The organism is Kitasatospora terrestris (assembly GCF_039542905.1).
Classification (GTDB): Bacteria; Actinomycetota; Actinomycetes; order Streptomycetales; family Streptomycetaceae; genus Kitasatospora; species Kitasatospora terrestris.
Genome location: NZ_BAABIS010000001.1, coordinates 6,215,010 through 6,438,997, shown reverse-complemented (window position 1 = coordinate 6,438,997; position 223,988 = coordinate 6,215,010). Strand labels below are relative to the sequence as shown.

The window sequence follows — 223,988 nt, the reverse complement described above, 5'->3', positions numbered from 1 at the left end:
CGGGCGCGGGCACCTGGTCGTGCGTCGGCGCCGGCTCGCCGTCGGCGACCGGGGGCACCTCGGTCTCGCCGGGCACCACCCGGGCCGGGGGCGCGGCCGGCGACAGCGACGCCTCCGCCCCGCCGGCGGCCGGCCCCGCGAACGGGGCGGTGGGCTGCGCGGCCTCCGGCGCGGGGAACGCCGGCGACTGCTGGGCTGCGGCCGCGTGGGGGGCCGCCTGCGGCAGCGGCACGGCGGCCGGCTGGTCCGCGGCATCCGGAGTGGTGTACGGGGCCCGGGACGCGACCGGCAGCTCGGCCGCGGCCGCGTAGGGGGCCTGCGGCAGGGGCGCGGTGGACGACGGCTCCGCCTCCGCGGCGATCGATGGCCCGAACGCACCCGGCTGCGCCACCGGCGACCCCGGCAGCGACGGCTCTGGCCCCGCGGCCCCCTGGCCCGGCGCGGCCTCCGGCCCCCAGGACACCGACGCACCCGGCTGCGCCACCGGCGACCCGGGCAGCGACGGCTCTGGCCCCGCGGCCCCCGGCTCCACCGGTGCGAACGGACCGGCCGTGGCCGCCGCGGGCGGGAGCCGGTCCGGCCCGGCGAGGTCCGCCGCCCGCCCGGCGGCGGCGGCGTCCTCCGGTCGGCGGCCGGTCGCGGCGGGCTGGGCCGGAGCGGCGGGCGCCGTACCGGACGGCAGGGCGGCCGGGCCCCGGCCGTAGGGGTTGGTGGCCGGCGGGTGGACGGGGCTGACGGCGTGCAGCCCGAGGCCGTTGATGCTGTGGCGCGGCGCGGTGGTCGCCGCCGGGGCGTCCGGGGACGGGGTCACGGTCGGCGCGGTGCCCGCGAACGGGCTGGCGCCGGTGGCGATGACCCGCGCGAGCAGGCGCGTCGCGGCCTCGTCGCCGCCCGCCCCACCGGCCGGGCCCGATGCCGCGACGGCGGCCAGTACCGGCACGGGAAGCGGGAGTTCCGTCGGCACGAGGTCGTCGTCCTCGTCCGCGCCGGGGCCGTCGAGGGTCCACTCGGGTGCCGGGTGCTGGGTGAAGTCCCCGGAGCTGCGCACGAGTTCGCCGAGGTGGTCGTACTGTTCCCGGTCCAGGCGCTGGAGTTCGACGGTCAGGTGGAGGCCGGGCAGCTGGGCGGGGCCGGTCGCGGGGAGGGTCCAGCGGGCGACCGGGCCGGAGCCGCGTTCGGGGGCGCGGGTGACGACGGCGAGGCAGGTGCGCGGGCGGCCGTCGAGCAGCCGGCCGAGCTCGGCGGGCACGGTGCCGGACGGCGGCTGGGCGCAGAGCACGATCTCGGGGATCCACGACTCGTCGGCGTGGCCGCGGCTGCGGGCGTCGCGCGGGCTGGTGGCGTCGGCGCCGATCAGGGTGGCGCGGGCCTTGGCGGTGCGCGGGCCGAGGGCGGCGAGCGCGGACTCGATGGTGGGGTGGTGGTGGACCCGGTCGGCGGCGGGCCCGGAGCCGGGCAGGTCGGCGGCGACGCCGACCAGGTGGAGGTGGAGCCGGTCGGCGAGCGGGCTGTGGGCGAGTTCGACGGCGAGGGTGCGCAGCACGTCCTCGGCGTCGTCGGGGTGACCGGAGAGGTGGACGAGCCGGACGGTCTCCAGGTCGGCGAGGACGACCGAGCCGTCCGGCGAGCAGCCGAGGGTGACGAGCGCCGGGTAGGGGGCGGGGTACTTGGCGGCCTGACCCGCGGAGAGCAGGTCGGAGGCGTCGTCGGGGCACCACCACACGTTCGCCGCGTGGGCGGCGCGGAACGGGGCGATCGGGACGGCGGGGGCGGCGAGGTGGAGTTCGACGGTCCGGCCGGTGGTGATCCGGGCGGCGACCAGGGCGGGGAGCTTCTTGCCGCCGCGCACGGTGTTGCGGGAGAGGGTGCGCAGGGCGCGGTTGAGCAGCTCCAGGCCGTCGATGTCCTGGCGTGCCTTCAGTTCCGCCTCGAAGCGGGCGGCGGCCGGGGCGGGCATGGTGATCCGGTGCCGGGGGCGGCGGGCGCGCAGCTGGTCGGTGCGGCGGCGGGCGACGGAGCCGATCAGCACGGCGGCGAGCAGGACGCCGACGGTGGAGGCGGCGAAGGCGACCGTGTAGTCGTCGCTCGGCGCCTCGGCGTGCTGGTCGGCGGCGGGTGCGGTGTGCTCGACGGGCGCCACCGGCCCGGCCGAGGCGGGTGCCGAGGCGGGGGCGGATGCCGCAGGTGCCGGGGCCGTCCCCGCCGGTGCGGGGCCCGGCGGCGGGGTCGGCTGCTGCTCCGCACCGGGCGGCGGGGTGGGCGCCGGCTCGGTCGCGGGGGCCGGGTCCGTGGTCGGCGCGGGGGCCTGGGCGGGGGCTCCGGGCAGGCTGAGCACCATGCCCGGCACCACCACGTCCGGGTCGGTGAGCCGCTCGCCGTCGGGGGCCCGGACGCCCTTGTTGGCGTCGAAGATCTGCGGCCACCGCTCGGCGTCGCCCAGCTCGCGCTGGGCGATGGCGGAGAGCGTGTCGCCCTGGTGCACGGTGACGGTGGCGTGCGCGGGCGCGGACCCGGCGGACGCCCCGCCCGTCGTGGATTCGGCCGGCGCGGCGCCGCCCCCCGGTCCGCCGCCCGCGCCGGTGTCCGGCTTGGCGTCGGCGGGCATCAGCAGCCGCCACCCGGGCTGGATCGGCCGGTCCGCGTCGAAGCGGGTGCCGGAACCGTCCATCGCCCGACCGTCGTTGAGCTTGGCGATCTCCACCCAGCGCTCGCCGGAGCCGAGTTGGCGCTCGGCGATCGACCAGAGGCTGTCGGCGGGCCGGGTGTCGCGGACGGTGTAGCCGGGCTGCTGCTCGGCGGTCGGAGCGGTGGCGGGCGCGGCGGCGGGCAGCGCGGCGTACGCGGTGGTGCCGGCCGGCAGCGCGGGGGCGGTGGCGGGCGCGATCTGCACGCGTTCGGTGGCGGCGAAGGCCGATCCGGCGACCGGGACCAGGGCGAGGACGGATCCGACCAGGCCGGCGGCGATCCGCTGGCTCCAGCCGAAGGCGGGCAGCCGGCGGGCGACCCGGCCGCGCAGCTGGGCGGGGATCTCGACGAGCACGGAGAACGCGAAGCACAGCCAGGCCAGCCAGCCGACCGCGACCAGCGCCCACAGGAAGAGCCGGCCGTCGTCGGGGCTGGTCAGCGCGGCGATCACGCCGCCCTCCACCGGGCCGCCCATGTCGGCGACCGCGAGGGTGCCGTAGAGCAGCAGGGCGGGCACGCCGACCAGCAGGACGAGCAGGGCGACGAGCGCGCCGAGCGCGGTGACCACCGCGCCGCCGGTGCGCCGTCGCCGGGCGGGCCGCGCCGGCACCGCCCGGTGGCCGCGGCCACCGGACCGGCCGGTCGCGTCGGTGGAACGTCCGCCGGTGGTACGGTCCTTGGCTCCTCGCGCGGCCATCAGCCGTTCTCCGCTTCCGTGACGCCGTGCAGCAGGGTGGCCTTTCCGTGCCCGTGCACGGAAAGGGTGGTGATGCGGACGGCGCCGAGCAGCGCGGTCCGGTACTCGGTGTCGACCGTGACCGTGACGGTCTGCGGGTCGGGGAAGTTCACGCTGCCGTGCAGACCGAGGCGCTGGAGGTAGCTGAGCGCGGCGTCCCGCGCGGTGGCCTGCACCAGCCGGTAGCCGAGGCCGTCGCGCAGGGCCTTCTCGTCGAGTTGCTGACCGGCGAACCGGGCGGCCTCCTGCGCCCGCGCGTCGGCGTTCTCGATGGCGCGCAGCCGGCCGCCGAAGTCGAGCACCACCCCGACCAGGACGACCAGGCTGGCCGCGCTGATCGCGACCAGGACCGAGATCGCCCCCTTGTCGCGTGCCTCCGGCGACCGTCGCCGGGGCCACCGCGCGCGCTGCCGCAGCCGCTTCATCCGCCCCTCCCCCACCACGTCCGTCACTGCCCCCGGTAGCGGTCGATCACCGAGGTGAACTCCCCCGTCACTGTCTTCTCCCCCGGCACGCCGTCGAACCGCAGCAGATCCCGCAGCGCGACCCGGCAGCTGACCCGGACGGTCACCGTCCGCAGGTTCCCGCCGGCGAACGGCTGGTCTCGGAAGACCGGTTGGCCGACCGGGTCCTGGCCGCACCGCAGCCGGCGGTCGCCCAGCACCTGGGCGGCGGCCTCGGCCGCCGCCGACCGGGCGCCGTCCTCGCTGCGGGCCAGCGAGGCGGCCCGGGCGGCCGCGCGGGCCGCGGCGTCGACCACCGACCCGGTGGTCTGCAGCCGTCCGGCGGCGGCGGCCATCAGCGCGAAGGAGAGCACCACCGGGAGCAGCATCGCCGCTTCGAGCGCCAGGCTCCCCCGGTCGGATGCCCGACGCCCGCGGATCGACGGACGCGTTCTCACGGTGCCCCCTGCTGAGTGAAGCGCTCGCGCGGAGCGCTGACCGTCTGGGTCACGGACAGCCGGTCGAATCCGGGCAGGACCGCCAGCGGTTGGACGCTGACGGTGAGTTGGTAGGTGTCGGGTCCGCCGCTCGCCACCACCGACCGCTCCTTCGCCAGCTCCCCGACCCGGTCCAGGAAGTCCCTGGCCCGGTTGGGGCCGTCGTCCGCGTGCGCGTCCCGCAGCCGGCCCGCCTCCACGCCCTCACGCGCCGCGGTGATCGCGGCCTGGTTGGCGTACCACCAGAGCGCGGCCTGCACCACGAGCATGACGACGGTGAGGACGATGGGCAGCACGATGGCCAGGCTGAGGGTCATCACCCCGGCGTCCCGGACCGCGAGACGCGCGCGCAGACGTCGGATCACTGTCCGCCAGCCGGCGCGTCCTTGGGGATCCGGTTCTCCACGTTGGTGGCCAGGGTCTTCACCAGGGCCAGCACCGCGCCCGCGATCGCCACCACCACGATGACGGCGAGGGCGAGTTCGATGGAGATGGCGCCGCGGTCACCGGCCAGCCGGGCGGCCCTGAGCCGGCCGAACCGGTAGCGCAGGGCTGGCACGCCGAGCCGGACGGGTTCGAGGACGGTGGCGAGCAGTGGCAGCAGCAGTGCCGCCAGCAGCAGTCTGAATCGGGTCATGGTGTGGCCTCCAGGACGTCGACGGGGCGGGTGATTCCGACATGGGTGCGTTTCATGCGACTTGCATCATCTGGTACAGCGCGGGGAAGACGATGAGGACCGTCATGAGCAGGGTCAGCGCCGAGCCGGGCGCGACCATCCGCTCGCTGTCGGTGTTGGCCTTGGCCAGCTCCTCGGCGAGGAGTTCGCTGCGCAGGCTCTTGGCCCGGGCCCGCAGCGTGTCGTACACGGCGGCGCCGTCGGTGCCGGAGATCCGCATGATGTCCGCCACGTCCTGGAGCGGGGTGAGCCCCAGCTCCTCGGAGAGCGCGTCCAGTCCGTCCCACGGCGGGAGGCGGTCGGTGGCGGCCCGGTCCAGCGCGTCGCGGAGCCGGCGGAAGACGGTGCCGCGGCCGACCGCGGCGGCCCGGCGCAGCGCCTCGGCGGGGCCGCAGTCGGCGGCCCGCTCCAGCGCGACCAGTTCGAGGAAGGCGGCGATGCCGTGCAGGTACTCGGTGCGGGCCTCCCTGGCCTCACCGGTGACGATGCCGTCGGGGACGAACCAGAGCAGCGCGCCGAGCAGCGGCCCGACCAGCAGGGGCACGGCCACCGGCAGGGTGATGTCGGCGAGTGCCGCCATCGCCGCCAGGTAGCCGGGCAGGACCAGGCCGAGCAGCGCGAACAGCAGCTTCTGCGCCATGAACCTGGCCGGGGTGCGGCCGATCAACGACAGCTGCTGGTACGGGATCCGCACGCCGGGCAGGCGCAGTGCGCCGACGCCGGCCCGGTCGTACCAGGACAGCCTCTCGGGCCTGGCGGCGGAGGAGTGCTCGGGGGCCCGGTGCAACCGGTCCAGCGCTCGGCCCAGGTCGGGCGGGGCGGGCCGCAGCTCGGCGACGAGCAGCGCGAGGCCGCCGGCGGCGACGCCGCCGGCCAGCACGGCCCAGGGCGAGATCACAGCGCCTCCTTCACCAGCGGCTCGTTCTCTTCCGTTTCGCCGGACGGGGGTTCCGCGCCGAGCCGGCCCGCCTTGGAGCGGCGGTCCTGTTCCAGGATCCGGGGCAGCGGGGCGTGCGCGGCGAGCGAGCGCATCCAGGCGATCACCAGCACGAACGCCACCGCCACGACGCCGAGCACCAGTTGGCCCACCACCGAGGTGTAGGGCTCGGTGTAGCGGGAGTTGAGGGCGCCCATCAGCAGGACGAACATGATGATGCCGACCAGCCAGCGGATGGTGGCCCGGTGCTTGGCCCGGTCGGCCTCGATCGCCCGGCGCTGGCGCACCTCCTCGCGGACCGAGTCGGCCATGTCGGCGAGCGCCCGGGCCAGGCCCGGGCCGCTGTCGCCGGCCCGCAGCAGCAGCGCGGCGAGCACCTTGTCGCCGGTGGCGTCGGCGAGCTGGTCGCCGAAGGCGCGCAGCGCGTCCTCCGGCCGCCAGCGGGACTGCAGCCGGGCGGCGAGGTCGGCGATCTCGCCCTCCAGGGCGGCGGGCGCGGTCCGGCGGCTGGTCAGGATGGCCTGGTTGAGGCCGACGCCGAGCAGCAGCACGTCGGCGAGCCGCTGGGTCCACTCGGCGAGCGCCTCCAGCCGTTCGATCCGCCGGGTGTCGGAGCGGGTCGCGTCGAACAGCCAGGGCAGGCCGAAGACCGCCAGCGGCACCAGGACGGCGGCCAGCGGGATGCCGGTGACCAGCCAGCCGACCGGTGCGCCGATCAGCGCCACCGCGGTCTGGATCCGCCGGAGCTGGACGATCCGCGGGCTGGCGGTACCGGGCGCGCCGTACCAGAACAGGTGGGCGCGGCCCTCCAGCGGGTTGCGCTCGCGCTCCTCCTCGCTCTCGCGCCGGCCGACCAGTCCGGCGACCAGCGCGACCAGGCCGCCGGCCAGCGCCAGGCCGCACAGCACGAACAGCAGCATCACCGGAGGCCTCCGATCCGCAGCGCCAGCGGCGCGGTCCACGCGCCGTACGGGGACTGGAGCAGCCCCGCGTCGAAGCCGGTCCGGCGCAGGTCGTCCAGGCAGGCCGGCGGGGTGTGCGGGACGGCCCGGGGCTCGCCCAGGTCGGCGCGCGGACCGAAGACGGTGTTCATCGCCGGCCGGCCGGACTCGCCGAGGCCGGTGACCTCCAGGACGTGCGAGACGAAGCGGTGCCGGCGGCCGCCGACCGCCGTCTCGTCGACCATGCTGACGTGCACGATGAAGTCGACGGCGTTGGCGGTCAGCCGGTACGCCAGCGAGTCGGTCATGTGCGCGCCGTACTCCAGGCAGAGCTCGGCGATGCGGTCGACCACCATGTGCGGGCCGCGCGCGTGCAGGGTGCACATCGAGCCGCCCTCGCCGTTGGTCATCACCCGCAGCATCGGCACCACCTCGGCGGAGCGGACCTCGCCGACGATGATCCGGGACAGCGTCATCCGCAGCGCGGCCGGGATCAGCTCACCGATCGTCAACTCGCCGGCGGCCCGGCCGTCGACCCGCTCGCCGTTGCCCTCGCGGGCCTCCATCGGGACGACCTGCCGCAGGTGGCCGAGCGTGTGCAGCCACAGCTCGAACTCCGACTCCAGGGTGCCGACCCGCTCGTCCGGCGGGATCTCGGCGGCCATCGCGCGCAGCAGGCTGGTCTTGCCGACGCCCTGGGTGCCGGTGATCATCACGTTCTTCCGGGCCCGGATCGCCGCCGCCAGGAAGGCCGCCAGGGTGGAGTCCACGGTGCCCAGCTTCACCATCTCCGGCAGCGTCGCGCTGGCCACCCGGTGGCGGCGGATCGCCACGTACGGACGGGGCGTCACCTCGGTCATCGCCTGCAGGCGCATCCCGCCCTCCAGGCGCAGCGCCAGCATCGGGCTGGCGGTGGACAGGCTGCGCTCGCCGCCGCCGTGCTGCCGGGCCAGGTCCTGCAGCAGCTCGACCAGCTCCGCGTCGCTGTCCGCCACCGGCGGCACCTGCCGCAGCGGCTGGTGCGCGCGGGAGATCCAGACGTCGTCGCAGCCGTTGATCAGGATGTTCTCGATCTCCGGGTCGTCCAGGTACGGCTGCAGCCGCCCGGCCCGGAACAGCAGGTCGTAGACGGCCTCGGAGAGGGCGCGGTCCTGCTCGCGGGTGGGCGGGATGCCGTGGGTCTGCGCGTACGCGTCGGACCAGCGGGCCACCGCCTCCTCGATCAGGGCACGGCCGCGCTGGCGGCGGGTGGCGCGGTCGACCTCGCCGGTCGGGCCCTCGGCGAGCCGGGACAGCTGCTGGTGCAGCTCGGCGGCCACCTGGCGCTTCAGCTCGCGGGCCACCTGCGGGTCCACGGACGGCCGGACCGCGGCCGGCTGCAGCTCCGCCACCGCGTGCACCGGCCCCGGCTGGACGGCGGCGACCGGCGGGACGGGGCCGGGCGGGACGGCGGCGGGCGCCACCGGTCCGGGCGCCACCGGGCGGCCCGGCTGCGGCGGCTTGCCCCACGGCAGGCCGGCCGCGTCGCCGGCCGCGTGGCCGCCGGGCACCCCGGTGACGGTGAAACCGGTCGGCGCGGCCGCACCGTTGACCGGAGCACCGTTGAACGGACTAGCGCGCACGGAGCACCTCCCCCCAGCCGTCCTGCGGCTCCTGCGACTCCTGCGACGACGGCACCAGTGCCTGCGAGGGCCGGTCGGCCTGCGGCACCGGGAACGGCGCGGGCGCCGGCGGCTGCGGCACGGCCGGCGGCGCTATGTGCGGCGCGTACGACAGCGGCTGTCCGTCACCCCCCGGCGGCTGCGGCAGCACCGCCTGCGGCGCCGGCCCGTACCCGGCCTGGACGTACCCGCCACCCGAGTACCCGCCCTGGACGGCTCCCCCGCCCACCGGCTGCTCGTACCCGCTGCCGGCCACCGGCCCGAGCCCACCGACCGGCGTACCCGCACCCGTCGGCCCGGAGGCGACCGGACGCTCGTACCCGCCCGCGGACGCCGCGGCACCGGTCCAGCCGGCCACCGGCCCGAGCCCGCCGACCGGTCCGCCCGCCGGGGCGGCGTCGTACGGCGGCGGCGCGACCTGCGTGACCTGGGCGGCCTGCGTGGCGTAGCCGCCCTGCGGCACTCCCCCGCCCGCCGGGCGCTCGTACCCGCTGCCGGGCACCGGCCCGCGGCCGCCGACCGGCCCGGGGGCGGGACGCTCGTACCCGCTGCCGGGCGCCGCGACGACCGGCCCCGTGGCACCGGCCCAGCCGGCCACCGGCCCGCCGGCCGGCCCGCCCGCCGGGGCGGCGTCGTACTGCGGCGGCGCGGCCTGCGTGACCTGCGCGGGGGCGAGCCGGCGGCGGCGGATCGCGACCAGTTCCTGCATCCGGTCCGCCGCCGTGCGCGCGGTGCGCATCAGCTCGGAGCGGATGAACCGCCGGTCGCCGGTGTCCCCTCCGTCGGAGAGCAGCCGGGCGGTGCGCGGCGCGTGCGGCAGCACCCCGAGCGCCGGGACCGCGAACTCGCGGGCGACGTCGCCGACGGGGTACGGGCCTTCGCCGATCACCAGCAGCCCGAGCGCGTCGGCGCCCGTCCCGTTGGTCTCCAGGTCGTCCCGCAGCGCGGCGATCCGCGGACGCGCGGAGCTGAGCCCGCGCAGCGTGGAGCGGACCACCACCGCGACCGCGTCGGCCCGCCGGGCGAGGACCGCGCCCGGCCCGGCGGCGCCGTTCCGGCCGAGGTCGAGGATCACGTCGTAGCCGAGCGGTTCGAGCGCGTGCAGCGCCTCGACCAGGGGTTCCCAGGTGTAGGCGAGGCCGGGTGCCTGGGCCGGGTCGGTGAGGCCGGGCAGCAGCAGGCGTTCGCCATTGCCCTGCGGGGAGATGTCGAGGAGCTGTTCCCAGATGGTCTGGGAGAGCAGTCCGCGGCGGTCGGCGACGGCGAGGTTGCGCAGGCCGTAGACGGCCTCGACGCGGCCTTCGAGCGCGCCGGCCAGCACCGCTCCGCCGTCGGGGTCGCACTCGACCAGCAGGATCCGCCGGCCGGCCTGGAGCGGCCAGGCGAGCAGCAGGGCGAGCGCGGTGGTGGTGGCGCCGGGGGCGCCGGGTCCGCCGGCGACGGCGAGGACGGCCATCAGGACCCCCCGCCGGCGCCGCCGCGCGGTGCGAGCACCACCTGGAACCGGCCGCTGGCCACCCAGACGGCGAGCCGGGCGGCGTCGGCCTGGCCGACGGCGACGTCGATCACCTGGACGCCGTCGGTATCGGCCTTGCCGACCGCGGAGACGGTGCCGGTCATGGTCTCGGGGGTGCGCGGCAGGGTGGCCTGGTCGGTGCGGTTCTCGGGGGTGTAGACGATCTGGACCCGCAGTCCGGGCTGCAGTCGGGTAGCGGGCAGTTGGGAGCGCTTGGCGGCGACGCCGGCCACCTGCAGGCCGGGCTGCATGATCGGGTCGGCGCTGACGTCGGCGCGGGTGAGCATGGCGCCGTGCCACAGGTCGGTGGTGGCGCGCAGTCCGACGGTGCGGGAGAGGTCGCGGGCGTCGAGCGGGCGCAGCGCGGGGTCACCGGCGATCCGGGCGACCACCAGGTCGTCGGCGGTGATCACCTGGCCCATCGGGACGTCCCGGGCGAGGGCGAGGACGGCGATCCGCTGGCCGCTGCTGTTGTAGAGGACGGCGCCGCCGAGCCCGCCGGCGGCGATCAGGGCGACCGCCATGGCCAGCACCGCCGGCCGGCGCCGCCGGGCGCCGAGCTTGCGCGAGGGCGTGTGCGGCGCGGGCCGGCCGGGCTCGGGCTGGTAGGCCGCGCTGCCGGGGCTCGGCGTCGGAATGCTACGGGTTTCCACCGGGCTTCGGCCTCTCGTGCGGTGCGGGCGGTTCGGGGGCTTGGGGGAACGGGTTCCGGGCGGCGGTCAGTTGAGCACCTGGACCTCGGCGACCCGCAGGGTCACGATCTGGGCGCCCTCCATCCGGATGAGGAAGTCGGCGAACTTCGCGCCGGTGTCGGACCTGGTCGCCTCGATGTGCCAGTCGTAGCGCGCGGTCAGGTTGAACTTCTGGTCCCTGGCCCGTGCGGAGCTGACCTTGAAGGTGTGCGAGCAGGGCGCCGTCGCGCTCGCGGGCAGGTCCTTGCTGTAGGGGGTGGTCGCGTCCGTGCAGGTGAAGCTTCCGGATCCGTCGTCGACGGTCCAGGTCACCGGGGTGCGGGTGGCCTTGACGGTGACGGTCAGCCCGCCCCCGGACAGCGAGTTGGTGCGGTCCCCGTACGTCCGGTCGGTCCTGTCGTACCAGAGCCACACCGGGGAGCCGACCACGGCGGTGTCGCCCGGGGCGGCGTGCAGGGCCGGCGGGAGGAAGCCCCACTGGTCGATGACCTGGTTCATCAGGTCGCGCGGCCGCACCAGGGGACGGGGGGCGACCGGCGGGTCGGCGAAGAACTGGACCGGCTTGGGGGTCAGCTGTCCGCCGGTGCCGCGGCAGTTGACCTCGTACACGGCGCCGTCGGAGGGCTGGTGGCCCGCCCAGGCGGGGTCGCCGGCCGGGGGCTGCGGGGCGGAGGCGATGTAGTAGCACCCGTCGTCGGTGGAGAACCAGCCGAGGTCGTCGTCCCAGCACGGCCACTGCTGGCCGTTCCAGCTGCACATCGGCACCACGCCGTCCCCACCGCCGCCACCGCCGCCGGGGACGGTGTGGCCGGGCGCGGGCGTGCCGGGCCCCGGGCTGATGCCCACGCAGACGTCGTGCTGCGCGCACGGGCGGACGGTCGGCTGCGGCCCCTCGGCGAAGGCCGTCGCGGATGGAGCGGCCAGCGCGCAGAGCGCGAGCAGCAGACAGATCACCGTTCTGCGGGCGGAGTTCAGCATGTGCGGCTCACCTCGCGTTGGTATTCGACGACCAGCCAGTGGGTGGCGGTCCGGCGCAGCTTGCTCGTCACCACGTACCGGGACAGCCGCTGCGGGGGATCGCTGACGGTCCTGCTCGCGGCGTCGGCCTGGTGCCAGTCGGTGACGTCCAGGCAGTCCTCGACCACCGCGGTGTTGGGATCGGACTTCAGGTCGAGGGTGCGCACCACCGCGGAGCTGCGCGGGGCGCCGATCATCACCAGTTTCGCGTCCTGGAGTTCTTTCATACTGGCCAGGGCCTCGCTGAGGGCCTGGCCGGAAGAGAGCACCCGGAGTTGGGACGCGTCCGAATCCGATCGGGCATACGCCTGGATCCGCGCGTCCCACCAGCCCTGATAGGCGTTCAGAACGATTCGCCCGACGGCCCCTTCGACGCCGTCGGTCGGGGCCAGAACGGTCGGACCCGAACCACTCGAAGGAGTGCCTGCCGTCGCACTGGGAACACGCGCCCCGGGGGTACCCAGACGGTCCGCGGAACCTGTGCCCCCGCTGCTCCCGCATGCCGCGAGCAGCAACGACAGCGTCACCCCACCGACCCCAACCGCCCCAGTGCGCAACACAATTCCGCGCTGCCGCATAGCCCCACCTCGCCGCGACCGGCTCTTCGGAAGCCATGGTCGCAGAACTCGTCCGCCATCCCGTCGGGTTGCTTCCGGGGCGTCGATTCTTCGCCACCCCGTACCGTCACGGCAACACTCCGGGCCCCCTGACCTTACGCGGAAGGCGGATCCGTTGGGGCACTTTCTCGCCACAGAACTGCCAACAGTTCATCGGAAAGCGACAATCCGGCCAACGCACCTCTCACAGCCGCTCTATTGCGCATCAGAAGTCGTCCCCCGTCACGCGGAACGGGCAGCAGGGCGTCCGCCGCGCCGGCCGCGTGCTCGCCCCACGCGAGCTGTCCGGCGACCGCCGCCTGGAGCTCCAGCGGGCCGACCGCGGCCGGGGCGCCGGGCACCCCGTGCTCCAGCACCCGGCCCAGCGCCCAGCTGAACGAACCCTCCCCGCCGGGCAGGACGGCGTCCCGGCCGCGCCGCCCGCCGGACCAGCGGCCCACCCGCCCCCACAGCGGCACCCGGGAGTGCGCGATCGACTCGCCCGCGCCGTCCTCCCGCTGGAGCGCGGCCCAGGTGTCCTTGTCGGCGACCGCGTCCACCACCAGCAGGGTCTCCTCCTGGTCGCCGTGGACCATCGCGCTGATCACCCAGTCCCAGGCCAGGCCGCGCCGGTAGCCGTTGTCCGGCGTCGAACCGGCCGTCACCAGGGCGAGCCGCCGCCCGCGCGGGTCGGCGACCAGCTGCCCGACCAGGCAGACCACCAGCCAGCGGGCCGGCCGCTGCCCGGCCTGGCGCAGCGCGGTGAGCATGGTGTTGGCGTCCGCGTCCGGCGGCAGGTGGCTGACCCGGCAGCCGTGGGCGCCGGCGTCGAAGGTCCGCCCGGGCAGCGCGGCGGCCAGCGTCCGGGCCCCGTCCCCGGCCCGGGCCGAGCCCGCGAACCCCCGCTCGGGCCCGCCGTCCGCCCCGATCACCACCAGTTCGATGCCGCCGACCACGACCACCGCCCCCTCCCCTGCGTCGCCCGGACCGCGCCGGGGCCGCCGGCGCGCCTGGCGACAAACTATCGCCGCCGCCGCCCCGCGCGGGCCGGAATCGGCCACTGCCGCCCAGCTCAGGGACCATGGGCCCTACTGCACCGCAGCCCCGGGCGGGCAGCATCGACGGTATGGATCCTGACAAGCGCGTGGAGACCCTGAGCGACGCCGAGTGCCGCCGCCTGCTCGGCACCGTGCCCGTCGGACGGGTGGTGTACACCGAGCACGCCCTGCCGGCGGTGCTGCCGGTGTCCTTCCGGGCGGTCCCGGACGGGCGGCTGGTGCTGGCCCTGCGTCCGGGGTCCAGCACCGCCCGCGCGCTGGACGGCACGGTCGCCGCCCTGCAGGCCGACGAGCTCGACCCGGCCGGGCGGAGCGGCTGGAGCGTCCTGGTGCACGGCCGCGCCGAGCTGGTCCGCGACCCGGCCGAGCACGCCGCGCTGCTGCGCGAGGGCCCGCGCCCGTGGATCGGCGAGGACCGGCCGACCTTCGTGGTGCTCACCCCGGAGCTGATCAGCGGACGGCGGCTGCGGCCTGCGCGGGAGCGGGCGGGCGCTGACAAGTGACCGACTGGTAGGCATACTCTCCGGCAGTCCGTCCACCTGCTTCTGGAGAGCACCTTGACGACCTTCGCGTCCCTCGCCGACCTGACCGCCGCCGTCGGCACCGAGCTCGGCACCAGCGAGTGGCACACCATCGACCAGGCGAGGGTCGACCTGTTCGCCGAGGCGACCGGTGACCACCAGTGGATCCACGTCGACCCGGCCCGCGCCAAGGAGAGCCCGTTCGGCGGCACCATCGCGCACGGCTACCTGACGCTCTCGCTGATCCCGGTGCTCGCCAAGGAGTGCTACGCAGTCGAGGGGATCCGGATGGCCCTCAACTACGGCTCGGAGAAGGTCCGCTTCCCCGCCCCGCTCCCGGTCGGCACCGCCGTCCGCGCCACCGCCGTGCTGGTCTCCGCCGACGAGGTGCCCGGCGGCGTGCAGGCCACCGTCCGCTTCACCATCACCAGCGAGCAGAGCCCGAAGCCGCACTGCGTCGCGGAGACGATCACCCGCTTCTACGCCGCCTGACCCCGCACCGCTCTCCGCACCGCACCGCACGCAGCACCGCACGCCCCGGCACGCCGACCGCTAACCCGATCGGCGTGCCGCGGCACGTTCTGCGGGGTAGGCGCCCGTTTTGGCCGGTAATGTCCCGTTGAGATGGTTGTCGTACGGGTGATCCCTACCGTGGAGGTGCCGTGCCCAGTCCCGTCGAGATGATCTATCGCGCCGGAGGACTGGCCGCCGAACTCGGCCTCGGCCTCCGCGACGCCAAGCGGTTCCGGACGCTGCCCCGGGAGACCTGGCACCGGATCCGCACCGACGCCTTCGGCGCCGACCCCAAGGGCGCCCGGCTGGACCGGATCCGCCGGTCCCCGCACTTCGTCGACGGCGCCTTCCGCAATCCCGTGCCCACCCGCCGCCTGGTGTACGACCGCTCCCCGCTGGAGATCACCCGGGCCCAGTTCACCGAGGCCCGTGGGCGCCGCGGGCCGTCCGCCGCCGTCCCGCTGCACCGCCTGCTGCCGGTCGAACTCGCCACGCCGCCCGCCTCGGGCCTGCGCCTGACCTGGCTCGGCCACGCCACCGTCCTCGCCGAGCTCGACGGCCGCCGGGTGCTCTTCGACCCGGTCTGGAGCGAGCGCTGCTCGCCGTTCGGGTTCACCGGGCCGAAGCGGCTGCACCCGGTCCCGATCCCGCTCACCGAACTCGGCCCGGTCGACGTGGTGGTGATCTCCCACGACCACTACGACCACCTCGACATGCCGACCGTCCAGGCGCTCGCCGCCGCCGGCGCGGACTTCGCGGTACCGCTGGGCGTCGGCGCCCACCTCGAGCACTGGGGCATCCCGGCGAAGCGGATCGTCGAGCTCGACTGGTGGCAGTCGGCCGAGGTCGCCGGGCTGAAACTCACCGCCACCCCCGCCCGCCACTACTGCAGCCGCGGCCCCCGCACCAGCAGCCACTACCTCTGGGCGTCCTGGGTGGTGGCCGGCCCGGCGCACCGGCTCTTCCACAGCGGCGACACCGGCTACTTCCCCGGCTTCGCCGAGATCGGACAGCGGTTCGGGCCGTTCGACGCCACCATGATGCAGATCGGCGCGTACAGCCCGTACTGGCCCGAGGTGCACATGACTCCCGAGGAGGGCGTCCGCGCCCACCTGGACCTCCGGGGCGCGGTGATGCTGCCGATCCACTGGTGCACCTTCAACCTGGCCCCGCACCCCTGGGAGGAGCCCGCCGAGCGGACCGTGGCCGCCGCCCAGGCGCTGGACGCGGTGCTGGTGATGCCCCGGCCCGGCAAGCCCTTCGAGCCGGCCGCCCCGCCCGCCCCCAAGCTCTGGTGGCGCGCGGTGGCGCCGGTCCCCAGCGGCTCCGAACTCCTCGTCCCCGACCACCTCGCCGCCCCGGTCCCCACCGGCCCGGCGGCCTCCGCCGCGCCGCCGGCCCCGGACCCGGCGCTCAGCGACGCAGCACCCACCGCCACGCACCCTGCTGCACCAGCAGGGTGAGCACCCCGGCGAGCACGATGCCGGCCAGGTTCAGCGCCAACTGGAGCGCGGATCCCCACGCCTGGCCGTAGTCGCCGTACGCCAGCGCCACCGCGGCGTTGGCGGCGGCGGGCACCGTGGTGACCGAGATCGCCACGCCGACCAGCGCTCCGGCCTTCGAGGAGGTCAGCGAGAGCAGTCCGGCCACACCGGCGAGGAAGGCGACCACGAAGGACATCGCGTCCGGCTGCCAGATGAACGAGGTGCTCGGCCGGGCCGCCTCGAACTTCGCCTGCGTGAACAGCCCCAGCCCGTCCATCAGCAGGCTGAATCCGACCGTCAGCACCATCGCCACGGCGAATCCCGTGACCAGCGCGTTCAAGGACCGGAGGGCGGGCCGGCCCCGGCGCTGCACGGCCGCGACGCACAGCCCGGCCAGCGGCCCGAACTCCGGACCGACCGCCATCGCGCCGACGATCAGGATCGAGCTGTCCAGCACCGCGCCGCAGGCCGCCAGCATCGTGGCGACCGTCAGGAAAGCCAGGTAGACGGCGGTGAGCGTGGACTCCTCGTGGGTGATCTCGGCGACCGCCTCCCACACCAGCGCGTCCGCGCCCTCACCGGGGGCCAGCCGCTCGGCCTCGTCCGCGGCGGCCGAGACGGTCAGCGCGGTGTCCTCCGCGGAGATCGAGCCCCGCTCCGCCAGGCCCAGCCCGCGCAGGTCGCCGAGCAGTTCGTCGGCCGACTCGCGGGCCACGTCACAGAGGACCACGTCCCCGGGCGGCCGCACCGCCGCGTCCGCCAGCAGGACCACGTGGGTGGCCCCGACGCAGTTGTCGAGCCGGTCGAGCACGGCGTCCCGCAGGTCGACGGGGACGATCAGACGCAGGTGCAGCACGGGCCCTCCGCGGGCGGGGTCGGGGATCGGACCGGGCCCACCCTAGGACGCGCGCCGCGTCAGGGCGCGTCCCGCATCGCCCGCTCGACCAGGTCGACGGCGGCGCGGGGGTCGGCGACCTCCACCACCAGCCGGGCGTAGCGCTCGTCGGCGAGCTCGATCACCACGGCCTTGGCCGGGTTGCGGACGTCCCAGAAGATCCACTCGCCGCCGCTGCGGAACGTCCCGGCGGTGATCACCCCGGGGAAGTGCGTCCCGCCCATCCGCAGGCCCTTGGACTCCCGGACGATGCCCGGGTCCACGGTGGCGCCGCGGACGTTGCCGAGCGGTATCTCGATCCGGCTCTTGATCGCCCAGAGCTTGTCCAGCCCCTCGATCTCGACGACGAGGGTGCCGTCGGTGACGCTCAGACGTGCCATGTGAACGGCTCCTTGGTGGTGGTGACGGTGCGGCGGTGACGGTGCGGCGTTGACGGTGCGGCGGTGTCTGACCCTCAGGCCCGCAGGTGATCGGTGAGCGCCAGGACGGCCCCGGCGGCGGGCCGGCCGCCGGACGCGCGGCTGCGCAGCCGCAGCCCGAGCACCGCGGCCGCCAGCGCCTCGGCCAGCGCGGGCCGCCCGGCGGCGCCCGGCACCCGGCCGATCGCCGCCTCCAGCGCGCCCAGCCCCTCGGCGACCAGTTCGGCCGCCTCCGGGTCCACCGGTGCCCGCTCGACCGCGGCGAGCAGCAGGAGCCCGGCGGCCGGCCCGCTGTCGTACGCGGCGGCCGCCTGCGCCAGCGCCGGCCCGAGGCCGTCGGCCGTGCCGATCGCCGCGGTGAGCGGCAGCACGTCCTGGTCGAGGTGGCGGCGGAGCGCGGTGAGGTAGAGCCCCCGCTTGCTGCCGAACACCTTGTACAGACTGCCCCGGTGCACGCCCAGCCCCTGCACCAGGTCGTCCACCGAGGTGCCCTCGTAGCCGCGCTCGGCGAACAGCGCGGCAGCCGCGAGCACCGCCTCGTCCTCGTCGAAGGCCCGTGGTCGTCCCATGCCCAGACGGTACCGAGTAAGAGAACGAACGGTCAAGAACGACCGTTCCTGAACTCCGTCAGCCCAGCAACCCGTGCAGCGCCCGCGCCTCCTTCAGCAGCTTCGTCGACCCGGACCGCCCCGCCGACGCCACCACCGACACCGCCGCCCACCGGATTGCAACGTGTTCTACCATGGCCCGCGTGACAGACGCGAAGGCATCGCAGGCTCCGTACGAGCAGGGCCCGGTCGAGTTCGTCGAGCTGCTCCGGATCGAGGAGCTGGACGAGAACCTGTTCCGGGGCCACTGCCACGCGGGCGCGCCGATGCGCGCCTTCGGCGGGCAGGTGGCGGCCCAGGCGCTGACCGCTGCGGGCCGGACCGTCCCGCGCGAGCGCCTGGTCCACTCGCTGCACGGCTACTTCCTGCGGCCCGGCGACCCGACCCGGCCGATCCTCTACCAGGTGGACCGGATCCGGGACGGCGCCTCGTACGCGACCCGCCGGGTGACGGCGGTGCAGCGCGGCGAGGCGATCTTCACCATGTCCGCCTCCTTCAAGAAGCCCGAGCGGGCCTCCGAGCGGCAGCGCACCATGCCGCCGGTGCCCGGCCCGGAGGAGCTGTCCGACCCGTTCGAGGCCTGGGAGCGCAGCGCGCCCGAGGAGTACGCCAAGGCGACCATCTTCCGTTCGATGGAGATGCGCTTCATCCCCGCCGACGCCCCCGGCATGCCGCCGGAACTCCCGGGCGTCCCGCAGCAGTTCGTCTGGCTGCGGACCGGCACCCCGCTGCCCGCCGACGACCCGCTGCTGCAGGTGTGCGCGCTGACCTACCTGTCCGACCTGACCCTGGCCTCGACCACCGCGCTGCACCTGCAGCCGCACCGGGTGCAGCGCAGCGGGCCGAACCGGGTGATCCTCGCCTCGCTGGACCACGCGATGTGGTTCCACCGCCCCTTCCGCGCCGACGAGTGGCTGCTGTTCGCCCAGCGCAGCCCGTCGGCCTCCGACGGGCGGGGGCTCGCGATGGGCGAGTTCTACGACCGCGACGGGCTGCTGGTGGCCTCCGCGGTGCAGGAGACCCTGGTACGGGAACGCCCGTATCATGGGGCGGGTGACCAAGGTTGACCTGTCACCTCGTCCGGTGGAGGCGATGTCGCCCCGTCAGCTCGAACGCCGCGGGAGTCTCCTTGCGGCCGCCCTCGCCCTGGTGAACGAGACCGGCGTCGAGCGGCTCCAGATGAAACAGGTGTCGGAGCGCTCCGGCGTCGCCCTGGGCACCGCCTACCGGTACTTCTCCTCCAAGGACCACCTGCTGGCCGCCGCCATCGCCGACTGGCACCGGCGACTGCTGGCCGACCTGGTGGCCGACCCGCGCGGTGCCCGCGGCCCGGGCTCCGCCACCGAGCGGACGGTCCGCTTCGTCCGCCACGGCATGCGCGCCTACCAGCGCAGGCCCGAGCTCGCCCGGCTGCGGGTGGCGGTGGCCACCTCCACCGACCCGTTCGCCAGCGAGGCCCTGCAGGCGCTGGCCCGCGCCGACAGCGCGGCGCTGGGCGCGGTGATGCCCGAGCTGCCGGCCGCCTCCGGGGAACTGGTCCGGCACATCGTCGGCCACGCCTGGCAGGGCGAGCTCACCGCCTGGGTGACCGGCCGGACCACCCTGGACGACGCCCGCCGCCGACTGGAGGACGTGGTCCGCCTGGTGCTCGCGCCGCACGGGACCGGGGCCGCCGCACTGGTACGACCTGGTGAGGGCCACGCCGGAGCCGGTCGCCCGTCCGGGTGAATCCGCACCAACCGCCGATGACCGTTCGGGCACGACGCCACCCGTGCGGCGCCCGGGAAGACCGACGCCCACAGCCCGTCCAGTCTTCACCTGCGCGTCGTGACCGTTTAACACCTGGCTGGAATGCTCGACCCCATGCTCCACACCAGTCCCAGCGCCCGGACCGACGCGGGCCGCCCGCGCTTCCCGCTGCCGAAGCGGCACCGCCGCGTGCTCGCCTGCGCCGCCGTCGCCGCCTCCATCGCGCTCGGCACCCTCGGTGTCGGCGCCACCGTGGAGACCGTCCGACAGGGCACCGAGGTCTCCGCCGCGCGCTGAGCCTCCCGCGGGCCGATACTTTCTGTGATCGGCAGCTGGAAGGAGCGGGCCATGAACACCGGCACCGTCAAGTGGTTCAACATCCACCACGCGTACGGCTACATCACCCCGGACGAGGGCGGCCCCGAGGTCGCCGTCTACTACGACTCCGTCGTCGGCACCGAGGACCGCATCCTCCACGAGGGCCAGCGGGTGGAGTACAACCAGACCCTCCAGGAGTTCCGACCCGTCGCCGAGCAGGTCCGCCCCATCTGACCGCGGGCGGCCCCGCCGCCCGGGCCGAGGTCAGGCCGGGCGGCGCCGGCGGGGCGGTGCGGCCGGGGGCCGGGAGTGGCGGCCGGAGCCGGGGGCCGGGTGGAGCTCGGCCTGCGGCGCGTACCGGGCGGCGGGGGCCCGCAGGACCCAGTTGCGGCCGGCCGGCGCGATCAGACCCATCCGGTGCAGCAGGTCGAGCGCGTCGCGCCGGAACGCGGTCAGGTCCGCCAGGTAGCCCGGCTCCCAGCCCTCCCGCAGGCCGTGCTCGTCGGTGATGTCGCCGAGCGCGCCGTCTATCAGCGCGTCGGGCACCAGCACGGCGGGCGGCGCGGCCTCCTCGGGCAGCGGTCGCAGCTCCTCCACCAGCCGCTCGACCAGCAGCAGTGCCGCCTGCGGCAGCGTCCCGGTGCCGGGCAGCGCGAGGTCGGTCAGCTCGTCCGCCGGGTCGAGCAGGGCGACGCCCTCGGCGCGGATCTCCGCTTCCAACCCGAGGAAGTCCGCGAACAGCTCCGTCTCCGCCCGCTGCCGTCCGACCAGCCAGCTCCGCTCGTCGGGCGCCAGCTCGTCGAGCAGCACCACCGGCGTCTCGACCAGCAGCCGTCGGACCGCCAGTTGCGGCCCGGCCGAGGTCGGTTCGGCCTGCGGCGCGAGCGCGACGGCGAGCTCGCGGTCCGCCTCGCCGTCCGCGTCGAGGACCTGCCACTCCGTCAGCACCCGGCGCACCTCGGGGCGGAACGCGGCGACCTCCCGCCCCTCGGCCAGTCCGGCGAGCGCGAGGGCGAGTTCGGCGTACCCGGCGGGCTCGAAGCCGGGCAGTCCGCGCCCCGGCAGCGGGGCCTTGCGCAGCCGCGCGTACGTCGGGCCGACCGCGAGCGAGTAGCCGAGCAGCTCGCGGAAGCGGGCGGTGAGCCAGCCCGCGTGCCGGCGTATCAGCGGGAACCCGGCGCCGTGCGGTCCGCCGGCGGTGACCAGAGGCTGGGCGAGCAGCAGGCGGGCGGCGGCCCGGCGTTCGGCGGCGGTCTCGGGCTGGTCGGCCGCGGGCGCGCGCTCGGGTTTGCGGTGGCGTCCGCCCGCCGCGGTGCCGCGCGGTTCGACCGGGCCGGCACCGTCACGGCGGCTCCGCCGGTAACCGGCCGGGCGGGTCCGCAGCGAGGCGGGGTGCGCGGTCGGTCCGTGCCACCAGCTGGTGTCGGGCGAGTCCGCGCAGGAGGGCCCCGGCGCCCCGCCGAGGTGGCGGGCGCCGTACAGGCCGAAGACGGCGGCGTAGAGCGCGTCGGCGTCCTCGGGCGGCGCCTGGGCGAAGCGGTCGGCGAGCCGCTCGGCGCACGGGTACAGGCCGGTGCGCGCAGGGGCGAGGAGCCGCCCCGCCCCGCCCGCGCGCCCGATCCCCGTGCCACCGGGCGCCTCCCCGGCGCCGGTCGCGTACTCGTGCCGCTCCATGTCGTCCCCCAGCCTAAGGGGTGGTCGGACCGCCCCGTCCCGGGATCCGGCGGGGCGGTGGGGATTTCGGCCGGACCCTTGCCCACGGGCCTCACCGTCGCGGAACCGGTCTCGTACCGCTTCCACCCCGACGGGGACGGGCAGGGCTGCGCCCCGCGGGACACCGCGACCGGTCTCGGCATGCGCCCCGTCCACGTCCCGACCGAGAACACCGGCACCTACAATCCCCTCCGGGTCGCTACTCACGAGTACGCCCCGATCGCCCGGGACCTCGCCGAGGCCCGGACCTGGGGTGACCGGCTCCGCCGCCTCGCCGTGGGCCCGGCCGGCAGCCCGTCCGCACCGACCGCCCGGAGGGCACCACCGCATGAACCCCACCCGCCGCCTCAAGGCCGCCCGCGGGCTGCTCGGCGCCTTCGCCGCCACCTCGGTCGCCCACCTCGGCGCCATCGCCACCGGCGCCACCGCGCTGCAGCACGCCACCAAGCCCGCGCTGATGCCGCTGCTCGCCGCGCAGACGCTGGCCGCGAAGCCCGGCGCGCCCAAGCTGCTGGCGCCCGCGCTGCTCGCCGGCGCCGCCGGTGACGTGCTGCTGCAGGTCGGCGGGGACACCGCGTTCCTGGCCGGCATGGGATCGTTCGCGGCGGCGCACGTCTGCTACGTGACGATGTTCGTCCAGCGGGGCGCGCTGGACGAGCGGCGCCGGACGCTGCTCACGGCGGCCGCGTACGCCACCGCCTGGGCCACCCTGATCAGCCGGTTGTGGCCGGGGCTCGGCGGCCTCCAGATCCCCGTGGCCGCGTACAGCCTGCTGCTCGCCTCGACCGCCGTCACCTCCGCCGGCCTCGGCCTGCGCACCGGCGCCGGCGGCGCGCTGTTCCTGCTCTCGGACACCCTGATCGCGACCCGCCTGGCGGGCTGGACCCCGCTCCCGGCCCAGAACTTCCTGATCATGGCGACCTACATCGCGGCCCAGTACCTCCTCGCCACCGGGCTGACGGCGAACGCGCAGAAGGGGCGCGAGGAGCTGAGCACCCAGCCGGCGACTGCGTAGTGCGCGGCTGGGCGCGCAGTTCCTCGCGCCCCTTCTGCGATTGCCCGCCGCTCTCAGGCCTCGCGCCGTCGCAGCAGCCAGAAGCCGCCGATGCCCGCGACCACCAGTGCTCCGCCGGCGGCGAGCTGGCGGCCGTCGGTGGCGATCGACCCGCCGACGCCGGTGTCGACGCCGCCGTGCGGGGTGTCGTGGCCGGCGGCCCACTCGCCGGCCCCGCCCGCGCCGCCGGTGCCGGAGACGGCGACCGCGCCGACGAAGGCGTCACCGTTGGGGCACTTGCCGTCGACGCCCCACGAGGTGTCCTTGGTGGACCTCTTGCTGAGGGCGACGGACAGGTCCTCCTTGGAGACCAGCCTGGCGGTGCCGGAGTACTTGCCGTCCGGGCCGACGGTGAGGGTCGCGGAGCCGCCGACGAACGCCTGCGAGGCGGCGGTGACGGTCTTCACCGAGCTGGTGTCACAGGTGACGCTGACCGCCACCGACTGGCCCGGGGCGGCCTCGGCGGGGCTGACCCAGGCGGGCTCGCTGTCCTTCGCGGACGCGGCGGTGGTCGCGGCGGCGGTGAGCCCGAGCAGGGCGGTCGCGCCCAGCAGGGCGGCTGCGGCCGTACGCGTGCGGCGCATGCCGGTACCTCCGGTTCTCCGGTGCAGCGGGGGACGCTGTCGTCCGCGTGATCGATCCGCTACAACCGGTTACCGAAGACGCTAGGCGGCGCCCACCCGTACGGCCAATGGGCAAGGCCGTTCGAGACGTTCCATTCACGCAGCGTGACTACAGCTCCAGGTCGGTGACGACCGGAGCGTGGTCGGAGGTGCCCTTGCCCTTGCGGGCCTCGCGGTCGACGTAGCTGTCGGTCACGGCGTCGGCGAAGGCCTTGTTGCCGTAGGTGAGGTCGATCCGCATGCCTCGGTTCTTCGGGAAGGCCAGCTGGCGGTAGTCCCAGTAGGTGTAGGGGCGGTCGTACTTGAGCGGGCGCGGCAGGACGTCCTGGAGGCCGGCCTCCTGCAGGGCGGTGAGGGCGGCGCGCTCGGGGGCGGTCACGTGGGTCAGGCCCTCGAAGGCGGCGACGTCGAAGACGTCCTCGTCGGTCGGGGCGACGTTGAAGTCGCCGAGGACGGCGAACGGGCGGGCGCCCGCGGCGTCCTCGCGGATCACGTCCCGCAGGGTCTCCAGCCACTGGAGCTTGTAGGCGTAGTGCGCGTGGTCGACCTCGCGGCCGTTGGGCACGTACACCGACCAGACCCGGACCGGGCCGCAGGTGGCGCCGATGGCGCGCGGCTCGACGACGGGGAGCATCGCGTCGTCGGCGAGGAAGCCGGGCTGGTCGGGCAGGTCGCGGACGACGTCCTCGAAGCCGAGCTTGGAGAGGATGGCGACGCCGTTCCACCGGCCGGTGCCGTGGGCCTCGGTGCGGTACCCGAGCTCGGCGACGGCGTCGTACGGGAACGCGTCGGTGGAGCACTTGAGCTCCTGGAGGCAGAGCACGTCGGGCGCGGCGCTCTCCAGCCACTCCAGGAGTTTGGGCAGCCGGGCGGTGACGGAGTTGATGTTCCAGGTGGCGATGCGGACGGTCACGGCGGGCGGCCTTCCCAGGCGGTGGACGGGGCAGGCGCGACCCGAAGGCACGCCCACCCCGAACATACCGCCCGGCACCGACACGGCCGGGGAGCGGTGGTCTCAGCCCGCCGGATGCACCACCGCGGCCGCCCCGCCGCCGCGCCGGGCCGGTTCGGCGGCGGCCAGCCAGCGGCCGTCGGGCAGCCGTTCCACACCCGTCGCGGCGCCGATCTCGGCGACCGGGGTGAACACGTGGCCGAGCGCCTCCAGCCGGGCCCGCTCGGGCAGCGCGAGGAAGCCGGGTTCGGCCTGGGTGGCGGCGGTGTTGCGCTGGCTGGCGCGCGGCGCCGCGATCGCCTGCTCCAGCGTCATGCCGCGGTCGAGCCGGTTGGTCAGCACCTGGAGCACGGTGGTGATGATGGTCGCCCCGCCGGGCGAGCCGGCCGCGAGCACCGGCTTCCCGTCGCGCAGCACGACGGTCGGCGACAGCGAGGAGCGCGGGCGCTTGCCGGGGCCGGGCAGGTTCGGGTCGGGGGTGCCCGGGACGACCGGGGTGAAGGAGAAGTCCGTCAGCTCGTTGTTGAGCAGGAAGCCCCGCCCGGGGACGGTGATGCCGCTGCCGCCGGTCTGCTCGATGGTCAGCGTGTACGAGACGACGTTGCCCCAGCGGTCGGCGACCGTCAGGTGGCTGGTGGACAGGCCCTCGTACGGCTCCGGCGCGGCCGGCCCGGAGGCGGCGCAGGCGGCCGGGTGGGCCGGGTCGCCGGGGGCGACCGGACTGGTCAGCGCGCGGCCGGGGTCGAGCAGGCAGGAGCGGGCCGCGGCGAAGGCGGGCGAGAGCAGCCCGGCCGTCGGGACGTCGCTGAACGCCGGGTCGCCGACCCAGCGGTTGCGGTCGGCGAAGGCGATCCGGCTCGCGTCCAGGTAGCGGTGGAGCGAGGCGGTCGGGTCGGCGGGCTCGGGCCGCTGGGAGAGGATGCCGAGCGCCTCGCCGACGGTGGTGCCGCCGGAGGAGGCCGGCGCCATCGAGTAGACGTCGTACCCCCGGTACCCGACCCTGGTCGGCTCCCGGCGGATCACCCGGTACGCGGCGAGGTCGGCGGCGTCCACCCGGCCGGGCCGGGCGTTGCGCCCGGAGGCGGGGTCGACCGGCGGGTGCTGCAGGGTGCGCACCACGTCCGCGCCGATCGGGCCCCGGTACAGCGCGTCCGTGCCGCGCCGGCCGAGCTCCCGGTAGGTGGCGGCCAGGTCCGGGTTGCGCAGGGTCGAGCCGACGGCGGGCGGCCGGCCGCCGGGCAGGAAGAGCTCCCGGGTGGCGGGGAAGTCCTGGAAACGGGCCTGGTTGGCCGCCGTCTGGTCGTAGAACGTCTGGTCCACGGTGAAGCCGCGCTCGGCGATCCGCTCGGCGGGGCGCAGCACCTCGGCGAGGGACCGGGTGCCCCACAGCCGCAGCGCCTGCTCCCAGGTGGCCGCGGTGCCGGGGACGCCCACGGACAGGCCGCTGGTCACGGCGTCGGCGAAGGGCAGCGGGGCGCCGTTCTCCAGGAACAGGCCCTGGTCGGCGGTGCGGGAGGCGGTCTCCCGGCCGTCCAGGGTGGAGACCCGGTGGGTGCGGGCGTCGTAGTGGACGAGGAAGCCGCCGCCGCCGATGCCGGTCGAGTACGGCTCGGTGACCCCGAGCGCCGCGGCGGTCGCCACCGCAGCGTCGACCGCGTTGCCGCCGCGGCGCAGCACCTCGATCCCGGCGGCGGTGGCGTCTGCGTCGACGCTGGCCACCGCGCCGCCGTAGCCCACCGCCTCGGGCGCTTTGGGCGGGGCGCCCGGCGCCGCCTGGGCGGGGACGGCGGTGAGACAGAAGAGACCGGTGGCGAGAAGGAGCGTCGGAAAGAGTCCGGCCGGTGACCGCATGCGAGCCTCCTGATTCGGCGTCAGTTCACCGTTGTCCCACAGCCGACGCGGACCGGACAACAGGGCGTCGACCTGACGAAGTGTCCGGCCGGACCCGATAAGCCGTGGCGGAGACCACCGGCAGTGATCACAATTCGCGCATGGATGACACCGTCACGCACCGTCCCGCCGTCCTCACCGCGCTGCGGCGGGCCGCCGAACCGTCGGGCTTCACCCTCTCCTGCGAGGAGCGGACCGGTTCGCTGCTGGCCACCCTGGCGGCCGCCCGGCCCGGCGGACGGATCCTCGAGCTCGGCACCGGCATCGGGGAGGGCGCCGCCTGGCTGCTCAGCGGGATGGACGCCGGCGCGACGCTGGTCACCGTGGAGCTGGACGACACCCTGCAGGCCGTCGCCCGGCAGGCGTTCACCGGGGACCCGCGGGTCGAGTTCGTCGCGGGTGACGGCGGGGCCTGGCTGGAGACGTACGCGGGCGAGCCCTTCGACCTCGTCTTCGCCGACACCCGGCCGGGCAAGTTCACCCACCTGGACCACGCCCTGGCGCTGGTCGCCCCGGGCGGCCTCTACGTGGTCGACGACCTGCTCCCGCAGCCCGGCTGGCCCGACGGCCACCAGGCGGCGGTCGACAAGCTGGTCGTCGACCTGCTCTCCCGCCCGGACTTCCGCACCGTCCGGATGAACTGGTCCTCCGGGCTGCTGCTGGCCGCCCGGCAGTAGCGCCCCGGGCCCGGCCGGCCCTACTGCCGGGTGCGGTGGCGCTTGATGGTGCGGAAGCGGCGGGCGACCTGCCGGGCCAGGTCGGCGGCGCCGACCAGGCCGGCCTCGTTGCCGAGGGCGGCGTGCACGATGCCCGCCTCGGGACGGAAGCCGCGGCCGGTGAGGGTGCGGGCGAAGGCGTCCCGGGCGGGGCCCAGCAGCAGGTCGCCGGCCTCGGAGACGCCGCCGCCGATCACGAACCGCCCCGGGTCGAGGGCGGCGGCGAGGTTGGCGATCCCGACGCCGAGCCACCGGCCGACCTCGTAGAGCAGCTCGACCGCGACCGCGTCGCCGTCCCGCGCGGCCTGGGTGACCAGCGGACCGGTGATCGCCTCCGGGCTGCCGCCGGCCCGGGCGAGCAGCGGCTGGACGACGGGCGACTCCTCGACGGCGAGCTCGCGGGCCTCGCGGACCAGCGCGTTGCCGGAGGAGTACTGCTCCCAGCAGCCCCGGTTGCCGCACGGGCAGCGGTGCCCGCCGGGCACCACCTGCATGTGGCCGAACTCGCCGGCCAGCCCGTACTTGCCCCGGTCGACGTACCCGTCGCGGACGACGGCGCCGCCGATCCCGGTGCCGAGCGTGATCATCACCATGTGGTCCTCGCCGCGGCCGGCACCGAAGCGCCACTCGGCCCAGGCGGCGGCGTTGGCGTCGTTCTCGACCACCACGGGGAAGCGCAGCCGGGCGCTGAGCGCGTCCCGGAGGGGTTCGCCCCGCCAGTTGAGGTGGGGGGCGAAGAGCACCGTGGAGCGGTCGGCGTCGACCCAGCCGGCGGCGCCGACGCCGACCGCGTGGACGTCGTGCTTGTCGGCGAGCTGGAGGACCAGGTCGACGATGACGTCCTCGACGACCTTGGGGCTCTTGCTCTTGTGGGGGGTCTCGGTGCGGACGCTGTCGAGCACCCGGCCCTCGCCGTCGACCACGCCGGCGACGACCTTGGTGCCCCCGATGTCGACGCCGATGGTGGGCAGTCGCAGGACGCTGGCGGGCAGGGCGCGGCGGCGGCGTTCGGCGCGCGGGCCGAGGCCCAGCAGGTTGGGCAGGACCGCGGGGCGGCCGCCGCCGGTGGGGCTGGTCACGGGTGGGAACGCTCCTTCGGTCAGGTCCGGGTCAGGGTCTGGCAAAAGTCGGTCGTCTCCGACCATCCTGCCCGGGCGCAAGCCTCCCGCCCTGGCAGACTAGGCTCGATTCATACAGCGGATTCTCACGAAAACGTGACGTTCCTCTCAGGTTTCCGCCGACTTCGGGAGCAACTGATCGTCCGTTCCCTGCTGTCTGATCACTTTGAAGCAATCTCCGGGCGGGTGGCCCGGGCAGCCAGCGATCCGGATACGAGACTCATCCATGCAACTGACAGGCACACCGTTCCTCATCGTCACGATCGTCCTCGTGCCGATCTCCATCGCGGCGGCGCTGCTGCTGTGGGGCCGGGTCCGCGGGCCGCAGCCGGTACAGGTGCTGTCCAGACTGGGAATGCTGCTGCTCTGTCAGTTCACGGCGGTCCTGATGGTCTTCGTCATGGTGAACAACGCCAACCTCATCTACGGCAACTGGGACGACCTGCTGGGCACCGGCAACCACGTGCGGGCGGTGCCGCAGGTGCCGCCGGCGGACGGGGGCGGCCCGGCGGGGACGTCGAACGAGAACAAGCGGGCGAAGGTCGTCCAGTCCTTCAGGGCGGTCAACGACCCGAAGGTCCCCGGTGACGTGCAGACCACCGACCTGAAGGGCCAGCTGTCCGGGATCGACGGCGAGGTGCTGGTCTGGCTGCCGCCGCAGTACAACGACCCGGCGTACAAGGACAAGACCTTCCCGGTGGTCGAGCTGCTGCCGGGCTGGCCGGGCTCGTCGAAGACCTGGTACGGCACGCTGAAGGTGTCCGAGCAGCTGAAGCCGCTGATGGCGAAGGGCGAGATCACCCCGTTCATCCTGATCTCGCCGCGGACGAACCTGCTGGGCGACACCACCGACACCGGCTGCGCCGACGTGCCGGGCAAGGTGAACGCGGAGACCTGGCTGAGCCGGGACGTGCCGCAGATGGTGCTGGACAACTTCCGGGCCGACGCCTCGCCGGACCGCTGGGCGGTCGCCGGCTACTCGGCGGGCGGCCACTGCGCGACGAAGCTCGCGGTCTCCCACCCGGAGCGCTACCGCGCCGGGGTCAGCCTCTCCGGCTACAACGACCCGGGCCAGGAGCCGGCCTCGCTGACCGCGAAGGACGCCCGGCTGCGGGACGCCGCCAACCCGCTGAACATCCTCAAGGGCGCCGCCCACCCGCCGAAGGTGGCGCTGTACATGAGCGGCAACAAGGGCGACGGCTACGAGGCCGCCGAGGCGCTGCGGGCGGTCGCGAAGGCGCCGACCACGGTGGTGCCGGTGGAGACCACCGGCCCGCACGCCAGCGACGTGTGGAAGCCGATGATCCCCGGCATCTTCACCTGGCTGAGCGGGATCATCCCGGCCGGCCACTGACCGGACGCGGACGGCGGAGGGCGGGTCCGTACGGACCCGCCCTCCGCCGTGCGTACCGCGGTCAGCCCTTCGGCAGGGTGTCCACGAAGTCGGTGCCGGCGCTGTAGAAGCCGTCCACGGTCTTCTGGACGTCGGCGTAGGGGACCGCCGCGTTGTCCTTGTAGTAGAACCAGTTGACCTTCAGGTTCCAGGTGCGCTGACCGCCGAGGGCCGGCATCAGGTCGATGAACCAGTTGCTGAAGTGGACGTCCATCTTCTCGCGCGGGACGTACTTGCCGGTGCTGGTGAACAGCTCCTTGCCGTCCATGGAGTAGGTGGCCTTCCCGTCCACGGAGGTGACCATCATGATGTGCCAGCCCTCGAAGCGCTGCTTGTGGGGCTTGGTCACGCGGTCCGGCGGATCGGCCTTGAACCAGCTGGTGGTGTCGAGCTGCGGCCCCGGCGCGCCCCAGCCGCCGTTCGGCATGTACTCGTAGTCGAGCTCGCTGTAGTTCGCCGAGTCGTCCGCGGGCGAGATCGGGAAGTACGACTGGACGACGTGGTCGCCGTTCTTGCCGCCGGCGGGCTTGTCGCTGAGGTAGACCCGGGCCGCGTAGGTCCCGTTGAAGAGCTTGGTGCCGGTGCTCTGGATCTCGACCTGCTTGGTGCCCTTCTGGGTGCCGTCGGTGGTCGCCTGCAGCTGCAGGGTCCGACCGCCCTGGGCGGTGGTGTCGGCGGGGAAGCTCGCGCCCGCGTTCGACCAGGTGTCCTTGATGCCCGGGCCGCCCCCGCCGTTGCGGACCTCCCAGCCGTGGGCGGTCAGCGCCGGGTCGTCGGCGCCGGTGTAGTGGAAGGTGTCGAACAGCGTCCCGGGCGGCCCGGTCGGGGTCGGCGAGGCGCTGGCGCCGGACCCGCCCTTCCCGGACCCGTCGGTGCCGTCGCCGCCGCCGGACGCCGCGCCGCTCGAACAGGCGGTGAGGACGCACAGCAGGGTCGGCAGGGTGAGCACGCTCCACGCGCGGCGACGACGTATGCGGCGGGGCTGGCTCACTCGGGCTCCTTGGGGCGTACTGGCTCGCACGTGCGCACTGGTCACATGAGGGGGTCATCCTAACGGGGGCCGCAAGACCCGCCGCAGCGCCCCCTCGACGCTTCCGGAAGCACGGAGTCCGAGGTCAACGGTGCGTGCACGCCTACACGCAAATACGCGCCGCTCGTCATTTCGATCCGATTACAACACTTCGACAGATCAGGCCAAATCCACCCATCGGGCTCAATTCGATTCAGGCCCGTGCACTAGCGTTCGCCCTACGCTCCCGCGGTCTACGTACCCTGCACTGAAAGGCGTCGCAAGGTGCGCCCAGTCATCACTCCCATCGAACGCGGATCGGCACCCGAACCACCGTCTGACGTGTACGAGTCGAGTCTCGAAGAGGCCGCTCCCGCTCCGGTGTTCGTCTCCCAGTCCGGTCGACGCGGCCGTCTGCTGCGCGGCCTCGGCTGGCCGGTCTCGGTGGTCGGCGCGATCCTGGCGATCGCCATGGGCAGCAGCCTGGTCGGCGGGCAGGCGGACGCTCCGGCGATGGAGATCCCCGTGCAGCCCTCGCAGGCGCCGGCCCCGTCGCCCACACCCTCGGCCTCGCCCTCCCCCACCCCGTCGCACTCGCCGTCCGGGTCGGCCTCGCCCAAGACGCCGTCCCGCTCCACGAGCCCCTCGACGAAGACGTCGGGCACGTCGAAGCCGACGACCACCGCACCGCGCGGGGCGACGCCCTCGGGCCAGTCGACCAAGCACCCCTGAACCTCCGCACCACCCATCTCCAGGAGCGCCATTTGTCCCGCCACCAGCGCCGCCGGCAGACCCTGCTCAGGCCGCGCCGACTGGCCGCGCCGCCGCTGCGCTTCGTCATGCCGCTGTCCCTGCTGGCCTGCCTGCTCGCGCTCATCGTGCTGCGCGGCCTGGCCACCAACGAGGTGTTCCACGACTCCCGGGTCGCGGAGTCGGTCGACCAGACGACCGTGCCGGACCAGGTCCTCAAGGGCGGCCCGGTCGTCGACGCCCGCGGCGAGAAGAACGACGACCCGGTGAGCTACCGCATCCCGGACCGCACCGTGGTGCTGAGCTTCGACGACGGCCCCTCCGAGGAGTGGACGCCGGAGATCCTGAAGATCCTGGCAGCCCACAACGTGCGCGCGGACTTCTTCGTGACCGGCTCGATGACCGCCCGCAACCCGGACATGATCCGGAAGATCGTGGCGGAGGGCCACGAGATCGGGCTGCACAGCTTCACCCACCCCGACCTGGCGTTCCAGTCGCACGCCCGGCTCAGCTGGGAGATGGCCCAGACGCAGCTGGCGCTGGCCGGTGCCGCGGGCGTCCACAGCACGCTCTTCCGCCCTCCGTACTCCTCCTACGCGGGCGCACTGGACGACTGGAGCTACCCGGTCGTCAAGTACCTCGGCGCCCGCGGCTACATCACCGCCTTCATCGACCACGACACCGACGACTGGAAGCTCCCCGGAGTGGACGCGATCGTCAAGGAGGCGATGCCGGCCACCCCCGGCGCGGGCGAGCTGATCCTGCTGCACGACGCCGGTGGCGACCGCTCCCAGACCGTCGCGGCGCTCGGGATCCTCATCGAGAAGCTGCAGGCCGACGGCTACCGCTTCGCCACCATCTCCGAGGCGCTCGGCGCCACCAGCGCCACCACGCCGGTGCACGGCTTCCAGCTGTGGGCGGGCAAGGGCTACATCTGGACCACCCAGCTGGCCGTGCACACCCTGCCGGTGCTGATCGCGCTGCTGGCCGTGGTCGGCTTCCTGAACTTCGGCCGGTTCGCGCTGATGCTCGTCCTCGCGCCGGTCCACGCCCGCCGCGCCAAGCGGACGGACCTCTGGGGCGAGCCCGTCACCGAGCCGGTCACCGTGCTCGTCCCGGCCTACAACGAGCGCGAGTGCATCGCCAACACCCTCAACTCGCTGGCCGCCAGTGACTACCCGATCGAGGTCATCGTCATCGACGACGGCTCCTCGGACGGCACCGCGGACATCGTCGAGGAGATGGCCCTGCCCTTCGTCCGGCTGATCCGCAAGGTCAACGGCGGCAAGTCCAGCGCGCTCAACGTCGGCATCGCGGCCGCCTCGCACGACATCGTCGTGATGATGGACGGGGACACCGTCTTCGAGCCGTCCACCGTGCGCGAGCTGGTCCAGCCCTTCGCGGACCCCGGGATCGGCGCGGTCTCCGGCAACGCCAAGGTCGGCAACCGCGACAGCCTGATCGGTGCCTGGCAGCACATCGAGTACGTCCTCGGCCACAACCTGGACCGCCGGATGTACGACATGCTCGGCATCATCCCGACCATCCCCGGCGCGGTCGGCGCCTTCCGCAAGGAGGCCCTGGACGCCGTCGGCGGGATGAGCGACGACACCCTCGCCGAGGACACCGACATCACCATGGCGGTGCTCTGCGAGGGCTGGCGGATCGTCTACGCCGAGCGCGCCCGCGCCTGGACCGAGGCACCCGCCAGCATCCAGCAGCTCTGGTCCCAGCGGTACCGGTGGAGCTACGGCTCGATGCAGGCGATGTGGAAGCACCGCCGCGCCGTCACCGCCCGCGGACCGGCCGGGCGCTTCGGCCGCTTCGGGCTGCCGATCGTCGTGCTGTTCGGCGTGGTCGCCCCGCTGCTGGCGCCGCTGGTCGACATCTTCCTGATGTACGGCGTGCTGTTCGCGGACGCCGGACTCACCCTCGTCAGCTTCGGCGGCTTCCTGTCGATCCAGGCGGTGCTCTCCTGGTACGCCTTCCGGCTGGACCGCGAGAAGCCCTGGCACCTGATCAGCCTGCCGCTCCAGCAAGTGGTGTACCGGCAGCTGATGTACATCGTCCTGCTGCAGTCCACGATCACCGCGTTCACCGGTGGCCGACTGCGCTGGCAGAAGCTCCGGCGCACCGGCGAGGTCGCCGCCCCGGTGGAGGCCTGACCATGAGCAATTCCTTCGGATGGTTCGGCGGCAGCCAGGAGACCGTTCCGCCGCACGCGCCCGCGAGCCTCGGACGCCACGAGGACACCGTGGCGCTGCGGATCCCCGAGCAGTGGCGGCAGGAGGCCGAACCGGAGCCGCAGGAGCCGCAGGCAGCGCCCAAGGCCAAGGGCGGCCGCGACCGCTACCTCGACCTGCTGCGCGCGCTGGCCCTGGTCCGCGTGATCCTCTACCACAACTTCAGCTGGGCCTGGCTGCCCATCGTCTTCCCCTCAATGGGCGTGATGTTCGCGCTGGCCGGCTCGCTGATGGCGCGCTCGCTCAAGCGCCCCGCCCTCGGCGTGATCCGCGGCCGACTGCGCCGGCTGCTTCCGCCGATGTGGCTGTTCGGCATCATCATGGTCGGCCTGCAGGTCTACGACGGCGGCGGCCCGCACGGCCCGGCCTCCGACGGCCACCCCACCTGGTGGTGGGCCAAGCTGGCCTTCTGGATCCTGCCGCTGAGCACCCCGCCGTACCCGGGGGCCCTCCCCGGCTTCCACCACACCGTCGAGACGACCTGGGCCGAGCAGGTGATCGTCCCGCTCTGGTACCTCCGGGCGTACCTGTGGTACGTCCTGCTGTCCCCGCTGATGCTCAAGGCGCTGCGGCGCTTCCCGGTGGCGACCCTGTGCGCCCCGCTGGTGATGGTCATCGGCATGAACGCGTTCGGCGGCAACGAGCCGGAGTTCATCTACAGCCGGGTCTGGGAGACCGCGAACGACTTCGCCACCTTCGGTGCCTGCTGGATCCTCGGCATGGCCCACCAGGAGGGGATGCTGAAGCGGATCCCGCAGTACGTGCTGCCCTCCATCGCACCGCTGATCATGGTGGCCGGACTCTGGTACCTGGGCACCCGCCCGGTCGATCCCGGCGAGGTGACCGACCTTGAGTCCTGGCCGATCGCCCAGGCCCTGTGGTCGTTCGGCTTCGTCGCGATCCTGCTCCACGTCAGCCCGTCCTGGGACCAGTGGCCGGCGCCGCTGGAACGCTGGAACGGCCTGGTCAGCCTGCTCAACTCGCGGGCCGTCAGCGTCTACCTCTGGCACGAGGTCGCGCTGACCCTGGCCGTCCCGGTGCTCGACCCGCTGTGGTCCTACGACTACCTGTCCTCGAACTTCAAGTGGCTGCTGAACAGTCCTTGGCTCGACCTGCTGACGGCGATCCCGCTGCTCGCCCTGCTGGTGCTGGTCTTCGGCTGGGTCGAGGACGTCGCCGCCAAACGCCCGCCGCGGCTCTTCCCGTACCCGCGCCGCCAACGGGGCAAGCGCCGCGCCGCCGAGTGAGTGACCGCGGGTGCCCCCGCCCGGTTTCGGGCGGGGGCACCCGCGGTCGGCTACGCGAGCTCCAGGGCCAGGTAGAAGTCCACCCGGTCCTCCAGACGCGACAGGTCACGGCCGGTCAGCTCCTCGATGCGGCCGATCCGGTAGCGCAGCGTATTGACATGGACATGAAGCTGGGCGGCGCACCGGGTCCACGACCCGTCCGAGCGCAGGAAGGCCTCCAGCGTGCGCACCAGGTCCGCCTGGTGCTCGATGTCGTACGCGATCACCCGGTCCAGCAGCCGGCTGCGGAAGGCCCGGCGGACCTCGTCCGGCACCGCCGCCAGCAGCAGCACGTGCGAGGCCAGCTCCTCGGGGCCGGCGACGCAGACCCGCCCGACCCGGGCCGCGGCGATCCGCCGGGCGTGCCGGGACTCCTCCAGCGCACCGCGCAGCCCGCCGCTCTCCGCGGCCGGCGCACAGACGCCCACCGTGATCCGCCCCTCCGAGCCCAGCCCGGCCTCCAGCGGCGCGAGCAGCTCGCGCAGGGCGTCCGCGGGCACCGGCACGTCCAGCGCGGGCAGCACCACGACGGCGCCGTTGGCACCCAGCGCGGCGACCAGCGCCCGCTCTGAGGCGAAGGCCAGCGCCTCCTCCAGGACCGGTCTCAGCGCCCCGTCCGGCAGCCCGGTGGCCTCGGCGCTGAGCACCAGCCAGTTGCCCTCCCCGGCCACCGGCAGCGGCGTGCCGCCCTCGTAGCGGGCCATCGAGGTGGAGGCGTGCAGGGCGCGGCTGATCTCGGCCGGGTCGGCGTCGCGCTGGAGCAGCGCGAGGGTCTCGTCGGCGATCCGGCGGCGCAGCCGGCGGCCCTCGTCGCGGCGGGTCCGTTCGGCCGCGACCAAACGGGCGAGGTTCTCGGCGAGCTGCTGCCGCTTGGGCGTCCACTCGGTGACGTCGCCGGCGATCGCGAGCAGCCAGTCGGCCAGCGGGGACTCGTCCGCGGGGTCGACGGCGGCCGGGATCAGCGAGTAGCTGCCGGTGACCAGGCGGGCCCGGTGCGGGGGGCGGCGGCGCTGGCGCTGGGCGCCGAGGTGGGCGCGGGCCAGCTGGTCGCGGTCCTCGGCGGTGAGCCGGTCGACCGGCCCGGCGATCACCTGACCGGTCGGGGTGAGCACCCAGCAGTCCAGGTCGAGGTCGCCGCCGAGCAGGTCCAGGACGGCGTCCAGGCCGCCGCCGCCGGCGGCCGAGACCAGCATCCGGTGCCGGTCGACGAGGGCGGCGAGGTCGGCGGCCCGGTCGGCGGAGACCTGGCGGCCGACGAACTCGGTGACGGTGCCGAAGGCGATGTCGTCCGGGACGGCGAGCAGCGGCAGGCGGTGGCGGCGGCAGGCGGCGGTGAGGTCCTCGGGCACCGGCCCGACCTCGGCCTCGCCGGCCGCCAGGGCGACCGCGCCGCCGGTCACCAGGGTGCGCACGAAGCGCTCGGAGTCCTCCGGGGCGGTGCGCCAGAGCATGCCGGTGAGCACCAGCTCGCCGCCGTGCAGGTAGCGCCCCGGGTCCTGGAGATCGGTGGTCATGACGCCGCTGACCTGCCGGTCGAGCTCGTCCTCGCCGGCGAGCAGCCGCAGGTGCGGCGCGCCGGGCGCGAGCAGGTCACGGACACGCATCCGCAGACTCCTTCGTCCGTTCGGGAAATTCGAGGGTGGGGGTCAGTGTGCCCGACGACCGGCGTTCGGTGTCACCTCACAAATGCCGCCCGGATCACGGGCCCGTAGCTCCGGAATCACGGCCGGATTACGGTCGTAAGTAGCGCCCGGGTGACTCCTGGGCTGCGAAATTCCCTTCCTTAGAGGAACGTACAGGATGCCGGGCGGGACCACAGCCGGGGCTTCATGCCATCGGTGACTGCCAGTGGGCCCGGTCACAGCGGTTCACTGGCCACAAGCCGCCGGACACATCCCGGTGACCAGGACTCAACGCCGAGGCAACGAGGTGGTTGCACAGTCCGAACACCGACACCGGGCAACGTGCCCCCTGTCCGGCAGGCCACGACTTGAGGAGACACCGCATGGAGTTCCTTCGGCCCGCAACGTGGGACGAGGCACTCGCGGCGAAGGCTGAGTACCCGACCGCGCTGCCGATCTCGGGCGGCACGGACGTCATGGTCGAGATGAATTTCGACGTGCACCGGCCATCCGCGATTCTCGACCTGAACCGCATCCCCGAGCTTCGCGCGTGGGAGATCGACGGGGATGTGGTGAAGCTCGGCGCCTCGGTGCCGTACACCCGCATCATCGACGAGCTGTCCGAGCAGCTGCCCGGCCTGGCCAAGGCCGCGCACACGGTCGGCTCCCCGCAGATCCGCAACCGCGGCAGCGTGGGCGGCAACCTGGGCGGCGCGTCGCCGGCCGGTGACGCGCACCCGGCGCTGCTGGCCGCGGGCCGGGACGTGTTCGTCGAGGCGGCTTCGGTGCGCGGCACCCGGCTGATCCCGATCGACGAGTTCTACGTCGGCGTGAAGCGCAACAGCCTGGAGGCCGACGAGCTGATCAAGACCGTGCACATCCCGGTCGCCGACGGCCCGCAGCAGTTCTCCAAGATCGGCACCCGCAACGCGATGGTGATCGCGGTGTCCGCCTTCGGCTTCGCCCTGCACCCCAAGAACCGCACGGTCGGCACCGGTATCGGCTCGGCCGCCCCCACGCCGCGCCGCGCGGTGCAGGCCGAGGAGTACCTGCAGGGCGTGCTCGCCGAGCGCGGCCTGTGGGAGTCCGGCGCCCTGATCCCCGCCGAGGCCGTCCGGGAGTTCGGCGAGCTGGTGAAGGCCGCGGCCTCCCCGATCGACGACGTCCGCGGCACCGCCGACTACCGCCGGCACACCCTGGCCGTGATGGCCCGCCGCACCCTCACCTGGTGTTGGAACGACTACAGCAAGCAGATCAGGAGCGCGGCATGAGGATCACCTTCACCGCCAACGGCAAGCCCGTCGAGGCGGACGACGTCTGGGAGGGCGAGAGCCTGCTCTACGTGCTCCGCGAGCGGGTGGGCCTGCCGGGCTCCAAGAACGCCTGCGAGCAGGGCGAGTGCGGCTCCTGCACGGTCTACCTCGACGGCACCCCGGTCTGCTCCTGCCTGGTCGCGGCCGGCCAGGTGCAGGACCGCGAGGTGCGCACCGTCGAGGGCCTGGCCGAGGAGAACGGCGAGCTGGGCCTGGTCCAGCAGGCCTTCGTCGACGCCGGCGCCGTGCAGTGCGGCTTCTGCACCCCCGGCCTGCTGGTGCAGACCGACGCCCTGCTGGAGAAGGACGACCAGCCGAGCGACAACGACATCCGCGAGGCGCTGTCGGGCAACCTGTGCCGCTGCACCGGCTACGAGAAGATCATGGACGCGGTGCGGCTCGCCTCCGCCCGCAAGTGCGCGGGTAAGGGGCATGGGGAATGAGCGAGCGAAGCGAGCGAATCATCAAGGGGCGCGCATTGTGCGAAGCGCCCGCCGAGCGCAGCGAGGTGGCCGCATGAGCACCCGGACGATCGCGGGTCAGAAGAACCTGCAGAACATCAACCAGGCGTCCGCGGACGGCATCGGCGGCTCCCCGCTGCGCCCCGACGGCACCCTGAAGGTGAAGGGCGAGTTCGCGTACTCGTCCGACATGTGGCACGAGGACATGCTCTGGGGCATGGCGCTGCGCTCGCCGCACCCCCGCGCCAACATCCTCTCGGTGGACATCTCCGAGGCGCTCAAGCTGCCCGGCGTGTACGCCGTGCTCACCCACCAGGACATCCCGGGATCCAAGTTCTACGGCCTGGAGATCAAGGACCAGCCGGCGCTGGCGATCGACAAGGTCCGCTACCACGGTGAGCCGATCGCGCTGGTCGCGGCCGACCACCCGGAGACGGCCCGCCGCGCGGTGAAGAAGATCAAGGTCGAGTACGAGGTGCTCACCCCGATCGTCACCGAGGAGCAGTGCCTCGACCCCGAGACCCACGGCTACGTGCACGAGCCGCACGAGTTCAAGTCGCACGGCTACGGCAACATCTGCCACGAGCAGAAGCTGGTCTCCGGCCTCGGCGTCACCGACGAGGTCCGCGCGCTGGCCGACGTGATCGTCACCGGCGAGTACGAGGTCGGCATGCAGGACCAGGCCTTCCTCGGTCCGGAGTCCGGCCTGGCGGTGCCCGCCGAGGACGGCGGCATCGACCTCTACATCGCCACCCAGTGGCTGCACGTGGACCGCGAGCAGATGGCCCCGGTGCTCGGCCTGCCCGAGGAGAAGGTCCGGCTGACCCTCGCGGGCGTCGGCGGCGCCTTCGGCGGCCGCGAGGACATCTCGATGCAGATCCACGCCTGCCTGCTGGCCCAGCACACCGGCAAGCCGGTCAAGATCGTCTACGCCCGGGACGAGTCCTTCTTCGGCCACGTGCACCGCCACCCGGCGAAGATGCGCTACGAGCACGGCGCCACCCGCGACGGCAAGCTGGTCTTCGCGGACTGCCGGATCGTGCTGGACGGCGGCGCGTACGCCTCGGCCTCCCCCGCGGTGGTCGGCAACGCGGCCTCGCTCGGCCACGGCCCGTACGTCATCCCGAACGTGAAGATGCACGCCATCGCGCTGTACTCCAACAACCCGTCGTGCGGCGCGATGCGCGGCTTCGGCGCGGTGCAGGCCGCCTTCGGCTACGAGTCGCAGATGGACAAGCTCGCCGCCGAGCTGGGCATGGACCCGGTCGAGCTGCGCCAGCTGAACGCGATGGCGGAGGGCGACCACATGCCCACCGGCCAGCGGATCGACTCGCCGGCCCCGGTCGCCGAGCTGCTGCAGCGGGTCAAGGACATGCCGCTGCCCCCGCCGCTGGACCTGGAGAACCTGGACATCCGCGCCGTGCCCGGCGCGCTGTCCAACACCTCGCACGGCGAGGGCATCGTCCGCGGCGTCGGCTACTCGGTCGGCATCAAGAACGTCGGCTTCTCCGAGGGCTTCGACGACTACTCCACCGCCCGGGTCCGCCTCGAGGTGATCGGCGGCGAGCCGGTCGCCATGGTGCACACCGCGATGGCCGAGGTCGGCCAGGGCGGCGTCACCGTGCACGCCCAGATCGCCCGCACCGAGCTCGGCGTCGAGCAGGTCACCATCCACCCGGCCAACACCGAGGTCGGCTCGGCCGGCTCCACCTCCGCCTCGCGCCAGACGTACATGACCGGTGGCGCGGTGAAGCTCGCCGCCGAGGCGGTGAAGCTGGCGCTGATCACCAAGGGCCGCCGGCGCTACGGCTGGACCCAGAACGACATCGACCTGGTCGGCGGCAAGGTCGTCTCCGAGGCCGACGGCGTGCTGGTCGCCATGGTCGACCTGCTCGGCGACGAGGCGATCGACCTGACCCGCGAGCACCACCACCGCCCGACCCAGCCGTTCGACAAGGAGACCGGACAGGGCTTCGGCCACGTCCAGTACACCTTCTGCGCCAACCGCGCGGTGGTCGACGTGGACGTCGAGCTGGGCCTGGTCAAGGTGGTCGAGCTGACCGCCGTCCAGGACGTCGGCAAGGCGCTCAACCCGCTCTCCGTGGTGGGCCAGATCCAGGGCGGCTGCACCCAGGCCCTGGGCCTCGCGGTGATGGAGGAGATCATCGTCAAGGACGGGAAGGTGCGCAACGCGTCCTTCACCGACTACCTGATCCCCACCATCCTGGACACCCCGCCGATCCCGGTGGAGATCCTCGAACTCCCGGACCCGAACGCGCCGTACGGCCTGCGCGGCGTCGGCGAGGCCCCCACCGTCTCCGCCACGCCGTCCATCGTGGCCGCCATCCGGCAGGCGACCGGCATCGCGCTCAACCGGATCCCGGTCCGGCCCGAGCACCTCACCGGCACGCTCTGACAGACCTCCCCGGGGCGGCGGACCGTCTTCCCCCGCCGCCCCGGGGTTGCCCCACCCGAAACGAAATGAACCCCACCCACGCACCGAACCGCTGCCTCTCCCTCGCCGGGGCTCTGCAGCGGTGCACCCCAGTGAGTCGAACAGTCCCCCTGCGCCTCTTCCATGACTGGCACCCAGGTCGGCTCGCCCACCCCAATCCCCTTTGAACCTTGGGAGTGGACATGACCCGGATCTCCACGGAGCCCGGCCCCACCGACGAAGCACCCGCCGACGACGAGACCCTCACCCAGTCGCCGGCCACCCCGCCGAAGAACAAGCTGGACGCGTACTTCAAGATCTCCGCACGCGGCTCCACCTTCGGCAACGAGATCCGCGGTGGCCTCACCACCTTCATGGCGATGGCGTACATCGTCCTGCTCAACCCGATCATCCTCAGCGGTGCCGACGTCACCGGCGTCAAGCTCGACCACGCCCAGCTGACCACCGCGACCGCCCTGGCCGCCGCCGTCACCACCGTCCTGATGGGCGTGATCGGCAACGTGCCGCTGGCCGTCGCCGCCGGCCTCTCGGTCTCCGGGGCGATATCGGCCCTGGTCGTGCCGCACACCACCTGGGCCCAGGCCTTCGGTCTCTGCGTCATCTACGGTCTGCTGATCGTGCTGCTGGTGGTCTCCGGACTGCGCGAGAAGATCATGAACGGCATCCCGCTGCCGCTCAAGCACGCCATCACCATCGGCATCGGCCTGTTCGTCGCGATCATCGGCCTCTACAAGGCCGGCTTCGTGCACACCGGCGGCCCGACGCCGCTGTCGCTCGGCCCGTTCGGCGAGCTGGAGGGCTGGCCGGTCCTGATCTTCTGCGTCACCCTGCTGACCATCTTCGTGCTGCTGGCCCGCAACGTCCGCGGCGCGATCCTGATCGGCATCGCGGCCGGCACCGTGATCGCCGTGATCGTCCACCAGGTGGCCGGCCTGGACGCCAAGGCCTGGGGCGGCTCCGCCCCGGTGTGGCCCGGCTCCCCGGTCTCCGCCCCCGACTTCGGCCTCTTCGGCGACATCGACCTGTTCGGAGCCTTCGGCTCCAAGGGCCTCGGCGCGATCTCCGCCTCGGTGGCCGTCTTCACCCTGGTCCTGGCCGGCTTCTTCGACGCGATGGCCACCATCATCGGCGTCGGCACCGAGGCGGGCCTGGCCGACAAGCAGGGCCGGATGCCCGGCCTGTCCAAGGCGCTGTTCATCGACGGTGCCGGCGGCGCGATCGGCGGTGTGGCGGGTGCGTCCGGCCAGACCGTGTTCGTCGAGTCCGCGACCGGCGTCGGCGACGGCGCCCGCACCGGCCTGGCCTCCACCGTCACCGGCGGCGTCTTCGCCCTGATGCTGTTCTTCTCGCCGGTCGCCGCCGTCGTCCCGGTCCAGGTCGCCTCGGCCGCCCTGGTCGTCATCGGCTCCATGATGATGAGCCAGGCCCGGCACATCGACTGGTCCGACCGCGAGATCGCCATCCCCGCCTTCCTCACCTGCGTCCTGATGCCGTTCACCTACAGCATCACCGCGGGCGTGGCCGCCGGTGTCATCTCGTACACCGCCATCAAGGCCGGCACCGGCAAGTGGCGCGAGCCCGGTCCGCTGATGTGGATCCTCACCGGGGTCTTCGTGGTCTACTTCGCCCTCGTCCCGATCAAGTCCTGGCTCGGCGTGCACTAGCCGCCCGCCGGCCGCGGTACCGGAGTCCTGTCTCCGGTACCGCGGCGCCACCCGTTTCCCGTGCACTATTGGTTGGTAGGGAGCACACCGTGCAAGACATCGCCGAGCAGTTGCAGGCCTGGCACGCCGCCGGGCGCGCCTTCGCCGTGGCCACAGTCGTCGGCGTCTTGGGCAGTGCCCCCCGCGACCCCGGCGCCGCCCTCGCCGTCGACTCCGAGGGCGAGGCGATCGGCTCCGTCTCCGGCGGCTGCGTCGAAGGCGCGGTGTACGAGCTCTGCCGGGCCGCGATCCTCAGCGGCGAGCCCGCCCTGGAGCGCTTCGGCTACAGCGACGAGGACGCCTTCGCGGTCGGCCTCACCTGCGGCGGCGTCCTCGACGTCTTCGTCCAGCCGATCGTGCCCGGCGCCGACCCCGGCCTGGACGCCGGCATCGCCTACATCGCCTCCGGCACCCCCGTCGCCCTCGCCCGGATCGTCGACGGACCCGCCGCCCTGCTCGGCGCCACCGTCGCCGTCACCGCCGACACCCACCACGGCGCGCTCTCCCCCGCCCGCCCGTCTCCCGCCGCCACCCTTCACTCGATGCGCTCCGCGCAGCCCCTCCACCTGCTCGAATGCGCGGTGGTCGCCGAGGCCCGCGCCATGCTCGACGCCGGCCGCACCGGACAGCTCGTCCTCGGCCTCGACGGCCGCCCCTGCGACGATGCCGCCCAGGGCACCGTCACCGTCTTCGTCGAGTCGTACGTGCCCGCGCCCCGGATGATCGTCTTCGGCGCCATCGACTTCGCCGCCGCGGTCGTCCGGATCGGCAAGTTCCTCGGCTACCGCGTCACCGTCTGCGACGCCCGCCCCGTCTTCGCCACCGCCCGGCGCTTCCCCGACGCCGACGAGGTCGTCGTCGACTGGCCGCACCGCTACCTCGACTCCCAGCTCGACCGGATCGACGGCCGCACCGTCCTGTGCGTCCTCACCCACGACGCCAAGTTCGACATCCCGCTGCTGGAGCGGGCCCTGCGGCTGCCCGTCGGGTACGTCGGCGCGATGGGCTCGCGCAAGACCCACCTCGACCGCAACACCCACCTGCGCGAGGTCGGACTCACCGACGCCGAGATCGCCCGCCTGCGCTCCCCCATCGGCCTCGACCTCGGTGCCCGCACTCCCGAGGAGACCGCCGTCTCGGTCGCCGCCGAGATCGTCGCCCACCGCCGCGGCGGCTCCTGCCTCCCGCTCTCCGCCGGCGACGGCCCCATCCACCACGACCTCGCCCGCCCCGCCGAGACCCCCGCCCCGGCCACCGACGAGGCCCGCGTCTCCGCGCACGCCGCCTAAACCCGGACGCCGCCCGAACTCGCGCACCCCACGGGGCTGCGGGACGCTGGTCCTCCAAGGCCGGCCGCCCCGCGGCCCCGTCCGCGTCGCCGGCCCGTCACCGCCCCCCGTGCGGTCAGGAGGCCCCACGATGCGCATGATGATCCACGGCGAAATGGACACCGCGACGTCCAACCACCTGCTCGCCACCGGCAAGGTCCCCGAGCTGATGGGCCGGATCATGGGCGCCCTCAAGCCCGAGGCCGCCTACTTCTACCCCTTCGGCGGACGGCGCGCCTTCACCCTCGTCTGCGACCTCGACCAGGAATCCAACCTGGTCGCCCTGGTCGAACCCTTCTGGACGGAGCTCGGTGCCGACGTCACCGTCACCCCCTGCATGACCGCCGAAGAACTCCAGGCCGGCCTGTCCCAGCTCCCCGGCTGACCCGTGTGACGCCGAGCAGTTGATCCAACGGCGCCCCGACCGGGTCCGGGAGGGCGGCGCGGCCCAGCGCGGCCGGGCCCTGCTCCTCCGAGGCAGCCGTCACGTGGGCAGGTCACGCCCTGGTCGACGTGTTCCGCAGGACGTCCGGCGTCCCGTACGCCGTCCGCCGATCGGGCGATCGGGCGATCGGGCGATCGGGCGATCGAGCAAGGGGGCCGCGGCCCGATGTCGAACGGCTCCGGCCGATGGAGCCGCTCCGGCGGTCCGACCTGCCGAACCGCTCGCTCTTCGACGCCGTCATCCCCGCACGACGGGCAACGGACGACCGGCCCGTCGGCGGCCGACGCGACGGATGCCGGCCGCCGGATTGCCCACAACGCCGCAGCCCCGCCGGATCGTCGACAAGCGGACCATCGCGGTGGACACCCCCTCTCCGGGAAGCCCGGAGACGAGGACCGCCGCTACCGGGCGGCCGACCCGTACCTCCGCTCGGGCTGCACCGGCGACGCACTCACCGCCCGGTTCGGACCCGGGGACCTGATCGGAGCGTGGCAGCCGGGCCGAGTCGCACGGGCTGTCAGAGGGACTGGGTCTCGGGGTCGTCGACGGTGTGCATCGCGGCCTCCTCGGCCGTCGCGGCGCCGCCGGAGATGCCCACGTCCTGCGCGACGGTGTCGCTGCGGGCGCCGTCGACGACGGTGAGCCGCCCGGTGCGGGCCTCGCCGGCTTCGGGATCGACCGGCTCCGCATCGGTGCCGGACGTGTCGCCGATGCCGTCCCCGTCGGGCGTCGAGACATCGGGAAGCTCCTGGGCGAGCCGCTGGTCGAGACTCTCACCGGCGCGCTGCTCGGCGGCGGTGGTGCCGTAGCGGTTCACGGCGAGCGGGCGCTCCGGGGGCGCGTAGCCCTCGTCGAGCGCGGACTCCAGCCCCCGATCGTCCAGGGTGTCCTCCGGCTCCAGCGGTCCGATGTCGTCCTGCACCTCGGAGCCGTCCGGCTGGTACACCTCGTCGCCCATCAGTTGATCGTCGGCCATGTGTCCAGGTTCCCAGGGGACGGCCCCGTCCGCATGCGTAACGGCTCCGCCCCGGCCGGTACGCCCGCCCCGAGCCGGCCCCGCGACAGCTCAGCGGCTCCCGCCGGCGGGGGCGACGCGGGCCGCAGGCCCTCGCGGAGGATGCGCCGGAGCCGGGCGAGGCAGGCGCCGGTCAGCAGGGGCAGCGTGCAGGCCGGCAGGTCGAGGAGGAGCAGCGGCGCCGGGAGCCGGACGGCGTCCGGGCCGGCCGCGGCGGCGCCGGTCTCGATCCAGCGGACCGCGACGAGCACCGGGGTAGTGATCCCGGTGTCCGCGACGGCGAGGGCCCGCCGGGCGCGGGCCAGGCCCAGCCGGGTGCGGGCCGCTCGGTGCGTGTCAGTGGCACCGGGCGGTGCGGAGGGTCCGTCCCCCCGCCGTCCATCGGCCACCACCCCGGGGGGACCGGCGCCTGCGCGGGATCGTCACGGCGTCCGGCCCTCCCGTTCGACGCCCCGGAAGGAGCGGCCCAGCCAGCCCGCGAAAGCGCCGACCGCCATCGGGAGGTGCAGGTACAGCACCGTCAGGACGCCCAGCAGCAGGAAGAACACGAACGCGCCCGCCCCGCCGTCGCCCGGCCCCACCTCCCGCGCGAACCGGACCCACCACAGCACCAGCGCCGCCACCGCCGAGGCACCGAGCGCCCACCACGCCCGGGCCCACCCCAGCAGCAGCCCCAGCACCCCGGCCGGCCCCACCGCGAATGCCGCCTCGCCACCGGTGATCGGAAACCACGGCGCCGCCGCAGCCAGCGCGCCCCAGGCAGCCGCACACGGCCACGGCCAGACCCGGCCGGCCCATCGCGCCCGCATCAGCGGACCCCGGCGGAGCGGGCGGAGCGGACGCGCCGGACGGTCGAGCCGCCGACCGCACCCACCGAGAGCGGGGCGACCCCGAAGAACAGGCCCAGGAAGGCCGCGACGACGACCGCCCCCACGGCCCCGACCCCGCCACCCTCGACATCGGCGATCAGGATGCCGACCAGCGGGCAGGAACCCAGCGCGCCGGCCACGGCGGCCACGAAGGCCGTCCAGGCCCGCCGGTGCCCCAGGGCGGCACCGAGCGCCACGGCCGGGGCGGAGGCGAGCAGCAGCATGCCTCCCAGCTGCCACTCACCCGTGGGGTCCGGTCGGCCGAGCAGGTGCGGCAGGGCCGGGCTCATCACCCAGAGCGCGATCCAGGCCGCCACGCAGGCCCATGCCCAGCGCGGATGGTTCGTAGTCGTAGCGTTCATCTGCAGACACCCCCGAGGTGATCACGTGCGATCCCCGGCCATCATGGCAGAGGTTTTGAACGCGTTCAACAAGCTTCGGTGCGGCCGAAGCGAGCGAGGTAGTGCCAGACCTTCTTGACCGCCTGCGGGTCGTGGTCGGCGGTGGCGAGCAGGCTCGGGTCGAGGAGGCCGTCGGCGGCCAGGGTGCGGGCGAGGGCGACGTACTCGGGGCCGCGGTACTCGGGGTGGCGGGCGAGCTCGGCGACCGGGAGGCGGTAGCCCGGGTGCCACTCGATCGGGCAGGGGAGCCTGCGGGCGGCGGCCTCGACCGGGGTGCCCCGGTGGCAGGGGTCGAGGACCAGGGCCTCGACGTGCTCGGCGAGCAGGACCGGGCCGTGCACCTGCGCCTCGATGTAGTCGTCGAGGGCGTCCTGGTCGTCCGCCTCGGCGAGGGCGATCAGGCTGGTCCCGGTGGCTGCGGTGGCCAGGTCGGCGGGTTCGAGCCAGCTGTCCGGATAGCAGAAGGTGGCGCGGTCCAGGGTGTCGGCGGTGAGCCGGAAGTACGCGGAGCCGAACCGCGGCGCGGCCCCGTACGGGCTGCGCCGGAAGTCGAGGGCGCCGTACACCGGCCGCTCGGCGTCCGGCGCGTGGTCGTAGGCGCCGCCGAAGATCCGGCTCTCCCAGCGCCAGCGGTCGCCGCCCGGGTGGGCGGTGAGGCCGCCGTTGCTGGTGCCGGTGACAAACTGGGAGCGGTAGGTGCCGTCCTCGGCCATCGCCTCCAGGATCGGGCGGCCCGCGAAGACCCGGTCGGGGTGGAAGTTGAGGGTGATCCGCAGGGCCGGGTCGAGCGGACCGCCGGTGGAGCGCTCGGCGACGTGGCGCAGTGCGGCCCGCGCGGCGGGCGTGGCGGGCGCGGCGGGCGCGGCGGGCGCGGCGGGCGCGGCGGGCGTGGCGGGCGCGGAGGGGGTGGCGGGCGTGGGCGGCGTCATGACCGGGATTCTGCCGGAACGAACGACCCCGGTGCGCCCGGGTTTTCGGCGGTCGGCGATGATCGGACGCACCGGGAGCAGGGACACGAGGGACATCAGGGGTGCCGATGGGCGGCGGGCTGATCATCTTCCTGAACGGGACGTCGAGTTCGGGGAAGTCCAGCGTGGCCCGGGAGTTGCTGGCGACGCTGGACGGCGCGTCGTTCCACTTCCCGGTGGACGCGTTCCACGCGATGCGGTCGAAGCAGGGGTACACCGAGGCGGAGCTGCCCGAGGTGCTGCGGCGCACCTGGATGGGCTTCCACCGGGCGGTCGCCGGGATGGCCGCGGCCGGCAACATGGTGGTGGTGGACCACCTGTTCAGCGAGGAGTGGCGGCTCGCGGACTGTCTGGAGCTGTTCCCCGCCGAGGACGTGGTGCTGGTCGGGGTGCACTGCCCGCTGCCCGAGCTGGAACGGCGGGAGCGCGAACGCGGTGACCGCCCGCCGGGCCTGGCGTCCCGCCAGTTCGGCCCGGTGCACGCCCACGGCGAGTACGACATCGAGGTGGACACTTCGGTGCTCTCCCCCGCCGCGTGCGCCGGCCGGATCAAGGAGTTCCTGCCCGGCCGGCCCCGCCCGACCGCTTTCGAGCGCCTGCGCGCCCGCCGTGCCTGAGCCGGCGACGCGCTGCGGGGGAAGGAGTGGTGGGCGGCCGAGGGGCATCGTCGGCTCGGCCGCCGCTGTCCTGCCGCGCCACGCCGGACGGGCCCGCGTGGCGGGCGGGTTCCACCGGCGGGTGCAGCAGGGGTCGAGGACCGTCGGGTACCCGGTCAGCCCGCGTTGATCTGGGCGGCGCGGCGCAGCAGGCCGGGGCTGATCCGGCCGAGCAGCCGGGCCGCCTTAGCCTCGACGGTGACCGGGACGACGGGCTTGCCGGTGCGGACCGCGCGGACGATCTCGGCGGCGACCTTCTCCGGCGGGAAGCCCCGGCGGGCGTACATCTTGGAGACCTTGGCCTGCTTGGCGGCCTGCTCCGCGTCGGAGAGGCCGGAGAAGGTGGAGGTCCGGGTGATGTTGGTGTTGACGATGCCGGGGCAGATGGTGGAGACGCCGATCCGGTGCGGGGCGAGTTCGGCCCGCAGGCAGTCGGAGAGCATGTAGACGGCGGCCTTGGAGGTGGCGTACGCGGCGAGCACCTTGGACGGCAGGTAGGCGGCGGCCGAGGCGAGGTTGACGATGTGTCCGCCCTCGCCGCGCTCCACCATCAGGTTGCCGAAGGCCCGGCAGCCGTGGATGACGCCCCACAGGTTGACGTCCAGGACGCGCTGCCACTCCTTCTCGGTGGTCTGCAGGAAGGTCCCGGAGTGGCCGATGCCCGCGTTGTTGACCACCACGTCGGGGACGCCGTGGGCGGCCGCGACGGCGGCGGCGAAGGCGTCCACGGCCGAGCCGTCGCTGACGTCGACCCGGTAGGCGTGCGCGGAGGCGCCGGTGAGCATGCACAGTTCGGCGGTGCGTTCGGCGGACGGCAGGTCGAGGTCGCAGACCACGACCCGGGCGCCCTGCTCGGCGAAGGCGAGCGCGGTGGACCGGCCGATGCCGCTGCCGGCGCCGGTGACCACGACCAGCTGGCCGCTGTCCGGCGGGGCGACGCTCTCGCCGGCGGCGGTGCGGGTGGTGAAGTCGCGGACCATGCCCGCCACCGTGGCGCCCTTCTCCAGCAGCGCCGACCAGTGGGTGGCGTCCACGCTGCGCCGGGTGAGCCGGGGCACCCAGCGCTCCAGCCCCTCGGAGAGGAAGTCGGAGACGTAGTGGTCGCGGCGCAGCGTGATCAGCTGGACCGGGACCTCGGTGTGCCGTTCGCGCGGCCGGCGCAGGGTGGGCCGCATGTTGGCGCGGTACAGCTCGATGCCGTTGACCGCGTCCTGCTTCAGGCTGGGCTGCGGGTGGCCGTGGCGCGGGGTGACCGCCTCCAGGTCGCGCAGCACCCGCGGCCAGGCGCGGGCCAGCCAGAGCCGCCAGGTGGCGGGGGCGAGGACGGGCAGCTGGAAGGCGGCGATGTACCAGGAGTGCAGGCCCTGGACGGCCAGTTGGCGCAGGTGCCGGGGGGTGGGGCGGCGCAGCCGGTGGCGGATCCAGTGGCCCATGTGGTCCAGGCACGGGCCGGACATGGTGGTGTAGGAGGCGATCCGGTGGTGGGCGCCGGGCGTGGTGACCGCCTCCCAGGACTGCACCGAGCCCCAGTCGTGGGCGACCACGTGGACGGGCGCGTCCGGGCTGACCGCGTCGGCCACCGCGAACAGGTCGGCGCCGAGCAGCTCCAGCCGGTACTCGTCGCGGCCGAGCGGGATGCCGGAGGCGCCCGCGCCGCGCACGTCGTAGCGGACCACGTGGTGGTCGGCGGCGAGGTCGGCGGCGACGTCGTCCCACACCGCGTGGGTGTCGGGGTAGCCGTGCACCAGGACGACGGTCGGGTTGGCCGGGTCGCCCTGCTCGTAGACGGCCAGCGGCAGCCCGTTGGAGTGGACGGTGCGGCGGGCAAGCGTCATGCGGTGGCCTCCTGGGCAGTGGTCCAGCGCCGCACGTGCGGCAGGTCGTCGTCGAGCCAGAAGGCGTCGTCCTCGGTGACCACCAGCAGCTCCTCGAACTTGATGCCCACCTCGCGGAAGCCGATGTGCGGCTCCACCGCCCACAGGCCCGGGGTGGGGGCGTGGCGGGACGCCCGGCCGTCCGCCCACAGCGGCGAACGCCCGTGCAGCCGCTCGCTGATCAGCTCGCGGCCGAGCGTCTGGAGTGTACGCACCCCGAAGCCGAACAGGTTGACGCCGGCCGGACCGCGCGCGGTCGTCCGGGTCACCTGGTGGCCGATCACCCGGCCCGGGTACACCTGGTGCCGGTTGTCGTAGCCGTGCGCGGCGATCTGGGCGTCGACCGCGGCGTACACCTCGTTCAGCGGCTTGCGGGCGCGCACCTCGCGCAGGATCAGCTCCCGGTACACCCGCAGGTCCTGGGCGAGCCGGTCCCAGACCGGGTTCTCCCCGACCTTGCCGCCGTAGCCGATGTCGGCGGTGTAGCCGTCGACCACGGGCGCGCAGTCCAGCACGTACGGCATGCCCTCGGCCAGCTTGCGGCTGCCGGCGAAGAACTGCAGCGGGGTGTGGAAGTGGCGGAACGCGGTGCGGTCGCCGAACCACGCGAACGGGACGTGGAAGAAGTCCTGCACCCCCGCCCGGACCAGGCAGCGGCGCAGCTCGGCGGTCGCCTGGCGCTCGGTGACACCCGGTTCGATCCAGGCGGCGACCTGTTCGGCGCAGTGGTACGCCAGTTGCTGGGTCTCGCGGAAGCGGGCCAGGTCGCGGTCGTCGAACGGGAAGGCGGGGAGGGCGGTGGAGCCCTTGGTCGGGCGCATGGGTCAGACCTCCAGGACGAGGGTCTCGCCCTCGGCGGCGCGGGAGACGCAGGGCAGGATCTCGCCGGCGGCCTTCTCCTCGTCGGTGAGCCGGCGGTCGCGGTGCTCGGGGGTGCCGGACAGGACCTTCAGCCGGCAGGTGCCGCAGAAGCCCTGGTGGCAGGAGTACGCCAGGTCGGGGCGGGTCTCCAGGGCGACGTCGAGCGCCGACCGGTCCGCCGGGACCGGCAGTTCGGGGCCGTCCGCGCCGAGGCGGAGGGTGAACGGGCGGCCGTCGACGACCGGCGCGGCGCCGAAGCGCTCGAAGTGGAGGGAGGCGGCGGGGGACGCGTCGAACGCCCGCTGGACGGCGGCGAGCATCGGCGCCGGGCCGCAGACGTAGACGGCCGCGCCGCGCGGGGCGCGGGCGAGCAGTTCGGCGGCGTCCGGGGTGCCGTGCACGTCGTCGGTGCGCAGCTCCACCCGGTTCGGGTCGAGGGCGCGCAGTTCGGCGGTGAACGGGAGGGACGCGGCGGATCGGCCGGTGTGGACCAGCTGCCAGTCCAGGCCCGCGTGCTGGGCGGCGCGGGCCATCGGCAGCAGCGGGGTGATGCCGATGCCGCCCGCCAGGAAGAGCACCTCGGAGTCGCCGCAGAACGCGAAGCCGTTGCGCGGACGGCGCACGCTCAGCCGGACACCGACGTGCAGCTCGTCGTGGACCTCGACGGAACCGCCGCCGCCGTCCGCCACCCGGCGCACCGCGACACGGTACGAGAAGCGGTCGGCGGGGTCGCCGCAGAGCGAGTAGTGCCGCTTGCGGCCCGAGGGGAGGGTGAGGAGGAGGCGGGCGCCGGGCTGCCACGGCGGCAGTGGCGTGCCGGCCGGGTCGGCGAGGCGCAGCTCGACCACGTCCTCGGCGACCGGCCGGTGGGCGATCACCACCAGGCTCAGGGGGGCGGTGGGGCGGGTCTGCGGGCGGCGGGGGCTGCGCCGCAGGCCGGGCCGGCCGAGCGCGGGGCTGTACCAGTCGCCGAACGCGGTCAGCCGCTCGAAGAACCGGTCGGCCCGGGGACGCCCGTACAGATCGGGGGGTGGAGTGGACAGATCCATGAGGGAACCAATCAGGCGCTCGGGGGAACCAATCAGGGGCTCGGGGAACTGCGAGGCCGACCCCGGGGGCGGCGGAGGTACGGGGAAAGGCGAGGCACGGGGTGGGGAAGAGGAGTGCACGCCCCGAGGGCCGGCGTCGCCGTTCCCCGAGCCCCTAACTGCCTGCTGCGCGCGCTGCGGGCGAAGTTGCCAGGTAGGCGAGGGCCTGGCTGGAGGAGCCCTCCTTGGTGGGGTGGTAGCCGGGGAGGAAGTACCGCAGGGCGCTGCGGAACATCCGGGCGGGCTCGGGGAGGAGGCCGCGGCGGGCGATCTGCCGGGCCTCGCGCCAGGTGGGCCGGACGGAGCCCTTGAGGGTGGGGTCGGCGGCGAGCATGAAGCGGGTGCCGCGGACCCACAGGTGGACCAGGAGCGGCCCGGAGACGAGCATGCCGCGCAGCCGCCGCAGGTACCCGGGGTCGAAATGGACCATCAGGTCGAACGCGACGCTGCGGTGCTCGACCTCCTCCGCGCCGTGCCAGCGCAGCAGGTCGAGCATGGTGGGGTCGGCCCCGGCCCGGTCCAGGCCGGGCGAGTTGAGCGCCCAGTTGCCGAGGAAGGCGGTGAAGTGCTCGATCGCGGCGACGAAGGCGACCCGCTCGATGGTGTTCTCGTGGCGCTGGGCGGCGGTCAGTCCGGGCTTGTCGCCGAGGACGCGGCGGAACAGCCAGCTGATCTGCCGGACGTACGGCCGCGGGTCGAGGCCCTGGGCGAGCAGGTGGTCGAGGACCTCCTGGTGGGCCTCGGCGTGGATGGCCTCCTGGCCGATGAAGCCGAGCACCTCCTCGCGCAGCTGCTCGTCGGTGATCAGGGGCAGCGCGTCCTTGAAGACCTTGACGAACCAGCGCTCGCCCTCGGGGAGGAGCAGGTGCAGCACGTTGATGGTGTGGGTGGCCATCGGCTCGTCGGGGATCCAGTGGAGCGGCAGCGCGGACCAGTCGAACTGCACGTCGCGCGGCTCCAGGACCAGGCTGTCGTGGACGGCGGCGGGCTCGGCGTGCCGGGGCATGGGGGTGCCTCCTGACCTACGGGTTGACGAGGGCGTATCCGCAAACTACTCGCGGGTACCGGGGTGGACAAGGGTTTCGACCAACCTTATCGACAACAAGTCTAATAAGCTTCCGACTAGCATGCCCGCATGAGCGAGGAACTGGTCCGGGAGCTGATCGCCCGCCCGCCGATGGTCCGCGAACTGCCCGGCTTCGACGCCGGGCGGGCCCCCGAGGAGCCGGCCCCGCTGTTCGTGGAGTGGCTGCGCGGGGCGCTGGCGGCGGAGGTGCCGGACGCCCAGGTGGTGACCCTCTCCACGGTCGACCCGGAGGGGATGCCGGACGCCCGGGTCCTGGTGCTGCGGGACGTCGACCCGGCCCGGTCCGGCTGGGTGTTCTGGGCGGACGCGGACAGCCCCAAGGGCCGCCAGCTGGCCGCCGGTCCGCGGGCCGCGATGACCGTGTACTGGCCGCAGCTGGGCCGGCAGGTCCGGGTCCGGGGCGCCGTGCGCAGCGCTCCGGCGCCCGCCGCGCTGACCCGCTCCCCCGGCGCCCGGGCCGCCTCGCTGGTGGGCCGGCAGAGCGAGCCGCTCGGCTCCGCCGCGGAGTACGACGCGGCCTTCACCGCCGCGCTCGCCGCCGACCCCGCCCTCCCCGTGCCCGGGCACACGGTCTACACCCTGGAGGCCGCGACCGTGGAGTTCTGGCAGGGCGACCCGTCGCGCCGGCACGTCCGGCTGCGGTACGAGCGCTCCGCCTCCGGGTGGAGCCGCACGCTGCTCTGGCCGTGACCGGCGATTCCCCGGAATTGGACTGGACCATCATCGCCGAGCGCTAGCATGCGGGCGTGACGCCCACCGAGATGCCGCCGTCCCCCGGCTGGTTGAGCCCCTCGCGCCGGACGGGCCTGGTCCTGCTCTCCCTGTGGCTCGCCGCCACCGGCTGGGCCTTCGGCACCGCCCTGACCACGCTCACCGGCGCCGACCGCGGCGTCCTGGCACCGATGTGCGCCCTGCCCTGGCTGCTCGGCTGCATCGGGTGGGCGGCGACCGGCCGGGGCTCCGACGACCCGAGCCCGCTCCCGGTGGTCGGCGCGGGTGCCTCGGTCCTCGCCGCCCTCGGGGTCGCGCTGCTCGGGGTCGCGCTCGGCGCCGGGACACCACTGCCGTCGGCCGCCACCGCGCTCCTGGCCGGGGTGGTCGCGCTCGCGGTCCGCCGGACGGTGCGCGAGCGCGCCGCCGACCTGGTCCGGATCGCCGCGGGGCGCGAGCACGAGCGGCGGATCCAGGAGGAGGGCATCACCGCCCGGGCGACCGTGACCGGGCTGTCCGGCCCCGGCCTGGTGGACGACGAGGGACGCTCCTGGGCCGAGGTCGACCTGCGCTGGACCGATGTGTCGGGCGTCGGGCGGGCGGCCCGGATCCGGCTCTCCTTCCCCGCGTACGACCCGCCCCGGCGCGGCGGCACGGCGACCGTCCGCTACCTGCCGGACGACCCGCTGGACGTCCGCGCCGAACTGCACCGCGACGGGGTGCCGCAGGACGCGCGGCCGGAGTAGGTCACACCGCCATCGCGAGCATCAGCGGCGCCGCCCGCAGGGCCAGCAGCTCGGCGGCGGAGCGCAGCCGGTGCAACTCGGTGACGGGCAGGGAGGTGGCCAGGCAGCCGACCGTGCTGCCGGCGCTGACCGGGACGGCGGCGCAGACCGTGCCGAGCGCGTACTCCTGCAGGTCGAGCACTGGGACGGTGGCGGGCTGGCGCTCCAGACGGTGCATCAGCTGGTCGGTGTCGGTGATGGTGCGGGAGGTGAGCCGGGCGATCGGGTGCCGGGAGAGGTGGTCGCGGCGGCCGTCGTGGTCGAGCTGCCCGAGCAGGCACTTGCCGATCGCGCTGGCGTGGGCGGTGGCCCGGAAGTCCACCCACTCCTCGACGGCGGGCGCGTAGTCGGCCTCGGAAACCGCTTCCACGGTCAGCTCGCCGTCGTGGTAGCGGGTGAAGTACACGGCGGCACCGAGCTCGTCGCGCAGTTCGGCGAGCCGGAGCTGCATCCGGGCGCGGACCATCGGCTCCCGGCTCTGCTGCCCGAGCATGGCGAACGCGCCGCCGGGCACCCAGGCGCCGTCCGCGAACGCCAGGTAGCCCTCCATCTCCAGCTCCTCGGCGATCCGCTGCACCACGGTCTGCGGCAGCGACAGCTCCCGCGCGAGCTCGGCGAGGGCCGCGCCGCCCGGTCGCCGGTCGACCGCCTCCAACAGTCGAAGTGCCCGCCGCAACACCCCGAACGGGCCCGTGCCGCCCCCGCCCAGGGTGGCGTGCTGGTCCCGGCTCAGCGCCGACATGGCATCGCCCTCCCGTCTCGCCCAGCGATCCTTCCAGCCTAGCCACGCCACCCGCCGGCCGTACCGGATATCCCCGCAGGTGGCCACTCCCCCTTGACTGGCATATGCCAGGCCGGGAACGCCGACGGGCCCCTCCCCACTGCCCAGGGGGAGGGGCCCGCCGGCCGCCGGGTTTCGTGCCCCGGCGGCCGGTGAGGGTCGGTTCACGCGGCGTCGGGTGACGGTCAGTTGTCGTCGCCCGCACGGAGCTTGGCGACGGCGGCGGTCAGCCGGGCGCCGTACTCCTCGTCGGCGGCACGGAAGTGCGCCAGGTTCTTCTCGATGACGTCCTCGCGGGTGACCTGGGCGAGGAAGCCGGCGATGTTGCCGATCAGACGGCCCTTCTCGGCCTCGGACATCAGGCGGTAGAGCTCGCCGGCCTGGATGAAGTCGTCGTCCTTGGAGTGCAGCGGCGTGGTGTAGGTACCGGTGAAGCCCGCGACGGCGGACGGAGCGGCGAGAGCGTCGTCGGTCTGCGCCGGGCCGTCGTACGAGTTGGGCTCGTAGTTCTTGTTGCGGCCGTTCCGGTTGAGCGCGTTGAAGCCGTCCTGGCCGTAGTTGGCGGCCTCGGTGGCGCGCGGCGCGTTCACCGGCAGCTGGGTGTGGTTGACGCCGAGGCGGTAGCGCTGGGCGTCCGCGTAGGCGAACAGCCGGCCCTGGAGCATCTTGTCCGGGGACGGGCCGATGCCGGGCACGAAGTTGTTCGGCGAGAAGGCCGACTGCTCGACCTCGGCGAACACGTTCTCCGGGTTCTTGTTCAGCACCAGGCGGCCGACCTTGATCAGCGGGTAGTCCGCGTGCGGCCAGACCTTGGTCAGGTCGAACGGGTTGAAGCGGTAGTCCGCCGCCTCGGCGACCGGCATCAGCTGCACGTACAGGGTCCAGGACGGGAACACGCCGCGCTCGATCGCCTGGTGCAGGTCGCGCTGGTGCGAGTCGGCGTCGGCGCCGAGCACCTCGGCGGACTGGGTGCCGTCCAGCGAGCGGATGCCCTGGTTGGTCTTGAAGTGGTACTTCACCCAGAACGCGTCGCCCTGCTCGTTGACCCACTGGTAGGTGTGCGAGCCGTAGCCGTTCATGTGGCGGTAGGACGCGGGGATGCCGCGGTCGCCGAACAGCCAGGTGATCTGGTGGGTGGAGGCCGGCGAGTGGGCCCAGAAGTCCCAGACGTTGTCGGCCTCCTGGACGCCCGTGTACGGGTCGCGCTTCTGCGAGTGGATGAAGTCCGGGAACTTGATCGGGTCCTTGATGAAGAACACCGGGGTGTTGTTGCCGACGAGGTCGTAGTTGCCCTCCTCGGTGTAGAACTTCACCGCGAAGCCGCGCGGGTCGCGCACCGCGTCCGAGGAGCCCAGGGCGCCGGCCACGGTGGAGAAGCGCAGGAACAGCTCGGTGCGCTTGCCGACCTCGCCCAGGAAGGCCGCCTTGGTGTACTGCGAGACCTCGTCGGTGACCTCGAAGTAGCCGTACGCGCCGGAGCCGCGGGCGTGCACGACGCGCTCCGGGATCCGCTCGCGGTTGAAGCGGGCGAGCTTCTCCAGCAGCTGCTGGTCCTGGATCAGCAGCGGGCCGTACTCGCCGGCCGAGGCGGAGTTCTGGTTGTCGGCGACGGGCGCGCCGGACTCGGTGGTCAGGGTCTTGGGCATGAGCGATCCTTCAGTGCGGGACAGACGGGCGGCAGCAGCCGAGCGAGCGGGTTCGGCTGCGGGCCGTGGTGGGCTGGGCGCGCTCCGCGGCGGAGCCGCTGACGGGCGGGGGCATGGCGCCCCCGGGCGCGCTTCCGGTCCGGGCTCAGATGCCGAGCAGGCGCCAGATCGCGGCGCGGCGGCGGGAGGTGTGCTCGCCGTCGGGGCCGTCGGTGGGCTGGAGGGCGGCGACGGCGGCGGTGGTCGCGGCGGCGTCCGCGAGCGGGCGGGCGGCGGTGAGGGCGGTGGCCTCGGCCGCGGTCAGACCGGCCTCGGCGAGGGCGGCGTCGGCCTCGGCGGCCGGGAGCGCGTTGAACCAGCGCAGCGCGAGCGCGGCGCGGCCGGCCTCGGTGAGCCTGCCGGTGAGGCGCAGGCGGGCCAGGCCGCCGTCCGGGTAGACGTTGATCCGGACGTGGGTGGCCGGGCGGTCGGCGTTCAGCCGGAAGCGGTGGCGGGTGTCGGGCTGCAGGCGGGTGCGGGGCAGGAGCTCGAACCAGCCGTCCGGGTCGGCGGAGGGGTCGCCGCCGGCACCAGCGTCGTAGCCGACCAGGTCGGCCCAGCCGGGGGCGTTGGCGACGAAGTGGGTGGTGTCCACCTCGGCGGCCAGGACCTCGCCGCCCCCGGCCAGGGCGATCTGTACCCAGTCGTTGGCCTTGTCGCGCCGGCGCCGGGTCTCCCAGCCCTCGCCCATGACGGTGGCGCGGCCGGGAGCGTTCAGGTTGTGCGGGGAGGAGAAGTAGCGGTCCGAGGCGGCCTCGGCGACGCCGCCGTACTCCTGCGCGGCGAGGTCGAAGCTGAGGCCGTCGAGCTCGCGCGGGTCGGGGCGGACCTCGCCGTGCACCCGCAGGCGGGCGACGCCGCCGTCCGGCCAGATGTTGAGGCGGACGTGGGTGAACCGGGTCTCGTTGTCGACCGCGAACTCGTGGGCGGTGTTGCCCCGGAGGGCGGTGCGCGGCACCAGGTCGGTCCACTCGGCGGCCTCGACCTCGGCGGGCGAGGGGTGGCCGGGGATCGAGGCGCCCTGGACGGATCCGGTCTCCGGGTAGTTGCCGGTGAAGTGCGCGGTGTCGACCACCACGCCGCGGATCACGCCGGCCGCGCCGAGCCGGACGATCGCCCAGTCGTGGTCCTCGTCGGTGGGGTGCGGCTGCTCGGCACAGGCGCCGCGGCGGCGGCGGGACTCCCAGCCGTCCATGATCTGGCCCTTGTGGCCGAAGGTGTGGGCGCGGAACTCCGCCGGCTTGGCGACCAGCAGGTTCTCGGCGTCCGCGAAGGTGTCCTCGTTGGTGCCGACGACGCCCGCGCCCAGCAGGCGGGAGGCCAGGTTGACCAGCTCGGTGAACGGAGCGCTCGGGGTGCTCAACGAAGTCTCCTTAAGAACGGGTGATCTGACGGCCGAACGGCTCGGCGTCGGTGTCGACGACGCGGCCGCGCAGCCAGGTGGTGCGGACCACGCCGGTCAGGGTGCGGCCGGCGTACGGGGTGACCGGGTTCTTGTGGTGCAGCTCCTCGGCGTGCACCGCGAACTCCGCGTCCGGGTCGAAGGCCACCAGGTCGGCGTCGTTGCCGACGGCGATGGCGCCCTTGGTGCCGGTGAGGCCGACCAGCGAGGCCGGGCCGGAGGACATCCAGCGGACCACGTCGGTCAGGTCGTGGCCGCGGCGGCGGGCCTCGGTCCAGATCGCCGGCAGGCCGAGCTGCAGGGAGGCGATGCCGCCCCAGGCGGCGGCGAAGTCGCCGCTGCCGCCGTAGCGCCGGAGCAGCTTCAGGTCCGGGGTGGACGGCGAGTGGTCGGAGACCACGGCGACGAACTCGCCGTCCGCGAGGGCCTGCCAGAGCAGGTCGCGGTTGGACTCGTCGCGGATCGGCGGGCAGCACTTGAAGGCGGTGTCGCCGTCCGGCACCTCCTCGGCCGCGAGGGTGAGGTAGTGCGGGCAGGTCTCGGCGGTCACCCGGACGCCGTCCGCGCGGGCCTGGCGCAGCAGCGGCAGGACGGCGGCGGAGGAGACGTGCAGGATGTGCACCCGGGCGCCGGTCCGGCGGGCGGTGTCGAGCAGGTGCGCGACGGCGGCGGCCTCGGCGTCGTCCGGGCGGGAGTTGAGGAAGTCGCGGTAGTGCGTGCCGGGGACCTGCGGGGCGGCCTCCAGGACGGCCGGGTCCTCGGCGTGGATGATGGCGAGCGCGCCGATCCGGGCCTGCTCGGCGAGCGCGGACTCCAGGTCCCGCGCGGTCGCCAGGTGCGGGAACTCGTCCACGCCGGACGGCGCCAGGAAGGACTTGAAGCCGAACACGCCCGCGCGGTGCAGCGGTTCGAGGTCTCCGGTGTTGCCGGGGACGGCGCCGCCCCAGAAGCCGAGGTCGACCCAGGCCTGGCCCTCGGCGGTTTTCCGCTTGGCCTCCAGTCCGTCGACCGTGGTGGTCGGCGGGACGGAGTTGAGCGGCATGTCGATGATCGTGGTGACGCCGCCGGCGGCGGCGGCCCGGGTGGCGGTGGCGAAGCCCTCCCACTCGGTCCGGCCGGGTTCGTTGACGTGCACGTGGGTGTCGACCAGACCGGGCAGCAGGACGGTGTCGCCGAGGTCGGTCAGGTGGCGGTCGCCGGCCAGCAGCGAGCCGTGGGCGGCGATCTGCTCGATCCGCCCGCCCCGGACCAGCACATCGGCGGGACGCTCGCCGTCCGGCAGGACCACCCGGCGGGAGCGGATGACCGCGGTGTCGCCGATGGGCATGAGGGGACCTCCGAACTCAAGGATGCGGGGTGTGCCGAAGGATTGCTCGGAGCCTAGGCCCGCCTTCAACAAAACGTCAATGTAGGAATCCACAAGCGGCCGGGCGGCCTCAACGCACCAGCAGCTCGGCCGCCAGCCGCTCCCCCGCGACCTCTGCCAACTCGGCTGCCCTGGTCATCGAATCGCCCGGCTGCTCGGCCAGATCGGTGAGCGCGAGCGCCGCGGTGAAGCCCGCCGTGCGCCACTCGTCCTCCGACAGCTCCAGCCTCCCCGCCACTGCGGCCACCCGAACCCCCGCCCGGGTGGCCGCCGCGGCGACGCCGGCGGGGGCCTTGCCGTGGAGCGTCTGCGCGTCCAGGCACCCCTCGCCGGTCACGACGAGACGCGCCCCACGCACAGCCTCGTCGAAACCCAGCAGTTCGAGCAGCAGCTCGATGCCGGGTCGCATGGTGGCGCCCAGCAGGGCCAGCGCGGCGAAGCCGACGCCTCCTGCCGCCCCGGCGCCGGGGGCGTTGCGGTAGTCCTGGCCGGTCGCCGCGTGCACCGCGTCGGCCCAGCGGGTCAGGCCCCCCTCCAGGACCAGCAGGTCCTCGGGGCCGGCGCCCTTCTGCGGTCCGTAGACGGCGGTGGCGCCGCGGGTGCCGAGCAGCGGGTTGTCCACGTCGCAGGCCACCACGATCCGCACCCCGCCGAGACCGTCGGCGAGCGGGCCGAGGTCGATCCGGTCCAGGCGGCGCAGGGCCGCCCCACCGGGGGCGAGTTCGGTGCCGTCGGAGTCGTACAGGCCGGCGCCGAGCGCCTGGACCATGCCCGCGCCGCCGTCGGTGCACGCGCTGCCGCCGAGGCCGAGCACGATCCGGGTGGCGCCGAGCCTGACCGCCTTGGCGATCAGCTGGCCGACGCCGTACGAGCCGGCCGCGAGCGGGGCGGTGCGTCCGCCGGGGAGCCGGGCCAGGCCGGAGGCCTGGGCGAGCTCGACCACGGCGGTGTCCTCGCGCAGCGCGATGGCGGCGTCCACCGGGAGGCCGGTGGGGCCGGCGACCTTGACCGGGACGCGGGTGAAGCCCGCGGCGAGCGCCGCCGCGAGGGTGCCCTCGCCGCCGTCGGCGACGGGCAGTTCCCGGACCTCCGCGCCGGGCGCGGCGCGCCGGATGCCGGCGGCGATCCGCGCGGCGACCTCGGCGCCCTCCAGCGTCCCCTTGAACTTGTCGGGAGCAACGACCACATGGCCCTGCGTGGGGGTGTCGGTCATGAGACGTGCGCCTTTCTTGCTGCTTCGCGGGGCCGGTGGGGCGGGTGGTGCCCCTCCCTGCCGTTCCCCTCGTCCCGCTTCCGACGTACGAGGGGCTCCCCTCGGCAGGGAGGGGGACTCGAGCCCCCTGGTGGCGCGGGCACGACCGGACAGGTACACGCCACCAGGGGGAGCTTGTTACTTGACCTCGCGGCCGGACAGGCGCTCGACGCCGCGCAGCAGCGCGGAGTGGTCGAGCGAGCCGTCGCCGTTGGCGCGGGCGGAGGCGACCAGCTGGGCCACCACGGCGCCGAGCGGCAGGGCGGCACCCACGGCGCGGGCGGCGTCGGTGACGATGCCCATGTCCTTGTGGTGCAGGTCGATGCGGAAGCCGGGAGCGAACTCGCGGTTCAGCATGTTGCCCTTCTTGCGGTTCAGCACGGTCGAGCCGGCCAGGCCGCCGCCGAGCACGTCCAGGGCGGCGGCGAGGTCCACGCCGGCGTTCTCGAGGAACACCACGGCCTCGGCGAGCACCTGGATGTTGACCGCGACGATCAGCTGGTTGGCGGCCTTCACGGTCTGGCCGGCGCCGGACGGGCCGACGTGGATCACCGTGGTGCCGAGCGCGTCGAGCAGCGGCTTGGCCTCGGCGAAGTCGGCGGCCTCGCCGCCCACCATGATCGACAGGACGGCCTCGATCGCGCCGGCCTCGCCGCCGGAGACCGGGGCGTCCAGGGTGCGCACGCCCTTGGGGGCGGCCGCGGCGGCGACCTTCTGCGAGGTCTGCGGGGTGATGCTGGACATGTCGACCACGAGGGTGCCCGGCTTCACGTTCTCCAGCACACCGCCCTCGCCGAGGATGACCTGCTCCACGTGCGGGTCGGCGGGCACCATGGTGATCACGACCTCGGCGTCCTTCACCGCGTCGGCGATCGACGTGGCGCCGTGGCCGCCGGCCGCGACCAGGGCGTCGATGGCGGACTGCTCCAGGTTGAAGCCGGTGACGTGGTGGCCGGCCTTGACCAGGTTGACGGCCATGGGCTTGCCCATGATGCCGAGGCCGATGAAAGCGATCTTGCGGCTCATCGCGGTGATCCTTAACTAAGCGGGGAGGGAGTTACTTGGCGGCGCGCAGCTCGCGCGGGAGCCACCCGAAGCTGTCGGCGCTGACGCCGTTCGACGGCTTGTACTCGAGGCCGATCCGGCCGGTGTAACCGGCGGCCGAGAGGCGGGCGAAGAGGTCCTCGAAGTCCAGCCCGCCGGTGCCGGGCTCGTTGCGGGCCGGGACGTCGGCGATCTGCACGTGGCCGAAGCGGTCGGCGTAGGCGTCGATCACCGCGGCGAGGTCCTCGCCGTTGCGCGCCAGGTGGTAGAGGTCGCAGAGGAACTTGGCGTTGCCGAGGCCGGTGGCGGCGTTGACCTTGTCCACCACCGCGACCGCGGCCTCCGCGCTGACCAGCGGGTAGTCCGGGGACTCGGCCCCGTTGAGGGCCTCGACCAGCAGGACGGCGCCGACCGCGTGGGCGGCCCGGGCGGCGAGCGCGAGGTTCTCCAGCGCCAGCTCGTCCTGCACGGCCGGGTCGACGCCGGCCACCCGGTTGCCGTACAGGGCGTTGACCGCCTTGGTGCCGAGCGACTCGGCGAGGCCCACGGTGACCGGGATGTTCTCGCGGAAGCGCTCGCGCTCGGCGGGCAGTGAGACGGTGCCGCGGGCGCCCTTGGTGAGGTCGTCGACGAAGTTGATGCCGGTGAGCTGCACGCCCGCGTCGGTGAAGGCCTTGCGGAGCTCGTCCAGCTCGGCCTGCGACGGGGTGTGGTCCTCACCGAAGGGCCACCACAGCTCGGCGGCGGTGAAGCCGGCGGCGGCCGCGGCGGCCGGGCGCTCCAGGAGCGGAAGCTCGGTGAACAGGATGGACAGGTTGATCGTGAAGCTGTGCTTGGCCGCAGCGGTCACGTCGGTCACCTCTCGCTCTCTTCCTATCCGCAACTTCCACGATTCGGAAGAGCGATTTTGCCTGGTGGAAGCTTGTCCTGCCCCCGGACGGAGTGTCAAGCGCCTCGCAACAATTTGTTGAAGCCGCCGAAGCCTTCCGGCCAGACCCCCGGTCGACTGTTTGATCGACCAGCGCCCTCGCTACAGTGAGCAGGTGCGATTGATGGTTGAGTTCACGACAGAGCCGTTCGAGCTGGACAGCTTCCCGGACCACGCCAAGGCCGCGCGCCGCGCCGTGGACGAGGCGGGCCTCGCGGTCTCCGTGGGCCCGTTCGGCACCAGCGCGGAGGGCGAGGCCGAGCAGGCACTGGCCGCGGTCACCCGCCTGCTGCGGGAGACCCTGGACGCCGGCGCCACCCGGATCTCGGTCCAGGTCAGCGTTCTCGCCGAGGGCGAGGACGACCAGCACCAGACCCCGGAAGGAGTGGGTACGCAGTGAGCAACGCCCTGGAACACCCGCTCACAGCGGCGATAAAGCCGCTGCTGGACGCGGTCGGCGCGACCGCGGTCGAGCCCGCCGAGGCCCGGGCCGAGGACGTCGTCCTGGAGTGGGACGGCGCGCCGGCGGTGGCCGTGCGGCTGCCCCACCTGAGCAGCGCCCTCGACCGCCTGCTCGCCGAGATGGCCCGCCAGTTCGACGGCCGTCCGCTCGCCGAGCTGGACCGCGCCGAGAAGCAGCGGGTGGTCGCCCTCCTGGAGGAACGCGGCGCCTTCACCGTCCGCCACGGGGTGGAGACGGTCGCGTCGGCGCTGGGCGTCAGCCGGTTCACCGTGTACAACTACCTCAACCGGCAGGAGAAGGGCTGACGCCCGCGCCCGTCCGGCTTCGCCCAGTCTGTACCGGCCACGAGCCGGGGCACACTTGGTGAATCGCACACGACACGGGGCCGCAACGGGCCCCGGCGCAAAACGTAACCACCAACAGTTCAACAAAGTGTTGACGACCTGGGGTGGTCGATCTAGCTTTTCCGGGTGGCACCACTCTTAGGAGGTCCACCCGTGACCAAGCATCCCGACGCTCTTGACGCTCTGGCGGCGGCTCCCGCCGCAGAGCTGCAGGAGACCCTGCTGGAGATCTGCTCCAGCCCTGCCTGGGCTGCCGCCGTCGCGGCGAGCCGGCCCTGGTCCGACCGTGACGCCCTGCTCGACGCCAACGCGAAGGCGATGGCCGGGCTGACCGTCCAGGACCTGGCCGACGCCATGGCCGGCCACGCCCGGATCGGCAAGCCGAAGACCGGCGACGCCACCTCCGAGCGCGAGCAGTCCGGCATCCAGGGGGCGGACACCGCCCTGCTCGACGAGCTGCACGAGGCCAACGCCGCCTACGAGGCGAAGTTCGGCCACGTGTTCCTGATCTGCGCGACCGGCCGCACCGCGGCCACCATGCTCGCCTCGCTCCGCGAGCGATTCCCCAACGACGCCGCCACCGAGGCGGAGATCGTCCGCGGAGAGCTGCGCAAGATCAACGACATTCGGATCGACCGACTGCTCGGCGAGTCCTGACCCGACTCGACGGACCGTCATTCCCTGCCACAGTTAAGGTCATCACCACCCATGACTGGCATCTCCACGCACGTGCTCGACACCAGCGTCGGCCGCCCCGCCGAGGGCGTCCCGGTCGAGCTCGCACTGCACACCGAGGGTGGCTGGAAGGTGCTCGGCACCTCCGCCACGGACTCCGACGGCCGGGCCAAGGACCTGCCGGCCGTGGAGGCGGGCTCGGTCGTCCGGCTGCTCTTCGACACCGCCGCCTACTACGCGGCGAAGTCCGAGGAGACGCCGTTCTTCCCCGAGGTCTCGATCGTCTTCACGGTCGCGCCCGCGCAGCACCACTACCACGTGCCGCTGCTGCTCAACCCGTTCGGCTACTCGGTCTACCGCGGAAGCTAGTAGACCGACCTCAACGCTTAGGAGCCACGTCATGGCCCACGTGCTCGGTCAGAACCAGTACGGCAAGGCGGAGAACCGCATCGTCCGGATCTACCGCGACTCCACCCGCCACGAGATCAAGGACCTCAACGTCTCGGTCTCCCTCCAGGGCGAGTTCGAGGACGTCCACCTCACCGGCTCCAACGCCAACTGCCTGCCCACCGACACCACCAAGAACACCGTGTACGCCTTCGCCAAGGAGTACGGGATCGAGTCGGCCGAGGCCTTCGGCATCACCCTGGCGCGCCACTTCGTCGACGACACCGAGCGCGGCGTCGTGCACAGCGCCCGGATCCGGATCGAGGAGTACGCCTGGGACCGGATCAAGACCCCGGACTCCTCGGCCCGCTTCATCGGTGCGGACGAGGTGGGCCACTCCTTCGTCCGCACCGGCCAGGAGACCCGCACCTGCGAGATCGTCTACGACGGCGAGAACGTCCAGGTCATCTCGGGCCTCAAGGACCTGATCGTGATGAACTCCACGAACTCCGAGTTCTGGGGCTACATCAAGGACAAGTACACCACCCTCCAGGAGGCGTACGACCGCATCCTGGCCACGCAGGTGACGGCCCGTTGGAAGTACGGCTTCAACGGCCGCGACGACGAGGCCCAGCCCAACTGGAACCGCTCGTACAACCACGTGAAGCGCCACATGCTGGAGGCCTTCGCGGAGACCTACTCCTACTCGCTGCAGCAGACCCTGCACGCGATGGGCACCCGGGTGCTGAACAACCGCGCCGAGGTGGACGAGGTCCGCCTGGAGCTCCCCAACAAGCACCACTTCCTGGTCGACCTGGAGCCCTTCGGTCTCAAGAACGAGAACGAGGTCTACTACGCGGCCGACCGGATGTACGGCCTGATCGAGGGCACCGTGCACCGCGAGGGCGTCGTACCGGTCATCCCGGTCGCCTGACGACCTCCCCGCCCTACCTTCTCCACCCCCCACCCACCGGAGACCGCGCTCGCCTTCGGCGACCCGGCCCGGGGACCTGGAGAAGCGGCCCGAGGGACCCTTGCACCGCCGTCCCGCCCTCGGGACTCTCCAGCGCCACGGGCGCGCCGGAGCCCACGAGCACAACTGAGGGGCTCGACATGGATTTCCGCACCACCCGTACCGACGGCGGTACCAACCCCGACCAGCCCTCGCGGCCCGACGCACCGTCCGGCCGCGAGGTCCACCCCGTGGACGAGGTGCTGCCCCCGCTGAAGCTCTTCGGCACCGGGCTGCAGCACGTCGCCGCGATGTACGCGGGCGTGGTCGCACCCCCGCTCATCGTCGGCGCCGGCGTCGGGCTCTCGCCCGGCGAACTCGCCATGCTGATCTCGGCCAGCCTGTTCACCGCGGGACTGGCCACCCTCCTCCAGACCCTGGGGATCTGGAGGATCGGCGCCCGGCTGCCGTTCGTCAACGGCGTGTCGTTCGCCGGCGTCGCCCCGATGCTGGCGATCGCCAAGGAGCACGGCCCGAAGGACGCCCTTCCGGTGATCTTCGGCGCGGTGATCGTCGCGGGAACCCTGTGCCTCCTCGCGGCGCCGTACTTCTGCAAGCTGATCAGGTTCTTCCCCCCGGTCGTCCAGGGCACCGTGATCACCCTCATCGGGGTGTCCCTGCTCCCGGTCGCGGTCAACTGGGCACGCGGCGGCAACCCGTCCGCACCCGGCTACGGCTCCGTCCGGGCCATCGGCCTCGCCGCGCTCACCCTGGTCGCGGTGGTGCTCTGCAACCGGCTGCTGCGCGGCTTCTGGCAGCAGCTCTCCCTGCTCATCGGGCTGGCGATCGGCACCGCCGCCGCCTTCCCGCTGGGGCTCGCGGACTTCGGCGCCGTCCAGGACGCCGCGGTCTTCGCGCTCCCCTCCCCCTTCCACTTCGGGGCGCCGGTCTTCGACGCCGCGGCGATCGTCTCGCTCTGCATCGTCATGGTGGTCTCGATGACCGAGTCCACCGCCGACATGCTGGCGCTCGGACGGATCGTGGACCGCGAGGCCGACGAACCCACCCTGGCCGCCGGTCTGCGGGCCGACGGGCTGGCCACCGCGCTCAGCCCGGTCTTCAACGGCTTCGCCTGCAGCGCCTTCGCCCAGAACATCGGGCTGGTGGCGCTCACGAAGATCCGCAGCCGCTACGTGGTGGCGGCGGGCGGAGGCATCCTGATCCTGCTGGGCCTCTTCCCGGTCCTCGGGTCGCTGGTGTCCCTGGTGCCGCAGCCGGTCCTCGGCGGCGCGGGCATCGTGCTCTTCGGCACGGTCGCCGCCAGCGGCATCCGCACCCTCGCCGAGGCGGGGATGGAGTCCGGCGGGAACACCGTCCTGGTGTCGGTGTCGCTCGGGATAGGCATCGTCCCGATCGCCGCCCCCACCTTCTACGACGCCTTCCCGGAGGCCGTACGGACCCTGATGCACTCCGGCATCTCGGCCGGCTGCCTGGCAGCCGTCCTGCTCAACCTGCTGTTCCACCACGTCGGCGCCCGCCGCACACCCTCCCCCATTGGAGTCCAACCATGGCAGTCCAGCCCCCACCCGCCGACCAGCGGATCGTGATCGAGAACGTCGCCGTCGCCACCGTCGACGCCAACGACACCGAGTACGCCCGCGGCCACGTCGTCATCCTCGGCAACACGATCGAGTCGGTCGGCGACGGCCCCGCCCCCGCGTGGCTGGACAACGTGGTGCGCCGGATCAACGGCGAGGGCCACCTGGTCACCCCCGGCCTGGTCAACACCCACCACCACTTCTACCAGTGGATCACCCGCGGCCTGGCCCAGGACGACATCCTCTTCGACTGGCTGGTCGCCCTCTACCCGACCTGGGCGCAGATCGACGACAAGCTGGTGCACGCCGCCTCGCTCGGCTCCGCCGCCGCGCTGCTCAAGTCCGGCTGCACCACCGCCTCCGACCACCACTACGTCTTCCCGCAGGGCGGCGGCGACGTGCTCGGCGCCTCCATCGAGGCCGTCCAGCAGCTCGGCATGCGCTTCACCGCGCTGCGCGGCTCGATGGACCGCTCCAAGAAGGACGGCGGCCTGCCGCCGGACCACGCGGTCGAGAAGACCGAGGACATCCTGATCGCCTCCGAGGCGGCCGTCGACAAGTGGCACGACCCCTCCTTCGGCTCGATGCTGCACGTCGCCATCGCGCCCTGCTCCCCGTTCTCCGTCTCCACCGAACTGCTGCGGGAGTCCGCCGTGCTCGCCCGCCGCAAGGGCGTGCGCCTGCACACCCACGGCTCGGAGACCGCCGAGGAGGAGGAGTTCTGCAAGCAGCTCTTCGGCATGGGCCCCACCGACTACTTCGAGTCCACCGGCTGGCTCGGCGAGGACGTGTGGATGGCCCACTGCGTCCACATGAACGACTCCGACATCGCCAAGTTCGCCGAGACGGGCACGGGTGTCGCGCACTGCCCGTCCTCCAACGCCCGCCTCGCGGCCGGCATCGCCCGCGTCCCCGACATGCTCCGCGCGGGCGTGCCGGTCGGCCTCGGCGTGGACGGCACCGCCTCCAACGAGTCCGGTGAGCTCGGCACCGAGCTGCGCAACGCCCTCCTGATCAACCGCCTGCACGGCTACCCCACCGCGCTGACCGGCCGTCAGGCCCTGCGCCTGGGCACCATGGGCGGCGCCCGCGTCCTCGGCCGCCACAACGAGATCGGCTCCATCGAGACCGGCAAGCTCGCCGACCTCGCCCTGTGGAAGATCGACGGCATCATGCACTCCTCGATCGCCGACCCGGTCGCCGCCCTCACCCTCGGCGCCCTGCCGCCGCTCGCCGCGCTCTTCGTCAACGGCAACGCCGTCGTCGAGAACGGCACCCTCACCACCGTCAACGAGGACCAGATCGCGCTCGCCTGCAAGCGCGCCGCGCAGGAACTCGCCTCCCGCCCGCTCTGACCCCCTCCGCACCAGCCCGCAACCCCCGTACTCCGGGTGGGCCGCCAGGGACGGCGACCCACCCGGACTCCGCGGCCCATCCTGCTCACCGGCGGGCCTGCGGAGGCACAGCCCCGGACCCACGGCGAGGGTCCGGGGCTGCTGCACGTCCGCTTCCCGCCGTTCGCCGGGAACCGGATCGGTGCGGTGATCGTCCTCCCCGTCGCCGATCACACGGCAGGAACGGGGAATCCATGTACGACATCCACATCCGTCCGGCAGGCCTGCACACCGCCGCCGACGCCGTCCGCGGGACCTCCACCCGGCTGGACGCCCACGCCGGCCACTGGCTGGACGACAGCCTGACCGCCGCCTCCGCGCACTCCGGTTTCGCCTCCGCTCCCGCGCTGCGCGAGTGTGCCGACAACTGGCAGACCCACATGAGCGCGGTCGTCCAGCAGTTGCACACCTACGCCGACCAGCTGCGCCAGTCCGCGCACTCGTACGACACCGCCGAGCAGGAATCCGTACGCCGGCTGAACCTCGCCGTCGGCGACCTCGGCGGAGGTGTCTGACGTGGTCGACTTCGCGACTCTCCGCCGGGCCGACCCCGCCTCGCTGCGCCGCGCCGCCGAAGGCTGGGTGGCGCTCTCCAAGGAGTCCTGGCAGGCCGTCAACGACCTGCACGACAACGGGATCGGCCCGCTCAAGGAGGACTGGCAGGACAAGGTCGGCCAGGCCGCCGGCAAGAAGCTGGGAGAGCAGGCCGACATCCTGGAAGCAGGCGCCGACATCACCCGCGGCGTGGCGATGGTCGTCGACGGCCTGGCATCCTCCCTCGAGTACGCCCAGCAGGCGCTCACCCGCGCGCTCGAACTCGCCTCGGCGTACCGGCTGGAGGTGGACGGGAACGGGACCGTCTCGACGACGGGTGAGGTCACTGGCGAGAGCCTCGGCCACCTGAACGAGGTGTCGGACCTGATCAAGGAAGCCCTCCGGGAAGCCCGCCAGGCCGACGAGCAGGCCAGTGCCGAACTGCACAAGCTGGGCGCCGCCACCTGCGAGACCGACCCCGAGAAGGCGCTCGACCAACTCCAGGGGGAGGCCTCGCAGATCCAACTCGCCATGCTCGCTGGCGACATACCGGACGGCAAGGACCCCGCACTGGTCTCCCGGTGGTGGGCCTCGCTCACCCCCGAGCAGCAGCGGCAGTTGGAGCTGGCGGAACCGGTGAAGCTCGCCAACCTCCCCGGTGTCCCGGACGCGGTCAAGGAGGACCTGCGCGGCGGCCCGGACCGTAAATGGGACCGCGTGAAGATGGTCGAGTGGGTGCTGGCCCACTGGAACGACGACTCCGGCGACTTCGACGACGAGAACAACTGCACCAACTTCGCCTCCGAGGCGCTGTTCCAGTCCGGCGTCCACATGAAGGGCGACTGGACCCTGGAGGGCGACGCCTGGAACCGCGGCCGCGACCCGGGCTGGCTCGGCCTCGGCATCATCGGCCAGCAGCACAGCCACGCCTGGGGCGGCGCGCAGAACCTGCACGACTTCATGGTCGGCAACGGCGGCCGCGAGGTCCCGCCCGGCGAAGTCAAGCCGGGCGACCTGGTCTTCCTGGAGGACGACAACGACCTCAACCCCGACCTCAAACCCGGCAACATCCACCACACCGCCGTCGTCACCGCGGTCACCCCCGACGGCGACATCCGGTACAGCCAGCACAACAGCTCGCGGATGAACGTCAGCATGGACGGGCGCTCCGGCCACGAGGCGCAGACCGAGGGTCGACAGAAGCTCCACTACGTCCGGGTCGAACCGAACTGGTACTGAGATGAACGAGACGACATCAGCGGGCCGACGGCTCGCCCCCGCCATCGTCCTGGCCCTCCTGGCCGCCGCCCTCGGCTGGGCCTGCGCCGCGTACGGGCACGACGCCTACCTGGACGCGGTACCCCGGCGGCTCAACCACTGCCTGGAGGCCGCCCCCGTGACGGTCGGCGCCTGGGCGGCACTGGGAGCGGCGCCCCTGCTGGAGATCGCGGCCGCGGCCTGCGCCGTCCTGCTGCTCCGCCCCACCACCCGCCCGGGCACCGCCCCGACGGTGGCGGCCGCGCTGCTCCTCGGCACGGCCGCGCTCCTCCTCGTGGTCACCGGCTGGAGCCTGGCCGACGCCATCGGGGGCCTCGACCACCCGCGGCACACCTGCACCGGCATGTGAGCCGCCCGCGCAGACACAGCCCCGGACCCACGCGGTGGGTCCGGGGCTGCTGCACGTGCCCACCCCCGTGGGGCGCGCGGACCAGCGGCGGCGTCCGATCGCACCTGCGTCGGCGCCCGCGCACGTCAGGGCCCACCGAGGTGAGCAGCTCCGCGAGGCTGTGCAGCAGCACCCCCGCCAGCAGCACCCCGCCCCAGGCGCACGCCCGCGCCGCGCTCCGCACATCCGTCACCCCGCGGCCAGCCCGCACCTGGAACAGCACCACGGCCAGGCAGTTGACCCCGCCGACCGCCGCGATCAGCGCCCGCGGCGCCCCGGTGTGCAGCGCGATCCACAGCGGGATCCCGATCTCCAGCATCGCGAACTGCAGCTCCAGCACGGCGTGCAGGCCCGTCACCGCCAGGAAACGCCGGTCCGCGAGCGCCGTCCGGCGGCCCGAGCGCTCCTTCGCCCCCGCCCGGCCGACCTCCGCCACCAGTAGGCCCGCCAGCAGCACCGCCGCACCGAGGAAGCTCACCGCGTCCAGCACCATCACCCGGCCCCCCTCCTTGACCGCGTCGTCGACGTCCTGCACGCCTACTGGACCCGCTGCCTCGCCCCCGCCTGGTGGCCCAGGGCCCGCTCCGTCCTGGAAGCCGACATCGCCCACCGCGGCCGGATCCTCTCCGAGCACGGCGCCGAAGCCCTCTTCGCCGGCCTCGACCACCGGCTCTCCTGGCACAGCGGCGTCCTGCGCCTGCACGACCCCACCGTCCAGGCCATCGGCACCACCATCGAGGTCGCCGGCCACGGCATGGCCTGATGCCCACCCTCTTCGCCCTCGGCGCCCAGACCGACATCATCCAGGGCGGGCCGCCCCTGCTCACCTACCCCGCCCGCGGCAAGGCCACCATGGCCGAGAACCTCTCCGCCGTCCCCGTCCCCGCCTCCCCCCTCGCCAACCTCATCGGCGCACCCCGCGCCCGCCTCCTCACCCTCCTCGCCTCCACCATCGAACTCGCCCACCGCCTCGGCGTCACTCCCGGCGCCGTCAACCGCCACCTGACCGCCCTCACCGCCGCCAGCCTCCTCACCCGCACCCGCCACGGCCGCAGCGTCCTCTACGCCCGCACCCCCTCACCACCGCCGGCTGAGATTCCCCAACGGCACGGGTTTCAGTGCGAGATGGTGGAATGATCGGCCACGAGCGGCTTCGCAGAGGGGCGTGGGGATGAGCAGAGCAGATCTGATCGAGCGCGTGGGCAAGCTGAAGCCGGCGGAGCGTGCCGGCAGCACAGCGCAGCACCGTGCGCTTCTGCTGTTGTGGACTCTCGGTCAGGCCACACAGGGGCAGTCCCGACTTCAGCCTTGGCAGGTGATCGAGCCGCAACTGACCGAGCTCATCAAGCACTTCAGCGACCCAGCTGACCCTCAGCAGGTGGCCGCAGCAACCTTCTTGGCGCTTAGCCAAGACAGGCTCTGGGAGGTCTCAGGCCCAGCGGCTCGTCCCCTGGTGGAATCATTGAACGCCACTAACCCACTCGCGGGGATGGCGGAGGACGACCACCTTCTCTTGCTCAACGAGCGAGGCCTGGCCGCCGAGCTCGCGGCGCTGCTGATCCTGCGGTTCTTCAACCCGCTGCCGGAGACGCTGCTGAGCGCGACTGGGCTCGACCAGCTGATGGCCGGCCGGGTGACCGCCTGGCTCCGGCCGAGCGTGGGCGATCAGTTCGAGAACCGCAAAGCGATTGCCAGTTGGTTCGGGGGGCAGGACGTCGCTGGCATCGTGCAACTGCGCGATGGAGTCCTGAGCTGCTTCTCGAAGGACGACGGTCCGTATCGCGATGGACGGATCGAGGGCACCAACTGGATCAGCTACATCGGCAATGGTCGGGATGGTGACCAGAAGCTGACCCTGGGAAACAAGCTGCTGTCGACCTATCAGAAATCTCAACGAGCCTTCCGCTTCTGGCACAAGCCCGTCAATGGCCCGTTCAACTTCGAGAGCTGGGCAGTCGTGGTGCAACAGCGCCTGCAATGGGGACACGACCAGAACGGAAACCGGCGCAAGGAGTACGTCTGGGTGCTGGCACCCGTACCGTCTCCACTGCGTGACCACTGGCCGCCAGAGCTGATCGAGATCCTGGAGTCCGAGCGAGGCGTGGTTCACGACGATGCAGACTTCGTTCCGTTGGACCTCATGGATCAGCAACTGACCGAAGCGCAGAAGTATCGCTCGCTGTGCTCGGCAGCGCGACGGACGGCGGAACGCAGAGAGGGCCAGGGCAGCAGCACTCTGACCACGGTTGAGCGTCAACTGCGTTCAGCAGCGGCCCGACAAGCGGTGATTCTCCGCTCGCAGGGTGCGTGCGAGAACCCGGACTGCCGAGGCCACTGGTCAGAGCGGACAGCCACTGGCGCGCCGATTCTGGAGGTGGATCACGTGAATGGGCTCGCCCGCACCGGTCAGGACGAGCCCGAGTTCATGATTGCCTTGTGCCCGAACTGCCACGCGTTGAAGACGCGCGGGGCCAACCAGCACGCCCTGACGCAGACGCTTCGAACACGGGCCAAGGAGCTGCACGCGGCATTCGTGGCGCAGGACGCCACCTTCAGCTAGGCCTCGCGGCCGAGGGTGGCGAGGTAGGGGCGCCAGCCGCCGTGCTCCGTGATCTCGTGGTGGACGCCGCGCTCGAGTTCGCCGCGGGCGAGGAGCATGGAGAGGCAGGGGGTGCCGTCGGCGAGGGTGATGACGCCGAGTTCGAGTTCGCGGGGTTCGCCGGGGAGGATGACGTCGCGCAGGTGCTCGAGGGGTACGTCGTAGAGCTCGCCGTCGATGGCGGTGTCGACGGCGGGGTCGGGGTGGAGGCCGGGGCAGACGTCGCGGATGGAGAAGAAGCGGTAGCCGGGGGCGGTGCGGACCGGGCCGATCAGGTAGTCGGCGACCGAGTCGTGGAGCGGTCCGCCGACCATCGCCTGGCCGTTGAAGAAGATGCGTGCCATGAGGAGCTCCGAACAGCGCCGTTCCGTACGGCCACCGCGGGGGGCCGTACGGAACGGAGTGGTTGAGGGTTGTTGACCTGCCGGAGTGGCAGGGGTGGTGGGGTGGCCCGGTCGGTAGGTTCTAGTCGAGGAGGGCGAGCGCCGGCAGGGTGAGGAAGTCGACGAAGTCGTCGGCGAGGGCGACCTTTTCGAAGAGGCGGGCGGCCTCGGGCCAGCGGCCGGCGGCGTAGGCGTCGTCGCCGAGTTCGGTGCGCAGGGCGGCGAGCTCTTCGGCGACGAGGCGGCGGACGAGCTCGGCGGTGGCCTTCTCGCCGGTGTCGGCGAGGACGACGCCGTTGTGGATCCACTGCCAGATCTGCGAGCGGGAGATCTCGGCGGTGGCGGCGTCCTCCATCATGTTGAAGATGCCGACGGCGCCGAGGCCGCGGATCCAGGCCTCGATGTAGCGGACGCCGACCTGGACGGCGTTGTGCAGGCCGGCCTCGGTGCAGGTGCCGCCGGCGCCGGCGATGTCGAGGAGCTGCTCGGCGGTGACGGGCTCGGCGGGGCCGGGGTTGTCCTTCTGGTTGGGGCGCTCGCCGAGGACGGCGTCGAAGGAGGCGCGGGCGACCGGGACGAGGTCGGGGTGGGCGACCCAGGAGCCGTCGAAGCCGTTGCCGGCCTCGCGGTCCTTGTCGGCCTTGACCTTCTCCAGGGCGGCGGCGTTGACCTCGGGGTCCCTGCGGGAGGGGATGAAGGCGGCCATGCCGCCGATGGCGTGGGCGCCGCGGCGGTGGCAGGTCTGCACCAGCAGGCGGGTGTAGGCGGCCATGAACGGCGAGGCCATGGTGACGGTGTTGCGGTCGGGCAGGATGTAGTGCTCGCCGGCGTCGCGGAAGTTCTTGACGATGGAGAACAGGTAGTCCCAGCGGCCGGCGTTGAGGCCCGCGGCGTGCTCGCGCAGTTCGTAGAGGATCTCCTCCATCTCGAACGCGGCGGTGATGGTCTCGATCAGCACGGTGGCGCGGATGGTGCCGTGCGGGATGCCGAGTTCGGCCTGGGCGTGGGTGAAGACGTCGTTCCACAGCCGGGCCTCGAGGTGGCTCTCGGTCTTCGGCAGGTAGAAGTACGGGCCGGAGTTGGGGTCCTCGGGGCCGCGGGCGAGCAGCCGGGCGGCGTTGTGGAAGAAGTACAGGCCGAAGTCGAAGAAGGCGCCGGCGACCGGGGTGCCGTCGACCAGCAGGTGGTTCTCGTCGAGGTGCCAGCCGCGGGGGCGGACCACGACGGTGGCGAGCTGGTCGGCGGGCTTGAGGGTGTAGGCCTTGCCCTGGGGGGAGGTGAAGTCGATCCGGCCCTCGTAGGCGTCGATCAGGTTGATCTGGCCGGAGACCACGTTCTCCCAGGTGGGGGCGGTGGCGTCCTCGAAGTCGGCGAGCCAGACCTTGGCGCCGGAGTTGAGGGCGTTGATGACCATCTTGCGGTCGGTGGGGCCGGTGATCTCGACCCGGCGGTCCTGGAGGGCGCGGGGCGCCTCGGCGACCTGCCAGTCGCCCTCGCGGACGGCGGCGGTGTCGGGGAGGAAGTCGAGGGTGCCGGCGGCGGCGATCTCGGCCCGGCGGGTCTTGCGTCGGGCCAGGAGTTCCTGACGGCGGCCCTCGAAGGCGCGGTGGAGGCCCACGACGAAGGCGACGGCCTCCGGGGTGAGCACCTCCTCGGCGCGGGGGACGCGCGGACCGGCGACAGTGACGACCGGGGCGGCGGGGGCAGCGCCGAGTGGTCCCTGATCTGCAGCCATGGGCAGGACACTCCTTGGACGGTTGTGATCGCTCGGGATGTTCCGGTGGGAACTTCCCGGATCCGAACCCTGCCTACCGGCGGGTTCTGTTCTGTAAGGTGGAGACTAGTTTCCGCGATACAGAATTTCAACGGTTTGTTGAGCTAGATCGCAGGGACTCTACTCCTCCTCCGACAGTGAAGGGAACGCCGGTGGTCAGCACCCCCGCCACAGCTCCGACAGGCAACGACCGCGCGGGCGGCGGCGTGCAGTCGGTCGAGCGCGCCTTCCTGTTGCTGGAGGCGCTGGCCGACTCGGGCGGCATCGCCACCCTGAGCGAGCTCTCCACCACCTCCGGCCTGCCGATGCCGACCATCCATCGCCTGATCCGTACCCTCGTTCAGCAGGGCTATGTCCGGCAGGACACGGCGCGCCGGTACACGCTCGGCCCGCGGCTGATCCGGCTCGGCGAGACGGCCGGCCGACTGCTCGGCAGCTGGGCCCGCCCGTACCTGACCGAGCTGATGGAGGCCACCGGCGAGACCGCGAACCTGGCCGTCCTGGAGGGTGGCGAGGTGGTGTACGTCGGGCAGGTGCAGTCCCGCCGCTCGATGCGGATGTTCACCGAGGTCGGCCGCCGGGTGCAGCCGCACTGCACCGGCGTGGGCAAGGCGCTGCTCGCCCAGCTGCCCGAGGAGGAGGCCAGGGCGCTGCTCGGCACCGGCCCGCTGCAGGCGCACACCGCGTACACCGTGACCGACCCGCAGGACCTGATCGCCCAGCTGGGCGCGGCCCGCGAGTCCGGGTACGTGGTGGACGACCAGGAGCAGGAGATCGGGGTGCGCTGCATCGCGGTCGCGGTGCCGGGCGCGCCGACGCCGACCGCGCTGTCGGTCTCCGGCCCGGAGGCGCGGATCCGCGCGCTGGAGGCGCAGGCGGACAGCGCGGCGCTCGTCCCGGTGATGCGTCAGATCGCCTCCCGGCTCGGCGAGGTGCTCGCGCCGTAGCGCGGACGGCGTGCCGTAGCACGGACGGCGTGCCGTAGCGCGGACGGCACGACGCAGCACGGACGGCGCGACGTAGCACGGACGGCGCGACAGGACGGACGGGACGGGGCGCCGACCGTGTCAGTTGGACAGGTCGAGGTCGCCGACCTGGGCGACCGTCACCTCGAAGACGGCGAGCACCGGATCGGCCCCGGCCTCGCGGAACAGGCGCGGCGCGGCGGCGGTCTTGGGGTCGGCCCGGACGGCCTCCAGGGTGGCCAGGTCGCGCCACAGGCTCTGGATCCGCCAGTGCCGGTCGCCGCCCTTGAGCAGCTCGGTGCGCAGCAGCCCCTCCGGCAGCGGGCCGGCCACCAGCTGCCGGTACGCCTCGACGAACGCGGTCTCCCGTTCGGCCGCGACCGCGCCGCTCACCTCGCTCAACACGCGACCAGTCATCGTGTCCACCTCCGCTCGACAGGGCGTGCGCCACTACTGTGAGTATGCAGGCGGGTGCCGACAGTGGGAGTGGAGCATGGCCGTGCGGGTGATGCGGGCGCTGGTGGTCGCGGCGGTGGCGGCCGCGGCTGCCCTGGGGACGACCGGGACGGCGGCGGCGCCCTCGCACGCGGACCTGCAGGTGGTCCGGCTCGATCCGGACCCGGCCGCGCCCGGCGGGCTGACCACGGTGCACGCCTTCGTCGCCAACGGCGGACCGGACCGGACGGCCTCGCCGTTCACCGTGCTGGTCGACCTGCCGGCGGGCTTCACCGCCGAGGGCCCGTTCTTCCCGGACGGCTGCGCCGTCTCGCTCGCCGGCCACCTGGTCCGCTGCACCTTCCCGGCGGGACTGCCGGCGCTGCGGACGGCGACCGCGCTGATCCCGGTCCGGGTGGACGCGCACGTGCCCCCCGGCACGAGGGCCGAGGGGCGCGTACGGGTGACGGGCGCGGACGACGCCGATCAGCGGAACGACCGGACGGCGTTCACGCTCACCGTGAGCTGACTAGCGGTAGACGCGCACCCAGTCGGCGGCGAAGCTGATCGGCGCGGAGCCGGACGCGGCCGGGTGGTACTGGCCGGCGCTCAGCGACAGGTTGAGGATCAGGTACGCGGACCAGCCGGTGCCGACCCCGGTGCCGTCGGAGAACACCTTCTTGCCGTTGACGTACCAGTCGACCGAGTCGGCGCCGTAGTAGGTGCCGATGGTGACCCACTGGTCCTTCGCGATGGCGCTCGCGTCGGTGTAGTACTTCGAGCCGGACTTGACGTGGTTGGTCAGCTCCAGCAGGTTCGGGTTGTCCGGGTGGTACTCGAAGGAGTCGATCTCGCCGTTGCCGTTCTTCCAGGTCCACAGGGCGGGCCAGGCGCCGGTGCCGGCGGGCAGCTTGACCCGGGTCTCGGCGTAGTCGCCGGTCTTCACCTGGAAGCCCTGGGAGGAGTACTCGGTGGTGAGCAGGCCGGTGTCCCAGGCCTGCTTGCCGTTCTCCAGGGTGTGGCTGGACGGCTTGGCGGTGAAGGTGGCGACGCCGCCGGAGACCTGGACGCCGCTGGTGGTCAGCCAGTCGAGCTTGTTGTCGTCCGGGTTGTGGTTGCCGTAGCGGTAGGCGCTGGACTTGTCGCCGGTCCACTTGGAGCCGTACGCGATGGCGCTGTCGAACTCCTCGGACCAGGTCAGTGCCTTGCCCGGGATCGGCGAGCCGGTGGCCGCGGCCGGGGTGGTCGGCGCGGTCGTCGGCGTGGGGGCGGCCGTGGGCGTCGGGGTCGGCGTCGGCGCGGGGGTCGGCTTGACGGTGGGGGCGGGCGCCGGGGCCGGGGTGGCGGCGCCGGCGGCGGCCACGGTGAGGGTGCGCGAGGGCAGGTTGTGCCAGGCGTTCGCCGAGTCCTGCCAGAAGCCGAACTGGGTGTAGGTGCCGGCCGGCAGGGTGCGGGCGGCGCTGGTGAAGGTGGTGCCGCCCGGGCAGATCTGCACGTTGCTCGCGTTGCCGGGGAAGTCCAGGTTCCGCCCGGCGGCGTCGCGCACGCCGACGCCGAGCGTCTTGGCGGTGAAGCAGGACGAGGAGTGGACGGTCAGCGAGGCGGTGGTCGGGACGGCGGCGGTCATCGACTCCGGGGCGAGGCGGTCCTGGGTGACGGTCGCGGCGGTGGACGTGGTTCCGGCAACGGTGGCGGTCGTGGGGGCCGCGGTCGTCGGGGCGTTCCAGACGGACGGGGTGGTCCAGGCGGACGGGTTGAACCAGGCGGCCTGGGCGCTGCCGGCGAGCGGCGCGCCGATCAGGGCGGCGGCACCGGCGACGGCGCCGATGCGGGCAGGACGGGAGAGGCGCATGACGGGGTTCCTCCGCGACGCCTGCGAGGTGAGCTGTCGGGTTCGGGCCCTGAGGCGGCCCGGCCGCGCGTGCGTGCGGCTTCACCCCTAGCCGTGTCCGGCCGTCCCGGAGGGAGCGGAGGGCATGGCGACGTACCTGTGGGTCCCCCGCTCCTGTCCAGTGGTGGTCAGCGAAAGCCCCCGGCGGGTGGACAGGATTCGGCGTCCCGGCGGCGGCGTGCCCGGTGCGAGCACCCGAGCAGGCTAGACAGATTGTCGACAGAGCGACAACCGGCCCGGGAGAGACAAGCGTCACACCGCGGGCCGGCGGGATCGCCCTGGTCAGGTGAGCCAGGAGGTGATCTGCTGGACGGCGGCCGGGGCCCAGGCGAGCTCCATGTGGTTGAGGCCGCCGAGCAGCGCGGTGCCGCCGACGGTGGGGATGCCGGTGGTGTCCAGGGCGCTGGCCGTGAACACCAGGCCGTCGCTCGGGCCGCGGCCCTCGTTGAGGATCCCGGGGATGTCGGCCGAGCCGCCGGCCAGCAGGTAGCTGCGCACCGAGGCGGGGACGCCGGCCCGCTGCAGCGCGGCGATCAGCGACCCGGCGTCGATCGCGGCCTGGATGCCCTGGCCGGAGGTGTAGAAGCCCTGGCCGCCGTAGTAGGTGGTCCACCAGTCCTGGGCGGTGGAGTCGAGGCCGTACCGGCCGTCCCAGCGGGCGAGCAGCTGGCGCTGGCCGGGGAAGCAGTCGTACCCGCCGCTGGGCAGCACGCCGAGGCAGGGCTGCGCGGTGTAGCTGCCGTAGCAGGTCATGTACAGGTGCGGGGAGGGCGCGTTGGCGGTGCCGCCGCAGGCCGGCCAGGTGGCCGGCGAGAAGGCCCAGCCGTGGGCGTACGTGTAGTCCAGGCCGCCGTGCGGGCCGCCGAGGGTGATCAGGCGCCGGACGTCCCCGGCGTAGGCCCAGCCCCAGGACGGCCGGACCGAGGAGACGTACGCGCGGGCCGCGACCTCGCCCTTGCTCCAGGCGACCACGTCGACCTGGGTGACCCCCAGCCTGGCCCGGACCAGCGCGATCGCGTCGCCGACCGCCTGGGCCTGGAGCAGGTTGTCGCCCTGCTTGTGGGCGAAGCCGATCGCGAAGACCCGGTGGCCGGAAGCGGCCAGGCTCTGCGCCAGGCCGGTGGAGGGGCAACTGGCCGCGCCGCAGCTGCCGGTGGCGCCGGGGTCGGCCCAGGCCCGGTCGGCGTTGTCGTTGGCGCCGTGCACCAGCAGGACGGGGGTGGCGATCGGGCCGGTGTTCCAGCCGGTGGCGCTGTGGAGCAGGAAGCGGCCGGAATAGGGCTGCCGGACGCCGCCGAACCAGGTCAGCCGGGCGCCGTCCTGGTCGCCGCGGCCGTCCGGCGGGTACTGCTCGGCGCGGAAGCCGGTGGTGGTGTCCAGGTAGCGCTCGACCCGGTCCCAGCCGTTGCCGGGCGCGGTGAAGACGGCCTCCTGCGTGAGGTACGGGGGCGCGGCGGCGTGGGCGGAGACCGTGCCGACGCCGACGTCGAGCAGCAGCAGGGCGGCGGTGAGCAGGGCGGTGCACAGGGACCTGACGGGGTGGGGCATCAGGGGTCGCCTCCTCGGGGGCGGCAGGGTGGCGTGGAGTCAGGTCACGGTAGGCGCGGCGCGGCCCCGGACCCATGTGACAGGACCACACCGAGCGCTCGCTGCTGATGGCGGACCGCCACAAGTCCCCTGGGTTCCCGGCGAGTTACCCGAAGATGAAAAATTGCGGCAACGCCTTTCGCGCGGACCTGACAAGCCTCCACACTGACTCACATGCGAATCACTCTACGCGCGTTGAAGACCCGCGCCGCTTCCGTCGTCGCCGTCGGCGTGCTGACCCTGGCCCCGACCGCCGTGTTCGCCACCGACGCCCACGCCACCGTCTCCGGGAACGTGTGCCGCACCGCCCTGCCGAGCCAGGCCCGGGACACCCTGGCCCTGATCGACAAGGGCGGCCCGTTCCCCTACTCGCAGGACGGCGCCGTCTTCCAGAACAGAGAGGGCGTCCTGCCGGCCAAGTCCAGCGGCTACTACCACGAGTACACCGTGATCACCCCGGGCAGCTCCACCCGCGGCGCCCGACGGATCGTCACCGGCGCCGTCTACCACGAGGACTACTACACCTCGGACCACTACGCGACCTTCTACAAGGTCAACTGGAGCTGCTGACCCGAGCGCTTCTCCCCCGCCCGCCCGCCCCGCTTCCCCCGGGGCGGGCGGGCCCTTTTCGTCGCGGTCGGTCCGCGACTCTTTACGTGGCGTTGACGGCTCGGTACGCTCCCCGCAACATCTTGCAGGAACTTGCGCAAGAGGACCCTCATCCCCCACCCGACAGGCCGCGCCCCCAATCGCGGCCCGCCACGAGGAGTCCCCTGTGGACCATCGACCCCGCCGCGTGCGGCGGCGCCATCCGATCCTGGCCGTCCTCGCGGTCATCGCCGGCCTGGTCGCCGCGCTGCTGCCGGCCATCACGGCGCACGCCGCCACCACCGCCACCGTCTACTACAAGCCGGCCGCCGGCTGGACCGCCGTCAACCTCCACTGGGCCCCCACCGGCGGCGCCTGGACCACCTCGCCCGGCGTCGCCATGACGCCCGCCTGCACCGGCTGGTACAGCAGGACCGTCGACCTCGGCACCGCCACCGGCCTGCAGGCCACCTTCAACAACGGCTCCGGCACCTGGGACAACCGCGGCGGCGCCAACTACCAGCTCGGCAGCGGCATCTCGGCCGTCTCCGGCGGCACCGTCACCACCACCGACCCGTGCGCCGCCGCCACGCCCACCTCCGCCACCGTCTACTACTGGACGGCCACCAAGAACTGGTCCGCCTACTACCTGCACTGGGCGGCCACCGGCGGCACCTGGACCACCTCACCCGGCACGAGGATGGCGGCCGCCTGCACCAACTGGGTCAAGCTCACCGTCGACCTGGGGACCTCCCCGACCTGGCAGGCGACCTTCAACAACGGCGCCGGCACCTGGGACAACAACGGCGGCACCAACTACCAGCTCGGCACCGGCCTGATCACCGTCAAGGACGGTGCGGTCGCCCACTCCGACCCCTGCGCCGACGCCCCGCCGCCGGCCACCGGCACCCCGGCGACCGTCTGGTACTCCACCGCCACCGTCGGCTGGTCCACCGTCAACCTGCACTGGGCGCCCACCGGCGGCACCTGGACCACCGCCCCCGGCATCGGCATGGACGCCGCCTGCACCGGCTGGGTGAAGAAGACCGTCGACCTCGGCACCGCCACCACCTGGCAGGCCGCCTTCAACAACGGCAACGGCACCTGGGACAACAACAACGGCGTCAACTACCAGCTCGGCGCGGGCAACTCCACCGTCAAGGACCGCACGGTGACCGCCTCCGCGACCGACCCGTGCGCCGCCGTCGTCCCCGACACCACCGCGCCGAGCGTGCCCACCGGGGTCACCGCCACCGCCAACGCCACCGCCGTGGTGCTCACCTGGACCGCCTCCACCGACAACACCGGCGTCACCGGCTACCAGGTCACCCGCACCGGCGGCACCAAGGGCACCTCGGTGGTCAACACCACCTCCACCGTCTACTCGGAGACCGGCCTGGAGGCCGCCACCGCGTACTGCTGGACCGTCAAGGCCCTGGACGCCGCGGGCAACCTCTCCGCCGCCTCGGCCCAGTCCTGCGCCACCACCGGGAGCGCTCCCCCGCCCGCCGCGGGCGGCACCCCGCTCGGCGGCGACCCGCGCAAGAACCCGATCTACTTCGTCCTCACCGCCCGCTTCAACGACGGCGACAGCGCCAACAACCGCGGCGGCAGCCAGGACGTCAAGTCCGGCAACGCGGCGGGCGGCGACCCGATGTTCCGCGGCGACTTCAAGGGCCTGGTCGACAAGCTCGACTACGTCAAGGGCCTGGGCTTCTCCGCGATCTGGATCACCCCGGTGGTGCTCAACCGCTCCGACTACGACTACCACGGTTACCACGGCTACGACTTCTACAAGGTCGACGCCCGCTTGGAGTCGGCCGGCGCCTCCTACCAGGACCTGATCAACGCCGCCCACGCCAAGGGCATCAAGATCTACCAGGACGTGGTCTACAACCACAGCTCCCGCTGGGGTGCCAAGGGCCTGTTCACGCCGACCGTGTACGGCGTGCGCGACAGCCAGTGGTCCTGGTACTACGACCAGCCGAACGCGAACTTCACCTACGACGGCCTGACCGTGGACCCGGTCTCCGGGAAGTCGTACTACAACGGCGACATGTGGTCGACCGCCGAGCCGGCCGGCAACACCTGCGTCAACTGGGGCAAGGCCACCGCGTACAAGAGCGCCGAGGGCTACACCATCTACAACTGCCAGTGGCCCAACCCCACCTCCGGCATGTTCCCGAAGGCCCTCTACCACCAGTGCTGGATCGGCAACTGGGAGGGCGAGGACTCCCGTTCCTGCTGGATCCACGAGGACCTGGCCGACTTCAACACCGAGAACGCCGTCGTCCAGCAGTACCTGATCGGCGCCTACAACAAGTACATCGACATGGGCGTCGACGGCTTCCGGATCGACACCGCCGTGCACATCCCCCGGGTCACCTGGAACCGGCGCTTCCTGCCCGCCATCCACGACGAGGTCAACCGCAAGTTCGGCGCCGACAAGGCGGGCAGCTTCTACGTCTTCGGCGAGGTCGGCGCCTTCGTCAACGACAAGTGGAACCGCGGCTCGGTCAACCACTCCGCGCAGTTCTACACCTGGAAGGAGCGCAAGGAGTACACCACCGACGACGTGCAGGCCGCCCTCGACCAGTACGACTACGAGGAGCAGCTCGGCACCGGCGCCCAGCCGACCAGCAACAACGCCTTCCTCAGCGGCAACAGCTACCACGCGCCGGACCACAGCCGGTTCAGCGGCATGAACGTCATCGACATGCGGATGCACATGAACTTCGGTGACGCCTCCAACGCCTTCAACAACGGCAAGGACTCCGACGACAGCTACAACGACGCCACCTACAACGTCGTCTACGTCGACAGCCACGACTTCGGCCCCAACAAGTCCAGCACCCGCTACGCGGGCGGCACCGACGCCTGGGCCGAGAACATGGCGCTGATGTGGACCTTCCGCGGCATCCCCACCCTGTACTACGGCTCGGAGATCGAGTTCCAGGCCGGGAAGCAGATCGACTGCGGCCCGACCTGCCCGCTCGCCACCACCGGCCGCGCCTACTACGGCGACAGGATCGCCGGCACGGTCACGGCCTCCGACTACTCGGTGGTCTCCTCGGCCACCGGGGCGGTCGCCGACACCCTGTCCAAGCCGCTGGTCAAGCAGGTGCAGCGGCTCAACCAGATCCGCCGGGCGATCCCCGCCCTGCAGATGGGCCAGTACTCCACCGAGGGCGTCACCGGCGACATGTCCTTCAAGCGCCGGTACACCGACGCCGCGAGCGGCGTCGACAGCTTCGCGCTGGTCGCCGTCACCAACGGCGCCACCTTCACCGGCATCCCCAACGGCACCTACAAGGACGCCGTCACCGGTGACGTGAGGACCGTCACCAACGGCACCCTGTCCGTCGCCGCCTCCGGCAAGGGCAACCTGCGGGTCTACGTGCTCGACCTGGGCGGGAAGAACGCCGCCCCGGGCAAGATCGGCACGGACGGGCCGTACCTGAAGTAACCGGATGGCGGACCCGAAGTCCGCTAGGTTGGTGGGTGCGGCCGGGACTCGGCCGTACCCACCGACCGCTTTTCTCCAGAGGACGAGCCCAGACCATGACCGCCGCCCTGCCGGGCTTCGCCGGCCGCACCTACCTCTTCGAGGTCGACAACGGCGCCGCCTTCCGCAACGCCTACTCCGCCGACGGACGGCGGCTGCGCTGGGAGGGCCTCGGCGAGTCCGCCGGCCAGTGGGAGGACGTCAGCCTCCATGTCGCCGAGGTCGCGCCGCTGGTCTACTTCGTCAGCTGGACCGAGAAGAGCGGCATCACCGTCAGCCACGTCATGGACCTCAACGCCCTCACCGTCAAGGTCTTCTGGACCTGGGAGGGCGAGGGCGGCCGGGTCGGCGAGCTCCACACCGGGACCCTCACCCCGGCGTAGCCGCCCACCGCGGCGCCTCGTCGTCCGGGTCGTCCGGGCTGGTGAACCGGAACGGCACGCCCAGGTGCTCGGCCAGCGCCCGGCCGGCCCGCTGCGCGGCCACCGAGTACGGCAGGCGGTGGGCCTCGGCCTCGGCGGTGCCCAGGTACTTCTCCGCCGTGTGCCAGTAGATGGTGGCGAGCCGCTTCTCGTTCTCGCACCGAGGGTTCTCGGCGACGGCCAGCAGGTGAACGTACCAGCCGGCGGTGGGGTCACCGTCCCAGACCGCCTCGACGTAGGCGATCGATTCGGCGAAGCCGGCGGCCTTGAGCGCCAGGGAGTCCAGGTCGAGCGGGCTGGGCGGGCGGGCGGCGACCCGGTCGCCGTAGTGCTGGTAGCGGTCGCTGACGATCTGCTGCGCGGTAGCGACACCGATGTCGTGGAGCATGAACCCGACGTCGAGGACGACGCCCACCGCGCCCAGCAGCGCGTCCTGCAGGACGTAGCCGTCGATCTCCTCGCGGATGCCGAGGGGGAGGCTCTCCCAATAGGCGGCGCGGTCGGCGGGCTTCACGAGGCGGCCAGGTGCTGGGAGAGGTACTCGAGGGCGGACGGCAGCAGCCGGATCCAGGTCATGTAGTTGTGGCCTCCTTCGGGGACGGTGGCGACGGCCGTGGACATCGGGGGCGTGGCCGCGGCGGTGAAGGCGTCGGTGTCGCGGCGGAAGTCGCCGTCGCCCTTCTCGGCGCCGGCCAGCATCACGGCGACCGGGGGGTGCGGGAGGTTGCCGAGGCGCCACATCAGGTCGGCCTCGTCGCGGCGTTGCCCGCTGCCCTTGAAGAGGTCGCCGGTGGTGACGTCCTCGGCGGCGCGCAGGTAGCCGGAGACCGAGGCGGCGGTGCCGAAGACGTCGGGGTGGCGCATGGCGAGCTTGAGGGCGCAGTAGCCGCCGGTGGAGTTGCCGATCATGCCCCAGGCGCGCGGCCCGGTGGAGACCCGGTAGGTGGCGGCGACGCCGGCGGGCACGTCGCGGGTGAAGTAGGTGTCGGCCTGCGGGCCGTCCGGGACGTCCTCGCACTCGGGGTCGGCGGGCATCGCCGGCGAGGGCCGCATCAGCACCAGGACGGTGGGCTGCATCCGGCCGCTGCGGATCAGGTCGAGCGCGACGCCCGGGTAGTTGAGCCGGGTGATCAGGTTCTTGGCGTCGCCGGGGAAGCCGGTGAGCACGATCAGCGCAGGGAACTTCCGGTCCTGCTGGTCGGCCTGGAAGTACTGCGGCGGCAGGTACACGTAGCCGTCGGTGGACAGCCCGGTACGGGCGCCGGGCAGGCGGACGGCGCGGATCTCGCCGACCACCTTCGGGTCGCGGCCGCGGACCGGGGTCTCCACCGGCTCCTTCCCGCCGAGCTCCCGGGCGGGAAGCGGCGGGACGTGGGCGGGCTCACTGGAGGGGGCGGGTGCGGCCGCGGTGGTCGCGGCAGCCGGCCCGGCCTCCTTGCCGCGGACGCTGACCGGGCCGTCGTCGGCGGTGCCCAGCAGGTCGTCCCAACTGCTGTAGAAGGAGAAGTAGGTGTTGGCGAGCAGCCCGATCAGCGCGAGCACCGTCAGCTGGGTGCCGAGCAGGGCGCCGATCCGGCCGAGCACGCTGCGCCAGTGGCGCCCTGCCAGGGCGGGCCACCAGTAGACGGTGGCGGCCATCGCCGCGACGGCGACCTCGATCACGAACACCAGCAGCGTGCGGCTGGTCAGCCCCATGGCGTCAGAACTCCCCGTACCCGGCGTCCCGGGCTCGCCCCGCTGCGGCCCCGCCGGTCGGTCAAGTATGCCTGCCCGCAGGGGTTCCCCCGTGCCGGACCGCCCGGTTGCCGGCCCGGAGCGGGGTGGCGGGTGCGCGTCCCACCGGTCAGGTGGCGGGGGTGCCGAGGAGGAGGTTCCAGCGGTGGTTGTGGTGGGTGAGGTGGGTGAGGGTGAGGGGCCGGACGTCAAGGCGCCAGAAGGTGGCGGGAGGGAGGCCGAGGGCGGTGACGGTGGCGGCGCGGACGACGGCGGGGTCGACGACGGCGAGGACGCGGCCGCCGGTGGCGGCCTGGCCGGCGAGCCAGTGGGAGACGCGTTCGCAGAGGGCGGCGACGCTCTCGCCGCCGTGCGGGGCGGCGTCGGGATCGGCGAGCCAGGCGGCGAGGCCGGCGGGGGTGTCGGCGGCGAGCCGGTCGAGGGTGCGGCCGCGCCAGTCGCCGAGGTCGAGGTCGGCGAGTTCGGGGGCGGGGGCGGCGTCGAGGCCGAGTGCCTCGGCGGTGGTGCGGCACCGCCGGGAGGGGGCGGTGGCGTACCGCCGGGCGCCGGGGAGGACGGCGTGCACGGGACCGGTCACGGGTTCGTCCGCGCCGAGTCGCGGTTCGCGCGCGTCGTCGAGCGGCGGTGAGAGAAGCATCACCCGTGCCGTCATCCGCCGTCCTCCGTCCCCGTCCCGCCGGCCCGGCCGTGCCGGTGCTGGCCGTGCACGGACGGCCGCGCGTGCTCCCGCGCGCCCCTCCGCACCCCTTGGCCGACCTGTCCGGACACGCTACCGTCACCACGACAAATGACGACGGCGCGACGGAAGTCCGGTGGGAACCCGGCACGGTCGCGCCACTGTGAAACCGCGTCCTGACACCGCGTCAGGGGGGCGGGGAGTCAGACCCGGCGCCGTCGTCCAGTGCTCCATCGAACGGGACGCGTGTTCCCACCAGGAGGTCAGGTCATGGCTCAGTCCATCGCCCCCGCTGCCGCCGATGTTCCGGCGATCGCCCCGATCTCGCTGAAGGCGGTCGCCCCGTGGGCGCTGTTCGTCGGCATGCTGATGCTGGTCCTGCTGTACTTCGTCGGTGCCGAGCAGGGCGCGACCGCGCTGCTCTCCGGCGAGCAGGTGCACGAGTGGGTGCACGACGGCCGGCACCTGCTCGGCTTCCCCTGCCACTGAGTGCCGGGGAGGGTTCCGCAGCGATGAACAATTCCATCTCGGTGCGCTCGCTCCTGGTCCGCGGCATGCTCGCGGGCCTGGTGGCGGGCCTGCTCGCGCTCGCCGTCGCGTACGTGCTCGGCGAGCCCCACATCGACGCGGCGATCGCCTTCGAGGAGTCGCACGCCCACGACCACGGCGGCGGCGAGGAGGAGCTGGTGAGCCGCGCCCTGCAGTCCACTGCGGGCCTGGCCACCGGCGTGCTGGTGTACGCGGTGGCACTGGGCGGCATCGCGGCGCTGGCGTACGCGGTGATGCTCGGCCGGATCGGCCGTTTCTCGCCGCGGGCGACGGCGGCGGTGCTGGCCGGGGCGGCGTTCGTCTCGGTGTACCTGGTGCCGTTCCTGAAGTACCCGGCGAACCCGCCGGCGGCGACCGACCCGGCGACGATCGACGAGCGCACGGGCACGTACTTCCTGATGATCGCGCTCAGCGTGCTGCTCGCGCTGGCGGCGACCGTGGTCGGGCGGCGGCTGGTCCCGCGCCTGGGCACCTGGTGGGCGACGGTCGCGGCGGGTGCCGTGTTCGTGGCGCTGGTGGCCGCGGCGTTCGCGGTGCTGCCGTCCTTCGACGAGGTGCCGGAGCACTTCTCGGCGGAGCTGCTGTACCGGTTCCGGCTGTCGGCGCTGGCCGTGCAGCTGACCCTGTGGACGGCGTTCGGCCTGGTCTTCGGCCACCTCGCGGAGCGCCTGCTCGCCCCGGCGCCGGCGGCCGCGGCGGAGCCCGTCCCGGCCGCGTAGGCCGGATCCGGGGCTGGACCGGGACGGCCTACACCGGGACGACCGCGACCGGGCAGTGGGCGTGGTGGAGGACGGCGTGGACGGCCGTGCCCAGGCGCAGGCCGAAGTGCGGGGCGGGCTGGTGGCGGGAGACGACGAGCAGGGAGGCCTGCTTGGACTCCTCCACCAGCGTGGCCGCGGTGGATCCGGTGAGCTGCCGGACGTCGACCGTGACCTCCGGGTAGTCCTCGCGGACCGGGTCGCACGTCCGGTGGACCAGCTGCTCGTGCAGCCGGGCCTCCTCCCCCAGCTCGTCGATCATCGGGGCCATGTGGCTGACGTCGGCGACCGCCGGTGACCAGGTGTGCAGGGCCTCGACGGGCAGCCCGCGCCGGGCGGCGGCCGCGCAGGCGAACCGCAGGGTGGCCTCGTCGCGCTCGTCGCGCACCGCCACCAGGACCGGCCCGCCGGGCTCGGTGACGCCGCGCACCACGACGACGGGACAGCGCGCGTGGGCGCTCACCCGCAGGCTGACCGAGCCGAGCAGCAGGGACGCGAAGCCGCCGTGGCCGCGGGTGCCGACCACGGCCAGTTCGGCGTGTTCGGCGGCGGTGAGGACGGCTTCGGCGGCGTCGCGCGGGACGACGTCCCCGGTCACCCGGAGTTCGGGGTGGGCGGCGCGGAGCTTGCCGAGCGCCGTGTCGAGCAGGCCCTCGGCGTCGAGCAGGATCAGGTCGGTGACCTTGGCGCTGGTGCGCGGGGAGAGGGTCACCGTGCCGGTGTTGACGGCGTGCACCAGGTGGAGGGCGCAGTCGCGCCGGCCGGCCTCGCGGGCGGCCCACTCGGCGGCGGCCTCGGCGTGCGCCGAGCCGTCGATGCCGGCGACGATCCCGGCGGGGGTCCTGTTGTTCATGATCGGCTCCTGGGGTTTTGCGAAGCCTTTGTCTCCAGGATGCGCCCGTCAGGCCGTGGAGGCCTGCCATTCGTCCCGGTAGTCCTGGAAGATCTGTTCCAGGTGGTGGCCGATCTTGAGGTAGTCGAGGTCGTCCAGGTTGGCGAGCGAGACCCGGACCGACCAGGCGGGGCCGTCGAAGCCGCCGCCGCCCAGCAGGACGACTCCGGTCTGTTCGGCGAGCCGGAAGAGCGGCTCGGTCGGCTCGTAGGTCTGCTCCAGGTAGCGGGCGAAGTCGGCGCCCGCGGTGCGCTCGGCCTCGGTGAGCAGGTCGAGCTCGACGTAGTAGCCGGCCCGCTTCGGGTCCTCGGCGATCCGCATGCCGGAGCCTTCGAGCAGCAGGTCCAGGCGACGGCGGAGGATGCCCCGGATCCGCTCCTTGTAGGCCTTGCCCTCGGGCAGCAGGCCGAAGAGCGAGAACAGGGTCATCTGGGCCTGTTGCGGCAGCGAGAGGCCGGCCGTGTGGTTGAGCGCGACCTGGCGGGAGTCGGCGACCAGGCGGTCGATGAAGCGGAGCCCGCCCGGCTCCAGGGTGAGGGTGCGGTAGCGCTCGGCGAGCCGGGCCTGCTCGACGGCGGGCAGTCGGGCGAGGGCGTCGTCGACGACGTTGTCGCGGTGCAGGCCGATGACGCCGAGGCGGTGGCCGGTGCAGCCGAAGTGCTTGGAGTAGGAGTAGACGAGCAGGGTGTTGCGGGGCAGTTCGGCGGCGAGGGTGCGGAAGCCGTCGACGAAGGTGCCGTAGACGTCGTCGGTGACGATGATCAGACCGGGGTTGTCGCGGGCGACGATGTCCTTGATCTGGCCGGCGACCCGGGCGGAGAGCTCCAGCGACGGCGGGTTGGACGGGTTGACCAGGCAGACCAGCTTGACCGCCGGGTCGGCCAGCTTGGCGACCTCCTCGGTGGGGTAGCGCCATTCGCGGACGCCGGCCGCGGTGAAGCTGGAGGCCTCGACGGTGACCACGTCGAAGTCGTAGTCCTCCAGCCCGGGGATCTCGATGTACGGGGTGAAGACGGGGACCATCAGGGCGATCCGGTCGCCCTTGCGCAGGATGCCGTTGCGCACCAGCGAGTCGAAGACGTAGCACATCGCGGCAGTGCCGCCCTCGGTGGCGAAGAGGTCCAGCCGGTCGGCCGGGGGCCGGCCGGCCATCAGTTCCTCGTGCAGGTAGCCGGTGACGATCCGCTCGGCGTGCACCAGCATCCGGTCGGGGAGCGGGTAGTTGTCGCCGATCGCGGAGTCGGCGAGTTCGTGGACGAGCGCCTCGCGGTCGAGGCCGAAGCGGTCCACGGCGAGCCGGATCGAGTCGGTGAGCAGCTCGATGCCGGGGAGCCCCGGGTTGGTCCGGGCGAAGCGGTCGTAGCGCTCGGCGATGCCCTGCCGTTCGGGCATGCCGCCGAGGTCGTCGGCGGTCCAGACCCGGCGGGACTCGGTGAGGGCGAAGTGGCCGAGGGCGAGCATGGCCTCGCGCGGGCCGGTGGCGATCCAGTTCGGGTTGCCGCGGCCGGCGTTGAGCAGGTGGGCGGCGGACTTCTCCTTCTGGCCGGGCCGGGCCCGCCGGTACGCCTCGGCGAGCTCGATGAACCGGCCCTTCAGCTCGAACGGGCTCAGCTGGGCCAGGCGGCGGATCTCGTCGCGGCTGATCGAAGGCTTGCTCATGCCTCCGGTCTAACACGCGTCCCCGGGTGCCAGGTGCGAGGCGAGGACGGAGGCGTGGCTGCGTGTCGGGTCCTTGACCGCGGTGACCAGGGTGAGCGGGCCGCGGGCGGAGAGGGCGCGCAGCCGGGCGAGTTCGGCGGCGGCCTCCGGTTCGGCCAGCTCCGCCTCGTACCGGCGGACGAACTCCTCCCACTGCCCGTCGGGGCCGTGGAACCAGCGGCGCAGCTCGTCGGAAGGTGTCACGGCCTTCGGCCAGTCGTCGATCGCCGCGTCCTCCTTGCGGATGCCGCGCGGCCACAGGCGGTCGACCAGGACCCGCGGCCCGCCGCCCTCCTCGGGCGGGTCGTACGCGCGGCGCAGGTGCACGGTCACGGTTGCCGCCCCGTGAGCGGCGGGCGGGCGGCGGCGGTGCGCGGGGGCATGGTCCGCACCCTAGGCGGGTGGTGACCGGGGGCGGGGGACCCGGGGGCGGGGCGGCGCGGGTTCCACCCGGGAGGGGGAACCGCCGCCCCGGACCCGTGCCGGGTGGCCGGGCTCAGGTGCGCAGCAGGACGGCGGCGAGCGGGACGAAGCCCTGCCCCGGGCCGTCGGTGTCCGGGCCGGCGGTGCGGCGGAGCATCGCGACGGCGATCCGCTCGCCCTGGGCCTTGGCCCGGTCGGCGAGCGGGCCGGTGTGGGCGCCGTCGACGGCGGCGCGCCAGAGCTGCACCCAGCGCCCGAAGTGCTCGGCGGTGAGCGGCTGCCGCCGGTGCAGGGCCTGGTGGGGGGCGAAGGCGTTGCGCCGGTACTCGGCGGTGCGCAGCAGGGCGCTCTCCCAGAAGTCGGTGATGTGCGGGAGGTGGCGTTCCAGGTCGAGCCGCGCGATCTCGGTGAACCAGGGGCCGATCAGCGGGTCGGCGAAGGCGGCGGCGTAGAAGCGGCGGAGCAGCCGTTCGAGGTCGGCCCGGTCGGTGATGTCGGGGCGGTCGGGCATCCGGGGCTCCTCTCGGGGGCGTCGGGGCCTTCAGGGTACGGCGGGCGGGCGGCGGCCGGACAGGGCCGTTGGTCCCGACCGGCGGGGGTGGCCTGGCAGGATGGGCGCCATGACCTACCTTGCCGCGGATGACCGCTATGCCTCGATGACCTACCGCCGGGCCGGGCGCAGCGGCGTGCAGCTGCCCGCCGTCTCGCTCGGGCTGTGGCACAACTTCGGCGACACCCAGCCGCTGGACGTCCAGCGGGCGGTGCTGCGCCGGGCGTTCGACCGGGGTGTCACCCACTTCGACCTGGCGAACAACTACGGCCCGCCGTACGGCAGTGCGGAGAAGAACTTCGGCACGCTGTTCGCGCAGGACTTCCGCCCGTACCGGGACGAGATGTTCATCGCCTCGAAGGCGGGCTACGACATGTGGCCGGGCCCCTACGGTGACGGCGGCAGCCGCAAGTACCTGCTGGCGAGCCTGGACCAGTCGCTGACCCGGATGGGTCTGGACTACGTGGACGTCTTCTACTCGCACCGCCACGACCCCGACACTCCGCTGGAGGAGACGATGGGGGCGCTGGACTCGGCGGTGCGGTCGGGCCGGGCGCTGTACGCGGGCATCTCCAACTACCCGGCGGAGCAGCACCGGGAGGCGGTGGCGATCCTGCGCGAGCTGGGGACGCCGGTGCTGATGAACCAGGCGCGGTACTCGATCCTGGACCGCGGTCCGGAGGAGGGCCTGCTGGAGGCGGTGGGCGACACCCAGACCTCGCTGATCGCCTACTCCCCGCTGGCGCAGGGCCTGCTGACGGACCGCTACCTGAGCGGTGAGGTGCCGGCCGGGTCGCGGATGTCGGTCGGGCACTTCCTGCGCGAGGAGGCGCTGACCGGCGCGAAGCTGGAGAGGCTGCGGGCCCTGGCGAAGGTCGCCGAGCGGCGCGGTCAGTCGCTGGCGCAGCTGGCGCTGTCCTGGGTGCTGCGGGACGAGCGGGTGGTGTCGGTGATCATCGGCGCGAGCAGCGTGGCCCAGCTGGACCAGAACCTCGACGCGCTGGCGGCCGGTCCGCTGGGCGAGGAGGACCTGGCGGAGATCGACCGGCTCAGCCGCTGACGCGCGCGGAGGGGGTGCGGGGCGTCGGCCCCGCACCCCCTCCGGCGTTCCGTCAGGCCGCGGCGGGCGCGTACTTGTAGCCGACCCGGCGGACGGTGACGATCGAGTCGCGGTAGGCGGCGCCGAGCTTGCGGCGCAGCCGGGCGACGTGGACGTCGACGGTGCGGCCGTCGCCGATGTGGCCGTAGCCCCAGACGGCGTTGACCAGGTGGTCGCGGGTGTGCACCCGGTGCGGGTGCGCGGTGAGGTGGGCGAGCAGCTCGAACTCGAGGTAGGTGAGGTCGAGCGGGCGGCCGTCGGCGTGCGCGGTGCGCCGCTCGGTGTCGACGCTGATGCCGTGGCCGGCCTGGCCGGCCGGGCGCAGCGGCACCACCGGCGCGGGCTCGGGCTGCTCGGCGCGCTCGTCGGGGACGACCACGAGGTAGCCGACCAGCGGCTGCCGGCCGACGGCTCCGAGCTGGGCGAGCAGCGACTGCGGGAGGGCGGACTGCGGGAGGGAGGCCACCACGGTGGCGCCCTCGGGGAGTCCGGCGGGGCGGGGGCGGTGGTCGGTGTCGGCCGGCAGGGACCGGACGGCACGCAGGTGCGGGGTGACGGTGGAGGTGGACTCGAGCAGGTACGACGTCATGGCAGCGACTCTCCGTGAGCGCAGGGATGGATGGGGGCTTGGCGGAGAGTCAGCGACAGCAGGCGCTGCAGAAGAGCGCGTGGTCGATGTACCGGCGGACGGTCAGCACCGGCAGGACGGGGGCGGGCGGCACGGCGGCGCGGGTGCGCGTCGCGGTCATGGCCCCTCCCCCGGGTACGTCGGAATGTGTCCCCCAGAGAGTTCCACGGGATCGCCACCGGGCGCAACCTCCCGGCAGCAAACGGTCACCATGCGGACAGATCCGTCCCGCATCCCGGACAGGCCGTCAGGCGGCGACCGCTCCCCAGGCGTGCTGGACCAGCCTGATCAGCAGTTCCTTGCCGTCCTCGCGGCGGCGGGCGTCGCACAGCAGCACCGGCACCGCCGGGTCCAGGTCGAGCGCGGCGCGCACGTCGTCGGGGGCGTACGCCTCGGTGCCCTCGAAGCAGTTGACCGCGACCACGAACGGGATGCCGCGCTGCTCGAAGAAGTCGACCGAGGGGAAGCAGTCGGCGAGCCGGCGGGTGTCGGCCAGCACCAGGGCCCCGAGCGAACCGCGCGCCAACTCGTCCCAGACGAACCAGAACCGGTCCTGCCCGGGGGTGCCGAACAGGTACAGCGCGAGGCCGGGCTTCAGGTCGATCCGGCCGAAGTCCATGGCGACCGTGGTGGTGCGCTTGGCCTCCACCCCGGCGGTGTCGTCGACCGGGCGGCCGCGCTCGCTGAGCACCTCCTCGGTGCGCAGCGGACGGATCTCGCTGACCGCCCCGACCAGGGTGGTCTTGCCCGCGCCGAAGCCGCCCGCGACCAGCACCTTGAGCGCGGTCGCGCCCCAGAGCCGCTGCCCGGCGGCGGAGGCCGGGTCGGAGGTCGGGTCAGAGTGCACGGAGGCCATTGATCACGTCCCGCAGCAGGCGCTCGTCCGGTTGCGCGGCGAGCTGGACGGGCCGGGTGACGCTGATCAGGTCGGCGTCGTGCAGGTCGCCGAGCAGCACTCGGACGACGCTCACCGGCAGGTCGGTGTAGGAGCCCAGCTCGGCGACGCTGAGCGGCTCCTCGCGGCACAGCGCCAGGATGGCGTGGTGCTCGGGGTCGAGGTGCGGCTCGGCGGAGGCGCCGGGCGGCCCGGACCGGTCGACGGCGGTGACCAGGGAGATCAGGTCGAAGAGTCCGTCGTCGACCGCCCGGGCGCGGCCGCGGGTCATCGAGAACAGCCTGACCACCGGCCCCGCCTCGTCGTCGAACCAGCGGTCGTCGACGGGGGTCCGGGGGGTGAACAGGTCGAGCGCCGGCTCGGTGTCCTCGTCGCCCATCGGCTCGGTCATCTCCTCGCTCATCTCCCCGGCGGGGCGGTCTCGGTGCGCGGTTCGGCGGCCAGGTGCTCGCCGACCCGCTTGACCAGCAGGGCCATCTCGTAGGCGATCTGGCCGACGTCGGACTCGGCGTCGCTCAGCACCGCGAGGCAGCTGCCGTCACCGGCGGCGGTGATGAAGAGGAACGCCTCGTCCAGCTCGACCATGGTCTGCCGGACACCGCCCACGTCGAAGTGCCGGCCGGCGCCCTTGGCGAGGCTGTGGAAGCCCGCCGCGACGGCGGCCAGGTGCTCGGCGTCCTCCCGGCCCAGGCCGCTGGAGACGCCGGTGGCCAGGCCGTCGCTGGAGAGGATCACCGCATGCCTCAGCGTCGCCACGCGGCCGACCAGGTCGTTGAGGAGCCAGTCGAGGTCCCCGGACGGCTGTGATGTTGCGGTCATGATTCGGTTCCTTCTGCGGGTGCGGGTGGTGCGGGTGGTGCTTCGGACGCCGGAACGGCGGGACGGGTCGGGGCGGCCGGCAAGGCCTGCGGGACGGGCGGCGAGGGCAGGGCGACCCGCAGCCGGACCGGGCCGCCGAACGGCGGCACCGGCTGCGGTGCCGGCTGCCGCTCGGGCCGCGGCGAACTGCCGCCCGGCTCCGGGGCGTTGCGGACCACGGTGAGCGAGGCGGGCTGCAGCCGGTCGCCCCGGCCGCGGGCGAAGCCGCGCTGGAAGGAGGCGAAGGTGGCCCTGGCCTCCTCGGGGCTGCGCTCGCGGCCCTGCTCGGCGCCCTCGTCGGCGGCGGTCTTCAACTGCGGTGCCAGGTTGGCCTGACGGACCCGGCGGGGCAGCAACCCGCCCGCCACCGGAACGGGTTCGGGCGCGGGGAGCGGTGCCTCCGGGGCGTCCGGCACGGTCGCGGGCGGAGTGACCGGCGCGTCCGTCTCCTCGGCGCGGCGGTGCCGTCCGGTGCCGGCCTCCGGGGTGCCGGCCGCGCGCCGCCGGGGCAGGCCGCCGGGGGTGGTGGCGGGTTCGGCCGCCGAGGGGCGCGGGCCGCCGAGCGGGGCCGGCCCGACCGCGTGGGCCCGGCCGGCACGGACCGGTTCGGCGCCGCCGACCGGGGCCGCCGGGGCGCGCCCGTGGCCGCTGTCGTCGGGGCCGCCGGCGACCGCGCGGGCGGCCGCCTCCGGGCCCATCTCCGAGGGGTCGGCGAGCAGTTCGCGCGGGACCAGGACGATCGCCGAGGTGCCGCCGTACGGCGAGGGCCGCAGGTGCACCCGGATGCCGTGCCGCCGCGCCAGCCGGCTGACCACGAACAGGCCCAGCCGGTCGGTGTCGGCGAGGTCGAACTCCTGCTCCACCGCGAGCCGCTGGTTGATCTCCTCGAGCGCCTGCTCGCTCAGGCCGAGGCCCCGGTCGTCGATCTCCAGGCTGAAGCCGTGCGCGACCACCTCGCCCTGCACCGTGACCTGGGTGTGCGGCGGGGAGAACACCGCGGCGTTCTCGACCAGTTCGGCGATCAGGTGGGTGACGTCGGCGACCGCGCTGCCGAGCAGACCGGTGCCGGGGAAGGGCCGGACGATCACCCGGGCGTAGTCCTCGACCTCGCCGACGGCGGCGCGCACCACGTCGACCATCCGCACCGGCTTGCGCCAGGCGCGGCCCGGCGAGCCGCCGGACAGGATGATCAGGCCCTCGGCGTGCCGGCGCATGCGGGTGGTCAGGTGGTCGAGCCGGAAGAGGTCCTCCAGCTCGCGCGGGTCCTCGGTGCGCCGCTCCATGGTGTCCAGCAGGGTGAGCTGGCGGTGCAGCAGCACCTGGCTGCGGCGGGCCAGGTTGACGAACACCGCCGCGATGCCGCGGCGCAGTTCGGCCTGCTCGACGGCGGCCTCCACGGCGACCCGCTGGACGTCGCTGAAGGCCCGGCCGACCTGGCCGATCTCGCCGCTCCCGAAGTCGAGTTCGGGCGCCTCGGCGGCGACGTCCACCTGCTCGCCGCGGCGCAGCCGCAGCATCAGGCCGGGCAGCCGGGCACCGGCCAGGTCGAGCGCGGCGTTGCGCAGGCCGATCAGCTCGCGGGCCAGGCCGCGGCCGATCCGGTAGGAGATCATCACCGACAGGACGACCGCGAGCAGGCCGACGGTGCCGGCCACGCCGCCGCGGACCAGCGAGTTGACCGCGTAGGAGCGGGCCTGGTCGCCGATGCCGGCGGCCAGCCGGGTGTTCAGGTCGGACAGGTCGGCGAGCACCTTGTCGGCGGTCTCCCGCCACGGGTCCTCGCGGTTGCCGCGGACCTCGGTGATCCGGTTCTGCGCCTCGTCGAAGGAGCGCTCGGCGGTGGCGAGCTGCTGCCAGGTGGCGCCGTTCTGGAGGCTGCGGTACGCCAGCTGGTCCTGCGGGTCGAGCTCGGCGACGTAGATGCGGAACAGCGCCTGCTGGCTGTGCATCGCGTCCAGCGCGGCCTGCACCTTGCGGTCGTCCGGGTTGGCGGTCAGCCGCAGCGCCTGCATGGCGGCGGCCTCCCGGGAGAGGTACTCGCGGGCGCGGACCAGCTCGACCAGGATGGTGCCCTGCCGGGGCAGCCGGCCGCTCTGCCGGGCGACGAACGCCGAGCGGAAGGTGAACACCGGCTGGATCAGGTCGCTGTAGTCCTTCAGCGTGCCGTCCCAGCTGCCGCGGCCCTGGTCGATCGGGCTGCGGATGGCCGACAGCTGGTCGGCCAGGGTCAGGATGTCCTGGTAGCGGGTGCGCTGGTCGGCGTCGAGCTTGCCGGCGTCCGAGCCCTCCGCCCGGTAGCGCAGCAGCTGCAGGTCGCGGTCGGTGACCGCCTGCGCCTGCTTGTACGCGTCGGCCGAGGCCCGGTTGCCGGGCTCGGCGAGGCGCAGCACGGCGGCCTCGCGCTCGGCCTGCAGGTCGCGGGCGTACTGGTCGGCGGGGCTGCCGAAGGCCTTGTAGGTGGTGCTGACGTCGAGCTGTTTCCACACGTCACCGGTGGTCACGAGCGTCGCGTACACCCACAGTCCGCCCAGCGCCACGATGGGCACCAGGAGCAGCGCGATGATCCTCGCGCGGATCGAACTGCGGCGCAGACGCATGGGGTCCTCGGTCGGGGAGTTGCCGGGTGCGGACGGGATTGCGGTACGAGCTGCGCGAGCCTACTACGCCCTGACCACGCGTTCGAGGGGTGAACGGCCGTTGTCCTGCGGGGTGGTCCGGATCGTCCCGAAATGCCGCCGTCCTCACCGGTGGCCGGTCCTCCGCTTGCGGCACTGCGGGGGACGCCGGGTGCCCCGGCGGCGACGGCTCTGGGCAGGGCCGCGACGATCCGGTAGCTTCGCTGCAATCCGCTCCGTCCGGCCGTCCGGTCCGTCCGGCCGGGGCCTCGGAACGGGGGTACCGTGCACGAGATCAGCAGCCCTGCCCTGACGGAGGCTCCGGTGACCGGCGGTCTGGCCGACTCGGTCTTCGACACCGCCGAGCGGACGCCGCGGCTGGTGCTGTTCTCCCGCCGGGACGGCGACCGGTGGCACCCCGTCACCGCCGCGGCCTTCCGCGACGAGGTGATGGGCCTCGCCAAGGGGCTGCTGACCCGGGGCGTGCGGTACGGCGACCGGGTCGCGGTGATGTCGGCGACCCGCTACGAGTGGACCCTCTTCGACTACGCGCTCTGGGCGATCGGCGCGATCCCCGTCCCGGTGTACCCGACCGCCGCCGCCGAGCAGGTGCGCTGGATCCTCGCCGAGACCGCCGCGGTCGCCTGCGTGGTGGAGGACGAGGACCAGGCGATGACGGTCGGGGCGGTCTGCGACGCGCTGCCCGAGCTGACCGGCATCTGGCAGCTGGACCGCGGCTGCGTCGCCGAACTGGTCGACGACGGCCTCGCGGTGCCCGACGCCCTGGTCCACCGCCAGCGCCTCGGTGTCACCCCCGACAGCCTGGCCACCGTCATCTATACCTCCGGCACCACCGGCCGCCCCAAGGGCTGCCTGCTGACCCACGGCAACTTCGCCGCCGCCGCCGACGCGCTGCTCGACGGCTGGGGCGAGGTCTTCCGCGACAGCGGCGGCGGCCAGCCCGCCACCCTGCTGTTCCTGCCGCTCGCGCACGTGTACGGCCGGATGGTGGAGGTCGCGGCGGTCCGCGGCGGCATCCGGGTCGGCCACCACGGACGGCTGTCCACCGACTCCCTGCTGCCCGCGCTCGCCACCTTCCGGCCGACCTTCCTGCACGCCGTGCCGTACGTCTTCGAGAAGATCCACCAGCGCGCCCGGGAGGCCGCCGAGGCCGACGGCCGGCTCGAACTCTTCGAGCAGGCCGCCGAGGTGGCCACCACCTGGGCCGCCGCCTGGGAGCGCCGCGGCCTCGGCAAGGGCTCCGGGCCCGGACCCGCGCTGCGGCTGCGGCACGCGGCGTACGACCGGGTCGTCTACTCCCGGCTGCGGGCGGTGCTCGGCGGCCGGGTGCGCGCCGTGATGTGCGGCGGCTCCACGCTCGGCCGCGACCTCGGCCTGTTCTTCACCGGCGCCGGGATGACCGTGTACGAGGGCTACGGCCTGACCGAGACCACCGCCGCGATCACCGCCAACCCCGCGCACAAGCCGCGCTTCGGCACCGTCGGCCGCCCGGTGCCCGGTGCCTCGGTGGCGATCGGCGAGGACGGCGAGGTGTGGGTGCGCGGCGCGGGCGTCTTCGCCGGCTACCTCAACCACCCGCAGTGCACCGAGATGGCGCTGTACGACGGCTGGCTGGCGACCGGCGACATCGGCTCGCTGGACGAGGACGGCTACCTGACCATCACCGGGCGGAAGAAGGAGCTGATCGTCACCAGCAGCGGCAAGAACCTCGCCCCGGGCGTGCTGGAGGAGCGGGTCCGGGCCCACCCGCTGATCGCCCAGTGCCTGGTGGTCGGGGACAACCGCCCGTACGTCGCCGCGCTGGTCACCCTGGACGCGCAGGCGCTCGCGCACTGGCTGAAGACCCGCGGTCGGGAGCAGCTCGACCTGTGGTCGGCGCTGGCCGACGAGGAGCTGCACGCCGAGGTGCAGCGGGCCGTCGCGGCCGCCAACACCACCGTCTCGCGGGCCGAGTCGATCCGTGCCTTCCGCATGCTGCCCAAGGAGTTCAGCCTGGAGGACGGGCTGCTGACGCCGTCCCTGAAACTCCGCCGGCACGCCATCGTGGAGCGCTACGCGCAGGACATCGAGGAGCTCTACGCCGGATAGCGCAGATCGGTGACGGACCCTTGACCCTGCGCATTGGTCCAGTCCATTGTGTGGCGCGGCCAGGGTGCGGCCTGCCGCCGGTCTCCCGCCCCTCCGGGAGCGCACCCCGTCCCTTCTCCTCCCCCACACAGGAGTCGTCTTCGTGTCCAGATCCCTGCGTCGCCTCGCGTCGGGCGCCGCGGCCACCGCGCTGGCCGTCCTGTCCACCGCCACCGCGTCCCCGGCCCACGCCGGGACGGCCGCCGCGGTGAACCTCGCGACCAACCCGGGCTTCGAGATCCCGACCCTGCCGCTCGCCGACTGGGGATCCGTCCCCGGCTGGCACTGCGCGCCCGGCGAGGCCGCCACCACCACCGCCGCCCGCACCGGCTCCACCGCCCTCGCCGTCACCCCGGCCACCGGCGACTCCACCGGCGAGTGCACCCAGTACCTCGCCGTCCGGCCGAACACCACCTACACCTACGCGGCCTGGGTGCGCGGCTCCTACGTCTTCCTCGGCGCCACCGGCACCGGCCACGACGTCGCCCCCGCCTGGACCCCCGGCACCGGCGACGGCTGGCAGCGGCTCAGCACCACCTTCACCACCGGGGCCGACGCCTCCTCGGTCGAGCTCTACCTGCACGGCTGGTACGGGCAGGGCGCCTTCGCAGCCGACGACGTCACGGTGGACGGCCCCGCACCGGACCCGGCCCGCGCCACCTGGAACGCGCCGACCACCGACAAGGCCGTCTTCATCACCATCGACGACGGCTGGGCCCGCACCCCCGAGGCCGCGCGGCTGATCGCCGACCGCCAGGTGCCGGTCACCGCCTTCCCGCTGCCCATGCCGCAGGGCTTCGAGCCGGACTACTTCAAGAAGGTCACCGCCGTGGCCGGCTCCTCCGTGCAGGACCACAGCGTCTCGCACCGCGACCTGACCACCCTCACCCCTGCCGAGCAGCAGGCGGAGATCTGCGACGCCCGCGACGCCGCCGCCGCGCGGTACGGCACCGCGCCCACGATCTTCCGGCCGCCGTACTTCGCCTGGAACGACGACACCCTGCGGGCCGCCGCCAACTGCGGCATGAAGTACCTGCTGACCGCCACCGCCGACTACAGCTGGGGCGCCTCCGACGTCTACCACGGCGGCGCGCTGCAGCCCGGCGACGTGATCCTGCTGCACTTCACCGACACCCTGGCGGGCGACCTCCAGCGCGCCCTGGCCGACGCCGCGGCCGCCGGCCTGCACCCGGCCGGGCTGACCGACTACCTGCGCTGACCGGCACCGCGCGGTCGCACCCGCCCGGGAGGCTTCCGGACGGGTGCGGTCGCGCGGCGCGCCGGGGGGTTACACGCCGGCGGAGAAGGCGGGCAGGTAGCCGCCGGACTGGCCGGCCGCGTTCGGGTGGTAGCTCTCGTCCACCGGCAGGGTGGTGGAGTTCAGCCACCGGGTGCCGCTGGCGCAGATCTCGTGGCCGGCGAAGATCGAGCGGACGTCCTGGTAGGTGAAGCCCGCGTTGGCGACCCGCTTGGAGATCACGTCGTCCAGGACGTCCGCCGCGCTGTTGATCGCCGTGCGCTTGGTGTCCGAGATGCCGAAGATGCAGGAGCCCGGCACCTTGTAGAGGTGCGGGTAGCCGAGCACCACCACGTGCGCGTTGGGCGCCTTCGACTTGATCGCCGAGTACACCTGGTCGAGCTTGCCCGGCAGGGTGCTGGTGGCGTAGCTCTTCGCCGCCGCCACCGCCGACAGGCAGGAGCTCTCGCTCTCCAGCACGCAGGTCTGCATCGTCGACGCGAAGCCCGCGTCGTTGCCGCCGATGGTGATCGACACCAGCGTGGTCGCACTGTCCAGCACGCCCAGCTGACCGCTGAGCACATCACCGGTCCTGGCACCCGAACAGGCCGTGTCGGCGAACGCCGACGGGGCGTGGGCCGCCTTCCACAGGTACGGGTACGAGTTGGTGCTTCTCTTGCAGCTGCCGCTCTCGCTGGTGTAGCTGCCGGCCCCGACACCGGCCGAGTAGGAGTCGCCCAGAGCGGCGTATCGCACGCCTGCCGCCTGGGCTTCTGTGGCCGCGGCCAGGGTGGCGACGGAGAGGGCTGCCGCGGTGGCGGCAACGAGGACAGCACGGACAGGGCGCATGGGCACCTCCACGGGAGTGACGCGGGTCACACATGGTGTACCAGGCAGTAGCCTGGTCGGGAAGCGGGCATGCCAAAGTTTTCAGGGTCGCCTATGAACCGTCTGGACCGCTGCTGGACACCGCCGTTGAGGGCGCGTCAGCCCTTCGCGGACAGCACGCAGCCGCCCGCCGGGAGTTCCTCGATCGTCTCGTCCGCCACCGCCGGCACCCCCAGGTGCCGCGTCGCCACCGCCACCGCCGCCCGCGCCTGCCGCAGCCCCGGCACGCCCCAGCCGAGCAGCTCCACCGCCAGCCCCGGCGCCACCAGCAGCCGCCGGTAGTGCCGGCCCGACGCCGGATCCGGCGCGCTCGGACCGGCACCCAGCAGCGCCGCGGCCATCCGCACCCGGGCGCACTCGTGGCCGCCGTTCGCCGAACCCACCCGGTCGTACAGGTAGCCCAGGTACAGCGGAAGGCCGATCCGCGCCTGCGCCTCCTCGCCCGCCTCCCGCGCCAGCGCCGCCCCCGGGTCGCCGTCGTCCTCCGGCTCCAGCGAACCGCCCGGCAGGCTGACGATCCCGTCCTTCGGGTTCACCAGGGTCAACACCCGGCCGTCCGGCGCGAACAGCCAGCCCCACGACTGCTTCACCGGCAGCCCCGCCGGAACCGGCTCGCCCGGACGCCACGGCCACCCCGCGATCGGCCTCCGCCGCACCCGCCCCAGCAGATCGGAGATCTCCGGGCTGTACTCGATGCGACCCATGCCCACTCCCTCCGATCCCGGGCAGCCGGGGACGCCGGCACGCAGTATGCGTGTTGATCTTCCCCGAACATCCGGTCGATGAACAGCCCTGACGGCCGCACGGGGCACACCTCCCCACGTCACCGCGAGCCCGCCGCCGACCGACCGGGCCGCCCCGTGGAACGGCGGCGCCACCCGCCCCGGAGGCCCCGACTCCCGCACGCGGAGCACGGACGGCCACTCCGGCCGTCGGCGGGGTGGCCGGACGGCGCCGGGCGGGGCGGTCAGGCGAGGTCGGGTGGCGGCGGGAGGGGGAAGGCCTCGCGCGGGCGGCGGGGGCCGGGTGGGGGGAGGGCACGGAGTTCCAGGGTGGTGAGCGGGGTCGCCCGGCCGGCGGCCAGGGACCAGCCGCGGACGTCCGCCCCGCCGGACCCGGTGAGCAGGAGCTCGCCCGCGCCCGGCCCGGCCAGCACCGCCGCCAGGGTCACCGCGAACGCCTCCGCCTCCCGCGCCGCCGGCTCCGACCGGCCGCCGGCCGTGCCCCGGAGCCCGATCAGCGCCACCAGCTCCGCCAGCCCCGCCTCCGCCTCCAACGGCTCCCCGCCCGCCCCCTCCGCCCGCAGCTCCAGGCGGAACCGCCCCTCCCCCGCCCCGGCCGCCACCGCCAGGCACAGCTCGGCGGCGTACCCGAGGAACGCGGCGAGCCGCGCCTGCGGCCGCCCACCGCGCTCGACCGCGTCGAGCAGCGCCGAGCAGCCCGCCGCCACCCCGGCCCGCGCCCGGTGGTCTCGGAGCAGCGCGGGCAGCAGCTCGGCCAGCCCCTCCCCCGCGTACACGTACGGCTCGCCCGGCAGCTCCGGATCCGCCGCGTACGCCGCCCGGGCGACCGGATCGGCGGGCGCGAGCAGGCGGCGCGCGCAGAACTCCTCGTACCCGTCCGCCTCCAGCACCCGCAGGTGCACCGCCACCCCCGCGCCGCGCATCACCCGCAGCTGCCGCTCGGTGCGCCGCAGGTACGCGCCGTGGTCGGCCGCGCCGAACAGGCGGTGGCGCCGCAGCCGTTCGAAGTCCGCCGCGTCGGCCGCGACCGCCAGCGCCACCGGCGGCGCGCACGCCCGCCGGGGCCCGCCGCGCACCGGCCGCCGCCTCGTCTGCCGCGCCATGCCCGCCCCTCTCCGCACCCGGGCCGCCCGCGGTCGGACGCCCCACACCGCTGGACCATACACAGCGTCACCGACAGTTGACGCAGGGCGACGGTCCGGAGCTGTCGGCGGGTGCCGCTAGGGTCGATGACCATGCGGCTGCTGCACACCTCCGACTGGCACCTCGGACGCTCCTTCCACCGGGAGAACCTGCACGACGCCCAACGCGCCTTCCTCGACCACCTGGTGGCGGTGGCCGAGGCGGAGCGGGTCGACGCGGTGCTGGTCGCCGGCGACGTGTACGACCGGGCCCTGCCGGGCCTGGACGCGGTCGCCCTCTTCGACGACGTGCTGGTCCGGCTGGCCGCCCTCGGCGTGCCGACGGTGTTCATCAGCGGCAACCACGACTCGGCGCGCCGCCTCGGCGTCGGCTCGCGGCTGATCGACCGCGCCGGCATCCACCTGCGCACCGATCCGGACGGCTGCGCCGTCCCCGTGCTGCTCGCCGACGAGCACGGCCCGGTCGCCGTCTACGGCCTGCCGTACCTGGAGCCCGCCCTGGTCCGGGAGCGGTTCGGCCTGGAGAGGGGCGGCCACGACCGGGTGCTGGGCGCGGCGATGGACGCGGTCCGCGCCGACCTGGCCGGCCGCGAGCCGGGCACCCGGGCCGTGGTCCTGGCCCACGCCTTCGTCACCGGCGGGCAGCCGAGCGACAGCGAGCGGGACATCACCGTCGGCGGCGTGGCGAGCGTCCCGCTCCCGGTCTTCGACGGGGTGCACTACGCCGCGCTCGGCCACCTGCACGGCTGCCAGACGCTCTCCCCGCGGGTGCGCTACAGCGGCTCGCCACTCGCGTACTCCTTCTCCGAGGCCGACCACCGCAAGTCCCTGTGGCTGGTCGACCTCGCCGCCGACGGCAGCGTCGAGGCCGAGCGGATCGACTGCCCGGTCCCGCGGCCGCTCGCCCGGCTCCGCGGCACCCTCGACCGGCTGCTGACCGACCCCGCCCTCGACCGGCACGCGGACGCGTGGGTGCAGGCCACCCTGACCGACACCGTCCGGCCCGCAGATCCGATGGAGCGGCTGCGGGCCCGCTTCCCGCACACCCTGCAACTGCTCTTCGAGCCCGAGGGCGCCGTCGAGGACGGCGCCGGCTCGTACGCGGCCCGGGTCAGCGGCCGCTCCGACCGCGAGGTGGTCGAAGGGTTCGTCGCCCACGTCCGGCCGGGCCGCACCCTCGACGAGCGGGAGCAGCGCTGGCTGCTGGAAGGGCTGGAGGCGGTCCGCCGGGACGCCGCGGAGCGCGAGCAGGAGACCGTCCGATGAGGCTGCACCGGCTGACCCTGACCGCGTTCGGCCCGTTCGCCGGCACCGAGGAGGTCGACTTCGACCGGCTCGCCGACAGCGGGCTGTTCCTGCTCCGCGGCGCCACCGGCGCCGGCAAGAGCAGCGTCCTCGACGCCGTCTGCTACGCCCTGTACGGCGAGGTCCCCGGCGCCCGCCGCGGCAACCCGCTGCGCAGCGACCACGCCGACCCCGACCGGCTCACCCGCGTCACCCTCGACGTCACCCTCGGCAGCCGCCGACTGGAGATCACCCGCAGCCCCGAGCAGCTCCGGCCGAAGAAGCGCGGCACCGGGTACACCGTCGAGAAGGCGCAGACCCTGCTGCGCGAGTGGCTGCCCGACCCGGCCGGCGGGCCGGCCGGCTGGCAGGCCCTCAGCCGCTCGCACCAGGAGGCCGGTGAGGAGCTCCACCAGCTGATCGGCATGAGCCGCGAGCAGTTCTGCCAGGTCGTCCTGCTTCCCCAGGGCGACTTCGCGCGTTTCCTGCGCGCCGACACCAAGCAGCGCGCCGAACTCCTCGGGCGGCTCTTCGACACCCGGCGCTTCGACCTGCTGGAGAAGTGGCTCGCCGAGCAGCGCCTGCGACAGGACGGTGCCGTCCGCGAGGGGCGGCTGCGCCTGCGGGACCTCGCCGGGCGGGCCGAGGAGGCCGCCGGCCCCGCGGCCGAGGAGGCCGCCGAGCTGTGGCCCGACGCGGAGGACGCCCCGGCGGACGCCGTCCTCGGGTGGGCCGCGGTCCTGCGCGGCGGCGCCGCCGAGCGGCTCGCCGTCGCCCGCGAGGCGGTCGCCCTGGCGGAACACGAGCACGACGCCGCGCAGCGGCACCGCGAGGCGCAGACCGCCCTCGCCGAGCGGCAGCAGCGGTACCGCGCCGCGGCGGTCGAGGCCCGCCTGCAGGCGGACGCCGCGCACGCCCTCGACGGCGAGCGGTCCCGCCTCGCCGCCGCCCAGGCCGCGGTCGGCGTCGAGGCGGTCCTGCGCATCCGCGACGCCGCGGCGACCGCGCACCGCACCGCCCGCACCACCGAGCACCGCCACCGCACCGCCCTCGCCGCCCTGACCGGCACCCCGCCGGTCGGGGCGGGCGGCCACGCCCCGTGGCACGGCCCCGGGACGGACGACGCACCCCGGGCCCGCCCCGGCGGGACACGTCCGTCGGCGGACCGGCAGCGGGCCGACCGCGGGGGCGGCACGTGGCCCGGGGGGCACGGGCACCCCGCCGGTCCCGACGACGCGTGCCCGGGCGACGGACCCGCGGGGAGCGGGCCGCAGACCGACAGCGGCGGGTACCCCGGCGACCGCCGCCCTGCCGACGGCTCGGCTGCGCCGCAGGGCGGCCGGCCGGCCCTCCCGGCGGACCCGGCCGCGCCGGCCGGGGACGCGGCTCCGGGCGGTGCCGGGGGGGCCGGCCCGGGGCGGGGTGGCGGAGTTGGCGGCCGAGGAGCGGCGGCTGCGGGAGGCGTGCGGGCGGCTGGAGGCGGCGCTCGCGGACGAGGCGCGGTACGGGCGGCTGGGCCGCGAGCAGGAGGAGCTGGCGGCCGAGCGGGCGCGGGCGGAGGAGCTGGCGGAGGAGGCGCAGGACTGGCTGGTCGACTTCGACGGCCGGTCGAAGGCCTTGCACGAGGAGCAGGAGGTGGCCCGCGCCGCCGAGGCCCAGGTGGAGCGGCTGGACGCGCACCGCGCCGAGCTGTCGGGCCGGCTGGCGGCGGCCCAGCGCCGGGACGGGCTGCGCGCCGAGGTCGAGCGGGCGGACCGGGCGGTGCTGGACCTGCGGCACGCCGCGCAGGACGCCCGGGCCCGGACGCTCGACCTGCAGGAGCGCCGCCTGGCGGGCATGGCCGCGGAGCTGGCGGCGCAGCTGGTCGGGGGTGAGCCGTGCCGGGTGTGCGGTTCGGCGGAGCATCCGGCTCCGGCGGAGCCGACCGGCGGTCAGGTGACGGCGCGGGACGAGGAGCGGGCCCGCGCCGAGCAGCGCGCGGCGGAGGAGCGGCTGGCGGCGGCGGAGTCGGCGCTGACCGCGCTGCGGATCGACGAGGCGGCGGCGGCCTCCGCGGCGGGCGACCGCGGGGTCGCGGAGCTGTCGGCGGCGCTGGCGGAGGTGGACGCGGAGCGCCGGGTCGCGTTGCGGGCGGCGGACGCGCTGGGCGCGGTCGCCCAGCGGATCGGGCTGCTGGAGCGGGAGCGGCAGCACCGCGGGGAGCGGCTCCAGCAGGCCGGTGAGCGGAGTGCGGCGCTGACCGCCCGCCTGCAGCAGCTGGTGGCGGAGCGGGAGGAGTTGGCCGACCGGCTCGCGGCGGCCCGGGGTGACGCGCCGTCGGTGGCGGCGCGGCTGGCGGCGCTGACCTCGCTGACGGAGGCGGTGGCGGTGACGCTGGCGGCGGCCCGGGCGTCCGAGGAGGCGGCGGCGCAGCTGGCGGCGGCGGAGCGCGGGGTGGAGCGGGAGGCGCTGGCGGCGGGGTTCGCCGGTCCGGCGGAGGCGGCGGCGGCCGTGCTGCCCGCCGAGGAGCGGGAGCGGCTGCGGCTCCGGCTGGATCGGGTGCACGCGGCGCTGTCCCGTGCGCAGGCGTTGCTCACGGAGCCGGAGCTGGTGGCCGCGGCGGCGGCGCCGACGGCGGATCCGGTGGCGGCGCTGGCCGCGCAGGAGCGGGCGACCGACCGCTTGCGGCGGGCGTCGGCGGCGGAGCGGGCGGCGGCGGAGCGGTGTGCGGCGCTGGCCCGGATCGGCCACGGCCTGGCGGTGCTGGCGGCGGAGCTGGCGCCCGCGTTGGAGCGGTTCGGCCGGATCAGCCGGCTGGCGGGGCTGCTGGCGGGCGCCCCGGCGGAGAACGCGCTGCGGATGCGGCTGGAGTCGTACGTGCTGGCGGCGCGGCTGGAGCAGGTGGCGGCGGCGGCGAGCGACCGGCTGGTCCGGATGTCCGGCGGACGGTACACGCTGGTGCACAGTGACGGCGTGGTGGCGGGCAACAAGCGTTCGGGGCTGTCGCTGCGGGTGGTGGACGCGTGGACGGGCAGCGAGCGGGACACGGCGACGCTGTCCGGCGGTGAGAGCTTCTTCGCCTCGCTGGCGCTGGCCCTGGGCCTGGCCGACGTGGTGACCGACGAGGCGGGCGGCATGCCGCTGGACACGCTGTTCATCGACGAGGGTTTCGGCAGCCTGGACGAGCACACCCTGGAGGAGGTCATGGACGTGCTGGACGGGCTGCGCGAGCGGGACCGCGCGGTGGGGATCGTCAGCCACGTCGCCGATCTGCGCTCCCGGATCCCCTCGCAGCTGCTGGTCCGCAAGCAGCGGCACGGATCGACCCTGCAGCTGGCGGGGCGCGAGCACGCGTAGGGCGTCAGCCGGAGCAGGCGATCCGCTGGGCCTGCTGCCAGGTGCAGACGGGGCAGAGGGTGCTGCCGGCCCGGTCGGCGGGGTACTCGGTGGGTTCGCCGCACAGGACGCAGTCGGCGCGTGGTCCGGTCGCGGCCGGGTCGTGGGTGAGCCCGCGGACGGCGGTCTCGCCGTCGGGTGCGAGGTCGCATGCCGGGGTCTGTTCGGTGTGCCGGTCCGCTGCCATACCGCAGTGATACCCCGGTCCGCCCGCCCCGGGCAATCACCGGGGCGGGCGGACCGGGACGCACGGGGCGGGCCCGCGGGGCGCGGCCGGGTCAGCCGGGGCCGGGTCAGCCGAGGAAGGACAGCCGGACGGTGCGGCGCGGGTTGTCGCCGTTGGTGTCGATCAGGACCACGGACTGCCAGATGCCGAGGGCGAGCCGGCCGTTGATCACCGGGAGGGTGGCGTGCGGCGCGACGAGGCCGGGCAGGACGTGGTCGCGGCCGTGGCCGGGGGTGCCGTGGCGGTGCTGCCAGCGGCCGTCGGCGGGCAGCAGGTCGCGCAGGGTGGCGAGCAGGTCGTCGTCACTGCCGGCGCCGGTCTCGATCACGGCGATCCCGGCGGTGGCGTGCGGGACGAAGACGTTGAGCAGGCCGTCGCGTCCGCCGGCCGCCGTGGTGAGGAAGGAGTCGCAGCGTTCGGTGATGTCGAGGGCGACCTCGGTGGTGCCGGTGGTGATCTCGAGGGTCCGGGAGTGGAAGGTGGTGTCGACCATGGTGTCCATCCTGACCCATCGTCAGCGGCCCTCTTGACAAGCGCCGCCGTCCGGGGGGCGGGCTCCGGGACGCGGGACGAGGACGGCCGGCTCCGGACACGCGTAGGACCCGATGGACCTGGTCGGTCCATCGGGTCGCCGTTCCCCGCGCCGCCGGGCTAGCCGCGGCTGCCGAAGAGGCTGCGCTTGAGCCGGCGGAGCGGCGCGATCAGCGAGACCCGGGCCGTGCGGCGGCGGGCCGCCGCGGGGCTGCCGGATCCGGCGGCCACCGGGCCGCGCGGGGTCAGCTCCCGTATCAGGCCGAGGGCCTCGGCCGTGTCCACCGCGGAGACCGCGGGCGCGCCGAGCACGGCGAGGTGCCGCTCGATCCGGCGGCCGGTCGTACCGACGCCGCACTGGACCGCCGGCACGCGGGGCCGGGCCCGCACTTGCATGTGTTCCATCCGTATTCCCACCCCTACGAGGCGCCAGGGCCGTGAGGCGAAGACTATCCGTGTGGGACGGCCTTCGCGCAACCGTCCTGATGTTCTGCCACCGTATCGTGGCCGGAGAACTGACACTCCACCAGATGACGATGGAATCGGTCACGAGTGCGCATCGGTTGCTGCGCACAGCCTTCCCTTCAGGAAGTGAACACAAGCGAGGGATTGACGTGGCCGTAACCTCCAAGCAATATCTATAACGACACGGGATTCCGGGCCACCCCCCGGAGAACCGTCGTCCGGATGGTTTGAATGATGAACAGATCATCCATGTGTGTACTTCCGCCATCACAGTGAGTCACTGTCCGGCCGTCTCGACGCTGCGGCGGCCCGACTCCGAGGTGATGGACGGACCGGCGGGAGGTCGTTGAGGGTCGGCCGAACCGCCAAACCGGACTGCCGGTGCCGCCGCTCGCACGGCGCGGCACCGGCGGTCGCGTTTTCCGGCCCCGGCAGCGCGTTCTCCGCTCCCGGCCCCCCTTGTGCCCGCTCGGTAGAGTGTGCGTGCCCGGCCGCCCCACCGGGTGATCCGGCATCCCTTCGCGGAGTGAACGCACGTGAGTCCCCTGCTCAGCATTGTCCTGCCGGTCCACGGCGTCGAGCGCTTCCTCCCGCAGTGCCTGGACTCCTTGCGGGCCGACACCGCCGCACCGGGCGAGCTGGAACTGATCGCGGTCGACGACCTCTCCCCCGACGGCTGCGGGGCGATCCTGGACGCGTACGCCGAGCGGGACGAGCGGATGCGGGTCCTGCACCTCACCGTCAACCAGGGCCTGGGCGGCGCCCGCGAGGTCGGGCTGGCCGAGGCCACCGGTCGCTACGTGTGGTTCGTCGACAGCGACGACTGGCTGCCCGAGGGCACCCTGGACGCCCTGCTCGCCGAGCTGCGCGCCGAGGAGGCCCGCCCCGAGGGCCCGGCGGACGTCCTGCTGACCGGCTTCACCCACGTCTACAACGACGGCACCACCGAGCCCAACCCGTGGCGCCGGGTGCTGGCCGGCTCCCCGCTGGAGCACGGCTGCACCGCCGCCGAGCACCCGGCGCTGTTCAACAGCGTGCTGTCGGTGTGGAACAAGGTGATGCGCCGCGAGCACCTGCAGGGCCTGGGCGTCGCCTTCGGGCGCGGCTACTACGAGGACATCTCGGTCACCTACCCGCTGCTGCTGTCCGCCGCCCGGCTCCGCTACCTGGACCGCGTCTGCTATTACTACCGGCGCGGCCGCCCCGGCGCGATCACCGCGACCGCCTCCCCCAAGCACGCCGACGCCTTCGCCCAGTACGACGCGATCTTCGCCTTCCTGGACCGCGACGAGCAGGCGGCCGCGCTGCGGACCCTGGTCTTCGACCGCACGGTGAAGCAGGCGCTGACCGTCTACGACACCCCCGGGCTGGTCCCGGTCGAGATGCGGCCGGAGTTCTTCCGCCGGATCACCGACCACTTCGCCCGGCACCGGCCGGCCGGCTACCGCTTCCCGTCCGGGGTGCGCGGCGTCCAGTACCGGCTGGCCGCCCGGGGGTCGCAGGTGGCCTACGGCGAGCTCCGGCGCGGGGGGCGGCTGCCCGGCGCGGTGAAGCGTTCGGCGCTCGCGGTCGGCCCAGGGGTGCGGAAGGTGGTGCGCAGCGGCGCGCGCTACACCGCGTACAACACCTTCCGGCGGCTGCCGCTCGACCCGGACCTGGCGGTGTACGCCGCGTACTGGCAGCGCGACTACGCCTGCAACCCGGCGGCGATCTACGAGAAGGCCAGGGAGCTGGCCCCGCAGATCCGCGGGGTGTGGGTGGTGGAGAACCGCGAGCGGGCCCGGGCGCTGCCGCCCGGGGTGCCGTACGTGATCGTCAACACCCCGGCGTACCTGCGGGTGATGGCCACCGCGACGTACTTCGTCAACAACGTCAACTTCCCGCACACCATGGTGAAGCGGCCCGGCAGCGTGCACGTGCAGACCCAGCACGGCACGCCGCTGAAGCTGACCGGGACGGACCTGCGGGACCGGCCGGAGGCCGCCGCCGGGACGGACTTCGAGCGGCTGCTGGAGGGCGTGGCGCGCTGGGACTTCCTGGTGTCGCCGAACCCGCACGCCAGCGCGGTGTTCAGCAAGGCGTTCCCGGGCGACTACCAGCTGCTGGAGACCGGCTACCCGCGCAACGACCGCCTGGTGCAGGCCACCGCCGAGGACTGCGCCGAGGCGCGGCGCCGCCTGGGCGTCGCGCCGGGCCAGCGCACCGTGCTGTACGCGCCGGTCCGCCGCGAGCCCTGGAGCACTTGTCCCGAGCCGCTGGACCTGGCGGAGCTCGCCCGGCGCCTCGGCCCCGGGTGCACGCTCCTGGTCCGCGACCCCGGCGGCGGCACCGGCACGGGCGCGGGCCGGCCGGCCGCCGACCGGGAGGCGGCGGTGCTGCGGGACGTCTCGGAGCACCCCGTGGTGGAGGACCTCTACCTGGCGGCGGACGCGCTGGTCACCGACTACTCCCCGGCGATGTTCGACTTCGCGGTGCTGGACCGGCCGATCGCGGTCCACGCGCCGGACTGGGAGGAGTACCGGCAGCAGCACGGCGTCTACCTCGACCTGCCGGCCGAGCCGCCCGGCCCGGTCGCCACCGGGCTCGACGAGCTGGCCGAGGCGCTGCGGGCGGGCGACCCGGAGCCGGGACTGCGGGCGCGGTTCCGCGAGCGGTTCTGCCCGTGGGACGACGGCCGGGCCGCGGAGCGGGTGGTCAGCCGGGTGTTCCCGATCCGCAAGTAGCGGCCCGGGCGGTCCCGGTCCGCGAGGGGCGGCGTACGGAAAGTGACGAGAATCGCAGCCCGGGCGCGGCCTGTGGGAGTGGACGGGTTCCGGGGTCGATGTCGTAATGTGCAGGACGCGTCGCAGGAACCACGCCAGGACACCGGCCAGGGAGGGCCCATGCTCAACCTCATCACGAAGCTCGTGCTCAAGCCGCTGGCGAAGGCGGTCTACCGCCCGGTCATCGAGGGCCTGGAGCACGTGCCGCGCAAGGGTGGGGTGATCCTGGCCAGCAACCACCTGTCGTTCATCGACAGCGTGGTGATCCCGCTGACCGCGCCGCGGCAGGTGCACTTCCTGGCGAAGGCCGAGTACTTCACCGGCACCGGCGTGAAGGGCGCGGTCTCCCGGGCGTTCTTCACCAGCGTGATCAACGCGGTGCCGGTCGAGCGCACCGACATCCGCGCCGCGGCGGCCTCGCTGGAGCAGGCGCTGGAGATCCTCCAGGACGGCAAGGCGTTCGGCATCTACCCGGAGGGCACCCGGTCGCTGGACGGCCGGCTGTACCGGGGCAAGACCGGTGTCGCGTGGCTCGCGCTGACCGCGGGCGTGCCGGTCGTCCCGGTGGCGCTGGAGGGCCCGTCCGAGATCCTGCCGGTCGGCCGGAAGCTGCCGCGGATCCGCCGGATCACGGTCCGCTTCGGCGAGCCGCTGCACTTCGACGCGCTGCACGGGCAGGCGCGGTCCGCCAAGGCCCGCCGCCAGGTCACCGACGAGGTGATGGCCGCGATCCACGCCCTGTCGGGCCAGGAGCTCGCGGACTCGTACAACGAGCTGCCGAAGGCAGCCTGACCCTTCCCCGGGGGCTCAGGCCCCGGCGAAGAAGGCGAGCAGGCGGTCGTCGAGCTCGCCGGGCGCGGCCGTCGGCAGGGCGTGGTGGGTCGCTCCGGGCAGGACGGCGACCTCCGCGTGCGGGACGGCCCGTCGGGCCCGGGCGGCCGTCCGCTCGGCGTCGTGGGTCCGGCTGTGGCCGGCGAACAGCACCAGCAGCGGCATGGTCAGCGCGGCCGGGTCGGCGGTCCGGCCGGTGACCGGGCGGGCCGGCGGGCGCCGGGTGGCGCCCAGGACGTAGAGCTCGGCCCACTCGGGGTCGGGCGCCGAGCCGCGGGTCTCCCAGGCCAGGTAGCGGCCGACGCCGCGCTCGGTGGGGCGCAGCAGCACCGGCAGGACGCGCAGCAGGTACCCGGGTCGGAAGCCGGCGAACACCTGCGTCGGATCGAGCAGCGCCAGCCGGGTCACCCGGTGCGGGGCGTGCGCGGCGTGGACCGCGGCCAGCCAGGCGCCGTAGGAGTGGCCGCAGATCGCGGTGGCGGGCAGGTCGAGGCCGTCGAGGACGGCGTCCAGCCAGGCGGTGAGGTCCGCCGGGGTGCGCAGCGGCCGGCCGGCGCGCGTGCTGCGGCCGGTGTCGCCCATGATGTCGACCGCGTACAGGCGGTGGCGGGCGCCGAGCGCGGGGGCGTTGGCGAACCAGACGGTGCCGGTGGCGCCGCCGCCGTGCAGCAGCACCAGCGGACTGCCGTCCGGCGGGCCGTACGCGTGCACCCGGGTCGGCCCGTACGGGGTGGGGACGGTCAGCTCGGTGGTGCCGGCGGGCCAGCGGGCGAGCAGCGCGTCGTAGGCGGCGGCGAAGCGGTCGGACACGGGAACTCCTCGGGGCGGCTCGTTGACCAATTCTCTCGCTGAGCGAGATACTAGGCGAGCGAGAGGAGTGGACGTCAATGGCTGAACCCGAGATGGGACTGGTGCACCTGCTGCGGGCGGTGACGGTCGAGTTCGACCTGCTCGGCGCGGAGTTCGCGGCCCGCAACGGCCTGCACCCGACGGACCTGCGGGCGCTCATCGCGCTGCTGGACGCGGCGCGGGCCGGCGAGACGGTGACGCCCGGGCGGCTCGGCGAGCGGCTGCGGCTCAACTCGGCGGGGACCACCGCGCTGCTCGACCGGCTGGAGCGGCTCGGCCTGGTGCGGCGGGAGCGGGATCCGGGCGACCGCCGGCGGGTGCTGCTCGCCGTCGAGGAGCGGGCGGTCGAGCTGGGGTGGTCGTTCTTCGGGCCGGTGATCGACGGGCTGGTCGGCGCGATGGGGGGCTTCGACCGGCAGGAGCTGGAGACCGTCCGCCGCTTCCTCACCGCGATGGCCGCATCGCTCGCGGCCCCCGGCCGGAGCACTGACCGCCCCGGCCCCGCCCAGGGTCTGTCCGACAGACCCTAGGCGGGGACGCTCTCCCGGTGGAGCAGGGCCGCGTAGCGGCCGCCCTCGGCGAGCAGGGCGTCGTGGGAGCCGAGCTCGGTGACGGTGCCGCGGTCCAGGACGGCGATCTGGTCGGCGTCGCGGACGGTGGAGAGCCGGTGGGCGATGGTGATGGTGGTGCGCCCCTCGGCGAGGGTGTCGAGGGCCTGCTGGACGGCGGCCTCGGTCTGGTTGTCCAGCGCGCTGGTGGCCTCGTCCAGGATCAGCACGGGCGGGTTGCGCAGCACCGTGCGGGCGATCGCCAGGCGCTGCTTCTCGCCGCCGGAGAACCGGTAGCCGCGCTCGCCGACCAGGGTGTCGTACCCGTCGGGCAGCGAGACGATCAGGTCGTGGACGTGGGCGGCGCGGGCGGCGGCGACGAGCTCCTCGTCGCTCGCGTCGGGCTTGGCGAAGCGCAGGTTGTCCGCCACCGAGGCGTGGAACAGGTAGGTCTCCTGGGAGACCACGCCGACCGCGCGGGCCAGGGTGTCGAAGGACAGCTCGCGGACGTCGACGCCGTCGAGCAGCACCCGGCCGTCGGTGACGTCGTACAGCCGGGGCACCAGGTACCCGAGGGTGGACTTGCCCGACCCGGTCTCGCCGACCAGGGCGAGCGAGCCGCCCGCCGGGAGCTCCAGGTCGATGCCGCTGAGGGTGGGCCGCTCCTGGTCGTCCTGGTAGGAGAAGGTGACCCGGTCGAAGGTGACCTCGCCGCGGACCGTCTCCAGGTGCACGGGCCGCTCGGGCTCGGCGATCTCGACCGGGAGGTCCAGGTACTCGAAGATCCGCTGGAACAGCGCCAGCGAGGTCTGCACCTGGACGCCGGTGGACAGCAGGCTGACCGTCGGCCGGAACAGGCCCTGCTGGAGCGAGACGAAGGCGACCAGGGTGCCGAGCGAGACGATCGGGGCGCCGCCCGCGCTCGCCAGGCCGGCCGCCCAGTAGATCACCGCGGGCATCGCGGCCATCACCACGCCGATGGTGGACATCCGCCAGCGGCCGGCCATCGAGGCCCGGACCTCCAGGTCGGCGAGCTCGTCGGACTGCTCGGTGAACTCCCGGGAGAGCGAGCCGGAGCGGCCCATGGTGCGGCCGAGCAGGATGCCGCTGACGGACAGCGACTCCTGGACGGCGGAGCTCATCGCGGCGAGCTGCTTCTGCCGCTTGGTGGTGATCGCCTTGCGCTCGTTGCCGACCCGGCGGCTGATCCACACGAAGAGCGGGAGCAGCAGCAGGGAGACCACGGTCAGCCGCCAGTCGAGCGCGACCATGGCGACCACGCTGGCGATCACCGCGGTCAGGTTGGAGACCAGCGAGGTGGCGGTCGAGGTCACCGTGGACTGCATGCCGCCGATGTCGTTGGCGATCCGGGACTGGACCTCGCCGGTGCGGGTGCGGGTGAAGAAGGCGAGCGACATCCGCTGCAGGTGGTCGTAGACGGCGGTGCGCAGGTCGTGCATGACGCGCTGGCCGACGGTGGTGGAGATCAGCGTCTGCAGCACGCCGAACACGCTGTTGACCACGGCGGCGGCGATCATGCCGAGCGCGAGCAGGCTGAGCAGCCCGGTCCGCCCCTGCGGGATCGCGACGTCCAGGACGGCGCGCAGCAGGAACGGGGTGACCACGGAGACCACCGCGGACGCGGCGACCAGCAGGCCGACCACCGCGAGGCGGCCGGAGTACGGGCGGAACAGCGCCAGGATGCGGCGGATCTGCGCGGGCGGGCGGGGTTCGCCCCGGCCGCGTTCGGGCGGGGTCCAGTCGATCCGGTTCAGCTGCAACGGGAACCTCCGGGGTGGGCGGGCTGCCAGCATACAGAGCGAAGCTCATAGTTAGCAAAGCTAAAAGAATCGCCCGGTATTCCCCGCCCTCCCCGAGGGCCTCGGTCAGTCCGTCCGGTAGGTGCGGGCCGCCTTGGAGGAGACGCCGCCGAGCCGGCCGGCCGGGAGCAGCCGGGCCAGGGCGACGACCGCCTTGTAGCGCTTGCCCGGGACGCAGAGCGAGCGCCCGCGGGCCAGGTCGCGCAGCGACTCCTCCACCACGCGGTCCACGTCCAGCCAGGCCCAGGACGGGATGTCGGAGGTGCCCATCCCGGCGCGCTCGTGGAACTCGGTCCGGGTGAAGCCCGGGCACAGCGCCTGCAGCCGCACCCCGCTGCCGGACAGGTCGCGGGCGATGCCCTGGGTGAAGTTGACCACCCACGCCTTGGTGGCGCCGTACGTGCCGCGCGGCAGGAAGGCGGCCACCGAGGCGACGTTGACGACCGCGCCGCGCCCGCGCTCGCGCATGCCGGGCAGCGCGGCGACGGTGGTCCGCAGGATCGCCTCCACGTGCACCTTGAGCATGTCCAGCTCGGCCTGGAGCGGCACGTCCAGGAAGGCGCCGCGGTTCCCGAAGCCCGCGTTGTTGACCAGGACGTCCACCGGCCGTTCGGCGTCGCGCAACCGGTCCTCGACGGCGGCGATGCCGGCGTCGGTGGCGAGGTCGGCGGTCAGCGTCTCGACCTCGACGCCGTAGGTCTTGGCGAGATCGGCCGCGGCCGCCTCCAGCCGCGCGGTGTCCCGGGCGACCAGCACCAGGTCGCGTCCGCCGCGGGCCAGCCGGCGGGCGAAGGCGGCGCCGATTCCGGCGGTGGCGCCGGTGATGAGAGCAGTGGTCATGCCCAGACCGTACTGGCTGGTAGCGGCCGGCGCACCGGCGCCCGGCGCGGCCGCGCCGCACGCCCGGTCCGCGGCCCTACCCGCCGCCGACGGGGGGATGTCGCACGGATGTCCGGCGCGCCGCGCACGGGAGGGCGGCGGCGGAATCGTACGGTGCTCGCACATCGCAGCCCACGCGATGGGATTGTCCGACCGACTCCGACCGAGGGAATCTGATGCCCACTCAGACTCTTCCGCGCTCCATACCACGGCGGTGAGCCGACGACGGCCCGGCCTCCGCGAACGGGGGCCGGGCCGGCCGAGCTGGTGCCGCAGGTCAGGCGTCGGGCGTCAGGCGCGGTAGGAGGCCCAGGAGTTGGTCATCCGGGTCACCTGGCCGGCGGTGAACTGGTACATGCAGGAGTCGTAGGTGTAGTCCATGAAGTTGTGGATCGGGTCGACACCCGCCTTGGAGGTGCAGGTGTCGCGGCCGGTCGGGCACTGGTAGGCGGCCGACTTCTCGGCGGGGGTGTCGGAGACGTAGTCGCCGTTGCCGTTGCAGCCGCCCTGGAAGGTGTGGTACAGACCCATCCAGTGGCCCACCTCGTGGGTGGCGGTGTCGCCCTCGTTGTAGTTGGTGGAGGAGCCGCCCGGCAGCGAGGTGTCCAGCATGACCACGCCGTCGTCGGTCGGGTTGGAGTTGTACGAGCTCGGGAAGGTCGCCCAACCCAGCAGCGACTGGCCGAGGTTGGCGGTGTAGATGTTCAGCGCGTTGGCACCGCCGCGGCGGAGCGCGGACTTCATCTGCTTCTCGGCGGTGGAGCCCGGCGTGATGGCGTTGTACCAGGAGGAGTTGTCGGTGTAGTCGGTGGCCGCCAGCTGGAACTGGAACGGGGTCGCGACGTTGCCGGTGCCCTGACCGCCGTACGCCGCGTTCAGCACCGACAGCTGGTTGGAGATGGCGGTCGCGGAGAGCTTGCCGGTGGTGCCCGAGTGCACCACGTGGAAGTAGACCGGAATGGTCGTCGCGGCCAGCGTGCCGCCGCCGGCCAGCGACTTCGCACCGTTCGGCGACTTCTTCAACTCGGCTATCCGGGACTGGAGATCGGCGTCCATCGCCTTCGCTGCCGCGTCGGTCACGGCGTTCGGCTCGTGCGCCTCGCTGCCGGCCGCACGGCGGGCGCCGGCGTCGGCGGAGCTCTGCGCGCAGTCGGCCGACGCGCCGGCCGCCGACAGCGCGGTGGGAACGGAGAACTGGGCGAACGCGAGCGTGCCGGTGAGGGCCGCGACGCCCAGCAGACGGGTGGAGATCCGGGCAGAACGACGCATCTGCTCTCCTCGGGTGTGGGGGTGAGGGAGGGTGAGGGGGAACGACGGGATCACCGCCGCCGAGCAGAGGCTACGAGGCGGAATCGTGTACGCGTCAGACCCGTTCCGGCCGTGAAATTTTCACGACAAAACGCCCAAAGACCGGAGGTTTACCGGTCTTTGGGCGCTACTCGATGGAACCTTTACATCACGGCAACATCGCCGCGATGGCCGGAATTCACCCCTCGGCGGGGGTCCGGCTCGCCGAGACGTCCGCCGCGCCGCCCGCTCCCACCGGCTTCAGGCGCGTCGCGGCCGTCGCCTTCAACTCCGGCGCCAGCTTCGCCACGTCACGCGCGCCCACCGCCGCGATCAGGCTCGGCAGCAGCCAGCGCACCGGCTGCATGCCGCGCAGCCACGCCTGCGCGTACACGTGCGCCGAACGGCGGCCGATCCCCGCGACCAGCCGGTCCACCGCCGGCCCCAGCGGGTACGTCTTGTTCGCCGGCCACGGCAGCTTCGACCGCATCTGGCGCAGCACGGTGTCCTCGTCGGCCCCGCGCACCATGTCGGTGTCGGTCCAACTCAGGTACCCCACGCCGACCTTCACCCCCTGGTACGCCACCTCGGCGCGCAGCGCGTGGGCGAACGACTCCACGCCCGCCTTCGACGCGCAGTACGCCGACATCAGGGGTGCGGGGGTGATCGCGGCGAGCGACGCGATCTGCAACAGGTAGCCGCGGCTCTCCGCGAGCGCCGGCAGGAACGCCCGGGCGGTGGCCACCGAACCCAGCAGGTTCACCTCGATCACCCGGGAGAACATCCGCGGGTCGCTGTCCTGGAGCGGGCCGCCGATCGCGATGCCCGCGTTGGCGACCACCGTGTCGATCCGGCCGTACCGGTCCTTGATCGCGGCGGCGACCGCCACCAGCGCGTCCAGGTCAGTGACGTCCGCCTCCCACGCGGAGGCGTGCTCGCCGCACTCCGCGGCCACCGCCTTCAACTCGGCCGGCTCCAGCCCCACCAGGGCCACCTTGGCCCCCTGCGCGGACAGCTTGCGGGCCATCAGCGCCCCGATGCCCCGGGCGGCACCGGTGACGACCACGACCTGCGACGACAGCGGCGGATTCATGACGCGGACTCCTCGACGACGGTGGGGGCGGTACGGACGGACGGAGCAGCGGACGTGCCCGCGGCAGCACCGGAGGGCTTCGCCGAACCCGCCGCGGGCGGGAGCGCGGACGCAGTGGCTCCGGCCGACGGCGGAGCTGCGGAGACGCCTGCGGCAGCTTCGGTGCCTGCCGGAGGCTGCGCCGAGCCCGCGGCGGGCGGCGCCGAAGACGCGCCGACGGTTCCCGCCGACAGCTTCGCAGAGCTCGCCGCGGGCGGGGCCGGAGCCGCCGGCTGCACCGGGCCGACCGACGGCGGAGCTGCGGAGACGCCCGCGACAGCCGTGCCACCGGCCGAGGGCCTTGCCGAGCCCGCGGCGGGCGGGTGGGGTGCGGCCAGGGTGGCGAGGCGGCGGATCTCGGTGGCGATGTCGGTGGGGCGTTCGACCGGGGACATGTGGCCGGTGCCGGGGAGTTCGAGGAGGCCCTGCGGGTTGGGGAGGGCGGCGGCGATGCGGCGGGCGAGGACCGGCGGGGTGAGGCGGTCGTGGGTGCCGACGACGACGGCGGTGGGTGCGGTGAGGTGGGCGAGCCCGGGGCGGACGTCGAGGGTTTCGAGGACGCCGGCCCAGCGGTGGCGTACGGCGGTCGGGCAGGCGTGCACGATCTGCGCGCAGGCGGCGACCCGGTCCGCCGGGGCGGCGGGGCCCATGGTCGCGTACTTGAGCGCCGCCCGGGAGACGGCGGTGACCGGTCCGAGCGGCAGCCGGGACCGCAGGATCTGCCGGTGCAGGAACCGTCGTGCGCCCGCGTGCCGCACCGCGGCCGGAACGACGGCGAGTTCGGCGACCAGGTCGCCGGCGCCGGTGGAGGCGAGCAGCGCCGCGGCGGTCCGGGCGGCCACCTCGGGCCGGTCGGCGGCGGCCATGATGGTCATGCCGCCCATCGAGTGCCCGGCGAGCACGGCGCGCTGCCCGGCCGGGACGGTGGCGAGCAGGACGGCTTCGAGGTCGTCGGCGAGCTTGTCGGTGCCGTACCCGGCGGTGGTGGCCGGGGTCTCGCTGCGGCCGTGGCCGCGCTGGTCGTAGGCCACCAGCCGGAATTCGGCGGCGAGCCGGTTGACGACGGGGGCCCAGAAGGTGGTGGCGCAGGTCCAGCCGTGGGCGAGGACGACGATCGGCGCGCCGTCGGGCCCGTACTCCTCGACGTTGAGCGCGGTGCCGTCGGCGGAGCGGACGCGGTGGACGGCCGCGGGGTCGGGCAGGACGCAGTCGCGCGGGACGGTCGGGTTCATGCGCCCACCTCGCTGCGCTCGGCGGGGGCATTCACCCATGCGCGCCTCTCGACGATTCGCTCGCTTCGCTCGCTCATGCGGGGACGACCTCCTGGGCGGGGACGGGGGCGGTGCGCTTGATCAGCTCGTACTCGGCGAGGTCGACCTTGCGGGTGGCGCGGCGGAAGGAGCTGGTGGAGCCGGGCCAGAGCACGGTGTTCTTGCCGGTCTCGTCGAGGTACCAGCTGCGGCAGCCGCCGGTGGACCAGACGGTGCGCTCCATCCGGTGCTGGAGTTCGAGGTTCCAGCGGCGCTGGGCGCGCGGGGTGGGCTGCATGGCGGTCGCGCCGACGGCGTCGAGGGTGGCCAACGCATCGATCAGGTAGTTCAGTTGGGACTCGATCATGAGGATCATCGAGCTGTTGCCGAGGCCGGTGTTGGGGCCGATGACGAAGAAGAGGTTGGGGAAGCCGTGCACGGTGGAGCCGCGCAGCGCCTCCATGCCGCCCTTCCAGCTGTCCCGCAGGCTCGTCCCGCCGACGCCGTGGACCCGTTCGGCGATCGGCATGTCGGTGACGTGGAAGCCGGTGCCGAAGACGATCGCGTCGACCTCGTGCTCGCTGCCGTCGGCGGCGACCAGGGTGGATCCGCGCACCTCGCGCAGTCCGGAGGCGACCACCTCGGTGTTGGCGGCGGCGAGCGCCGGGTAGTAGGTGTTGCTGAGCAGGATGCGCTTGCAGCCGATCCGGTAGTCCGGGGTGAGCCTGGCGCGCAGCTCCGGGTCGTGGACGGCGCGGGCGAGGTGCGTCTCGGCGAGCTTCTGCACCAGTTTGAGGGCTCCGGGGCGGCGGACGAAGGCGTCGACCTGGAGCTCGCGGAGGGCGAACAGGGTGCCGCGGCGCAGCGCGCCGGTGGGCGGCAGTGCGGCGTGCAACCACTTCTCGGCGGCGGTGATCTCGCGGTCGCGGCGCGGCAGGACCCAGGCGGGGGTGCGCTGGAAGACGGTGAGCTTCCCGACCTCCGGCTGGATGGCGGGGATGATCTGCGCGGCGGAGGCGCCGGTGCCGACCACGGCGACCCGCTTGCCGGTGAGGTCGTAGTCGTGGTCCCAGCGGGAGGAGTGGAAGACCTTGCCGGGGAAGGCGTCGAGGCCGGGCAGGTCGGGGATCTGCGGGTCGGCGAGCGGGCCGGCGGCGCAGACCACGGCGTCGGCGGTCCAGGTGCCGGCGGCGGTGGTGACCCGCCAGCGGGTGTGTTCGGCCTCCCAGCGCAGCTCGGTGACCTCGGCGTCGAAGCGCAGGTGCGGGCGGAGGCCGAAGACGTCGGCGACCTTCTCCAGGTAGGCGCGGATGTCGGGTTGGCCGGAGAAGCTGCGCGGCCACTCGGGGTTGGGCGCGAAGGAGAAGGAGTACAGGTGGGAGGGGACGTCGCAGGCGCAGCCGGGGTAGCTGTTGTCGCGCCAGGTGCCGCCGACGGCGCCGGCGCGCTCCAGGATCACGAAGTCGGTGATGCCCGCCCGGCGCAGCCGGACGCCGGCGCCGAGGCCGCCGAAGCCGGAGCCGACCACGGCGACGCGCACGTGCGGGGCGGGCTGTGGTGCCGGCTCGGGGGGCTGCTGCTTGGTGCGCGCTGCCATGCGGAGGGCCTCCTGGACGGGGGTGGTGGTGCACGGACCATGAGAACAGGCAGAACGTTGCCAGTAATCACTGGCGTGGTTGGCAGGGTAACCCTTGTTGACACCGAGTGGAATAGCGCGCGCAGGATCCGGCCCGGGACCTATGCTGACCGGCGTGGCGGAGATCCAGGACGGGGCCGGACCGACCGGTCGGCCCCGTGAGTACCGTGTCGAGGAGCTGGCCGAGGCGGCCGGCGTCAGCGTGCGCACGGTGCGCTTCTACCGGGAGCGCAAGCTGCTCCAGCCGCCGCGCAAGGAGGGCCGGATCGCCTGGTACGGCGAGGAGCACCTCGGCCGGCTGCGGCTGATCGCCGAGCTGCTGGAGCGCGGCCACGCGCTCGGCGGCATCGCCGAGCTGATCGGCGCCGGGGAGAGCGGCCGGGGCCTCGCGGAGCTGATCGGCCTCACCGACGCGCTGATCGCCCCGTGGTCCGACGAGACCCCCGTCCACCTCGGCTGGGAGCAGTTGCAGGCCGCGTTCGGCGACCAGCTGACCGAGCGGAACACCGCCGAGTCCGTCGCCCAGGGCTACATCACCGTCGAGGACGACGGCATCACCCACGTCAGCCGCCGGCTGATGGACGCCACCACCGCGCTGGTCGCCGAGGGCGTGCCGCTGGCCGCCGTCCTGGAGGTCAGCCGCCGGGCCCAGGAGTACGCGGACGCCACGGCCGGACTCTTCGTGGCGCTGATCCGCGAGCAGCTGCTCGGCGCGCTCGACCACGTGGACGAGCTGACGCCCGCGGAGGTCGCCCGCCTCACCGAGCAGGTCCGGCGGATCCGGCCGCTCGCCCGGGCCGTCAACGAGGCCCAGTTCGCGCTGGCGATGGACCGCCGGGTCCGCGACGAGGTCCGCCGCCTCCAGCAGCCCTGACGGTGCGACGGATCCTGGCGGCGCAGCCGGCCACGCCGTTCCCCTGCCCGGTGCACGTCGTCGGGCCGAGCGGCGGTTGGACGGTCGTACGGGTGGCGGCGGACGGGGCGGTGGCGACGCTGGGTGATCGCACCGTGACCCGGGCGGGGGAAGGTCGGTAGCGTCGGAGCACCACCCGCTCCTGCGCGCGAGCTTCTACGGGGCCGGGAGCGGGGAGGCGGGCGCCCCGGACCGGCCCGCCCGGGGGTGGGCGGCCGATGGCCGTGGTCACGACGTTCCGTACGGCGGTCGCGTTGAGCGGCGGGCCGGTCCTGGTGTGGTCGCTGCTCGGGCGGCTGCCCGCGGCGATGTGCCCGATCGGTTCGCTGCTGCTGGTCACCCACGACTCCGGCAGCGTCTGGAAGGGCTCCGCGGTCGCCGGTGTGCTCGCGGTCGGGCAGGGCGTCGGCGGACCGCTGGTCGGGCGGCTCGCCGACCGGCGCGGGCAGCGGACCGTGGGGCTGGTAGCGGCAGTGGTCAACGCGGTGGCGATCGTCGCGCTGGTGGCCGGATCCCGAGGACAACTCCCGCTGGCGATCCAGCTGTTCGCGGCCGCTCTGGTCGGCGTCTCGGTGCCCCTGGTCGGTCCGCTGGCGCGCAGCCGGTGGGTGCGGCTGGCGGCCGGCGACCGGGCGTCCACGGCCGCCGCGCTGTCGCTGGACGGCACGGTCGACGAGATCAGCTTCACGGCCGGCCCGGCGGTGGTCGGTGTCCTCGCGGCGCTGGTCGACCCGGCGGCGGGCATGCTGCTGGCGGCGCTGCTGGTCGCCGTCTGCGGCACGCTCTTCGCAGTGCACCCGACCGCCTCGCCCGGTGTGCCGACCCCGGTCGGCCGGACCGGCGGGCGGCTGGTGAACGGGCCGTTCGCCCTGCTGCTGGCCGGAATGGCGCTGCTGGGCGTGTGCTTCGGCTCGGTGCAGGTCGGCGTCACCGCGACCACGGACCGGCTCGGGCACCCGGGCGCGGCCGGGCTGCTCTACGGCCTGATCGGCGGCGTCTCCTCGGCGGCCGGGGTGCTCACCGCCGCCCTGCCGGCCCGCCTCGGCCTGCCGCTGCGGCTGCGGGCCGGGACCGTGCTGCTGGTCGCCGCCGCCCTGCTGCTGCCCGCCGCCGGGACCATGACGGCCCTGGCAGTGGGCGTCGGCTGCCTCGGCGCGGCCGTCGCGCCGCAGATGATCACGATGTTCGGGCTGGCCGAACGGACGGTGCCGGCCGTCCGGTTGGGCGAGGCGATGGCGGCGCTGGTCAGCAGCATCACGCTGGCCCAGTCGGCCGGAACGGTCGTCGCCGGGTGGGTCGCCGAGCGGTACGGACCCGGCGCGGCGTTCGCGGTGACCTGCGCCGCGGCGGCCGCGGCGATGCTGCTGGCCCTCGGAACGGCGACCGAACGCCGGTACCGGCGGCGGGAGTTCCCCGTCACCGCCGCTCCCGCCCCGGAGGCGGCCCTGCGCTGACGGTCCCGGTGGTCCGGTCCCGGCGGCTGTCCGGTCCCGTCGGCGGTCCGGTGCCGCGGTCAGCCGATCACGGCGACCGGGCCGTCCCAGGCGTCGCGGTCCACGGTGAGCGCGGAACCCCCGTACGTCTCCTTCTGGTTGACCACGTACTGGTGGCCGCGCCGGTGGCCGCTCCACAGGCCGGCGCCGAACGGGAAGCTCGACGTGGTGTCCGCGACGCCGTCGTACTTGGCGTACCAGACGGCGTCCGGCAGGTCGGGGGTCCGCTGCTCGACGGCCTTGGCGATCCCGGCCGCGCTGGAGGAGGCGTACCCGTAGAACCCGGCGGTGTAGCCGGCCTGGCGCAGTGCCCGGGTGAAGCCCTGGACGTAGCCGACGACGGCCTGCCCGCAGGCGGCGTCGGAGGCGTTGTACGCCTCGACGTCCAGGTAGATCGCGCCGCCGGCCCGCATGCCGAGGGCGCCGGCCTTCGCCACGGCGTCCTGCCCGTCCGCGGTGCCCTGCGGGCCGGGGTTCGCGGCGTCGATCCGGTACGGGCCGGCGCCGCTCTGGCAGGGCGCCTGGGCGCCGACGTACAGCGGGATCAGCCGCCAGCCGCCGGCGGTGACGGCCTTCACCCAGCCCGCGGTCAGCTGCGGCTGGGCGCACCCCCGGTTCCGGCCGCCGATGTAGACCGCCGCGGCTCCGTACGGCGAGGTGCCGTGCCAGGCGGTCATCACGCTCAGCGCGGGTGCGGTGCAGGTGTCGAAGGCGAGGCCGGTGAAGACGGGGGACGTGTCGGTGCGGGCCGCCGGGGCGGCCGGGACCTGGGACGCGCCGGACGGCGCCGCGGACGGGGGACGCGCACCGGTGGGGCTGCCCGACGGCGTGGCCGACGCGGACGCCGACGCCGAGGCGGACCCGCTCGCGCTCGCGGACGGCGAGGGAGCGGCCTCCCCGGTGGGGGACGCGGCGACGGCGGTGCCGTCGGCGGCCGGGGCGGCGGCCTGCGCGGTCCCGGCGGCGGCGCCGCCGTCGTGGTCCGACGGCCCGGCGACGGCCACCGCGGCGCAGGTTCCGATCAGCAGACCTGCGGCCGTGAGCATCGCGACGCGCCGCTTCGGCATCCGGGCTTTCGGCACGACGACCTCTTCGTTCAGGACACGGCGGGGTCCGGGGCGGCCGTGCGCGGTACGGGGAGATTCCTATCACCCGCCGGATCGGCCCCGGCACCGGGGGGAGCCCTCGGCCGGCCGCCCCGGACCGGGGAAAAGCCGGTTGCGGTGCGGGGCGCGGCTCGTAGCCTGACGGGATGGATCTCTCACCTGCGGCCGCGACCCGGCCGGACGGGAAGGCGCTCGCGGCGACGGCCACCACCGTGGTGCTGTGGGCCTCGGCGTTCGTCTCGATTCGCAGCGCGGCCGACCACTTCGGGCCCGGCGCCCTGTCGTTGGGGCGGCTGGCGACCGGCTCGGTGGTGCTGCTGGCGCTGCTGCTGTACCGGCGCGAGGGGCTGCCGCCGAAGGCGGCGTGGCCGGGGATCGTCGCCTCCGGGGTGCTGTGGTTCGGGCTGTACACGGTGGCGATCCACTGGGGCGAGCGGCTGGTCGACGCCGGGACGGCGGCGATGGTGGTGGCGCTCGGGCCGGTGCTGATCGCGCTGCTGAGCAGCCGGCTGCTGCACGAAGGGCTGCCGCGCAGGCTGGTCGGCGGGCTCGCGGTGTCCTTCGCGGGCGCGCTGGTGGTCGGCGTGTCGATGTCCGGCGGCGGGGGCGGCTCGGTCGGCGGGATCCTGCTGTGCGTGCTGGCCGCGGTGACGTACGCGGCGGGGGTGGTGCTGCAGAAGCCGGCGCTGCGGCACGCGAGTCCGCTGCAGGTCACGGCGTTCAGCTGTGCGACGGGCGCGGTGGTGTGCCTGCCGTTCGCGCCGCAGCTGGTGTCGCAGCTGGCGGCGGCCCCGCTGGACGCCGGGCTGAACGTGCTCTACCTGGGGCTGTTCCCGACGGCGCTCGCGTTCACGGCGTGGGCGTACGCGCTGGCGCGGACCAGCGCGGCGAAGCTGGGGGCGACCACGTACGCGGTGCCGGCGCTGGTGGTGCTGATGTCCTGGGCGGTGCTGGGCGAGCTGCCGCGGCCGCTGGCGTTCGCGGGCGGTGCGCTGTGCCTGGCGGGCGTCGCCCTGTCGCGCCGCGGCTGAGGCGTCAGGCGGCCGTCCGCCGGGGGCAGGTGCCGCAGGGGTTGGCCGGGTCGACCGCGTAGTAGAGGCAGCAGCCCTGGCGGGTACGGGTCCAGGCGCCGTCCTCGCGGCGGAAGCCCGCGGGGCCGGTCCAGGGCGGGGTGCCGGCGGGGACGAGGGCGGTGGCCACGGCGACGGCGCGGTCCTCCTGGTCGAGCATCCGGCCGAGGTACCAGATGCCGGAGACCAGGTCGTCGGTGGCCATGCCCCACAGGGCGCGCGGGCCGCGGCGGACGTACGGCTGGAAGGCGGCGAGGACGGGCCCGACGTGCGCGGCGACCGCGTCGCGCACGTCGGCCTCGTCGCCGAGCTCCCAGGCGCCGGGGCGCAGCGCGAAGTCGCCGCTCTCCGCGGCGATCCACAGGTCACGGGCGGGCAGCACCGGGACCCGGCGCTCCAGGTACCAGACGCCGCTGATCAGCAGCGAGCTGGTCCACAGGTAGTGGTGGAGCAGCCGGGAGGCGGCGACGTGGGGCCGCGGGGCGGCGCCGTGGCGGGCGCGGATGCGGGCGCTCTCGCCGTCGACGAGGCGGTCGACGGCGGAGGCGAGCCGGTCGGCGGGGATCCAGTCCTGACCGTCCGCCGGGGCCTCGTCGACCGTCGCTACCGTCAGCACCGGGCAGATCAGGCCAAGCTGACGGTACGTTCCGGCCAGCTTGTCGGTCGTCCGCGCATGCCTGGCGGGCAGGTGGAGCATGGTGACCCCCTGGGAAGGCTGAGGTGAGGCTCACCTTACACACAGCCGCCCCGGGCTTGACTAATTAAGGCAAGCCTCACCAAACTTTGATCTCGTGCTCAGAACCGAACCACCGGCGCCCGCGGCCCCGGCACCTCGGCTCCCGGCGACTCGGCGGCCCCTGCTGCTGGTCGCCGGCGTCGGCGTGCTCGTGCTGTGCGCGGCGCTCAGCCTCGCCCTCGGATCGCGATCCATCCCGCTCGCCGCGGTGGTTGACGCCCTGTCCGGTACGGCGCACGGCGGCGACGCCGACGTGGTGGTCGGACTGCGCGTGCCGCGGACCGTCATCGGGGTGACCGTCGGGGCCGCGCTCGGCGCGGCCGGGGCGGTCGCCCAGGGTGTGACCCGCAATCCGCTGGCCTCGCCGACCACGCTGGGGATCAACGCCGGGGCGAGCTTCGCGGTGGTCGCCGCGATCTTCGCGCTGGGCCTCACCCACCCGCTGGAGTTCGTCTGGTTCGCGGTCGCCGGTGCGGCCGGCGCCGCCCTGCTCGCGTACGGCATGGCCCGGCGCTCGGGCGACCTGGACCCGGTGCGCCTGGCGCTCGGCGGCACCGTGCTGTCCGCGGTGCTGGCGTCCTGGACCTCGGCGCTGATGCTGGCCAGCCGCCGCACCCTGGACGAGGCGCGCTTCTGGCTGGCCGGTTCGATCAGCGGGCGCAGCCTGGACGCGCTCTACCAGGTGCTGCCGCTGATCGCGGTCGGGATCGTGCTGGCCCTCCTGGTCTCCCCCGCGCTCAACGCGCTGGCGCTGGGCGACGAGACCGCGCAGGCGCTCGGCGTCCCGGTGGCCCGGATCCGGGTGCTGGGCGGTCTGGCGGTGGTGCTGCTGGCGGCCGGTTCGGTCGCGGTGGCCGGCCCGGTGGCGTTCATCGGCCTGGCGGCGCCGCACCTGGTCCGTCCGCTGCTGGGCAACGACCACCGGGTGCTGGTGCCGGGCTGTCTGATCGCCGGTCCGGTGCTGCTGCTGACGGCCGACGTGCTGGGCCGGCTGGTGGTGCGCCCGTCCGAGATCGAGGTCGGGATCGTCACCGCGTTCCTCGGCGCCCCGCTGCTCGCGGTGCTGGCACGGAAGGTGACGTCCCGGTGAGCCCGTCCACGCCGGTCGAGGAGCAGGTCGCGAAGCAGGTCGCGGCGCGGCCCGGCTCCGGTGCGCTCGCCCGTGCGCGCCGCCGCAGCCTGCTGCTGGCCGCCGGCGCCGCCGTCCTGCTGGTGCTGATGACCGGCCTGGCGCTCTCCACCGGCCAGGTGCGGATCCCGCTGCCGGACGCGCTGCGCGCGCTGTTCGGCTTCGGCGCGGACGGCGACGTGCTGGTGGTGCGGGAGTTCCGCGCGCCGCGGGTGCTGTCGGCGCTGATCGCGGGCGCCGGGCTGGCGGTGGCGGGTTCGCTGCTGCAGCGGTTGTTCCGCAACCCGCTGGCCTCGCCGGACGTCATCGGCGTCACCGGCGGCGCCTCGTTCGGGGCGGTGCTGCTGCTGGCCACCGGCGCCCCGCAGGCGCTCACCCCGCTGGCGGCGCTCGGCGGCGGGCTGCTCGCCGCCGCGCTGCTCGGCGCGTTCGCCTGGCGCTCGCGGATGGCGGTGACCCGGCTGGTGCTGGTGGGCCTGGCGGTGCAGGCGGGGCTGGCGGCGGCCGTCAACCTGATGATCGTCCGCTTCCCGGCGGAGCTGGCCGGCCAGGCGCTGCAGTGGACCACCGGCTCGCTGTACGGCCGGACCTGGCCCGAGGTGTGGGCGGCGGGCGGCGCGATCGCCGTCGCGGTGGCCGCGGTGTTCCTGCTGAACCGCCGGGTCGCGGTGCTGGACCTGGGCGACGACTCGGCCGGCGGCCTGGGCCTGGACCCGCACCGCAACCGCCTCGGCCTGCTGCTGCTCGCCGTGGTGCTGGCCTCGCTGGCCGCCGCGCTGACCGGGCCGGTCGCGTTCGTGGCGCTGGCGGTGCCGCACCTGACGCGGCTGCTGGCGGGCCCGCCGACCCCGGCGACGCTGGCGCTCACCGCGCTGACCGGCTCGCTGCTGCTGCTGGCCGCCGACCACCTCGTCCTGCACGTGCTGCCGGTGCACGGCCTGCCGGTCGGCGCCGTCACCGCGACGCTCGGTGCCCCCTGGCTGCTGGTGCTGATGATCCGCCAGGGCCGACTGCCGCAGAGGAGTTCCTGATGACCACCGCCAGCACCGCCGCCACCGCCGCCGGCCCCTCGGCCGGCACCGGACGGCTGGCCGCGCACGGCCTGCACCTGCGGTACGGCGACCGCCCGGTCGTCCGCGGCCTGGACCTGGAGCTGCCGGGCGGCGCGGTCACCGCGATCGTCGGCCCCAACGCGTGCGGCAAGTCGACCCTGCTGCGCGGTCTGGTCCGGCTGCTGGACCCGGCGGCCGGTACGGTCACCCTGGACGGCGCCGACATCCACCGGATGCCCGCCCGGGCACTGGCCCGCCGGATGGGTCTGCTGCCGCAGCAGCCGGTCACCCCGGAGGCGGTCACCGTGGAGGCGCTGGTCAGGCTCGGCCGCTACCCGCACCAGCGGATGCTCACCCCCTGGTCGGCCACCGACCAGGCGGCCGTGGAGGAGGCGCTGCGCCGGACCGGCACCGACGCGCTGCGCGACCGCCCGGTGGACCAGCTCTCCGGCGGCCAGCGCCAGCGCGCCTGGATCGCCCTGGCCCTGGCCCAGGACACCGACCTGCTGCTGCTCGACGAGCCGACCACCTTCCTGGACCTGCGGCACCAGCTGGACGTCCTCGACCTGGTCACCGACCTGCACCGGGACGCCGGGCGGACGGTGGTCATGGTGCTGCACGACCTCGGCCAGGCCGCCCGCTACGCCGACCACCTGGTGGTGCTCCGCGACGGCGAGCCGGCCGCGGCCGGACCGCCCGGCGAGGTGCTCACCGCCGAGCTGGTCGAGCAGGTCTTCCAGGTCCCCTGCCGCGTGATCCCCGACCCCGAGACCGGCACCCCGCTGGTCGTGCCGCTGGCCCGCCGCTGACCCCGCCTCCCGAGCTTCCGGCGGTGCCCCCGCGCGCCGCCGGCCCCGACCCTGCCCGAAAACACTCCCGCAAGGACAGAACCATGACCAACCGCAGACTCCCCGCCGCCGTGCTCGCCGCCCTGCTCTCCACCACCCTGCTGGCCGCCTGCGGCAGCGAGGGCACCACCGACGCGAAGCCGGCCGCGAGCCGGGCGGCGGGCGACTCCGCCGCGGTCTTCCCGCGCAGCGTCAAGCACGCGATGGGCACCGCCGAGATCAAGGCGCAGCCGAAGAAGGTCGTGGTGCTGGACTCGGGCGAGCTGGACGACGTCACCCTGCTCGGCATCACCCCGGTCGGCGCGGTCGCCCCGCACCTGAAGACCGAGGGCGGCTTCCCGGCGTACCTCAAGGGCAAGATCGACGGCACCAAGGACGTCGGCCCGATGGCCGAGCCGAACCTGGAGCTGATCGCCTCCCTCAAGCCGGACCTGATCCTGACCTCCAAGGTCCGCCACCAGAAGGTGTACGACAAGCTCAACGCCATCGCCCCGACCGTGATGGCCGAGACCACCGGCCAGCCGTGGAAGGAGAACCTGGCGCTGTACGCGCAGGCGCTGGGCAAGGAGGCCGAGGCGAAGAAGGCGCTGGCCGACTACGAGGCCCGCGCCGCCCAGCTCGGCGAGGCGGTCAAGGCCAAGTACGCCGGCAAGGCGCCGACCGTCTCCGTGGTCCGGTTCGTGGCCGGCCCGACCCGGCTGTACCAGAACGCCTCGTTCAGCGGCGTGGTGCTGAAGGACGTCGGCATGGGCCGCGCGATCCAGGCCCCGGACGTGGACAAGGCGATGCTGGAGGTCAGCCCGGAGCAGATCAACCAGGCCGATGCCGACCTGGTGTTCGTCACCACCTCCGACGACCCGTCCAAGACCAAGCAGGCCGAGGTCCAGCAGACCGCCGTCTGGCAGGGCCTGAACGCGGTGAAGAACAGCAAGGTCTTCACCGTGCCGGACGAGATCTGGATGTCCGGCATCGGGGTGCAGGCCGCCGACGAGATGCTCAAGGACATCGCCAAGGCCGCCGGCGTCGACGCGCCCAAGTAACCCTCCACCTCCACCACTCGTACCGGGGACTGATCACCATGCGGCTCTACCTGCTCGCCCTGAACCCGACCGACTCGGTCACCGACGGCTTCCTGCCGGCGGCGGCGAAGCTCGGCCTCGACGTCACGGTGCTGACCGACAGCGTCGAGGACCACCGCCGGGCCTACGCCGGCCGGGAGTTCAGACCGGAGCTGGTCGAGTGCGAGGTCCGCGACTTCCGCGCGGTGATCAGTACCGTCTCGCAACTGGCGGCCCCCGACGCCGTGTTCAGCAACAGCGACCACCTGCAGACGCAGACCGCGCTGGCCGCCGAGTACTTCGGGCTGCCCGCCAAGGACTGGAAGGCCGCGCTGCGCGCCAAGGACAAGGGCCTGCTGCGCCGCCACCTGGCGCTGACCGGCCTGGACGTGGTCCGCTCCGCCGAGCTGCCGCCCGGCGCGGACCCGGCCGGGCTGGATGTGCCCTTCCCCTGCGTGGTCAAGCCGCGCGAGGGGGTGGCCAGCGAGGACGTCTCGCTGGTCGCCGACGCCGCCGAACTCGCCGGCCGCTGCGCGGAGATCCGCGCCCGGCGGGCGGGGGCCACGCTGGTGGTGGAGGAGTTCCTGGCCGGCGAGCTGCACACCCTGGAGACCCTCGGGGACGGGCACACCCGGCACGTCCTCGGCGGCTTCCGGACCAGGATCTCCCCGCCGCCGGACTTCATCGAGGAGGTCCTCACCTACGTCCCGGCCCACCCGCAGGACGTCACCGCGCAGGTGCTCGCCCAGCTCGACGCGCTCGGCGTCGGACTCGGCGCCTGCCACACCGAGTTCGTCGTCCAGCCGGACGGCCGGGCCCGGCTCATCGAGGTCAACTACCGCGCCATCGGCGACCAGTGCGACCTGATGCTGGCGAAGATCCTCGACATCCCGCTCTTCGAACTGGTGCTGCGCGCCCACCTCGGCGAGCGGCTGCCCGCCGACCTCGGCCTGCGCACCGACCGCCGGGCCCGCAACCAGGCGGTCCTCGCCGACCGGGCCGGCACCCTCACCGCCGCCCCCGGCCCGTACGACAGCGAGGCCGACGGCGTCACCCTCTCCTACCGGCCCGCCCGCGCGGTCGGCGAGACCCACGAGCACTACCGGACCAACCGCGACTACCTGGGCGTGGTCTGGGCGATCGGCCCGAACCAGCAGGCGGCGGACGCGGCCGTCGCCGGGTTCGTCGCCGCCAACCGCTGGGAGATCACCCCGTGACCCCGGCCGAGCGGCTGACCCTGCGGGTGCTCTCCGCCCTGCTGCGCGAGGACGTGCTGGGCCTGCGCACCGGCGCCGTCGAGGAGCTGCGGGCCGACGGGCGGTGGCTGCGCAGCGGCCGGTTCGCCCTGCCGGTGGCGGCCGAGGGCTTCCAGTGCGAGGACGCCGTCCGGCTGCCGCTGCTGGAGGCCGACGGCGAGGAGCTGGGCGAGCTCCCGGAGATCCTGATGCGGCTGGCCGCGGACGCCGACCCGCTGGATCGCGCCGGCCACCTGGCCTTCGCCGAGGAGTGCCGGCAGACCCTGGCCACCATGGAGCTGCACGAGAGCGTCCGGGACGCGGTGCACGGCCGGCTCGCCGAGGCCCACGGCAAGGACCCGGCCCGGTGGACCGGCCTCGGCTCCTCGCTCGCCTTCGACACCCTCGCCGCCTACCTCGACCACCCGGTGTACCCGACCGCGCGCGGCCGATCCGGCCTCAGCGACGAGCAACTGCGGTCGTACGCACCGGAGTTCCACCCGTCGTTCGAGCTGCGCTGGCTGGCCGTGCCGGTCGGCGAGCTGGACGTGCACGGCGTGTCGCCACTCCCCGCCTGGTGGCCCAGCGCCCGGCAGCTCGGCGTGGACGGGCCGTTCCTGACCATCCCGGTGCACCCGCTGACCGTCGACCACCTGCCGGACCTGCCCGGCGCGGTCCTGATCGACGAGCCGTACCTGGAGGTGCTGCCGACCCTGTCGATGCGCACCGTCGCGGTCGCCCACGAGCCCTCGATCCACCTCAAGCTGCCGCTGGCCACCGCCACCCTCGGGATGCGCAACCGGCGCACCATCAAGCCCGGCACGCTCACCGACGGCGCCGCCGGCCAGCTCCTGCTGCAGGCCGTGCTGGAGCGCGAACCCCGCTTCGCCGGGCGCGTCCTGCACGCCGACGAGCAGTGCCACGCGCAGGCCGCCGGCGACGAACTGCTGGCCGTCCTGCTCCGCCGCTACCCGGCCGGCCTGGGCGACGCGGTCACCGTCCCACTGGCCGCGCTGCTCGCCCCGGCACCCGGCGGCCGGCTGGTCGTCGACCACCTCGCCGACCGCTTCTGGGCCGGCTCCGTCCGCGAGCTGTACCGCGAGCTGCTGGAGCTGCTGCTGGACTGGCAGACCACGCTGTTCGGGTACGGCATCGCGCTGGAGTCGCACCAGCAGAACACCTCGCTGGTGCTCGACACCCACCGCGGCCGGACCCGGCTGCGCCTGCTGTACAAGGACAACGACGGCCCCCGGATCAACCTGACCCGGCTCGGCGGCCTCGCCCCCTACCGCGACCTGTTCGACGACGAGCGGATCTTCGGCGACGGGGACCGGGCGCTCACCGACCTGTTCACCACCATCACCGGCCACCTGTGCACCGCCGCCCTCGCCTTCGGCCTCGCCGAGCACGGACGCCTCCCGCTGGAGGACGGCCTCGGGCTGCTGCGCGACACCCTCACCGCGGCGGTCGACCGGCTCGGCGAGGACGGCGCCGCGCTCCGCCGCGACCTGCTGGAGGCCGAACGGCTGCCGGTCAAGGCGATGGTGACCGCCGGCACCCTGCTGGCCAAGGACCGCTCCGGCGCCACCGACATCAACAAGCACTACACCGACGGGCCCAACTACCTGCTCCGCGCGGGGCGGTCGTGAGCACCGGGGCGCTGGAGCGCGGCACCCTCGCCGCGGGCCGGCCCACCGGGCTGGACCGCCGCCAGGTGCACGCGGTGGCCGCCTGCTACTTCGTCGCCTCGTTCGCCGCGCTCGGCCTGCCGCCGTACCTGACCGAGATCCTGCCCACCCTGGGCGACCGCGAGGGGCACTGGGCCGGGCTGCTGTACATCGTGCCGACCGTGTTCAGCGCGCTCGGCGCCCCGTTCTGGGGGCGGCTGGCGGACCGCTTCGGCCGCAAGCGGCTGCTGCTGCGCGCCCAACTCGGGCTCACCGTCTCCTTCCTGCTGGCGGGCGCGGCCGACTCGCTGGCCGGATTCACCGTCGCACTGGTCCTCCAGGGCTTCCTCGGCGGCACCTTCGCCGCCACCAACGGCTACCTCGGCGCCGCGCTGCGCGGCTCCGACCTCTCCCGCGCGCTCACCCTGATGCAGGGCAGCGCCCGCGCCTCGCTGGTCGCCGCGCCGATCCTGGTCGGCGCGCTCTCCCCGTGGATGCCGCCGCACCGGCAGTACCTGCTGATGGCCGTGCTGCCGCTGGCCGCCGCCGCCCTGCTCGCCTTCCTCCCGGAGCCCGAGCAGCCGCCCGGCCAGGCCGCGGCCACCGGCCCGGCGGCCGCCCCGGCGAAGCAGCTGCGCCTGCTCTACCTCTTCGAGTTCGCCTTCGTCTTCGCCACCATCGTCTCCTTCCCCTACCTGATCGCCCTGGTCGAGCAGCAGTTGCCCGGCGTCTCCGGCACGGTCTCCGGCGTGCTCTTCGCCCTGCCGCACCTGGTGTACCTGCTCACCGCCGGCCGCATCCACCACCTGTTCCACCACCGCCCGCGCACCGGCCTGTTCGCCGCCTTCGCGCTGGTCGGCCTCGGCCTCGCCGGGCACGGCGCCGCCCACTCGCTGCCCGCCTTCGTGCTCGCCCGCACGGCCCTCGGCGCCGGCCTCACCCTCGGCCTGGTCTGCCTGTCGGTCCTCGCTGCGGCCGCCGCCGAAGGACGGGCCCCGGGGCGGATGTTCGGCACCCTGGAGCTGGTCTCCAAGGGCGGCGCGGTCGCCGCCGGTGCCGCCGCCGCCCTGGTCAACGGCGCCTTCGGCCCGACCGCCCCCGTGCTCGCCGGCACCGCCGCGGCCGCGCTCGCCGCCGCACTCGTCCTCCTGACCCGCTGGAGCCCCCGATGACGACCACGCAGACCGACCGCCATCCCACGGCGGCGGGCCCGGACGCCCTGCCCACCGCCGACCACGCCGTCGCCCACACCCTGCTGAACTGCCTGCTCCGCGAGGTCTCCGCACCCGAGCACCAGACCGCCGTCGCCGACGGCACCCTGCTGCTGCGCCTCCCCCGCCGCGGCGCGCTGCTGCGGGTCGCGCTGCGCCGCACCTCGCTGCTCGGCGCGCACCGCTTCACCGGCCCGGTCTGCGAGCGGACCCCGGACGGCTGGCGGGAGCTGGCCTGGCGCGAGCTCGCCGAGCACGTCCGCGCGGAGCTCACCCTGCGCACCGGCGTGGCCAACGAGGAGTTCCTCGACCAGGTCGCCTCCAGCCACCACGGCGTCGAATCCGCGCTGGCCGCCCGCCCGGCCGACGGCGGCGACCCGTACCTGGAGTCCGAGCAGGCCCTGCTCTTCGGCCACCGCTTCCACCCGGCGCCCAAGTCCCGCTCCGCCGCCCGCGGCTCCTGGTCCGACTACGCGCCCGAGGCGCGCGCCGCGTTCCGGCTGCGGCACCTCGCCGTCCGCACCGAGTACATCGCCCAGGACACCGCCGACCCGGCCGCGCTCGCCCACCTGGACGCCCTGCGCACCGTCCCCGACGGCTACACCCTGCTGCCGGCCCACCCCTGGCAGTACCGGCTGCTGGCCGACCACCCGCTGCTGCGCGCCGCCCTGGACCGCGGCGACGTCCTCGACCTCGGCGAGGGCGGCACCCCGTACGCGGCCACCGCCTCGGTGCGCACCCTGTACGGCGAGGGCGCGTTCCTCAAGTTCAGCCTCAACGTGCGGATCACCAACTGCCTGCGGAAGAACTCCGCGTACGAGCTCACCGGCGCCGTCACCCTGACCCGGCTGCTCGCCGGGCCGCTCGCCGACCTGGCCGGGCGCTTCCCCGACGCGGCGATGCTGCGCGAGCCCGCCTTCCGCACCCTGGCGCTGCCCGGCGCCGACGGCACGCCCGACACCTCGCTGTTCGAGGGCTTCGGGCTGATCGTCCGGGAGGGCCTGGACGAGGTCGTCCGACCCGGCCTCACCCCGCTGCTCGCCGCCGCCGTCGCCGACGAGTACCCGACCAGCCCCGCACAGGTCTCCGCGCTGCTCGGCGACCGCGACGCCGCGGCCGCCCGCGCCTGGTGGGCCGCCTACCTGCGGCTGGTCGTCCCGCCCGTGCTCGCCGCCTACTTCGACCACGGCATCGTCCTGGAACCTCACCTGCAGAACGTCCTGGTCTGCGTGGACGCCGACGGCCGCCCCGCCCAGGTGCTCTTCCGCGACCTGGAGGGCACCAAGCTGCTCCCCGAGCACAACGCCGCCCTGCTCGCCGCCCTGCCCGCCGACGTCGCCGGGCCGATGACCTACGACGCGCAGCGCGGCTGGGACCGCGTGGTCTACTGCCTGCTCGTCAACCACCTCGCCGAACTGCTCGCCGCCCTCGCCGACCGGCACCCCGAGCTGGAGGCCGGGCTCTGGGAGGAGGTCGGCGCGGCGCTCGGCGCGTACGCCGACGCCCACGGCTGCCCGCCCCGGCTGGCCGCCCTGCTGGCAGGCGTCCCGCTCCCCGCGAAGGCCAACCTGCTCACCCGCTGGACCCGCCGCCCGGACCGCGAGGCGGGCTACGTCCCGCTGGCCTCCCCGCTGTCCCTGCCCGCCGGAGCCTGCGCCCCGCTCCCGGCGACCGCAGCCGTCCCCGCACCGGCCGCCCCCACCGCCGCACCCGCCGCCGCACCCGCCAAGGAGTACGCGTGACCGTCCCGACCGCAGCGGCCGAGCTGGCCGAACTGCCGGCGTACCTGTACGACCTCGCGGCGCTGCGCTCCCACGCGGCCGCGGTCCGCGCCGCCCTGCCCGACCGGGTCGAGCTGTACTACGCCGCCAAGGCCAACCCCGAGGCGCCGGTGCTGACCGCGCTCAGCGGCCTGGTGGACGGCTACGAGGTTTCCTCCGGCGGCGAGTTGGCGCACGTCCACGCCACCGTCCCGGACGCGCCGCTGGCCTTCGGCGGCCCCGGCAAGACGCCCGAGGAGATCGCCGCCGCACTGCGGCTGCCCGCCGTCCGGCGCTGGCACGTGGAGAGCGAGCGGGAGCTGCACGCGCTCGCCGCGGCCGCCGCCACCGCCGACCGGCCCGTGGACGTCCTGCTCCGCGCCAACCTCCCGGTCGGCGACGGCGCGCTCGCCGGCGTCGCGCTGGCCATGGGCGGCCGCCCGACCCCGTTCGGCATGGACCCCGACCGGATCGAGGCCTGCCTCGCCCTGCTGGCCTCCCCCGGCTTCGAGCACCTGCGGCTGCGCGGCATCCACGCCCACCTGGCCAGCGGCCTGCCCGCCGACGAGCAGCTGCGCCTCGCCGAGCGGATCGTCACCTGGTCTACCGAGCTGGCCGCCCGCCACCGCCTCCCGCTGCACGAGGTCAACGTCGGCGGCGGGATGGCCGTCGACTACGACGACCCGGACGCCCGCTTCGACTGGGCCCGGTTCGGCGAGGGCCTCGGCAAGCTGCTGGCCCCGCACCCCGGCCTGACCCTGCGGATCGAACCCGGCCGCGCCCTCACCGCGTACTGCGGCTGGTACGCCACCGAGGTGCTCGACGTGAAGCGCAGCCACGGCGAGGACTTCGCGGTGGTCCGCGGCGGCACCCACCACCTGCGCACCCCGGCCACCCGCGGCCACTCCCAGCCCTTCACGGTGCTGCCCGTCGACCACTGGCCGCACCCGTGGCCCCGTCCCGGCGCCACCGACGCCCCGGTCACCGTCTCCGGCCAGCTGTGCACCCCCAAGGACGTGCTCGCCGCCCGCACCCCGGTCGCCGCACTGCGGGCCGGCGACCGGCTGCTCTTCGCGATGGCCGGCGCCTACGCCTGGAACATCTCGCACCACGAGTTCCTGATGCACCCGCGCCCGGCGTTCCACTATCTGGACCCCGCCGACCCCCGGTAACCGCTGCTCAGCGCGCCGTCCACTGCGCGACCGCCCGCACGGACGTGCGAGAGTGGTACCAGCGGAAGGGAGCGGGCGCGTGCTGATGGAGAAGGTGGCGGAGATCCTCGCCGAGGCGTCGGCGGAGGCGGTGGAACCCAGGTTCCGGGCGCTGGCCGCCGGCGAGGTGATGGAGAAGGCGCCCGGCGAGGTGGTCACGGTCGCCGACCGTGAGGCCGAGCAGATCATCTCCCGTCGGCTGCGCGAACTGCTCCCGGTGCCGGTGGTCGGCGAAGAGGCGGTCTCCGCCGACCCCGAGCTGGCCCGCTCCCTGCACACCGAGCCCGCCGTCTGGCTGGTCGACCCGGTGGACGGCACCTCGAACTTCGTGGCCGGCCGCCCGGACTTCGCGGTGATGGCCGCGCTGGTCCGCGCCGGGCAGACCGTGGCGTCCTGGATCTGGCAGCCGGTCACCGGGACGGCGTACAGCGCCGAGCTCGGCGCCGGCGCCTGGCGCGACGGCCACCGGCTGACCTGCCCGCCGCCCGCCGCGGAGCCGGAGAAGTGGCGCGGCGTCCTGAAGTCCCGCTTCCTCGACCCGGCGGCCCACCACCGGCTGCGGGCCAACGCCCGGGCCTTCGACCACCTCGATCCCGGCCGCAGCTCGGCCGGGATCGAGTACCCGCTGATCACCGTCGGCGAGCAGGACTTCATCCTGTACTGGCGCACCCTGCCGTGGGACCACGCGCCCGGCTCGCTGCTGGTCAGCGAGGCCGGCGGCCGCTCCGCCCGGCTGGACGGCCTCCCCTACCGGCCCGAGGCCCCCGGTTGCCAGGAGGGCCTGCTGGTCGCCGCCGACCCGGAGCAGTGGGAGCGGATCCACCGCATCCTGCTGGACGGCGACTCCCCCGCGTAGGCCGCCGTCCCCGGGCTCACGCCCGCAGGCGGGGATCCCCGCGGGCCCCGGAGCGCCTCCCTGCCGGAGGCGGGAGCCGTCGGGCTTCCGGCTTCCGGCTTCCGGCTTCCGGCTTCCGGCTTCCGGCTTCCGGCTTCCGGCGCGAAGCGTACCGTCGGTGGCGGCCGCCGGGCCGGAGGCCGAGGACCCGCCGGTGGTCGCTGCCCGCGGGCCCTACCAGACCACCGGCAGGCGCTCCGGCAGGCGCTTGATGAAGCCCGGGCGCCAGGCCAGCTGCTCCACCGGGAGGGCGAGCCGCAGCTCGGGCAGCCGCTCGACCAGCGCGGTGATGGCGATCTCCGCATGGGTGCGGCCCAGCGCCGAGGCCGGGCAGAAGTGCCGGCCGCCGCCGAACGCCAGGTGCGGGTTGGACTCCCGGTCGAAGTCGATCCGCTCCGGGTGCGGGAAGACCTCCGGGTCGTTGTTGGCGCCCTCGATCAGCACCAGCACCAGCTCGCCCCGCTCCACCTCCACCTCGCCCAGCCGCACGTCGGCGAGCGCGATCCGGGGCAGCGCGTCGCCGATCGACAGGTTGTAGCGCAGCAGCTCGTCCACCGCCCGGCCGATCACCTGCGGCTCGCGGCGGATCCGCTCGGCGAGCTCGGGCCGCTCCACCAGGTGGATGATGGCGTGCAGCAGGAACGAGGAGGTGGAGACCGCGCCCGCGCCGAACAGCGACAGGGCGACGGTGGCCAGCAGTTCGTCGCTCACCCGGTCCGCGGCGTCCGGCGAGCGGCGCAGTTCGGCGAACCGGCCGAGCAGGCCCTGGGTGGGCTCCGCGTTCAGCTGCTCGACCATGTAGCCGAGATCCTTGTACCAGTTCGGGGTCGAGCCCTCGAAGGGCTTCGGGCTGGTGATGAACGCGACGTCGATGCCGGCCATCAGCCGGCGCCAGTCGTCGGTGGGGATGCCGAGCAGCCGGCAGTGCAGCGCGGCCGAGTACGGCTCGGTGAAGCCGTCGCGCAGCTCGCCGGGGGCGCCCTGGGCGACCAGGTCGTCGATCAGCCGGTGCGCCTGCGCCTCCAACCAGCCCGCCAACTCGCGGTCGGCGCGCGGCGAGAGGGTCTTCATCACGGCGTCGCGCAGGCCGGCGCTGTTGATGTTGCCCATGTTGTCGACCACCTCCGGCGGGATGGTCAGCGCGTACTGGCGCGGCACCCCCGGGTTGGCGGTGTCCTTGAGGCTGAAGCGCTCGTCCTCCAGCACCTGCTTGGCCAGCGCGTAGTTGCTCACCAGCCACGCCTCGTCGCCGGTCATGGTGCGGACCCTGGCCACCGGGTGCTTCTCCCGCAGCAGGTCCACCTCCTCCGGGAGCACGTCGCCGCGCCGGTCGAGCGGGAACGTGAACTCGGGCTGTACCGCGGTCATTCGGGGGTCTCTCCTTGGTTCGGAACGCTGGGGCGGGTCGGTCAGGCAGCGGCGGCGGTCTGCGGGACGGCGGCCGGACGGACCACCGCGTACCCCTGGGCGGGCACCGCGCGCAGGCCCTCGGAACGGCCGAACAGCACCGGGGTGAGCGGCAGTTCGACGTGGTAGCAGGAGACGGACGAGGCCACGCCGAGCAGCGCCGGGGTGTCCAGGAAGAACGGCAGCTCGGCGGCGATGTACTCGACCCCGGCGGCCAGCTGCCCGGCGTCGGGTCCGTCGGCCCCGGCCGGCCGGGACCGCAGGAAGGCCCCGGCCATACCCTCCGTCGCCGCCCGCAGCACCGGGTCGACGGCCAGTGCGTGCAGCACCTCGCGGTGCAACTCCCGGTAGGCGGGCCGGTCCTGGAACTCGGAGAGCCCGTGCACCCCGACCCGGCTGCACGCCGCCTCGGCCACCGCGGTGCGGATCCGTCTCCGGGTGGCCTTCACCTCCTTGGCGGCCCGCCGCTCGGCCTGTTCGGGCGGGTAGCCGGACGCCGCGTACTGGGCGTCCACGTGCAGATCGGCGTAGACGATGTCGACGGCATCGAAGAACTCGCGTCCCCAGACGACGAGTTCGGCGATCCGCCGAGAAGTGAAATAGCTGTTTCCCGGACTCACGCCGATCAACAGGTGGTCTGCCCGGTCGAACACCGCCCGGCAGCGCTCGGAGAACGGTTCCGCCTCGAACATGCTGAATGTGGTGCTCAGGAGCGTTTCGCTCATGCCGCGGCCTCCGCGTAGCAGAACTGAGTACAGAGGAAAGGGGATTCACCGCAGCCGTCGCACGGCGCCGGGCCGTCGGGATGGGACGGGCCGGGGGCAGACGGCGGGAACCGCCCGGGGTGCGGGCGGGGAGAAGGAGGACGAGGTCCTGGGGGTGCTAGGGCTGCCCAGCAGTCATGCGATCACGCATGGACGGAGCTCCCTCGCGCCGCTAGTCCCTGGGAGCCGAGTGCTCCCGGTGTGGCGGCGACTACGAGAAGTTACCGCCGAACGCGGCTGAATCCGCAAGTCCGGAAGAGGAGATGGCGGAATTCCGCCCGCACACGGCCGAAAACACGTGGACAGGCGGAAGAATGTATGTTCACGGACCCTGGACGGAGCATTCCGGTGAATGGCCGTCAGCATTCACGGCCAGTGTACATTCCTCCGATCCTCTTGCCCGGAAGGGCGATTCGGCTAGGACGATCCGGCCACCCGGCGGCCCGTCCCCACCACCGCGGCCAGCAGGGCGGCCAGGTCGGCGGGCGTGGTGTGCGGGTTGAGCAGGGTCAGCTTCAGCCGCACCCGGCCGGGCCCCTCGCCCGGGAGCTCGGTGCGGCCCACCACCGCCCGGCCGGAGCGCAGCAGCTCACGGCGGAGCTCGGCGTTGACCCGGTCGGCGTCCGCGCGCCGCTCCGGCAGGAAGCGGAAGACCACGCTGGTCAGCACCGGGTCGCAGTGCAACTCCAGCGACGGCTCGGCGGCTACCAGCGCCGCGGCGGCGTGCGCCAGGTCGTGGCAGCGGTCGACCAGCTCGCCGAGCCCGGCACGGCCCAGCGTGCGCAGGGTGACCGCCAGCTTGAACGCGTCCGGTCGGCGGGTGGTGCGCAGCGACAGGCCCAGCAGGCTCGGATAGCCGGCCTCCTCGTCGTCGGCCGGGTTCAGGTACACGGCGCGGCGGGCCAGCGAGGCGTAGGCGGCCCGGTCACGGACCAGGAACACCCCGGCGGCGGCGGGCTGCCAGCCCAGCTTGTGCCAGTCGAGCGAGACCGAGTCCGCGGCGGCGACGCCGTCGAGCAGCGGCGCCAGCCGGTCCGAGAGCAGCGCGCCACCGCCGTACGCCGCGTCCACGTGCAGCCAGGCGCCGTACCGGGCCGCCAGCTCGGCCGCCTCCGGCAGCGGGTCGACCGCCCCGGTGTCGGTGGTGCCGGCGGTGGCCACCACCGCGACCGGCGTCTCGCCGCGCCGCCGGACCCCCTCCAGTGCCTCGGCGAGCGCCGCAGGGTCCATCCGCAGCGTCCGGTCGACGGCGACCGGGAGCACGGCGCGTTCACCGAGGCCGAGCAGCGCGGCCGCGCGCTGCACGGAGAAGTGCGCCGCCGCGGAGGCGAGGACCCGCGGCCGGGCGGCGGCCGGGACGCCTACCGACTCCACGTCCGGGCCGAGCCGCTGGTCCCGCGCCAGCATCAGGCCCATCAGGTTGGACTCCGTACCGCCCGAGGTCAGCACCCCCGCCGAGCGGGCCGGGTCGAAGCCGACCAGCGCCGCCAACTCGGCCAGCAGCCCGGTCTCCAGCGCGGTCGCGGCGGGCGCCTGGTCCCAGGAGTCCTGCGACGGGTTGAGCGCGCTGACCGCCAGGTCGGCGGCGGCGGCGACGGCCAGCGGTGGGCAGTGCAGGTGCGCGGCGCACGCCGGGTCGGCGGGGTCGGCGCCGCCGTACGCGAGCAGCTCGGTGAACCGCGCCAGCGCTTCGGGGCCCGGGGCGGCCGCCATCGCCTCCCGGACCAGCGCGGTGACCGCGGCGGGCTCGCCCGCGACGATCGGCCCGCCGCGCCGCGCCGCACCGGCGGCGAGCGCGGCCAGCACGGTGTCGAGCAGCGGGCCCAGCGCCGCGGGCGTCGCGAGCGCGGGGCGCCGCGGGCCCGCGGGCCCGCCGGGCGCGACCGGCCCCGGAGCGCGGCGGACGTGCTGCGAGGGCCGCCCGCCCGGCCGCCCTCGCGGCCCCTCGGTCCCGTGCGCGCCGTCGCCGCTCATGCCGCGGCGATCGCGTCGCAGAGGCGGTCCAGGACGGCCTCCGTCTGCTCGTCGGTGATGGTGAGCGGTGGGAGCAGGCGCAGCACCGCGTCGTGGCGCCCGCCGAGCTCGACGATCAGGCCGCGGGCGAGGCAGGCCTCCCGCACCCGGACGGCGAGCCGCGGGTCCGGCGGCAGGGCGCCGCAGCTGTCGGGCTCGGCCGCGGGGTCGACCAGCTCGACGCCCAGCATCAGGCCGCGGCCGCGGACGTCGCCGATCACCGGCAGCCGGCCGCGCGCGCCGTCCAGGCGGGCGGCCATCCGGGCGCCGACCGTCTCCGCGCGCGCCACCAGCCCGTTGGCGGCGACGAAGCGCAGCGTCGCCGCGCCGGCCGCCATGGCGAGGGTGTTGCCGCGGAAGGTGCCGGTGTGCGCGCCGGGCCGCCAGCCGTCGTACTCCTCGCGGTAGACCACCACGGCGAGCGGCAGGCTGCCGCCGATCGCCTTGGACAGGACCATCGCGTCGGGCACCACACCGCTGTGCTCGACGGCCCACATCGCGCCCGTCCGGCCGACGCCGGTCTGCACCTCGTCGAGGATCAGCGGGATGCCGCGCTCGGTGGTGATCCGCCGCATCTCGCGCAGCCAGCCGTCGGGGGCGGGGACGACGCCGCCCTCGCCCTGCACCGCCTCGACGATCATCGCGGCGGGCGGCAGCACCCCGCCGGAGGGGTCGTCGAGCAGCCGCTCGGTGTACGCGGCGGAGAGCTCGGCGCCGCGCTCGCCGCCGACCCCGAACGGGCAGCGGTAGGAGTACGGGAACGGCAGCCGGGTGACCTCGCCGCCGCTGGGCAGCGGCTCCTTGACCGCGACGCTGCCGGTGACGGCGAGGGCGCCGGCGGTCATGCCGTGGTACGCGCCGGTGAAGGCGAGCGCGCCGCGCCGGCCGGTGGCGGTCTGCATCAGCTTGAGCGCGGCCTCCACCGCGTCGGTGCCGGCGGGGCCGCAGAAGTGGATCCGGGCCCGCTCGGCGAAGCCGGCGGGGAGGCTCTCCAGCAGGGCGGTGGTGAAGTCGTCCTTCTCGGCGGTCGCCAGGTCGAGCAGGTGGAGGGGTGCGCCGCTGTCCAGGGTGCGGCGGATCGCCTCCAGCACCACCGGGTGGTTGTGACCGAGGGCGAGGGTGCCCGCGCCGGAGAGGCAGTCCAGGTAGCGGCGGCCGTCGGCGCCCTCCACCGTCATGCCGTTGGCCCGGACCGGCACGATCGGGAACGACCGGGCGTAGGTGCGGGCGGCCGACTCGCGGATGCGCTGGCGGCGCAGGATCGCGTCGCCGGCGGGGGCCGGCGTGGCGGTGCCGACGGTGAGGGTCACAGCAGGGCTCTCCCTTGACTTAGGTAAGCCTAACTTTACCGCCCATGATCGGCCCGGCCGGCTCCACCGCCGAAGACCACCCGTACGAGTGACAACCCGCCCACCGGGACAAACGAGCCACCGCCCCGGGGGTCACGGCCCCCTATCGTGAGGACGGACTGCCGGACCGGGACGACCCACCCAGCGGGAGCACAGCATGGGCCTCATCCACATCGAGATGTTCGCGACCCTCGACCTCGTCGGGCAGGCACCCGGCGGCCCCGACGAGGACCCGGAGGGGTTCCCGTTCGGCGGCTGGCAGGCGCCCCTGCTGGACGAGGTCACCGGCGCGCAGATCGGCGCCGCGTACGAGGGCACCGACGCCCTGCTGCTCGGCCGGCGGACGTACGACATCTTCGCCGCCTACTGGCCGCACCAGAAGGGCGGCGAGGACGGCGACATCGCCACCCTCTTCAACGGCATCCCCAAGTACGTCGCCTCCCGCGGCACGCCCGACCTGCCGTGGGCCGGCTCCACCCGGCTCGGGCCCGACCTCGCCGCCGCGGTGCGGGAGATCCGCGACCGGCACCGGAACATCAAGGTGGTCGGCAGCCTCGACCTGGTGCAGACCCTGCTGCGCGAGAAGCTCTTCGACCGCCTCGACCTCTGGATCCACCCGATCGTCCTCGGCGTCGGCAAGAAGCTCTTCGACGGCGGCGCCGTCCCCACCAACCTCACCCTCCTCGAACCGCCGGCCGCCGCCCCCAGCGGCACCGTCCTCCTCCGCTACGGCCTCGCCGACGGCATCCCCGCCACCGGCGACATGAGCGCCCCCGACCGCGGCCTCTGACCGGAGGACCGGCCTGCGGCCGTCGCGGCCGCCCGACGGGATCCGGCAGCGAGGGCCTAGGCTGAGGATCATGTCCTACGAAGCCGAACTGGCCGCCACTCGCGCCTTCTTCGCGGCCCGGGCCGCCGGCTGGGACGCCAAGTTCCCGGACGACGGGCCGCGGTACGCCGCCGCGATCGCCGAACTCGGGCCGCTGGACGGCGCGGTGGTGCTGGACGCCGGCTGCGGCACCGGCCGGGCGCTGCCGCTGCTGCGGGCCGCCGTCGGCGGGGCGGGCACCGTGCTCGGGCTCGACCTCACGCCCGAGATGCTCGCCCGGGCCGCCCGGCACGCCGGTGACGCGGCGCTGGTCGCGGGCGACTGCGGGCGGCTGCCGCTGCGCGACGGCGCGCTGGACCTGGTGTTCGGCGCCGGTCTGATCTCCCACCTGCCGGGCCCCGCACGGGGGTTGCGCGAACTGGCCCGGGCCACCCGGACCGGCGGCCGGCTCGCGCTCTACCACCCGGTCGGCCGCGCGGCCCTCGCCGCCCGGCACGGTCGCCGGCTCACCCCGGACGACCTGCGGGCGGAGCCCAACCTCCGTCCGCTGCTGGCCTCCGCCGGCTGGCGCCTGGACTCCTACACGGACCGGGACACCCGTTTCCTGGCCGTCGCCACCCGCGTCTGATCAGGGGCGCCGTTCGCGCCAGCGGTAGGAGAGCTCGGGCCGGCCGACCTGGCCGTACTGGGGTTCGCGGGCGGCGAGGCCGCTGTCCACCAGGTGCTCCAGGTAGCGGCGGGCGGTGATCCGGGAGACGCCCGCCGCCGCGCCGACGGCCGCGGCGGACAGGCCGGACTCCGCGGCCCGGAGCACCCCCGCGACGGTGTCCAGGGTGGGCGCGGACAGGCCCTTGGGGAGGGCGCTGCGCTCGGGGGTGCGGAGCAGCGCGAGGGCCTGGTCGACCTCGTCCTGACCGGTGGCGTCGCCGGTGCGGGCGAGTTGGGCGCGGTACTGGGCGTAGCGCTCCAGGCGGTCGCCGAGCGCGGCACCGCTGAACGGCTTGAGCAGGTACTGCACCACCCCGGCGGAGACGGCCTGCCGGACCATCGCCAGGTCGCGGGCGGAGGTGACGGCGATGATGTCGGCGCCGTGGCCGGCGGCGCGCAGGGTGCGGCAGAGCTGGAGGCCGTGGCCGTCGGGGAGGTACAGGTCGAGCAGGATCAGGTCGACGGGGGTGCCGGCGGCGCGGGCGCGCTCCAGGGTGCGCAGGGCCTCGCCGCAGCTGTGCACGGTCGCGAAGGCGTGGAAGCCCGGGGCGCGCTGCACGTAGAGCGCGTGCGCGGCCGCCGCGACCGGATCGTCCTCGACCACCAGCACGGAGATGGCGCCCTCCCCCGCCCCGCCGCGCTGCCCGGGGATCATCGGGGGACCTCCGCGGTGTGCGCCGCGCGCCGCAGCGGCAGGTGGACGGTGAGGACGGCGCCGCGGTCGCGGGCGACGTCGATCCGGCCGCCGTTGCGGCGGGCGGTCTGGGCGACCAGGGCGAGGCCGAGGCCGCGGCCGTGCTGCTTGGTGGTCCAGCCGCGGCGGAAGACCTCGCCGACCGCGCCGGGGTCGATGCCGGCGCCGGTGTCGGCGACCCGGAGCAGCAGGTCGCCGTCGTCGACGCGGGCGGTGACGGTGACCTCGGGGGTGCCGGGGTGCCGGGCGGCGTTCTCGATCGCGGCGTCGACGGCGTTGTCGATCAGGTTGCCGAGCAGGGTGACCAGGTCGCGGGCGGCGAGGTGGTCGGGGAGGACGCCGTCGTCGATCCGGCTGTCCTCGGTGAGGACGAGGTCGACGCCGCGTTCGGCGGCCTGGGCGGCCTTGCCGAGCAGCAGGGCGGCGAGGACGGGTTCGCCGACGGCGGCGACCACCTTGTCGGTGAGCCGCTGGGCGAGGGCGAGTTCGGCGGTGGCGAACTCCACCGCGTCCTGGTGGCGGCCGAGTTCGATCAGGGACACGACGGCGTGCAGCCGGTTGGCGGCCTCGTGGGCCTGGGCGGCGAGGGCGTCGGCGAAGCCGCGGACGGTGTCCAGTTCACCGGTGAGGCCCTGGAGTTCGGTGTGGTCGCGGAGGGTGACCACGGTGCCGAGGCCGGGTCCGACGGCGGAGGTGTTGAGCAGGACGACGCGTTCCGCGGTCAGGTGGACCTCGTCGCGGACCGGCGCCGGGGCGGTGAGTGCCCGGGTGAGCGAGCCGGGCAGGCCGAGCGCGTCGACCGGCACGCCGGTCAGGTCGCCGTCCAGGCCGAGCAGTTCGCGGGCGGCGTCGTTGCACAGCACGACCCGGCGGGCGCCGTCCAGCAGGACCAGGCCCTCGCGGACGGAGTGCAGGGTGGCCTGGTGGTAGTCGTACAGGTGGCTGAGCTCGTCGGCGCCCATGCCGTGGGTGTGCCGCCGCAGCCGGGAGTTGGCGAGGTAGGTGCCGGCGCCGCCGAGCAGCAGGGCGGCCGCGGCGACGCCGGTGAGGGCGAGCAGCGGGGTGCGCAGCTGGTCGCTGATGGCGTGCAGGGTGATGCCGGCGCTGACCAGGCCGACCACCCGGCGGTCGCCGTCGAGGACCGGGGCGATCACCCGGACCGAGGGGCCGAGGGTGCCGGTGGCGGTCTCGGCGTAGACCTGCCCGTCGAGCGCCTGCTGGATGTGGCCGACGTACGGCTTGCCGATCTGGGCGGGGTCGCGGTGGGTCCAGCGGATGCCGTGCGGGTCCATCACGGTGATGAAGTCGACGCCGGTGTCGATCCGGACCTGCTCGGCGTACGGCTGGAGGACGGCGCTCGGGTCGGGGCCGGCGGCGGCGGTGCGGACCGTCGGGGAGTCGGCGAGGGCGACGGCGACGGCGGTGGCCTGGCGGCGGACCGACTCCTCGTAGCGGTGCGCGGTGAACAGGTACGCGAGGACCGCGCCGCCGGCGACCACGGCGGCGACGATGACCACCTGCACCGCGAACAGCTGCCCGGCGAGGCTGCGCAGCACGCGGCGGCGCCGGGGAGGGTTCGGGTGGACGGGCATACCGGACAGTGTGCCTGGCCCGGGCGCCGGCGGGACGGCCCGGGCGGCGTGAACTCTATGAACGCAAACGTGACCCGCGTCACGGTCGGCCCGGATAGTCGTGTCCGGCCCACCACCCGGGCCGCCGGCCCTCCCCCCGGGGCCGCAGGGACAGCAGGGCGAAGGAGCCGCTGGCATGGCGACGACGGAAGAGACGAGACCGCGGGCGCGGACCGACCGGACCCACCGGCTGTACCTGGCGGTGATCGTCGCGGTGGTCGCGGGCATCGTGGTGGGCCTGGCGGCGCCGGGGTTCGCGGTGGAGCTGAAGCCGGTCGGCACCGGCTTCGTCAACCTGATCAAGATGATGATCAGCCCGGTGATCTTCTGCACCATCGTGCTGGGCGTCGGCTCGGTCACCAAGGCGGCGAAGGTCGGCCGGGTCGGCGGCCTGGCGCTCGGCTACTTCCTGGCCATGTCGACGGTGGCACTGGGCATCGGCCTGGTGGTCGGCAACCTGCTGGAGCCCGGGTCCGGGCTGCACCTGACCGCCGCGCTGGCCAAGTCCGGGCACGCCCAGGCGGCGGCCGGCGGCGCCACCTCGACCGCCGACTTCCTGCTCGGCACCATCCCGACCACCGCGTTCTCCGCGCTGACCGAGGGCAAGGTGCTCCAGACCCTGCTGGTGGCGCTGCTGGCCGGCTTCGCGCTGCAGGCGATGGGAGCGGCGGGCGCGCCGGTGCTGCGCGGCGTCGAGCACCTGCAGCGGCTGGTCTTCCGGGTGATGTCGATGATCATGTGGGTGGCCCCGCTCGGCGCCTTCGGCGCGATGGCGGCGGTGGTCGGGGCGACCGGCACGGCCGCGCTGAAGAGCCTCGCGGTGATCATGATCGGTTTCTACCTGACCTGCGTGCTGTTCGTGGTCGTGGTGCTGGGCCTGCTGCTGCGGCTGGTCGCCGGCGTCAACGTGTTCACGCTGCTGCGCTACCTCGGCCGGGAGTTCCTGCTGATCCTCTCCACCTCCTCCTCGGAGAGCGCGCTGCCCCGGCTGATCGCCAAGATGGAGCACCTGGGCGTCAGCCGTCCGGTGGTCGGCATCACCGTTCCGACCGGCTACAGCTTCAACCTGGACGGCACCGCGATCTACCTGACCATGGCGTCGATCTTCGTCTCCGAGGCGCTGGACAAGCCGATGTCGCTCGGCCAGCAGCTCTCCCTGCTGCTCTTCATGGTGATCGCCTCGAAGGGCGCCGCCGGGGTCACCGGCGCGGGCCTCGCCACGCTGGCCGGCGGCCTCCAGTCGCACCGGCCGGAGCTGGTGGACGGCGTCGGCCTGATCGTCGGCATCGACCGCTTCATGTCGGAGGCGCGGGCGCTCACCAACTTCGCCGGCAACGCGGTGGCCACCGTGCTGATCGGGCACTGGACCCGCGAGCTGGACCGCGAGCGGATGGCCGAGGTGCTGGCCGGGCGGGCGCCGTTCGACGAGACCACGCTGGTGGACGCCGGCCACGGCCCGGCGGCCTGGGTGCCGCCGCAGCCGGGGGCGCCGTCGCTGGAGAAGTCCGCCGGCTGACCCCGCCCCCACGGACCGCCCCGGTCCGGCGCCGCGTCTGTCTCCAACCCCCCGGAGCGCGGCCGCCGGGCCGGGGCCCTTCCGGTTACGGCGCCGGCGCGCGGTCAGACCGCCGCCTGGCCGCTGACCGCCCAGGCCAGGCCGGTCGCCGGGTCCTCGACCGCCAGGTGCAGGTAGCAGAGCTCGTCGTCCGACTCGCACCAGGTGAAGCAGCGCAGCCGCGCCACCAGCGCCTCCACCTCGGCGCGCTCCAGCACGGTCTCGCCGGTCATCGCGGTGAGCAGCCGCCACACCGCGAGCCGGCCCTGCGCGGCGCCGTGCCCGGGGCCGCCGGAGGCCAGCTGCAGCAGCGCGGGGTAGGCCGCCGGGAAGGTGAGCGGGCCGCCGGTCACCCGGTCGGTGTCCGCCAGGTGGGCCGCGGCCTGCTGGGCCGCGCCGCGGACGCAGACGGCGGACGCCCAGGGCGCCATCGCGCCCAGCAGACGGGTCGCCGCCAGCTCGGGCGCGAGCGGGCCGGGCCGGGGCAGGTCCACCGGGCCGAGGCCCTCGCGGTCGGCGGGCAGCGCCCGCAGCGCCAGCCGGGCCCCGCCGCCGGGCAGGTACTCGCGGACCGGCCCGACGCCCTCGCGGCAGGCCGCCTCCCAGGGTTCCAGGGCGTACGGGACGCCCCCGGGATCGGGCTCGACCCCGTGCGCGAGGTCCTCGCCGAGCAGCACCCGGGTGTGCGCGACCAGCCGGCGCACCGGCGCCGGATCCAGCAGCGGGGCGAGCCGCAGCCACGTGTGGCGGGTCGCCAGCACCTCCCAGAACGGCCCGGCGTCGTGGTCCCCGACGGTCGCGGCGGTGCCCGGGGCGCCGTCGCGGTCGAAGAGGCGGGCCGCGAGCTCCGGCGGCGCGAAGTACGCGAGCAGGTGGCCGAGCGGCCCGGCGGACGGCGCACCGGCCGCCCTGGCCTGCCGGAACCGGCCGAGCAGCTCCGGCCAGCGGCCCTCGGCGGCCAGGGCGAGCGCGCCCGGCGCGCGGTCCTCGTGGACGATCATTTCGTCAGCCTACGAGCGGAAGGTCCGACCGCGGCGCAACGCGGCGGACATGTCGTCCGGCGTTCCTACTGCGGCGGCTTCCCGCCGGTCAGGACCCAGCGGACGTCGACGAAGCCGCTCTGCTGCTCGGTCAGCCGGCCGTCGCGGACCTGCTGGAAGGTGACCCAGGTGTTCACCAGCCGGGGCGACTCGGCGCTGGGCAGCATGTCGGTCATGCCCCAGGTGAGCGGCGGGGTGGCGCCGCCGGTGTCCAGGGTGTCGCCGCTGTCCAGCTGGGTGCGCAGCGTCTTGGCGCTGAGCGGGGTGCCGGCCTCGCGGAGCCGGTCGGCGGCCTGGAGGAAGACCTGGTAGGCGACCCAGGTGGTCTGCACGCCGAGGTCGGAGGTGTCGATCCGGCGGTCGTCGGCGGCGGTGGTGCGCAGCTCGTCCCAGACCCGGGAGGACTGCGGCGGGTACCAGCCGGTGGCGAAGCTGCCGTTCAGGGTGGCGGCGGCGCCGCCCGCGGAGAGGGCCGACTGCTGGACGCTGCCGATCACCGAGCCGAACCGGGTGTTGCGCGGCGCCGCCTTGCCGTACGCCTCCAGCAGTTTGCCGCTGCGGTCGGGCGCGAGGGCGTTGGAGACGCAGGTGCCGGGCCGGTCCTCGCCGAGCGCCTTGCGGACCACGGCCGGGTAGTCGGGGTCCTTGTCGGGCACCTTGACGTCGACCGGCTTCACGCCGCTCTGCGCGACGGCGGTGGCCAGGTAGCGGGCCAGGGTGTCGCCGGCCCGGGTGTCGGAGCGGACCAGGGCGATCTGCCTGCACCCGGCGGCGACGAGCTGCCGGCCGCTGCCGGCGATCAGCGTGGGGGTGCCGCCGGCCACGGGGTAGGAGTACGGGCTGCTGAACTCCGGGCCGGTCATGCCGTAGCCGCCGATGTACGGGATGCCGGCCTGTTCGAGGACGGGCATGAAGGACTCGCCGAACTCGCTGTACGAGCCGATCACGGCGACGGCGTGGGCGACGGCGGCCTGCCGGGCGCAGGCGGTGGCCCCGTCGGCGGTGCCGTGCTCGTTGCAGGTGAGGACGCGCAGGCGGTGGCCGCCGACCCCGCCCCTGGCGGCGGTGGCGCGGCCGATCGCCCCGGCCAGCGCGGTGACGCCCTCCCGGTCGGCGCTGCCCGTCCCGGAGGGCGCCCAGGTCATCACGGTGTACTCGCCGCCCGCACCGGTGGCTCCGGTGCTGCCGCCGCAGCCGGTGAGCAGCGCGAGTGCCGCGCCCAGTGCCGGGACGGCGCCCGCCCGCCGCCCATTGGTCATCGACATGTTGTCCATACTCCTTCGGCTGCTGTCGGCGGCCAGCCAACCGAGCGCAGCACACGGCGAGGAGACCGCTGCGCGAACGGACGGCGGACGGATGCGAAACAGCCGAAGCGCCCTGAGGTTCCGTCAGTCGCGCTGCCTAACCTCCGACGTCGGCCAGCAGGCGGGCCGCGTGCACCCGGCCGGCGTGCTCCACCAGGTTGACCAGCACGTCCTTGCCCGAGGAGCGCTCCCGGGCGTCGCACAGCAGGACCGGGGTGTCGGCGTCCAGGTCGAGGGCGCGGGAGACCTCGACCGGGCGGTAGTCGCGGGTGCCGGCGAAGCGGTTGACCGCGACCACGAACGGGATGCCGCGGCACTCGAAGAAGTCGACGGCCGGGAAGCAGTCGGTGAGCCGCCGGGTGTCGGCGAGCACCACCGCACCGAGCGCGCCCTGCGCCAACTCGTCCCACAGGAACCAGAACCGGTCCTGCCCGGGGGTGCCGAACAGGTAGACGGAGAGACCGTCGCGGATGGTGATCCGGCCGAAGTCCATCGCCACCGTGGTGGTGGTCTTCTGCTCCACGCCGCCGAGGTCGTCGACGGCGGAGCCGGCCGCGGTGAGCTGCTCCTCGGTGCGCAGCGGCCGGATCTCGCTGACCGAACCGACCAGGGTGGTCTTGCCGACCCCGAAGCCGCCGGCCACCAGGATCTTCAGGGCGAGCCCCGGGGCGTCAGAGCGCACGGAGTCCATTGATCACCTCTTGCAGGATGTGTTCGTCGGGGAGCAGGGCGGGCGGAACGGGACGGCTGACCCGGATGTGCCCGGCGTCCAGCAGGTCGCCGAGCAGCACCCGGACGACGCCGAGCGGCAGGTCCACCTCGGCGGCGACCTCGGCGACCGAGAGCGCGTTGTCGCGGCAGAGTTCGAGGATCGCGGCCTGCTCGGGCCCGACCGGCAGCTCCGGGGTGACCTCGGGGACGTCGCTGACCACCAGCGCGATCAGGTCGAACCGCTGGCCGGGCCGGGTGCGTCCGCCGGTCATCGCGTACGGGCGGACCATCGGCCCGGCCGCGTCGTCGTACCAGCGCTCCCCCTCCGGCGGCGGGAGCTGCGGGTCGGGCGGGCCCGGCGGCCGCGGCGGGGGCGTCGGGGCGGGCACCGGGCTCACCCGCCGATCGGACCGCGCGGTGCGGTGCCCAGGTGCTCGCCGACCCGGCGGACCAGCCGGGCCATCTCGTACGCGACCAGGCCGAGGTCGGCGTCGGCGCGCGAGAAGACGGCCAGGCAGGTGCCCCGGCCGGCGGCCGCGACGAACAGGTACCCGTGCTCCAACTCGACCATGGTCTGCCGGACTTCGCCGGCCTCGAAGTGCCGTCCGGCGCCCTTGGCCAGGCTGTGGAAGCCGGAGGCGACCGCGGCCAGGTGCTCGCCGTCCTCACGGCCGAGGCCCGCCGAGGTGCCGATCGCCAGGCCGTCCGCGGAGAGCATCACGGCGAACCGGACCTGGGCGACCCGCGAGACCAACTCGTCGAGCAGCCAGTTGAGTTCACCGGCCTGATGGGTGGTGCCGATCACGCTGTGTCTCCTCGCTCGTCGGTACGGGACTTCTCGCCGCCTCGCGCCCAGCCGCGCTGGAAGGCGGACATCGCGGCCCGGGCCGCCTCCGGGTCGCGGCCGGCCGGGCCGCCGGCGGCGGATGCGGGCGGCCCGGCCGGGGCCTCGCGCAGCTGCGGCACCAGGCTCGCCTGCCGCACCCGGCGCGGCAGCTCCTCCTCGTCGGACGGCGGCACGGCCGGCGCCGGTGCGGGGGTGGCCGGTGCGGGTGCGGCCGGCACCGGGTCGGGGTCCGCCGCGGGCGGCGGCAGCGGAGCGGGGGCCGCGGCCGGTCGCGGGGCGGCGGCGACGGTCCGCGGCCCCGGGACGGGGACGGGAACGGCCGGCGGGGCGGACACCGGCTCGGCGGCCCCGGGGTCCTCCAGCTCGAGCAGTTCGGTGGGCAGCAGCACCACGGCGGTGGTGCCGCCGTACGCGGACGGCCGCAGCGCGACCCGCACCCGGTGCCGCTTGGCGAGCCGGCTGACCACGAACAGGCCGAGCCGGTCGCTGTCGAAGAGGTCGACCTGCTCGGAGGCCTCGATCCGCCGGTTGGCGTCGACCAGCGCCTCCGGGCCCATGCCGAGCCCGCGGTCCTCGATCTCCAGCGCGTAGCCGTTGCCGACCTGTTCGCCGCGCACGTGCACCTTGGTGTGCGGCGGGGAGAAGGCGGTGGCGTTCTCGACCAGTTCGGCCACCAGGTGGGTCAGGTCGGCGACCGACTGGCCGCCGACGGCGGCGTACGGGAAGCGGTGCACCTCGACCCGGGCGTACTCCTCGACCTCGGCGACGGCGGCGCGGACCACGTCCATCAGCGGGACGGGCCGGCGCCAGGCCCGGCCGGGGGCGGCGCCGGAGAGGATGATCAGGCCCTCGGCGTGCCGCCGCATCCGGGTGGTCAGGTGGTCCAGCCGGAACAGGTCGTCCAGCTCGGCCGGATCCTCGGTGCGGCGCTCCATCGCGTCCAGCAGGGTGAGCTGGCGGTGCACCAGCACCTGGCTGCGCCGGGCCAGGTTGACGAAGACGCCGGACACCCCGGACAGCACCTCGGCCCGCTCGACCGCGGCCGTGACCGCGGCCCGCTGCACGGTGCCGAGCGCGCCGTGCACCTGGCCGATCTCGTCGTCGCCGTGCGGCACCAGCGGCGCCTCGGTGTCCAGGTCGATCTCCTCGCCGGCCCGCAACCGCCGCATGGTGGCCGGGAGTTTGCGTCCGGCCAGTTCGAGGGCGGAGTTGCGCAGGCCGGTCAGCTCGGTGACCAGGCCGCGGCCGATCTGCACCGAGATGGCCAGCGAGGCGACCACCGTGACCAGGCCGAGCAGCACCGCCGCCCCCGAGGGGGTGAACAGGCCGAGCGCGTACGGGTTCTCGCGGTCGGCGGCGGCCGCCCCCGCGCCGGCGGCCACCGTGCGCAGGGCGCGGGCGCTGTTGTCGGCCGCCACCGCCCAGCGGTCGGCGGCCACCGCGAGGACCGCCTGCCGGCCGTCCTCGGCGGCGCGCACGGCGTCCTCCAGCCGGAGCAGCTCCTGGTAGTCGGCGCCACCGGTGGCCGCCTGCAGGGCGGCGCGGTCGGCGACGCGCAGGTCGCGGGCGGCAGCCTGCTCGAACAGCCGGCGGGCGTAGACGGCCGCGGCGAACTCGCGGTGCTGGTCCTCGGTGAGCCGCCCGGCGCCCTGCGCGGCGCGCACCAGGGCGTCCTCGCGGGCCAGCAGTTCGCGGGAGCGGGCGAACTCCAGCAGCACCCGGGCGTCGGAGGAGGCGCCGCGGTCCTCCAGGGCGGTGACCGAGCCGGTGACGGCGAACGCCCGCTCCACCGCGGTGGTGTAGGCCGCGTACGCCTCGGGCCAGCCGGCCGAGCGGGCCAGGATCCGGGTGCGCAGCTCGGGCAGGGCGGCGACCGCGGCGCCGAGGGCGTCCAGCCGGGTGGCGGCCTCGGCGCCGAGCCCCTCGGCATCGGCCCGGTTGTACCGGTCGGCGAGGGTGAGCGGGGCGGCGGCCCGGTCGGTGGCGGCGCCGGCCTCGCGCAGGGCGCTCTCCCGGGCGGGTCCGGCGGCGGCCAGCAGCTGGCCTGCGGCGGCGCGTTCGGCCTGCAGCCCGGCGACGGTGGCGTCCAGCGGGTCGAGCAGGGTGGTGGTGACCTCGCGGATCCGCAGCTGGTCCCAGACGCCGTTGGCGGTGGTGACGGTGGCGAACGCCCAGAGCGCCAGCACGGAGACCACCGGGACCATCAGCAGGGCGAGGATCCGGGCCCGGACGGTGCGCGGGCGCAGTCCGCCGCGCGGGCCGGCGAGGGCGTCGAGTCCGGTGAGGTCCTCGGGTGCGGGCGGGCCGGCGTGGGCGCCGCGCCGCTGACCGGTGGGGCCGGGCCGGGCCGGGCCGCGGGTGGCGGCCGGGGCCGTCGGGCCGCTGCGGGTGCGGGTGCGCATGGGGCTGCCTCTCGTCGGACGCGTGCTGGTGGCGGCGGTGGGTCTCGGGCCGGTCGGGCCCGGTCCGGTCGTTCTCAGGCGGCACGGTCCAGCGAGGTGGCGGTGAGGTCCTCGACCGCGATCTCGCCGGCCTCGCGGTAGGCGGCGCGCTCCTGGGCCGTCGGGGAGAGCGCGACGAAGGCGGAGGTGAGGAAGAGGAACGAGCCCAGGCCGACGGCCAGCGGGAAGATGAACTGCATCGGGGTGGCGCCGCCGAGGTCGGCGCGGTCGGGCACCATGTGGACGTGCACGGCGGCCATCCCGGTGTAGTGCATGCAGCTCACCGCGATGCCCATCACCAGGGCCGCGCCGCCGGCGGCGAGCATGGTGCGGATGGTGGTCGCGGCCCAGAGCGCGGCGGTGGCCGCGCCGACCGCGATCAGCACGGACAGGCCGACCGTGCCGGGGTCGTAGTCGATGCCGCCGTGGATCCGGACCGCGGCCATCCCGATGTAGTGCATGGCCGCGACGCCGACGCCGGTGGTGAGGCCGCCGAGGAGCAGGCTGCGGCCGCGGTGCCGGCCGTAGCCGACGGCGAAGACGCCGAGGCCGACCACCAGGACCGCCACCACCAGGCTGAGGATGGTGAGCGGGACGTCGTAGCGCAGCTCGGTGCCGTCCACGGTGAAGCCGAACATGGCGACGAAGTGCATGGTCCAGATGCCCGAGCCGATCGCGGCGGCGGCCGTGAACAGCCAGTTGCGGCGGGAGGTGCCGGTCGCGGCCAGGGCCCGCAGGGTGCAGCGCAGGCCGAGCGCGGCGCCGACGCAGGCCATCAGGTACGACAGCGTCGGGGTGAGCCAGCCGAAGCTGAAGTGGTTCAGGTTTCCCATGCGGCAGCCTCCGAGCGGGAGGTCATATGCCTCTCGCATGTGCGATCGCGGTCTCGGATGCGCAGGACGCTATCGAGGGCCGAAAGAAGGTCACCCGAAGATGTGAAAAGCCACCCTCCGCACGGGTCGCTTGTGCTCGAATGGGCCAAGGTGTGGACGCTGCGACAGCTGACGGCACGTCATGTCCACATGCGGACAGAGCTGTCCGCGCGCTCTTCTGCCCCCGGCGGCCCGGGGCTAGCGTCCCACCCATGCCTCCCACCACCCCCACCCGTCCGCGGACGGCGGTCACGGCACTCGCGCTCAGTTGCGGCCTCGCGGTCACCTGGCTGACCGGCCTGCACTCCACCGCCACCGCGGCCACCGACGCCACCGCGGCCACCTACTCCTGGAGCAACGTCCGGATCGACGGCGGTGGCTTCGTGCCCGGCATCGTCTTCAACCAGACGGAGCCCGGCCTGGTCTACGCCCGCACCGACATCGGCGGCGCCTACCGGCAGGACCCCACCAGCAAGAAGTGGATCCCGCTGCTGGACTCGCTCGGCTGGAACGACTGGAACCTCACCGGCGTCGCCTCGCTGGCCACCGACCCCGTCCAGACCGACCGGGTCTACGTCGCCGCCGGCACGTACACCAACTCCTGGGACCCGAACAACGGCGCCATCCTGCGCTCCACCGACAAGGGCGCCACCTGGCAGCGCACCACGCTGCCGTTCAAGGTCGGCGGCAACATGCCCGGCCGCGGCATGGGCGAGCGCCTGGCGATCGACCCCAACAACGACAAGGTGCTGTACTTCGGCGCGCCGTCCGGCAACGGGCTCTGGCGCTCCACCGACTACGGCGTCACCTGGTCCCAGGTCACCGCCTTCCCCAACGTCGGCAACTACGCCCCCGACCCGACCGACACCAACGGCTACCTGAGCGCCACCCAGGGCGTGCTCTGGGTGACCTTCGACAAGTCCAGCGCCACCGCCGGGAACACCACCCGGACGGTCTACGTCGGCGTCGCCGACAAGGACAACAGCGTCTACCGCTCCACCGACGGCGGCACCACCTGGACCCGGCTGGCCGGCCAGCCCACCGGCTTCCTGCCGCACAAGGGCGTGCTCGACCCGGTCAACGGCTACCTCTACCTGGCCACCAGCGACACCGGCGGCCCGTACGACGGCGGCAAGGGCGACGTCTGGCGCTACGCCACGAAGACCGGCGCCTGGACGCAGATCAGCCCGCTCAAGTCCTCCGACTCCGGCGCCTACTTCGGCTACAGCGGCCTCACCGTCGACCGGCAGCACCCCAACGTGCTGATGGTCACCGGCTACTCCTCCTGGTGGCCGGACACCCAGATCTACCGGTCCACCGACTTCGGGGCGACCTGGAAGCCGATCTGGGAGTACAACGGCTACCCCAACCGGGTCGACCACTACACCATGGACATCTCCTCGTCCCCGTGGCTGAGTTGGGGCAAGAACCCGTCCCCGCCGGAGGAGTCCCCCAAGCTCGGCTGGATGACCGAGGCGCTGGAGATCGACCCCTTTGATTCCGACCGGATGATGTACGGCACCGGCGCCACCCTCTACGGCACCGAGAACCTCACCTCCTGGGACGCCGGCACGAAGATCACCATCAAGCCGATGGTGCAGGGTCTGGAGGAGACCGCCGTCAACGACCTGATCAGCCCGCCGAGCGGCGCCCCGCTGCTCAGCGCGCTCGGCGACATCGGCGGCTTCCGGCACACCTCGCTGACCACCGTGCCCGCGATGATGTACCAGTCCCCCACCCACGGCTCCACCACCGCCCTGGACTTCGCCCAGGCCAACCCGAACCAGGTGGTCCGGGTCGGCAACACCGACAGCGGCTCCACCGCCACCACCCATATCGGCTTCTCCAACGACAACGGCGCCAACTGGTACCAGGCGAGCGGCGAGCCGACCGGCATCACCGGCGGCGGCACCGTCGCGCTGGCCGCCGACGGCAGCCGGGTGGTCTGGTCGCCGGCCGGCGCCGCCCCGGTCACCTCGGCCTTCGGCGGCAGCTCCTGGGCGGCCGCGAGCGGGCTCCCCGCGGGTGCCTCGGTGCAGGCCGACCGGGTCAACCCGAAGAAGTTCTACGGCGTCGCGGCCGGCGCCTTCTACCTCTCCACGGACGGCGGCCTGACCTTCGCGAAGACCGCCGCGAGCGGCCTGCCGGTGGACGGCAACGTCCGCTTCAAGGCGCTCAGCAACGCCGAGGGCGACGTCTGGCTGGCCGGCGGCAAGGACAACGGCACCTACGGCCTGTGGCACTCCACCGACTCCGGCGCCTCGTTCGGCCGGGTGGCGGGCGTGGACGAGGCCGACTCCATCGGCTTCGGCCGCTCCGCGACCGGCACCGGCTACCCGGCGGTCTACACCAGCGCCCGGATCGGCGGGGTGCGCGGCATCTTCCGCTCCGACAACGCCGGCGCGAGCTGGACCCGGATCAACGACGACGCCCACCAGTGGGCCTGGACCGGCGCGGCGATCACCGGTGACCCGCGGGTCTACGGCCGGGTGTACGTCTCCACCAACGGGCGCGGCATCATCGTCGGTGACACCAGCGCGGTGCCCACCGGCTCGCCGTCCACCTCGGCGTCCGGCTCACCGTCGCCCAGCCCCAGCCCGAGCCCCAGCCCGTCCGGCAGCCCGTCCACCAGCCCCTCGCCGAGCGGCGGCTCGGGCTGCACGGCGAGCTACGCGGTGACCAACCAGTGGGGCGGCGGCTTCGGCGCCTCGGTGACGGTGAAGAACACCGGCACCACCGCCTCCACCGGCTGGACGGTCGCCTGGACCTACGCCAACGGCCAGCAGGTCACCTCGCTCTGGAACGGGAGCCACACCCAGAGCGGTGCCAACGTGTCGGTGTCCAACCTGGGTTACAACGGCACGCTGGCGCCCGGCGGCAGCACCTCGTTCGGGTTCAACGGCAGCTGGAGCGGCACCAACACCGCCCCGACCGCCGTCAGTTGCACCCTGCGCTGACCCGGGCGCGGTGCCCGGTCCGGATCAGCGCCGCCCGGCGACCCTGATCCGGACCGGGGTACGGGCCTCCAGGGTGATGCCCTGGCCCAGCTCCACCTCGGTGTCCACCGCCTCCACCTCGAACTCCCGCAGCAGCACCGCGAGTCCGAGCACCGACTCGAGCATCGAGAAGTGCTGCCCGATGCAGGCCCGCGGCCCGCCGCCGAACGGGAACCAGGCGTACCGGTGCCGGGCCGCCTCCCGCTCGGGGGTGAACCGCTCCGGGTCGAAGCGCTCCGGGTCCTCCCAGTGCGCCGGGTGGCGGTGGGTGATGTACGGCGCGACCAGCACGTCCGAGCCGGCCGGGATCGTCACCCCGCCGATCACCGTCTCCTCGACCGAGCGCCGCCCCATCGCCGGAGCGGCCGGGAAGAGGCGCATCGCCTCCTTGAGCACCTTGGTCACGTACGGCAGCGCGTTGTAGTCCTCGGCGGTCGGCCGGCGGCCGTCGCCGAGCACCGCGTCCACCTCCGCCTGGGCGAGCCTGCGCTGCTCGGGGTGCAGGCCCAGCAGGTGCAGGGCGAAGGTCAGCGAGGTGGCCGTGGTCTCGTGCCCGGCCAGCAGGAAGATCAGCACCTGCTCGCGCAGCTCGGTGGCGTCCAGCTGGTTGCCGTCCTCGTCCCGGGCGTGCGCGAGCAGGCCCAGCAGGTCCTCGGACTCCGCGCCGGCCCGGCGGGCGATGATCTGGTCGCAGACCGCGTACAGCGCCTGCTCGGCGGCCAGTGCCCGCTTGTGCAGCGGCAGCGGCCAGTCGCGGGGCAGCCGCACCGGCGAGAAGCCGCGGGTGCGGACGAACTCGCCGAGCACCGGGAAGCTCTCCCGGACGGTGCGGATCGCCTCGTCCACGTCGGTGCCGAACAGGATCCGGGAGACCGCCCGCAGCGCGAACGCGGACATCTCCTCGCCCGCCTCCACCACCCCGCCCGGCACCCCCGCCCAGCGCTCGGCCAGCGCCTCGGCCTCGATGCCGATCGCGTCCGCGTAGGTGTCCACCCGGCGGCGGGTGAACAGCGGCTGGATCAGCCGGCGCTGGCGCTGGTAGTCCTGGTCCTGCGAGGTGAGCAGGCCGTTGCCGAAGCTCTGCCGGATCTCCTCGTAGAAGGCGTTCTCCTTGCGGAAGTTGGCCGACTCGGTGGCCAGCACCTGCTGGGCGCCCTCCGGCGAGTACACCATCCAGAAGGTGGCGCGCAGCCCGGGCGGCCCGGCGCTGAAGCGCACCACGTCGCCGTGGGCGCCGAAGGCGTCCCGGTACGCCTTCAGCGCGTCGCGCCGCAGGTCGAGCATCGACCCGATCAACGGCAGTCCGGGCGGCCCGGGTATGCGGGTGTCCGGCATGGGGCGTCCTCCACAGGTGGTCGGAGCGAGCGGGTGCAGTGCCCCTCCAACCTAGCTGACCACCTGTCAGCACGCGGCCGGGTCACTCGTACTCCGTGCCGCCCTTGCGGGTCAGGTAGCCGCCGCCGACCGCCTTGGCGATCGCCCGGCCGCCCAGCACCGGGCTGTACCGCTCGACCGCCGGTCGGACCACCACGCCCTCGCGGACGTGCAGTTCACGTCCGGATACGGTCTCCCGGCCCTCGGCCAGCCGCAGCACGGCCTCCGCGTCGTACGGTCCGCTCCACAGGGTCGGGACGACGGGGAGCTCACCGGTCAGCAGCTCGGCCGCGTCGAGCCACACCACCTGGCCGTCGATCTCCGCGGAGACGTCGAACGCCGCGTAGCCGATCCGGTCGGCGCGCGCCGACGAGCCGTACGCCAGGTCCTGGACGCCCTCGCCGTACACCTCGCCGAAGACGCCCACCCGGGACGCGCCGAGCCGCTCGGCGAGCCGCGCCGCCACCTCGCCGACGCGGTGGGCGCGCACCGCCCGCCAGTAGACGTTGCGCTCGTCCTCCTTGAGCGCGAGCCCCTGGGCGCCGATGCCCTTGGAGGACACCTGTACCGTGCCGGTCGCGGCGTGGAACGTGAGCAGGCAGCAGCTGCCGTGCAGCTTCTCGGTGATCACCACCGGCTCGCCGGGCTCGAAGACGCCGGGGAAGCGCTTGAGGTTCTCGATGTCCACCCAGGGCAGCAGGTCCGGGGCCGCCTCCACGTCGCCGCTCATCGAGGTCGGGACCGGCGGCGCCCACTTGGTGATGCCCAGGCGCTCGGCGAAGTCCTCGCCGGACTCGGCCGCCGCCGCCAGGTCGTCGCCGGCCAGCGCGCCGGGCAGGCAGACGATGCCCTGGGAGAGCTCGCCGCGCAGCCGGACCGCCTTGACCCGGTCGGCGCCGGACCCGGCCAGCTTCCCGGTCAGCCCCAGCTCCTCGATCAGCCCGGCGGGCAGCACGGACTGCTCCGGGATGTAGAGCGCGTACTCGCCGGTGCGGTAGGCGCCCTTGGCGACCACCGCGCGGAAGAGGCCCACCTGGGCCAGCTCCAGCGCGTCGGCGTTGGGGTGCTCGTGGATGGTCAGGCGCTCGGCCGTGACTCGCAGTGTCGACATGTCTCCCCCGCAGTGCTGTCGGTGTGCACGCCACTGTGGCGGGCGGGCGCCGGGGGCGGCCACCCGTTTTCCGCCGGTGCCTTCGCACATGCGACCCGATGCAGGTTGGCAGGCTGGCCTGTGCGATGAAACAGCGGATTTTCCGACCGCAGATGCGGCACTATGATCGCCATCGACCTCGCAGAACGGAAGCAGTCATGACCAGCGCCAGACGCCGCGTCCTCGCCGCCACCGCGGCCGCCACCGCCGCGATCGCCCTCGCGGCCTGCGGCAGCAGCGGCACCACCGCCGCCCCGGCCGGCTCCTCCGGCGCCCCTGCCGTCTCCGGGACCGTGACGGTGTTCGCCGCCGCCTCGCTGAAGGGGTCCTTCACCGAGCTCGGCAAGAAGTTCGAGGCCGCCTACCCCGGTACCAAGGTCACCTTCAACTTCGGCGGCAGCTCGACGCTCGCCCAGTCGATCGTCGGCGGCGCCCCAGCCGACGTCTTCGCCGCCGCCAGCCCGGCCACCATGAAGACCGTCACCGACGCCAAGGCGGCCACCGGCGACCCCGCGGTGTTCGTCCGCAACACCCTGGAGATCGCCGTCCCCAAGGGCAACCCCAAGCACATCGCCGGCCTCAAGGACCTCACCGGGGTCAAGACCGCCCTGTGCGCCAAGGAGGTCCCCTGCGGCGCCGCCGCCGACAAGGCCCTCGACGCCGCGGGCGTGAAGCTCACCCCGGTCACCCTGGAGCAGGACGTCAAGGGCGCCCTCACCAAGGTCGAGCTCGGCGAGGTGGACGCCTCCCTCGTGTACAGGACCGATGTGAAGGCCGATGCTGCGAAGATCGACGGCGTGGAGTTCCCCGAAGCCGCCTCGGCCGTCAACGACTACCCGATCGCCGCACTCGCCAGGGCCGGCAACGCCGACGGCGCCGCCGCCTTCGTCGGCTACATCCGGTCCGCCGACGCCAGGAAGCTGCTCGCCGAGGCGGGCTTCCAGACCCCGTGACACCCTCCGCACGCACGCGCCGGGCCGGCAGCCGGGTACCGCCCCTCGCCCTGCTGCTGCCCGCGCTGCTCGGACTCGCCTTCCTCGTCCTGCCCCTGGTCGGCCTGCTGGTCCGCGCCCCCTGGAGCGCCCTGCCCGAGCAACTCGCCAGCCCCGAGGTGTGGGAGGCGCTCCGGCTCTCGCTGATCAGCGCCACCGCCGCGACGGCCGTCTCGATGGTGCTCGGGGTGCCGCTCGCCTGGCTGCTCGCCCGCACCGAGATGCCCGGACGGCGGCTGATCCGGGCCCTCGTCACCCTGCCGCTGGTGCTGCCGCCGGTGGTCGGCGGCGTCGCGCTGCTGCTCGTCCTCGGCCGCAACGGCATCGTCGGCCGGTGGCTGGACTCCGCGTTCGGCCTCACCCTGCCGTTCACCACGGCGGGCGTGGTCGTCGCCGAGGCGTTCGTCGCGATGCCGTTCCTGGTGATCAGCGTCGAGGGCGCGCTGCGCGCCGCCGACCCCCGCTACGAGGAGGCCGCCGCCACCCTCGGAGCCTCCCGCCTCACCGCGTTCCGGCGGGTCACCCTCCCGCTGGTCGCCCCCGGCATCGGCGCCGGCGCGGTCCTGGCCTGGGCCCGCGCGCTCGGCGAGTTCGGTGCGACGATCACCTTCGCCGGCAACTTCCCCGGGCGCACCCAGACCATGCCGCTCGCCGTCTACCTCGCCATGGAGTCCGAACCCGAGGCCGCGATCGCCCTCAGCCTCGTCCTGCTCGCCGTCTCCATCACCGTCCTCGCCGCCCTCCGCGGCCGCTGGACGGGTTCATGAGAGAGCGACCCGACAGGGGCGCGGGGAACTGCGCGAGCGACCATGCAACCGGTGTCACTCGCAGGGTCGGCCTCGCAGTTCTCCCCCGGCCTTCGGCCGGGTGGTACCCCCACGAGCCCCTGTTTTCCCTCCCTCCGTCGGAAAGCTCCTGGTCATGCTTGACGCACACTTGCAGGTGTCCCGTGCCGGGTTCGACCTCGACCTGCCGTTGACCGCGCGGGCCGGGGAGGTGGTCGCGCTGCTCGGGCCGAACGGGGCCGGGAAGTCGACCGCGTTGCGGGCGCTCGCCGGGCTGCTGCCGCTCACCGGCGGGCACCTGCGGCTGGACGACGCCACGCTGGAGGACCCGGCGGCGGGCGTGCACACGCCCGCCGAGCACCGCCCCGTCGGCGTCGTCTTCCAGGACTACCTGCTCTTCCCGCACCTGTCCGCGCTCGACAACATCGCCTTCGGCCTGCGCTGCCGGGGCCACCGCCGCCGCGAGGCCCGCGCGCTCGCCCTGCCGTGGCTGGAGCGGATGGGTCTCGCCGGCCGCGCGGCCGCGCGGCCGGCCGCGCTGTCCGGCGGCCAGGCGCAGCGCGTGGCGCTGGCCCGCGCGCTCGCGGTGCGCCCGCGGCTGCTGCTGCTGGACGAGCCGCTCGCCGCGCTCGACGCCCGCACCCGGCTGGAGGTCCGGGCCGGGCTGCGCCGTCACCTCGCCGAGTTCGAGGCGATGGCGGTGCTGGTCACCCACGACCCGCTGGACGCGATGGTGCTGGCCGACCGCCTGGTGGTGGTCGAGGAGGGCCGGGTGGTCCAGGCGGGCGCTCCCGCGGAGATCTCCCGGCGGCCGCGCACCGACTACATCGCCCGTCTCGTCGGTCTCAACCTGTACCGCGGTACCGCCGCCGGCCACCGCGTCGAACTGCCGGACGGGCAGCAGCTGTTCACCACGGAGGAGCTGACCGGCGAGGCGTTCGTGGCGTTCCCGCCCGCCGCGGTGACGCTGCACCGCGGCCACCCCGAGTCGAGCGCCCGCAACGTCTGGCGGCTCACCGTCGCCGGCCTCGACCTGCACGGCGACCAGGTCCGCGTGGACCTCACCGGGGACGTCCCGCTGCTGGCCGACCTCACCCCCGCCGCGGCCGCCGAGCTCGACCTCGCCCCGGGCACCGAGGTGTGGGCCTCCGTGAAGGCCGCCCAGACCCACGCCTACCCGGCCTGACCTCAGCCCCCGGTGTCGACGAAGCCGGACTCGTACGCCGCGATGACCGCCTGGGTGCGGTCCCGGGCGCCGAGTTTGCCGAGCACGCTGCTGACGTGCGTCTTGACCGTCTGCACGCCGAGGTACAGCTGTTCGCCGATCTCGGCGTTGGACAGGCCGCGGGCCATCAGCCGGAGCACTTCCGCCTCCCGGGCGGTGAGTGCGGCCCGGACCATCGCCTCGGCGGCCGCCCGGTCGGCCCGGCCGCCCGCCAATTGCCGGATCGCGGCCGGGAACAGCAGCGACTCCCCCGCCACCACGGTGCGGACCGCCTGGACGATCTCCGCCGGCCGGGTCCGCTTGAGCAGGAACCCGTCCGCGCCGGCCCGGAGCGCCTCGTACACGTAGTCGTCGTTCTCGAAGGTGGTGACCACCAGGACCTTCGGCACGGGCCCGCCGCCGGGCCCGCCGCCGCCCGCGACCAGCGACCGGGTCGCGGTGAGGCCGTCGACGCCGGGCATCCGGACGTCCATCAGCACCACGTCGGGTTCCGTCGACCGGACCATCGCGGGGACGTCCGCGCCGTCGCCGGCCTCGCCGACCACGGTGATGCCGTCCTGCGCCTCCAGCACCGCCCGCAGCCCGGCCCGGACCAGTTCCTCGTCGTCGACCAGCAGAACCTTGATCATCGTCACCCGGCCAACCGTACCGGCAGCCGTACCCGCAGCAGCCACTCCCCGTCGACCGCTTCACCCGTCGCATCACCGCCGAGCAGCACCGCCCGCTCCCGGATCCCGCGCAGGCCCTTCCCACCGCCCTTGCCGCCGCCGCCGACCAGCGCGTTGCGGCAGCTCAGCACCAGCGTCCCGCCCTCGACCCGGCCGCGTACCCGGATCGGCGCCCCGGGCGCGTGCTTGAGCGCGTTGGTGACGCCCTCCTGGACGATCCGGTAGGCCTCCCGCGACAGCACGCCGGGCAGCTCGGCGCCGCGCACCGCCACGTCGGCCTCGACCGGGCTGCCCGCCGCGCGCGCCCCTTCGAAGAGTTCCCCGACCCGGTCGATGCCCGGCTGTTCGGCGGGCACCGCGTCCGGCGCGTCGCGCAGCAGGACCAGCATCCGTTCCAGGTCCTCCATCGCCCGCCGCCCGACCGTCTCGATCGCCTCCAGCGCCCGCTCCCGGAACGCCGGATCGGCGACCTCCCTGGCCGCGCCCGCCTGCAGCACCGTCACGGTCAGCGCGTGGCCGATCGAGTCGTGCAACTCCCTTGCCAGCCGGTTGCGTTCGAGCAGCCGCTCGGCGCGCAGCTCGGCCTCGGCCAGCCGCTCCGCCGCCGACGGGCCCAACAGCGTCTGCGCCAGCCACAGTTGCAGCCGCCCCGCGAAGACGACCAGCCACAGCAGGGCGAACGCCGGCGCCGGCAGCAGCAGCGCGCCCGGGCCGGGCGCGGGCCCCACCAGCCACGCGCCGACGGTCAGCGCGCGGACCGTCGCGATCCCCACCAGGGTGCCGAGCCCGACCCGGGCGATCAGCCACACCGCGGTCCGCGCCCGGTCCCGCCAACCCGCCGACGGCGCCGCGCCGATCGACTCCTCCCGCTCCGGCGCCAGCAGCAGCCGCGCCTGCACGCCCTCCGCCCGGCGCACCGCCGGGATCATCGCGGCCGCACTCAGCAGCACCACGTCCACCGCTCCGCTGAGCACCGCCGCACGGAGGGCCGACACCCCCTCCGTCCCGGGGTAGACCAGCACCACCACCCCGGCGAAGACCACACCGATCAGCAGGTGCAGCCACCGGGCGTAGGTGACCGGGCGGAACAGCGGAGCGAAGATCACGGGCATCCCCCCATCCTGTCAGCGGCCGGTCCGTCGGCGGCTCCCTCCCGGGAGGGAGGCCGTCCACTCCCCGGCGGGATCCGCGGGACCCGCCCCGCCGGGTTGACTCGGAGCACCAACCGCAACCAGGGGAGGCAGCCCGTGATCGAGGTCCGCTCGCTCACCAAGACGTACGGCGGGGCCACCGTCGTCGACCGGCTCGACTTCCGGGTCGAACCCGGCCGGGTGACCGGCTTCCTCGGCCCGAACGGCGCCGGGAAGTCCACCACCCTGCGCCTGCTGCTCGGCCTGGACCGGCCGACCTCCGGCGAGGCCCTGATCGACGGCCGCCCGTACGCCGAACTCGCCGACCCGCTGCGCCGGGTGGGCGCCCTGCTGGACGCCGACGCGGTGCACGGCGGCCGCACCGCCCGCGGCCACCTGCGCTGGCTCGCCGCGAGCAACGGCCTCTCCGCCCGCCGGGTCGACGAGGTCCTCGCCCAGGTCGGCCTCGCCGACGCCGCCGACCGGCGGATCCGCCGCTTCTCCCTCGGCATGCGCCAACGCCTCGGCCTCGCCGCCGCCCTGCTCGGCGACCCGGCCGCCCTGCTGCTCGACGAGCCGGTCAACGGCCTCGACCCCGAGGGCATCCGGTGGATCCGCACCCTGCTGCGCGGCCTCGCCGCCGAGGGCCGGGCCGTGCTCGTCTCCTCCCACCTGATGGGCGAGATGGCGCAGACCGCCGACCAGCTGGTGGTCATCGGCCGCGGCCGGCTGCTCGCCGACACCGGCACCGAGGACTTCCTGCACCGCCACGGCCGCCGCCGGGTCCGCGTCCGGGCGCTCCACCCGGCCGCCCTCGCCGAACTCCTGCGCGCCAACGGCCTCACCGCCGAACCCGTCACCGGCGGCGCCTACGACGTCGCCGGCACCGATCCCGAAGCGCTCGGCGCCCTCGCCGCCGCGCACCGGGTCACCCTCGTCGAACTCTCCGTCCGGCACGACTCCCTGGAGGACGCCTTCATGCGCATGACCGCGGACGCCGTCGAGTACCGGGCGGTGACGGCATGACCGCCACCACCCACCCGCTGCGCGCCGAATGGGTCAAGGTCACCACCCTGCGCCCGCTCTGGACCACCCCGCTGCTCGCCGCCGTCCTCAGCGTCGGCATCACCACCGCCGTCCAGCTCGCCTACGGCAAGGTCGACACCTCGCTCACCGAGGACCCGATGGTGGGCCTCTACTACGGCCTCAACTTCGGCCAGGTCGCGGTCGCCTGCCTCGGCATCCTGCTGATCGGCCAGGAGTACGCCACCGGCACCGTCCGCACCTCGCTCACCGCCGTCCCCGACCGCGCCCGGTTCTACCGCGGCAAGCTCCTGATCGGCGCCGGCCTCGGCCTCGCCGTCGGGCTCGCCACCGTCGCCGGCTCCGCCCTCGCCACCGCCGGCACCGTCGGACTCGACCTCGACCGCCCCGGCGCCGTCCGCGCCCTCGCCGCCGGTGTCCTCTACCACCCGCTGCTGGTGGTGCTCTGCCTCGGCCTCACCACCGTGCTGCGCAACCTCACCGCCGCGATGGGGCTGCTCACGCCGACCCTCTTCCTCGGCACCACCGTCCTCAGCGCCCTGCCGGGCCTGCGGGAGGTCGCCTGGATCCTCCCCGACCGCGCCGGGCTCCACGCCCTGCGCCTCGGCGAGAACCCCGACGTCCCGATCGGCCACACCACCGGCCTCCTGGTGATGCTCTGCTGGACCGCCCTCGCCGCCTACGGCGGACTACGGGTCCTCCGGCGCAAGGACGGCTAGGGCGCGGTCACCGGAGCGCCGGGTGGTCGGCGACGACCGTGCAGCTGCCGGGGGCGATCTCGGTGAAGCCCGCGTCGCGGACGAGCGGCAGCCCGCTCGCCGTCAGCTCCGCCCAGGCCTCGGCCGTCGCGGTGCGGACGGCGAGCGCGAAGCCGCTCTGCGCCCACTCCTTGCGCTGCGCCCCGTCCAGCCGCCACCAGGCGAGCTGCGCCGCGTGCCCGGTCTGCGCCATCGCCTTGCCGGCGCTCATCCCTACCTCCGGGTTGAGCCACAGCACCGGCGTCCCGTCCGGGACCGGGCCGGGCTCCACCGGGTCGTCCAGGTCGGTGCCGGACACCTGCAGCTTGGCGAGCTCCTTGGGCCACCCGTCGAGCGGCACCGGCGGGAACACCCGGACCTCCGCGCCCTCCCCGGCCACGGTGATGCCGGGCAGCTCGCCCGCCTTGCGCCACTCGCCGCCGCGGGCCCGCCGGACGACCTTCCGGATCCGGGCGTCCTCCCAGGCCTCGACCCGCTCGGCCCACTCGCCGCCGTCGTCGGTGACCCGGGGGTCCGCGAGCAGCCTCAGGACGGCCCGCGCCGAGGTCTCCAGCGCGTCGGTGCGGGCGGGCGGGTCGGTCCGCTCCAGCCGGACGACCAGCGGGAGCACGTACTGCTCCTTGGCGTCGCGCGAGTCGGGGGCGGGTGCGGCGGCCGGGTCATCGAACGGTGAACTCACCCCACCAGCATGCCAGCTCCGCCCCTCCCGGCCCCTCCCGCCCCTTCCGGTGGCTCAGCGCCGGTAGCCGCGCCCGGTGTCCCGCTCCTCCGCGTCCTCGTACGGCAGGAACCAGCCCTCGGGGTGGGTCGCGGCGAGCAGCGCCTCGGTCCGCTGGGCGGCACCGAGGTCGGGGTCGCCGTCGTCGGGGCCGAAGACGCCGAAGAGTTCGTCGGCGCAGCCGTCCCAGTCGTAGTCGTACAGGTCGGCCGGCAGGTCGCCCATCATGTCGGCGACGGACTCGGGCTGGGCGCCGAGCAGGGCGCGGGCGTCGCTGAGCGCGAGGCGCAGCGCGATCTCCTCGGCGAGGCAGCGGGGCAGCGGCCATTCGCCGAGGGCGAGGTCGTCGGCGAGGTCGTCGAAGGTGCGGGCGAGGGCGCGGCGCCAGCCCCGGTGGAGGTGCCAGGTGCGGGCGGGGAGCCGCCCGAAGACCGTCCAGTCGCCCTCGTCCTCGTCGGTGACGGGGTCGTCGCCGTGCTCTTCCAGGTCGTCGTAGGCGGCGTCGGCGAGGCCGATCAGCTGGGTGTGCAGCAGGCAGGCGGTGCGCGGGGTGAGGGTCCAGTCGCCGTTGTCGCCGTCCTCGCTCTCCAGCGGGAAGAGTTCCGCGAAGTCGGGGGCGAAGTCGTCGGTGACGCTGATCTCCAGGGTGCCGCCGAGCGCTTCGATGCCGGGGATGGCGGCGACCAGCCGGTCGGGGTGGAGGAGGGCCCCGAGTGCCGCGTTGGGGTCCTCGGAGACCTCGCGCAGGAGTTCCTCGCGCTGCCCGGCCGGGTCGATCCCGGCGAAGTCGAGGTTCTCGACGGCGGCGCGGGCGGCTGCGCGCAGCGCCGGCCAGTCGGTGATCCGGATGCCGAGCACCACGGTCGCCTCGATCTCCTGCGCACCGGAGTTCTCGGTGGCGCCCGGCCCCTGCGGATGATCGCTTCGCTCGCCCATGCGACAAGGTTTGCAGAACGCGGCACGGCGAGTCCACTGACCGGCGGACTGAGCTGTGGTCAGCCCGGGCGGCGTGCCGCCCGGACCGGCGCGTCGGGCGCTCCGAACCACCTGCCGTCCCGCAGGGTGGGGGGATGAGCAACATCGACGAGTACGGCGGCGGGCAGCGCCCGTCGGACACTGTCCTGGTGGTGACCACCAACGACGTGCCGGGTCACCGGGTCGACCGGGTGATCGGCGAGGTCTTCGGCCTGACCGTGCGCAGCCGGCACATCGGCTCGCAGATCGGCGCCGGTTTCAAGTCCCTGATGGGCGGTGAGCTCAAGGGCCTGACCAAGACCCTGGTCGAGAGCCGCAACCAGGCGATGGAGCGGCTGGTCGAGCAGACCCGGGCGCGCGGCGGCAACGCGGTCCTAATGATGCGGTTCGACGTGACGGAGGCGGCCGACCTGGGAACGGAGATCTGCGCCTACGGCACCGCCGCGGTGATCTCCCCGGTCGGCTGACCCCCGGCCTGCTGACCCGATCTGCCGGCCTCGGCCCCTCCCGACCCCGACCCCGCCCCCCTCCCGGCCTGCGGAAACCGGTTGACACGGGCGCGGGTCGGGAAGCAGGGTCGGCAGCTGGTGATCAAGTGACCAGCGTTCGGGAGAGTCCGTGACCAGCAGCACCCCGCCCGTGGCCTACGTGACCAGCGGGCTGATCGAGGATCCCGAGCTGTCGGCGGTCCTGGCCGCGTTCGAGCGGCTCGGGGTGCCGGCGGAGGCGGTCGACTGGCGGGACGGGTCGGTGGACTGGGGCCGGTTCGCGCTCGTGGTGGTGCGCAGCCCGTGGGACTACATCCTCGACCGGCCCGCGTTCCTGGCGTGGGCGGAGAAGGTCGCCGCGGTGACCCGGCTGGCCAACCCGGCGCCGGTACTGGAGCGCAACACCGACAAGACCTACCTGCGGACGCTCGCCGAGGCGGGCGTGCCGGTGGTGCCGACCGCCTGGGCGGCGCCCGGCGACGAGCTCGACGGGGAGGCCGGCGGAGGCTTCGCACCGTGGCCGGAGCTGGTGGTGAAGCCGACCGTCTCCTCGGGCGCCCGGGACACCGTGCGCACCACGGACCGCGCCGAGGCTCTCGCGCACGTCCGGACGCTGACCGCGGCGGGCCGCACCGCGATGGTGCAGCCGTACCTGCCGATGGTGGAGCGGGAGGGCGAGACCTCGCTGCTCTTCCTGGGCGGGCGGTTCAGCCACGCGATCCGGCGGCGGCCGATGCTGTCCGGCGAGGTCGGGTTCGAGGACGCGGTGCGCGAGCCGGACGCCGACCAGCTGGCGGTGGCCGAACGGGTGCTGGCCGCCGTGCCGGAGCGGGCGGAGCTGCTGTACGCCCGGGTGGACCTGGTGCGCACCGAGGACGGTTCACCGGTGCTGATCGAGCTGGAGCTGACCGAGCCGCGCCTGTTCCTCACCCACCTGCCGGACGGCCCGGAGCGGCTGGTCCGCGCCGTGCGGGCGGCCCTCGCGGGCTGACCCGGGCGGCTGCCCGGGAACAGCCGGCCCCGGCCCGATGTTTCACCATCGTGACTGTTTACGGTGCAACAGAAGGTTCCGCGCCCCGTCCGGTGGACGTGGTGGTGATCGGCGCCGGCCAGGCCGGCCTGTCGGCCGCGTACCACCTGCGACGGCGCGGCTTCGCGCCGTACACCGGCTTCGTGGTGCTGGACGCCGACGCGGCGCCCGGCGGCGCGTGGGCGCACCGCTCGCCGTCGCTGCGGATGGCGACCGTGCACGGCTTCCACGACCTGCCGGACTTCGAGCTGCCGCCGGCCGACCCGCAGGCGCCCGCCCGCGAGGTGGTGCCCGGGTACTTCGCGGCGTACGAGGCGAAGCACGCCCTGCCGGTGGTCCGGCCGGTCCGGGTCCGGGCGGTGCGGCCCCTGCCCGACGGGCGGCTGCTGGTGGACACCGACGCCGGACCGTGGACGGCCCGCGCCCTGGTCAACGCCACCGGGACGTGGAGCAGGCCCTTCCTGCCGCACTACCCGGGGCACTTCGCCGGGCGGCAGCTGCACTACGCCGACTACCGGGGGCCGGAGTCCTTCGCCGGACAGCGCGTGGTGGTGGTCGGCGGCGGGGCGTCGGCGATCCAGGTGCTCTCCGAACTCGGCGGCGTCGCCGAGACGGTGTGGGTCACCCGCAGCGAACCCGTCTTCCACGAGGGGCCGTTCACGCCCGAGTACGGGCGCGCGGTGGTCGCCGAGGTGGAGAAGCGGGTCAGGCAGGGGCTGCCGGTGCGCAGCGTGGTGAGCGTGACCGGGCTCGGTCCGAGCGTCGCGTACCGGCGCGCGGAGCAGCTCGGGGTGCTGCGGCGGCGGCCCGTGTTCGACCGGCTGACCGAGCACGGCGTCGCCTGGGGCGACCATGAGCTGCCGGTCGACGCGATCGTCTGGGCGACCGGCTTCCGCGCCGAGACCACCCACCTCGCCCCGCTCGGCCTGCGCGAGCCCGGCGGTGGCATCCGGGTGGACGGCACCCGCGCCACCGCCGACCCCCGCATCCACCTGGTCGGCTACGGCCCCTCCGCCTCCACCATCGGCGCCAACCGGGCCGGCCGCGCCGCCGTCAACGAGCTCGTCGAACTCCTCGGCGACCCGCGAACGGCCGCCGCCCCGGCCCACGCGGCCCCGGCCGGCATCCGACGACTGGGCTCGGCGCCATGATCGACGACTACCCGTTCGCCGACGGCCGGAACGTGCTCTGGGAGCTGGAGGGCCGGCGCGGCGAGGAGTTGCACAGCGAATCGACGCTCGACCGCGAGCAAGTCCTGCTGGTCCGGCACCTCTTCGACCGGGGCCCGGACGCGTGGCTGCTGGCCGGCGTGTACCCGCTGAGCGACACCGTCAAGGCGGCGTTCCGGCAGGCCCTCGCCGACGGCGGGTGGGAGATCGAGTTCGAGGACGGCATCGACTACCTGCTCGGCGGGCGCCAGGACCTGCCCGACGGCAGCACCTGGCGCCCCACCTCCGTCCCGGCCCCGGGCCCGATCCCCCCGCCGTAGGACGACCTAGCGGTCGTAGTCGACGGTGACCTTGTCGGTGAGGGGGCGGGCCTGGCAGGTGAGGACGTAGCCGGCGGCGAGTTCCTTCTCCTCCAGGGCGAAGTTGCGGCGCATCTCGACCTCGCCGTCGCAGACCAGGGCCCGGCAGGTGCCGCAGACGCCGCCCTTGCAGGCGAACGGCAGGTCGGGGCGGGAGCGCTGGGCGCCGTCCAGGATGGAGCGGTCGCGGGGCAGGCTGAGGGTGCTGGCCCGGCCGTCGAGGACGACGGTGACCTCGCTGGCCTCGCCGTCGAGTTCGGCCTCGACCCTCCCCCAGCCTCCGGCCGGGGGGACCCCCATGGCGACCGGCTCGTCCTCGGCGTGGAAGAGTTCCTGGTGCACCCGCTCGGCGGGAACGCCCAGTTCGGCGAGGACCTCGCGGGCGCCGGTGACCATGCCGTAGGGGCCGCAGAGCCAGTAGTGGTCGCTGCCGTCGACCCCGACGAGGTCGGTGAGCAGGGCCCCCAGCCGGTCCGGGTCGAGGCGGCCGCTGAGCAGTTCGGCGTCGCGGCTCTCCCGGGAGAGCACGTGGACGAGTTGGAACCGGTCGAGGTGGCGGTCCTTCAGGTCGGCGAGCTCGTCGGCGAACATCACGGTGTCGCTGCGCCGGTTGCCGTACAGCAGGGCGACCCGCGACGAGGGGTGGGCGTCGAGGACGGAGCCGGCGATGGAGAGCATCGGGGTGATGCCGGAGCCTGCGGCGATCAGCACGTGCGAGGCCGGAGTGTCCAGTGAGGGGCTGAACAGGCCGGAGGGCGGCAGGACTTCGATGCTCTCGCCGACCCGGGCGTCGCGCACCAGCCAGCGCGAGAACAACCCGCCGGGCACCTCGCGGACGGCGATCCGCAGCGGCCCGCCGACCGGCGAGCAGAGCGAGTACGAGCGGCGCTCGTCGGCGCCGTCGACGATCCGCCGCAGGGTGAGGGTCTGGCCGGGGAGGAAGGCGAAGTCCTCGGCGAGGGCGTCGGGGACGGCGAAGGTGACGGCGACGGCGTCCTCGCACAGCGGCTCCAGGGCCGCGATCCGCAGCTCGTGGAACGTCGGTCGGCGGACGGCCATCAGATCTCCTTGATCCGGTCGAAGGGTTCGCGGCAACTGCGGCAGCGCCAGAGCGACTTGCAGGCGGTGGAGCCGAAGCGGGACAGCTCCTCGGTGTCCTGGGAGCCGCACTGCGGGCAGGCCACCACCCGCCGGGTGGGCCCGAGTCGGAGCAGTCCGCCGGCGGCCGGCGGCGCGCCACCGGCGGTCGGCGGTGCGATGCCGGCCTCGGCGAGCTTGCGCCGGCCCTCGGCGCTGATCAGGTCGGTGGACCACGGCGGGTCGAGCCGCAGCCGGACCGCGACCTCGTGGTAGCCGGCGGCGCGCAGCCGGGCGTCGACGTCGGCGGCCATCTCGGCGACGGCCGGGCAGCCGGAGTAGGTGGGGGTGATCCAGGCGGTCACCGCGCCGTCCTGCTCGCTGACCTCGGCGAGGACGCCGAGGTCGGCGAGGGTGAGCATGGGCAGTTCGGGGTCGGGCACGGCGGCCGCGACCTCCCAGGCCCGGTTCCGGCTCAGCACGGTCACCACGTCGCCCCCGGGTGGGCCCGGGCCACCACCTGGAGTTCGGCGAGCATCGGGCCGAGCGCCTCGGTGTGCACGCCGTGCCGTCCGGCCCGGCCGTTGACGTAGGCGCGCGGCTGGGCCTCGGGCACGGTCAGGGTGGCCTCGGTGACGACGGCCCCGAGCGCGGCGAGCACCGGCTCGCGGAGCACGGACGGGTCGACGCCGAGCCGCAGTTCGACCTCGTGCGGGGTGAACAGCTCGTCCAGCCAGGGCCAGAGCGCGTCCAGCGCGTCCTGCATCCGCCGGTGCGAGTGCGCGGTGCCGTCGCCGAGCCGCAGCACCCAGGACTCGGCGTACTCGCGGTGGTACGCGAGCTCCTTGACGCCGCGCGCGGCGATCGCGGCGAGCACCCGGTCCGGGTGGTCGGCGAGCCGGAGGTAGAGCGCGTGCCGGGCGGTGGCGAAGAGCAGCAACCGGGCCACACACTCGGCGAAGTCGCCGTTCTCCAGCTCGACCAGCCGGACGTTGCGGAACTCGTGGTCCTCGCGCAGGTACGCCAGGTCGTCCTCGGTGCGGCCGCTGCCGTCCGCCTGGCCCGAACGGGTGAGCAGGTGGCGGGCCTGGCCGAGCAGGTCGAGGCCGAGGTTGGCGAGCGCCACCTCCTCCTCCAGCTCGGGGGCGCGGGTGACCCACTCGATCAGCCGCTGGGCGAGCACCAGGGCGTCGTCGCCGAGCATCCGGCAGTACGCGGCGAGGTCCTCGCCGTCCACACCCGCCGGCAGCGCGGTGTCGACGCCGAGCAGCGGGTCGGTGAACCCGGTGCCGTAGGCCCAGCGGGCCTCGCCCTCCGGCTCGGCGCCCGCCTCGGAGAGGGAGAGGTAGACGTGGTCGTCGGTCATCGTGTGGTCCCCGTCGTCAGATGTGCGGGACATCCTCGGGGATGTCGTAGAAGGTCGGGTGGCGGTACACCTTGTCGCCGCTGGGCGCGAAGAACGGGTCGCGCTCGTCGGGCGCGGAGGCGGTGATCGCGTCGGAGCGCACCACCCACAGGCTGACGCCCTCGTTGCGCCGGGTGTACAGGTCGCGGGCGTTCAGCAGCGCCATCCGGTCGTCGGCGGCGTGCAGCGAACCCACGTGGACGTGGTTCAGCCCGCGGCGCGGACGCACGAACACCTCGTACAGCGGCCAGCCGGCCTTGGACTCGCTCACTGCGCACTCCTCTTGCTCGCGTACGCCAGGGCCGCCTCGCGGACCCAGGCGCCGTCCTCGTGGGCGGCCCGGCGGCGCTCGACGCGCTGCACGTTGCACGGCCCGTTGCCCTTGATCACCTGCTTGAGCTCGGACCAGTCCGGCTCGCCGAAGTCCCAGCCGCCGCGCTCCTCGTTCCACGCCAGGGCCGGGTCCGGCAGGGTGACGCCCAGGTGCTGGGCCTGCGGCACGGTCATGTCGACGAAGCGCTGGCGCAGGTCGTCGTTGGTGTGGCGCTTGATCCGCCACGCCATGGAGCGCTCGGAGTTCGGCGAGTCGCCGTCCGGCGGGCCGAACATCATCAGCGACGGCCACCACCAGCGGTCCACCGCGTCCTGCACCATCGCGCGCTGCGCCTCGGTGCCGCGCATCAGCGTCATCAGCAGCTCGTAGCCCTGCCGCTGGTGGAAGGACTCCTCCTTGCAGATCCGCACCATCGCCCGGGCGTAGGGGCCGTAGCTGCAGCGGCAGAGCGGCACCTGGTTGCAGATCGCCGCGCCGTCCACCAGCCAGCCGATCACGCCGACGTCGGCGAAGGTCAGCGTCGGGTAGTTGAAGATCGAGGAGTACTTCTGCCGGCCGTCGATCAGCTTCTCGGTCAGCTCGGCGCGGTCGACGCCCAGCGTCTCGGCGGCCGCGTACAGGTACAGGCCGTGGCCCGCCTCGTCCTGCGCCTTGGCCAGCAGGATCGCCTTGCGGCGCAGCGAGGGCGCCCGGGTCAGCCAGTTGCCCTCCGGCTGCATGCCGATGATCTCCGAGTGGGCGTGCTGGGCGATCTGCCGCACCAGCGTCGCGCGGTACGCCTCCGGCATCCAGTCCCGCGGCTCGATCCGCTGGTCGGCGGCGACCACCGCCTCGAAGTGGCCCTCCAGGGCCCGCTCGCCCGGCTCCGTCGCCGTCACTGTCCACCCACCTCCCGACCGTCCGTTCGGTCGGTTCCATTGTGTAGCCGGAGGCCACTCCCTGACAAGGATCGGCGGCGAGTCGCCCGCCGGACGGGGTCGCACCGCCCGGCGGGCAGGCGGTCAGGTGCGGTCGCGCAGGCGCGGCAGCGGGACCGCGAGCAGCGCGGTGAGCAGGGCGACCCGGGGGGCGAGCTGGTCGATCCGGAGGTGTTCGTGGCGGGCGTGCGGGCCGGCCCCCACGGCGCCGAGGCCGTCCAGCGTGGGCAGGCCGCGGGCACCGGCCAGGTTGGTGTCGCCCGCGCCGCCGGCCGGGGCGCCGTCGAGCTGCTGGCCGAGGACCGCGGCGAGCGAGCGGACGTGCCGCAGCAGCGGGTTGCCGCTGCACTCGGGCCAGGCGGGGCGGCTGGAGAGCACCTCGGCGCGGACCTTGGCGCCGGGGCGCAGCGCGGTGAGGTGGGCGAGGGTGTCCAGGGTGCGGCGCTGGGCCTCGGCGGTGGCGAAGCGCCAGCCGAGCTCGGCCTCGGCGCGGCCGGCGATGACGTTGGCCCGGGTGCCGCCGGTGATCCGGCCGGTGTTGAGTTCGGCGCCGGGCTGGGCCAGGCCGCGGACGGCGACCAGCTGGTCGACCAGCTCGTCCACCGCGGAGACGCCGTGCGCGGCGTCGTTGCCGGCGTGCGCCTCGCGGCCGGTGACGGTCAGCCGGACCCGGGTGGAGCCGCGCCGGGCGGTCTTCAGCCGGCCGTCGGGGTGGCCGGGTTCGAGGCCGAGGACGGCGGCGGCGCCGGGGAGCTGGCGCTCGAAGACCCGGCGGCCGCTGGGGCTGCCGATCTCCTCGTCGGCGACCACGACCAGCCGCACCGGGCGGTGCGGGCGCCGGCCGAGGTCGGCGAGCAGCGCGAACGCGCCCTCCAGCAGGGCCAGCCCGCCCTTCATGTCGAGCACGCCGGGGCCGCTGAGCAGGCCGTCGCGCTCCTCGACCGGCCAGTCGGCGAGGGTGCCGACCGGCCACACGGTGTCGTGGTGGCCGACCACCAGCAGGTGTCCGAGGTCCTCGCGCTCGCCGGGCCATTCGAGCACCAGGTGGTCGCCGGCCGGGCCGGGCTCGCGGCGGGCGGTGGCGCCGGTGGCGGTGAAGCCGGCGGTGAGCTCCTCTGCGAGGGCGTCCAGCCGCCGGGCGTCGCCGGACGGGGACTCCATCCGGGCCAGTTCGGCGCAGCGGCGCCGGACCGCGCCGGCCAGGGTGCGGGCCCGGGCGGTGAGCGCCTGCGGCACGCCGGGCAGCGCGGCGGTCGCGGCCGACTCGGCCGGGGCGGCGGGAGCGGTGGGGGCGGCGGGGGCAGTCGGAGCGGCGGGAGCCTGGGCAGCGGGGCCGGCGGTCGGGGCGGTGCGGGTGGTCACGCTCGCCCGGGCGGTCGCGGTGGCCGCCTTGGCGTGCGCTGCGGCGGCGGTGGCCCTGGCACCGGACACGGGGGCGGCGGACTTCACCGCGGGCGCGGGAGCGGCGGACTTCACGCTCGGCGCGGCAGTGCCGGCCTTGACGGTGGGCGGCGCGGTGCCGGCCTTCGGCTTCGCGCCGGGCGCGGGAGCGGCGGTCCTCACGCTCGGGGCAGGGGCGGCCGGCGGGGCGGGGCGGGGCCCGGCGGCCGCGGTGGGATGGTCGCCCTCGGGCGAGGCGTCGGGGACGGCGCGTTGGCCCGCGGCGGTTCCGGCGGCGCCGGCGGCGCCGGTGGCGGCCGGTCCTGCGGAGGCGGGCGCGACGGTATGGGCACTCATCGCGCGCCCCCGGTGCGCCGTTCGAGCGGATGACGGGCGCCCGCGTGGCGGCGCGGTGTCGGGGTGGGCAACGCCGGGTGAAGCGACCTCGTGCTGGGCGACACTGCGTCCTCCTCGCTCGGTCCGGTGACCCCGGCTCGGCCCGGGGCCCGTGGACGTCGGCCGCGCGCGGTGCCGCCGGACACCGGTTGCGGGGGCCTGGAGGGGAGCCTAGAAGATTCGTTCGCTTCCCTGCGAGGTGGCCCGCCCACCGCGTGCCGTCGCCCGACCGGGGGGCGCACACCCGGCGGACGGTGTCGTCGGGGGCGCGCGCGGTGCCCGGGCCTGGCGCGTAGTGCGGGGCGCGCTCGGCCGATCACGCCCTGCTCCCACCATCGCGCGTCGCCCGTGGTTCGGCAGCACGGCGGCGCCCGCGCCCGGCCCGAGCACGCCGGATGAGTGACGTCGGATCAGCCTTTGGTACCAGTCCCGGACCCTCCACCTCCCCACGGCCGCGCCACCCCCGGGAATGACAGATATTGAAATCTGTCATCCGCCATGCCATGGTTGACGGTGTCAGCACTCCGACTCCACGGGAGCCCACTGTGACCAGCACCACTCCCCGCACCGCGTCCGGCACCACCGCGCGCACCACCCTCGGCACGGCCGGCCCGGAGACCTCGGCGCTCGGCCTCGGCCTGATGGGCATGTCCGACCTGTACGGCCCGGCCGACGAGGCGGAGTCGATCGCCACGGTGCACGCCGCGCTCGACGCCGGCGTCACCCTGCTCGACACCGGCGACTTCTACGGCATGGGCCACAACGAGCTGCTGCTGCACGAGGCGCTGCGCGGCCGCGACCGCGCCTCGGTCGAGATCAGCGTCAAGTACGGCGCCCTGCGCGGGCCGGACAACAGCTGGCTCGGCTTCGACGGCAGCCCGGCCCACACCAAGGCGTCCCTGGCGTACACCCTGCGTCGGCTGCGCACCGACTACGTCGACGTCTACCGCCCGGCCCGGCTCGACCCGTCGGTGCCGATCGAGGAGACCGTCGGCGCCGTCGCCGAGCTGGTGAAGGCGGGGTACGTGCGGCACATCGGCCTGTCCGAGGTGGGTGCCGAGACGCTGCGCCGGGCGGCCGCCGTGCACCCGATCAGCGACCTGCAGATCGAGTACTCGCTGCTCTCCCGCGGCCTGGAGGCCGAGGTCCTCCCCGCCGCCCGCGAGCTGGGCATCGGCATCACCGCGTACGGGGTGCTCTCCCGCGGCCTGCTCAGCGGCCACTGGCAGGCCGACCGGCCGCTCGCGGTGGGCGACTTCCGCGGCCACAGCCCGCGCTTCCAGGGCGACAACCTGGCGCACAACCTGCGGCTGGTGGAGGCGCTGCGCGCCGTGGCAGCGGCCAAGGGCGCGACCGTGGCCCAGGTGGCCATCGCCTGGGTCGCCTCCCGCGGGGCGGACATCGTGCCGCTGGTCGGCGCCCGCCGGCGCGAGCGCCTCGCGGAGGCACTGGGCGCCCGGGGGCTGGAGCTGTCGGCGGCCGACCTGGCGGCGATCGAGGCCGCGGTGCCGGACGGCGCGGCGGCGGGCGAGCGGTACGCTGCCGCACAGATGGCCCACCTGGACAGCGAGCGCTGACCAGCCCGTATCCACCCACCGGAGGACGTCCCCGCCGTGACCACGGACAGTACTCTCACGCCCGAGCAGATCCTGACCGCGGCCGAGGACGTCCTGCGTCGGTACGGCCCGGCCAAGGCCACCGTGGTCGACATCGCCCGCGCCCTGGGGGTCAGCCACGGCAGTGTCTACCGGCACTTCCCCAGCAAGGCGGCGCTGCGCGAGGCGGTCACCCAGCGCTGGCTGGACCAGGCGCACGCGGAGCTCTCGACGATCTCCGCCGGCTCGGGCCCGGCCGACGAGCGGCTGCACCGCTGGCTGGCGACGCTGTTCGCGGCCAAGAAGCGCAAGGCGCTGGAGGATCCGGAGCTGTTCGCCACCTACCAGGCCCTGGTCGGTGAGCTGAGCAGCACGGTGGAGGAGCACATCGAGACGCTGATCGCGCAGATCGCGGTGATCGTCCGGGACGGCGTCGACCGGGGCGAGTTCCGTCCGGCCGACGCGGAGTTCACGGCCCGCGCGGTGTTCCAGGCGACCGCGCACTTCCACGATCCGGTGCACGCGGCGGAGTGGAAGCACGACCGCGCCGACGCGGACTTCGAGGCGGTCTGGTCCCTGCTGCTGAACGGCCTGCGGGCGGGCTGACCCGTCCGGCCGATCCGTTCGCCCCGGGGCCCGGCGGGCCCGCCGGGGGCGAGGCCGGCTCGGGGCTGCGGATCGCCGCGCGGATGCCCGGGGGCACCGGTGTCCGGCACGCCGCGGTGGTGCCCGGCCGGGGCGGGCGAGCACCACCTGCGCGATCGCGCCCGGCGTGGTGGCCGCCCGGACGGGGCCGGAGGCAGGTCCCGGCGCCGCGGTCGGCGGCCTGCGAGCAGCTGCCCGCCCAGGTCGCCGACGCGGCCCGACGGGTCAGCTGCGCGAGTTGCCGAAGACGATCCGGTAGGCGATCAGGAGCACCAGGGAGCCGGCGATCGCCGAGATCCAGGTCGGCAGGTCGAAGAAGCTCGCGCTGATCGACCGGTGCAGCACCTTGGTCGCCAGCCAGCCGCCGACGAAGGAGCCGGCGATGCCGATCAGCGTGGTGACGATCAGGCCGCCCGGATCCCGGCCGGGCAGCAGGAACTTGGCGATGCCTCCGGCCAGCAGGCCGAGGATGATCCAGCTGATGACGCTCATGTAGGTGTCCTGCCCTCCGTCCGCGGGGGCGAATCCGCATCCGCCTCCTCCTGGAGGGACGCGGGGGCGGCGGCACCCGGTTCCGGCCGCCCGGAGGCCGCCCGAACGGTCGTCCGGCAGGGCGTTTCTGATCACCCGTCGACCCGTCGCCGCCGAGCGCATAGGCTGTCGCCCCGACCGCTGTGATCATGTTCGAGTGGAGGGATCCGCCGTGGGGCAGGACAGCACGCGAGAGCCGGGTGTGACGCCGTCGGCCGATCTGCGCCCGGAGATACCGCACCCGGCCCGGATGTACGACTACTACCTGGGCGGCAAGGACAACTTCCCGGCCGACCGGGAGGCCGCCGAGCGGGCCCTGGCCGCCAACCCGGAGTTCCGCTCGACCGCGCGCGCCAACCGGGCGTTCCTGCAGCGCGCGGTCCGGTTCACCGCGGGCCTGGGCATCGACCAGTTCCTCGACATCGGCACCGGCATCCCGACCGCCGGCAACACCCACGAGATCGCCCAGGACATCGACCCGCGGGCCCGGGTGGCGTACGTGGACAACGATCCGATCGTGCTCACCCACGCCCGCGCGCTGATGGCCGGAATGGGCCGGGGCCGCACCGAGGTGGTCCAGGCCGACCTGCGCGACCCGGCGGGCGTCCTGGCCGCCGCCGAGGTCCGCGAGCTGATCGACTTCTCCCGCCCGGTGGTGCTGGTGCTGGCCGCCGTGCTGCACTTCCTCACCGACGAGGACGAGCCCGCCGAGGTGGTCGGGACCCTGGTGGAGGCGCTGGCCCCGGGCAGCCACCTGGTGCTCTCGCACGGCACCGCGGACTTCATCCCGGCCGAGGTCCGGGACCGGGTGACCGGTGTCTACAGCAAGGCGACCGCCCCGCTGGTGGGCCGCAGCCGGGAGCAGGTCGGCGCGTTCCTCACCGGCAGCGGCCTCGACCTGCTGGACCCGGGCGTGGTGACCGTCCCGCTCTGGCGCCCCGACACCGAGCCGCCGGCCGGCGCCGACCGGGTCTCGATGTACGGCGCGGTCGCCCGCAAGCCCTGACCCCACCCGGCCGGCACCGGGCACCGGTCCGCGCGCGCCGTCCACCGCCGCGGCCAGGGCGGCCCGGGCCGGCCGTCGGCCTGCCGGGCGAGCAGCGCCACGAACCTCCGGAACGCGCCCCGGCAGGTGGCGTACCGCTCGTACGCCCGGTGGGACCACGCCCCCGGGCCGCCCCGCCCGGCGCCCGCGTGCTCCCGGACGGCGGTGGCGCACGCGAGGGCCTGGGGTGAAGACCTCTGACCGCATCGCCCCGACGCCATGGGTGCGCACCGGACACGGGAAGTCACGACCTGCCCCCAACGGGCCTTCTTCGCCTGGAAGTTCCCCCTCGTTGATGCGGGCACCCCCCGAGGCGGTCCCGACCGGCGGACACCCCGGGCCCCTGCCGGGCGCGCGGCGGGGCGTGAGAGGGTGCCGGGCATGAGCAACGGACGGGTCCTGGTGGTCGACGACGACGCCGCCATCCGGCGCGCGCTGGAGCGCGGGCTGCGGCTGGCCGGGTTCGGCGTGGCCCTCGCCGCGGACGGCGCCGCCGCGCTGGAGCAGTCGGCCGCCGGACCGCCGGACGTGCTGGTGCTGGACGTCTCGATGCCCGGCCTGTCCGGCACCGAGGTCTGCCGCACCCTGCGCGCCCGGGGCGACGACACCCCGGTGCTGATGCTCTCCGCGCTCGACGAGCTGGCCGACCGGGTGGCCGGCCTGCAGGCGGGCGCGGACGACTACCTGGTCAAGCCGTTCGCGCTGGAGGAGCTGGTGCTGCGGCTGCACGCGCTGCTGCGCCGCCGCCCGCCCGCGCCCTCCGACCGGCTGTGCGTCGGCCCGCTGACCGTCGAGCCGGAGACCCGCCGGGCCGCCTGGGCGGACCAGGAGCTGCAGTTGACCAGGCGCGAGTTCGAGCTGCTCACCCAGTTCGCCCGCAACCCGGGCATCGTGCTCTCCCGGGAGCTGCTGCTGGACCGGGTGTGGGGCTACGACTTCGAGGTCCGCACCGATGCGGTGGACACCTTCGTCAGCTACCTGCGGCGCAAGCTGGAGGCGGGCGGGCGGCCCCGGATCGTGCACACCGTGCGCGGCGTCGGCTTCGTGCTGCGGGCCCCGGCCGGGGGAGCGGAGCGGCGGTGAGGCTCGCCACCCGGCTCGCGCTCGGCGCCGCCGCCCTGGTCACCCTGCTGGTCCTGGCCGCCGGGCTGCTGCTGCTCCCGCTGGTCACCGCCGACCTGCGCAAGCAGCAGGACGCCCGGCTCAACGACCGCGCGGCCGCGGTACTGCCCGGGGTGAGGGCGCTGGTCGCCGCGGACGGCAAGGGCCGCCCCAAGGCCGAGCAGAACCAGCAGCGCAAGGTGGTGGACTCGGCGCTGGACGCCGGGGTCCGGGTGGTCGCCCAGGACGGCACGGTGCTGCTGTCCGTCGGCCCGCAGCCCGCCGACCCGCGCCGGCTGCCGCCCGCGCCGAGCAAGCCGGTCACCGTCCGCGAGCCGGACGCGGTCGCCTGGCGGGTGCTCGCCGTCCCGGTGGACGGCGGCACCGCGCACGCCACGCTGTGGGTGTCCGCGCCCGCCGACGCGCCGGAGGCCCAGGCCCGGACCGTCCGCCGCCGGGTCTTCCTGGTCGCCGCCCTGGCCGCGCCGCTGGCCGCCGTCCTCGCCTTCGTCCTCGCCGAGTTCGCCACCGCCCCGCTGCGCCGGCTCGGCCGCCGCGCCGCCGCCCTCGACCCGCAGGCCGGCGCGGCCGCCTTCGCCCCCGACCGCAGCGGCACCGCCGAGGTGGACGAGCTCGCCGACGCGATCGCCCTGCTGCTCTCCCGCTACGACGAGCAGGCCGCCCGCACCGCGCAGGCCCTGGACACCGCCCGCTCGTTCTCCTCCGCCGCCTCGCACGAGCTGCGCACCCCGCTGATGAGCCTGCGCACCAACCTGGACGTGCTGGCCGCCCACCCCGACCTGCCCGCCGGGGAACAGGCCGAGGTGGTCGGCGAGTTGCGCGCCGACCACACCCGGCTGCAGGACCTGCTGACCGCGCTCGCCGCGCTCGCCCGCGGCGACCTGGTGGAGGTCTCCGCGTTCGGCCCCGTCGACCTGGCCGACCTGCTGGACGCCGCCGTCGCGGAGGCCGCCCGCCGCCACCCGGAGACCGTGATCATCGCCGAGACCGACGCCGAGCCGCGGGTCTTCGGCTGGGAGCCGGGCCTGCGGATCCTGGTCGCCAACCTGCTCGGCAACGCGGCCGTGCACGGCCGCACCGCCGGGGCACCGGCCCGGATCACCGTCCGCCTCGGCACCGACGACGGCCGGGCGGTCCTCACCGTCGACGACACCGGCCCCGGCATCCCGGCGGAGCAGCGCGAGGCGGTCTTCCGCCGCTTCCACCGCCGCCCCGACAGCCCCGGCTCCGGCCTCGGCCTCACCCTGGTCGCCCAGCAGGCCGCCCTGCACCGCGGCACCGTCCGCGTCCTCCCACCGCCGGAAGCCGCACCGCGGGCCGTCCCGGCAGCTTCCCCGCACGCCGCACCGGACGCGGCACCGAGCGCCGCCCCGGGCTGCCGGATCGAGGTCCGCCTGCCGCTGCTGCACCCGGACACCCCGACCGTCCCGCTCCCCCGCCACCGCGACTGGATCAGCGGGAACTGACCCGGTCCGGCGCCGGGCCGGGGAGGTCACAGGGAATCCACAAGAAGCGTCCCTACTCTCCCCCGCAGACCGCGCGGACCCGCGCGGGTCCGGAAAGGGGAGACCCATGCTCGTGAACCGCACCGCCGCCGCACTCGGCGCCCTGGCCCTGGCCGGCTCGCTGCTCGCCGCCGCCGCGCCCGCGCAGGCGGCCGGCCCGAAGCCCGTCCCGACCGGGGACGGGGCGAAGGCGATCTGCAAGCGGCTGCCGAAGATCCAGGAGCGGGTCACCAAGGCCGTGGAGCGCCTCAACGGCGATGCCACGGTCGTCGGTTCGGTCGCCCGGCTGGAGAAGCGGGTGGCCAACGCCAAGACCGCCGGGCACGCCGAGGTCGAGACCTACCTGAACGACCGGCTGACCTTCCGCAAGAGCCTGCTGCCGACCCTGCAGACCCGGCAGAACGACCTGAAGGCGGTGGCCACGTGGTGCGCCTCGCACGGCGAGTCCGCCGGGGCGTCCAAGTGATCCGCCGCCGGACCGCCGCCGCCGTCGGCGTGCTGGCCCTGGCCGCGACCGCACTGCTCACCGCGTGCGGCCCGAACTCCGGTGCGGCGAACAGCAGTCCGAAGGACGACTCGGCCCAGGTGCAGCAGTACCAGCAGGCCGTGGACGCCGCCGAGAGCGCCGCGGCGCAGGCCGAGGGCGACGCGGCCGGGGACGAGTGAGCACCGCCCCGGGTCCGCCGCCCGTGGGGGGCGCGACGGACCCGGGGCGGCCGTGCCCTCAGAGCCGGGAGAGGTCCAGCCCGGCCAGCCGCTCCGGGTCGGCGATGATGTACATCTCGACGATCCGGCCGTCCCGGACGGTCAGGCCCATCACCGACTGCGCGGCGCCGCCGTCCGGCAGCGCCACCATCCCGGGCAGGCCGTTGACCAGCACCCGCCGGGAGACCTGCGCGGCCGCGCGGAACAGCACCGCCTGGCCGGCGACCTCGGCCGCGCCCCGGCGGATGATCGCGGACACCCCGGTGTCCACCCGCAGCACCACGTCCGGGTCGAGCAGCGCCACCAGCGCCTCGAAGTCCCCGCCGCGGGCGGCCACCAGGAACGCGTCGACCACCTCCGCCTGCCGGGCGAGGTCCGCGTCGGGGGTACCGGCGCCCTGCACCTTCCGCCGCGCCCGGCTGGCCAACTGCCGGGTCGCCGCAGGGGACTTGTCCACGATCTCGGCGATGTCCTCGAACGGCACGGCGAACATGTCGTGCAGCACGAACGCCAGCCGCTCGGCCGGCGGCAGCCGGTCCAGCACCACCAGCAGCGCCAGGCCCACCGAGTCGGCGAGCAGCGCCTGCTGCTCCGGGTCGACCCCGTCCGGGCCGCTGATCACCGGGTCCGGCAGGTGCGCCTCCCACTCCAGCGGGTCCTCCCGGCGGGAGGTGCGCGAGCGCAGCAGGTCCAGGCAGACCCGGCCGACCACGGTGGTCAGCCACGCCGCGAGGTTGCGCACCTCCGAGACGTCCGCGCGGTGCAGCCGGAACCACGCCTCCTGGACCGCGTCCTCCGCCTCGCCGAGCGAGCCGAGCATCCGGTAGGCCACCGCGCGCAGCCGGCCGCGGTGCTCCTCGAAGCGCGCGGCGAGCAGTTCATCCTGGTCCATCCCCCGACCCTCCCCGTACGTCCGGTCCCCGTCGACCCTAGATCACGTACGGCCGGCGGCGCCATCCGCGGCCCGCCGCGCCGTGGACGTCACTTGACGGGCGGGCGCCCGGTCGTGAACGATCGCCCCATGAAGCCCGGCACCCCCCTGGTCTGCCGCCTGCACGTCGATCTGCGACGCCAGGCGAGCGACATGTGTGCCCGCTGACGCTCTCCCCCCAGTCCCGTGCCGACCTCCGGGACCACTGAACCACCCCTTTCCGACCTGCCGTCCCCCGCCGTGCGCACCCCGTGCCGCGCGGCGCCCCGGCACACCCCGAGGACCTGACACATGCCTGTCGACCTGGCGTCCCCGCACGCCGTCAAGCCGCTCTCGCCCAACGCCCTGCGCGCGATCGTCCGGGATCTCGCCGAACGCCCCGAGGAGTGGATCCACCGGGTCCGCCTCGCCCACGCCGACCGCTGGTACGAACGGCTGGTCGCCGCCGACGACCACGAGGTGTGGCTGATCAGCTGGCTGCCCGGCCAGTCCACCGGCTTCCACGACCACGGCGGGGCCCGCGGCGCCTTCACCGTCGCCCTCGGCGAGCTGGAGGAGCTCGCCCTCGCCGGGCCCGACCACGGCCTGACGGTCCGTCGCCTGGCGTCCGGCGCGCACCGCGCGTTCGGCCCGCAGTACCTGCACGACGTCCGCAACACCTCCACCGGTCCGGCGGTCACCCTGCACGCGTACTCGCCGCCGCTCAGCACGATGTCCCGGTACGAGCTGCGGGCCGGCGGCCTGGTCCGCACCGCGGTGGAGGGACCGGAGCAGTGGTGAGCGTCGACGAACTGCTGGCCCGGGCCCGAGCGGGGGTCCGCCGGCCCGGCCCGCACGAGACCCGGCAGGCGGTCGCCGGCGGCGCGCTGCTGGTCGACATCCGCCCCGCCGCGCAGCGCGCCGAGGAGGGCGGCATCCCCGGCGCCCTGATCATCGAACGCAACGTCCTGGAATGGCGGTTGGAGCCCGGCGGGGCGTACCGGATCCCCGAGGCCACCGGCCCGGACCAGGCCGTGATCGTGGTCTGCTCGGAGGGCTACGCCTCCAGCTTCGCCGCGGCCACCCTGCGCGAACTCGGCCTGCACCGGGCCACCGACCTGGACGGCGGGTTCCGCGCCTGGGCGGCGGCCGGCCTCCCGACGACCCGTCCAGCACCCGGACACGCCGCCGAATTCCCTGACGGGGCGTCGACCTGACGCCATAATCAGACCAGTGTTCGAACCATCCGCGGCCACCCGCTAGGAACCCCTCCGTGATCACATTCGACGGCGCCGCCAAGCGCCACCCGGACGGCACCACCGCCGTCCGGGGCCTCGACCTCGACGTCCCCGCCGGGCAGATCACCGTGCTGGTCGGCCCGTCCGGCTGCGGCAAGACCACCATCCTGCGGATGGTCAACCGCATGGTGGAACCCACCGCCGGCCGGGTGCTGCTGGACGGCGCCGACGTCTCCGCCCTGCCGCCCGCACAGCTGCGCCGCGGCATCGGCTACGTGATCCAGCAGGCCGGGCTGTTCCCGCACCGGCGCGTCGTCGACAACGTCGCCACCGTGCCGCGCCTGCTCGGCTGGGACCGCCGGCGGGCCCGCGCCCGCGCCGCCGAGCTCCTCGAACTCGTCGGCCTCGAACCGGAACTCGGCCGCCGCTACCCCGCCCAGCTGTCCGGCGGACAGCAGCAGCGGGTCGGCGTGGCCCGGGCGCTCGCCGCGGACCCGCCCGTACTGCTGATGGACGAACCCTTCAGCGCCGTCGACCCGCTGGTCCGCACCGGGCTGCAGGAGGAACTGCTCCGCCTCCAGTCCGAGTTGCACAAGACCGTGCTCTTCGTCACCCACGACATCGAGGAAGCCGTCCGGCTCGGCGACCGGGTCGTGGTCCTGCGCAAGCACGGCGAGATCGCCCAACTCGCCGACCCGCACACCCTGCTGACCCGGCCCGCGGACGACGGCGTGGCCGCGTTCCTCGGCCGCGACCGCGGCCTGCGGGGCCTCGGCCTGCGGCCCGCCGACCACATCGAACTCCTTCCCGTCGGCCACCCCGCCCAGCACGACTGGGAGCTCGCCCTCGACCCCGACGGCCGTCCCCTCGGCTGGCGGGGCCCCACCGGCCTCCACCCCGCTCCCTCCTTCCACCCCGGCCGCGACACCCTGCGCACCGCCCTCGACGCCGCCGTCCTCTCCCCCACCGGCCTCGCCCTCGCCCTCACCCCCGACCACCGCCCCCTCGGCCTCGCCACCCGCACCGCCGTCGTCACCGCCCTCGACGCCGCCCCGCCACAGGCGGCCGCGCCCCGCACCGTCGAGGCCCGAGCCGCCCTGCCGGGCGCGGTCGCGCACGCCTCCCCGGACGGGGGCCCCCATGGACGGTGAGCCCCTGGTGCGGTGGCCGTGGATCGGGAGCCATCTGGCCTACCTCTCCTCCCTCACCGCCGACCACGCCGTGATCGCCCTCGTCCCGGTGGCCGTCGCGCTGGCGCTGGCCGTCCCGCTCGGCCTGGCGTGCACGCGGTTCCCGCGGCTCTACCAGCCGCTCGCCGCCGTCTTCAACGTCGTCTACGCGCTGCCGTCGCTGGCGGTCTTCGTGGTCCTGATCCCGTACACGGGCCTGGCCGAGATGGCCACCGTGATGATCCCGTTGACGTTCTACGCGGTCGCGGTGCTGCTGCCCACCACGGTGGACGGCCTGCGGACGGTGCCGGATCCGGTCCGGCAGGCGGCTACCGCGATGGGCTACGGGCCGTGGCACCGCCTGGCGGCCGTCGAACTGCCGGCCGCGCTGCCGTTCCTGGTGGCGGGTCTGCGGGTGGCAGCGGTGTCGAGCATCTCGCTCGCGGCCGTCGGCGCGCTGATCGGCCGGGGCGGCCTGGGCTACCTGTTCATCGACGGCTTCCAGCGGACGTTCCCGACGCCGATCGTCGCGGGCATCGTGCTGGTGGTGCTGCTCGCGCTGGCGGTGGACCTGCTGCTGGTGCTGGCGGGCCGGCTGCTCGCTCCGTGGGCGACGAGGGGCGGTGCCCGGTGAACTGGCTGGCCTGGATCAACGACTTCCTCGCCGACCCCGCGCACCACGCGGGCCCCGATTCGATCGCCGTCCGGGTCTCGGAGCATCTGGCGTTCACCGCCCAGGCCCTGTTCTGGGCGGCGCTGCCGGCCGTCCCGCTGGGGCTGCTGATCGGCTACACCGGCCGGGGCGTCGTCGCGGTGACGGCGCTGACCGGCATCGCCCGGGCGCTGCCGACGCTGGGCCTGGTGACGCTGGCGGTGCTGCTCGTGGGCGTCGGTGAGCTCTCGGTCCTGGTGCCGCTGGTGGCACTGGCCGCGCCGCCGCTGCTGGTGGCGGCCGCGGAGGGCGTCCGCTCCACCGACCCGGAGGTCCGGGACGCGGCGCGCGGCATCGGGCTGTCCCATCCGCAGACGCTGCTGCGGGTCTGCCTGCCGACCGCGCTGCCGACGCTGCTGGCGGGCCTGCGGACCGCGACCGTCCAGGTGATCGCGACGGCGACGATCGCCGCGTACGCGGGGCTCGGCGGTCTGGGCCGGTACGTGGTGGACGGCCTGGCCACCCGGAACTTCGCCACCACGCTCGGCGGCGCCCTGCTGGTCGTCCTGCTGGCGGTGGCCGCCCAACTGCTGTTCGCCGTGCTGATCCGCGCGGCGGAGCCGCCCGGCACCGGGGCCGCGCGCACCCCCACCGGCCGTACTGACCGTTCAACCCGCACTCACCACGAGGAACTGATATGACGACCCGTCTGGTACGTACGCTGACCGCGGCCGCCCTGGTCCTGGGCGCGGCGGCCTGCTCGTCCTCCGCCGGCGGCGACCCGCTGGCCGCGGGCGGCTCCGGCGCTCCCCGGTCCGGCGGTTCGACGGTGGTGGTCGGCTCGGCCAACTTCCCGGAGAACGTGCTGCTGGCGTCGGTCTACTCGCAGGCGCTGAAGGCCAAGGGCGTGAAGGTCGAGGAGAAGTTCAACATCGGCAGCCGCGAGGTGCTGTACGGGCAGCTGCAGAGCGGTGCGCTGACCGTGCTGCCGGAGTACAACGGCGCACTGCTGGGCTACCTGGACGCGAAGAGCACCGCGTCCGGCACCGAGCAGGTCAACGCCGCGCTGAAGGAGAAGCTGCCGTCGGCGCTCGGCATCCTGGACTCGGCGGCCGCCGAGGACAAGGACTCGCTGACCGTCAGCAAGGAGACCGCCGACCGGCTCGGGCTGAAGAGCGTCGCCGATCTGGCGGGCAAGTCGGGCGAGTTGGCGGTCGGCGGCCCGCCGGAGTTCAAGTCGCGGCGGGAGCAGCAGTTCAAGGACGTCTACGGGCTGACCTTCAAGGAGTGGAAGCCCACCGGCGACACCACGGCCAACGCGCTGAAGGACGGCGGGATCCAGGTGGGCAACGTGTTCACCACCGACCCGCGGATCGTCCAGTTCGGGCTGGTCCCGCTGGCCGACCCGAAGAACCTGTTCAGCGTCCAGAACGTCACCCCGCTGGTCAACAGGGCGGGGGTGGACGCCACCGCGAGCGCGGCGCTCAACGCGGTCTCGGCGAAGCTGGACACCGCCGGGCTGACCGCGCTGATGAAGCGGGTCTCGGTGGACAAGGAGGACCCCTCGGCGGTCGCCAAGGACTGGCTGAAGACCAACGGCCTCGGCTGACCGCCCCCTCCGGAGGCCCCGGCCGCCAGCAGCGGGCCGGGGCCTCCGGGCGGTCGTGCGGTCCGTCCGGCGACCTCCGGAAGGATGGTTGACGAACAGTCAGGACTCTTGACAGACGAGTGGTCCAGACCAACCATAGGGCTCTGTATCCACCGACCGGGACGCATCGTGGGGGTGTGCCCACCGGCCGCTCCTCCCTGCACCAGGCACCACCGCCGCGCGCCGCTCGGGCGTGCGGCGCCCTCGGTATCCGCCTGATGGAGCACTGATGCGACTGCACCGACCCCTGCACGCCCTGCTCACGGCCGGCACCCTGCTGGCCGCCTCGCTGGGCCTGCTCGCCGCACCCGCGAACGCGGCACCCGCCGCGGCCGGCACACCCCTGCCGCAGCACGTCTTCGCCCCCTACTTCGAGGCGTGGACCGGCCAGAGCCCGGCCGCGCTCGCCGCCCAGTCGGGGGCCAAGCACCTCACCATGGCGTTCCTCCAGACCCAGAGCAAGGGCTCCTGCACCCCGCTGTGGAACGGCGACCCGGCGATGCCGGTGGCCGCCTCCACCTTCGGCTCCGACATCGCCACGATCCGGGCGGGCGGCGGCGACGTCATCCCCTCCTTCGGCGGCTACACCGCCGACAACACCGGCACCGAACTCGCCGACAGCTGCACCGACGTCAACGCCGTCGCGGCCGCCTTCGAGAAGGTGATCACCACCTACGACATCACCCGGATCGACCTGGACATCGAGGACAACTCGCTGGCCAACACCGCCGGCATCGACCGCCGCAACAAGGCGATCAAGCTGGTCGAGGACTGGGCCGCCGCCAACGGCCGCACCGTGCAGTTCGGCTACACCCTGCCGACGACCACCTCGGGCCTGGCGGCCAGCGGCCTCAACGTGCTGAAGAACGCGGTCGCCAACAACGCGCGGATCGACGTCGTCAACCTGATGACCTTCGACTACTACGACAACGCCGCGCACGACATGGCCGCCGACACCCAGACCGCCGCGACCGGCCTGTACAACCAGCTCGCCAAGCTCTACCCGGCCAGGACGCCCGCGCAGCTGTGGGGTTCGATCGGCATCACCGAGATGCTGGGCATCGACGACTTCGGCCCGGCCGAGACCTTCACCGTCGCCAACGCCACCACCGTCTACAACTGGGCCGTCTCCAAGGGCGTCAACACCCTCTCCTTCTGGGCCCTGCAGCGCGACAACGGCGGCTGCCCCGGCACGGCCGGCTCGGACAGCTGCTCCGGCATCGCCCAGGGCACCTGGGACTTCACCCACGTCTTCGCGCCGTTCACCAACGGCACCCCGGCCACCGACGACTTCTCGCTCGCGCTGAGCCCGGCCGCCGGCTCGGTCGCGCCCGGCGGCTCGGCCTCCGCCGCGCTGTCCACCGCCGTGGTCTCCGGCACCGCGCAGACCGTCAACCTCGCGGTGAGCGGCGCCCCGGCGGGCGTCACCGCCGCGCTCAGCGCCTCCACCGTGACCGCCGGTGCGAGCGCCACGCTCAACGTCACCACCACCGCCTCGGCCACCCCTGGCAGCTACCCGCTGACCGTCACCGGCACCTCCGCGAGCGGCAGCCACTCGACGGTCTACACCCTGACCGTCACCGGCGGCGGCACCCCGACCCGACTCACCAACGGCGACCTGGAGTCCGGCACGCTCGCCCCGTGGACCTGCCAGGCCGGCGGCGGCCTCGCCACCGGCCCGGTGCACGCCGGCGGCGGCGCCCTGCGGGTCGCCCCGACCGCGGACCGGACCGGCGAGTGCGGCCAGAGCGTCACGCTCGCGCCCAACACCCGCTACACGCTCACCGCGTGGGTCCAGGGCAGCTACGCCTACCTCGGCGTCCGGGGCGGCGCCACCGCCTCCACCTGGACCAACTCGGCCGGCTGGACCAAGCTGAGCGTCCCGTTCACCACCGGCGCCAACGGCACCGTCACCGTGTACCTGCACGGCTGGTACGGCCAGGCCGACGTCTACGGCGACGACTTCTCCGTCGCCTGACCGACCACCGGAGCCGCACGTCCGCTCCCGGCTCCGGGCCGGGAGCGGACAGGCCCTATGATCCTCGACCATGAGTGACGGGTGGGGGACGGACAGCACGCCGGACTGGACCGCGCTGGCCGAACAGCACGAGCGCGAACAGTCCCGGCGCAAGCGGCTCCGGAGGGCGGGCGCGGTGGCGGCCGCCGTCCTCGCCGTCGGCGGGGTCACCGCGACCGCCGTCGCCCTCGGCAACCGTGCCGGGGGCGGCACCGACGGCGCCGACCGGCTCGCCCTGGACGCCACCGGCGCCCCGACCGCACCCACCGCCACCGCCCCTTCGCCGGAGGACGGTCCGGCCACACCCTCGGCCACCGGCTCGCCGTCGGCCTCGGTCTCCGGATCCGCCTCTGCCGCCCCCTCCGCCACCAAGGCCGGCAAGCCGAGCGCGAGCGCGACCACCACCGGCCCGGCCGCCCCTCCGACCCCGCCCGACCCGCTGACGGTGATCTCCTCCGCCACCACCGACACCGCGCCGCTCAGCCCGGCCGCGCTCTTCCCCGCCGCCACCCTGAGCGTCGACGGGAAGACCTGGACCCGGCTGGTCGACGGCTCCACGAGCACCTGCTGGCAGGCCACCACCGGCGGCCTCGGTGACGTGCTGGCGGCCCAGGGCTGCCGCTCGCTGCTCAGGGTCAGCTACGTCTCCGGCACCAGCGTGGTGACTGTCGGCGTCGCCGTCATGGACACCCGCGCCCAGGCGGACGCCGCGCAGGCCGCCCACAAGGGCCAGGTGCAGGGCTTGGTGAAGGCCGGCTCGACCGCCTACTGCACCTCCGCGGGCTGCACCAACACCCACGCGGCGATCGGCCGCTACGGCTACTACACGGTCTCCGGCACGACCAAGGGCGGAACGGCCGCGGACCCGGTGGCCACCGCCGCCGGGCCCGACTTCGCCGCCTACGTCCAGGGCCAGCTGCTGGCCCGCGGCAGGCGCTAGACGGAGGCCCGGGCCGTCTCGGCCGGCTGCGGGCGGCAGAGGGCGAGGTAGGCGGCCAGGGCGATCACCGCGCAGGTGAGGACGACCGCGCCGAGGGCGAGGGCCGAGGGGTGGCCGCCGGCGCTGCTCAGGGGGGCGACCACCGAGCCGCACAGGAAGGTGCCGGTGCCCAGCAGCGCCGAGGCCGAACCGGCCGCGTGCGGCGCCATGGTGAGCGCCTGCGCGCTGGAGTTCGGCAGCACGATGCCCATGCTGGCCATCAGCAGGAACAGCGCCGGCCACACGCCCGCCAGGCCCACGTCCCACGCCGTGGTGAAGAGCACCACCGCGCCGCCCGCCAGCGCGGCCGCCGCCAGCCCGACGATCAGCAGCGACCGCGAGCTGAACCGCTGGACCAGCACCCGGCCGTTCAGCTGGGTGAAGCCCACCACGGCGATCGAGTTGACCGCGAAGATCAGGCTGTACGTCTGCGGCGAGACCCCGTACACCGTCTGCAGCACCACCGACGACCCGCCCACGTACGCGAACAGCGCGCCGAAGGCGAAGGTGGAGGTCAGCACGTAGCCGAGGAACGGCCGGTCGCGCAGCAGCCCGCCGATCGCCCGGACGGTCGTGGACAGACCGTCGCCGTGCCGCTTCTCGGCCGGCAGGGTCTCCCGCAGCCACAGGGCCGCGCCCGCGGTGAGCAGCGCGCCGAGCACCGCCAGCACCGCGAAGGTGCCGCGCCAGTCGGTGACGTGCAGCAGCTGGGCGCCGACCACCGGCGCGAGGATCGGGGCGAGGCCGGAGATCAGGCCCATCGAGGCGAGGAAGCGGATCATCGCCACGCCCTCCAGCCGGTCCCGGACGATGGCGCGGGAGATCACCAGTCCGGCGGCGCCCGCCGCGCCCTGCAGGGCGCGGCCGACGACCAGGACGGCCATCGAGTCGGCGAGCGCGCAGACCACGGTGGCGAGGGTGTAGACCGCCATGCCGACCAGCAGCGGGCGGCGGCGGCCGAGCCGGTCGCTGAGCGGGCCGAACAGCAGCTGGCCGAGCGCGAGGCCGAGCAGCGACCCGGTCAGGGTGAGCTGGGCGGCGGGCGCGGTGGAGTGCAGGTCGGCGGTGAGGCCGGGCAGTGCGGGCAGGTAGAGGTCGGTGGTCAGCGGGCCGAGGGCGACCAGGGCGCCGAGCACGGCCACGGTGGCCGCGCCCGGTGCCCGGTCGGTGGCGGGTATCGGCTCGGTCACGGTGGACTGGTCGCCGCCGGCGTCGACGGTCGGGCCTGTCATGGGGCTCCTCACGGTGGTGGGTATGCGCCCGTCCTATCGCACCGTGCCCCCTCCGCGAAACCCGGGTCCCGACCGGCGGAACGCCGTACCGCCGGTCAGCGGTACGCGGCCTCGCCGGTGATGGCCTCGCCGAGGACCAGGGTGTGGATCTCGGAGGTGCCCTCGTAGGTGAGGACCGACTCCAGGTTGTTGGCGTGGCGCAGCACCGGGTACTGGGTGGTGATGCCGTTGGCGCCGAGGACGGTGCGGGCCGAACGGGCGATCTCCAGGGCGGCGCGGACGTTGTTGAGCTTGCCGAAGCTGATGTGCGCGGGGAGGCTGTTCCCCTCGTCCTTGAGCCGGCCGATCCGCAGGGCGACCAGGTACGCCTTCTCGACCTCCAGCATCATCTCGACCAGCTTCTGCTGGGTGAGCTGGAAGCCGGCGATCGGCCGGTCGAACTGGATCCGGGTCTTCGCGTAGTCCAGGGCCGCCGTGTAGCAGTCGCGGGCCGCGCCGACGGTGCCCCAGAGGATGCCGTAGCGGGCCTCGTTGAGCGAGGAGAGCGGGCCCTTCAGCCCGCGGACGCCCGGCAGCACGGCGTCGGCCGGCAGCAGCACCTCGTCGAAGGAGAGCTCGCTGGTCACCGAGGCCCGCAGCGAGAGCTTGCCGTGCACGTCGGTGGCGGTGAAGCCCTTGGCCCCGGCGGGCACCACGAAGCCGCGCACGCCCTCGTCGGTCTGCGCCCAGACCACGGCGACGTCCGACACCGAGCCGTTGGTGATCCACGTCTTGGTGCCGCTGAGCACCCAGTCCTCGCCCTTCTTCCGGGCCCGGGTGCGCATGTTGGCCGGGTCGGAGCCGAAGTCGGGCTCGGTCAGGCCGAAGCAGCCGATCGCCCGGCCGGCGGCCAGGTCGGGCAGCCACTGCTGCTTCTGCTCCTCGCTGCCGAAGGCGTGGATGGAGCGCATGGCGAGCGAGCCCTGGACGGAGACGAAGCTGCGCAGTCCGGAGTCGGCGGCCTCCAGCTCCATGCAGGCGACGCCGTACTCGACGGCGCTGGAGCCGGTGCAGCCGTAGCCGTCGAGGTGCATGCCGAGGACGCCCAACGCGCCGAGTTCGGGGGCGAGTTCGCGGGCCGGGAAGACGCCGCGCTCGAACCAGTCGGCCAGCTGCGGGCGGATCCGGTCCTCGGTGAACCGGCGGACCGTATCGCGGATCAGCCGCTCCTCGTCGGTCAGCAGGTCGCCGACGGCGAGCAGGTCGGCCGGATCGAGGCGGGCGGGGGTGGTGGCCATGCGGGCTCCTCGGAGGGTTCGGCGTGGTGGTGCCGCGCCGAAGTATGCCGCGCCGGGCTACCGACCGGTACAGGACACCGGGTGATCCGGACGACAGCCCTCAGCGCTCGGCGCCGAGGGCGGCCTCGGCGAAGTTGTCCCAGTGGCCGAGGGTGGTGGACGGCAGACAGACCCAGTCCTTCATCGGGCGGCCGCCCATCGGCTCGAAGAGGTGCGCGCCGGGCAGGTGCAGCGCCTCGGCGAGGGCCTGGCTGTCGCGGCCGAGCCGGCAGACCAGTTCGTCCCGGCGCAGCCCGGCGAAGGCCTTGCCCGCAGGGTCCTTGAGGCAGGGCATCCCGAACATCCGCGAACGGGTGACTCCGCGCGGGGCCAGTTCCTCGGCGATCTCCCGGTAGCGGGCCACCGGGTCGGGTGCGTCGTCGGTCATGCCGTCCATGCTGCACCCGGCCCCGCCGGGCGGGCCGCCGCCACGCCAGGACGCGCCGGGGCCGGACCGCGGCCGGTCCGGGGTTGAGCCCGACCGCCCGATCGGTAATGATTGACCCCCGTGAGCACTCCTATACACGATCTGCCCACCCACCCCCTGGTGATCGCCGTCGGCCAGGCCCCCTGCAAGCCGCTGGACATCCCCGCCAACGTGACCACCGCCGCCGACCTGGTGCACCGCGCCGCCGAGCGGGGCGCCGGGCTGCTGCTGCTCCCCGAGCTCTTCGTCTCCGGGTACCAGCTGCCCGGCATCGCGGCGGACCCCGCCCGCTGCACCGTCTCCCCGGACGATCCGCGGCTGGAGCCGCTGCTGCGGGCCTGCGCGGCGACCGGCACCGCCGCGGTGCTCGGCGCGCCGGTCCGCGACGCCGTCACCGGCGCACTGCACATCGCCGCGCTCGCCGTCGACCGGGCCGGCCGGGTCGCGGCCGTGTACCGCAAGCAGTTCGCCACCCCGAACGAGCGCGCCGCCGGCTTCAGCGGCGGCGACGCGGGCTGCACCCTGGACCTGGACGGCTGGCGGCTCGGCCTCGGCGTCTGCTGGGACTCCGGCTTCCCCGAGCACGCCCGGGCCGCCGCACTGGACGGCGCGCACGCCTACCTGGTCGGCGCCCTGTTCGGCACCGGCGGCGGCCGGCACCAGCGGGCCACGGTCTTCCCGGCGCGGGCCCTCGACAACACCCTGTACGTGGCGCTCGCCAACCACATCGGCCCGGCCGGCCCGTACACCGGCTGCGGCGCCAGCGCCGTCTGGGGCCCGGACGGCCGGCTCCTCGCGGAGGCCTCCGCGGACGACCCGGAGCTGCTCACCGTCCGCCTCGACCCGGCCGCGCTGGCGGCAGCCCGCGCCGAGGACCCGGTCCTGGTCCAGCCCGCCCTGCACGCGGCGCCGGCCCCCCGCACCGCGGCGAAGCTGGGCTGACCCCCGGCGGCCGGCCGGCCCCGCTCAGGCCCTGGGCAGCGCGCGGTGGGCGAACCAGGCCGCGCGGGCCTCGGCGCGGCCGCCCTCGGGGTTGTCCCGGTGCCAGGCGGCGGTGAAGCGGTTGAACTCGAACTGCTCGCCGATCTCCCGCGGGCCGGCCGCCCCGACGCGGGTGGCGTGCCAGTGGGCGACCGCGTCGGCCAGCGTCCGACCCGGGCTCCGGGCGATGAACTCCCGCATGGCGGCGTCGAAGTGGAAGCCCGGACCGATCTCGGCGAGGAAGTAGCCGCGCAGCACCTGGCTGCACCGCTGCCCGGCCGGGATCACGCTCGCCCCGTCGACCGGCCCGGCGAGCTGCGCGCCGGCCGGACGGCGGCGCGCCGGGGCGGCCGGCAGCGGCCGACCGTCCAGCGCCGCGGCCAGCCGCGCGGTGAGCGCCGACTTGCCGCCGCCGCGCGGCACGCCCATCACCCGGGCGAGCCCGGTGAGCTCCTCCAGCGTCCAGTACCAGCGCAGCAGTTCGGCCCGGGTGAGCCCGGCCGTCAGGGCCGGCCTGGCCCCGGCCGCCGCCGGGCCGGTGTTCTCGTCCATGGACGTCATTCTGCCGGTGGCGTCCCGGCGATCGGGGCGACGGGGTGGTCCGGGCGGCGGGGGCAGGTCCAGACGGCGGCGCCGTCGAGGACGGTGGCGCTCAGCGGGTGCGGGTGGCCGGGGCAGGGCGGCAGGGGGCTGCCGTGGGTGAGTTCGACCGCCCAGTCCTGGAGCCGGTCGGCGAGCAGGCACAGGGCCTCGGCGGGCGGGAGGCCGAACGGCAGGTGGACGGAGGTCCGGTCCGCCCCGGCGGACACCCGCACGTGGAGGCCGGGCAGCGGCGCGGGCCCGTCGGCCGGGCCGAACTCCAGCACCGACCCGTACGGCCCGCCCCCCGGCGGCCCGGGCTCCGGCAGGTCCGCCCCGGCCGGCACCTCCACGACCTCCACCCGGCAGCGGCCGACCGGCCCGAGGTCCGCGAGGACCGCCCCGGCCCGGTCGGACACCTGCTGCACGTCGTCCATCCGCCGATTGTCCGTCAGCCGCGGACCGGCACCAGGCCGCCGGCGAATGCCAGCGTGCCCCGGCCGGGACGGCCGCCCACCTGGACGCCGAAGGTCATGTAGTCCTGGTAGTCGATCGCGTCCCAGGAGGCCACCTTGCCGATGGTGCCGTGGAAGAGGTAGCTCTTCACCACCACGTGGTGGCTGTTGGCCGGCTGGCTGTGGCCGTTCTTCCACCACCGCAGGCCCTGCTCGTTGACGCTGGTGGTGATGATCGCCTGCACCGCCGGGGAGATCTTGTAGCCCCAGTTGATGTTGTTGTAGGGGCAGTTGTGGCGGGCGTAGAAGGTGCCGCGCGGGTCGGTCCAGGACCGGTTGTCGCGGCACTTCAGCACGGCGCGGCTGCCGCCCGGGCGGCCCGGGTCGATCACGCCGGGGCCGATCTCCTTGCCGTCCGGGGCGACCTGCGCGGGGCCCTTGCCGGCACCCGTGGCGGCCTCGGCGGGCGCCTCCGGCGAGACCACGTCGGCCTCCAGCAGGGCCCGCTCCTCCGCCGTCAGGCCGGCCGCGTCGCCGGCGGCCGGGACGATCAGCTTGGTCAGCTTGGCGATCTCGGCCTGGGTGGCGGCGCTGCCGTTCGCGCCCTCGGTGTCCGCCGGCCCCTCGAGCTTGTCGAGGACGATGGTCAGCGTCGCGGTGGTGCCGTCGCCGACCGGCTGGGTGACGGTGATGGTGTCGCTGGGCGGCGGGACGACCGGCCCGGTGGGCGCCGCGTGGGCGCTCGCCGCGGGCAGCAGCGCCGCCGCGCTCAGGGCGACGGCGGCCGCTGCGGCCAGGCGGCGGGGCAGGGTGGTGCTACGTGTCGACATGACGTCAAATCCCCCATGGGCGCGGCGGACCAGCCCCCGGACGGGGGTCGTCGATGGTGGCCGCGCGACCTGCGAAAACGTAGCAGTCGGCGATTCGGACACTTCGTCACATCTGGTGCCGGACACGGCCTTCCGGCCCACAATTCCCGCTGATCAGCGGGGGCGCTCCCCCGCCGGTCGGCGGCCCGCCGCAGGCCCGGCGGACAGGCTCCGGCGGTCGGTGCGCCTAGCGGTCGCCGAGCGGACGGCGGCGGCGGGCCGGGTCGGTGAGGGACGGCGGCCGCCAGGCGCCGTCCGGGCGGTAGACGTCGGTGCCGGGCGGGACGATCTCGTCGATCCGGTCCAGCGCGGCGTCGTCGAGCACCAGGTCGGCGCCCTTGAGCGCGGCGTCGAGCTGGGCGGCGGTGCGCGGCCCGATGATCACCGAGGTGACGGCGGGGTGGGCGAGCGGGAAGGCCAGGGCCAGCTCGGGCAGCGTGCAGCCGATCCGCTCGGCGAGCGCGACCAGTTCCTCGACGGCGTCCAGCTTGGCGGCGGTGGTGGCGAGCGCCGGGTCGAAGCGGCCGGGGTGCAGGGCGGCCCGGCCGCGGCCCAGGTCGATCTCCACACCCTTGCGGTAGCGCCCGGTGAGGAAGCCGGAGGCCAGCGGCGACCAGGTGAGCGCGCCCATGCCGAGCCGCTGCACGGTGGGCAGCACGTCCCGTTCGACACCGCGCGCCAGCAGCGAGTACGGCGGCTGCTCGGTGCGGAAGCGCGGCAGGTTGCGCCGCTCGGCGACGTGGTGGGCGTCGACGATCTGCTCGGCGGGGAAGGTGGAGCAGCCGAAGGCGCGGATCTTGCCCGCCCGGACCAGGTCGCCGAGGACGGACAGGGTCTCCTCGACGTCGGTGTGGTGGTCGGGCCGGTGCACCTGGTAGAGGTCGATCCAGTCGGTGCGCAGCCGGCGCAGGCTGTCCTCGACCGCGCGGACGATCCAGCTCCGCGAGTTGCCGCTGCGGTTGCGGCCCTCGCCGAGCGGGAAGTGCACCTTGGTGGCGAGCACGACCTCGTCGCGGCGGCCCTCCAGCGCCTTGCCGACCACGGTCTCGGACTCGCCGGCCGAGTACATGTCGGCGGTGTCGACGAAGTTGATGCCCGCGTCGAGCGCCGCGTGGACGATCCGGGCGCAGTCCTCGTGGTCGGGGTTGCCGACCGCCCCGAACATCATGGTGCCCAGGCACTGCGTGCTGACTTCGATGCCGGTGCCGCCGAGGTAGCGGTAGCGCATGGTGGGACTCCCCCAGGATCGTCGCAGGTACGACGGCCGACCCTAGGTGCTGGAGCACGCTCCAGGTCAATACCGGGGAATGCCGGGACGCCGTGCGAGGCTCTGATGTCCAGGAGGTGTCGCAGCATGGGCGAGGACGCGGGCTGGCGGATCGAGCACGACTCGATGGGTGAGGTACGGGTGCCGGCAGGCGCCAAGTGGCAGGCGCAGACGCAGCGGGCGGTGGAGAACTTCCCGGTGTCGGGCCGCACGTTGGAGCGGGCGCACATCGCGGCGCTGGCGCGGATCAAGGCGGCGGCGGCGACGGTCAACGCCGAGCTGGGCGTGCTGGACGCGGCGACGGCGGAGGCGATCGCGGCGGCGGCCGCCGAGGTGGCGGAGGGCCGCTGGGACGCGGAGTTCCCGGTGGACGTGTTCCAGACCGGGTCGGGCACCTCGTCCAACATGAACGCCAACGAGGTGATCGCCACGCTGGCCGGGGAGCGGCTGGGCCGTCCGGTCCACCCCAACGACCAGGTGAACGCGAGCCAGTCGTCCAACGACGTGTTCCCGTCCTCGATCCACATCGCGGCGACGGCGGCGGTCACCGGCGAGCTGGTCCCGGCGCTGGAGCACCTGGCGCGGGCGCTGGAGGCCAAGGCAGCGGAGTTCGCGGAGGTGGTCAAGTCCGGCCGCACGCACCTGATGGACGCCACCCCGGTGACCCTGGGACAGGAGTTCGGCGGGTACGCGGCGCAGGTCCGGTACGGGATCGAGCGGCTCACCGCGACGCTGCCGCGGGTGGCCGAACTTCCGCTCGGCGGAACGGCGGTGGGCACCGGCATCAACACCCCGCCGGGGTTCGCGGCCGCGGTGATCGCCGAGCTGGCGCGGGCCACCGGGCTGCCGCTGACCGAGGCGCGCGACCACTTCGAGGCCCAGGGCGCCCGGGACGGCCTGGTCGAGCTGAGCGGCCAGCTGCGCACGGTCGCGGTCGGGTTCACCAAGATCGCCAACGACCTGCGCTGGATGGGCTCCGGCCCGCGCACCGGTCTGGCCGAGATCAACCTGCCGGACCTGCAGCCGGGTTCCTCGATCATGCCGGGCAAGGTCAACCCGGTGCTGCCCGAGGTGGTGCTGATGGTGGCCGCCCAGGTGATCGGCAACGACGCCACGGTCACGGTGGCGGGCGCGAGCGGCAACTTCGAGCTGAACGTGATGCTGCCGGTGATCGCCCGCAACCTGCTGGAGTCGGTCCGGCTGCTGGCGAGCAGCGCCCGGCTGCTGGCCGACCGGGCGGTGGACGGGATCACCGCCAACGCCGAGCGGGCCCGCGAGTACGCGGAGTCCTCCCCCTCGGTGGTGACCCCGTTGAACCGGTACATCGGCTACGAGGAGGCCGCGAAGGTCGCCAAGCAGTCGCTCGCCGAGCGCAAGACCATCCGGCAGGTGGTGGTGGAGCGCGGCTACCTGGAGCGCGGGCTGCTCACCGAGCGGCAGCTCGACGAGGCCCTGGACGTCCTGCGGATGACCCGCCCCTGAGCGAGGACGCGCGGGGCCGGACACCCGGGCCCGGACACGCGGAGGCCGGCACCGGGAGTTCCCGGTGCCGGCCTCCGCGTTCCGCGCGGGCCCGTCCGTCACCCGCCGCCGCGGCGCCGCATCATCGTGCCGGAGCCGCCCATGGCCAGTCCGATCGCGGCCAGGGCCAGGCAGGTCATCAGACCGCCCACGATCAGGTTGGTCCAGATCACCCGGCGAATGGCCTCGTCACCGGTGGTGAGCCAGGGCGCGACCATCGTCCAGATGCCGATCCCCAGCGAGGCGTACGCCCGGGCGTGGGTGCGCTCGAAGGCGCCGTACCCCGCCATCAGCCAGGCGTAGCCGAGGCCGAGGACCAGGTTGCTGATGACCACGCCGCTGGCGAGGAAACCCAGCAGACCGGCGTAGCCGATCACCCAGGGTGAGATCGCCAGGAACAGCCCGCAGGCGATTCCGAGCGCCTCGACGCCCTGCCCGCGACTGCTCGACGTCGCCCGCTCGGCCTGCTCTCGCAGGGCCAGAATGTCCGGATGGTGTTCCATCCCAGTCGGAAGCTGGGTCGACACCGGGACCACCTCCTCCACTAGGTTCATGGCAGGCGCATGGTCACTACCCGCTATGCCGGGTAAATAACGCTACCGACCGGTTTGTCCTTTATTAATTTCTTACTCCCCCCGCGCCGCCGCTCACGCCCACCGCTCGACCGTGTCCGGCCCGCCCCCCGGCCGCCAGGTGCCGACGACCAGCCCGTCCCGGACCACCGCCGGGCGGATCACCCCGCCGCCCGCGTTGATCCGCCTCGCGTGCGCCTCGTCCAGCATCAGCCGCCGGTCCCGGTAGCCCAGCAGGAAGCAGTCGTACGGGCCGAGCAGCCGCTCCAGCGGCGGGCCCTCCGGCGGCGGCCCGGCGCCGGGGAGCACCGACAGCCCCGGCGCGACCTCCACCAGCCCGGCCGCGGCGAACGCCCGGCGGGCCGCCGTCAGCCCGAGGCCCGACCAGGTCGCGAAGTCCTCCGGGCCGACCGGGCCGAACGCCCCCGCGTGCCACCGGGCCAGCTCGGCGAGCGCGCCCCCGGGCTCCGGCGAGCGCCCCTCCGGCAGCGGCCGGTAGGTCGGCTCCTCCGACCCCCGGCAGAGCACGCCGCGCGCCGCCGCGTACGCCATCAGGTGGTGCGGCGCCTGCCCGTCCGGATCCACCGCCACCCCGCGCTCCCGCAGCCCGGCGACCAGCCCGGCCCGGGTCGCAGGCGTCTCCAGCAACTCCGGAAGCACCGCCAGCGCCCGCTCCAGCAGCGGCTCGTCCAGCCCGAGCTCGCGCCGCCGCCGGGCCCCGCCCGCGACCACCCGCGGCCCGAACACCCCGGTCAGCCAGCGCACGTCCGCGGCCGGGACCAGGTGCAGCGTGCCGCGCATCAGCCAGCTGCTCACCACCTCGCCGTCCGCGTACGCCGACCGCACCCGCTCCGGTCCGGTCACCCCGCGTGCCGCGAGCTGGCGCCGCACCGCCGAGGCGTCCTGCGCCTGGAGGCCGGCGGCCCGGCGGGCCACCGCGGCGACGCCGTCCGGCCCCTCGGCGAAGTGGGTGTGCATCCGCCAGCGCCGCAGCGCCCCGTCCTCGATCACACCGTCCATTGTCCGTGAGCTGTGTCTCACCACCGCGCGCCCGCATTGCCTATGCAACTCGTTGCATAGCAGGATGCCGGTCATGGCACTGGAGCACGCGATCCTCGTCTCGCTGCTGGAGCGACCCGGCTCCGGCTACGAGCTGGCCAGCCGGTTCGACCGGTCGATCGGCCGGTTCTGGACCGCGACCCACCAGCAGATCTACCGGGTGCTGCGGCGGATGGAGACGGACGGCTGGGTCGTCGTCGAGCACGTCGCGCAGGACGGTCGGCCGGACAAGAAGGTGTACTCGGCGACCGGGCCCGGGCGGCAGGCGGTCGCCGCGTGGCTGCGCGAGCCGGTGGAGCCGGAGACCGTGCGGCACGAGCTGGCCGTGAAGATCCGCGCCGCCGCGTTCTCCGACCCGGCGGAGCTGATCCCCGAGGTGGAGCGGCACCGGGCCGGCCACGCCGCGCTGCTGGAGCGCTACCTCACCGGCGCGGACCGCGACTTCCCGGATCCCGACGTCCTCGACGCCCAGGAGCAGCTGCAGCACGTGGTGCTGCGCGGCGGCATCGAGTACGAGCGGATGACCCTCGCCTGGCTGGACGACGTGCTCGCCACCCTGCACCGCCTCGCCCGTACACCCTCGAACCCCCAGGACTGAGCATGCTTTTCAACCCGCGCGGCTACGACCCCGTCCAGTTCGACGAGCCCACCCGGCGCCTGCTGCGCGCCACCGTGGACTGGTTCGAGACCCGGGGCAAGAAGGCGCTGATCGACTCCTACATCGACCGCGCCTGGTACGGCGACTTCCTCGAGTTCGCCGCGAAGGAGGGGCTGTTCGCCGAGTTCCTGACCCCGTCCGGCGCCGACCCGGACAAGCGCTGGGACACCGCCCGCAACGCCGAGCTGAACGAGATCCTCGGCTTCTACGGCCTCGGGTACTGGTACACCTGGCAGGTCACCGTGCTGGGCCTCGGACCGGTCTGGCAGAGCGAGAACGAGGCCGTCCGGGCACGCGCCGCGAAGCTGCTCACCGAGGGCCACGTGATGGCCTTCGGCCTGTCCGAGCGCACCCACGGCGCGGACATCTACTCCACCGACATGATCCTCACCCCGGACGGCGAGGGCGGCTTCACAGCGACCGGCTCGAAGTACTACATCGGCAACGGCAACGTCGCCGGCCTGGTCTCGGTCTTCGGCCGCCGCTCCGACGTGGAGGGCCCGGAGGGCTACGTCTTCTTCGCCGCCGACAGCCGGCACGAGGCGTACCACCTGGTCAAGAACGTGGTGAACGCGCAGATGTACGTCAGCGAGTTCCGCCTGGAGGAGTACCCGGTGCGCGCCGAGGACGTGCTGCACACCGGCCAGGCCGCCTTCGACGCCGCGCTGAACACCGTCAACGTCGGCAAGTTCAACCTGTGCACCGCCTCCGTCGGCATCTGCGAGCACGCCATGTACGAGGCGGTCACGCACGCCCACAACCGGGTGCTGTACGGCCGGAAGGTCACCGACTTCCCGCACGTGCGGCGGGAGTTGACCGACGCGTACGCCCGCCTGGTGGCGATGAAGCTGTTCAGCGACCGCGCGGTGGACTACTTCCGCACCGCCTCGCCCGAGGACCGCCGCTACCTGCTCTTCAACCCGATGACCAAGATGAAGGTCACCACCGAGGGCGAGAAGGTCATCGACCTGATGTGGGACGTCATCGCGGCCAAGGGCTTCGAGGCGGACACCTACTTCGACAAGGCCGCCAAGGACATCCGGGGCCTGCCGAAGCTGGAGGGCACGGTCCACGTCAACCTGGCGCTGATCCTCAAGTTCATGGGCAACTACCTGTTCGCGCCCGCCGACTACGCGCCGGTGCCGAGCCGGCTGGACGCCGCGGACGACGCGTTCCTGTTCCGCCAGGGCCCGGCCCGGGGCCTGGGCGCGATCCGCTTCCACGACTGGCGCACCGCGTACGACGCGCACGCCCACGTCGCCAACGTGGCCCGCTTCCGCGAGCAGGCGGACGGCTTCTGCGCGCTGCTGCTGGCCCACGCGCCGAGCAAGGAGCAGCAGGCCGACCTGGACTTCCTGCTGGAGATCGGCCAGCTGTTCGCGCTGATCGTCTACGGCCAGCTGGTGCTGGAGCAGGCCGAGTTGACCGGTCTCGACGCCGACCTGCTGGACCAGGTCTTCGACGCGCTGGTCCGGGACTTCTCCGCGCACGCCACCGAGCTGCACGGCAAGTCCTCCACCACCGAGGAGCAGGCCGCCTGGGCGCTGGCCCACGTCCGCCGGCCGGTGGCCGACGCGGGCCGGGCCGAGCGGGTCTGGGCGCAGGTCGAGGCGCTCTCCGGCGCGTACGAGATGCAGCCGTAAGGGCCCGGAAAGCCCAGAGGGGGCCCGGGATCACCGGGCCCCCCGTGGACACCTGTCAGAACGTCAGCTTCCAGCTGTCGATGTAGCCGGTGTCCTGCGCCGCGACGTCCTGCACCCGGAGCTTCCAGGTGCCGTTGGCGACCTCCGAGGAGGCGTTCACGGTGTACGTCGCGATCACATTGTCGGCCGAGTCGTTGGAGCTGGAACCCTTCAGACGGTACGTGCTGCCGTCCGGGGCGACCAGGTCGATCACCAGATCCCCACGCCAGGTGTGCTTGATGTCCACACCCACCTGGAGGGTCGACGGGGCGTTGCCGGTGCGGCCGCTGACCGTGACCGGCGACTCCACGGCGGCGCCCGCGTCCGGGACCGCCACGTCGGTGGTGTTCTCGTACACCGTGCCGGGCGGCGGCGCGGACTCGGAGCCCAGCGTCCACAGCGCGTACCCGATGGCGTCGCTCATCCGGTCGAGCACGGTGTCGTTGATGTTGGAGCTGGTGTCGCAGGACTGGTGGTAGCAGCGGTCGAAGGCCTGACCGGACGTCCCGCCCCACTTGCTCGCCTGGGCACTGGTCTTGATGTAGTCGGCGCCGCTGAACAGGCCGCCGACCGGGATGCCCGCGTTCTTGAACGGGGCGTGGTCGGAGCGGCCGTCGCCCTCGGTCTCCGGCTCGGTGGCGACGCCCAGGCCGGAGAAGTAGGTCTTGAACAGCTGGTCCAGCTTGGTGTCGTCGTCGTAGACGAAGTAGCCGGGGTTGGGCGAGCCGATCATGTCGAAGTTGAGGTACGCCTCGATCTTCGAACGGTCGCCGGCCGCAAGGCTGTTGACGTACTTCGAGGAGCCGACCATGCCGGCCTCCTCGGTGCCCCACCAGCCGAAGCGCAGGTGCTTGGCGGGCTGGAAGCCGGCCCGGGAGACGGCCAGCGCGGCCTCCAGGATGCCGGACGAGCCGGAGCCGTCGTCGTTGATGCCGGGCCCGGCGCTGACCGAGTCCAGGTGGGCGCCGACCATCACGGTGTGCGCGGTGTCGCCGCCGGGCCAGTCGGCGATGACGTTCCAGCCGGTGGCGCCGTTGTAGGTGTAGGACTGCAGCACGGTGGTGAAGCCGGCCGCGTCCAGCTTGGCCTTCACGTAGTCGACGGACGCCTTGTAACCGGGCTTTCCGTGCGCCCGGTTGCCGCCGTTGGCGGTGGCGATCGACTGCAGCTGGGCCAGGTGGGCCTTGACGTTGGCCACCGGGATGTCCGGCGCGGCGACCAGGCCGGGCGCCGCGGCGGGCACCGCGGCGGCGTGGACCGACGCGGTGGCGGTGGAGGCGGGCAGGACAAGCGCGGCGGCGGCGATCGCGGCGGCCACGGGCAGGGAGCGGCGCACGCGGGATCGCCGCAGGGCAGGCTCGGGCAACGGGAGCTCCGGATTCTGGTGGGGCAGAACGGGAACGGAACATGGATTGACGCGACCATGATGATTGGGTGTCGGCAAAGCCCGCGTCAAGAGGCCCGGCCGGTACGGAGTCCGCACTCCGTACCGGCCGGGCCGGGTCGAGCGGGGTGGCGAGGGCCGGTGGTGGGCGCCGAGCCGGTTCCCGCCCGCACCGAAGTCGACGCCGGCCCCGGCGTCCACCAGCACGCCGCCGCCTGCCCGCCGCGCCGGGCGGTCCCGAACCGGTCCATCGCTTCGACGGCCCGGTGGACCGGGTCCACCGTCTTGACCCGTTCGCGGGCGGGCGGCACGCAGATCCGGTGCCCGGTGCCGCGGGCCCGGAACCAGGCCCGGTTTCGAGGGACGGCGAGCCCCTGACCGGCCTGCGCCTGCGCGCGTACCGTGGAAGGCGGAGGCAGCTGCCATGTACACCGATCGGCGTGACGCGGGCCGCAGGCTGGCGGCGGAGGTGGTGCGCTCGCACCCGGAGGACCCGGTGGTGGTGGGCCTGCCGCGGGGCGGGGTGCCGGTGGCGGCGGAGGTGGCGCGGGCGCTGCACGCCCCGCTCGACATCTGCGTGATCCGCAAGCTGGGGGTGCCGTTCCAGCCGGAGCTGGGCATGGGGGCGATCGGCGAGGACGGCGCCCGGGTGGTCAACGACCCGATCGTCCGCGGCGCGGCCGTCACCCCGGAGCAGTTCGCCGAGGTGGAGCGGCGCGAGCGCGCCGAGCTGCACCGCCGGGCCACCCGCTACCGCCGCGGCCGCGCGCCGGTGGACCTGCGCGGCCGCACGGTGGTGGTGGTCGACGACGGCGTGGCGACGGGGTCGACGGCGCTCGCGGCCTGCCGGATCGTCCGGGCCCGGGGCGCGGCGCGGGTGGTACTGGCCGTCCCGGTGGCGCCGCAGGACTGGGCGCAGCGCCTGGGCACCGAGGTGGACGCGTTCGTGTGCCCGCACACGCCGGGCCGCTTCTGGGCGATCGGCGAGTTCTACGCCGACTTCTCGCAGACCTCGGACGCGGAGGTGGTCGAGCTGCTGGAGGCGGCGCCGACGGATCCGGCGCCGGACCCCGAGCCGGATCCGGTCGAGGTCGAGCTGGCCCTCCCGGACGTCACCCTGCCGGGCGATCTCGCGGTCCCCGCGTCCGCCGCCGGCCTGGTGCTGTTCGCGCACGGCAGCGGCAGCAGCCGCCACAGCCCGCGCAACCGCCGGGTGGCGGCCGAGCTGAACCGCGCCGGCCTGGCGACCCTGCTGTTCGACCTGCTGACCGCCGAGGAGGAGCCGGACCGTCGGAAGGTCTTCGACACCGCGCTGCTGGGCTCCCGGCTGGCGGGGGCGGCCCGCCGGCTGCCGGCCGCGGTCGGCAGCCTGCCGGTCGGCTTCTTCGGGGCGTCCACCGGCGCGGCGGCCGCGCTGTGGGCCGCCGCCGAGCCGGACCTCGATCCGGTGGCGGTCGTCTCGCGGGGCGGGCGCCCCGACCTGACCGGCCCGCGCCTGGCCGAGGTGCGCACGCCGACCCTGCTGATCGTCGGCGGCGCCGACCCGGACGTGCTGGACCTGAACCGGCGGGCGCGCTCGGAGCTGCGCTGCGAGAGTTCGCTGCAGGTGGTGCCGGGCGCCGGGCACCTGTTCGAGGAGCCGGGCGCGCTGGAGGCGGTGGCGGACCTGGCGGTCTCCTGGTTCACCACGCACCTACCGGCCGACAACTGAACAATCTGTCCATTGAGGGCCCCCCTCACCTGCTCATCTTGCACACATTGATCAGCTCAAATCCGACCTGTTGCCCATCCATCCGGCAGGGGCCAAGCTCAGCGCAACCGACCTCGACGTGGAGGAAGCACCGATGACCGCCAACGCCGTTGAACTGACGCCCGAGGAGCTGGAGGCCGGTCTCACGGCCGAGCAGCTGCGCACCCTGGTGGGCCTGGTCGAGCACGACGCCGGGAACGACCCGTTCCCGGTGACCGCCCAGGACGCGGTGGTCTTCGTGGTCGGCAACGCCACCCAGACGGCGCAGTTCTACCAGGCCGTGTTCGGCATGGAGCTGGTCGCCTACTCCGGTCCGGAGACCGGCCGCCGCGACCGCAAGGCGTTCGTCCTGCGGTCGGGCTCCTGCCGCTTCGTGATCAAGGGCGGCGTGCTGCCGGACAGCCCGCTGCTGGACCACCACCGCCGGCACGGCGACGGCGTGGTCGACCTGGCGCTCGAGGTGCCGGACGTGGACAAGTGCATCGCGCACGCCCGCGCCCAGGGCGCCACGATCCTGGAGGAGCCGAACGACGTCTCCGACGAGAACGGCACGGTCCGCCGCGCGGCGATCGCGACCTACGGCGAGACCCGGCACACCCTGATCGACCGCTCCCGCTACCACGGCCCGTACCTGCCGGGCTACGTCGCGCGGACCTCCACCGTGGTCCGCCCCGAGGGCGCGCCGAAGCGGCTGTTCCAGGCGCTGGACCACGCGGTCGGCAACGTGGAGCTCGGCCGGATGGACGAGTGGGTCTCGTTCTACAACCGCGTCATGGGCTTCGTGAACATGGCCGAGTTCGTCGGCGACGACATCGCCACCGAGTACTCGGCGCTGATGTCCAAGGTCGTCGCCAGCGGCAACCACCGGGTGAAGTTCCCGCTGAACGAGCCGGCGGTCGCCAAGAAGAAGTCGCAGATCGACGAGTACCTCGAGTTCTACACCGGCGCCGGCTGCCAGCACATGGCGCTCGCCACCAACGACATCCTCACCACCGTCGACGTGCTGCGCTCGCGCGGCGTGGAGTTCCTGAACACCCCGGACTCCTACTACGACGACCCGGCGCTGCGCGAGCGGATCGGCAAGGTCCGCGTGCCGATCGAGGAGCTGAAGAGCCGCGGCATCCTGGTCGACCGCGACGAGGACGGCTACCTGCTGCAGATCTTCACCAAGCCGATCGGCGACCGGCCGACCGTGTTCTACGAGTTCATCGAGCGGCACGGTTCCCTGGGCTTCGGCAAGGGCAACTTCAAGGCGCTCTTCGAGGCGATCGAGCGCGAGCAGGAAAAGCGCGGCAACCTCTGAGTCGACAGGGAGATTCGTAGACCATGGCGCACTACCGGCAGCTGGGCGACGTCCCCCGCAAGCGGCACACCCAGCACCGCACCCCCGAGGGCGGCCTCTACTACGAGGAGTTGATGGGCGAGGAGGGCTTCTTCTCGGACTCCTCGCTGCTCTACCACAAGGGAATCCCGTCGGCGATCACGGCGGCCTCGGTGTGGGAGCTGCCGGACCAGTCCACCACCGCGAACCTCCCGCTGATCCCGCGCCACCTGAAGCTGCACGAGCTGTTCCAGGGCGCGGAGTGGAAGAACACCGACGTGGTGACCGGGCGCCGACTGGTGCTCGGCAACGCGGACGTGCGCCTGTCGTACGTCGTCGCCGGGGCCCCGAGCGAGCTGTACCGCAACGGGCTCGGCGACGAGTGCGTCTACGTCGAGTCGGGCTCCGCCGTGGTGGAGACCGTCTTCGGCAGCCTGGAGGTCGGCCGGGGGGACTACGTGATCGTCCCCCGGGCCACCACCCACCGCTGGGTGCCGGCCGGCGACGAGCCGCTGCGGGCCTACTGCATCGAGGCCAACAGCCACATCACGCCCGCCCGCCGCTACCTCTCCAAGTACGGCCAGCTGCTGGAGCACGCGCCGTTCTGCGAGCGGGACCTGCGCGGTCCGGTCGGCCCGCTGGTGGTGGACGGCGGCGAGGTCGACGTGCTGGTCAAGCACCGCGGCCCGGGCGGGGTGGTGGGCACCCGGTACACCGTGCCGCACCACCCGTTCGACGTGGTCGGCTGGGACGGCTGTCTCTACCCGTACGCCTTCAACATCGCCGACTTCGAGCCGATCACCGGCCGGATCCACCAGCCGCCGCCGGCCCACCAGGTCTTCGAGGGCAACAACTTCGTCATCTGCAACTTCGTGCCGCGCAAGGTCGACTACCACCCGCTGTCGATCCCGGTGCCGTACTACCACTCCAACGTGGACAGCGACGAGGTCATGTTCTACTGCGGCGGCAACTACGAGGCGCGCAAGGGCTCGGGCATCGGCCAGGGCTCGATCTCGCTGCACCCCGGCGGCCACACCCACGGCCCGCAGCCGGGCGCGTACGAGCGCTCCATCGGCGTGGAGTTCTTCGACGAGCTGGCGGTGATGGTGGACACCTTCCGCCCGCTGGAGCTCGGCGAGGCGGCCGGCGCCTGCGAGGACCCGAACTACGCGTGGACGTGGTCGCGGCGATGACGACCGTTCCCGCCCTCTTCACGGGCCTGTTCGACGACGCGGCGCTGTTCCCGCCCGGGGACGCGCCGCTCGCCGAGGCGGTGCCCGCGCACCTCGCGCACCGGTCCTCCCGGTACGCCGACGCCGTCGGCCCGTTCCTGTGCGGAGCGGCCCGGATCGGCGAGCTGGCCGCACTGGCCGGCCCCGACCTGCCGGTGGGCCTGGTGCTGCCGGGGGGCAGCGCCCAGCTCCGGGCGGCGCTCGCGGACGCGGCCGGCCTGACCGTGGTGACGGTCGAGCTGGCCGCGCCCGACGTCCCGGCGGCGGTCGCCGCGCTGGACGGGCTGCTGCCGATCGGCGTCACCGCGGCCGTCGAGATCCCGCGCACCGGGCGGCTGGAGGACCACCTGGACGCCCTCGTGGCCTCCCCCCACCGCGCCAAGTACCGCACCGGCGGCCTGAGCGCCGACGCCTTCCCCGACGAGGACGAGCTGGCCGCCTTCCTGGCCGGCTGCGCCGAGCGCGGCCTGCCGTACAAGTGCACCGCCGGCCTGCACCACGCGGTGCGGCACACCGACCCGGCGACCGGCTTCGAGCACCACGGCTTCCTGAACGTGGCGCTGGCCGCCCTGACCGGGGAGCGCAAGGCCGCCGCCGAGCTGCTCGCCGAGCGCGACGGCACCGTGCTCGCCGACGCCGTGCGCGGCCTGAGCGACCACCAGGTCGACTACGTCCGCCGCTTCTTCACCTCCTTCGGCACCTGCAGCATCACCGAGCCGCTCGAGGACCTGCACACGCTCGGCCTGCTGGCCCACCCCCTGGAGGACCGTTGACCACCACCTGGCTCGACCTGCCCGCCGACTCCCCGTACGGCATCCACAACCTCCCCTACGGCGTGTTCACCGCCCCCGACCAGCCCGGCCGGCGACGGATCGGCGTGCGGATCGGCGACCTCGTGCTGGACGCGGGGGCGGCGGCCCGCGCGGTCGGCAGCCCGTCCGTGCTGCTGGACGCGGACAGCCTCAACCCGCTGATGGCGGCCGGCCGGCCGACCTGGACGGCGGTCCGCGCGGCGCTCACCTCGTGGCTGTCCGACGAGGCGCACCGGCCGGAGATCGGCCGCTGCCTGCACGACCTCGCCGGGGTCGAGCTGCACCTGCCGTTCGAGGTCGCCGACTACGTCGACTTCTACGCCTCCGAGCACCACGCCACCAACCTGGGTCGGATCTTCCGCCCCGGCACGGAGCCGCTCACCCCCAACTGGAAGCACCTGCCGATCGGCTACCACGGCCGGGCCGGCACCGTGGTGGTCTCCGGCACCCCGGTGGTCCGCCCGCACGGCCAGCGCAAGGCGCCCGCCGACCCGGCGCCGTCCTTCGGCCCGAGCCGCCGCCTGGACATCGAGGCGGAGGTCGGCTTCGTGGTCGGCACCCCGACCGCCCTCGGCACCCGGGTGGGGCTCGCCGACTTCCGCGAGCACGTCTTCGGCGTGCTGCTGCTCAACGACTGGTCGGCGCGCGACATCCAGGCCTGGGAGTACGTGCCGCTCGGCCCGTTCCTCGGCAAGTCCTTCGCCACCTCGGTCTCCCCGTGGGTCGTCCCGCTGGACGCCCTGGAGCAGGCCCGGGTCGCCCCGCCCGCCCGGGACGTCGAGCCGCTGCCGTACCTGGACGACCGCGACGGCGAGCCGTGGGGCCTGGACCTGGCGATGGAGGTCGCGCTCAACGGCGAGACGGTCTCCCGCCCGCCGTTCGCCTCGATGTACTGGACGGCCGCCCAGCAGCTCGCCCACATGACGGTCAACGGCGCCTCGCTGCGCACCGGCGACCTGTACGCCTCCGGCACCGTCAGCGGCCCCGAGCCGGCCACCCGCGGCGCGCTGATCGAGCTGACCTGGAACGGCGAACAGCCGGTGAAGCTGGCCGACGGCACCACCCGCACCTTCCTGGAGAACGGCGACGAGGTGACCATCACCGCCACCGCCCCCGGCCCGGACGGCAGCCGGATCGGCTTCGGCGAGGTGACCGGCCGGGTCGTCCCGTAGCACCCCTCCCCACGGCGGCGCGCGCGTCAACGACGTGCACGCAGCGCGCCGCCGTACGGGTGAGATTGCGGCCCCACCGGCCGGTCCTCCCCTAGAAGTTGACGCACCAGCGTCCCCCCGGCCGGGCAGCCCACGCCCGGTGCCGACGGGGACGCGCCGTTGCGGACACTCTCCCCCGGAGGACCCCCCGATGAAGCTGCGCACCCTGCTCTGCGGAGCCGCGTTCGCCGCCGCCAACCTGCTGCTGCCCGTGCCCCGGGCCGACGCCCTCGTCCCGTACCCGTCGCATCCGACCCCGGCCGCCGCCGTACTCGTCGGCCCGAAGGCCCCGTACCCGGCCCACTGCGTCCACGCCTTCCCGCTCGCCCCCGCCCACTCCTGCTGACCGGTCGCTCCCCCGGCCCCCGGGCCCGCCGCCCCGCGCGACGGGCCCGGTACGGTTGGCGCCGGGGAGACCTTCGGAAGCAAGGAGACAGCCACCATGGACGTGCTTTTCGAGCGGGACGGCCACGCCGGACGCATCATCCTGAACCGGCCGAGTGCGCTCAACTCGCTGACCCACGGCATGCTGCGCTCCATCCGCGAGACCCTCGACGGCTGGGCGGCCGACCCCGAGGTGGCCACCGTGGTGCTCACCGGCGCCGGCGAGCGCGGCCTGTGCGCGGGCGCCGACATCCGCGCCATGCACGACGACGCCAAGCGGGGCGGCGCCGGCTACCGCCGCTTCTTCCGCGACGAGTACCGGCTCAACGAGCTGATCTCCCGCTACCCCAAGCCGTACGTCGCCGTGATGGACGGCATCACCATGGGCGGCGGCGTCGGCCTCTCCGCCCACGCCGGCGTGCGGGTGGTCACCGGGCGCACCACGGTGGCGATGCCGGAGACCCGGATCGGCCTCGTCCCGGACGTCGGCGGCAGCCGGCTGCTCGCCCTGGCCCCCGGCGAGCTCGGCACCCACCTGGCGCTCACCGCCGCGTCGATGACCGCCGGCGACGCCCTGCACTGCGGCTTCGCCGACCACTTCGTGCCCGCCGCCGCGCTGCCCGCCTTCACCGCCGAGCTCGCCACCCGCACCCCCGCCGAGGCGCTGGCCGCGCACGCCGCCGACGCCCCGGCGGGCGAACTGGCCGGACAGCGCGAGTGGATCGACGCCTGCTACGCCGCCGACCGGGTCGAGGAGATCGTGGAGCGGCTGCTGGACTGCGGCGTCCCGGAGGCCAAGGAGGCCGCCGAGCAGATCGCCGCCAAGTCCCCGACCATGCTCAAGGTCACCCTGGCGGCGCTGCGCCGGGCCCGGACGCTGGCCACCCTCGCCGAGACCCTCGACCAGGAGTACCGGATCTCCTGCGCCGCCCTGGCCCACCACGACCTGGTGGAGGGCATCCGGGCCCAGGTGGTCGACAAGGACCGCGACCCCAAGTGGCGCCCCGCGACGCTCGCCGAGGTCACCGAGGCCGAGGTGGCCGGTTTCTTCACCGCGCCGGTCGACGGCGACCTGGGCCTCGGGTGACGATCGTCTCGCCTGGCGAGACTGGCGCCCGGGCGCCGGTTCGGAGATCGTATCCACCGTCAGTGAGCCGCAGGGCAACGCAAGGGAGTCAACGACGATGACCGAGTACGAGACGATCCTGGTCGACCGCAAGGGCCGGGTCGGGATCATCACGCTCAACCGGCCGAAGGCGCTGAACGCGCTCAACACCCAGCTGATGACCGAGGTCGTCGCCGCCGCCAAGGACTTCGACCGCGACCCGGAGATCGGCTGTCTGGTGATCACCGGTTCGGAGAAGGCCTTCGCGGCCGGCGCCGACATCAAGGAGATGCAGGACAACCGCTTCCCCGACGTCTACCTGGACGACTGGCTGGGCCCGTGGGACGAGCTGGGCCGGCTGCGCAAGCCGGTGGTCGCCGCGGTGGCGGGCTACGCGCTCGGCGGCGGCTGCGAGCTGGCGATGCTCTGCGACATCCTGCTGGCCGCCGACACCGCGAAGTTCGGCCAGCCGGAGATCAAGCTCGGCGTCATCCCCGGCATCGGCGGCTCGCAGCGCCTGACCCGCGCGGTCGGCAAGGCCAAGGCGATGGAGCTGTGCCTGACCGGCCGGATGATGGACGCCGAGGAGGCCGAGCGGGCCGGCCTGGTCTCCCGGATCGTCCCCGCCGACCAGCTGCTGGCCGAGGCGATGGCCACCGCCGAGACGGTCGCCGCGATGTCCGCCCCCGCCGCGGTGATGATGAAGGAGTCGGTGAACCGGGCCTTCGAGACCACCCTCGCCGAGGGCGTCCGCTTCGAACGCCGGCTGTTCCACGCCGCCTTCGCCACCGCGGACCAGAAGGAGGGCATGACCGCCTTCGCCGAGAAGCGCCCGGCGAACTTCAGCAACAAGTAGGCGGCCGGCGGCGGCCCGGCGTCACTGGATCAGCCGGGCCAGCCCCGCCCGGGTGGCCGCCACCACGATGCGGTCACCCGGCTCCAGCGCCCGCGCCCGGTCGGCGAAGCTCCACTGGTACTCCTGCGGCCACCGGGCGAGGCGGACCGCCACCACCCGCACCCCGCCGCCCTCCTCGATGGTGCGCAGGTTGCTGCCCAGCAGGCCGGACCCCTCGTCGGCGGCCAGCTCGGCGATCAGCAGCACGTGCCGGTACACCGAGAGGGTGCCCAGCACCTCGCGCCCCATCAGCGCGGCCGCGAAGGCCGGCGCCGCCAGGTAGGACACCGAGCGGGAGGCCACGTTGCCGAGGGTGGCGTACACCCGGCGGGCGAACTCGTCGTCGAACAGCCGCACCACCACCCGCACCTCGGGCCGCATCGCCCGGGCCTCCAGCGCCGCCTCCAGGTTCGCCGCGTCGTCACGGGTGACCGCGACCACCGCCCGGGCGTGCCGGGCCCTCGCCCGGGTGAGCTGCGCGGCCAGCGGGCCCTCGCCCATCACCACCGGCAGCCCCAGCGCCCGCGCCGCCGCGATGCCGCGCGCCTGCGGGTCCCGCTCGACGCACACCACCGGCACCCCGGCCTCGTGCGCCACCGTCGCCACCCGGGTGCCGACGTTGCCGAGGCCGACCACCACCACGTGGTCGCGGGTCCGGGCGCCCGGCGAGCGCGGGATCCCGCGGCGGCCGCTGGCCAGCGCCTCGACCGCGATCGCGGTGGCCACCGGCACGAAGGTGATCCCGCAGAAGGTGATCAGCACCTGGGCCGCCCGGGTCCACGCGCTGCCCAGCAACTCCTGCCCCGGCACGTCGGGCTGGGCGGCACCGGCGACGTCCAGCAGGCTGTAGTAGACGGTCCAGCCGAGGTCGCCGCTGTGCCGCCAGAGCACCACCGTGCCGAGCAGCACCGCCGCGAACGCGGTCGACAGCACCACCCGCAGCCGGACGCTGGTGAAGTACCGCAGGACGTCCTGCGCCCACCAGCGCAGCCGCTTGCGGAACGGGATCGGCAGCGGCGGCTCGGTGGTCAGCGCCTGCAGCGCGGCGACCTGCCCGCGGTCGGCCGGCTCCCGCAGCGGCGGGCGGCCCAGCTCGATCGGGCTCTCGTCGCTCATCCGGGTGGCCAGCTCCACGTACTCGGCCATCCGGCTCTCGCCCTCCGGGAGCACCCGCATGGTGCTCAGGTCCTGCGGGTCGATCCGGTCGGCGACCAGGCAGACCTGGTTGTCGCGGATGTCCTCGCCGTACGCGACGTACAGGTAGCGCTCGCCGACCCGCACCGAGTTCGGCCGGCCCAGCGCGCCGTTGGCGAACGCCGGGGCGGCGGTCGCCGAGGCGGACAGCGCGGCGCAGTTGGGCAGCAGCTTCTCCAGGTGCTCGCCCAGCCGCTGGTTGAAGACCCGCAGGACGATCCGGATGCCGTGGTTGCGGTTCTCGGCGGTCAGCGCGGCGTGGATGTTCTCCTGGTCGGTGGCGTCCATCAGCGCGATCCCGACCGCGGTGTCCACCCCCGCCGAGCGCAGCGCCTCCTCCGTCACCGCGCCGGACTCCACCACCGCGGCCAGCCCCTCCAGCCCGGCGATCCGCGGCCCGTGCTCCCGGGCCACGTCCGGCACCAGCGCCACCACCGGCACCTCGTACTGGTCGAGCAGCTCCTCGATCAGCCGATGGGCGAGCGCGTTGCCGCCGCAGACGATGTAGTGCCCGCCGAGCTCGGCCTCAGGGGTCCCCCGCCCTTCCTCCGTCATACCGTCAGATTCTAGATCCCCCGTTCGGCCCCGAAGGAAGACGGCAGATGACCGACGGGCAATCAGTTGCCCGACCGACCATCCGAACGGGTGTGCCCGCGGTGCCGTCCGGCCGTTCCGCCAGGAGAGTGGAAAGGTCCAGCCCTCCGCCCTTCAGGAGTCACCATGGCCACCGCACCCACTCCGACCCCGGAACACCCCGGTCTCGACGGGCCGCTCCAGCGACTGGCCAAGATCGCCTGGGAGGCCGTGCTGATCGGCGGCCTGATCTCCCTGGCCCTCGGCGTCGTGGTCATCGCCTGGCCGAAGGAGACGCTGACCGTCATCGGCGTGCTCTTCGGCATCTACCTGCTGGTGATCGGCGTCGTCCAGCTGGTCGCCGCCTTCGGCACCCACGTCTCCACCGCGATGCGGGTCCTGGCCTTCATCAGCGGCGCCCTGTGCGTGATGCTCGGCCTGCTCTGCTTCCGCAGCGCCGTGCGCTCGCTGGTCCTGCTCGGCCTGTGGATCGGCATCGGCTGGCTCTTCCGCGGCATCACCCAGCTCGCCGCGGCCGCCTCCGACCACGCCATGCCGCAGCGGGGCTGGCAGGTCTTCGCCGGCGTGCTCAACGTGCTCGGCGGCATCCTGCTGATGGTCTGGCCGGTGGAGTCGATCACCGCGCTCGCCGTCCTGACCGGCTGCGTCCTGCTGGTCCTCGGCCTCGTCGAGATCGTCACGGCCTTCCGGATGCGCAGCGCCGCCAAGGGGCTCCCGTCCGGCGTCTGAGCCCCCGGCTCCGGCTGCCCTCAGTCCTGCCCGACCCGGGAGAAGGAGGTGAAGTGCGAGACGGTCGGCGGGTGGTCCAGGTAGTTCAGCTCGCCCTCGGCCCACACCGGGCGGATCCGCCACATCGGCCCGGCGTACGCGCGCAGGGCGTCCTCGTCGCGCCACCGGGTGATCATCCGCACCCGGTGGTCGCCGTCGACCAGGGCCCGCAGCAGCTCCCCGCCGAGGAAGCCCTCGCGCTCCGCGATCGTCGGCAGCACCTCCGCCGCGAGTTCCGCGCAGAACTGCTCGATCCGGCGCGGCGACACCTGCGCCTCCCAGATGCGGACGATCATGGTGGCCTCCTCAGCCGGGCCCCTGGGCCCATTATCCGTTCGGACCGCCGCCGATTGCCGGGTGGCCGCGGGCGGCGAAGACTCGATCACGCAGCTGTGTCCGAACGTCCCGAGAACAGGAGTCCTTCCATGGCGGTCTGCGTGGTGTGCAACAACGACTACTGGCTGTCCTTCGAGATCAAGACGATCAGCGGGGACACCTACACCTTCGACAGCTTCGAGTGCGCGATGGAGAAGCTCGCACCGCGCTGCGAGCAGTGCCAGGTCCGGATCGTCGGCCACGGCGTGGAGGTGGCGGGCAGCTTCTTCTGCTGCGCCAACTGCGCCCGGGCCAACAGCGAGCTCGGCGCCCAGATCCGCGACGCGGTGGGCGCCCACCCGTCCTGAGCCCGGGTCACAGGCGTGCGTGCGAGCCGATGTCGGCGGTGAACTCCTCGATCATCGCGGGGGTCACCGTCGGCCGGCACTGGGCGATCGCGGCGAGGTAGTCGTCCGTGGTCGCCCCCGCCGCGTCCGGGCCCGCGCCGCCGTCGGCGGGGCGGGCCAGGTCGCGTTCGAAGGCGCTCTGGGCGGCGATCCGGGCGGTGTGCTCGATGTCCGCGGGAGTGAACAGCTCGCTCGCCGCGACCAGGGTGTCCAGGTCCACGTCGGCGCGGGTGGCCGCGTACCGGGACCAGATCGCGGCCCGCGCGGCCGCGTCGGGGGTACCGATCGGGATCAGGTAGTCGAAGCGCCCGGGGCGCAGGAACGCCGGGTCCAGCGAGCGGATCGAATTGGTGGCGCAGACCAGCAGCCGCTCCTCGCCCTCCCGGAAGCCGGGGATCAGCTTGAGCAGCTCGTTGGTCACCCCGTGCATGCCGCCCGCCGCCCCCTCGGTGCGGACCGGGGCGATCTCCTCCACCTCGTCGATGAAGACCAGCACCCGCTCCAGCCGGGAGATCCGGGCGAAGGCGGTACGCAGGGCTGCCGCCAGGTTGCCCTCGTCGGCGAGCCGGGAGGGCAGCAGCTCGACGAACGGCCAGCCCAGCCGGGAGGCGACCGCGCGGGCGAAGGTGGTCTTGCCGGTGCCCGGCGGCCCGAACAGGGCGATCGCCCGGGGCGGCCGCACCCCGTGCCGGGCGGCCCGCTCCGGCTCGGCGAGCGGGCTGACCACACGGCGCTCGATCAGCGACTTCTCCGCCGCCATGCCCGCCACCTTCGCCCACAGGTCGCCGGGCAGCAGCCGGCCGCCGAGCTCCTCCATCAGGCCCTCCAGCGGCCCGGTCGGCGGCTCCGCCTTCTCGAAGTACGCGACCGCCGGCCGGCGGGTGTAGCCCGCGTTGCGCAGGCCCTCGCCGAGCTGCTCCTCCTCCGGCAGCACGTAGG

214 protein-coding genes, 3 pseudogenes and 1 riboswitch (2 of these 218 cut by a window edge) are annotated in these 223,988 nt (G+C 74.3%); of the genes and pseudogenes, 105 read left to right on the top strand and 112 right to left on the bottom strand.

Translation table 11 applies throughout. The annotated features are described in order from the left end of the window. The 13 genes from ABEB06_RS29560 to ABEB06_RS29500 form a co-directional block, all read right to left on the bottom strand. Window positions 1-3,382, bottom strand: the 5' portion of a protein-coding gene (locus tag ABEB06_RS29560) for a BTAD domain-containing putative transcriptional regulator (RefSeq protein WP_345699951.1). The gene continues 908 nt to the left of window position 1, outside the view; 3,382 of the gene's 4,290 nt are visible here — the first part of the coding sequence; its start codon is at window positions 3,380-3,382; its stop codon lies beyond the left edge, outside the window. Further along, entirely contained in the window at window positions 3,382-3,846 is a 465-nt protein-coding gene (locus ABEB06_RS29555) for a hypothetical protein (RefSeq protein ID WP_345699950.1), read from the bottom strand. Before ABEB06_RS29555 ends, ABEB06_RS29560 begins: the two co-directional genes overlap by 1 nt. Before the next feature lie 23 nt (window positions 3,847-3,869). Beyond that, complete coding sequence (locus ABEB06_RS29550) at window positions 3,870-4,322, bottom strand: TadE/TadG family type IV pilus assembly protein (RefSeq protein WP_345699949.1); 453 nt, start codon at window positions 4,320-4,322, stop codon at window positions 3,870-3,872. Further along, entirely contained in the window at window positions 4,319-4,678 is a 360-nt protein-coding gene (locus ABEB06_RS29545) for a TadE family protein (RefSeq protein WP_345699948.1), read from the bottom strand. Before ABEB06_RS29545 ends, ABEB06_RS29550 begins: the two co-directional genes overlap by 4 nt. 44 nt (window positions 4,679-4,722) lie before the next feature. Next, window positions 4,723-4,998, bottom strand: coding sequence for a hypothetical protein (locus ABEB06_RS29540; RefSeq protein WP_345699947.1), 276 nt, complete (start codon window positions 4,996-4,998; stop codon window positions 4,723-4,725). 52 nt (window positions 4,999-5,050) lie between these two features. Further along, window positions 5,051-5,935, bottom strand: a complete 885-nt coding sequence (locus ABEB06_RS29535) for a type II secretion system F family protein (protein ID WP_345699946.1) — start codon at window positions 5,933-5,935, stop codon at window positions 5,051-5,053. Further along, the gene (locus ABEB06_RS29530) at window positions 5,932-6,894 is read right to left on the bottom strand and encodes a type II secretion system F family protein (RefSeq protein WP_345702034.1); all 963 of its coding nucleotides are present in this window, start codon (window positions 6,892-6,894) and stop codon (window positions 5,932-5,934) included. The genes ABEB06_RS29535 and ABEB06_RS29530 overlap by 4 nt, the downstream gene beginning before the upstream one ends. Then, on the bottom strand, window positions 6,894-8,537 hold the full coding sequence (locus ABEB06_RS29525; RefSeq protein ID WP_345699945.1) for a TadA family conjugal transfer-associated ATPase: 1,644 nt from the start codon (window positions 8,535-8,537) through the stop codon (window positions 6,894-6,896). The genes ABEB06_RS29530 and ABEB06_RS29525 overlap by 1 nt, the downstream gene beginning before the upstream one ends. Next, window positions 8,527-10,032: a hypothetical protein gene (locus ABEB06_RS29520; RefSeq protein WP_345699944.1), complete on the bottom strand. Its 1,506-nt coding sequence runs from the start codon at window positions 10,030-10,032 to the stop codon at window positions 8,527-8,529. Before ABEB06_RS29520 ends, ABEB06_RS29525 begins: the two co-directional genes overlap by 11 nt. Beyond that, window positions 10,032-10,745 carry an SAF domain-containing protein gene (locus ABEB06_RS29515; RefSeq protein ID WP_345699943.1) on the bottom strand — a complete coding sequence of 238 codons (714 nt, stop codon included), beginning with the start codon at window positions 10,743-10,745 and terminating at the stop codon, window positions 10,032-10,034. The genes ABEB06_RS29520 and ABEB06_RS29515 overlap by 1 nt, the downstream gene beginning before the upstream one ends. A 66-nt stretch (window positions 10,746-10,811) precedes the next feature. Continuing rightward, window positions 10,812-11,762 carry a hypothetical protein gene (locus ABEB06_RS29510; protein WP_345699942.1) on the bottom strand — a complete coding sequence of 317 codons (951 nt, stop codon included), beginning with the start codon at window positions 11,760-11,762 and terminating at the stop codon, window positions 10,812-10,814. Beyond that, the gene (locus ABEB06_RS29505; RefSeq protein ID WP_345699941.1) at window positions 11,756-12,070 is read right to left on the bottom strand and encodes a hypothetical protein; all 315 of its coding nucleotides are present in this window, start codon (window positions 12,068-12,070) and stop codon (window positions 11,756-11,758) included. Before ABEB06_RS29505 ends, ABEB06_RS29510 begins: the two co-directional genes overlap by 7 nt. Window positions 12,071-12,513: 443 nt before the next feature. Continuing rightward, window positions 12,514-13,359 (bottom strand): hypothetical protein, encoded by an 846-nt coding sequence (locus tag ABEB06_RS29500; RefSeq protein WP_345699940.1) that lies wholly within the window; start codon window positions 13,357-13,359, stop codon window positions 12,514-12,516. A gap of 164 nt (window positions 13,360-13,523) precedes the next feature. Between ABEB06_RS29500 and ABEB06_RS29495 the strand changes: the two genes are divergently transcribed. The 3 genes from ABEB06_RS29495 (at window position 13,524) to ABEB06_RS29485 (ending at window position 15,952) form a co-directional block, all read left to right on the top strand. Beyond that, window positions 13,524-13,958, top strand: a complete 435-nt coding sequence (locus tag ABEB06_RS29495) for a pyridoxamine 5'-phosphate oxidase family protein (protein ID WP_345699939.1) — start codon at window positions 13,524-13,526, stop codon at window positions 13,956-13,958. Window positions 13,959-14,012: 54 nt separating this feature from the next. Continuing rightward, complete coding sequence (locus ABEB06_RS29490; protein ID WP_345699938.1) at window positions 14,013-14,468, top strand: MaoC family dehydratase; 456 nt, start codon at window positions 14,013-14,015, stop codon at window positions 14,466-14,468. Between the two features lie 170 nt (window positions 14,469-14,638). Then, entirely contained in the window at window positions 14,639-15,952 is a 1,314-nt protein-coding gene (locus ABEB06_RS29485; protein ID WP_345699937.1) for an MBL fold metallo-hydrolase, read from the top strand. Here ABEB06_RS29485 and ABEB06_RS29480 read toward each other — a convergent pair. The 3 genes from ABEB06_RS29480 to ABEB06_RS29470 form a co-directional block, all read right to left on the bottom strand. Then, entirely contained in the window at window positions 15,903-16,829 is a 927-nt protein-coding gene (locus tag ABEB06_RS29480) for a DUF389 domain-containing protein (RefSeq protein WP_345699936.1), read from the bottom strand. The two genes, ABEB06_RS29485 and ABEB06_RS29480, sit on opposite strands and share 50 nt — an antisense overlap. A 59-nt stretch (window positions 16,830-16,888) precedes the next feature. After that, complete coding sequence (locus ABEB06_RS29475; protein WP_345699935.1) at window positions 16,889-17,248, bottom strand: hypothetical protein; 360 nt, start codon at window positions 17,246-17,248, stop codon at window positions 16,889-16,891. A gap of 74 nt (window positions 17,249-17,322) precedes the next feature. Beyond that, on the bottom strand, window positions 17,323-17,856 hold the full coding sequence (locus ABEB06_RS29470; RefSeq protein WP_345699934.1) for a TetR/AcrR family transcriptional regulator: 534 nt from the start codon (window positions 17,854-17,856) through the stop codon (window positions 17,323-17,325). A 173-nt stretch (window positions 17,857-18,029) separates the two neighbouring features. On the opposite strand from ABEB06_RS29470, the gene ABEB06_RS29465 reads away from it, so the two are divergent. From ABEB06_RS29465 to ABEB06_RS29450, 4 genes are all read left to right on the top strand, one after another. Further along, window positions 18,030-18,962 carry an acyl-CoA thioesterase gene (locus ABEB06_RS29465; RefSeq protein WP_345699933.1) on the top strand — a complete coding sequence of 311 codons (933 nt, stop codon included), beginning with the start codon at window positions 18,030-18,032 and terminating at the stop codon, window positions 18,960-18,962. Beyond that, complete coding sequence (locus ABEB06_RS29460) at window positions 18,949-19,623, top strand: TetR family transcriptional regulator (RefSeq protein ID WP_345699932.1); 675 nt, start codon at window positions 18,949-18,951, stop codon at window positions 19,621-19,623. The genes ABEB06_RS29465 and ABEB06_RS29460 overlap by 14 nt, the downstream gene beginning before the upstream one ends. 135 nt (window positions 19,624-19,758) lie before the next feature. Then, the gene (locus ABEB06_RS29455; protein ID WP_345699931.1) at window positions 19,759-19,941 is read left to right on the top strand and encodes a hypothetical protein; all 183 of its coding nucleotides are present in this window, start codon (window positions 19,759-19,761) and stop codon (window positions 19,939-19,941) included. A 51-nt stretch (window positions 19,942-19,992) separates the two neighbouring features. Further along, entirely contained in the window at window positions 19,993-20,196 is a 204-nt protein-coding gene (locus ABEB06_RS29450) for a cold-shock protein (protein ID WP_345699930.1), read from the top strand. Window positions 20,197-20,226: 30 nt separating this feature from the next. Here ABEB06_RS29450 and ABEB06_RS29445 read toward each other — a convergent pair whose 3' ends face one another. After that, window positions 20,227-21,636, bottom strand: coding sequence for a DUF2398 family protein (locus ABEB06_RS29445; RefSeq protein WP_345699929.1), 1,410 nt, complete (start codon window positions 21,634-21,636; stop codon window positions 20,227-20,229). A gap of 367 nt (window positions 21,637-22,003) precedes the next feature. On the opposite strand from ABEB06_RS29445, the gene ABEB06_RS29440 reads away from it, so the two are divergent. Beyond that, complete coding sequence (locus ABEB06_RS29440) at window positions 22,004-22,690, top strand: lysoplasmalogenase (RefSeq protein WP_345699928.1); 687 nt, start codon at window positions 22,004-22,006, stop codon at window positions 22,688-22,690. A 53-nt stretch (window positions 22,691-22,743) separates the two neighbouring features. Here ABEB06_RS29440 and ABEB06_RS29435 read toward each other — a convergent pair whose 3' ends face one another. The 3 genes from ABEB06_RS29435 to ggt form a co-directional block, all read right to left on the bottom strand. Next, window positions 22,744-23,313 carry a hypothetical protein gene (locus ABEB06_RS29435; protein ID WP_345699927.1) on the bottom strand — a complete coding sequence of 190 codons (570 nt, stop codon included), beginning with the start codon at window positions 23,311-23,313 and terminating at the stop codon, window positions 22,744-22,746. Between the two features lie 148 nt (window positions 23,314-23,461). Continuing rightward, complete coding sequence (locus tag ABEB06_RS29430; RefSeq protein ID WP_345699926.1) at window positions 23,462-24,265, bottom strand: exodeoxyribonuclease III; 804 nt, start codon at window positions 24,263-24,265, stop codon at window positions 23,462-23,464. A gap of 102 nt (window positions 24,266-24,367) precedes the next feature. Further along, window positions 24,368-26,155 carry a gamma-glutamyltransferase gene (ggt, locus tag ABEB06_RS29425; protein ID WP_345699925.1) on the bottom strand — a complete coding sequence of 596 codons (1,788 nt, stop codon included), beginning with the start codon at window positions 26,153-26,155 and terminating at the stop codon, window positions 24,368-24,370. A 140-nt stretch (window positions 26,156-26,295) separates the two neighbouring features. Here ggt and ABEB06_RS29420 point away from each other — a divergent pair, with 140 nt between their 5' ends. Beyond that, on the top strand, window positions 26,296-26,871 hold the full coding sequence (locus ABEB06_RS29420) for an O-methyltransferase (RefSeq protein ID WP_345699924.1): 576 nt from the start codon (window positions 26,296-26,298) through the stop codon (window positions 26,869-26,871). Between the two features lie 20 nt (window positions 26,872-26,891). On the opposite strand, the gene ABEB06_RS29415 is transcribed toward ABEB06_RS29420, so the two are convergent. Then, a complete protein-coding gene (locus tag ABEB06_RS29415) occupies window positions 26,892-27,989 on the bottom strand; it encodes an ROK family glucokinase (protein WP_425559715.1) in 1,098 nt (365 codons plus the stop codon). A 310-nt stretch (window positions 27,990-28,299) separates the two neighbouring features. On the opposite strand from ABEB06_RS29415, the gene ABEB06_RS29410 reads away from it, so the two are divergent. Next, window positions 28,300-29,382, top strand: coding sequence for an alpha/beta hydrolase (locus ABEB06_RS29410; RefSeq protein ID WP_345699923.1), 1,083 nt, complete (start codon window positions 28,300-28,302; stop codon window positions 29,380-29,382). 61 nt (window positions 29,383-29,443) lie between these two features. Here ABEB06_RS29410 and ABEB06_RS29405 read toward each other — a convergent pair whose 3' ends face one another. After that, window positions 29,444-30,412, bottom strand: coding sequence for a glycoside hydrolase family 16 protein (locus ABEB06_RS29405; protein WP_345699922.1), 969 nt, complete (start codon window positions 30,410-30,412; stop codon window positions 29,444-29,446). A gap of 360 nt (window positions 30,413-30,772) precedes the next feature. On the opposite strand from ABEB06_RS29405, the gene ABEB06_RS29400 reads away from it, so the two are divergent. The 3 genes from ABEB06_RS29400 (at window position 30,773) to ABEB06_RS29390 (ending at window position 34,670) form a co-directional block, all read left to right on the top strand. Continuing rightward, window positions 30,773-31,162, top strand: a complete 390-nt coding sequence (locus ABEB06_RS29400; RefSeq protein WP_345699921.1) for a hypothetical protein — start codon at window positions 30,773-30,775, stop codon at window positions 31,160-31,162. A gap of 107 nt (window positions 31,163-31,269) precedes the next feature. Next, window positions 31,270-33,345: a bifunctional polysaccharide deacetylase/glycosyltransferase family 2 protein gene (locus tag ABEB06_RS29395; protein ID WP_345702032.1), complete on the top strand. Its 2,076-nt coding sequence runs from the start codon at window positions 31,270-31,272 to the stop codon at window positions 33,343-33,345. Between the two features lie 2 nt (window positions 33,346-33,347). Continuing rightward, complete coding sequence (locus tag ABEB06_RS29390) at window positions 33,348-34,670, top strand: acyltransferase family protein (RefSeq protein WP_345699920.1); 1,323 nt, start codon at window positions 33,348-33,350, stop codon at window positions 34,668-34,670. 50 nt (window positions 34,671-34,720) lie between these two features. Here the strand turns inward: ABEB06_RS29390 and ABEB06_RS29385 are convergent, their stop codons facing one another. Next, window positions 34,721-36,313 (bottom strand): PucR family transcriptional regulator, encoded by a 1,593-nt coding sequence (locus tag ABEB06_RS29385; RefSeq protein WP_345699919.1) that lies wholly within the window; start codon window positions 36,311-36,313, stop codon window positions 34,721-34,723. Window positions 36,314-36,714: 401 nt separating this feature from the next. Here ABEB06_RS29385 and ABEB06_RS29380 point away from each other — a divergent pair, with 401 nt between their 5' ends. The 6 genes from ABEB06_RS29380 (at window position 36,715) to ABEB06_RS29355 (ending at window position 43,976) form a co-directional block, all read left to right on the top strand. Then, complete coding sequence (locus ABEB06_RS29380; protein ID WP_345699918.1) at window positions 36,715-37,602, top strand: FAD binding domain-containing protein; 888 nt, start codon at window positions 36,715-36,717, stop codon at window positions 37,600-37,602. Next, on the top strand, window positions 37,599-38,087 hold the full coding sequence (locus ABEB06_RS29375) for a (2Fe-2S)-binding protein (RefSeq protein ID WP_345699917.1): 489 nt from the start codon (window positions 37,599-37,601) through the stop codon (window positions 38,085-38,087). Before ABEB06_RS29380 ends, ABEB06_RS29375 begins: the two co-directional genes overlap by 4 nt. A 73-nt stretch (window positions 38,088-38,160) precedes the next feature. After that, entirely contained in the window at window positions 38,161-40,521 is a 2,361-nt protein-coding gene (gene pucD, locus ABEB06_RS29370; protein WP_345699916.1) for a xanthine dehydrogenase subunit D, read from the top strand. Window positions 40,522-40,742: 221 nt separating this feature from the next. Then, complete coding sequence (locus tag ABEB06_RS29365; RefSeq protein WP_345699915.1) at window positions 40,743-42,224, top strand: NCS2 family permease; 1,482 nt, start codon at window positions 40,743-40,745, stop codon at window positions 42,222-42,224. Between the two features lie 89 nt (window positions 42,225-42,313). After that, a complete protein-coding gene (locus ABEB06_RS29360; protein WP_345699914.1) occupies window positions 42,314-43,552 on the top strand; it encodes an XdhC family protein in 1,239 nt (412 codons plus the stop codon). 130 nt (window positions 43,553-43,682) lie between these two features. Next, the gene (locus ABEB06_RS29355; RefSeq protein ID WP_345699913.1) at window positions 43,683-43,976 is read left to right on the top strand and encodes a hypothetical protein; all 294 of its coding nucleotides are present in this window, start codon (window positions 43,683-43,685) and stop codon (window positions 43,974-43,976) included. Between the two features lie 577 nt (window positions 43,977-44,553). Here the strand turns inward: ABEB06_RS29355 and ABEB06_RS29350 are convergent. The 5 genes from ABEB06_RS29350 to ABEB06_RS29330 all read right to left on the bottom strand — a co-directional run bounded on the left by ABEB06_RS29350 (window position 44,554) and on the right by ABEB06_RS29330 (window position 47,250). Continuing rightward, window positions 44,554-45,012 carry a DUF5709 domain-containing protein gene (locus ABEB06_RS29350; RefSeq protein WP_345699912.1) on the bottom strand — a complete coding sequence of 153 codons (459 nt, stop codon included), beginning with the start codon at window positions 45,010-45,012 and terminating at the stop codon, window positions 44,554-44,556. Then, window positions 44,994-45,302 carry a hypothetical protein gene (locus ABEB06_RS29345; RefSeq protein ID WP_345699911.1) on the bottom strand — a complete coding sequence of 103 codons (309 nt, stop codon included), beginning with the start codon at window positions 45,300-45,302 and terminating at the stop codon, window positions 44,994-44,996. The genes ABEB06_RS29350 and ABEB06_RS29345 overlap by 19 nt, the downstream gene beginning before the upstream one ends. A 171-nt stretch (window positions 45,303-45,473) precedes the next feature. Beyond that, window positions 45,474-45,860 carry a hypothetical protein gene (locus ABEB06_RS29340; RefSeq protein ID WP_345699910.1) on the bottom strand — a complete coding sequence of 129 codons (387 nt, stop codon included), beginning with the start codon at window positions 45,858-45,860 and terminating at the stop codon, window positions 45,474-45,476. Then, on the bottom strand, window positions 45,860-46,282 hold the full coding sequence (locus tag ABEB06_RS29335; protein WP_345699909.1) for a hypothetical protein: 423 nt from the start codon (window positions 46,280-46,282) through the stop codon (window positions 45,860-45,862). Before ABEB06_RS29335 ends, ABEB06_RS29340 begins: the two co-directional genes overlap by 1 nt. Window positions 46,283-46,347: 65 nt before the next feature. After that, on the bottom strand, window positions 46,348-47,250 hold the full coding sequence (locus ABEB06_RS29330; RefSeq protein WP_345699908.1) for a DUF3626 domain-containing protein: 903 nt from the start codon (window positions 47,248-47,250) through the stop codon (window positions 46,348-46,350). 107 nt (window positions 47,251-47,357) lie between these two features. Between ABEB06_RS29330 and ABEB06_RS29325 the strand changes: the two genes are divergently transcribed. Next, on the top strand, window positions 47,358-47,906 hold the full coding sequence (locus ABEB06_RS29325; protein ID WP_345699907.1) for a chloramphenicol phosphotransferase CPT family protein: 549 nt from the start codon (window positions 47,358-47,360) through the stop codon (window positions 47,904-47,906). 155 nt (window positions 47,907-48,061) lie between these two features. On the opposite strand, the gene ABEB06_RS29320 is transcribed toward ABEB06_RS29325, so the two are convergent. The 4 genes from ABEB06_RS29320 to ABEB06_RS29305 form a co-directional block, all read right to left on the bottom strand. Next, window positions 48,062-49,780 (bottom strand): SDR family oxidoreductase, encoded by a 1,719-nt coding sequence (locus tag ABEB06_RS29320; RefSeq protein ID WP_345699906.1) that lies wholly within the window; start codon window positions 49,778-49,780, stop codon window positions 48,062-48,064. Then, a complete protein-coding gene (locus tag ABEB06_RS29315; RefSeq protein WP_345699905.1) occupies window positions 49,777-50,640 on the bottom strand; it encodes a M24 family metallopeptidase in 864 nt (287 codons plus the stop codon). The genes ABEB06_RS29320 and ABEB06_RS29315 overlap by 4 nt, the downstream gene beginning before the upstream one ends. Before the next feature lie 3 nt (window positions 50,641-50,643). Next, complete coding sequence (locus tag ABEB06_RS29310; protein WP_345699904.1) at window positions 50,644-51,729, bottom strand: PDR/VanB family oxidoreductase; 1,086 nt, start codon at window positions 51,727-51,729, stop codon at window positions 50,644-50,646. A 154-nt stretch (window positions 51,730-51,883) separates the two neighbouring features. Beyond that, window positions 51,884-52,774, bottom strand: coding sequence for a metal-dependent hydrolase (locus tag ABEB06_RS29305; RefSeq protein WP_345699903.1), 891 nt, complete (start codon window positions 52,772-52,774; stop codon window positions 51,884-51,886). 129 nt (window positions 52,775-52,903) lie between these two features. On the opposite strand from ABEB06_RS29305, the gene ABEB06_RS29300 reads away from it, so the two are divergent. Further along, a complete protein-coding gene (locus ABEB06_RS29300) occupies window positions 52,904-53,545 on the top strand; it encodes a pyridoxine/pyridoxamine 5'-phosphate oxidase (protein ID WP_345699902.1) in 642 nt (213 codons plus the stop codon). Window positions 53,546-53,601: 56 nt separating this feature from the next. Continuing rightward, window positions 53,602-54,312 (top strand): hypothetical protein, encoded by a 711-nt coding sequence (locus ABEB06_RS29295; protein ID WP_345699901.1) that lies wholly within the window; start codon window positions 53,602-53,604, stop codon window positions 54,310-54,312. A 1-nt stretch (window position 54,313) separates the two neighbouring features. Here the strand turns inward: ABEB06_RS29295 and ABEB06_RS29290 are convergent, their stop codons facing one another. The 7 genes and pseudogenes from ABEB06_RS29290 to ABEB06_RS29260 all read right to left on the bottom strand — a co-directional run bounded on the left by ABEB06_RS29290 (window position 54,314) and on the right by ABEB06_RS29260 (window position 62,740). Further along, window positions 54,314-55,093 (bottom strand): IclR family transcriptional regulator, encoded by a 780-nt coding sequence (locus tag ABEB06_RS29290; protein WP_345699900.1) that lies wholly within the window; start codon window positions 55,091-55,093, stop codon window positions 54,314-54,316. Between the two features lie 224 nt (window positions 55,094-55,317). Then, on the bottom strand, window positions 55,318-56,778 hold the full coding sequence (locus ABEB06_RS29285) for a catalase (protein WP_345699899.1): 1,461 nt from the start codon (window positions 56,776-56,778) through the stop codon (window positions 55,318-55,320). A gap of 358 nt (window positions 56,779-57,136) precedes the next feature. After that, window positions 57,137-58,180: pseudogene (gene alc, locus ABEB06_RS29280) on the bottom strand (allantoicase); the annotation flags it as partial. 10 nt (window positions 58,181-58,190) lie between these two features. Continuing rightward, window positions 58,191-59,546, bottom strand: a complete 1,356-nt coding sequence (allB, locus tag ABEB06_RS29275) for an allantoinase AllB (RefSeq protein ID WP_345699898.1) — start codon at window positions 59,544-59,546, stop codon at window positions 58,191-58,193. A gap of 109 nt (window positions 59,547-59,655) precedes the next feature. Further along, window positions 59,656-60,798: a glycerate kinase gene (locus ABEB06_RS29270; protein WP_345699897.1), complete on the bottom strand. Its 1,143-nt coding sequence runs from the start codon at window positions 60,796-60,798 to the stop codon at window positions 59,656-59,658. Window positions 60,799-60,975: 177 nt separating this feature from the next. After that, window positions 60,976-61,863, bottom strand: coding sequence for a 2-hydroxy-3-oxopropionate reductase (locus ABEB06_RS29265; RefSeq protein ID WP_345699896.1), 888 nt, complete (start codon window positions 61,861-61,863; stop codon window positions 60,976-60,978). Window positions 61,864-61,894: 31 nt separating this feature from the next. Next, a complete protein-coding gene (locus ABEB06_RS29260) occupies window positions 61,895-62,740 on the bottom strand; it encodes a TIM barrel protein (protein ID WP_345699895.1) in 846 nt (281 codons plus the stop codon). 184 nt (window positions 62,741-62,924) lie between these two features. Between ABEB06_RS29260 and ABEB06_RS29255 the strand changes: the two genes are divergently transcribed. The 10 genes from ABEB06_RS29255 (at window position 62,925) to ABEB06_RS29210 (ending at window position 70,783) form a co-directional block, all read left to right on the top strand. Further along, window positions 62,925-63,209 (top strand): thiamine-binding protein, encoded by a 285-nt coding sequence (locus ABEB06_RS29255; RefSeq protein ID WP_425559714.1) that lies wholly within the window; start codon window positions 62,925-62,927, stop codon window positions 63,207-63,209. Further along, the gene (locus ABEB06_RS29250) at window positions 63,206-63,577 is read left to right on the top strand and encodes a helix-turn-helix domain-containing protein (RefSeq protein ID WP_345699893.1); all 372 of its coding nucleotides are present in this window, start codon (window positions 63,206-63,208) and stop codon (window positions 63,575-63,577) included. Before ABEB06_RS29255 ends, ABEB06_RS29250 begins: the two co-directional genes overlap by 4 nt. Before the next feature lie 192 nt (window positions 63,578-63,769). After that, a complete protein-coding gene (uraD, locus tag ABEB06_RS29245) occupies window positions 63,770-64,273 on the top strand; it encodes a 2-oxo-4-hydroxy-4-carboxy-5-ureidoimidazoline decarboxylase (RefSeq protein WP_345699892.1) in 504 nt (167 codons plus the stop codon). Window positions 64,274-64,324: 51 nt separating this feature from the next. After that, complete coding sequence (uraH, locus tag ABEB06_RS29240) at window positions 64,325-64,660, top strand: hydroxyisourate hydrolase (protein ID WP_345699891.1); 336 nt, start codon at window positions 64,325-64,327, stop codon at window positions 64,658-64,660. Window positions 64,661-64,691: 31 nt separating this feature from the next. Continuing rightward, window positions 64,692-65,612, top strand: coding sequence for a factor-independent urate hydroxylase (gene pucL / locus ABEB06_RS29235; protein WP_345699890.1), 921 nt, complete (start codon window positions 64,692-64,694; stop codon window positions 65,610-65,612). Window positions 65,613-65,791: 179 nt separating this feature from the next. Further along, on the top strand, window positions 65,792-67,237 hold the full coding sequence (locus ABEB06_RS29230; protein ID WP_345699889.1) for a nucleobase:cation symporter-2 family protein: 1,446 nt from the start codon (window positions 65,792-65,794) through the stop codon (window positions 67,235-67,237). Beyond that, a complete protein-coding gene (locus ABEB06_RS29225; protein WP_345699888.1) occupies window positions 67,198-68,583 on the top strand; it encodes an 8-oxoguanine deaminase in 1,386 nt (461 codons plus the stop codon). The genes ABEB06_RS29230 and ABEB06_RS29225 overlap by 40 nt, the downstream gene beginning before the upstream one ends. Before the next feature lie 233 nt (window positions 68,584-68,816). Beyond that, window positions 68,817-69,137, top strand: a complete 321-nt coding sequence (locus ABEB06_RS29220; protein ID WP_345699887.1) for a WXG100 family type VII secretion target — start codon at window positions 68,817-68,819, stop codon at window positions 69,135-69,137. Window position 69,138: 1 nt separating this feature from the next. Then, complete coding sequence (locus tag ABEB06_RS29215; RefSeq protein ID WP_345699886.1) at window positions 69,139-70,395, top strand: amidase domain-containing protein; 1,257 nt, start codon at window positions 69,139-69,141, stop codon at window positions 70,393-70,395. Window position 70,396: 1 nt separating this feature from the next. Continuing rightward, complete coding sequence (locus tag ABEB06_RS29210; RefSeq protein WP_345699885.1) at window positions 70,397-70,783, top strand: hypothetical protein; 387 nt, start codon at window positions 70,397-70,399, stop codon at window positions 70,781-70,783. Here ABEB06_RS29210 and ABEB06_RS29205 read toward each other — a convergent pair. Beyond that, a complete protein-coding gene (locus ABEB06_RS29205; protein ID WP_345699884.1) occupies window positions 70,713-71,357 on the bottom strand; it encodes an MFS transporter in 645 nt (214 codons plus the stop codon). The two genes, ABEB06_RS29210 and ABEB06_RS29205, sit on opposite strands and share 71 nt — an antisense overlap. Before the next feature lie 227 nt (window positions 71,358-71,584). Here ABEB06_RS29205 and ABEB06_RS29200 point away from each other — a divergent pair, with 227 nt between their 5' ends. Both ABEB06_RS29200 and ABEB06_RS29195 read left to right on the top strand, forming a co-directional pair. Further along, a complete protein-coding gene (locus ABEB06_RS29200) occupies window positions 71,585-71,959 on the top strand; it encodes an ArsR/SmtB family transcription factor (RefSeq protein WP_345699883.1) in 375 nt (124 codons plus the stop codon). 34 nt (window positions 71,960-71,993) lie between these two features. Beyond that, window positions 71,994-73,382, top strand: coding sequence for an SRA domain-containing endonuclease (locus ABEB06_RS29195; protein ID WP_486334166.1), 1,389 nt, complete (start codon window positions 71,994-71,996; stop codon window positions 73,380-73,382). On the opposite strand, the gene ABEB06_RS29190 is transcribed toward ABEB06_RS29195, so the two are convergent. Together ABEB06_RS29190 and aceB are read right to left on the bottom strand one after the other, a co-directional pair. Continuing rightward, window positions 73,379-73,765, bottom strand: coding sequence for an allophanate hydrolase-related protein (locus ABEB06_RS29190; protein ID WP_345699881.1), 387 nt, complete (start codon window positions 73,763-73,765; stop codon window positions 73,379-73,381). The genes ABEB06_RS29195 and ABEB06_RS29190 overlap by 4 nt on opposite strands. 121 nt (window positions 73,766-73,886) lie before the next feature. After that, window positions 73,887-75,539 (bottom strand): malate synthase A, encoded by a 1,653-nt coding sequence (aceB, locus tag ABEB06_RS29185; RefSeq protein WP_345699880.1) that lies wholly within the window; start codon window positions 75,537-75,539, stop codon window positions 73,887-73,889. Between the two features lie 191 nt (window positions 75,540-75,730). Here aceB and ABEB06_RS29180 point away from each other — a divergent pair, with 191 nt between their 5' ends. Further along, window positions 75,731-76,525, top strand: coding sequence for an IclR family transcriptional regulator (locus ABEB06_RS29180; protein ID WP_345699879.1), 795 nt, complete (start codon window positions 75,731-75,733; stop codon window positions 76,523-76,525). Between the two features lie 120 nt (window positions 76,526-76,645). On the opposite strand, the gene ABEB06_RS29175 is transcribed toward ABEB06_RS29180, so the two are convergent. After that, on the bottom strand, window positions 76,646-76,960 hold the full coding sequence (locus ABEB06_RS29175) for an antibiotic biosynthesis monooxygenase (RefSeq protein WP_345699878.1): 315 nt from the start codon (window positions 76,958-76,960) through the stop codon (window positions 76,646-76,648). 76 nt (window positions 76,961-77,036) lie between these two features. On the opposite strand from ABEB06_RS29175, the gene ABEB06_RS29170 reads away from it, so the two are divergent. After that, on the top strand, window positions 77,037-77,507 hold the full coding sequence (locus ABEB06_RS29170) for a hypothetical protein (protein WP_345699877.1): 471 nt from the start codon (window positions 77,037-77,039) through the stop codon (window positions 77,505-77,507). Here ABEB06_RS29170 and ABEB06_RS29165 read toward each other — a convergent pair whose 3' ends face one another. Next, window positions 77,508-78,830 (bottom strand): glycoside hydrolase family 16 protein, encoded by a 1,323-nt coding sequence (locus tag ABEB06_RS29165; RefSeq protein ID WP_345699876.1) that lies wholly within the window; start codon window positions 78,828-78,830, stop codon window positions 77,508-77,510. It abuts the gene before it with no gap. Between the two features lie 3 nt (window positions 78,831-78,833). Beyond that, window positions 78,834-79,013, bottom strand: a riboswitch (cyclic di-AMP (ydaO/yuaA leader). Window positions 79,014-79,151: 138 nt separating this feature from the next. Then, window positions 79,152-80,417 carry an esterase/lipase family protein gene (locus ABEB06_RS29160; RefSeq protein WP_345699875.1) on the bottom strand — a complete coding sequence of 422 codons (1,266 nt, stop codon included), beginning with the start codon at window positions 80,415-80,417 and terminating at the stop codon, window positions 79,152-79,154. Between the two features lie 213 nt (window positions 80,418-80,630). Between ABEB06_RS29160 and ABEB06_RS29155 the strand changes: the two genes are divergently transcribed. From ABEB06_RS29155 to ABEB06_RS29145, 3 genes are all read left to right on the top strand, one after another. Next, on the top strand, window positions 80,631-81,026 hold the full coding sequence (locus ABEB06_RS29155) for a guanyl-specific ribonuclease (RefSeq protein WP_345699874.1): 396 nt from the start codon (window positions 80,631-80,633) through the stop codon (window positions 81,024-81,026). A 205-nt stretch (window positions 81,027-81,231) separates the two neighbouring features. Next, complete coding sequence (locus tag ABEB06_RS29150) at window positions 81,232-84,510, top strand: carbohydrate binding domain-containing protein (RefSeq protein WP_345699873.1); 3,279 nt, start codon at window positions 81,232-81,234, stop codon at window positions 84,508-84,510. Window positions 84,511-84,605: 95 nt separating this feature from the next. Beyond that, window positions 84,606-84,932 carry a MoaF-related domain-containing protein gene (locus tag ABEB06_RS29145; RefSeq protein WP_345699872.1) on the top strand — a complete coding sequence of 109 codons (327 nt, stop codon included), beginning with the start codon at window positions 84,606-84,608 and terminating at the stop codon, window positions 84,930-84,932. On the opposite strand, the gene ABEB06_RS29140 is transcribed toward ABEB06_RS29145, so the two are convergent. The 3 genes from ABEB06_RS29140 to ABEB06_RS29130 form a co-directional block, all read right to left on the bottom strand. Beyond that, window positions 84,919-85,485 (bottom strand): hypothetical protein, encoded by a 567-nt coding sequence (locus tag ABEB06_RS29140; protein ID WP_345699871.1) that lies wholly within the window; start codon window positions 85,483-85,485, stop codon window positions 84,919-84,921. The two genes, ABEB06_RS29145 and ABEB06_RS29140, sit on opposite strands and share 14 nt — an antisense overlap. Further along, window positions 85,482-86,666 carry an alpha/beta hydrolase gene (locus ABEB06_RS29135; protein ID WP_345699870.1) on the bottom strand — a complete coding sequence of 395 codons (1,185 nt, stop codon included), beginning with the start codon at window positions 86,664-86,666 and terminating at the stop codon, window positions 85,482-85,484. Before ABEB06_RS29135 ends, ABEB06_RS29140 begins: the two co-directional genes overlap by 4 nt. Window positions 86,667-86,814: 148 nt before the next feature. Then, window positions 86,815-87,282, bottom strand: a complete 468-nt coding sequence (locus ABEB06_RS29130; protein ID WP_345699869.1) for a histidine phosphatase family protein — start codon at window positions 87,280-87,282, stop codon at window positions 86,815-86,817. Window positions 87,283-87,651: 369 nt separating this feature from the next. Between ABEB06_RS29130 and ABEB06_RS29125 the strand changes: the two genes are divergently transcribed. Next, on the top strand, window positions 87,652-87,870 hold the full coding sequence (locus tag ABEB06_RS29125) for a CbtB domain-containing protein (RefSeq protein ID WP_345699868.1): 219 nt from the start codon (window positions 87,652-87,654) through the stop codon (window positions 87,868-87,870). 23 nt (window positions 87,871-87,893) lie between these two features. Next, window positions 87,894-88,649: a CbtA family protein gene (locus ABEB06_RS29120; protein WP_345699867.1), complete on the top strand. Its 756-nt coding sequence runs from the start codon at window positions 87,894-87,896 to the stop codon at window positions 88,647-88,649. Between the two features lie 28 nt (window positions 88,650-88,677). On the opposite strand, the gene ABEB06_RS29115 is transcribed toward ABEB06_RS29120, so the two are convergent. The 4 genes from ABEB06_RS29115 to ABEB06_RS29100 form a co-directional block, all read right to left on the bottom strand. Beyond that, a complete protein-coding gene (locus ABEB06_RS29115; RefSeq protein ID WP_345699866.1) occupies window positions 88,678-89,541 on the bottom strand; it encodes a universal stress protein in 864 nt (287 codons plus the stop codon). Window positions 89,542-89,589: 48 nt separating this feature from the next. Then, a complete protein-coding gene (locus ABEB06_RS29110; protein ID WP_345699865.1) occupies window positions 89,590-91,239 on the bottom strand; it encodes a bifunctional aspartate transaminase/aspartate 4-decarboxylase in 1,650 nt (549 codons plus the stop codon). 9 nt (window positions 91,240-91,248) lie between these two features. Beyond that, entirely contained in the window at window positions 91,249-91,611 is a 363-nt protein-coding gene (locus tag ABEB06_RS29105) for a DUF488 domain-containing protein (protein ID WP_345699864.1), read from the bottom strand. A 163-nt stretch (window positions 91,612-91,774) separates the two neighbouring features. Then, window positions 91,775-92,212 (bottom strand): group III truncated hemoglobin, encoded by a 438-nt coding sequence (locus ABEB06_RS29100; protein ID WP_345699863.1) that lies wholly within the window; start codon window positions 92,210-92,212, stop codon window positions 91,775-91,777. A gap of 109 nt (window positions 92,213-92,321) precedes the next feature. On the opposite strand from ABEB06_RS29100, the gene ABEB06_RS29095 reads away from it, so the two are divergent. Continuing rightward, a complete protein-coding gene (locus tag ABEB06_RS29095) occupies window positions 92,322-93,311 on the top strand; it encodes an aldo/keto reductase (protein WP_345699862.1) in 990 nt (329 codons plus the stop codon). A 52-nt stretch (window positions 93,312-93,363) separates the two neighbouring features. Here the strand turns inward: ABEB06_RS29095 and ABEB06_RS29090 are convergent, their stop codons facing one another. The 5 genes from ABEB06_RS29090 to ABEB06_RS29070 form a co-directional block, all read right to left on the bottom strand. After that, a complete protein-coding gene (locus ABEB06_RS29090; RefSeq protein ID WP_345699861.1) occupies window positions 93,364-93,939 on the bottom strand; it encodes a winged helix-turn-helix domain-containing protein in 576 nt (191 codons plus the stop codon). A gap of 286 nt (window positions 93,940-94,225) precedes the next feature. Beyond that, window positions 94,226-94,834: a GTP-binding protein gene (locus tag ABEB06_RS29085; protein WP_345699860.1), complete on the bottom strand. Its 609-nt coding sequence runs from the start codon at window positions 94,832-94,834 to the stop codon at window positions 94,226-94,228. Next, window positions 94,815-95,276: a DUF742 domain-containing protein gene (locus ABEB06_RS29080; RefSeq protein WP_345699859.1), complete on the bottom strand. Its 462-nt coding sequence runs from the start codon at window positions 95,274-95,276 to the stop codon at window positions 94,815-94,817. The genes ABEB06_RS29085 and ABEB06_RS29080 overlap by 20 nt, the downstream gene beginning before the upstream one ends. Further along, window positions 95,273-95,692 carry a roadblock/LC7 domain-containing protein gene (locus tag ABEB06_RS29075; protein WP_345699858.1) on the bottom strand — a complete coding sequence of 140 codons (420 nt, stop codon included), beginning with the start codon at window positions 95,690-95,692 and terminating at the stop codon, window positions 95,273-95,275. Before ABEB06_RS29075 ends, ABEB06_RS29080 begins: the two co-directional genes overlap by 4 nt. After that, window positions 95,689-98,328 (bottom strand): sensor histidine kinase, encoded by a 2,640-nt coding sequence (locus ABEB06_RS29070; RefSeq protein WP_345699857.1) that lies wholly within the window; start codon window positions 98,326-98,328, stop codon window positions 95,689-95,691. The genes ABEB06_RS29075 and ABEB06_RS29070 overlap by 4 nt, the downstream gene beginning before the upstream one ends. 303 nt (window positions 98,329-98,631) lie before the next feature. On the opposite strand from ABEB06_RS29070, the gene ABEB06_RS29065 reads away from it, so the two are divergent. Together ABEB06_RS29065 and ABEB06_RS29060 are read left to right on the top strand one after the other, a co-directional pair. Beyond that, entirely contained in the window at window positions 98,632-100,455 is a 1,824-nt protein-coding gene (locus tag ABEB06_RS29065) for an AMP-dependent synthetase/ligase (RefSeq protein ID WP_345699856.1), read from the top strand. Between the two features lie 142 nt (window positions 100,456-100,597). After that, a complete protein-coding gene (locus ABEB06_RS29060) occupies window positions 100,598-101,713 on the top strand; it encodes a polysaccharide deacetylase family protein (protein ID WP_345699855.1) in 1,116 nt (371 codons plus the stop codon). A gap of 69 nt (window positions 101,714-101,782) precedes the next feature. On the opposite strand, the gene ABEB06_RS29055 is transcribed toward ABEB06_RS29060, so the two are convergent. The 3 genes from ABEB06_RS29055 to ABEB06_RS29045 form a co-directional block, all read right to left on the bottom strand. Next, window positions 101,783-102,580, bottom strand: a complete 798-nt coding sequence (locus tag ABEB06_RS29055) for an SGNH/GDSL hydrolase family protein (protein ID WP_345699854.1) — start codon at window positions 102,578-102,580, stop codon at window positions 101,783-101,785. A 137-nt stretch (window positions 102,581-102,717) separates the two neighbouring features. Next, window positions 102,718-103,323: an NUDIX hydrolase gene (locus tag ABEB06_RS29050; protein WP_345699853.1), complete on the bottom strand. Its 606-nt coding sequence runs from the start codon at window positions 103,321-103,323 to the stop codon at window positions 102,718-102,720. A 263-nt stretch (window positions 103,324-103,586) separates the two neighbouring features. Further along, window positions 103,587-104,465, bottom strand: coding sequence for a hypothetical protein (locus ABEB06_RS29045; RefSeq protein WP_345699852.1), 879 nt, complete (start codon window positions 104,463-104,465; stop codon window positions 103,587-103,589). A gap of 132 nt (window positions 104,466-104,597) precedes the next feature. Here ABEB06_RS29045 and ABEB06_RS29040 point away from each other — a divergent pair, with 132 nt between their 5' ends. The 3 genes and pseudogenes from ABEB06_RS29040 (at window position 104,598) to ABEB06_RS29030 (ending at window position 109,124) form a co-directional block, all read left to right on the top strand. Further along, complete coding sequence (locus ABEB06_RS29040; RefSeq protein WP_345699851.1) at window positions 104,598-105,770, top strand: exonuclease SbcCD subunit D; 1,173 nt, start codon at window positions 104,598-104,600, stop codon at window positions 105,768-105,770. Continuing rightward, window positions 105,767-106,549 (top strand): annotated as a pseudogene (locus tag ABEB06_RS39420) (AAA family ATPase); the annotation flags it as partial. The gene ABEB06_RS29040 and the pseudogene ABEB06_RS39420, both read left to right, overlap by 4 nt. Before the next feature lie 874 nt (window positions 106,550-107,423). Then, a complete protein-coding gene (locus ABEB06_RS29030) occupies window positions 107,424-109,124 on the top strand; it encodes an SbcC/MukB-like Walker B domain-containing protein (protein ID WP_425559712.1) in 1,701 nt (566 codons plus the stop codon). A gap of 4 nt (window positions 109,125-109,128) precedes the next feature. On the opposite strand, the gene ABEB06_RS29025 is transcribed toward ABEB06_RS29030, so the two are convergent. From ABEB06_RS29025 to ABEB06_RS29015, 3 genes are all read right to left on the bottom strand, one after another. Beyond that, window positions 109,129-109,350, bottom strand: coding sequence for a hypothetical protein (locus ABEB06_RS29025; protein ID WP_345699849.1), 222 nt, complete (start codon window positions 109,348-109,350; stop codon window positions 109,129-109,131). A 106-nt stretch (window positions 109,351-109,456) separates the two neighbouring features. Then, entirely contained in the window at window positions 109,457-109,891 is a 435-nt protein-coding gene (locus ABEB06_RS29020; protein WP_425559711.1) for a secondary thiamine-phosphate synthase enzyme YjbQ, read from the bottom strand. Window positions 109,892-110,040: 149 nt separating this feature from the next. Further along, window positions 110,041-110,325, bottom strand: a complete 285-nt coding sequence (locus tag ABEB06_RS29015) for a hypothetical protein (protein WP_345699848.1) — start codon at window positions 110,323-110,325, stop codon at window positions 110,041-110,043. Window positions 110,326-110,921: 596 nt separating this feature from the next. Here ABEB06_RS29015 and ABEB06_RS29010 point away from each other — a divergent pair. Both ABEB06_RS29010 and ABEB06_RS29005 read left to right on the top strand, forming a co-directional pair. Next, on the top strand, window positions 110,922-113,108 hold the full coding sequence (locus tag ABEB06_RS29010; RefSeq protein ID WP_345699847.1) for a bifunctional glycosyltransferase/CDP-glycerol:glycerophosphate glycerophosphotransferase: 2,187 nt from the start codon (window positions 110,922-110,924) through the stop codon (window positions 113,106-113,108). 159 nt (window positions 113,109-113,267) lie between these two features. Beyond that, window positions 113,268-113,939 carry a lysophospholipid acyltransferase family protein gene (locus tag ABEB06_RS29005; protein ID WP_345699846.1) on the top strand — a complete coding sequence of 224 codons (672 nt, stop codon included), beginning with the start codon at window positions 113,268-113,270 and terminating at the stop codon, window positions 113,937-113,939. 15 nt (window positions 113,940-113,954) lie between these two features. Here the strand turns inward: ABEB06_RS29005 and ABEB06_RS29000 are convergent, their stop codons facing one another. After that, window positions 113,955-114,788, bottom strand: a complete 834-nt coding sequence (locus tag ABEB06_RS29000) for an alpha/beta fold hydrolase (protein WP_345699845.1) — start codon at window positions 114,786-114,788, stop codon at window positions 113,955-113,957. A gap of 77 nt (window positions 114,789-114,865) precedes the next feature. On the opposite strand from ABEB06_RS29000, the gene ABEB06_RS28995 reads away from it, so the two are divergent. Further along, window positions 114,866-115,357, top strand: coding sequence for a MarR family winged helix-turn-helix transcriptional regulator (locus tag ABEB06_RS28995; RefSeq protein ID WP_345699844.1), 492 nt, complete (start codon window positions 114,866-114,868; stop codon window positions 115,355-115,357). Here ABEB06_RS28995 and ABEB06_RS28990 read toward each other — a convergent pair. From ABEB06_RS28990 to ABEB06_RS28965, 6 genes and pseudogenes are all read right to left on the bottom strand, one after another. Beyond that, on the bottom strand, window positions 115,354-117,189 hold the full coding sequence (locus ABEB06_RS28990; protein ID WP_425559710.1) for an ABC transporter ATP-binding protein: 1,836 nt from the start codon (window positions 117,187-117,189) through the stop codon (window positions 115,354-115,356). The two genes, ABEB06_RS28995 and ABEB06_RS28990, sit on opposite strands and share 4 nt — an antisense overlap. 72 nt (window positions 117,190-117,261) lie before the next feature. After that, window positions 117,262-118,035, bottom strand: coding sequence for an SDR family NAD(P)-dependent oxidoreductase (locus ABEB06_RS28985; RefSeq protein ID WP_345699842.1), 774 nt, complete (start codon window positions 118,033-118,035; stop codon window positions 117,262-117,264). 330 nt (window positions 118,036-118,365) lie between these two features. After that, entirely contained in the window at window positions 118,366-119,343 is a 978-nt protein-coding gene (locus tag ABEB06_RS28980) for a zinc metalloprotease (RefSeq protein ID WP_345699841.1), read from the bottom strand. Window positions 119,344-119,560: 217 nt separating this feature from the next. Beyond that, complete coding sequence (locus ABEB06_RS28975) at window positions 119,561-120,454, bottom strand: SDR family oxidoreductase (protein WP_345699840.1); 894 nt, start codon at window positions 120,452-120,454, stop codon at window positions 119,561-119,563. A 356-nt stretch (window positions 120,455-120,810) separates the two neighbouring features. Continuing rightward, window positions 120,811-121,725, bottom strand: a pseudogene (locus tag ABEB06_RS28970) (alpha/beta fold hydrolase); the annotation flags it as partial. A 73-nt stretch (window positions 121,726-121,798) separates the two neighbouring features. After that, on the bottom strand, window positions 121,799-123,340 hold the full coding sequence (locus tag ABEB06_RS28965; protein WP_345699839.1) for a flavin-containing monooxygenase: 1,542 nt from the start codon (window positions 123,338-123,340) through the stop codon (window positions 121,799-121,801). Window positions 123,341-123,494: 154 nt separating this feature from the next. On the opposite strand from ABEB06_RS28965, the gene ABEB06_RS28960 reads away from it, so the two are divergent. Then, on the top strand, window positions 123,495-124,253 hold the full coding sequence (locus ABEB06_RS28960; RefSeq protein WP_345699838.1) for a MerR family transcriptional regulator: 759 nt from the start codon (window positions 123,495-123,497) through the stop codon (window positions 124,251-124,253). A gap of 257 nt (window positions 124,254-124,510) precedes the next feature. Beyond that, complete coding sequence (locus ABEB06_RS28955; protein WP_345699837.1) at window positions 124,511-125,746, top strand: MFS transporter; 1,236 nt, start codon at window positions 124,511-124,513, stop codon at window positions 125,744-125,746. Between the two features lie 59 nt (window positions 125,747-125,805). Here ABEB06_RS28955 and ABEB06_RS28950 read toward each other — a convergent pair whose 3' ends face one another. Continuing rightward, window positions 125,806-126,867 (bottom strand): DUF1906 domain-containing protein, encoded by a 1,062-nt coding sequence (locus tag ABEB06_RS28950; RefSeq protein ID WP_345699836.1) that lies wholly within the window; start codon window positions 126,865-126,867, stop codon window positions 125,806-125,808. Between the two features lie 170 nt (window positions 126,868-127,037). Between ABEB06_RS28950 and ABEB06_RS28945 the strand changes: the two genes are divergently transcribed. Further along, entirely contained in the window at window positions 127,038-127,922 is an 885-nt protein-coding gene (locus tag ABEB06_RS28945; RefSeq protein WP_345699835.1) for a DMT family transporter, read from the top strand. Between the two features lie 4 nt (window positions 127,923-127,926). On the opposite strand, the gene ABEB06_RS28940 is transcribed toward ABEB06_RS28945, so the two are convergent. After that, window positions 127,927-128,658, bottom strand: coding sequence for a (2Fe-2S)-binding protein (locus ABEB06_RS28940; protein WP_345699834.1), 732 nt, complete (start codon window positions 128,656-128,658; stop codon window positions 127,927-127,929). A gap of 94 nt (window positions 128,659-128,752) precedes the next feature. Between ABEB06_RS28940 and ABEB06_RS28935 the strand changes: the two genes are divergently transcribed. The 10 genes from ABEB06_RS28935 to ABEB06_RS28890 all read left to right on the top strand — a co-directional run bounded on the left by ABEB06_RS28935 (window position 128,753) and on the right by ABEB06_RS28890 (window position 140,724). Then, entirely contained in the window at window positions 128,753-129,787 is a 1,035-nt protein-coding gene (locus ABEB06_RS28935) for a FecCD family ABC transporter permease (RefSeq protein ID WP_425559709.1), read from the top strand. A gap of 128 nt (window positions 129,788-129,915) precedes the next feature. Beyond that, window positions 129,916-130,857 (top strand): FecCD family ABC transporter permease, encoded by a 942-nt coding sequence (locus tag ABEB06_RS28930; protein ID WP_345702028.1) that lies wholly within the window; start codon window positions 129,916-129,918, stop codon window positions 130,855-130,857. After that, the gene (locus tag ABEB06_RS28925) at window positions 130,857-131,687 is read left to right on the top strand and encodes an ABC transporter ATP-binding protein (protein WP_345699833.1); all 831 of its coding nucleotides are present in this window, start codon (window positions 130,857-130,859) and stop codon (window positions 131,685-131,687) included. The genes ABEB06_RS28930 and ABEB06_RS28925 overlap by 1 nt, the downstream gene beginning before the upstream one ends. Window positions 131,688-131,770: 83 nt before the next feature. Then, on the top strand, window positions 131,771-132,766 hold the full coding sequence (locus ABEB06_RS28920; RefSeq protein ID WP_345699832.1) for an ABC transporter substrate-binding protein: 996 nt from the start codon (window positions 131,771-131,773) through the stop codon (window positions 132,764-132,766). A 38-nt stretch (window positions 132,767-132,804) separates the two neighbouring features. Beyond that, the gene (locus tag ABEB06_RS28915; protein WP_345699831.1) at window positions 132,805-134,001 is read left to right on the top strand and encodes an ATP-grasp domain-containing protein; all 1,197 of its coding nucleotides are present in this window, start codon (window positions 132,805-132,807) and stop codon (window positions 133,999-134,001) included. Then, window positions 133,998-135,668, top strand: a complete 1,671-nt coding sequence (locus ABEB06_RS28910) for an IucA/IucC family protein (RefSeq protein ID WP_345699830.1) — start codon at window positions 133,998-134,000, stop codon at window positions 135,666-135,668. Before ABEB06_RS28915 ends, ABEB06_RS28910 begins: the two co-directional genes overlap by 4 nt. After that, on the top strand, window positions 135,665-136,858 hold the full coding sequence (locus tag ABEB06_RS28905; RefSeq protein ID WP_345699829.1) for an MFS transporter: 1,194 nt from the start codon (window positions 135,665-135,667) through the stop codon (window positions 136,856-136,858). The genes ABEB06_RS28910 and ABEB06_RS28905 overlap by 4 nt, the downstream gene beginning before the upstream one ends. Next, window positions 136,855-138,639, top strand: coding sequence for an IucA/IucC family protein (locus tag ABEB06_RS28900; RefSeq protein ID WP_345699828.1), 1,785 nt, complete (start codon window positions 136,855-136,857; stop codon window positions 138,637-138,639). Before ABEB06_RS28905 ends, ABEB06_RS28900 begins: the two co-directional genes overlap by 4 nt. Then, the gene (locus ABEB06_RS28895) at window positions 138,636-139,829 is read left to right on the top strand and encodes a type III PLP-dependent enzyme (protein WP_345699827.1); all 1,194 of its coding nucleotides are present in this window, start codon (window positions 138,636-138,638) and stop codon (window positions 139,827-139,829) included. Before ABEB06_RS28900 ends, ABEB06_RS28895 begins: the two co-directional genes overlap by 4 nt. A gap of 85 nt (window positions 139,830-139,914) precedes the next feature. Further along, window positions 139,915-140,724 carry an inositol monophosphatase family protein gene (locus ABEB06_RS28890; RefSeq protein WP_345702027.1) on the top strand — a complete coding sequence of 270 codons (810 nt, stop codon included), beginning with the start codon at window positions 139,915-139,917 and terminating at the stop codon, window positions 140,722-140,724. A 213-nt stretch (window positions 140,725-140,937) separates the two neighbouring features. Here ABEB06_RS28890 and ABEB06_RS28885 read toward each other — a convergent pair whose 3' ends face one another. The 4 genes from ABEB06_RS28885 to ABEB06_RS28870 form a co-directional block, all read right to left on the bottom strand. Continuing rightward, window positions 140,938-142,131, bottom strand: a complete 1,194-nt coding sequence (locus ABEB06_RS28885) for a cytochrome P450 (RefSeq protein WP_345699826.1) — start codon at window positions 142,129-142,131, stop codon at window positions 140,938-140,940. Window positions 142,132-142,172: 41 nt separating this feature from the next. After that, on the bottom strand, window positions 142,173-142,895 hold the full coding sequence (locus ABEB06_RS28880; protein ID WP_345699825.1) for a tRNA-dependent cyclodipeptide synthase: 723 nt from the start codon (window positions 142,893-142,895) through the stop codon (window positions 142,173-142,175). Between the two features lie 456 nt (window positions 142,896-143,351). Beyond that, complete coding sequence (locus tag ABEB06_RS28875; protein ID WP_345699824.1) at window positions 143,352-144,908, bottom strand: pyridoxal phosphate-dependent decarboxylase family protein; 1,557 nt, start codon at window positions 144,906-144,908, stop codon at window positions 143,352-143,354. Further along, window positions 144,905-146,257: a diaminobutyrate--2-oxoglutarate transaminase family protein gene (locus ABEB06_RS28870; protein ID WP_345699823.1), complete on the bottom strand. Its 1,353-nt coding sequence runs from the start codon at window positions 146,255-146,257 to the stop codon at window positions 144,905-144,907. Before ABEB06_RS28870 ends, ABEB06_RS28875 begins: the two co-directional genes overlap by 4 nt. Before the next feature lie 196 nt (window positions 146,258-146,453). Here ABEB06_RS28870 and ABEB06_RS28865 point away from each other — a divergent pair, with 196 nt between their 5' ends. Further along, window positions 146,454-147,086 carry a dihydrofolate reductase family protein gene (locus ABEB06_RS28865; protein WP_345699822.1) on the top strand — a complete coding sequence of 211 codons (633 nt, stop codon included), beginning with the start codon at window positions 146,454-146,456 and terminating at the stop codon, window positions 147,084-147,086. Window positions 147,087-147,156: 70 nt separating this feature from the next. Then, complete coding sequence (locus tag ABEB06_RS28860) at window positions 147,157-147,753, top strand: class I SAM-dependent methyltransferase (protein WP_345699821.1); 597 nt, start codon at window positions 147,157-147,159, stop codon at window positions 147,751-147,753. Here ABEB06_RS28860 and ABEB06_RS28855 read toward each other — a convergent pair whose 3' ends face one another. Together ABEB06_RS28855 and ABEB06_RS28850 are read right to left on the bottom strand one after the other, a co-directional pair. Then, entirely contained in the window at window positions 147,754-148,488 is a 735-nt protein-coding gene (locus tag ABEB06_RS28855) for a response regulator (protein ID WP_345699820.1), read from the bottom strand. Further along, entirely contained in the window at window positions 148,485-150,119 is a 1,635-nt protein-coding gene (locus tag ABEB06_RS28850) for a sensor histidine kinase (protein ID WP_345699819.1), read from the bottom strand. The genes ABEB06_RS28855 and ABEB06_RS28850 overlap by 4 nt, the downstream gene beginning before the upstream one ends. A gap of 175 nt (window positions 150,120-150,294) precedes the next feature. Between ABEB06_RS28850 and ABEB06_RS28845 the strand changes: the two genes are divergently transcribed. Further along, window positions 150,295-151,674: a cation:dicarboxylate symporter family transporter gene (locus ABEB06_RS28845; protein WP_345699818.1), complete on the top strand. Its 1,380-nt coding sequence runs from the start codon at window positions 150,295-150,297 to the stop codon at window positions 151,672-151,674. Window positions 151,675-151,778: 104 nt separating this feature from the next. Here ABEB06_RS28845 and ABEB06_RS28840 read toward each other — a convergent pair whose 3' ends face one another. The 7 genes from ABEB06_RS28840 to ABEB06_RS28810 form a co-directional block, all read right to left on the bottom strand. Beyond that, the gene (locus tag ABEB06_RS28840) at window positions 151,779-152,714 is read right to left on the bottom strand and encodes a serine/threonine-protein kinase (protein ID WP_345699817.1); all 936 of its coding nucleotides are present in this window, start codon (window positions 152,712-152,714) and stop codon (window positions 151,779-151,781) included. Window positions 152,715-152,779: 65 nt separating this feature from the next. Continuing rightward, window positions 152,780-154,018, bottom strand: a complete 1,239-nt coding sequence (locus ABEB06_RS28835; RefSeq protein ID WP_345699816.1) for an ABC transporter substrate-binding protein — start codon at window positions 154,016-154,018, stop codon at window positions 152,780-152,782. A gap of 136 nt (window positions 154,019-154,154) precedes the next feature. Then, a complete protein-coding gene (locus ABEB06_RS28830) occupies window positions 154,155-154,748 on the bottom strand; it encodes a GTP-binding protein (RefSeq protein ID WP_345699815.1) in 594 nt (197 codons plus the stop codon). Then, window positions 154,729-155,058 (bottom strand): DUF742 domain-containing protein, encoded by a 330-nt coding sequence (locus ABEB06_RS28825; protein WP_345702026.1) that lies wholly within the window; start codon window positions 155,056-155,058, stop codon window positions 154,729-154,731. The genes ABEB06_RS28830 and ABEB06_RS28825 overlap by 20 nt, the downstream gene beginning before the upstream one ends. A 104-nt stretch (window positions 155,059-155,162) precedes the next feature. Continuing rightward, on the bottom strand, window positions 155,163-155,573 hold the full coding sequence (locus tag ABEB06_RS28820; protein WP_345699814.1) for a roadblock/LC7 domain-containing protein: 411 nt from the start codon (window positions 155,571-155,573) through the stop codon (window positions 155,163-155,165). Then, window positions 155,570-158,017, bottom strand: coding sequence for a nitrate- and nitrite sensing domain-containing protein (locus ABEB06_RS28815; protein ID WP_345699813.1), 2,448 nt, complete (start codon window positions 158,015-158,017; stop codon window positions 155,570-155,572). The genes ABEB06_RS28820 and ABEB06_RS28815 overlap by 4 nt, the downstream gene beginning before the upstream one ends. Before the next feature lie 74 nt (window positions 158,018-158,091). Further along, a complete protein-coding gene (locus ABEB06_RS28810; RefSeq protein WP_345699812.1) occupies window positions 158,092-158,889 on the bottom strand; it encodes an MHYT domain-containing protein in 798 nt (265 codons plus the stop codon). A 251-nt stretch (window positions 158,890-159,140) separates the two neighbouring features. Between ABEB06_RS28810 and ABEB06_RS28805 the strand changes: the two genes are divergently transcribed. Beyond that, on the top strand, window positions 159,141-161,885 hold the full coding sequence (locus ABEB06_RS28805; RefSeq protein WP_345699811.1) for a cellulose binding domain-containing protein: 2,745 nt from the start codon (window positions 159,141-159,143) through the stop codon (window positions 161,883-161,885). 24 nt (window positions 161,886-161,909) lie between these two features. Here the strand turns inward: ABEB06_RS28805 and ABEB06_RS28800 are convergent, their stop codons facing one another. After that, window positions 161,910-163,259 carry a cytochrome P450 gene (locus ABEB06_RS28800; protein ID WP_345699810.1) on the bottom strand — a complete coding sequence of 450 codons (1,350 nt, stop codon included), beginning with the start codon at window positions 163,257-163,259 and terminating at the stop codon, window positions 161,910-161,912. An 82-nt stretch (window positions 163,260-163,341) separates the two neighbouring features. After that, window positions 163,342-164,409 carry an RNA ligase (ATP) gene (locus tag ABEB06_RS28795; RefSeq protein WP_345699809.1) on the bottom strand — a complete coding sequence of 356 codons (1,068 nt, stop codon included), beginning with the start codon at window positions 164,407-164,409 and terminating at the stop codon, window positions 163,342-163,344. Window positions 164,410-164,606: 197 nt separating this feature from the next. Between ABEB06_RS28795 and modA the strand changes: the two genes are divergently transcribed. From modA to ABEB06_RS28780, 3 genes are all read left to right on the top strand, one after another. Further along, window positions 164,607-165,401, top strand: a complete 795-nt coding sequence (modA, locus tag ABEB06_RS28790; protein ID WP_345699808.1) for a molybdate ABC transporter substrate-binding protein — start codon at window positions 164,607-164,609, stop codon at window positions 165,399-165,401. Next, complete coding sequence (locus ABEB06_RS28785; protein ID WP_345699807.1) at window positions 165,398-166,207, top strand: ABC transporter permease; 810 nt, start codon at window positions 165,398-165,400, stop codon at window positions 166,205-166,207. The genes modA and ABEB06_RS28785 overlap by 4 nt, the downstream gene beginning before the upstream one ends. Before the next feature lie 154 nt (window positions 166,208-166,361). Further along, entirely contained in the window at window positions 166,362-167,411 is a 1,050-nt protein-coding gene (locus ABEB06_RS28780) for an ABC transporter ATP-binding protein (protein ID WP_345699806.1), read from the top strand. 2 nt (window positions 167,412-167,413) lie between these two features. On the opposite strand, the gene ABEB06_RS28775 is transcribed toward ABEB06_RS28780, so the two are convergent. Both ABEB06_RS28775 and ABEB06_RS28770 read right to left on the bottom strand, forming a co-directional pair. Then, the gene (locus ABEB06_RS28775) at window positions 167,414-168,079 is read right to left on the bottom strand and encodes a response regulator transcription factor (RefSeq protein ID WP_345702025.1); all 666 of its coding nucleotides are present in this window, start codon (window positions 168,077-168,079) and stop codon (window positions 167,414-167,416) included. A gap of 2 nt (window positions 168,080-168,081) precedes the next feature. Continuing rightward, window positions 168,082-169,230 carry a sensor histidine kinase gene (locus ABEB06_RS28770; protein ID WP_345699805.1) on the bottom strand — a complete coding sequence of 383 codons (1,149 nt, stop codon included), beginning with the start codon at window positions 169,228-169,230 and terminating at the stop codon, window positions 168,082-168,084. Window positions 169,231-169,365: 135 nt separating this feature from the next. Here ABEB06_RS28770 and ABEB06_RS28765 point away from each other — a divergent pair, with 135 nt between their 5' ends. Together ABEB06_RS28765 and ABEB06_RS28760 are read left to right on the top strand one after the other, a co-directional pair. After that, a complete protein-coding gene (locus ABEB06_RS28765) occupies window positions 169,366-170,274 on the top strand; it encodes an ABC transporter ATP-binding protein (protein ID WP_345699804.1) in 909 nt (302 codons plus the stop codon). Continuing rightward, entirely contained in the window at window positions 170,271-171,011 is a 741-nt protein-coding gene (locus ABEB06_RS28760) for a hypothetical protein (protein WP_345699803.1), read from the top strand. The genes ABEB06_RS28765 and ABEB06_RS28760 overlap by 4 nt, the downstream gene beginning before the upstream one ends. Window positions 171,012-171,018: 7 nt before the next feature. Here the strand turns inward: ABEB06_RS28760 and ABEB06_RS28755 are convergent, their stop codons facing one another. Together ABEB06_RS28755 and ABEB06_RS28750 are read right to left on the bottom strand one after the other, a co-directional pair. Then, the gene (locus ABEB06_RS28755; protein WP_345699802.1) at window positions 171,019-171,729 is read right to left on the bottom strand and encodes an aminoacyl-tRNA hydrolase; all 711 of its coding nucleotides are present in this window, start codon (window positions 171,727-171,729) and stop codon (window positions 171,019-171,021) included. A gap of 54 nt (window positions 171,730-171,783) precedes the next feature. After that, a complete protein-coding gene (locus tag ABEB06_RS28750; protein WP_345699801.1) occupies window positions 171,784-172,704 on the bottom strand; it encodes a hypothetical protein in 921 nt (306 codons plus the stop codon). Between the two features lie 134 nt (window positions 172,705-172,838). On the opposite strand from ABEB06_RS28750, the gene ABEB06_RS28745 reads away from it, so the two are divergent. The 4 genes from ABEB06_RS28745 (at window position 172,839) to ABEB06_RS28730 (ending at window position 175,750) form a co-directional block, all read left to right on the top strand. Beyond that, window positions 172,839-173,210 carry a YbjQ family protein gene (locus ABEB06_RS28745; RefSeq protein ID WP_345699800.1) on the top strand — a complete coding sequence of 124 codons (372 nt, stop codon included), beginning with the start codon at window positions 172,839-172,841 and terminating at the stop codon, window positions 173,208-173,210. A gap of 151 nt (window positions 173,211-173,361) precedes the next feature. Further along, the gene (locus ABEB06_RS28740; RefSeq protein WP_345699799.1) at window positions 173,362-174,222 is read left to right on the top strand and encodes an ATP-grasp domain-containing protein; all 861 of its coding nucleotides are present in this window, start codon (window positions 173,362-173,364) and stop codon (window positions 174,220-174,222) included. 92 nt (window positions 174,223-174,314) lie between these two features. Next, a complete protein-coding gene (locus tag ABEB06_RS28735) occupies window positions 174,315-175,412 on the top strand; it encodes an FAD-dependent oxidoreductase (protein WP_345699798.1) in 1,098 nt (365 codons plus the stop codon). Beyond that, a complete protein-coding gene (locus ABEB06_RS28730; protein ID WP_345699797.1) occupies window positions 175,409-175,750 on the top strand; it encodes a hypothetical protein in 342 nt (113 codons plus the stop codon). Before ABEB06_RS28735 ends, ABEB06_RS28730 begins: the two co-directional genes overlap by 4 nt. Window positions 175,751-175,756: 6 nt before the next feature. Here ABEB06_RS28730 and paaE read toward each other — a convergent pair whose 3' ends face one another. The 6 genes from paaE to ABEB06_RS28700 all read right to left on the bottom strand — a co-directional run bounded on the left by paaE (window position 175,757) and on the right by ABEB06_RS28700 (window position 181,259). After that, window positions 175,757-176,848 carry a 1,2-phenylacetyl-CoA epoxidase subunit PaaE gene (gene paaE, locus ABEB06_RS28725; RefSeq protein ID WP_345699796.1) on the bottom strand — a complete coding sequence of 364 codons (1,092 nt, stop codon included), beginning with the start codon at window positions 176,846-176,848 and terminating at the stop codon, window positions 175,757-175,759. Then, window positions 176,848-177,357, bottom strand: coding sequence for a 1,2-phenylacetyl-CoA epoxidase subunit PaaD (gene paaD, locus ABEB06_RS28720; protein WP_345699795.1), 510 nt, complete (start codon window positions 177,355-177,357; stop codon window positions 176,848-176,850). Before paaD ends, paaE begins: the two co-directional genes overlap by 1 nt. After that, the gene (gene paaC, locus ABEB06_RS28715) at window positions 177,351-178,232 is read right to left on the bottom strand and encodes a 1,2-phenylacetyl-CoA epoxidase subunit PaaC (RefSeq protein WP_345699794.1); all 882 of its coding nucleotides are present in this window, start codon (window positions 178,230-178,232) and stop codon (window positions 177,351-177,353) included. Before paaC ends, paaD begins: the two co-directional genes overlap by 7 nt. A gap of 16 nt (window positions 178,233-178,248) precedes the next feature. Further along, window positions 178,249-178,542, bottom strand: a complete 294-nt coding sequence (gene paaB / locus ABEB06_RS28710; RefSeq protein WP_345699793.1) for a 1,2-phenylacetyl-CoA epoxidase subunit PaaB — start codon at window positions 178,540-178,542, stop codon at window positions 178,249-178,251. Then, window positions 178,539-179,483 (bottom strand): 1,2-phenylacetyl-CoA epoxidase subunit PaaA, encoded by a 945-nt coding sequence (gene paaA / locus ABEB06_RS28705; protein WP_345699792.1) that lies wholly within the window; start codon window positions 179,481-179,483, stop codon window positions 178,539-178,541. The genes paaB and paaA overlap by 4 nt, the downstream gene beginning before the upstream one ends. Before the next feature lie 123 nt (window positions 179,484-179,606). Then, a complete protein-coding gene (locus ABEB06_RS28700; protein WP_345699791.1) occupies window positions 179,607-181,259 on the bottom strand; it encodes a M20 family metallopeptidase in 1,653 nt (550 codons plus the stop codon). A 680-nt stretch (window positions 181,260-181,939) separates the two neighbouring features. Between ABEB06_RS28700 and ABEB06_RS28695 the strand changes: the two genes are divergently transcribed. Next, window positions 181,940-182,875, top strand: coding sequence for an aldo/keto reductase (locus ABEB06_RS28695; protein ID WP_425559809.1), 936 nt, complete (start codon window positions 181,940-181,942; stop codon window positions 182,873-182,875). Window positions 182,876-182,911: 36 nt separating this feature from the next. Next, the gene (locus ABEB06_RS28690; RefSeq protein ID WP_345699789.1) at window positions 182,912-183,499 is read left to right on the top strand and encodes a TetR/AcrR family transcriptional regulator; all 588 of its coding nucleotides are present in this window, start codon (window positions 182,912-182,914) and stop codon (window positions 183,497-183,499) included. A 264-nt stretch (window positions 183,500-183,763) separates the two neighbouring features. Here the strand turns inward: ABEB06_RS28690 and ABEB06_RS28685 are convergent, their stop codons facing one another. Next, window positions 183,764-184,030, bottom strand: a complete 267-nt coding sequence (locus ABEB06_RS28685; protein ID WP_345699788.1) for a GlsB/YeaQ/YmgE family stress response membrane protein — start codon at window positions 184,028-184,030, stop codon at window positions 183,764-183,766. A gap of 211 nt (window positions 184,031-184,241) precedes the next feature. On the opposite strand from ABEB06_RS28685, the gene ABEB06_RS28680 reads away from it, so the two are divergent. The 5 genes from ABEB06_RS28680 to ABEB06_RS28660 all read left to right on the top strand — a co-directional run bounded on the left by ABEB06_RS28680 (window position 184,242) and on the right by ABEB06_RS28660 (window position 188,407). Continuing rightward, window positions 184,242-185,075 carry an SAM-dependent methyltransferase gene (locus tag ABEB06_RS28680; RefSeq protein ID WP_425559708.1) on the top strand — a complete coding sequence of 278 codons (834 nt, stop codon included), beginning with the start codon at window positions 184,242-184,244 and terminating at the stop codon, window positions 185,073-185,075. A 420-nt stretch (window positions 185,076-185,495) separates the two neighbouring features. After that, window positions 185,496-186,197, top strand: a complete 702-nt coding sequence (locus ABEB06_RS28675; RefSeq protein ID WP_345699787.1) for a response regulator transcription factor — start codon at window positions 185,496-185,498, stop codon at window positions 186,195-186,197. Further along, the gene (locus tag ABEB06_RS28670; protein WP_345699786.1) at window positions 186,194-187,702 is read left to right on the top strand and encodes a sensor histidine kinase; all 1,509 of its coding nucleotides are present in this window, start codon (window positions 186,194-186,196) and stop codon (window positions 187,700-187,702) included. The genes ABEB06_RS28675 and ABEB06_RS28670 overlap by 4 nt, the downstream gene beginning before the upstream one ends. Window positions 187,703-187,808: 106 nt before the next feature. After that, window positions 187,809-188,207, top strand: coding sequence for a hypothetical protein (locus ABEB06_RS28665; RefSeq protein WP_345699785.1), 399 nt, complete (start codon window positions 187,809-187,811; stop codon window positions 188,205-188,207). Then, on the top strand, window positions 188,204-188,407 hold the full coding sequence (locus ABEB06_RS28660) for a hypothetical protein (protein ID WP_345699784.1): 204 nt from the start codon (window positions 188,204-188,206) through the stop codon (window positions 188,405-188,407). Before ABEB06_RS28665 ends, ABEB06_RS28660 begins: the two co-directional genes overlap by 4 nt. 58 nt (window positions 188,408-188,465) lie before the next feature. On the opposite strand, the gene ABEB06_RS28655 is transcribed toward ABEB06_RS28660, so the two are convergent. After that, window positions 188,466-189,338 (bottom strand): sigma-70 family RNA polymerase sigma factor, encoded by an 873-nt coding sequence (locus tag ABEB06_RS28655; protein ID WP_345699783.1) that lies wholly within the window; start codon window positions 189,336-189,338, stop codon window positions 188,466-188,468. 330 nt (window positions 189,339-189,668) lie between these two features. On the opposite strand from ABEB06_RS28655, the gene ABEB06_RS28650 reads away from it, so the two are divergent. The 8 genes from ABEB06_RS28650 (at window position 189,669) to ABEB06_RS28615 (ending at window position 197,020) form a co-directional block, all read left to right on the top strand. Continuing rightward, a complete protein-coding gene (locus ABEB06_RS28650; RefSeq protein ID WP_345699782.1) occupies window positions 189,669-190,157 on the top strand; it encodes a cysteine dioxygenase in 489 nt (162 codons plus the stop codon). Then, window positions 190,154-190,573 carry a rhodanese-like domain-containing protein gene (locus ABEB06_RS28645; protein WP_425559707.1) on the top strand — a complete coding sequence of 140 codons (420 nt, stop codon included), beginning with the start codon at window positions 190,154-190,156 and terminating at the stop codon, window positions 190,571-190,573. Before ABEB06_RS28650 ends, ABEB06_RS28645 begins: the two co-directional genes overlap by 4 nt. Before the next feature lie 56 nt (window positions 190,574-190,629). Next, window positions 190,630-191,745 carry an ABC transporter ATP-binding protein gene (locus ABEB06_RS28640; protein ID WP_345699780.1) on the top strand — a complete coding sequence of 372 codons (1,116 nt, stop codon included), beginning with the start codon at window positions 190,630-190,632 and terminating at the stop codon, window positions 191,743-191,745. Then, window positions 191,735-192,397 carry an ABC transporter permease gene (locus ABEB06_RS28635; RefSeq protein ID WP_345699779.1) on the top strand — a complete coding sequence of 221 codons (663 nt, stop codon included), beginning with the start codon at window positions 191,735-191,737 and terminating at the stop codon, window positions 192,395-192,397. Before ABEB06_RS28640 ends, ABEB06_RS28635 begins: the two co-directional genes overlap by 11 nt. After that, complete coding sequence (locus tag ABEB06_RS28630) at window positions 192,394-193,116, top strand: ABC transporter permease (protein ID WP_345699778.1); 723 nt, start codon at window positions 192,394-192,396, stop codon at window positions 193,114-193,116. Before ABEB06_RS28635 ends, ABEB06_RS28630 begins: the two co-directional genes overlap by 4 nt. Next, window positions 193,113-194,024 carry an ABC transporter substrate-binding protein gene (locus ABEB06_RS28625; RefSeq protein WP_345699777.1) on the top strand — a complete coding sequence of 304 codons (912 nt, stop codon included), beginning with the start codon at window positions 193,113-193,115 and terminating at the stop codon, window positions 194,022-194,024. The genes ABEB06_RS28630 and ABEB06_RS28625 overlap by 4 nt, the downstream gene beginning before the upstream one ends. Window positions 194,025-194,292: 268 nt before the next feature. Beyond that, a complete protein-coding gene (locus ABEB06_RS28620; RefSeq protein ID WP_345699776.1) occupies window positions 194,293-196,041 on the top strand; it encodes a glycosyl hydrolase family 18 protein in 1,749 nt (582 codons plus the stop codon). 70 nt (window positions 196,042-196,111) lie between these two features. Further along, on the top strand, window positions 196,112-197,020 hold the full coding sequence (locus ABEB06_RS28615; protein ID WP_345699775.1) for a hypothetical protein: 909 nt from the start codon (window positions 196,112-196,114) through the stop codon (window positions 197,018-197,020). Here the strand turns inward: ABEB06_RS28615 and ABEB06_RS28610 are convergent. From ABEB06_RS28610 to ABEB06_RS28600, 3 genes are all read right to left on the bottom strand, one after another. Then, window positions 197,017-198,291, bottom strand: a complete 1,275-nt coding sequence (locus tag ABEB06_RS28610; RefSeq protein ID WP_345699774.1) for a multidrug effflux MFS transporter — start codon at window positions 198,289-198,291, stop codon at window positions 197,017-197,019. The two genes, ABEB06_RS28615 and ABEB06_RS28610, sit on opposite strands and share 4 nt — an antisense overlap. 95 nt (window positions 198,292-198,386) lie before the next feature. Beyond that, entirely contained in the window at window positions 198,387-199,568 is a 1,182-nt protein-coding gene (locus ABEB06_RS28605) for an acyl-CoA dehydrogenase family protein (protein WP_345699773.1), read from the bottom strand. Between the two features lie 100 nt (window positions 199,569-199,668). Then, window positions 199,669-199,995, bottom strand: coding sequence for a hypothetical protein (locus ABEB06_RS28600; RefSeq protein ID WP_345699772.1), 327 nt, complete (start codon window positions 199,993-199,995; stop codon window positions 199,669-199,671). Window positions 199,996-200,115: 120 nt separating this feature from the next. Between ABEB06_RS28600 and ABEB06_RS28595 the strand changes: the two genes are divergently transcribed. Continuing rightward, complete coding sequence (locus ABEB06_RS28595) at window positions 200,116-200,976, top strand: carbon-nitrogen hydrolase family protein (RefSeq protein ID WP_345699771.1); 861 nt, start codon at window positions 200,116-200,118, stop codon at window positions 200,974-200,976. Window positions 200,977-201,000: 24 nt separating this feature from the next. Here the strand turns inward: ABEB06_RS28595 and ABEB06_RS28590 are convergent, their stop codons facing one another. The 4 genes from ABEB06_RS28590 to ABEB06_RS28575 form a co-directional block, all read right to left on the bottom strand. After that, complete coding sequence (locus ABEB06_RS28590) at window positions 201,001-201,567, bottom strand: DUF6434 domain-containing protein (protein WP_345699770.1); 567 nt, start codon at window positions 201,565-201,567, stop codon at window positions 201,001-201,003. 5 nt (window positions 201,568-201,572) lie between these two features. Next, window positions 201,573-202,031: a hypothetical protein gene (locus ABEB06_RS28585; protein ID WP_345699769.1), complete on the bottom strand. Its 459-nt coding sequence runs from the start codon at window positions 202,029-202,031 to the stop codon at window positions 201,573-201,575. A 14-nt stretch (window positions 202,032-202,045) separates the two neighbouring features. Then, a complete protein-coding gene (locus tag ABEB06_RS28580; RefSeq protein ID WP_345699768.1) occupies window positions 202,046-202,879 on the bottom strand; it encodes a hypothetical protein in 834 nt (277 codons plus the stop codon). Between the two features lie 226 nt (window positions 202,880-203,105). Beyond that, window positions 203,106-204,146: an aldo/keto reductase gene (locus ABEB06_RS28575; protein WP_345699767.1), complete on the bottom strand. Its 1,041-nt coding sequence runs from the start codon at window positions 204,144-204,146 to the stop codon at window positions 203,106-203,108. 126 nt (window positions 204,147-204,272) lie between these two features. On the opposite strand from ABEB06_RS28575, the gene ABEB06_RS28570 reads away from it, so the two are divergent. Then, window positions 204,273-205,667: a class II fumarate hydratase gene (locus ABEB06_RS28570; RefSeq protein WP_345699766.1), complete on the top strand. Its 1,395-nt coding sequence runs from the start codon at window positions 204,273-204,275 to the stop codon at window positions 205,665-205,667. Between the two features lie 98 nt (window positions 205,668-205,765). Here ABEB06_RS28570 and ABEB06_RS28565 read toward each other — a convergent pair whose 3' ends face one another. Then, window positions 205,766-206,209 carry an SPW repeat domain-containing protein gene (locus tag ABEB06_RS28565; RefSeq protein WP_345699765.1) on the bottom strand — a complete coding sequence of 148 codons (444 nt, stop codon included), beginning with the start codon at window positions 206,207-206,209 and terminating at the stop codon, window positions 205,766-205,768. 144 nt (window positions 206,210-206,353) lie between these two features. Continuing rightward, window positions 206,354-207,289 (bottom strand): DNA glycosylase AlkZ-like family protein, encoded by a 936-nt coding sequence (locus ABEB06_RS28560; protein WP_345699764.1) that lies wholly within the window; start codon window positions 207,287-207,289, stop codon window positions 206,354-206,356. Between the two features lie 82 nt (window positions 207,290-207,371). Between ABEB06_RS28560 and ABEB06_RS28555 the strand changes: the two genes are divergently transcribed. Together ABEB06_RS28555 and ABEB06_RS28550 are read left to right on the top strand one after the other, a co-directional pair. Further along, window positions 207,372-207,935, top strand: a complete 564-nt coding sequence (locus ABEB06_RS28555; RefSeq protein WP_345699763.1) for a PadR family transcriptional regulator — start codon at window positions 207,372-207,374, stop codon at window positions 207,933-207,935. A 2-nt stretch (window positions 207,936-207,937) separates the two neighbouring features. After that, window positions 207,938-209,638 carry an acyl-CoA dehydrogenase family protein gene (locus tag ABEB06_RS28550; RefSeq protein WP_345699762.1) on the top strand — a complete coding sequence of 567 codons (1,701 nt, stop codon included), beginning with the start codon at window positions 207,938-207,940 and terminating at the stop codon, window positions 209,636-209,638. Between the two features lie 55 nt (window positions 209,639-209,693). Here the strand turns inward: ABEB06_RS28550 and ABEB06_RS28545 are convergent, their stop codons facing one another. Further along, on the bottom strand, window positions 209,694-211,028 hold the full coding sequence (locus ABEB06_RS28545; RefSeq protein ID WP_345702023.1) for a M28 family metallopeptidase: 1,335 nt from the start codon (window positions 211,026-211,028) through the stop codon (window positions 209,694-209,696). A 457-nt stretch (window positions 211,029-211,485) separates the two neighbouring features. Here ABEB06_RS28545 and ABEB06_RS28540 point away from each other — a divergent pair, with 457 nt between their 5' ends. From ABEB06_RS28540 to ABEB06_RS28505, 8 genes are all read left to right on the top strand, one after another. Further along, window positions 211,486-212,772 carry a phosphoribosyltransferase family protein gene (locus ABEB06_RS28540; RefSeq protein WP_345699761.1) on the top strand — a complete coding sequence of 429 codons (1,287 nt, stop codon included), beginning with the start codon at window positions 211,486-211,488 and terminating at the stop codon, window positions 212,770-212,772. 133 nt (window positions 212,773-212,905) lie between these two features. Beyond that, window positions 212,906-214,114 (top strand): 4-hydroxyphenylpyruvate dioxygenase, encoded by a 1,209-nt coding sequence (hppD, locus tag ABEB06_RS28535; RefSeq protein ID WP_345699760.1) that lies wholly within the window; start codon window positions 212,906-212,908, stop codon window positions 214,112-214,114. A gap of 23 nt (window positions 214,115-214,137) precedes the next feature. Beyond that, entirely contained in the window at window positions 214,138-215,325 is a 1,188-nt protein-coding gene (locus ABEB06_RS28530; RefSeq protein WP_345699759.1) for a homogentisate 1,2-dioxygenase, read from the top strand. Beyond that, entirely contained in the window at window positions 215,322-216,137 is an 816-nt protein-coding gene (locus ABEB06_RS28525) for a hypothetical protein (protein ID WP_345699758.1), read from the top strand. The genes ABEB06_RS28530 and ABEB06_RS28525 overlap by 4 nt, the downstream gene beginning before the upstream one ends. Next, a complete protein-coding gene (fahA, locus tag ABEB06_RS28520) occupies window positions 216,134-217,348 on the top strand; it encodes a fumarylacetoacetase (RefSeq protein WP_345699757.1) in 1,215 nt (404 codons plus the stop codon). The genes ABEB06_RS28525 and fahA overlap by 4 nt, the downstream gene beginning before the upstream one ends. A 190-nt stretch (window positions 217,349-217,538) precedes the next feature. Next, complete coding sequence (locus ABEB06_RS28515; protein ID WP_345699756.1) at window positions 217,539-217,733, top strand: hypothetical protein; 195 nt, start codon at window positions 217,539-217,541, stop codon at window positions 217,731-217,733. A 96-nt stretch (window positions 217,734-217,829) separates the two neighbouring features. After that, a complete protein-coding gene (locus tag ABEB06_RS28510; RefSeq protein ID WP_345699755.1) occupies window positions 217,830-218,858 on the top strand; it encodes an enoyl-CoA hydratase/isomerase family protein in 1,029 nt (342 codons plus the stop codon). Between the two features lie 97 nt (window positions 218,859-218,955). Beyond that, window positions 218,956-219,732, top strand: a complete 777-nt coding sequence (locus ABEB06_RS28505; protein ID WP_345699754.1) for an enoyl-CoA hydratase — start codon at window positions 218,956-218,958, stop codon at window positions 219,730-219,732. Window positions 219,733-219,753: 21 nt separating this feature from the next. On the opposite strand, the gene ABEB06_RS28500 is transcribed toward ABEB06_RS28505, so the two are convergent. Next, window positions 219,754-221,520, bottom strand: a complete 1,767-nt coding sequence (locus ABEB06_RS28500) for an NAD-binding protein (RefSeq protein WP_345699753.1) — start codon at window positions 221,518-221,520, stop codon at window positions 219,754-219,756. 165 nt (window positions 221,521-221,685) lie between these two features. Between ABEB06_RS28500 and ABEB06_RS28495 the strand changes: the two genes are divergently transcribed. Further along, entirely contained in the window at window positions 221,686-222,288 is a 603-nt protein-coding gene (locus ABEB06_RS28495; RefSeq protein ID WP_345699752.1) for an HdeD family acid-resistance protein, read from the top strand. A 20-nt stretch (window positions 222,289-222,308) separates the two neighbouring features. On the opposite strand, the gene ABEB06_RS28490 is transcribed toward ABEB06_RS28495, so the two are convergent. Beyond that, window positions 222,309-222,623: an antibiotic biosynthesis monooxygenase family protein gene (locus ABEB06_RS28490; protein WP_345699751.1), complete on the bottom strand. Its 315-nt coding sequence runs from the start codon at window positions 222,621-222,623 to the stop codon at window positions 222,309-222,311. 129 nt (window positions 222,624-222,752) lie between these two features. Here ABEB06_RS28490 and ABEB06_RS28485 point away from each other — a divergent pair, with 129 nt between their 5' ends. Next, on the top strand, window positions 222,753-223,010 hold the full coding sequence (locus ABEB06_RS28485) for a Prokaryotic metallothionein (protein WP_345699750.1): 258 nt from the start codon (window positions 222,753-222,755) through the stop codon (window positions 223,008-223,010). 7 nt (window positions 223,011-223,017) lie between these two features. On the opposite strand, the gene ABEB06_RS28480 is transcribed toward ABEB06_RS28485, so the two are convergent. Beyond that, window positions 223,018-223,988, bottom strand: partial view of a GNAT family N-acetyltransferase gene (locus ABEB06_RS28480; RefSeq protein ID WP_345699749.1) — the 3' portion only. It continues 316 nt past the right edge of the window; the window shows 971 of its 1,287 coding nt (coding positions 317-1,287); its start codon lies off the right edge, out of view — the gene reads right to left on this strand; the stop codon is at window positions 223,018-223,020.

Coding starts and splice junctions, on each gene's coding strand:
- ABEB06_RS29555 (WP_345699950.1), bottom strand. CDS start 3,846: ATGAAGCGGCTGCGGCAGCGCGCGCGGTGGCCCCGGCGACGGTCGCCG.
- ABEB06_RS29545 (WP_345699948.1), bottom strand. CDS start 4,678: ATGACCCTCAGCCTGGCCATCGTGCTGCCCATCGTCCTCACCGTCGTC.
- ABEB06_RS29540 (WP_345699947.1), bottom strand. CDS start 4,998: ATGACCCGATTCAGACTGCTGCTGGCGGCACTGCTGCTGCCACTGCTC.
- ABEB06_RS29530 (WP_345702034.1), bottom strand. CDS start 6,894: ATGCTGCTGTTCGTGCTGTGCGGCCTGGCGCTGGCCGGCGGCCTGGTC.
- ABEB06_RS29520 (WP_345699944.1), bottom strand. CDS start 10,032: ATGGCCGTCCTCGCCGTCGCCGGCGGACCCGGCGCCCCCGGCGCCACC.
- ABEB06_RS29510 (WP_345699942.1), bottom strand. CDS start 11,762: ATGCTGAACTCCGCCCGCAGAACGGTGATCTGTCTGCTGCTCGCGCTC.
- ABEB06_RS29495 (WP_345699939.1), top strand. CDS start 13,524: ATGGATCCTGACAAGCGCGTGGAGACCCTGAGCGACGCCGAGTGCCGC.
- ABEB06_RS29475 (WP_345699935.1), bottom strand. CDS start 17,248: ATGGCACGTCTGAGCGTCACCGACGGCACCCTCGTCGTCGAGATCGAG.
- ABEB06_RS29470 (WP_345699934.1), bottom strand. CDS start 17,856: ATGGGACGACCACGGGCCTTCGACGAGGACGAGGCGGTGCTCGCGGCT.
- ABEB06_RS29465 (WP_345699933.1), top strand. CDS start 18,030: ATGGCCCGCGTGACAGACGCGAAGGCATCGCAGGCTCCGTACGAGCAG.
- ABEB06_RS29455 (WP_345699931.1), top strand. CDS start 19,759: ATGCTCCACACCAGTCCCAGCGCCCGGACCGACGCGGGCCGCCCGCGC.
- ABEB06_RS29450 (WP_345699930.1), top strand. CDS start 19,993: ATGAACACCGGCACCGTCAAGTGGTTCAACATCCACCACGCGTACGGC.
- ABEB06_RS29445 (WP_345699929.1), bottom strand. CDS start 21,636: ATGGAGCGGCACGAGTACGCGACCGGCGCCGGGGAGGCGCCCGGTGGC.
- ABEB06_RS29440 (WP_345699928.1), top strand. CDS start 22,004: ATGAACCCCACCCGCCGCCTCAAGGCCGCCCGCGGGCTGCTCGGCGCC.
- ABEB06_RS29435 (WP_345699927.1), bottom strand. CDS start 23,313: ATGCGCCGCACGCGTACGGCCGCAGCCGCCCTGCTGGGCGCGACCGCC.
- ggt (WP_345699925.1), bottom strand. CDS start 26,155: ATGCGGTCACCGGCCGGACTCTTTCCGACGCTCCTTCTCGCCACCGGT.
- ABEB06_RS29420 (WP_345699924.1), top strand. CDS start 26,296: ATGGATGACACCGTCACGCACCGTCCCGCCGTCCTCACCGCGCTGCGG.
- ABEB06_RS29395 (WP_345702032.1), top strand. CDS start 31,270: ATGCCGCTGTCCCTGCTGGCCTGCCTGCTCGCGCTCATCGTGCTGCGC.
- ABEB06_RS29390 (WP_345699920.1), top strand. CDS start 33,348: ATGAGCAATTCCTTCGGATGGTTCGGCGGCAGCCAGGAGACCGTTCCG.
- ABEB06_RS29385 (WP_345699919.1), bottom strand. CDS start 36,313: ATGCGTGTCCGTGACCTGCTCGCGCCCGGCGCGCCGCACCTGCGGCTG.
- ABEB06_RS29380 (WP_345699918.1), top strand. CDS start 36,715: ATGGAGTTCCTTCGGCCCGCAACGTGGGACGAGGCACTCGCGGCGAAG.
- ABEB06_RS29375 (WP_345699917.1), top strand. CDS start 37,599: ATGAGGATCACCTTCACCGCCAACGGCAAGCCCGTCGAGGCGGACGAC.
- pucD (WP_345699916.1), top strand. CDS start 38,161: ATGAGCACCCGGACGATCGCGGGTCAGAAGAACCTGCAGAACATCAAC.
- ABEB06_RS29365 (WP_345699915.1), top strand. CDS start 40,743: ATGACCCGGATCTCCACGGAGCCCGGCCCCACCGACGAAGCACCCGCC.
- ABEB06_RS29355 (WP_345699913.1), top strand. CDS start 43,683: ATGCGCATGATGATCCACGGCGAAATGGACACCGCGACGTCCAACCAC.
- ABEB06_RS29350 (WP_345699912.1), bottom strand. CDS start 45,012: ATGGCCGACGATCAACTGATGGGCGACGAGGTGTACCAGCCGGACGGC.
- ABEB06_RS29340 (WP_345699910.1), bottom strand. CDS start 45,860: ATGCGGGCGCGATGGGCCGGCCGGGTCTGGCCGTGGCCGTGTGCGGCT.
- ABEB06_RS29335 (WP_345699909.1), bottom strand. CDS start 46,282: ATGAACGCTACGACTACGAACCATCCGCGCTGGGCATGGGCCTGCGTG.
- ABEB06_RS29330 (WP_345699908.1), bottom strand. CDS start 47,250: ATGACGCCGCCCACGCCCGCCACCCCCTCCGCGCCCGCCACGCCCGCC.
- ABEB06_RS29325 (WP_345699907.1), top strand. CDS start 47,358: ATGGGCGGCGGGCTGATCATCTTCCTGAACGGGACGTCGAGTTCGGGG.
- ABEB06_RS29320 (WP_345699906.1), bottom strand. CDS start 49,780: ATGACGCTTGCCCGCCGCACCGTCCACTCCAACGGGCTGCCGCTGGCC.
- ABEB06_RS29315 (WP_345699905.1), bottom strand. CDS start 50,640: ATGCGCCCGACCAAGGGCTCCACCGCCCTCCCCGCCTTCCCGTTCGAC.
- ABEB06_RS29310 (WP_345699904.1), bottom strand. CDS start 51,729: ATGGATCTGTCCACTCCACCCCCCGATCTGTACGGGCGTCCCCGGGCC.
- ABEB06_RS29305 (WP_345699903.1), bottom strand. CDS start 52,774: ATGCCCCGGCACGCCGAGCCCGCCGCCGTCCACGACAGCCTGGTCCTG.
- ABEB06_RS29300 (WP_345699902.1), top strand. CDS start 52,904: ATGAGCGAGGAACTGGTCCGGGAGCTGATCGCCCGCCCGCCGATGGTC.
- ABEB06_RS29290 (WP_345699900.1), bottom strand. CDS start 55,093: ATGTCGGCGCTGAGCCGGGACCAGCACGCCACCCTGGGCGGGGGCGGC.
- ABEB06_RS29285 (WP_345699899.1), bottom strand. CDS start 56,778: ATGCCCAAGACCCTGACCACCGAGTCCGGCGCGCCCGTCGCCGACAAC.
- allB (WP_345699898.1), bottom strand. CDS start 59,546: ATGCCCATCGGCGACACCGCGGTCATCCGCTCCCGCCGGGTGGTCCTG.
- ABEB06_RS29270 (WP_345699897.1), bottom strand. CDS start 60,798: ATGACCGACACCCCCACGCAGGGCCATGTGGTCGTTGCTCCCGACAAG.
- ABEB06_RS29265 (WP_345699896.1), bottom strand. CDS start 61,863: ATGAGCCGCAAGATCGCTTTCATCGGCCTCGGCATCATGGGCAAGCCC.
- uraH (WP_345699891.1), top strand. CDS start 64,325: ATGACTGGCATCTCCACGCACGTGCTCGACACCAGCGTCGGCCGCCCC.
- pucL (WP_345699890.1), top strand. CDS start 64,692: ATGGCCCACGTGCTCGGTCAGAACCAGTACGGCAAGGCGGAGAACCGC.
- ABEB06_RS29230 (WP_345699889.1), top strand. CDS start 65,792: ATGGATTTCCGCACCACCCGTACCGACGGCGGTACCAACCCCGACCAG.
- ABEB06_RS29225 (WP_345699888.1), top strand. CDS start 67,198: ATGGCAGTCCAGCCCCCACCCGCCGACCAGCGGATCGTGATCGAGAAC.
- ABEB06_RS29220 (WP_345699887.1), top strand. CDS start 68,817: ATGTACGACATCCACATCCGTCCGGCAGGCCTGCACACCGCCGCCGAC.
- ABEB06_RS29210 (WP_345699885.1), top strand. CDS start 70,397: ATGAACGAGACGACATCAGCGGGCCGACGGCTCGCCCCCGCCATCGTC.
- ABEB06_RS29200 (WP_345699883.1), top strand. CDS start 71,585: ATGCCCACCCTCTTCGCCCTCGGCGCCCAGACCGACATCATCCAGGGC.
- ABEB06_RS29195 (WP_486334166.1), top strand. CDS start 71,994: ATGAGCAGAGCAGATCTGATCGAGCGCGTGGGCAAGCTGAAGCCGGCG.
- ABEB06_RS29190 (WP_345699881.1), bottom strand. CDS start 73,765: ATGGCACGCATCTTCTTCAACGGCCAGGCGATGGTCGGCGGACCGCTC.
- aceB (WP_345699880.1), bottom strand. CDS start 75,539: ATGGCTGCAGATCAGGGACCACTCGGCGCTGCCCCCGCCGCCCCGGTC.
- ABEB06_RS29175 (WP_345699878.1), bottom strand. CDS start 76,960: ATGACTGGTCGCGTGTTGAGCGAGGTGAGCGGCGCGGTCGCGGCCGAA.
- ABEB06_RS29170 (WP_345699877.1), top strand. CDS start 77,037: ATGGCCGTGCGGGTGATGCGGGCGCTGGTGGTCGCGGCGGTGGCGGCC.
- ABEB06_RS29165 (WP_345699876.1), bottom strand. CDS start 78,830: ATGCGCCTCTCCCGTCCTGCCCGCATCGGCGCCGTCGCCGGTGCCGCC.
- ABEB06_RS29160 (WP_345699875.1), bottom strand. CDS start 80,417: ATGCCCCACCCCGTCAGGTCCCTGTGCACCGCCCTGCTCACCGCCGCC.
- ABEB06_RS29155 (WP_345699874.1), top strand. CDS start 80,631: ATGCGAATCACTCTACGCGCGTTGAAGACCCGCGCCGCTTCCGTCGTC.
- ABEB06_RS29145 (WP_345699872.1), top strand. CDS start 84,606: ATGACCGCCGCCCTGCCGGGCTTCGCCGGCCGCACCTACCTCTTCGAG.
- ABEB06_RS29135 (WP_345699870.1), bottom strand. CDS start 86,666: ATGGGGCTGACCAGCCGCACGCTGCTGGTGTTCGTGATCGAGGTCGCC.
- ABEB06_RS29125 (WP_345699868.1), top strand. CDS start 87,652: ATGGCTCAGTCCATCGCCCCCGCTGCCGCCGATGTTCCGGCGATCGCC.
- ABEB06_RS29120 (WP_345699867.1), top strand. CDS start 87,894: ATGAACAATTCCATCTCGGTGCGCTCGCTCCTGGTCCGCGGCATGCTC.
- ABEB06_RS29115 (WP_345699866.1), bottom strand. CDS start 89,541: ATGAACAACAGGACCCCCGCCGGGATCGTCGCCGGCATCGACGGCTCG.
- ABEB06_RS29110 (WP_345699865.1), bottom strand. CDS start 91,239: ATGAGCAAGCCTTCGATCAGCCGCGACGAGATCCGCCGCCTGGCCCAG.
- ABEB06_RS29100 (WP_345699863.1), bottom strand. CDS start 92,212: ATGCCCGACCGCCCCGACATCACCGACCGGGCCGACCTCGAACGGCTG.
- ABEB06_RS29095 (WP_345699862.1), top strand. CDS start 92,322: ATGACCTACCTTGCCGCGGATGACCGCTATGCCTCGATGACCTACCGC.
- ABEB06_RS29090 (WP_345699861.1), bottom strand. CDS start 93,939: ATGACGTCGTACCTGCTCGAGTCCACCTCCACCGTCACCCCGCACCTG.
- ABEB06_RS29085 (WP_345699860.1), bottom strand. CDS start 94,834: ATGGCCTCCGTGCACTCTGACCCGACCTCCGACCCGGCCTCCGCCGCC.
- ABEB06_RS29080 (WP_345699859.1), bottom strand. CDS start 95,276: ATGAGCGAGGAGATGACCGAGCCGATGGGCGACGAGGACACCGAGCCG.
- ABEB06_RS29075 (WP_345699858.1), bottom strand. CDS start 95,692: ATGACCGCAACATCACAGCCGTCCGGGGACCTCGACTGGCTCCTCAAC.
- ABEB06_RS29070 (WP_345699857.1), bottom strand. CDS start 98,328: ATGCGTCTGCGCCGCAGTTCGATCCGCGCGAGGATCATCGCGCTGCTC.
- ABEB06_RS29055 (WP_345699854.1), bottom strand. CDS start 102,580: ATGCGCCCTGTCCGTGCTGTCCTCGTTGCCGCCACCGCGGCAGCCCTC.
- ABEB06_RS29050 (WP_345699853.1), bottom strand. CDS start 103,323: ATGGGTCGCATCGAGTACAGCCCGGAGATCTCCGATCTGCTGGGGCGG.
- ABEB06_RS29045 (WP_345699852.1), bottom strand. CDS start 104,465: ATGGCGCGGCAGACGAGGCGGCGGCCGGTGCGCGGCGGGCCCCGGCGG.
- ABEB06_RS29040 (WP_345699851.1), top strand. CDS start 104,598: ATGCGGCTGCTGCACACCTCCGACTGGCACCTCGGACGCTCCTTCCAC.
- ABEB06_RS29025 (WP_345699849.1), bottom strand. CDS start 109,350: ATGGCAGCGGACCGGCACACCGAACAGACCCCGGCATGCGACCTCGCA.
- ABEB06_RS29020 (WP_425559711.1), bottom strand. CDS start 109,891: ATGGACACCATGGTCGACACCACCTTCCACTCCCGGACCCTCGAGATC.
- ABEB06_RS29015 (WP_345699848.1), bottom strand. CDS start 110,325: ATGGAACACATGCAAGTGCGGGCCCGGCCCCGCGTGCCGGCGGTCCAG.
- ABEB06_RS29005 (WP_345699846.1), top strand. CDS start 113,268: ATGCTCAACCTCATCACGAAGCTCGTGCTCAAGCCGCTGGCGAAGGCG.
- ABEB06_RS28995 (WP_345699844.1), top strand. CDS start 114,866: ATGGCTGAACCCGAGATGGGACTGGTGCACCTGCTGCGGGCGGTGACG.
- ABEB06_RS28990 (WP_425559710.1), bottom strand. CDS start 117,189: ATGCTGGCAGCCCGCCCACCCCGGAGGTTCCCGTTGCAGCTGAACCGG.
- ABEB06_RS28985 (WP_345699842.1), bottom strand. CDS start 118,035: ATGACCACTGCTCTCATCACCGGCGCCACCGCCGGAATCGGCGCCGCC.
- ABEB06_RS28980 (WP_345699841.1), bottom strand. CDS start 119,343: ATGCGTCGTTCTGCCCGGATCTCCACCCGTCTGCTGGGCGTCGCGGCC.
- ABEB06_RS28975 (WP_345699840.1), bottom strand. CDS start 120,454: ATGAATCCGCCGCTGTCGTCGCAGGTCGTGGTCGTCACCGGTGCCGCC.
- ABEB06_RS28965 (WP_345699839.1), bottom strand. CDS start 123,340: ATGGCAGCGCGCACCAAGCAGCAGCCCCCCGAGCCGGCACCACAGCCC.
- ABEB06_RS28955 (WP_345699837.1), top strand. CDS start 124,511: ATGGCCGTGGTCACGACGTTCCGTACGGCGGTCGCGTTGAGCGGCGGG.
- ABEB06_RS28945 (WP_345699835.1), top strand. CDS start 127,038: ATGGATCTCTCACCTGCGGCCGCGACCCGGCCGGACGGGAAGGCGCTC.
- ABEB06_RS28940 (WP_345699834.1), bottom strand. CDS start 128,658: ATGCTCCACCTGCCCGCCAGGCATGCGCGGACGACCGACAAGCTGGCC.
- ABEB06_RS28930 (WP_345702028.1), top strand. CDS start 129,916: ATGACCGGCCTGGCGCTCTCCACCGGCCAGGTGCGGATCCCGCTGCCG.
- ABEB06_RS28925 (WP_345699833.1), top strand. CDS start 130,857: ATGACCACCGCCAGCACCGCCGCCACCGCCGCCGGCCCCTCGGCCGGC.
- ABEB06_RS28920 (WP_345699832.1), top strand. CDS start 131,771: ATGACCAACCGCAGACTCCCCGCCGCCGTGCTCGCCGCCCTGCTCTCC.
- ABEB06_RS28915 (WP_345699831.1), top strand. CDS start 132,805: ATGCGGCTCTACCTGCTCGCCCTGAACCCGACCGACTCGGTCACCGAC.
- ABEB06_RS28900 (WP_345699828.1), top strand. CDS start 136,855: ATGACGACCACGCAGACCGACCGCCATCCCACGGCGGCGGGCCCGGAC.
- ABEB06_RS28890 (WP_345702027.1), top strand. CDS start 139,915: ATGGAGAAGGTGGCGGAGATCCTCGCCGAGGCGTCGGCGGAGGCGGTG.
- ABEB06_RS28885 (WP_345699826.1), bottom strand. CDS start 142,131: ATGACCGCGGTACAGCCCGAGTTCACGTTCCCGCTCGACCGGCGCGGC.
- ABEB06_RS28880 (WP_345699825.1), bottom strand. CDS start 142,895: ATGAGCGAAACGCTCCTGAGCACCACATTCAGCATGTTCGAGGCGGAA.
- ABEB06_RS28875 (WP_345699824.1), bottom strand. CDS start 144,908: ATGAGCGGCGACGGCGCGCACGGGACCGAGGGGCCGCGAGGGCGGCCG.
- ABEB06_RS28865 (WP_345699822.1), top strand. CDS start 146,454: ATGGGCCTCATCCACATCGAGATGTTCGCGACCCTCGACCTCGTCGGG.
- ABEB06_RS28860 (WP_345699821.1), top strand. CDS start 147,157: ATGTCCTACGAAGCCGAACTGGCCGCCACTCGCGCCTTCTTCGCGGCC.
- ABEB06_RS28855 (WP_345699820.1), bottom strand. CDS start 148,488: ATGATCCCCGGGCAGCGCGGCGGGGCGGGGGAGGGCGCCATCTCCGTG.
- ABEB06_RS28850 (WP_345699819.1), bottom strand. CDS start 150,119: ATGCCCGTCCACCCGAACCCTCCCCGGCGCCGCCGCGTGCTGCGCAGC.
- ABEB06_RS28845 (WP_345699818.1), top strand. CDS start 150,295: ATGGCGACGACGGAAGAGACGAGACCGCGGGCGCGGACCGACCGGACC.
- ABEB06_RS28840 (WP_345699817.1), bottom strand. CDS start 152,714: ATGATCGTCCACGAGGACCGCGCGCCGGGCGCGCTCGCCCTGGCCGCC.
- ABEB06_RS28835 (WP_345699816.1), bottom strand. CDS start 154,018: ATGTCGATGACCAATGGGCGGCGGGCGGGCGCCGTCCCGGCACTGGGC.
- ABEB06_RS28830 (WP_345699815.1), bottom strand. CDS start 154,748: ATGGACTCCGTGCGCTCTGACGCCCCGGGGCTCGCCCTGAAGATCCTG.
- ABEB06_RS28825 (WP_345702026.1), bottom strand. CDS start 155,058: ATGGTCCGCCCGTACGCGATGACCGGCGGACGCACCCGGCCCGGCCAG.
- ABEB06_RS28815 (WP_345699813.1), bottom strand. CDS start 158,017: ATGCGCACCCGCACCCGCAGCGGCCCGACGGCCCCGGCCGCCACCCGC.
- ABEB06_RS28810 (WP_345699812.1), bottom strand. CDS start 158,889: ATGGGAAACCTGAACCACTTCAGCTTCGGCTGGCTCACCCCGACGCTG.
- ABEB06_RS28805 (WP_345699811.1), top strand. CDS start 159,141: ATGCCTCCCACCACCCCCACCCGTCCGCGGACGGCGGTCACGGCACTC.
- ABEB06_RS28800 (WP_345699810.1), bottom strand. CDS start 163,259: ATGCCGGACACCCGCATACCCGGGCCGCCCGGACTGCCGTTGATCGGG.
- ABEB06_RS28795 (WP_345699809.1), bottom strand. CDS start 164,409: ATGTCGACACTGCGAGTCACGGCCGAGCGCCTGACCATCCACGAGCAC.
- modA (WP_345699808.1), top strand. CDS start 164,607: ATGACCAGCGCCAGACGCCGCGTCCTCGCCGCCACCGCGGCCGCCACC.
- ABEB06_RS28780 (WP_345699806.1), top strand. CDS start 166,362: ATGCTTGACGCACACTTGCAGGTGTCCCGTGCCGGGTTCGACCTCGAC.
- ABEB06_RS28775 (WP_345702025.1), bottom strand. CDS start 168,079: ATGATCAAGGTTCTGCTGGTCGACGACGAGGAACTGGTCCGGGCCGGG.
- ABEB06_RS28770 (WP_345699805.1), bottom strand. CDS start 169,230: ATGCCCGTGATCTTCGCTCCGCTGTTCCGCCCGGTCACCTACGCCCGG.
- ABEB06_RS28760 (WP_345699803.1), top strand. CDS start 170,271: ATGACCGCCACCACCCACCCGCTGCGCGCCGAATGGGTCAAGGTCACC.
- ABEB06_RS28750 (WP_345699801.1), bottom strand. CDS start 172,704: ATGGGCGAGCGAAGCGATCATCCGCAGGGGCCGGGCGCCACCGAGAAC.
- ABEB06_RS28745 (WP_345699800.1), top strand. CDS start 172,839: ATGAGCAACATCGACGAGTACGGCGGCGGGCAGCGCCCGTCGGACACT.
- ABEB06_RS28730 (WP_345699797.1), top strand. CDS start 175,409: ATGATCGACGACTACCCGTTCGCCGACGGCCGGAACGTGCTCTGGGAG.
- paaE (WP_345699796.1), bottom strand. CDS start 176,848: ATGGCCGTCCGCCGACCGACGTTCCACGAGCTGCGGATCGCGGCCCTG.
- paaC (WP_345699794.1), bottom strand. CDS start 178,232: ATGACCGACGACCACGTCTACCTCTCCCTCTCCGAGGCGGGCGCCGAG.
- ABEB06_RS28700 (WP_345699791.1), bottom strand. CDS start 181,259: ATGAGTGCCCATACCGTCGCGCCCGCCTCCGCAGGACCGGCCGCCACC.
- ABEB06_RS28695 (WP_425559809.1), top strand. CDS start 181,940: ATGGGCATGTCCGACCTGTACGGCCCGGCCGACGAGGCGGAGTCGATC.
- ABEB06_RS28685 (WP_345699788.1), bottom strand. CDS start 184,030: ATGAGCGTCATCAGCTGGATCATCCTCGGCCTGCTGGCCGGAGGCATC.
- ABEB06_RS28675 (WP_345699787.1), top strand. CDS start 185,496: ATGAGCAACGGACGGGTCCTGGTGGTCGACGACGACGCCGCCATCCGG.
- ABEB06_RS28665 (WP_345699785.1), top strand. CDS start 187,809: ATGCTCGTGAACCGCACCGCCGCCGCACTCGGCGCCCTGGCCCTGGCC.
- ABEB06_RS28655 (WP_345699783.1), bottom strand. CDS start 189,338: ATGGACCAGGATGAACTGCTCGCCGCGCGCTTCGAGGAGCACCGCGGC.
- ABEB06_RS28650 (WP_345699782.1), top strand. CDS start 189,669: ATGCCTGTCGACCTGGCGTCCCCGCACGCCGTCAAGCCGCTCTCGCCC.
- ABEB06_RS28635 (WP_345699779.1), top strand. CDS start 191,735: ATGGACGGTGAGCCCCTGGTGCGGTGGCCGTGGATCGGGAGCCATCTG.
- ABEB06_RS28625 (WP_345699777.1), top strand. CDS start 193,113: ATGACGACCCGTCTGGTACGTACGCTGACCGCGGCCGCCCTGGTCCTG.
- ABEB06_RS28620 (WP_345699776.1), top strand. CDS start 194,293: ATGCGACTGCACCGACCCCTGCACGCCCTGCTCACGGCCGGCACCCTG.
- ABEB06_RS28615 (WP_345699775.1), top strand. CDS start 196,112: ATGAGTGACGGGTGGGGGACGGACAGCACGCCGGACTGGACCGCGCTG.
- ABEB06_RS28610 (WP_345699774.1), bottom strand. CDS start 198,291: ATGACAGGCCCGACCGTCGACGCCGGCGGCGACCAGTCCACCGTGACC.
- ABEB06_RS28605 (WP_345699773.1), bottom strand. CDS start 199,568: ATGGCCACCACCCCCGCCCGCCTCGATCCGGCCGACCTGCTCGCCGTC.
- ABEB06_RS28600 (WP_345699772.1), bottom strand. CDS start 199,995: ATGACCGACGACGCACCCGACCCGGTGGCCCGCTACCGGGAGATCGCC.
- ABEB06_RS28590 (WP_345699770.1), bottom strand. CDS start 201,567: ATGGACGAGAACACCGGCCCGGCGGCGGCCGGGGCCAGGCCGGCCCTG.
- ABEB06_RS28585 (WP_345699769.1), bottom strand. CDS start 202,031: ATGGACGACGTGCAGCAGGTGTCCGACCGGGCCGGGGCGGTCCTCGCG.
- ABEB06_RS28580 (WP_345699768.1), bottom strand. CDS start 202,879: ATGTCGACACGTAGCACCACCCTGCCCCGCCGCCTGGCCGCAGCGGCC.
- ABEB06_RS28575 (WP_345699767.1), bottom strand. CDS start 204,146: ATGCGCTACCGCTACCTCGGCGGCACCGGCATCGAAGTCAGCACGCAG.
- ABEB06_RS28570 (WP_345699766.1), top strand. CDS start 204,273: ATGGGCGAGGACGCGGGCTGGCGGATCGAGCACGACTCGATGGGTGAG.
- ABEB06_RS28565 (WP_345699765.1), bottom strand. CDS start 206,209: ATGGAACACCATCCGGACATTCTGGCCCTGCGAGAGCAGGCCGAGCGG.
- ABEB06_RS28555 (WP_345699763.1), top strand. CDS start 207,372: ATGGCACTGGAGCACGCGATCCTCGTCTCGCTGCTGGAGCGACCCGGC.
- ABEB06_RS28550 (WP_345699762.1), top strand. CDS start 207,938: ATGCTTTTCAACCCGCGCGGCTACGACCCCGTCCAGTTCGACGAGCCC.
- ABEB06_RS28540 (WP_345699761.1), top strand. CDS start 211,486: ATGTACACCGATCGGCGTGACGCGGGCCGCAGGCTGGCGGCGGAGGTG.
- hppD (WP_345699760.1), top strand. CDS start 212,906: ATGACCGCCAACGCCGTTGAACTGACGCCCGAGGAGCTGGAGGCCGGT.
- ABEB06_RS28530 (WP_345699759.1), top strand. CDS start 214,138: ATGGCGCACTACCGGCAGCTGGGCGACGTCCCCCGCAAGCGGCACACC.
- ABEB06_RS28525 (WP_345699758.1), top strand. CDS start 215,322: ATGACGACCGTTCCCGCCCTCTTCACGGGCCTGTTCGACGACGCGGCG.
- ABEB06_RS28515 (WP_345699756.1), top strand. CDS start 217,539: ATGAAGCTGCGCACCCTGCTCTGCGGAGCCGCGTTCGCCGCCGCCAAC.
- ABEB06_RS28510 (WP_345699755.1), top strand. CDS start 217,830: ATGGACGTGCTTTTCGAGCGGGACGGCCACGCCGGACGCATCATCCTG.
- ABEB06_RS28505 (WP_345699754.1), top strand. CDS start 218,956: ATGACCGAGTACGAGACGATCCTGGTCGACCGCAAGGGCCGGGTCGGG.
- ABEB06_RS28500 (WP_345699753.1), bottom strand. CDS start 221,520: ATGACGGAGGAAGGGCGGGGGACCCCTGAGGCCGAGCTCGGCGGGCAC.
- ABEB06_RS28495 (WP_345699752.1), top strand. CDS start 221,686: ATGGCCACCGCACCCACTCCGACCCCGGAACACCCCGGTCTCGACGGG.
- ABEB06_RS28490 (WP_345699751.1), bottom strand. CDS start 222,623: ATGATCGTCCGCATCTGGGAGGCGCAGGTGTCGCCGCGCCGGATCGAG.
- ABEB06_RS28485 (WP_345699750.1), top strand. CDS start 222,753: ATGGCGGTCTGCGTGGTGTGCAACAACGACTACTGGCTGTCCTTCGAG.